The organism is Variovorax sp. HW608 (genome assembly GCF_900090195.1).
In the GTDB taxonomy this organism is placed as follows: Bacteria; Pseudomonadota; Gammaproteobacteria; order Burkholderiales; family Burkholderiaceae_C; genus Variovorax.
The window spans coordinates 1,669,612-1,891,926 of the sequence record NZ_LT607803.1 but is presented as its reverse complement, the minus strand read 5'-3'; the positions used below and the strand labels follow the sequence as shown (position 1 = coordinate 1,891,926).

Here is a 222,315-nt window from a genome sequence, read left to right as displayed (position 1 = left end):
TCGAACCCGGCTGCGAGTTCCACACGCGGATCCTCGGCAATCATGCCGAGCTCGATTTCGGCAAGGCGCAAGCCGATGTCGTGAATGCCGCCAGGGCCCTCGTGGCCGCCCATCCGAATGTCGAGACCATCGTGCTCGAGTGCACCAACATGCCGCCCTACCGCGAGGCCGTGGCGAGGGCGACAAGGCGAAGCGTGTTCGACGTCGAAACGCTCGTGATCTCGCGCTGGCGCGAACGCTTGGGTTCGCTTACTTGAGAAACTGCCGGGGCCGCAAGGCGCTGTAGGCCCAGTTGATCAGCGTGTTGACGTCGAACACCGGCAAGCGGGCTTCAGCCGCCACGTCGGCACTGAACGGGCACATGTTGGTGCACTCGAAGAGGATGGCGCCGGCGTCCGGGCAACTCTTCAGGAACGCCCTCGTCATCGCCAGCATCTCTTCGCGCAGCACGTCCGTGTCGAGCTGGTCGCGCCCGCCGATGTAGGTGGCCGGAAAGACGGCATCTGCAGGCATGCCCTGGACATAGGTCGGGATCTGATACCAATTTGCGTTCAATAGATTAGATATCATGTCTGTCCACGTACTTCAAGGAGTCGTGGATGAAGAGTCTGATCGTTGGGGATAAGGCGACCGTGATGCGCTTGGCAGAACGGCTCAAGCAAGCCGACAGCCATGCGCAGTACCAGCGCATCCAGTGCGTGCTGATCAGGGCCACGCTGGGCAGCTCGGCCGCGCAGATTGCACAGTTGCTGGGTTGGTCAACCACCACCGTGCATGTGATGCACTCTCGATGGGCCAAGGAAGGTGATGCCATCTTCGATCTTCGAGGCCGCGGTGGCAGACACCACCAGCATTTGAGCGCCGAACAGGAGCAGGAGTTGCTGGCACCCTTCGTCGAACGCGCACAGGCAGGCGGGATGTTGACGGTAGCTGAGATCCAGCAGGCCTACCAGAAGCAACTCGGCAAGGCGGTGGCGCCCTCGACGATCTATCGGCTGCTCGACCGTCACGGCTGGCGCAAGGTCGTGCCCCGGCCCCGGCATCCCAAGGCGGACGTCGCGGCACAGGCCGCCTTTAAAAAAACTCCGCCGCCAGGTACGCCAAGAGGTCGTGCGCCAGGCTGAACAAGGTCGCGCGGTGCGGCTGATGTTCCAGGACGAGGGGCGATTCGGATTGCTGGGCACGCCGCGTCGCTGCTGGGCGCCACACCGCATTCGACCTGTCGTCGGCGCTCGCCTGGAGCGCAAGTACATCTATGCCTTCAGTGCCGTCAGCCCACACGACGGCGTGATGGACAGCCTCGTGCTGCCCTGGGTGAACGCCGAGACCATGTCGCTATTCCTGGCCGAGGTCGCCCAGCGCCATGTCGAGGAATTCATCGTGATGGTCATGGACCAGGCGGGCTGGCATCTGGCAGGTCAACTCGCGGTCCCGGATCACATGCGACTGATCTACCTGCCTCCGTACAGCCCCGAACTCAACCCGGCCGAGCATCTGTGGGAGGCGATTCGCGAGGACTGCTTTGCCAACCATGTCTTCGCCAACCTCGACGCCGTCGAACGCGCCCTCACGACAGGGCTGGTGGCGCTCGAATCAGATCACGAGAGAACCCGATCGATGACCGGTTTCGATTGGATAACTTCTATATCTTTGAACGCAACTTAGTATGATCCATCGACCAGCCGACACCCTTGAAATGATCGTCATTGAGATGGTGCGCACGCTCCGTGAAGACACCGATCACTTTTCCGGGCGGCAGAAGCGCGTGAATCAAGGGTGCCTGCAGCAGGCTGGACACCAGCACGGGCACGTTCACCGCCGCCGCCAGATGCTTCTGGAACGGAGCGAGGAAGCCGCAACTCGTCGTGATGCATTGCACGCCCTCCCGCTCGAGTTCGCGCGCCGCGGAGATGAACGGCTCCAGAAGATCCGGCCAAGGTGAGTCGCCCATGATCTTCGCGGTGTCGGCGCCTTGCACCGTCTTGTAGCGAACCGGGAAATCGAATGTCAACGCATTGCCGATGTCCCCCCTGGGTCGTGGAAACCGCGTGTCGAGCATCAGCACGCCGACCGGCTGTTCGTAATTGGTGAAACCGCCTTTAAGGATCATTCGAATACTCCAAGTGACAAGGAATCAAAGGCCCCATCGCGACGGCGCAAAGGGGGCCACGTCGATCTTGCTTTGCGCCCCTTCCAGCATGTCGGCCAGTATCTGGGCCGTACCCGGGCCCGTACTGAGACCAATATGCTGGTGACCGAACGCGAACCAGAGAGACGGGTGCGAGCGACAGGGTCCGATGGCGGGCCGGCTGTCCGGCAGCGTCGGCCGGCTGCCGAGCCAAGGCTCCGACTCGCGACGCTCGGCCAGCGGGAAGGCTTCGCGCGCGGCCTTCTCGGCCAGCGTCAGTTGCGCATCGCTCTTGGGCGCATCCAGATCGGCAAGCTCGACGCCGGTCGACATCCGCATGCCCATTTCCATGGGCGCGAGCACGTAGCCGCCGGCGGTGTCGTAGATGGGCCGCCCCAAAGTGGCACCGCCTTCAGCATCGAAATGCCTGTGATAGCCGCGTTCGTAGGCCATCGGCACGGACAGTCCGAGGCTCTTTCGCAGGAACTCTCGTGACCAGGGGCCGAGCGCCACGACGACGTGCCGGGCGCGCAGAGCATCGCCCTGGCCGAGCGAGATCTGCCAGTCTTCATTCAGCCGCGCGAGCCCGTTGACCTGGGCTCGCACGATCCGGCCACCGCGAACGACGAAGAGCTCCGCATAGGCGTTCACCACTGCGCCCGGGTTGTCGACCGAGGCGGCGTCCTTGATCCACAACGCCCTGGCGAAGATCGGTTTGAGGCTCGGTTCGAGCGCACGGATGTCGGCAGGCTGGAGAACCTGCGTGGCGACGCCGAACTTGTCCAGGGTGTCGCGGGTCAGCCGGCTTGCCTCGAACGCCTGTTCGGACCGATACAGAAAGAACCATCCATTGGTTCGGAGGCGCCCTTGGGCGCCGGCCTCCGGCAACCAGCGACCATGAAGATCTGCGGACAGTTTGATGAGCGAATCGAGTGCCGCCGTGGTCTCTTCGAAGCAGGCCCGCCTTGCGCTGTAGAGGAAGCTGGCGGCCCAGCGCCCATTGCGAATGAGGAACGCGGGGTCATAGCGCAGCTGGACGCTGGTGTTGCGCACCAGCCGGGGCAGGGACGACCACAGTCCCGGATTGTTCATCGGCATGAGGGAGCTGCGCGCAAAGACGCCGGCGTTCCCGTACGAGGTTTCCTGGCCTGGCGCGGACCTGTCCAGCAACACCACGTCCCAGCCTCTGCGCTGCAACTCGAGGGCGCAGCTGACGCCGATCATTCCCGCACCCAGGACCGCCACTGTCTTCTTCATTCTTCCATTCTCGTTCCGGCGGCGGCTCGGGAGGCGATCGGGTCCCCGATGCGATCAACCGAAGTTGATGCCTTGAGCCAGCGGCAATTCCTTCGAGAAATTGATGGTGTTGGTGGTGCGGCGCATGTACTGCTTCCAGGCGTCCGAACCGCTCTCGCGGTCACCGCCGGTTTCCTTCTCTCCGCCGAATGCGCCGCCGATCTCGGCGCCGCTCGGGCCGATGTTGACATTGGCCATCCCGCAGTCCGAGCCGGCCTCGGAGATGAACAATTCGACTTCCTGCATGTCGGTGGAAAAGATGCAGGACGACAGGCCCTGCGGCACATCGTTGTTGAGCGCGATGGCCTGTTCCAGGTCATCGTAGGTCAGCACGTAGAGCAGCGGTGCGAAGGTCTCGTGCTTCACGATGGCCGTCTGGCCCGGCATGTCGACGATCGCCGGCTCGACGAAGAATCCACTCGGATATTCCTTTTCGAGCACGCGCTTGCCGCCGCGCAGCAGCTTGCCACCCTCGGCCTGTGCCGTCTCGAGGGACTGCTGCATGGCCGTGTAGGCAGCTTCGTCGATCAGCGGCCCCACGAGATTGCCGGGCGAGAGAGGATCGCCGATCCGCAGGTTGCCGTAGGCCTTGAGGACGCGCTCCAGCAGCGCATCCTTGACACTGCGATGCACGATCACCCGCCGCAGCGAGGTGCAGCGCTGACCGGCCGTTCCCACCGCCCCGAACAGGATGGCGCGCAGGGCCATGTCCAGGTCGGCTGCGGGCGTGACGATCATCGCGTTGTTGCCGCCCAGTTCCAGGATGCGTTTGCCGAAGCGGCCGGCCACCTTGGGGCCCACGATGCGACCCATGCGCGTCGAACCCGTGGCCGAGACGAGGGGAATCTTCGGACTCTCGACCAGGGCCTCGGCCAGGGGCGTGCGACCCACCACGATCTGTGCCAGGCCATCGGGTGCGCGGCCGCCGAACCTGGCAATCGCGCGTTCCAGCGCCTTGAAGGTCGCCATGCCCGAAAGCGGCGCCTTCTCCGAAGGCTTGAAGATCACCGGGTCACCGCACACGAGGGCCAGGGCGGCGTTCCAGGCGAACACGGCGCTGGGGAAATTGAACGCCGTGATGACAGCGACGGGACCCAGCGGGTGGTACTGCTCCATGATCCGGTGCCCGGGGCGCTCGGAAGCGATGGTCTTGCCATGGAGCTGGCGCGACAGGCCGAGGGCGAATTCGCAGATGTCGACGCCTTCCTGCACCTCGCCCAGGCCTTCCTCGACGATCTTGCCGACTTCCTTTGAAACGATGTGGCCGATGTCCTGCTTCGCCGCACGCAACTCTTCGCCCCATAGGCGAACGAGTTCGCCGCGCACCGGCGCCGGCACGCTGCGCCACTTCAGGAAGGCAGCGTGGGAACGGTCGATGACGGCCTGCATGGATGCGGCAGGGGTTTCGTGAACCTGGGCCAGGACGGCGCCATCGATCGGCGAGCGAACGGTGAGGCTGCCTTCGGTGTAGTCGGCGGCCTTGAAGCCGCAGCGCTCGAGCACGGACTTGAATTCAGGCATGGCGATTCTCGAAATTTTGATGGTGAACGAAGTTCAGAGATAGGCGACGTCCTCGGGCTTCAACGCCAGGGGATCGCGGCCCTTCTTGTTGAGCCACGAGTAGACGGGCGGCACCCGATCGGCCAGCGATTCCACGCGGATGTCCATGAGGCAGGGGCCGTCGTAGGCGAAGGCTTCGTCGAGTGCCAGGGCCAGCTGCTCGGGCGTTTCGACCGTCCAGGACCTGATGTCGAAGGCTTCGGCGATGGCCTGGCCGCGCGCAGGCAGGAAGTCGACGCCGAAGCACTCCTGGTGGCCCTTCAGGCGATGCAGGCCCTTGATCCAGCCGAAGCAGCCGTTGTTGAACAGCATCAGCAATGCCGGCACCTTCTTGCGCACCAGCGTTTCCAGCTCGCCGACGCTCATGTTGAAGGAGCCGTCGCCGAACATGCCGATCGGCCGGCGGTTGCGGTCTGCGTACCAGGCACCGACCACCGCCGGGATGGCCGAACCCAGGCCGCCGAAGGCGCGCGGGATCACGAAGCGCGTGCGGCGATCGCCGATGCGCAGGAAGCGCGTCATGTACGGGGTCGGCGTGCCGGCGTCACAGAGGATGTGCACGGCCTTGCCGCAGGCGTCCAGCCGCTTGTTGAATTCCTGCACCACGCGCTCGGGGCGCAGGGGAAGCTCGCCCGAGTTCAGGACCTCTTGTGCATGCGCCCAGAAGTTCGAGCGCCAGCTGTTGAGCTGGTCGACCCACGGCTGGTGACGGGACCGATCGAAATCGGGCGATGCCGTCCTCAGGATCTGTTGCAGGACGAGCTGCGCGTCGCCGGCGATCGAGAGCAGGTTCTCATAGTTGTTCGCCAGGCGCTCGGGGTTGATGTCGATCTGGACCACGCGCTTGTCGAGCGACGACTTGGGGAAGGTCCAGCCCACAGTCACGACGGAGCCCATGCGCGAGCCCACGAAGATGCTCAGGTCGGACTCCTCGAGCGCGCGATTGGCATGCGGGTGGAAGCCGTTGTCACCGATCACGCCGATGGCGAGCGGATGATCATCGGGCAGCACGCCTTGACCCGTGATGGTGTTGACCACCGGTATGTTCAGGGCTTGCGCCACTTCGGTGAGCGCGCTGCCGGCGCAAGAGCGGTTCACACCACCGCCCGCGACAAAGAGCGGCTTGCGCGCGGAAGCCAGCAGTTCGAACAGGCGCTCGAGCTTGCCGGGAGCGGGGCCCATCGGGAAGGCCGGGAAGGTCTTGCACTCCTCTTCGGCGTGCAGCGAGATCCTGGCCGGGTCGACCTCTGCCAGCAGCATGTCCTCGGGGATCTGCAGGTGAACGGCGCCAGGCGTGCCCGAGCAGGCCACGCGGAAGGCACGGCGGATGATCTCGGGCAGCTTCTCGGCCGACTTGACCTGCACCGACATCTTGGTCACGGGTTCGAAGAGCCTGGCGCAATCCAGCTCCGTGATCATCCCGCGCCCTTCACCCGGCAGCGGCAGGTCGATCGTCAGCAGGATCACCGGGACCGAGGACGCGTTGGATTCGGCAACCGGCGGCAGCGAGTACATGGCGCCTGCACCCGACGGACACTCGAAGATGCCCGGCTTGTCGGTCAGGCGGGCGTAGGCATCGGCCATGAACCCGGCCGAGCGCTCATCCCGGGCCATCACGTGTTCGATCTCGTCCTTGCGGCGCTGCAAGGCCTCGTAGAACGGAACGTTGGTGTCGCCCGGCACGCCGAACAGCACATCCACACCGTAGTTGATCAACATTTGCACGAGTACGTCGGCGCCAAGCATGATTCTTTGGGTTTCCCGGTTGGTTGAAGTAGAGGGTCGAGCGGTGCCCGAGGAGCGCATGCTCCCCGGCCCGGGTCGTGTCTTTTTTCAGCAGGTCAGGCCAGTGCCTGTTCGCGTTCGGCAGAGACGGCGAGGCTCGCGTAGTAGTGGCCGACCTTGGTGGAAAGGAAATCGGCGAGCGACACCTGCTCCTGCCCGACGAACCCGCGCTGCGGCAACTTGCCTTGCTGCAGGAGTTCGAGGACGCCGACCACGCCGGCCGCGGTCGTGAGCTCGATGGCGGTGCGGGCCTTGCCGCGCAGGCGCGATCCGAACACCCGCGCCACGCGGGTCTGCTGCTCGAAGCGGCCGTCGCGCATGCCCGAGGCGGAAGCGAAAAGAATGACCACGTCCTCGCGGCTGTGCGGGACCGCATGCTCCAGCACGTCCCTGAGCAGTTCGCGACGCTCGATGAGCCGCAGGTCATGCAGCAGGAAATTCATCGCGTCGCGATGGCCCGGATAACGGATCGTCTTGTAGTCGAGATTGCGGACCTTGCCTTTGAGCGTTTCGCACAAGGTTCCCAGCCCGCCCGAGGTGTTGAAGGCTTCGAAGGATTCGGCGTCCAGCGTGAAGGTTTCGTGACCTTCCATCGGCTGAACCGACACCAGCTCCCCGTTCACGATGGCGTCGCAGGGATTGCAGTATTCGTTGATGACGCCGTCGATGCTCCAGGTGAAGTTGTAGCGCAGGCTGTTGGTCGCGTTGCGCGTCAGGGCGCCCACGCGCAGGCGCAGGTCGTAGAGCTCGTCGAAGCGACTCGCCAGATCGGCGCCCAGCATTCCGATGACGCCGGGCGCGAGGCCGCTTTGCGGCATGAGCGTGGACCTCGCGTCCTTGCCAAGCTCGCGGATTGCCCGCGTGGCGGCCACGTCTTCGGTCAGATCGAAGTAGTGGACGCCTTGCCTGGCCGCGGCCGTGGCAACGCGGGCCGCGAGGAAATACGGCAGCGCATTGATCACGACGGAGTGCTCTGCGAGCATCCCGCCGAGTTGCGCATCGTCCTCGACGTCGAGCTGGACTCGCGTGACCAGCGGATCGGCCGCCGTGCCCACCGCGGGTCTGGCATCGCACAGCGTGACAGGCAGGCCGTGATACTCGGCCACCATGTCGGCAACCGTGGCGCCGACCTTGCCGGCGCCCAGGACCAGGACGTTCTTCCAGGGTTGATTGACCATCTATTTCTCCTTCAAGCCGCTCGGGCCTGAGGAGAAATGTAGGTTCAGGTGCTGGCAGAAGATACGGAGCAGATTGACGAGATAGCGGGAATGATCGTCAGAACGACGAAGGTTTTCGTCGCTTGAAGCGGCGCGACGCCGCTCCTCTCAATACCCTGCAGCCAGGCCCGTGTTGCGGCGGGGGTCGTTGGCGCCATAGAAGCGGTTGTTGCCAACCGGCTTGCCGCCCATCGCGGGCGCGCCCACGATGATGGCCGCGAGGTGGTTGGCCGGCTGCGGCACGCCCAGGTTGTGGCCCATGTCGGTCAGGATCTTTTGCGTGTCCGGGCTCAGCGCGAACCTTTCGACGTTGGTGACGTCAGGCAGCCATTGCTGATGGAAACGCGGCGCATCGACCGCCTCCTGCACGTTCATGCCGTAGTCGACCACGTTCAGGATGGTGTGCAGCACGGCCGTGATGATGCGGCTGCCGCCCGGCGTGCCGACCACGAACACCGGCTTGCCGTCCTTCGACACGATGGTCGGACTCATCGAGCTCAGCGGGCGCTTGCCCGGGGCAATGGCATTGGCCTCGCCCTGCACCAGGCCGTACATGTTGGGCACGCCGACCTTCGAGGTGAAGTCGTCCATCTCGTTGTTGAGCAGCACACCGGTGCCGGCGGCCGCGACCTTTGCGCCGAACCAGTCGTTCAGCGTGTACGTCACGGAAACGGCATTGCCCCAGCGGTCGATGATCGAGTAGTGGGTGGTGTTGCTGCCTTCCTGCAGCGCCATGCCGGGCATCATGTCCTTGGAGACGCCGGCCTTCTTCGGGTCGATGGCCGCGCGGATGTTCGCGGCGTAGCCCTTGTCGAGCAGGCGGTCGAGCGGGTTCTGCACGAATTCGGGATCGCCCAGGTAGCTGTTGCGGTCGACGTAGGCGTGGCGCATGGCCTCGATCTGGTAGTGCACCGACTGGGCCGAGCGGAAGCCCAGGTCCTTGAGCGGGTAGCCCTCGAGGATGTTGAGCATTTCGCAGATGATCACGCCGCCCGAGCTGGGGGGCGGTGCCGACACCACGTGGTAGCCGCGGTAGTCGCACTCCACGGGCGCGAGTTCGCGCGTCTTGTACTGGTCCAGGTCCGCCTGGGTGATGATGCCGTTCCCGGCCTGGCTCGACGCCACGATGGCCTGGCCCACCCAGCCCTTGTAGAAGCCGTCGGTGCCGTTCCTGCTGATGGCGCGCAGCGTCTTGCCGAGGTCCTTCTGCACCAGCTTCTGGCCGACCTGGAAGGGCTGGCCCTTGTTCAGGAAGATGGCGCCCGAGACCGGGTCTTTCCGGAAGTCGGCGGTCGAGGTCCACAGCATGTCGATGTCGCCCTGCTCCAGCGCAAAGCCCTTCTCGGCCAGCTGGATCGAGGGGGCAATCAGGTCGGCGCGCTTCATGGTGCCGTACTTCTCGCGCGCGTATTCCATGCCGGACACGGAGCCCGGCACGCCCACGGCGAGCTGGCCGTTGGTGCTCAGGCCCTTGATGACGTTGCCGTCCTTGTCCTGGTACATGTTGGCGGTTGCAGCCAGCGGCGCCTTCTCGCGGAAGTCGAGGAAGGTCTTGCGGCCGTCGGCCAGTTCCACGGTCATGAAGCCGCCGCCGCCGAGATTGCCCGCGGCGGGGTAGACCACCGCCAGCGCATAGCCCACGGCGACCGCCGCATCGACGGCATTGCCGCCGCGCTTGAGGACATCGACGCCGACCTTGCTGGCCAGATGCTGCGCGCTCACGACCATGCCGTGTTCGGCCGCGACCGGTGCCTGGGAAGCTGCGTGTGCGCCCCCCGTGAGATACACGGCCGTGCACAGCGCGATGAGCGCGGTTCGGCCCGCATCCAAGGGGCGGGCATGGAGGGAATTCGGGAAGTGCATGAAAGGGTCTCGATGGAATCCAGCAGCCGGGACGGTGCTTGGGCCCGGGTACTCTAAGATGCGACGTCCGTGCGGGACAACGGAGCCGGCGGCGAAGAGACCTTGCAATGAAATTTGATAATCTGGCCGACCTTCGCCTGCTGCTTGCCATTGCGGACACGGGAAGCCTCTCTGCCGCGGCGCGGCGATCCGGCCTCGGCGCATCCGCAGTCAGTGCAGCCGTCAAGCGCCTGGAAGCGGCGCTGGATGCAAGGCTCTTCGAGCGGACCACCCGATCCGTCAATCCGACGCGGGAAGGCCGAATCATGATCGACCATGCGCGCAGGGCTCTCGACGTGATCGCCGAGGGACAGGCTCGCGTTCGCGAAGCGCGCGAGGGTCTGCACGGCTCCATCCGCATCGCGACCAGCACGACGATGGCGCACAACCTGCTGGCGGCCTGGCTGGCGGGATTTTCCCAACTGCATCCCGGTGTCGAGATCGATCTCAGGGCAGGAGACGAACACCTGGACCTGGTGAAGGAAGGGATCGACCTGGCCGTGCGCTATGGTCCCCTGCCCGACTCCGAGCTCGTCGCACGCTTGCTGGTGCCGGGGCACCGCACCGCCTGTGCAAGCCCGGAATATCTTGCGCGCCACGGTGCACCCGAAGAGCCACTCGCATTGGCGCACCACGAGTGCATCACCTATCTGCATCATGGCCGGCGGCTCGATACCTGGGCTTTCACGCCCGCGCACGGCGACGGAGCCATCAAGGACCAGGTCGGCAAGCGCTGCGACGTCCGTGTGAACGGACGCTTCTCGTGCGATTCCGCCACGATCGCATTGCGATGGGCAGAAGAAAACCTGGGCATCGTCTACATGCCGACGCCCGACCTCGGCGACACCTTCGCGCGCGGCCGCTTGGTCGACTTGTTCCCCGGCTACAAGGGCATGGCAGCCCCGCTCTATGCGGTCATGCCGAGTCGGCGCTTCGTGCCTGACCGGGTCAAGGTGCTGCAGGGCGAACTTGCGCGCTACCTGCAAGCGGGAAAGCCGGTTCAAGGCGCGGAGCCGGACGTGCGGCCCACCGCGAGAGGTGCGTAAATCAGCGCTCCCGGGATGGGCCTGATCTCGGCAGCCGCTTCGTCGCTCCTTCCAAGCGCCAGGAGCCAGCTCCCCTCGATCGATCGCGCTTGTCCACCCTTCAGCCACGGCAGGGGCGACGCTTGCGGCAATCTTCTGGCGAGCAGCAATCCGTGGTTGCAACCTGCGCGCCCGGTTGCGCACGCCCCCGTGATCTGCCCGGAGTCGAATGTCCAGACCGAAAGACCGCTCGCCGTGCCGAGCTCATGCATCTCGCGAACCTCGCACACCCAGCGCGATACGTTGCCCAGGTGCGGGCGCATGCGCGCGCTCATCGGTGTCGGACGATCCAATAGCAGGCGATAGGCGTCGCTCTCGAGCACCTCTGCATCCTGCATTCCGTAGATCGTGAGATAGCGGGGCGCCGCAGCACCTCCGACGTGCCGATAGCGCCGGCCCCAAAGCATGCCCGGAACCGACAATCGCTCGGGGACGTGCTCGTTCGCGTGCCAATCGTTGTATTCGGCATCGAGCTCAGGCGTCACATCGTTCCAGAGCGCGAGGACCGCACCCGTGACTGCCGGCTTGTCACTCATGGCGCAGATCCGGCTTCAGGAGCACCTTGCTCGCTGCCTTCGCGTGCGCCAGCGCGAAGCCCTCGTGCGCCTGCGACAACGGCAGGACGTGGCTCACCATGGGGCGCATGATCGCGTCCATTTCGCCCATCAGTTCGAGCGCCCGCGGCCAGTCGGATTCGGGCGGCCGGAAAGAGCCTCGCAGCTGCTGCTGGTTGCGCACGAGAGGCGTCAAGTCGAGCTGAAGCGGGCGAGCATGAATGCCGGTGACCACCACGATGCCGTTTCGGCGCAGCAGCTTGAGAGCTTCCTCGATGGTTTCCGGGACACCCGTCGCTTCGAAGATGACATCGAACGGTTCGCCTTTCGTGAATGGCCGCGTGCCATCGGCCAAGGACTGCTTTGCCACGTCGACCAGCGCGTCGAACTCCATCTGGCGTAGCGCTTCGAAACGAGCTGCGTCATCGAAGCCGCTGACGACAACCTGCATCGCGCCGGCGCGACGGGCCAGCGCCGCAATGCCCTGTCCGATGGTGCCCGGGCCCATTACCAACACGCGCTTGCCAGCCACCTCGCCGGCGACGCGAAGCGCTTGCATCGATATGGTCAGCGGCTCCGTGAGGGCTGCGAGTTCGTCACTCAGATGGTCGGGAACCGGGACGCAGTTGCGCACCGGGACCCTGACCCATGGGGCGAAGGCGCCATCGCGGGTCATGCCGATGCCCCGCCGCTTTTCACAGCCGTCGTGGTTGCCCGCTGCGCATGCCGCACAGATGCCGCACGTCACCGAGGGACGAACCACCACGCGTCGCCCCGCCAGCGGACCCGTCTGCGCGACTCCGACGAACTCGTGCCCGATCGTGACCGGAAGACTTTGGGTGATGAACGCGTAGCTGGACGTCCAGTCATCCACATGCAGGTCGCTGCCGCAGATTCCGGTGGCGCTGACCTTCACCAGGACATCGGTGGAACCCGGGTCCACGACGGGGAGTGGAACATCCACCAATTCGAGGCCCGCTTCCGGGCGTGTCTTGCGCAGGGCTTGCACGGTGCTTCCTGTCTCAGTCGATGCTGATGCCGTTCTTCTTGATGATCGCGCCCCACTTGAGGCTCTCCGCGGCGATGAAGGCCTTGAAGTCCTCAGGAGATCCTCCGCCGATGATGAGCCCCTGCTTGGCAAACGCATCGCGCACGTTGCTGTCCTTCATGACCTCGTTCACATCGGCGTTGATGCGGGCTACCAGATCGGTTGGGGTACCCGCCGCGCTGAAGAGACCATTCCAGGCCAGCGCTTCGAAGCCGGGGTAGCCTGACTCGGCGACCGTGGGCAGGTCCTTCATCGTCTCGGTGCGCTTCGGGCTGGTGGCGGCCAGGAGCCGGACCCGGCCGCCTTGAACCAGCGGCAGCAGCGCGGGGGCCACCGTGAACAAAGCCTGTGTCTCGTCCGACGCCACGGAGATCCCGGCTGGCGGCGAACCGGCGAAAGGCACATGCGTGGCTTCGAAACCAGCGGCACTCTTGAACAGCTCCATGGTCAAGTGCGAGGAACTGCCGGCACCGACCGACGCGTAGTTGATCTTGCCGCCCTGTTTCCTGGCCCAGGCGACGAATTCGGGCAGCGTCCTCGCCGGATTGCTGGCCGGCACCGCCAGCACGTTGGGCTGCGACGAGGTCAGCACGATCGGCAGCAGGTCCTTCGCCGGGTCGTAGGCCATCTTCTTGTACATGTACGGCCCGAAGGCGATCGGGCCGTTGAAGCCGATACCCAGCGTGTAGCCATCGGCGGGGGCCTTGGCGACCGCGGTCATCCCGAGCATGCCGCCTGCTCCTGCCTTGTTGTCGACCAGCACAGGCTGCTTCCACCGATCGCGAAGCTTGTCGCCGAGCGTGCGCGCAATGAAGTCGAGCGAGCTGCCTGCCGGCGCGGGCACGACCAGCTTCACGGGTTTGTCAGGCCAGCCCTGAGCCGCCGCTGCAAGACTCAGTGCGCAGCCGATGACCAGCGCCGCGGATTTCTTCATGAGCTTGTCTCCATTCGATAGTCGACGCTACGCGCCTGATGGAACGGAATTCTGGGTGCATGGATTCGATATTCCAAACACCGATAGACTATGTACACCATACTTTTTCGATATGGATTGCCGCAGCCATGGAACTGAGACATCTGCGCTATTTCGTTGCTGTGGCCGAATCGGGCAATCTGAGCCGGGCTGCGGAAAAGCTGTTCATCGCGCAACCGCCGCTGTCCGTGCAGATCAGGCAGCTCGAGGACCAGATGGGCACGGCGCTCTTCTTCCGCCATCCGAAGGGCGTGCGCCTGACACCCGCCGGCGAAGCACTGCTGCCGGAAGCGCGCTTCCTGCTCGAGCGCGCTGCGCGCCTGAAGGAAACCTTGAACGAAGGCCTCACCGGCGGCCACCTGGCACTCGGATTCGTGCCGTCGGCCAGCAGTACCGTGCTGCCCAAGCTGGCCCGACGCCTGAGGCAGGAACATCCGGGCTTGCAGCTCGAACTGCGCGAAATGATCAGCAGCGACCAGGCCGAGGCGGTCGCTTCGGGTCATCTCGACGCCGGCATTGCACGCGGCAGGCCACATGATCCGCGCTTGCTGGTCGCGGCGCAGATGGCCGATCCGTTCTGTGTCGCGCTGGCTTCGCAGGAGGCACGAGAGTTCGGGCGTTCGGTTCACTTGAAGAGATTCGCGCAACATGATTTCGTTGCGTTCACGCGCCACCGCGGCCCAGCCTACTTCGACCAATCGATTCACCTGTGCGCAAGTGCGGGCTTCAGCCCGCGGATTCGCTACGAGGCGAGCACCGTGCACGGCGTGCTGGATCTGGTGAGTGCCGGTCTTGGCGTGGCGCTGGTACCGTCTTCATGCGCGCTGCTGGCCGTTCCCGGCACGGCCTTTGTCAGCCTTCGTGACGCCTCGGCCAATGAGCTTCTTGTTCTGCTGCGTCGAAAGGCCGATGCCAATCCAATGACGCCTGCATTGACAGGCGCAATGGAAGGAATATTTGCCGGCCTTCAGCACCAGGTGAGCGCGCGCCTGGCAAGGAGACGTCCCGCACGTCGCGACGAGGACCGATAAGTGGATCGGGCGATCAGGGTTTGTACGGCTGTACAACACAGTTGTACGATCGTTCAATACTCGGCATGCCACGCCTATCCAGCCGCGCCGGCGACGACCGCATCGACCGCAAGGGAGCCATCCTCCTGGCGGCGGAAAGGCTGTTCGCGCAGCACGGCTACCACGCGGTGAGCATCCGCCAGATCGCCGACGAGGCCGGTGTGCCGCTGGCGCTGGTCGGCTACTACTTCGGCCCGAAGAACGCACTGTTCGAAGCCATCTTCGAGCACTGGAACCACACCATCGAGGAGCGCCTGGCCGCGCTCGCCGCAGTGCGCATCGATCCGGCCGATGCGCGGACCCTGCCGCGGATCATCGAAGCCTTCATCGCGCCGGTGCTGCAGCTTCGCGCCAGCAGCGAGGGGGAGTACTACGCGCTGCTGGTGGCGCGCGAGCTGTCGCACGCGACCGAGGAAGCGGACCGGGTGCTGCGCCGCTACTTCGACCCCTTGGCCATCGCTTTCATCGACGCATTGCAGCGCGCGCTGCCGCATGCCACGCGCGGGCAGGTGGCCTGGGGCTACCAGTTCGCGCTCGGCGCGCTGCTGCACCACCTGACCGACACGCGCGTGGAGCGCCTCTCCGGCGGCGAAGACCAGCCGGCCGACCCGGCAGCCGGCGAGCTGCTGCGCAACTTCATCGTCGGCGGGTTGCGCGGCGCGCTGCCGCGGCCGCGTACCTCATCCCCCACGATCAAATCCAGGAGACAAGCAGCATGAGAATCCAACGACGCACGCTACTGTCGGCCATGGGCGCCGCGGCCGCGGCCTGCGCCCTTCCGCTACGCGCCCAAGGCAGCGCCAGGATCGTCTTCGGCTACACCGCGGTCACCGATTTCGCGTCGGTCTTCGTTGCCGCCGAGGAGGGCTACTTCAAGAAGCGCAACCTCGATGTGGAGTGCAAGTTCATCCCCCTGAACTCCACCATTCCGCCCGCGCTGCAGTCCGACTCGCTGCAGATCGGCGGGCCGACGCCTTCGGTGTTCCTGCAGGCGGTCGACGGCGGGCTGGACCTGCAACTGGTGGCCGGCGGCGGCCTCACCTCCAAGACGTTCACCGGCTTCGGCCTGGTTGCGCGCGCCGGCTCGGGCATCAGGTCCGCGCAGGACTGCGTGGGCAAGAAGATCGGCGTGCCCGGCCTGGGCGCCTTCCTGCACGTGACCTTCCGCGCCTGGCTCAAGGACAACGGCGTGGACTTTCGCAAGCTCAACTTCGTCGAGGCCGCCTTCCCGCAGCACGCCGACCTTCTGCGCGGCGGCTCGGTGGACGCGGTGGTCTCGGCCGACCCTTTCATGAGCCGCATCACCGACAGCGGCGCCGGCTACGTGGCTTCGTACTACTCGACCTTCCTGCCCGAGAACAAGCCCACCATCGTGCACGCCGCCAGGCGCGAATGGATCGAGAAGAACCCCGCAGCCGCCCGCGGCTTCCGCGAGGCGGTGCAGGAAGCCAGCGCCTTCATGCAGCAGCCGAAGAACGACGCGCCGGTGCGCGCCGCCATCGGCAAGTACATCAAGCTGCCGGCGGAGGTGCTGGCCAGGATCCAGGTCTCGCCGCCCGGCCCCACCGTGAGCGAGCAGCAGCTGGCCTACTGGGTGGGTCTGATGAAGGAACAGGACATGCTCAAGTCCTCCATCGACGTCGCGCGGCTGATTGCCAAATGAAGCCCAATGACTTGCCCCTGGGCTTGGCCGAACCCTTCCTGAGATTCGAGGGCGTGTCGATCAGGCTCGGCGGGCGCGAGATCCTCTCGCCCACCAGCTTCGACGTGGCGCGCGGCGAATTCGTCTGCATCGTCGGCCCCAGCGGCTGCGGCAAGACCACGCTGCTGCGTGCGGCCAGCGGCCTGGTGACGCCCAGCGCGGGCGAGGTGCGGCGCAAGGGCCGCGCCATGACCGAGCCCTCGCGCGAGGTCGCCTTCGTGTTCCAGGACTACGGCCGCGCCCTGCTGCCCTGGCGCACGGTCGAGGGCAACGTCAGCCTCGCGCTCGAAGCCGGGCGCGCGCCTGCCGCCGAGCGCTCGGCGCGCATTGCCGACGTGCTGGGCAAGGTGGGGCTGGCGCGCCACGGCCAGAAGTTTCCGGTGCAGTTGTCGGGCGGCATGCAGCAGCGCGCGCAGATCGCCCGCTGCCTGGCGCAAAAGCCCGAACTCATGATGATGGACGAGCCCTTCGGTGCCCTCGACGCCCTCACCCGCCAGAGCCTGCAGGACGAACTCGCGCGGCTGGTGCGCGAGGACGGGCTCACGGTGCTGTTCGTCACGCACGACCTGGAAGAGGCCATCTACCTCGGCGACCGCGTGATCGCGCTGCAGGCCAATCCCGGCCCGGGCCGGCCCAGCCTGGCACGCATGATCGACGTGGCCATCCCGCGCCCGCGCGACCAGCTCGGCACCAAGGAACATCCGGAGTTCCTGCGCCTGCGGCGCGAGCTGTTCGCCTTCATCGAGCAGGGCCATGAATAGCGGCGCGGCGCTGTGGCGCAGCGTGCGCCCCTGGGTCTTTCCACTGGGGCTGCTGGGCGGCTATGAAGCCTACGCGCGGCGCGCGGCCGCGCTGGGCAGCGAAGCGCTGGCACCGCCCAGTGCGGCACTCCAGGCCTTCGCGGGCGCGGCCATGGACGGCTCGCTCTGGCAGGCCACCGGCTTCACGCTCGGCACCGCCGCGCTGGGCCTGCTGATCGGCGCGGGCCTGGGCACGCTGCTGGGCAGTGCGCTCGGCCTGTCGCAGCGCGCCGCAGGGGTCGGCTTTCTCACCATCGAGGTATTGCGGCCGGTGCCTTCGGTGGCCCTCATTCCCCTGGCCATGCTGATGTTCGGCTTCGGCGTGCGAATGGAGCTGGCCATCGTGGCCTTCGCCACCTTCTGGCCGTTGCTGCTGCTGGTGCAGGCCGCGGTCCGGCAGGTGGAGCCGCGCCTGCTGGAGGTGAGCCGCGCGCTCGGCCTCTCGCCGTGCGAGCGCGTACTGAAGATCGTGCTGCCGGCCATCGCGCCGCGCCTGTTCGTCGCGCTGCGCCTGGGCGTGGCCGTGGCGCTGGTGGTGGCGGTGACGGTGGAGATCGCCGCCAACCCGAACGGCATGGGCTACGCGATGATGCTCGCACAGCAAAGCTTCGACCCCGCGCTGATGCTCGCCTGGCTGGGCTGGATCGGCGTGGTGGGCGTGGCGGTCAACGCGCTGATGTTGCGGCTGCAGCGCGCGGTGTCGCGCCGCATGGGGGCGCTGCCATGAAGGCGCGATCGCATTCCTGGCTGGGCTCGCTCACGCTGCTCGCGGCGCTGGTCGCGCTGTGGTGGGTGGCGAGCAACGCCGGCTGGGCGAGCCGCGTGTTCCTGCCCACGCCGCAAGCCACGCTCGCCAGCCTGGCCGAAGGGCTTCGCGCGGACCTGCTCGACTTCACCCGGGCCACCGCCGGCCGCATGCTGCAAGGCTGGCTGCTGGCCTCGCTCGCGGGGGTGGCGCTGGGCGCGGCCATCGGCGTGTCGCCCGCGGTGCGCGCCTGGGTGCAGCCCACGCTGGAATTCATCCGCCCGCTGCCCGCGTCCGCGCTGATGCCGCTGGCGATTTCCATCTTCGGCCTCAGCCCCGGCATGGTGCTGTTCGTGGTGGCCTTCGGTGCCATGTGGCCGGTGCTGCTGGCCACGGTGCATGGTTTTGCCAGCGTGGAGCCGCGCCTGGGCGAGGTGGCGCGCTGCCTGCAGATGTCGCGCGCGGCCTTCGTATGGAAGGTGGGCCTGCCCAACGCGATGCCCGACATCCTGGCCGGCATGCGGCTGGCGCTCACCGTCTCGCTCATCGTCGCGGTGGTGGGCGAGATGATCGCCTCGCAGACCGGCCTGGGCCAGGCCATCCTGCTCGCGGCGCGTGCCTTCCGCGCGAGCGATCTCTTCGCCGGGATCGTGCTGCTGGGCCTGATCGGCTTCGCGAGCAATGCGCTGCTGGCCCTGGCCGAGAAGAAGCTGCTGCGCTGGCAGCGCCCCTGAGACGACAAGACGAGCGCCTTCCTTCCTGGAGAAAACACATGCCCCGCAAATTCATCGACCTCTCGATCTTTCTGGAAAACGACGTGGTGAGCGATCCACCCGCCTTCGCACCCAGGATCCAGTACTTCACGCACGAGAACACATTCGCGCAGATCGAACCCTTCTTCCCCGGCCTCAAGAAGGAAGACCTGCCGGACGGCGAAGGCTGGGCGGTGGAGCTGGTCCAACTCTCGACCCACAACGGCACGCACCTGGACGCGCCCTACCACTTCCACTCCACCATGGACGCCAAGACCGGGCAGAAGAAGCCCGCCATCGCCATCCATGACGTACCGCTGGAGTGGTGCTTCCAGCCCGGCGTGAAGCTGGACTTCCGCCACTTCGAGGACGGCTACGTGGTGACCGCGGGCGACGTGCAAGCCGAGCTCGCGCGCATCGGCCACACGCTCGAGCCGCTGGAGATCGTGGTGGTCAACACCCGCGCCGGCTCGCGCTACGGGAACGACGACTATGTGTCGGCGGGCTGCGGCATGGGCTACGAGGCCACCATGTACCTGCTGGAGCGCGGCGTGCGCCTGACCGGCACCGACGCCTGGAGCTGGGACGCGCCCTTCGTCCACACCGCGAAGAAGTATGGCGAGACGCACGACGCCTCGCTCATCTGGGAGGGCCACAAGGCGGGGCGCGACATCGGCTACTGCCACATCGAGAAGCTGCACAACCTGGAAGCGCTGCCGCCCACGGGCTTTTTCATCAGCTGCTTCCCGCACAAGATCCGTGGCGCCTCCGCGGGCTGGACGCGCGCGGTGGCGATCTTCGACGACGCGCTGATGGCCTCGAAATGACAGCGCTGGACCACACCCATGACGTGAACGCGCACAGTTGGCTGGAGTCAGCCAATGCAGCGGGCGCCGACTTTCCGATCCAGAACCTGCCGTTCTCGGTGTTCCGGCGCCGCGGCACGCAGCAGGCTTTTCGCGGCGGCGTCGCGATCGGCGACCAGGTGGTGGACCTGGCCGCGCTGGCCGCAACACCGGCGCTCGAAGGCGCCGCGCTGCAAGCCGCGCGCGCGGCGGCGCAACCGGCGCTCAACGACTTCTTCGCGCTCGGCCCCGCCGCCTGGCGTGCACTGCGCCACGCCCTGTTCGCGCTGCTGAAGGACGGCGCCGCGCCGGGGCAGCTGGCCCTGCTGCGCGACTGCCTCGTGCCTCAGCGCGAGGCGGAACACAGCGTGCCCGCGCGCATCGGCGACTACACCGACTTCTACACCTCGCTGGACCACGCGCTGAACTGCACGCGGCTGCTGCTCGCCGAGGGCGACGTGACGCCCAATTTCCGCTGGCTGCCCATCGCCTACCACGGGCGCGCCTCCACCATCGGCGTCAGCGGCCAGACGTTTCGCCGCCCCATGGGCCAGGTGATGCCGCCGGGCGCGAAGGCGCCGCTCTACCAGGCCTGCGCGCGGATGGACTACGAGCTGGAGCTGGGCATCTGGATCGGCCAGGGCAATGCCGCGGGCGAGCCCATTGCGATGGCGCAGGCGGAACAGCACGTCTTCGGCATCTGCCTGCTCAACGACTGGTCGGCGCGCGACATCCAGGTCTGGGAGATGGCGCCGCTCGGGCCCTTCCTGGCGAAGAACTTCGCCACCACCATTTCGCCCTGGATCGTGACCATGGATGCACTGGCGCCCTATCGCACTGCATGGCCGCGTCCCGCCACCGACCCGCAGCCGCTGGATTACCTGGATTCGCCCGCCAACCGCGAGGCCGGCGCCATCGACATCCGGCTGGAGGTCTGGCTGGAAAGCCAACGCGCGCGGCAGGAAGGCCGGGGGCCGGCGCGCCTGTCGTCCACGAGCTTCAGGCACCAGTACTGGAGCGTGGCGCAGATGGTCGCCCACCACACCATGGGCGGCTGCGCACTCAACCCGGGCGACCTGCTGGGCAGCGGAACCATCTCCGGCCCCGGGCCGGGCGAGGCCGGCGCCCTGCTCGAACTGGCCAGCGCGGGCCGGAATCCCGTGCCGCTGGGCGACGGCGACGAGCGCGGCTTTCTGGAAGACGGCGACGCGGTGCTGCTGCGCGGCTGGTGCGAGAAGCCGGGCGCCGCGCGCATCGGCTTCGGCGAGAGCCGGGGCACGGTGCTGGCGGCGCTCCGGTGACTGCGTCTTACTGACCCAGTGGATCGGAGGCCGACCGCGCGACCATGGAGTGCATCGGGCGCCGCAGTGTCGGGTCGAAGGGATTGATCTGCGTGGACAGTTGCCTGGCCTCAGCGGCCAGCATGTCCCGCACGATGGGTAGACGATCCTCGTTCAAGCGACTGGCATGGGTTCCCACCGACAGCGCGCCGACGACATGCCCCGTGCGGTCGAAGACCGGAATGGCCAGGCCGGCCATGCCTTCGATCAGGCCGCTGGACTTTCCGTAGTAGCCGAGATCGCGCGCCCGGGCGATCTCCGTGCGCAGGTAGACCTCGTCATAGACACCGTAGTGCCGGATGCGCGGCAGGTTGAACCGCAGCACTTCTTCGCGCTCGGCCTCGGGCAGGTGGGCGAGGATCACCATGCCTGCCTGCCCGACACCGAGCGCCACGCGGCCACCCACATCTCCGGTGAAGGTCCTGACGGGGTACTCGCCCTCGATCCTGTCGAGGCAGACCGCGTCGAAGCCGGACCGCGCGAGCAGCAGCACCGTGTCGCCCAGGCGGGCATTGAGCCTCAGCAATGCCGGCCGGGCCAGGGAGCGCAGGTCATTGACGGCGCCGGCCTTCGCTGCGAGACAAAAAAGGTCGAGGCTGAGGCGATAGAGCTTCTTCTGATCCGCCTGTTCCACGATGCCCTCGAGCATCAATCCTTGCAGGATCCGATGGGTCGTGGCCTGAGTCATGCCGAGCGCCTTGGCCAGATAGGTCACGCGAACGCCCTCGTGCTGCTGCTCTGAAATGGCGCGAAGCACCTGAAAGATGCGATGCGTGGCGCCGCGCTGGTGCGCTTCGATCTCGGCAGCGGCATCCGTGGTCGGAATGTTCGTTTGTTCCATGGCTCCCATTATTCCATTGACAGGAATAACTTGAATAAACATTCCGTCTATCGCGTTAACACCTAGGTCCGGCATCAAGCAGGGCACAAGAATTGCGATTCAAGAGCAATTTATTTTATTCATCGCGACGATCACGACGACCGCCGGACGGGGTATCCATGAGCTTCTTGCGAATCCAAACGCTGACCAAAAAGTACGGCGATCACCTGGCGGTCAGCGACTTCAACCTGGAGGTGAAGAAGGGCGAGTTCGTCTCGCTGCTCGGACCCTCGGGCTGCGGAAAGACAACGACCCTGCAGATGATTGCGGGATTCGTGGACGCATCGGCCGGCCGCATCGAGCTGGAAGGCAAGGACATCACGCGCGTCAAGCCCAATGCGCGAGGCCTGGGCATCGTGTTCCAGACCTACGCGCTGTTTCCGCACATGACGGTGCGCCAGAACGTGGAGTTCGGATTGGAGATGCGCAAGTGTCCGCAGGCCGAGCGTCGTGACCGGACCATGCAGGCACTGGCCCTGGTGCACCTGGATCAGCATCTCGACCGCTATCCGCGCGAACTGTCGGGTGGTCAACGGCAGCGCGTCGCGCTGGCGCGCGCATTGGTCATCCGGCCGCCCGTGCTGCTGCTGGACGAACCGCTCTCCAACCTCGATGCCAAGCTGCGCGAGGAGATGCAGTTCGAGCTGCGAGAGATCCAGCGCAAGGTGCGCACGACCACCATCATGGTGACGCACGACCAGGCAGAAGCCATGTCGATCAGCGACCGCGTGGTGGTCATGGAGGCCGGAAGAATCACCCAGGTCGACACGCCCCATCAGGTGTACGAGCATCCGCGCAACACGTTCATCTCCACCTTCGTCGGCAAGGCCAACCTCCTGCACGCCGAGGTCGTTGCAGACGGGGAAGACAGGACCTGCGCCGCCGTTGGACCTGTTCGCATCGCCTTGCCCTCGAATGCACCGAGAGGAACAGCGGCGGTCCTCGCATTGCGGCCGGAAAAGATCCGCTGCGGACAAGCCGGGACGGGCCGCTGCGACGGCCAGGTGAAAGAGCGCTTCTTCCTCGGCAACCTGTGGATCTACAGCGTGCTCACGCCGGTGGGCAGCTTGCTGGTCTCCTCGGTCAACGACGGGGACGCGCCGTTCGAGATCGACCAGACCGTTGGCGTGGATTGGGAAGACCGCAACGTCCGCGTGATCGGCGCCGGCGAGGCAGCGGCGGCATGAAGAACGGGTCGTCATGGCTGCCCTGGGGCATGGCGGCCCCCGCCCTGGCCCTGTTTGCGGTGATGCTGGTGGTGCCGCTGGCTCTGTGCGTGGTCCTGTCCTTCAATGCGTTCGACGCCGACAAAGGCGCGGTTGCCGGCACCTTCACGCTCACGCACTACCTGCAGGTCGTGCAGGATCCGTACTACTACGAGATCTTCTGGCGCACGCTGCGGATCTCCGCGCTCGTGACCTTGCTGTGCATCCTGATCGGCGCGCCGGAGGCCTACATCCTGAGCCGCATGGGGAAGCCATGGCGCTCCATCTTCCTGCTCATCATCCTGGCCCCTCTCTTGATCTCGGTCGTCGTCCGCGCCTTCGGCTGGAGCATGCTGCTCGGACCCGAGGGGCTGGTCAACGCGGTGCTGAAGCGGGCGGGCGTGGGCCCGTTGAAGCTGCTCTACAACGAGACGGCCATCGTGATCGCCTTGCTGCACGTGATGCTGCCATTCATGGTCATCCCGGTCTGGACCTCGCTGCAAAAGCTCGATCCCTGGGTCGAGAACGCATCGCTGTCGCTGTCGGCTTCGCACTTCACGACGCTGCGTCGCGTGGTGCTGCCGCAGGTGATGCCCGGAATTCTTTCGGGCAGCCTGATCGTCTTCGGGCTGGCGGCCAGTTCGTTCGCCATTCCCGGCCTGCTGGGCGGACGTCGGGTGAAGATGGTGGCCACCCTCATCTATGACGAATACCTCAACGCGTTGAACTGGCCACTGGGCGCGGCCATTGCGCTGATCCTGCTCGCGGCCAACCTCGTCATCATGCTCGGCTGGAACCGCGCGATCGAAGGCCGCTACAGGAAGACGCTGGGCTGAACGAGGAACGCAATGCAAAAGAACGGCCCCCTGGCACTCGCCTTCAACGCGCTGGTCATCGTCTTCATGCTGGCGCCACTGGTGGTGGTGTGCGTCGTCGCCTTCACGCCGACCGAGACGCTGACCCTGCCGACCACCGAGTTCTCGCTGCGATGGTTCGAGCGTGTGCTGCGCCATCCGGATTTCATCCAGTCGTTCTGGAACAGCCTGCGGCTCGCGTTCGCGGCGGCCACCATTTCCACGCTGCTGGCGGTGCCGGCAGCCATGGCCCTCGTGCGTTACGAGATTCCGGGCCGCGCCTTCCTGCAGGGCCTGTTCCTTTCGCCGCTGATCATTCCGCACCTGGTGCTGGGGGTTGCCATTCTGCGCATGCTGTCGCTCGTCGGCGGACAGGGCAGCTTCGGCTGGCTCAATGTGGCCCACGCTCTCATCGTGACGCCCTACACCATGCGCCTGGTCATGGCCGCACTCGTCGGCTTCGACCATTCGGCCGAACATGCGGCGGCCTCCCTGGGCGCGCGAGGATGGACCGTGTTCCGCCGCATCACGCTGCCGATGATCCTGCCGGGAATCACCGGTGGCTGGCTGCTGGCATTCATCAACAGCTTCGACGAGCTCACCATGTCGATCTTCGTGGTGTCGCCCGCGACGGTCACGCTGCCGGTGCGCATGTACATGTACGCCACCGAATCGCTGGACCCGATGATGGCCGCGGTGTCGGCGCTCATCGTGGCACTGACGCTGGGCCTGATGCTGCTGCTCGACAGGATCTACGGCCTGGACCGCATCGTCGTGGGAAAGCAGTGAGGGGTTCAAGTTGGCGATGACCCGCATTCAGCTCAAGCGCCTCAAAGAGCTCGACCGGCCACCCGTGGCCTTCGTCCTCGACGGCCAGCCGACCCACGCATTGAAAGGTGACACGGTATTGACCGCGGTCCTGACGCAGTCGGCTCGACTGCGCACCAACGAATTCAGTCGACTGCCGCGCGCCGGCTTTTGCGTGATGGGTGCCTGCCAGGATTGCTGGGTCCAACTGGCGGATGGGCGCTCGCTGCGCGCATGCCAGACCATGATCGAGCCGGGAATGCATGTCTGCACCGGCCGTGCGGCCGAGGGAGAGACGCTGTGATGCCGGCGCCGTCCTACGAATTGCAGCACCGGTCCGACCCCACGCTGCCTCCGATCGTCATCGGCGCGGGCCCTGCCGGCGTGCGCGCTGCAGCGACGCTGGTTGCCGGCGGACTGCAGCCCATCGTGGTCGACGAAAGTCCGAAACCAGGCGGCCAGATCTATCGACAGCCGCCGGAGGGGTTCTGTCGCACCGAACAGGAGCTGTACGGCACGGAGGCAGGGCGTGCGGTGGGCGTCCACACCACCTTCGACCGGATTCGGCCGGACCTGGATCATCGACCCAATACGATGGTCTGGAATGCGCAGCCGGACCTGCTGGATCTGATCCACGCGCCGACGCGCGAGGTGTCGAGTCTGCCTTGGCGCGATGTCATCGTGGCCACCGGGGCCACGGATCGCGTGCTGCCGCTGCCGGGCTGGACTCTGCCAGGCGTCTTCACACTCGGCGGTGCGCAAGTGGCGCTCAAGTTCCAAGGCTGCGCGATCGGGGATTCGGTCGTATTCGCCGGTACCGGCCCCCTGCTCTACCTGGTGGCCTGCCAGTACGCGAAGGCTGGCGCAAAGGTCGAGGCAGTGCTCGACACGGCACCGGCCAGCGCGCGCTACCGTGCGCTGCCTGCGCTGCTTGCCCAGCCCATGCTGGCTGCCAAGGGCCTGTATCTCACGGCCTGGCTGCGGCTCAACGGAGTCCCGATTCATCACGGCGTCGAACTGCTGCGCGCACAAGGTGCACGGTCGCTGGAGCATGTGCTTTGGCGTGACAGCGCTGGCCGGGAGAGGCGGACCGCATGCACTGCGATGGGACTGGGCTACGCGCTGCGTCCCGAAACCCAGCTTGCCGATCTGCTGGGCTGCGAGTTCGAGTTCTCGCCGCTGCATCGATGCCATGTCCCGCGCCTTCACGATTCGCGCCGCAGCTCGGTACCCGGCGTCTATCTGGCAGGAGACGGCGCCGGCATCCTGGGTGCGGACGCGGCCGAATGGTCCGGCGAACTCGCAGCATGGGCACTGCTCGAGGATCGCCAGTTGAACGTGGATCGTCGACGGATGTCGAAGCTGCGCCGAAAGCTCGCCGGGACCGAACGGTTTCGGCACGCGCTGGAGCGCGCCTTCCCTTTCCCCGAGAACTGGGCGGAGCGCGTCGATGACGAGTTGGTCGTTTGCCGCTGCGAGAACATCAGCGCAGGCGAGCTGCGCCAGACGGCGGTGCAGTGCGGCACCCGGGAACTGAACCGCCTGAAGGCCTTGAGTCGGGTGGGCATGGGCCGCTGCCAGGGGCGCATGTGCGCTGCCGCAGCCACGGAAATCCTGGCGCAAGCCCAGTCGGTGCCCCTGGCCCAGGTCGGCCGCTTGCGAAGCCAGGCGCCGGTCAAGCCCTTGCCCGTGGACGTGGTCGTTCGGGAGGACGCCCATGCATGAGCAACTGGCATGCGACGTTGCAATCGTCGGCGGCGGCATCATGGGCAGTGCCACCGCCTTGTTCCTGCGACGACGGGGCCTCTCGGTGATCCTGCTGGAGCGCGACCTGTGCGGCTCGCGCTCCAGCGGCATCAACTTTGGCGGCGTGCGCCGCCAGGGTCGTCCGCTGGCTCAATTGCCGCTTGCCCAGCGCTCGCATCAGCTCTGGGGTCGCCTCGGCGAGCTGATCGGCACCGAGGCCGAGTACGAGCGCAGCGGGCACTTCAAGATCGCGCGCAGCGAGGCCGACATGGAATCGCTGGCACGCTATGCCGAACGAGCCAAAAGCCATGGCCTGGGCCTGCGATTGATCGAGGGCGCGAGCGCACTGCGTGCGCAGTTTCCGATGGGCGGCGAGAAGATCTTCGGTGGCTCGCTCTGCCCGGAAGACGGCCAGGCCAACCCTCGGCTGCTGTCGCCAGCCTTTGCCCGCGCCGCTGAGGCGGCCGGCGCCGACGTGCGCGAACTCGCCCCGGTGCAATCGGCCGAGCACGATGGATCGCGCTTCGTCGTTCGTGCCCGTCAGCACGAGCGGGACATCCAGGTCAAGGCGTCGGCGCTGGTCAACTGTGCCGGTGCATGGGCGGGTCCTTTCGCAGCCCAGTTCGGCGAAGCCGTCCCCATGCAGTCGACGCCGCCGGCCATGGGGGTGACCGAACCCTTGCCGTTCTTTCTGCCGTGGAGCCTGGGGGTCGAGGGCGGCGGCATCTACTGCCGCCAAGTCCGGCGCGGCAATGTGGTGTTCGGCGGCGGTCGCGGCTATCTCATGGACGGTCTGCGCGCGCGGTCGACGCACGCCACGATGCTGGGCCAGCTGCGCCAGATCGTCGACCTGCTGCCCCAACTGCGGCACGCGCAGGTGATCCGCACCTGGAGCGGCACCGAAGGGCGCCTCGCCGACGGCCAGCCCGTCATCGGGTCGAGCGCACGCCGTGCCGGCCTGTTCCACGCATTCGGCTTTGCCGGAGCCGGCTTCCAGCTGGGGCCGGGCGTCGGCGATGCGCTCGCGGAGCTGATCGCCGAGGGCCGGACCAGCACGCCGATCGAGGCGTTCTCCATCCAACGATTTCTTCAACCCGAAACTTGAACTTCAAGAGGTCTCTATGCCACAGTTCTCCCACAAAAAGTCGCTCGTCGCTTCGACCGCCTGTGCCTTGTCGTTGCTTCCGATGACCGCTGCGATGGCGCAGACAAAGACGCTCTACATCGGCATGAACGGCGGGAACATGGAGCGCACCTACACGGAGTTCGTGTTCCCGGCGTTCGAGAAGGCCAACAACGTCAAGGTGGTGGTCGTGCCGGGCACCTCGACGGACATCCTGGCGAAGGCCCAGGCCGCCAAGGGCAGCGCGCAGATGCACGTCATGGTGCTGGACGATGGCGTGATGTACCGCGCCATCGGCATGGGACTGTGCGAGAAGCTCAAGCCCTCCCAGAATCTTTCGGCCGTTCCGGCTGTTGCGCACATGAAGGACGATTTCGCCGTCGGCCTGTCGATGGGATTGACCGGCCTCGCCTACAACACGAAGTATTTCGCCGACAAGGGCTGGGCGGCGCCGACCTCGTGGGGGGACCTGGCCGATCCGAAGTACAAGGGCAAGGTGGTGGTGCAGTCCATGCCCGCCTCGTCCTTCGGCCTGCACGCATTCCTGATGTTCAATCGCCTGAAGGGCGGAACCGAGAAGAACGTGGAGCCTGCTTTCAAGGCCTGGCCCACCACCATCGGGCCCAACGTCGTCGAGTACATCCCCAACTCGTCCAAGGTCGTCGAGATGATGCAGGCCGGCGATGCGGCGCTGTTTCCGTACACCTTGACCCAGGTCGAGCTGATGAAGTCCAAGGGGATCCCCATGGAGTTCGCAGCGCCCAAGGAGGGCGCCGGCGTGCTGCTCACGGCGCAGTGCGTTCTGTCGAACAACCCCGATGCGGCGCTCGCCCAGAAGCTGGCGGAGTACCTGATCAGCCCCGAGGCCCAGACCGCAGCGATGGAGAACGGCTCCTACAACCCCGTCACGCCCAAGGCGACGTTGAAGGGCAAGGCTGCGGACGAGCAGGACCGCATGAACAACATGCTCAAGAGTGCGGTCACCTTCGATTGGGACGTCATCAATGCGGAGCGCCCCGAATGGAGCAAGCGTTGGAATCGGACCGTGGAGCGCTGAGCACAACATGTCTGACCTGAAAAATCGCAGCATTGCTCTGCTCGCCGGTCTCGGCGTGGATTGTTCCGAACTCGACAAGGGCGCGCTCACGGCACGCACGCCCATCGACGGCACGACGCTTGCCAGTCTCGGGACCCATGACGCTGCGGCCGTGGCAAGTCGCGTTGCCGCCGCAAAGGCTGCCTATCTGCAATGGCGCGAGGTGTCGGCGCCGGCGCGCGGAGAGCTCGTAAGGCTTCTGGGCGAGGAGCTCCGCGCAGCCAAGCAACAGCTCGGCGAGCTCGTGTCGATCGAAGCCGGGAAGATCCTCAGCGAGGGCCAGGGCGAAGTCCAGGAGATGATCGACATCTGCGACTTTGCCGTTGGCTTGTCGCGCCAACTCTATGGGCTGACCATTGCCTCCGAGCGTCCTGGCCATCGGATGATGGAGACCTGGCATCCGCTCGGTGTCGTGGGGGTGATCACCGCGTTCAATTTCCCCGTCGCCGTATGGGCCTGGAACGCGGCGCTGGCCTTGGTCTGCGGCAATGCCGTGGTCTGGAAGCCTTCGGAGAAGACCCCGCTCGCTTCCCTTGCCTGCCAGGCGATATTCGATCGCGCCGTGCAGCGCTTCGGCAAAGCGCCCGCCTGCCTCAACCAGGTCGTGATCGGGCTGCGCGAGACCGGAGAAGCCCTGGTCGACGATGCACGGGTTGCGCTGGTTTCGGCCACCGGCAGCACGCGCATGGGCCGCGAGGTAGGACCGCGGGTTGCCAAACGTTTTGGCCGATCGCTGCTCGAGTTGGGCGGCAATAACGCGGTCATCGTGACGCCCAGTGCCGACCTCGACCTGGCCGTGCGCGGCATCGCCTTTGCGGCCGCGGGAACGGCTGGCCAGCGCTGCACCACCACCCGTCGCCTCATCGTTCACTCCAGCATCAAGGACGCGCTCCTTTCACGCCTGAAGAAGGCGTTCGCCGGCTTGCCGATCGGAAGTCCGCTGGACGCCGGCACGCTTGTCGGGCCGCTGATCGACGAGCAGAGCTTCGATGGAATGCAAAGTGCGATCGGCTCGGCAATTGCCGAGGGGGGTGTTGCCACCGGGGGAGAGCGGGTACTGCAGGATCGGTTCCCAGGGGCCTTCTATGTTCGTCCTGCCATCCTGGAGATGCCGGGTCAGACCCCGACAGTGCGCCACGAGACCTTCGCCCCCATCCTGTACGTGCTGACGTACGAGGATTTCGCCGACGCCCTGGCCTTGCAGAATGACGTGCCACAAGGTCTGTCGTCCGCAATATTCAGCAATGACCTGCGGGAGACCGAATACTTCGTTTCCGCAGCCGGCTCGGATTGCGGCATCGCCAATGTCAACATCGGCACCTCCGGCGCGGAGATCGGTGGCGCGTTTGGCGGCGACAAGGAAACGGGCGGCGGTCGGGAATCCGGATCGGATTCCTGGCGGGCCTACATGCGGCGAGCCACCAACACGGTCAACTACTCGCGAGAGCTGCCGCTGGCGCAGGGCGTCAAGTTCGACGTCTAGGGAGGAAGCGCACGCCCCGGCTGCGACGCGGCAAAATCGCAATCCAGCGCATGCCGCGCGATGAGACACATGAAGGCTCACATCTTGGATCGCTCTTCCGCTTCGCTCGGGCACGCATCAGACTATCGGATCGAGGAAAGCGTCGCCTACCTGATCCGGCGGATTCTCATGCTGACACGTACCGGACTCGACGCTCGCTTGCGAGCATCAGGCGGCCCGACGGGCACGCAGTGGCGTCTGCTGCACTATCTCCACCTGCGGGGGCCGCTGCAGGTGGCGGAATTGGCCAGATTCTGCGAGATCGACCCTCCCGGCATGACTCGCCTGATCGATCGCCTGGAGCGCCAGGGCCTGTGCCGACGACTCCGTGCACCGGCTGACCGCAGGGTGGTCAATGTCATGCTCACGGAGCGCGGAAGGGAGGCCGCCGAGCGACTCGCGCCCGAACTGCGGCAAATCCAGGCCGAGCTCCTTCTTGGTTTCGAAGAGGCGGAGATCGGCGAGCTGCGCGGGTTGCTCGAGCGAATCGTCGACAACGCCCAGGCCCGCGCAAGTCCTCCTCCCAACGTCTGACCCCGTGCTCCCAAGTGAGCCAACCGGCATCCTCGGGGGTACCACTTACTTGTGCACGTGCACGACGCCGGTCATGAACGGGTGCACGGTGCAGTAGTAGGCGTAGTCGCCTGCCTTCGGAAACGCGACCTCGTACTGATCGTCGGTATCCATCGCCTTCGAGGCGATGACCTTTTCCTGCCCCTGTGCGCTGGAAACCGTGTGCGGCACCTCGTCGTGATTGATCCAGCGCACCCTGGATCCGGGCGCGATCGTGATCTCCTTGGGTCCGAAGCTGAACTTGCTGACGTCGACGGTCGTCACGGCGTCGGCGGCAACGCTGGCCGACAGCCCCGCCGCGACGCCTGCGACCAGCACGATCCCCGCACCCCAGAGTTTCAGGTGGCCTCGATGGAACATGGCGCAGCTCCTCTTCAGCCTTCGAGCGGCCGGTCGACCATGGCCAGCTCGCGCTTGCCGCGCACCACGCTGATCTGCCGCGTGCCGAGCAGCTTTCCGAGTTCGCCGGCCGGGACCTTGACCGGGCCGGGTTCGCCGATCCCTTCCTGGCCCGGTGTGGGCAGGGGATAGGCCAGCGACATCGCCGTGTGCATCGCAACGCTGCCTTCGACCTTCTGCAGCACCTGGTGGATGTGCCCGTTGAGGACCGTGACCGATCCGTAGGGGCGCAGCATCGCGATCAGCTGGGCGGAATCGGCGGTGCCCCAGCCCCAGGGCTCCCAGACCGTCCAGAGCGGGATGTGCGCCATCACCACGATCGGCGTCGAGCGCGAGACACCGGCGAGATCGCTCTTGACCCAGGCCAGTTGCTCGTCGCCCAGCCCGGCCAGCATGCCGGCCTTGAAATTGAGCGTATTGGTCAGCCCGATGAAGTGGACGCCGCCCTGGTCGAAGCTGTACCAGGCGCGGCCCTTGCCGTCGTGGTCGAAGAACTTCAGATAGCCGTTGACCCCATCGTCGATCGTGTCGTGCTCGCCCGGCACGGTATGGACGCGGTCGACGTGGAGCTCCTTGAGGATCTCCTTGGCGTTGCCGAATTCCTCGGGTTTCGACAGGTGGCTGACATCCCCCGTGTGCACGACGAATGCCGGCGCCTGCGGCAGGGCATTGATGTCGGCGATGGCGTGGCGCAGGCTGCCGACGACATCGGGGTTGGCTTCCTTGCGAAAGCCGATGTGGGTGTCGCTGATCTGGACGAAGGTCAGCGTATTGCCTGCCGCCGCCGGCGGCGGCGCGCCGGCACCGGTGGCGCCGAGGGCGCGCGGTATGCCGCCGCTCACGGTCCAGACAACTGCCGCGCCGCTCCATGCGGACAGACACCTGAGGGCCTCACGACGGCCGGGACTGTGCGTGTTCATCTGCTTGCTCCTTTTCACGGGTTGAAGGTCGTTGCAAGCTGCTATACGCAGGCGGGCCGGGATTTATTCCCGCGGAATAGATTCCATCCACGCGCAGTCAATGCTTCGTGTGTACCGGCGACAGGACTTCCAGATGCCCTTGACCACCCATCACCTGCGCCTGGGCTCGGGCCTGGTCCTGATGAGCTACATCTCGCTGCACCTCATCAATCACATGCTGGGCATAGTGTCGCTGTCGCTCGCGGAGGCCGGGTTGCGCCTGGCGATCCGGCTCTGGCAGAGCCCGCCGGGCACGGTGCTCCTGTACGGTGCGTTCGCGCTGCACTTTGCGCTGGCCTTGCACACGATCCACCAGCGCCGCCACTGGCAGCTGCCGGCCAGGGAGTGGCTGCGCCTGTGGTCGGGCTTCAGCCTGCCCTTGCTGCTGATCGGCCACGCGGTGAACACGCGGGTCGCGACCTCGTTCTACGGTTTCCATCCGAGCTACGAGAAGATCATTGCCGGACTGATCTCCGGCGGCTCGCAGGGCTGGCAGATCGCCTTGCTCGCGCCCGGCTGGGTGCACGGTTGCATGGGCCTGTGGATCACGCTGCGTCGCCATGTCCAGTCGCGCCGCATCCGGCTCGCATTGGCCACGCTGTTTGTCGCGGTGCCGCTGCTCTCGGCGGCGGGGTTCCTGCGAATGGCCCGCACCATCGAGCCTCACGAAGCCCTGCTCGTGGCCCATGCGGCCGAGGCGCGGCCCCGTGCGGCGCCGCTCGCTTCATGGCGCCACGTGCTGCTGGGCGCTTACCTGTCGCTGATCGTCGGCTCGTTCGTTGCCGGCCGATGGCGCGATGCCGGGTCGCGTGACGCGGCAGCGCCCTGACCCCAAGCCGCTTTCGGCACTTGTTCACGCTTTGGGAGTCCCTGCATGCGAGGTCACGAATATTCCGAGCGTCGCCACCGTACTGCACGACGAGGCTGAGAGGCCTCGACCACGGCACAGGTGGTGCCGCTCAACCCAGGAGATCATCATGCGTACATCCAAACTCGCCCGCGCCACTGGCACCCTCTTCCTTCTCGCCGCACTCGGTGCAGCCGCCCATGCCGAGGGCGGCATGACACGCGCGCAGGTCAAGGCCGATCTGGCCGAGGCGATTCGAAGCGGCAACATGCTCGCCGCGGGCGAAAGCGGCCTGACGCTGCGGGAGCTGAACCCGCAGCGCTACCCCGCGCCGGTCATGGCAGAGGGCAAGACGCGCACACAGGTCAAGGCGGAACTCGCCGACGCCATCCGGACGGGCGACATCATGGCCAACGACGAAAGCGGGCTGAAGGCCAACGAGGAGCATCCGCAGCGCTACCCGTCGCACGTCGTCGCGGCGGGCAAGACACGCGCGCAGGTCCAGGCCGAACTGGCCGAAGCGATCCGGACGGGCGACATGCTCGCGAGCGACGAAAGCGGCCTGAGGCTCAACGAGGAACACCCGCAGCGCTACGCCAGGCCGCGGGCGACGATGGCCGCCGAGGCAGCCACGGTTTCGGGCAGCGCTGCCGCGCAGTGAAGCGTCTGCGCGGGCTGGCATGCCAGGTTCCAGACGTCTTCGCATCCTGCGTCCAGCCGGAGCGCGTTCGGTCCGGCTGGCGAGCGGGCTCGTGCTGTTCGTCTATGTCGGGACGCACCTGCTGAACCATTCGCTCGGCAATGCCTCTCTGGCATGGCTCGAGCGAGGCCTGCTGGTGCAGAAGTTCATCTGGCAGGCGTGGCCCGGCACGATCCTGCTGTACGGCGCACTGGCGATCCATTTCTGCCTCGGCCTGTGGGCGCTCTACGAGCGGCGTGCGCTGCACTGGACGCCGAAGGAGGTCGCGCAGCTCACGCTGGGCCTGTGCATACCGCCGCTCCTGGCCAACCATCTCGTCAACACGCGAATCGCCTTTGCCGCGTTCGGCCTCGACAAGGGCTATGCCCAGTTGCTGTATTCGCTCTGGATCGCCCAGCCGTCGTTCGGCCGGGTGCAGTTGGCGCTGCTCGTGGTGGCCTGGGTGCATGGGTGCTTCGGCATCTGGTTCTGGTTGCGACTGAAGCCGTGGTTCGGCGCGTGGCGCAGTGTGCTCACGAGCCTCGCGGTGCTCTTGCCGGTGCTCGCCTTGCTGGGCTATCTGCAGGGCGGCCGCGAGGTGGTGGCGCTGGCGCAGAACCCGGGCTGGCGTGCCCAGGCGCTCGCCCAGACCGTCGTCGGGACGCCAGCGCAAGACCGCTGGCTCGTCGACCTGCGCAATGACTTTCTTCTCTTCGCCGGTGGCGCACTGTTGCTGGTGCTTTCGGCGCGCGGGGCACGCTCGCTGTGGGAGCGCAGCAGAGGCCGGGTCTGCGTGCGCTATCCGGACGGGCGGCAGGTCCACGTGCCGCTCGGATTCTCGGTGCTGGAGGCAAGCAGGATCGGGGGCATCCCCCACGCAAGCGCCTGCGGAGGCCGTGCCCGGTGCTCGTTGTGCCGGGTGCGTGTCGTCGGCGACGCCAGGCTGCCGGCGCCGCGGGAGGCGGAACGACGCGTGCTGGCACGCCTGGACGCCGACCCGCGCTTCGTGCGCCTCGCATGTCAGCTGCGTCCGAAGGCCGATCTTGCCGTGTGGCCCCTGGTGCCGCCGGCGAGCTCCAAGGCCTTCGAGCCGGGCCGGCGATGGGGCGCCATGCCGAAGGAGCGATTCGGTGCATTCATGTTCGTGGACATGCGCGACTCCACGCGGCTCGCCGCGGAGCAATTGCCGTTCGACAGCCTGTTCCTCGTCAGTCGCTTCCTGGCTGCGACCTGCGCCGCGATCGTGCAGGAAAGCGGCTTGCCGAACCAGTTCCTGGGCGACGGCGTCCTCGCCATATTCGGCCTGGCGACCGACCCCGCCACCGCATGCCGCCAGGCGCTCGCCGCGGTGCCGCGGATCGCCATGAACATCGCGGCACTGAACGAGGCGATGGGACCGCAGTTGCGACAGCCCATCCGCTTCGGCATCGGCGTGCACTGTGGCCGCTCGGTCATGGGCGAGATCGGCTTTCGCGAGCACGTGACATTCACCGCGTTGGGCGATGCGTTGAACGTGGCCTCCAGGCTTCAGCAGTTGACCCGCGAGGTCGGCTGCGAGGCCATCGTCTCGGACGCGGTGTTCCGCCATGCCGGAATCCCGGCCGGCCTGCTGGCGCCGCTCGATGCACGCCTGCGCGGCCGTGACGAGGCGGTCGCTGTCCGCGTTCTGCCCGACGCGCGGCAGATGCCTCGCTTGGACGCATGAGCGTTCCGGCCAGCTGCCCCGGTCAAATTGCGACGAATTGCATCAGGCGTCGGCCAGCGCCGGACGCTGCCCGTTGGATAAGGAGGCCCCGCTGGGGTCTTCTCTTTTCGAAACCCAGGAGCTCGAATGAAATTCAACAAGCGCAGTGTCGCGGCAACCGTCGTGACTCTTTTCATGGCCGCGTTGTCCGGCACCGTCGCCCATGCGCACGGCGGCGGCGGCGGCGGCGGCGGCGGTGGTGGCGGCGCTGGCGGAAACGGCCCAGGCGGCGCAGGGCCAGGCAACTCGGCTGCCGCCGTCGGCCATGGCGGTGCGCCCGCAACGGCGGCAACGGCCGGCCACCACGGCTCGCCTGCGGCAAGCCACACGGCAGCCGCCCCCAACCATGGACACCACGGTCATCACGGACACCATGGCGTCGCCACCGTCGCCCATGCAAGCCCTGCGACCCATGCAACCGCTGCGACTCCTGCAATTCCTGCAATTCCGGCGACGCCCGCAGTCCCGAGTGTCCGCGGCGGTCCGGCAACGCCGGCGGTGCCTGCAACCCCTGCCGTTCCACCCGTGAACAAGTAGCCAGGCTCCCGCCGGTTCGCCATCTCAATTCGCCGCATCGTGGCCCAGCGCGATGCCCCAGCGAAGCAGGTACCAGCGCCACTTGGGAATGGCATGAAACGACCGGGTAGTGCCGTTGCGGCTGGCGACCGCCCGGCCCTTGGACATCTGTAGCGTGATCGAGTGCGCGGAATCCGGGCCCGCCTTGCAGGTCCAGTTCCGGCCGCTGGCGATTGCGCAGGGTGCCAGCTTGCCCGACGGCTCGCCGCTACCCACGACCCAGAACAGCACTTCGCCGCGTGCCCGCAGCGCGCGGAATCGATATCGGTCGCTCGCCTTCAGTCTTCCGCTGCAACGCCGGCCCTGCCATCCGCCGCCCGTGCAGTCGACCGTGTAGATGGTTCGCTCGTTCTGCAATGTGATCCAGTCGCTCGCCCAGACGAGGCCGGCGACCACCAGCAGGGCCGCAATGGCAAAGAGCCATGCCCCGACCCTCATCCTCGCGAGCGGCACTTGCGGTTCAGATTCCACGTCTCCAGCTTCTTCCATAACCCACCACAGAACGACGATTAGAACAGCTTGCCGACATTGAACAGCGTCAGCAAGCCCAGCATGCCGAAGATGGCGGCAGCCACGCCATGGACGAGGCGCATCGATACCTTCTGGGCGATCCTGTCACCAAGGAAGACTGCTGGAACGTTCGCCAGCATCATCCCGACGGTCGTGCCCAGCACGACCTGCACCACGTCGGTATAGCGAGCAGCCAGAGCCACGGTTGCGATCTGGGTCTTGTCACCCATCTCCGCGAGGAAGAAGCCGACGACTGTCGTGCCGAAGACCCCGAAACGGCTGCCGCTGCCAGCGGTTTCCTCATCGAGCTTGTCGGGGATCAGCATCCAGCCGGCCATCGCCAGGAACGAGATGCCGATGACCCAGCGCAAGAGATCCGGCCCGAGCATGTGGGCGACCCAACCGCCCAGCGCGCCTGCGGCCGCGTGGTTCACGATCGTGGCGACGAAGATGCCCGCAATGATCGGCCAGGGCCGTCGGAACGTGGCGGCGAGAACGATCGCGAGCAACTGGGTCTTGTCGCCCATCTCACCGAGCGCGACAACGCCGGTGGACACGAGAAATGCTTCCATGAAAGAGAAATCCAGGGGCCGGAAACGCAAAGACCACCCCGCATCCCCGGCCCAATCCGGAGGCGGTGTGGTCAAAGGTCTTGCCAGGCCGTGAAGCTGCTCGCGCCATGGCCTATGGGCCAAGTGTGTTGACGCGAGCCCCCGCGTTGCGCAGGTCAGCTACTCCCCAATGACTGAGGGCGCGATTCTAGCTCAGCAGGCAAGGTGCGCTCAGAACGGGGAGGTGATGCCGGTGTAGTCGCCGATCACGTAGGCACTGTAGGGCGCATTCATCTGGACTGCGGTGCTCGGGCTGAAGCCGGGATCGTTGATCGTTCCATAGGTGGCAACGATCTGCATCGAAGGGTTGACCTCGATCACCTGGTCGTTGAATTGATCGCTGATCAGGGTGTTGCCGGTCGCCAGCCGTACCGCGCGGGTCGGCAGCGGCGCCGGGTTGCTGCCCGGCCGGGTGTTGGTCACGTACTGCCAGACGGGCACGTCCTGACTGTTGACTTCCACGATGCGGGCGTTGTTGGAATCGGTGATCAGCGTATTGCCCGACGCCAGCCGGCTTGCGAACGCGACACCGCTGACGCTCCCCTGCGCGGTGAACGTCGCGACGATCTGGCTGGGCATCGTGTGCGTGACTTCGATCGCGCGGTTGTTGTTCTCGTCGGAGATCAGGATGTTGCCGTTGGCGAGCAGCTCGGCGGCGTTGGGATTGCTGAGCTGATTCGGGCCGGAGCCGGCAACGCCGTTCTGCCCGTATTGCCACACGATGGCGTTGTCCGCCGGGCGCACTTCGATGATGCGCTGGTTGCCCTGGTCGGTGATCAGGATGTGTCCGTCCGGCAGGAAGGTGTTCTGCACCGGTGTATTGAGCTGGTTGGGCCCGAAGCCGGTCACGTTGAATTGCCCATACTGCCAGATGATGTTTCCGTTGGGATCGACCAGGATCACGCGGTTGTCGGCACAGCCTGACTTCTTGCAGTTCTTGGTGGCACCGGCCGGGATGCCCGTGCCCGACATCAAGGTGTTCACCCCGACGCGTTCGGCGTCGTTGGTGCCGACGATCGCGCCTGCCGACGTGTTTCCGTGGCCGCTGCCGAAGCTCCAGACGATCGTCCCGCTCGGGTCGATCTCGATCACTCGGTTGTTGAACTGATCCGTGATCAGGATGTTCCCCGGCGTATTGAACGGGCCGCCCGCGCTCGTGCCCGCCAGGCACCCAAGAGTCACGGCTGCAACGAGGGTCGCCAGGGGGCCGACGCGCCCAGCACCCCTTCGGGTGCGCATCAGGATGGATGAGTTCATCGTGTTTACTCCGTTGTTGGACCACGAACCATCCCCGCGTCGCGGGGACACGCGGTAAATTCCGAAACGGCCCTACGAGGTTCAATTCCTGCGCCAATAACATCCCCGACAAGGAGGGGATCGACCGGGAACACTTCCTTGCGACACAAGCGCAAAGTGAAAGACCGGCACGCGGCTGCGGCGACGAAGGCCGTACGGCGTGCCCTCGCCCCCTTCACGCTCGGCGTGACGGCCGCGTTGTCGTGCCCTGTCGCCGCGCCGGCAGCGCCGTCGGCCGACAGTGGCTGGCCGGAGTATGGCGGCGACGCCGGCGGGCGACGCTACAGCGACGCGGCGCTCATCACGCCCGCCAACGTCGACGGGTTGCGCCAACAATGGCTCTATCGCACCGGCGACGCGTCGAGCCGCGCTGCAGCGCTGATGCGTCGTGTGAAGTTCGAGACGACACCCATCCTCGTCGCCGACAAGCTCGTGCTGTGCTCGTCGTTCAACGAAGTCATCGCCCTCGACCCGGCGACGGGTGTCGAGGCCTGGCGTTACGACCCGAAAGTCGCGACCGATCGGCGGCCTGCGAATCGCTACAACTGCCGCGGCGTCGCGCAGTGGCGCGATCCCGCGGCGCCGGCCGACGCGCCCTGCGCGCTGCGCGTTCTGAGCGCGACGACCGACGCGCGCCTGATCGCACTCGATGCGCGCACCGGCCTGGCCTGCGCCGGCTTCGGCAAGGCAGGCCAGATCGAGATCGACACCGGCGAGCTTCTGCGGCCAGGCGAATTCCAGGTGTCGTCGGCGCCGGTCGTGGCCGGCGACGTCGTGATCGTCGGTTCGTCGATCGACGACAACGCCCGCGTCTCGGCGCCCTCTGGGCGCGTGCGCGCGTTCGACGCACGCAGCGGCGCGCCGCGCTGGAGCTGGGAGCCACTCGTGCCGCAAGCCGGCACGAAGACGGGCGCGGCAAACGTCTGGGCGCCGATGTCGGTCGACGCGCAGCGCGGCCTGGTCTTCCTCCCGACCTCGAGTCCCAGCCCGGATTTCTACGGCGGCCTGCGCCCGGGCGCGAACGAACACGCGGATTCGGTGGTCGCGCTGCATGCGTCCGATGGCAGCCTCGCCTGGGCCTTCCAGATCGTCAAGCACGACGTCTGGGACTACGACGTCCCGGCGCAGCCGACGCTGGCCACGCTGGCCATCGCCGGCCGCCCGCGCGACGTCGTGATCCAGGCGACCAAGCAAGGCTTTGTCTTCGTTCTCGACCGCGACACCGGCGCGCCGGTCTTCCCGGTGGAGGAGCGTGCCGTGCCGCAAGGCGGCGCGCCCCGCGAGATGCTCTCGCCGACGCAGACCTTTCCTTCCGACATGCCGGCGCTGGTGCCGTCGACGCTTCGCGCGGACGACGCGTACGGCTACACCTGGTGGGACCGCGGTGCCTGCCGCGATCGCATCGCTGCGTTGCGCGGCGAAGGCCTCTACACACCGCCGAGCGTGCAAGGAACGATCCTCTTTCCGATGACCGGCGGCGGCGTCAACTGGGGCGGCGTGGCGGTCGATCCGCGCGGCGTCGTCTTCGTCAACACGACCCGAGCCGCTCACGTCGTGCGTCTCATCCCGCGCGCCGACTTCGCGGCGACCAAAGCGGCGAACCCGCGCAAGGAAGTGAGCCCGCAGTCCGGAGCGCCGTTCGCGATGATCCGGGAGACGCTGCTTTCGCCGATCGGCGCGCCCTGCAACCCGCCGCCTTGGGGAACGATCGCTGCACTCGACCTGAATCAGCGCAAGATCCTTTGGGAGGTACCGCTCGGGACGACCGAAGACATCTTCCCGCTCGGCATTGCACAGGCGACCGGCACGCCGAACTTCGGAGGACCCGTCGCGACGGCCAGTGGCCTGGTGTTCATCGGCGCAACCATGGACCGTTACCTGCGCGCGTTCGATTCGGCGAACGGCGCCGAGTTGTGGCGTGGCCGACTTCCCGCATCGGCGATGGCCACGCCGATGACTTACGTCTGGCACGGACGCCAGTACGTGGTCGTCGCCGCCGGCGGCCACGGTGAGGTCGGAACAGAAACCAGCGATGCCGTGGTCGCCTTTGCGTTGCCCGTGCCGGGAGAATCAACGCGGACCGTGTGGGACCGGACGATCGATCAGCCCGGCGGCCGGGCGGCGCTGCGGATCGGCGCCATCGCCCTGGGCGTCGTCGCTCTTGTTGCTCTGCTGCGGCGCTGGCGCCGGCGACGCAGGCGCCGCGCCTGAGGGCGTTGCGTTCGGGAGCGGCAAATCCGGCTGGTGGGTAGAGAGTGGAATGGCCGATCAAGATCCTGGCCATCAATCCGGTCCCTGGACGACGTCAACTCCGTAGACCTCGAAGCTGCGGAACGAATCCGATTCGATGCGCTGCGCCACGGAGGTCAATTCATAGGCCGAGATGGCTGACGCGATACTCGTCGTGAGCGTCAACAGGATGAACTGGCTGGCGAGCGACGGGAACACTGCGCGCAGCGCCGGAACCAGCACGATCTTGCGGAAGATCGCGAGTTTGTGTAGTCCCAATGCGAGCCCCGCCTCGATCCGACCTTTGCCGATGGATTGCACGCCGCCGCGGATGATCTCGATGGCGTATGCGCCCCCGTTGACGCCCAGAGCGATGATTGCAGTCGGCGTCGGATCGATGCGGATTCCGGCCAGCGGCAGCGCGAAGAAGACGAAATAGATCTGCACGAGGAAGGGGGTGTTTCGAACCACCTCGACGAAGCTGATCACGAGCCAGCGCAAGAACGAGTGCCTTGAATCTCTCAGCATCACGCCGCCGATGCCGATGATGGTTGCCAACACCATTCCGGCGAACGCCAACCCCAATGTCCCGGCACAGCCCTTGAGGAGGTCCGAGAAGCCTGCGACGACGGGGCCGAAGTCGAATTGGTGATTCACTGCAATTGCTCCGACGAGATGTGCAGAGGACGGCAGATGCGCCGTGCCAACGCAGCCGTCGCGGGTCGAGGCTTGCCAGGGGACTCGCCGGTGATGCAGGGCGCGCCACCTGCTTGAAGAACTTCTCTTTTCACTTTGTCTCCTTCGACGGTCATCTGTGACCTATTGGGGAAGGCGGATGCAAGGCACTATCGAGCTGCTTGCGAGGCCGCCGACACGGCTGCCCGCAATCCAAGCAGGTAGCTATCAAGCCCAAAGCCGCATATCTGCCCTTTTGCAATCTCGGCAAACACCGAGTGGTGACGAAAGCTCTCACGGGCATGAATGTTCGACATATGCAGCTCGACGATCGGAACCGTCAGGATCGCGAGCGCGTCGCGAATACCGTAGCTGTAGTGGGTCCACGCGCCGGCATTGATCAGCACTGCGTCCACGCCGTCCGCGAAGCCCTGATGGATGCGCTCGCACATGGCAGATTCGCTATTCGTCTGGAAGCTTTCGACTTCCGCGCCAAGCTCTCGGCCGAGGGATTGGAGTTGCCCATCGATCTCGGCCAGTGTCACGGTGCCGTACTGAATCGGATCGCGCTTGCCGAACATGTTGTGGTTGATACCGTGCAGCATCAGGACTCTCATTGCATCTCCTTTTTCAGACCAGCGGGATCTTCATGCGATCGATGAGGCCTCGCGTATCGGGACGGACGCCGCGCCACCACGCGAAGGCCTCGGCGGCCTGCTCGACCAGCATGCCCACGCCGTCGGCCAGCTGCGCGGCGCCTGCGTTCTGCGCCAGGCGCAGGAACGGGGTGAGACCCTTTCCATAAACGAGCTCGTAGGCCAGCTTTGTGCCTTTCAGGACTTCGGCGGGCAGGGGCGGCAGTTCGCCCTTCAGGCTTGCGGAAGTCGCGTTGACGACGATGTCGAAGTGCTGGCCGGACAGGTCGCCGTAGCCCGACGCGATCACCTCTCCGTACGGCGCGAACCTGTCCGCCAGCGCCACCGCGGTTTCGAGCGTGCGATTCGCCAGCACCAGGACCGACGGCCGTTGTGCGAGGAACGGCTGCAGCGCTCCACGCGCAGCGCCGCCGGCGCCGAGCAACAGGACGCACGCGCCCTTGATCTCGACCCCCAGGTTGCGCGTGATGTCGGCTACCAGCCCCACACCATCGAAGTTGTCCGCGTAGATCCGGTCGCCTTCGAACTTCAGCGCATTGGTGGCGCCGGCCAACTCGGCTCGCTCAAGGCGATCCGTCGCAAGCTCGAACGCCTGAAGCTTGAACGGCGCGGTGACGTTCATGCCGCGTCCACCTGCATCGCGAAACGCATGCACGGCGCCGGCGAAGCCGTCGAGGGGACCTTCGATCGCGGTGTACTCGATGTCCTGCCCGGTCGACTGCGCGAAGCTGCCGTGGATCATGGGAGACTTCGTGTGTCCGATGGGATTGCCGATGACGGCGTAGCGGTCGGTCATGATGTGCGTCCTTCTCACTTGCTGTAGAGCACGCCATCGGCCCGCATGGCGGCGATCTGTGTATCGCTGAAGCCGAGGCCGGAGGCGATCTCGGCGTTGTGCTCGCCCAGATCAGGTGCCACCCGCGTCTGCGTGGTGTCGCAGTCCGAGAACCGGAACGGCAGATTGGGGAGCCGAATCGCACCGAGCGCCGGGTGCTGCTGTTCGATCACCATGCCGCGGGCCTGGATCTGCGGATCGGCAAGCACCTCGTCGATGCGTTGCACCTTGGCGCACGGCACATCGATTGCGTCGAGCAGCCTGAGTACTTCCGCAACCGGCCTCGCTTCGACCCATGGGCGCACGACATTCAGGATCTCGAGCCGGTTCTCATTTCGCCCGGCCGCGGTGTGATAGCGCGTGTCGTCGCCGAAACCTCGCGGGCCACCGTTCTCGGCCACGAGCGCGGCGAATCGCTTCCATGCGTCGTCCACCTGTGCGGCGATCACAAGGTCGCCATCCTGCGCGCGGAACACGCCATAGAGCGTGGAGTTCGGCATGTCGTGTCCCGTCTGCACCGGCACCTCCCTGCCACCAGACAGCGTGTAGCACTGGACTGCGTACTCGTGCATCGAGACCAGCGTGTCGTACAGCGCCATGTCGATGTGCTGGCCCCTGCCCGATTTCTCGCGGCCAAGCAGTGCAGCATTGATAGCGGCGACCGCGTGGATGCCGGTGTACATGTCGCCGAGCGAGATGCGAAGCAGCGGCGGCGCTTCGCCCGGATTGCCGACCATCTGCATGATGCCGCTCTTGGCTTCGGCGATCAGGCCGAAACCTGCCCGGTGCGAATCCGGCCCGGTGTGGCCGTAGGCGGAGATCGAGCAATAGACGAGACGCGGATTGCGTGCCGCCAGTTCCTCGTACCCCAGGCCCAGCTTCTTCAGTGCGCCCGGACGATAGTTTTCGATGAACACATCGGCGCTATCCACCAGTTTCCGCATCAATTCATTGCCGCGCGGATCCTTGGTGTTGACGCACAGCCCCTTCTTGCCCATGTTCTGCTGCAAGAAGTAGCCGCTATGGTCGCCGACGAACCAGGCGTGCTGGCGCCCCGCGTCGCCGGTGCCCGGGCGCTCGACCTTGATGACCTCCGCACCCAGCGCTGCCAGGCAGCGGCCGACGTACGGGCCTGCCAGAAAGTGGCTGTAGTCGATGACGCGAATGCCCGCCAGCGGGAGTGCCTGTCGCGTGCTCATGCGGGCCTCCTGGGAACCATCACGCGGTGCTCGCCCTTCTGGACCACTTCGTCGCGTTGATTGATGAGTTCGGACGGGAGCACCAGGATGCCCCAGCCGGGACGGCTCTTGGATTCACGCTTGCTGCCGACGTGGAACTTCACGCGCACCGCGTCACCGAGCTTGATGGGGCCGATGAAGCTCCATTCCCACCCGAGCGACATGCCGGGCATGAAGCGCATGTCGCTCTTCGTCTTGAGTCCGTCCGCGATCGACAGGCCGAACAGACCGTGCGCCACGCGCGTTCCGAAGGGCGTGGTCCGGGCATAGGCCTCGTCCGTGTGCACCGGTGTGTGGTCGCCCGTGAGATCGGCGTAGGCCATCACACGTGCCTCAGTGACTTCGTACGGAGGGCTGATGCACTCCTCGCCGACGACGGCGTCGTCCCAGTATTTGTCTTCGATGGTGGTCATGGTGTGTCTCTGATGGATGAGGTTCATGCGCGAGGGTCGATGGCCAGCGCCTGCGCCACGGCACCGGTGCTCGCCTGGATGAATTCGACGGCCAGACCGTCGGGCAGGCGCAGCCAGTTGCGGCCCTGCGGCATCTCGGCGACTGCGAAGGCTTGCGCGGCGGCGAGAGCGGCCTCGAGGTCCTCGCACATCACGCCGATGTGGCCCAGCCGGCCCTCAGGCCCGGCGAAGTCGGGCTTGGCCATGAACTGCATGCCGCCCAGCGTCCAGTACTGCACCGGCTCCTCGGCCGTGCCCTGCACCTCGCGCATCGTCATGCCGCACACCTCCTGAAAAAACCGGATGTGCCAGTGGATGTCACTGACCCAGATGGCAACGTGCTCGACATAGGCTCTGGTCGCGGCGCTCATTTGGCCTCCAGGCGACGCTCGATGCCCTTGATGGCGGCGACCAGGGTCTGGTTGACCGGCGTTGGCACGTTGAACTTCCGGCCACCGCGCACGACGGATCCATTGATGAAGTCGATCTCGGTGATCGAGCCTTTCTCCAGGCTCTGCAGCATCGAAGTCTTGAACTCGTAGGGCAGGCCTTCCGCCGCCATCACCCAAGCGTCACGCGGCTCCTTGATCGACAAGGTGACGCCGCTTGCCTTGGCCACCGCCATGGCCTCGGCGACTGCCGCGATCGCCGTGGCCTCGATCTCCGGCACCGCATAGAGGCTGCCATAGACCTGCCCCGTGATGCCGCTCAAGGCGCCTGTGGAAACGTTGATCAGGAGCTTGTCCCACATCACGCCCATGATGTTGTCGCTGACCTCGCAGGGCAGGTCGGCACGCTCGAACTCCGCGGCAATTGCCTGGGCGCGTGGTGTCATCGAGCCATCGAACTCGCCGATCACGGTGCGCTTGCCGCGGGTTCCCGCGATGACGTGGCCCGGTCCGAGCAGCACGCCGCCCACATAGGTCTTGCCGGCGAGGACGTGCTCGCGGCCCACGACCTCGGAGAGAATCTCCTCGTGGCCCATGCCGTTCTGCAAGGACATGACCGCCGTTTCGGGCCCGATGATCCCTTTTGCGCCTTCGATGGCCGCTCTGGTGTGGAATGACTTGACCAGAACGATCACCAGATCGGCGGGCTCCAAGCCATGACTGTCCAGCGCCGCGCGAACCTTGACGACGCGCTCGGTGTCGCCGCCCTTCAGCCGCAGGCCATCGCGATTGATGGCTTCGACATGCGCCTCGAATGGGTCGATCAGCGTGACTTCGGACCCCGCTGCGGCGAGGGTGCCGCCGATGGCACAGCCCAATGCACCTGCGCCCAGAAAGTAGATCTTCATGCGTGTCTCCGTTGAATGCCTCAACGATAGGTTTCCCCCTTCATTTCCGCCATGACATGGTTGAAATGGTCTACATTCCGTTTTGAGATGGACCACGACGACGACACCGAAGGCAGCACTGACTTGCTCAGCATCAAGCTGCTGCGCCTCTTCGACCTGCTCTACAGCACGAACAGCGTCACGCGTACGGCCGAGCAGATGGGTCAGGGCCAGCCAACGGTGAGCAATTGGCTCCGGCGGCTTCGTGAGCAGTTGGGGGACGAGTTGTTCGTTCGTACCGCCGACGGCATGCGGCCCACGCCACGCGCGGATGAACTGATCGTGCCGGCGCGCGAAGCGCTGGCCTCCTTGCAGCGGCTCGCCGCACCTGCGCTCGAGTTCGATCCGTCGAGCGCTACACGGCGATTTCGCATCTGCATGACAGATGCCAGTCATGTGACGCTCTTGCCGCAGTTGCTCGCACACGTGCGAGCCCTGGCCCCGCATGTGAGCCTGGAAGCCGCGCGCATCGACGAGCAGACCGCACAAGCACTCCAGTCCGGTCAGGCGGATCTGGCCATCGGACTGGTGCCGTGGCTGGAGTCAGGCTTCTATCAGCAGGTCCTCTATCCGCAGGACTGGGTCTGCCTTGTCAACGCGAGCCATCCGCGCGTCGGCAGGAACTTCGGCTTGCGGGACTACAAGGCCGAGGCGCATGTCGCCATTGCCGGCGGCACGGGGGTTCAACTGCTCGAGGCAGCGCTGCAGCGGCATCGCGTGGAGCGCCGCATCCTGCTGGAGATGCCGGGCTTCCTGGGATTGGCCGCGATCGTGTCGAGCACGGACCTGATCGCCACGGTGCCGCGCCACATCGGCGAGACCTTGGCACGCAGCCGCGAGCTGAAGGTATTCGATTGCCCGGTGCCGATTCCGCCGTTCACCGTCAAGCAGCACTGGCACGCTCGCTACCACCAGGATCCGGCCAATCGCTGGCTTCGAGGCGTGTGCGAGGGATTGTTTGCGAAGAAGTCACCCAGATCGACAACGGGGAAGAGCCGAGGGTCCTGAGCCGACGCCAACGTACCGCGCGCGAGGGGCTGGAGCACGGCCTGCCTTGAAGCTACTCGACGAACAGCAGCGCCGGATCTTCGATCATCGTGCGCATCGCCTGCACGAACCGGGCCGCGTCCATGCCGTCGACGACCCGGTGGTCGAACGAGGAAGACAGGTTCATCATCCGGCGCGACACGACGGCGCCGCCCCGCAACACCGGACGTTCCACGATCCGGTTGACCGCGACGATTGCAACCTCGGGCCGGTTGATCACCGGCGTCGACACGATGCCGCCGAGCGCGCCGAGGCTGCTGATGGTGATCGTCGAGCCGCTCAGTTCCGCGCGCGTCGCCCGGCCTGCCCTCGCGGCTTCGACCAGGCGCGCCATTTCGGCCGCCGTGGCCCACAGGTCGTGCGCCTCGGCGTGCCGGACCACCGGCACGACCAGGCCGTGGGGTGTCTGCGTCGCGACGCCGATGTGTACCGCGCCGTGACGTGTGACGATGCCCGCCTCGTCGTCGAAGCGGGCGTTGATCTGCGGGAACTCGCGCACCGCCAGCACCATCGCCCGCATCAAGAGAGGCAGCAAGGTCAGGTGCCCGCGCTCGGTGCTCCATTTCGCGTTGAGCGCCGATCGCAGGGCCTCGAGCTCGGTGACATCGACCTCCTCGACGTAGCTGAAATGCGGGATGCGCCGCTTTGATTCCTGCATCTGCAATGCGATGCGGCGACGCAGGCCGATGACGGGCACGGCCTGCTCGTCGTTGCGTTCGGCGTTCGCCGCGCCGGGCGCACGGTCCGCCGGGCGGGCGCCATGCGCGGCGACGTGCGCGTCGAGATCGGCGTGCACGATGCGACCGGCGGTTCCGCTGGGCGCAACGTCCTTCAGATCGACGCCCAGTTCCCAGGCACGCCGGCGCACCGCCGGCGAGGCGATCGGACGATCCTCCGCGGCCCGCGTGGACAAGGACGCCGGCCGTGCCGGCGCCGTCTCCGGCGCCTTCGGCGTTGCAACGAGCTCCACTGCGGACGAAGGTGGCAAGGCGGCGCGCTCAGGCGTGGCCGCCGGCGCCTCGTCGCCCGACCGCTCGATGCGGATCAGTTCGGAGCCGACAGCCAGGATCTGTCCGACTTCTCCGCCGAGCGCCAGCACGCGGCCGGCGACCGGCGAAGGGATCTCGACGTTGGCCTTGTCGGTCATCACGTCGGCCAGCCCCTGATCCTCGACGACCGCGTCGCCGGGCTTGACGTGCCAGGCCACGAGCTCGACCTCTGCGATGCCTTCGCCCACGTCGGGCACCTTGATCACATGGATGCTGCTGCCGGACATGTCACGTCTCCATCGCTCGCCTGAACGCTGCAGCCACGCGCGCCGGGCCGGGAAAGTAGGCCCATTCCAGCGCATGCGGATACGGCGTGTCCCAGCCGGTCACGCGTTCGACGGGCGCCTCCATGTGATAGAAGCAGTGCTCTTGCACGAGCGCCACGAGTTCTGCACCGAAGCCGCTGGTGCGCGTGGCTTCATGCACAACGACGCAACGGCCCGTCTTCCTGACCGAGGCAACGATCGCCGGCAGGTCCAGCGGCCAGATGCTGCGCAGGTCGATGATCTCGGCATCGACGCCGCTCTCGGCCGCCGCCGCTTCGGAGACAAACACCATCGTCCCGTAGGTCAGCACCGTCAGATCGGCGCCGGTGCGGAACACCTTGGCCGTGTCGAGCGGCACCGTGTAGTGTCCTTCGGGCACCTCGCCCGATGCGTGCTGTGACCAAGGCACCAGCGGCCGGTCGTGGTGGCCGTCGAACGGGCCGTTGTACAGCCGCTTGGGTTCGAGAAAGATCACCGGATCGTCGTTCTCGATCGAAGCGATCAGCAGGCCCTTGGCATCGTATGGATTGCTCGGCATCACCGTGCGCAGGCCGCAGACATGCGTGAACAACGCCTCCGGACTCTGGCTGTGCGTCTGCCCGCCGTAGATGCCGCCGCCGCAGGGCATGCGGATCGTGATCGGCGCGCTGAAGTCGCCGGCCGACCGATAGCGCAGCCGCGCCGCCTCCGAGACGATCTGGTCCGAGGCCGGGTAGAAGTAGTCCGCGAACTGCACCTCGACCACCGGACGCAGTCCATAGGCGGCCATGCCGATCGCCGAACCGACGATGCCGCCCTCGGAAATCGGCGCATCGAAGACGCGCGAGCGGCCGTATCTCGCCTGCAGCCCTTCGGTACAGCGGAACACGCCGCCGAAGTAGCCGACGTCCTGTCCGTAGATCACGACGTTCGGATCGCGCTCGAGCATCACGTCCATCGCCGAGCGCAGGGCCTGGACCATCGTCATGCGGGCCATGTCAGTGCCCGCCCGGTCGCCCGAAGGCACGCGCCTGCCGCATCTGCTCATGCAGATGCGGCGGCATGTCCTTGTAGACGTCCTCGAACATCGACTCGAGCGGCGGCACATGGCCGTCGATCAGCGTGCCGCCGTAGCCCTCGGCCTGCTTCAGCGCCGCGGTGACCTCGGCCTCGAGCTGCTCTTGCGTGCGCCGATGCTCTTCGTCGGACCAGGCGCCCAGGCCCACCAGATGCTGCTTCAGCCGTGCGATCGGATCGCCCAGCGGGAAATGCTGCCAGTCGTCTGCAGGTCGATAACGCGAGGGGTCGTCCGAGGTCGAGTGCGCGCCGGCCCGGTAAGTGACCCATTCGATCAGCGTCGGCCCGAGATTGCTGCGCGCTCGCTCGGCCGCCCAGCGCGACGCGGCGAGCACCGCGAGAAAATCATTGCCATCGACACGCAGCGACGCGATGCCGCAGCCGACGCCGCGCGCCGCGAAAGTCGTTGCCTCTCCGCCGGCGATGGCCTGGAAGGTCGAGATCGCCCACTGGTTGTTGACGACGTTGAGGATCACGGGCGCGCGGTAGACATGCGCGAAGGTGAGCGCCGTGTGAAAGTCGGATTCGGCGGTGGCACCGTCGCCGATCCAGGCCGACGCGATCTTCGTGTCACCCTTGATCGCCGAGGCCATGGCCCATCCCACGGCCTGGATGAACTGCGTGGCCAGGTTGCCACTGATCGAGAAGAAGCCGGCGCGCTTGTACGAATACATCACCGGCAACTGGCGCCCCCTCATCGGATCGCGCCCGTTGCTCATCAACTGGCAGATGAGCTCCGCCATCGGAATGTCCTCGCGCGCCAGCAGCAGGCCCTGCTGGCGGTAGGTCGGAAAACACATGTCGCCCGGCTGGATGGCGAACGCATGGGCGGTTGCGATCGCCTCCTCGCCGAGACATTGAATGTAGAAAGAGATCTTCTTCTGCCGCTGCGCAATCAGCATCTTCGCGTCGAAGGCTCGCGTCTTCATCATCGCGCGCAGGCCGCGCTGGAGAATCGGCACATCAGGCTGCGGCGCCCACGGGCCGACGGCGCGTCCGTCCTCGTCGAGCACGCGCACCAAGGTGAAAGCCAGGTCCGCAGTATCGACCGGTGTCGCGTCGATCGCCGGCTTGCGCACAGCGCCGGCCGGCGACAGGTGCAGGTAGGAGAAGTCGGTCTCGTGACCCGGCCGCCCGGTCGGCTCGGGCACGTACAAGCGAAGAGATTGCAGCGAATTCATCCTTGTGTCTCCTCGCGCACGTGCCGGGCTGGCTCAAAGTATGCGCTCCAAATCGCCGCTGAGGAACGCTTGATCCACGTCACTGCAATGAAAAGCCCCGGCCGTTGCCGGTCGGGGCAAGAGGTCGGTGGTCGACCTTGGAGAAAGGATCTCGCCAGTGGCTTCATCATGAGCGCGTTGCCAGCGCCATACAACAACCCTGCCCGCCCAGGTCTCGACAACCCGGCTCGAATCGGAACTATTTCACGATCGGGCCAGCGAACTGCCGACGAAGGTCGGCACGGCCCCACGGCCCAAACTCCAAGCCAGCAGGCTTCACCACGTGTGTCGCGTTTTGCGCTTGCGCGGGCGCGACGCGGTCGAGCGCCGCGCTTGCAAGCAAGGCAAGACAAGACCACGCACTGGCGCGCCTGGCAACTCCGCGAAAGGAGCTTGGACGCTCGCCCGCAATGAAGCTGCGAAGGGAGCCCAACATGTCTGCGCCTGCCTCGGTCAACGAATCCACCGACGAGCACGCAGCCAGGGTGGCAACTCTTCGAACGGCGCATGAGAAGCGGTATGTTCCACCAACCCATTGCCTTCAACCAGCCCATGGCGCCAGAGTTCGAGCGCTGGGGCCGACGCGGCAAATGGACGATCCGTCAGCATCAATGCCTGATAGATTTCGCGTGCCTCTCGTCTTCCGAAGACTTCGCAGAGCTTGGCCAGCGAGAGTTTTCGTAGAGTGCCCACTGTCTGATAGCCCTGGTCCAGAGCGCAGGTGAGCGTCGATGGCTTGAGCCCCAGGGACGACGGCGTCGCCGAATCCTTCACGCGCCTGAGCGCCGACGTCCGCGCTTCCGGAGAAAGCGCGAGCACGGCCTTGCTTTCCTCGAGCGCACGTTGTCTGGAATCCGGATTTGGCGAGAACTCGAGACCGACACGCGCGAGGACGTCCTGCAGACGATTGATGGTGCTCCGTCCAATGGCTTGCTCGTTCAAGAGCTCGCCTTCGCTGATCGCCGACAGATCCTCGATGCAGAAGATCTTGAGCTCTTTCAACGCGTGACGAACGATCGGCCGCAGCGGGAGCTCATCGATCAGAGTCTCCGGAGTCAGCCGTGAGAGCCCATCGAGCCGCTGGGCTCTCTTGGGTCGCCAGCTGAACGTGGAGAAAACAAAAGGTGTTTCCCTGGCAACCATTCCTTCGCGCACAGCAAGTGCATGGCTGCGTTTCGCTTCTCCGATCGCAGCACGGAGGGCCGCCAGACAGGCTTGCAGTTCGTCATCAGGCAGCTGCGCCAGATCGTTCACCGTTTGTAGTGTTCGATGCAACATGACCGTCGAGTTTCTGAAAGCGCTGCAGACGCGCGGCTCGGCAATAGTCTTTCCTCGCAAAGGTTGACAAAAGCTGCTTTGAGCGCGAGGAACGTTAGTACCGGCGCCGTGCTGCGTCAAATCAAGAAAAGACTACGAAAGGACTCACAGAGCGCATCCGCCGAGGCCTCGGCGACGCGAACCGGTGCCATACCCGAGTGAGCGCGCCCAGAGCGAAAACCAGCGCCCGGCAGATGCGGTCGTTCGCCCGCTCAAGCGATCCGAAAGGGGTCGCACCAGTCGTCCCGAAAGTTACTCGCGGTCACCCTAATCCCATTCGCGCATAGCCATCCGCGGCACGGACACCACGACCCTCCTGAAGTACGAAGACCGGATTGATCTCCGCCTCGATCAGGCGATCGCCTAGCTGATCCGCCATGCGAGAGAAGGCAACGATGACGTCGACCAAGGCTTGCACGTCGGCCTTGGGGCGTCCACGAAACCCATCGAGCAACGGCCAGGTCTTGAGCTCGCGCGCCATGGCCAGGGCTTCGCTTCTCGTGAGGCCGCCTTCCGCAGGCAGCAGGCGCATCGTCGTGTCCTTGAAGAGTTCAGCGGTCACGCCCCCCATCCCGAGCAGGATGGCCGTGCCGAGCGCATCGCGGTGCATCCCGAGGATCAGCTCGGTCCCGCCGCTCACCATCTCCTGCACCAGAAAGCGCGCGGGACGCACGCCGGCATTTCGTTCGACCTCGCTGGCCATCGCATCGAGGCGCGCCGCAATCTGCTCGGAAGAGACGTTCACGGCCACACCGCCGACATCGCTCTTGTGCGTGATCTCGCTCGAAAGGATCTTCAGCACGACGCGGTCGCCGAACTTGCGAGCGGCGCGCTCCGCCTCGGCCCCGCTCTGAACGATCGACTCGCGTGTGCAAGCGATGCCGAATCGCGAGAACAATTGCTTGGCCTGCGCCTCGTCGAGCGACCCTGCAGGGAGGTCGTGCGTGGCCACCGGAGCGACGCCTTCCGGTTCTGCCGCCGGCGCTTGCCATTGGCTTGCCTGCAGCATGCCCGCCAGCGCCGCCGTGCAGCTTTCGGCGGCGACGAACGCGGGCACGCCATGTTGCGTGAGCAGGCTGGCGGCCTCGGGCGCATGCGGGCTGACATAGGCCAGGACTGGCTTGTCGGACAGAGGCAGGCACTCCTTGATCGCACCGGCCATGAGCTCGGGCCGGCCGACACCCGACGAACCGACGATGACGACCAGTGCGTCATACGTGGGACTTGCCAGGAGTGTCCTGATCGCGCCGCGCAACAGCTCCGGCTGCAGTCCGGCCAAGGTGACGTCGATCGGATTGCGATCCAGCGCCGCATGGTCGCCGCTCTGCAGCGCGCGCAACGCGCCCGCCGTTTGCTCGTCCGGCACAGGCGTCTCGAATCCGGAAACACCCAGGCTGTCGGATACGAGCGTGCCGGCACCGCCGGTAGACGTCAGGACTGCGACACGCCTGCCGCGCAGGACGCGCCCGGTCGCGAACGCGGCCGGGATGTCGAGCAGATCGCCGAAGGTCTGCGCGCGGATCACGCCGGTCTGCCTGAACAAGGCGTCGTACATGCGGTCGGCGCCGGCCATCGCGCCGGTGTGCGATACCGCAGCCTTGGCGCCCGCCTCGGAGCGCCCGATCTTGAAGGCGACGACGGGTTTCCCCGCGCGCGCGGCCCTGAGTGCAGCCGCCCGGAATTTTTCGGGATGGCGGATCGCTTCGATGTACAGCGCGATGACCCGCGTCGCCGGATCGTCGACCAGCGCGTCGACGAAGTCGGCGAGCTCGAGGTCCACTTCGTTGCTGGTCGACACCAGTTTCGACAGCCCGATGCCTCGGGCCGAAGCGCGCGACAGAAGCGCGCCGAGGATGCCGCCGCTCTGCGAGACCACGCCAATGGCGCCGGCACGGAAATGATCGATCTCGAGCGCACCGCTGGCGGAGAGCACGATGTCGTCGGTCAGGTTCACGAGGCCGATCGTGTTCGGGCCGAGGATGCGCATGTTCCCAGCGGCTTCGAGCAATTGCTGCTGGCGCAGCGCGCCTTCGTCGCCGGTTTCGGTGTAGCCGCTCGCCAGCACGATGGCCGCTGCCGCGCCACGGTCGGCGAGTTCGCGAACGGCGATATGGGCCCGCTCGGCTCCCAACAGGACGATGCCCACGTCCGGCACCTCCGGGAGCGCGGCCACGTTGCTGTAGCAGCGCAGCTCGCCGATGCGATCGAGCTTCGGGTTGACGGGATAGATCGCGCCCGCGAAACCATGCTTGAGCAGGTAGGACACGGGACGGCCGGCGGTCTTGGCCGGGTCGCCCGAGGCGCCGATCACGGCGACGCTTCGGGGCTGGAGCAATCGGGAGAGGGCTTGCATGTCCGTTACTCCTTGGCGGCCTTGGCACTGCTGGCGGCAAGGAAGGCCTGGACCGACTCGCGGTGCTCGGTGCTCGTATAGCAGATGCCTTGCGCCTGGCTGCCCTGCGCGAAGACCTGCTGGGCCGGCAGCTCGAAAGTCTGGTTGAGGATCGTCTTGGAGAGCGCAAGCGCTGTGGCAGAGCCTTTGCTCAGCTCGAGGGCCCAGGCCTGGGCATCGGCCACGAGCCGCTCGGCCGTGGTCTTGCGATCCACGATGCCCAGGGCAAGGGCTTGGTCAACGTCCAGCTTGCGCCCCGTGAAGATCAATTCCTTCGCCTTGGGCAGGCCGACGCGACGCGGGAGGAAGTACATGCCACCGCCGTCGGGGATGATGCCGCGATGGATGTAGGACCAGCTGAAGCTGGCCCACTCGCTCGCGATGACGAAGTCACATGCAAGCGCCGTGTCCGCACCAAGGCCCGAGGCCGCGCCGTTGACCGCAGCAATCACCGGCTTGGGCATCGTATGCAACAGCGCCTGCGCGTGGTGCACGCGTTGCTGCCGATGCCAGCCGTTGAATGCGACCTCCCCGGCCGGCGCATTCATGCGACGCTCCATGCCGGCAATGTCGCCGCCGGCACAGAAGCCCTTGCCGGCTCCCGTGAGCACCAGGGCGCGGATGGCCTTGTCGGCAGCAACCCGCTCGAGCGCGTCGATGAACTCGGTGCGCAGTTCGTCACTCATCGCGTTGCGCTTGTCGGGTCGATTGAAAGTGATCGTGGCGATGCCAAGCTCGACCTGCAGCTGGATCAATGCGTAGTTCATGGGAACAGTCCTTCCTCGGCCTCAATCGGCCTTGACGTTGTTTTCCTTGACGATCCGCGACCAGCGAGCGGTCTCGGTGCCGACGAATTCCCCCAGTTCGGCCGGTGCGCCAGCGCTGACCGAGAGGCCTTCCGGCTCGAGCATCCTGCGGAACTCGGCGTTCTCGGTCGCCTTCTTCGCGGCCGCATTGAGCTTGCCGATCACTTCCGCCGGGGTTCCCGCGGGGACGAACAGGCCGTACCAGCTCTCGACCGCGTAGCCGGGAACGGTTTCCGCGATCGCCGGCACGTCCTTCAGGGCCGGCGCACGACGCGGCGTCGTGACGCCGATGGCGCGCAGCTTGCCGCCGGCGACTTGCGGCGAGGCTGCTGCAGCAGTGGCGAACATCATGTCCACCTGGCCGCCCAGCAGATCGGTCAGGGCCGGTCCGGCGCCCTTGTAGGGGATGTGCGTCATCTGCACCCGGGCCAGGTTGGTGAACATCTCGCCTGCGAGATGCGCCGAAGTGCCGTTGCCCTGCGAGGCATAGGTGAGTTTTCCGGGGTTGGCGCGCGCGGCCGCCACCACGTCGGCCACCGACTTGTAGGGACTGTCGACGCGCACGACGAGCACGTTCGGCCCGCGCGCCAGGAGAGCGACCGGTGCGAACGCCTTCTGCGTGTCGTATGGCAGCTTCGCCATCAGGCTGGGGTTGACCGCATGGGCGAAGGTCGATACCAGCACCGTGTAGCCATCCGGAGCGCTCTTGGCAACCGCGTCGCTGCCGATGATCGTGCCTGCGCCTGGCTTGTTGTCGATGATGACCGGCTGGCCGAGCACCTGGGACATGCCGACACCCAACGCGCGTGCAATCGCGTCCGTACCGCCGCCCGGGGAAAACGGCACCACCAGCTTGACGGGTTTGTCCGGAAATGCGGCCAGGGCCGCGGGCGTTGCGAGGACTGCCGCGGCCACGCTCATGGCCAGGCGGCACAAGCAGGAACGAAGGGATGGTTTCATGGATTTGTCTCCTGGTACGTGGGCTCCGGGGTTGGCGCCTTCCGTGGGTTCGCCATGGGAAGTAGCTTAGGAAGACCGTCATCGTTTAGCATCCCCCTGATTCCAAGGAGTGGAATCGATCGGAATCGCCCGCCTGCCTCTTCCGGGCCGAACAGCTGCATCCATGAGTCCCTCGACACGATCACGGTCCCTTGGCGCCGAAAAGCCCGGTATCTCCCCCGCCAACCGGTCGCTGGAGCGGGGTATCGAGATCCTGCGATCGTTCCGCCCGGGATCTGAACTGCTGGGCAACGCAGAGATTGCCGAGAGGACGGGGCTATCGCGATCGACCGTGAGCCGCCTCACGCAGACCTTGGTGGGGTCCGGCTATCTCGAGGTCGAACTGCGCACCCGGGCCTATCGCCTGGCGCCTCCGGTCCTCAGCCTGGCGCATGCGATGCGCACGGGCTCCACCGCACTGGCCCTGGCGGCCCCCCACATGCTCGACGCTGCACGAGCGGAACAGATCAACGTAGGCCTGGCCGCTCCTGATCGCGACGAGATGGTCTATCTGGAATCGATCCGGTACAACCGCAGGCCCTCGCTGCGCCGGGTCGTGTCAGGTCAGCGCGTTCCGATGGAGCTGACTTCGCTCGGGCGTGCGTATCTCGCGATAGCACCGCCAAGCCAACGCAAGGCACTCCTCGCCCACTTTCGCCGGATGCGGCGTGCGCAATGGCCACAGCTCGAACCAGCGCTCATGGGCGCGATTCGCGACGTCGAGGAAATGGGCTTCTGTGCGGCCGCCTGGCAGCACGAAGTCGTCGCCGTGGCGACCCCGCTGCTGTTCAAGGGTGCGCCGTACGCCTTGAACGTGAGCGTGTCGACGGCGCAGGAATTTCAGCAGACCGTCGGCAAGCTCGCTCCGAAGCTGCTCGGCTTGCGGGAGCGCATCCAGCAAGCGTTCGACGCCGCCACGGACGCATGGTGATCCGCGGCAAGCGCAGGCCCGCCAGGGTCGGTCCGCGCTAGTAGAAGCCGACCCGGCGGCGGTAGCGCTCCGCGCGTTCCCTGTCGTACTGTTCCGCGTCGAACTGCTCACCCTGGATGGCGCGGTGGACCTGACCACCGGTGGGCATGGTGGCCGGGTCTACAAAGCGCTGCGGGTCCCACAGGTGCGAGCGCAGAAACGCTTTCGAACACTGCGTGTAGGCCTCTTCGATGTCGACCAGAACGCCGAGCAAGGGCGCCTTGCCGCAGGCCGCGCATGGCGCGAGCAGATCGGCGTCGACAGTGATCGCGGCGCGGCCATTCACACGAAACGTGTCGGTGACGCCAGGCACGATGAAGAGCAGGCCGATGCGTGGGTTCGCCAGAATGTTGCGCAGCGAATCCGCAAGGCGGTTGCCGGGGCGCTCCGGAATGAGCAAGGTGCGATCGTCAAGGATGCGCACGAAGCCCGCGGGATCGCCGCGCGGACTGAGGTCGCAGTTGCCTGCAGCATCACTGGTGGCAACGCAGACGAGGGGTGAACGCTCGACGAACAAGCGAGTCATCGCGTTGAGGCGATCGCTGATCTTGGCGCAGGTCAGCTCGGCGGGCTCGCCAATGAGCGCGCGCAGCTGCGCCTCGGTCTCGACGATCCGGGAAGTGATACTAAGTTGCGTTCAAAGATATAGAAGTTATCCAATCGAAACCGGTCATCGATCGGGTTCTCTCGTGATCTGATTCGAGCGCCACCAGCCCTGTCGTGAGGGCGCGTTCGACGGCGTCGAGGTTGGCGAAGACATGGTTGGCAAAGCAGTCCTCGCGAATCGCCTCCCACAGATGCTCGGCCGGGTTGAGTTCGGGGCTGTACGGAGGCAGGTAGATCAGTCGCATGTGATCCGGGACCGCGAGTTGACCTGCCAGATGCCAGCCCGCCTGGTCCATGACCATCACGATGAATTCCTCGACATGGCGCTGGGCGACCTCGGCCAGGAATAGCGACATGGTCTCGGCGTTCACCCAGGGCAGCACGAGGCTGTCCATCACGCCGTCGTGTGGGCTGACGGCACTGAAGGCATAGATGTACTTGCGCTCCAGGCGAGCGCCGACGACAGGTCGAATGCGGTGTGGCGCCCAGCAGCGACGCGGCGTGCCCAGCAATCCGAATCGCCCCTCGTCCTGGAACATCAGCCGCACCGCGCGACCTTGTTCAGCCTGGCGCACGACCTCTTGGCGTACCTGGCGGCGGAGTTTTTTTAAAGGCGGCCTGTGCCGCGACGTCCGCCTTGGGATGCCGGGGCCGGGGCACGACCTTGCGCCAGCCGTGACGGTCGAGCAGCCGATAGATCGTCGAGGGCGCCACCGCCTTGCCGAGTTGCTTCTGGTAGGCCTGCTGGATCTCAGCTACCGTCAACATCCCGCCTGCCTGTGCGCGTTCGACGAAGGGTGCCAGCAACTCCTGCTCCTGTTCGGCGCTCAAATGCTGGTGGTGTCTGCCACCGCGGCCTCGAAGATCGAAGATGGCATCACCTTCCTTGGCCCATCGAGAGTGCATCACATGCACGGTGGTGGTTGACCAACCCAGCAACTGTGCAATCTGCGCGGCCGAGCTGCCCAGCGTGGCCCTGATCAGCACGCACTGGATGCGCTGGTACTGCGCATGGCTGTCGGCTTGCTTGAGCCGTTCTGCCAAGCGCATCACGGTCGCCTTATCCCCAACGATCAGACTCTTCATCCACGACTCCTTGAAGTACGTGGACAGACATGATATCTAATCTATTGAACGCAAATTGGTATGAGAGGGTGTGCTGGAGCGCGGTCATCTGTTCCTCTTGCGACGTGATCAGGATCGCCATTGTGCAGGCGGGGGGCAGCTGCTCGACTTGCCGCTGGAGCGCCATGCGGCGACCAGCGAGCCCCCCAACGACTGCCCTCTGCGCCGCCTGCTACTGGCAGACGAAGTTCTCGGCCTTCTCGATGTCGCCACTGCCCTTGTAGCGCGCCACCTTCGGATAGGCGCACAGCGGACGGGTCCGGTCGGGCGCCCAGGTCGCGGGCACGTCGGCGTTCACGCCGCCGGCATTGCCGGTGCCGCGCGCGGAGGCCACGACCGAATCGACGGCCTCGCCCTTCTCCACCCAGTTCACGAGCGGCGTGAGCATGTCGAACTGGTCCGTCGTCGGGCCGCCGCTGCAGTGGTTCATGCCCGGCACGCGATAGAAGCGCGCGAAGTTCGAGGCATCGCCGCCGTTGGCTGCCATGAGCTGGTCGTACCAGTGCTGCGTGTCGTCGCTCGAGAAGATCGGATCGCTCGTGCCGTGATAGACCATCGCCTTCGCGCCGCGCTTCTTCAGCCTGCTGAGGTCCGTCGGGTTCGGCGGCGTCATGAAGGACAGCGAGTTCTCGGTGTAGAGCGAATCGGTGGACGTGATCTTCGCCAGGATCGTGTCGATGTTCGCCGTCAGCGTGAAGGTGGCGCCAACGAAGCCTGTCTGGCTCTCCGGCGGCACCTGCCAGATGAAGGCGACCGCGCCCGAGTCGAGGTTGAGCGAGTTGGAGAACTTCCAGGTCGCCCAGCCGTTGGTGCCGAGCCCGGCATCGAACGGGAAGCTCGAATAGAACTTCTGCCCGTTGCCGTCGAGCGCGCCGGCGAAGAGCTGGCCGATGCGCTGCTTCTGGTCCGCAGTGAGGCAGGTGCCATCGCGCGAGCCGCTGCAGGTCGGCACGTCGCGGTCGAGGTTGAACGCTGCCTGGCAAGCGCCCGTGTCCTGAACCAGACCGTCGGTCGCGCCGTCGAGCGCATCGCACTTGGCGAGCACGGCCTGCGACACCAGCGTCCGCTCGGCCTGCGTGAAACCGGTGCCCGGGCTGCCCGCGGTGGTGGCGAGCGCGTTGTAGTTCTGTGCGCCGACGATGTTGGCCGCGGCCGCGAGCGGCAGACGGAAGCCCGGGTCGCCGACGAGGAAGCCGTCGTAATCGTCCGGGTAGCGCGACATCGCGACCATGGTGTGGCGGCCGCCGTTGGAACAGCCGCCAAAGTACGAGCGGTCCGGACCCTTGCCGTAGGCCGACGCGATCAGCGCCTTCGCCATCGGCGTGAGCTTGGCGACCGCCTGGTAGCCGTAGTCGAGGCGCGCCTGCGGATCGATGCCGAAGAACGGCGTCGGCGCCTGGTGCCCGGCGTCGGAGCTGATCACGGCGAAGCCCATGTCCAGCGCGTTGTCCAGCACGCCGCCGCCGCCGATGCCACCGGTCGCGGTGGCGACGTTGCCGTCGATGCCGCCGTTGGCCTGGTAGAAGAAGCGGCCATTCCAGTTCGCGGGCAGACGCATCTCGAAGCCGACGGCATAGCTCTGTCCATCCACCGTGCTGGTGCGCGAGTACATCGAGCCCTTCACCTGGCAATGCGCGCCGACCGGCTTGCCCGCCACGGTCAGCGTGCCGGCCGTGATCGAGTTGGCCACGCTGACCGTGGTGTTCGCGAAGCTGAAGCCGGCGAGCGAGGCGCAGTCCTTGAGCGTCGCGCCGACCGCGACGCCGAGCACCGGCAAGGTCTCGGCCGGTGTCGTGGTCGTGGTGCCGCCCGAGTCCGGCGTGGTTGTGGTCGTGTTGCCGCTGCTCGAGGCGGCAGTCGATTGGGTTGGAATGAAACCGCTGTCACCGCCGCCACCGCAGGCGGCAAGCAAGGTGGCGACGAGGGCCAGGGATGCTGCTGCTGTTGTCCTCAAGTATGTCTCCTCCGACGCATGCATGGGCGTCAACTAGTTAATCTAATTAACTATCACGTGTAACCAATACATGGTTTTCACTAGCCCCAAGCCTCATAAGACGATGAGCCCCAACAACTAACGTTCATCGATTGAACAAAGAGGCGCAACGCCACAATACGGCCGATGTCCAGGAACAAAAGCGCTCCCGCCGATGCCACGCCCGCGGGCCGGTTGGTCGAAGCCTCGCTGCACCGGGTGTTCGGCTACCAGCTCGCGCAGGCGACCATCGTCACGGATGCGGTCTTCGCCGAGCAGGTGGGCGGTCCCCACGAGTTGCGGCCGGTGGAATACACCGTGCTCGCGCTGATCCACGAGAACCCCGATGTATCGGCGACCCGGCTCGCGAAGGCGCTCGCGGTGACCGCGCCCAACATCGCGGCGTGGATCGACCGCCTCGAGAAGCGCGGGCTGATCCGCCGCATTCCGCACGCGACCGATCGGCGCGCGCAGCACCTGCGCACCACGCCGGCGGGCGCGACGCTGGTGGTAAAGGCCACGCAGTCGGTGCTCAAGGGCGAGGAAGAAACGCTGGCATCACTCACCCAGGGCGAGCGGATGATCCTGATCGAGCTGCTGCACAAGGTCGCGAACTGCCGCGCTGCCTGAGGCGGCCTGCCCGGCGCGCTACTCCAGCACGCCGAGGTCCACCACCTCGAAGGCCCAGAACCCCAGCAGCACGTGGGACACCGACACGCCGACGAGCCCGCCCTGCCGCGCATAGAGCCAGCCCCAGAACAGCCCCGCGACGAAGGCGACCACCGCCAGCCCCGGCGACACATACAGGTGCGCCGCCGAAAAGATGACGTTCGCGCCGACGATGGCGAGCCAGGTGCTCCAGCGCCCGGTGAGGAAGTGCGACAACGGCCCCTGCACGCCGCCGCGATAGATCAGCTCCTGGAACGGCGCGAAGACCACGTACGCCGCGGCCAGCCATGGATTGAAGCCGTTTCCGGACGGCAACGGCGAGAACATCCGAAAGAGCGGTTGCCCGTGCATCGCCGGCACCCAGGTCACCAGGGCGAGCTTGAGCAGCACCGTGGCCGCCATCAGCGGCAGGGTGAAGAGCACTGCCTCGCGCGCATGCGGGCCGGCGTTCTCGGTCGTGAGCCCGAAGAAGCGCGCCGGATAGCGCGACACCCGCACGAAGGCGAACAGGATCGCGCAGCACACGACGATCGCCGGCACGGTGATGAACTCGCTGTGGCCGAAGGTCTCCTTGACGCGCATCGCAGTGCCGAGCACCCAGGTGTAGAGCGTGTAGGCGAGCATCAAGAGCAGCGTGAAGCGACCCATCACTGCGCGCGTGCGCTCCTGCGCCAGGATGCGATCGGCCGCGGCGGCGGCGTTGGCGCTGGTCACGCGCAGGCGTTCGGCCACGAGCGCGCCGATGTCCATCAGCACCGGCACCAGCGAGGGCCGCGATTCGGCCAGGTGCACGATGTCGGCGAGGGGCAGCGAGAGACCGCGCACCGGTCCCTCGGCGCGCACGGTGGCAGAGCGCGGCACGAGGTCGAACAGCGCCATCTCGCCGATCGAGTCGCCGGGCCCGACGCGGTTGATCAGGTGCTCGGCGCCGTTCGCGCCGCGCTTGAGCACCTGCGCCTCGCCGTGCTCGATGATGAGCAGTTCCTCCGGCATGTCGCCTTCGCGCACGAGGTCGGCGCCGCCTTCGTAGTCGATCCAGCGCGTGCTGCCGGCCAGCGCCGCGAGATCGGCCGCGCTGCATCGGCGGAAGATCGCGCAGCGGCCGAGCAGCGCCCGGGCGCCGTCTTCGAGCCCGACGGGGGGCGCAGTGTCGGCGGGGCGGGTGATCGTCACGGGGCCGCCCCGTGCTGCCGCGGCAACCGGAAGATGGCCGGCGCGCAAAGCAGCATCAGCACGCCGACCACGGACAGGGCCGCTTCGAGCGCGCTGCGCGCATCGGTGCCCCGCCCGGCAATGTGGCCCACCACCACGCTGCCCGCGAGCAGTCCGACGTCGGTGAGCCACGCCACCGCGCCTTGTGCCAGCCCTTGCGCATCGCGCGGCAGCGCACGCGCCGCGGCGTAGCGCAAGGGCCCGCCCGAGAGCATGCCGATGCCGAAGCCCAGCGCCGCGCCGCCGGCCATGAAGAAACCCGGCCCCGCGGGCGCGGCCACGACCAGCAGCACGCCCGCGACCGCGCTCGCGAGGCCGGCGATGACCAGCGGGCGCGAGCCCAGGCGGTCCAGCCAGCGGATCACGCAGGCAGTGGCGATGAGGCCGCCGAGCAGCAGCGGCACCATCAGCGGCGCGGTGGCGGTCATGCCCAGGCCGAGCCGCGTGGCCGCGACCGTCGGCATCCACACCAGCGCGGACTGACCGGCGCCCGTGCCCAGCGCGAGCAGGATGGCGGGAAGCATCGGCCGGCTGAAGGCCAGCCACCACGGCGCGGGCCGCTCGCCGTCATGCGATGCGGCCGAGGCCGGCAGCGGCCATGCCAGCGACAGCAGCGCGAGGCAGGCGCCGAACGAGAACGCACTGCGCCAGCCGAACTGCAGCAGCCACGGCGTGCCGATGGTGGCCACCACGTAGGTCAGGCCATAGGCCATCGACACCTGTCCGAGCAGCCGGCCATGCTGCGGCGGCGGCCAGTGCGTCACGATGACGGCCGCCACCAGCGGCAGCAAGGGACCATGGGCCAGCCCCTGCAGCGCCCGCGCGACCAGCACGCCGTCGGGGCTGGGCAACACGCTGGCCAGGCCGCCCGCGACGACGGCAAGCACCAGGCAGCCGCGCAACAGCCGCGTCGCGCCGATGCGGCGAACGGCCAAGGCGGCCAGCGGCACCGCGACGAGCGTCGCGGCGACGAACACCGACAACAGCCACGAGGCCAGCTGCGCCGAGGCGCCGGTTGCGGCGCGCATCGCCGGCAGCACGTAGCTGATCGCACCGGCCTCGAAGCCCGCCGCGATCGCGGCGCCGAGCAGCGCCACCATCCGGCGCGCTGCATGGTCGACCGGCGCGGCGTGCAGCGGGCCCGCCGCCGGCGGCAATCCGGCGTCGATCTTCGGTTCCGCGGGCTCGGGCATGGGGCGCAGTGTAGGGCCGGCTTGGTGTCCTATGCTTGCGGCCCATGCCCCGGACCATCTTCGACACGCCCTTGCTGGAGCCGATGCTGCGGTCCACTTCGCGCCGCGTGCTGCGCCTGCTCGGCTGGCAGGTGCAGGGCGAGCTGTCGGCGCGCGCGGTGCGCTGCGTCGTCATCGCGGCGCCGCACACGAGCAACTGGGACTTCCCTTTCACGCTCCTGGCGGCCTTCGCGCTGGGCATGCGCATCCGCTGGATGGGCAAGGCCTCGCTCTTTCGCCCGCCCTTCGGCTGGCTGATGCGCTGGCTCGGCGGCATTCCGGTGCATCGCGACCGGTCCAACAACCTGATCGCGGCCTCGATCGAGGCGCTGAAGTCCGCACCCGGCCCGCTGCAACTGGTGGTGGCGCCCGAAGGCACCCGCCGCCGCACCCGCCAATGGAAGGCCGGCTTCCATCACATCGCGCGCGGCGCCGGGCTGCCGATCCTGCAGTCCTACCTCGACTGGGGTACGCGGACCTGCGGCCTCGGCCCGCTGGTCGACCCGAGCGACGATGTCGAGGCCGACATCGCCCGCATCCGGGCCTTCTACGCGCCGTTCCGCGGGCGCAACGCCGATCAGTTCGATTCGGGCTGAGGCAGCGCGGCGGCGTTGTCCTGCTGCATGGCCGCTCTTACTTGTAGAAGACTTCCACCTGGCCCTTGAGCTTGATCAGCAGGGGCTGACCCTTGCGGTCGAGCGCCCGGCTTGCCGGCACCTTGATCCAGCCCTCGCTGATGCAGTATTCCTCGACGTCGCTGCGGTCCTTGCCGTTGAAGCGGACGCCGATGTCGTGCTCGAAGACGGCGGGAACGTGGTGCGGGCTGCGCGGGTCGACCGAAAGATGGTCGGGCAGCGGCGGAGTCTGTGCGGATTCGGACATCGATGAAGCTTCGGAAAAAGTGGATTCGCCCCGTAGTGTGACAGTCAGTCGATCCACGGCCCGCCGAGCATCGCCTGGATGTAGGCCGCGACCTTCACGAGGTCCTCGTCCGACAGCGGCAGCGGCGGCGCGTCGACGAGATGCTCGGCCACCAGATGCAGCTTGGCGCTCGCGTTCGGGGCCTCCTGCAGCAGCACCGCGATGGCCGCGGTCTGGGCCACCGCCCGCAACTCGAGCGCGCGCAGCCTTGCGTTGACATCTTCCATTTCCATCTTTCCTCCTGTCCTGGTGCGGGTTGACGCATCGCATTCTGCTTCGGAAAGACGTCGGCCATCGGTCACAGGACGCAGCCGATTGTTTCGGCCAGTGCAATACCGCATTGACCGGGGCCGCCTTTTTCAGCGGGATGGCAAGGACTAGATTGACGGCACGCCATCCCCTCGGAGGTCGCCACCATGTCCCCCAGCCTTCATGTCGAGTCCGGCACCCGTTTCGACGATCGGGGCCTTGCCTTCGCAGGCGACGACGGCAGCCCGATCCATCTGCGCCCGATCGAACCCGACGACTTCGAGCGCGAGCGCGAATTCGTCGAGGGCCTTTCGCCGCGCACCTCCTACCAGCGCCTGATGTCCGTGCGCAAGCCGACCACCGACGAGCTCTTTCGCTGGACGCACATCGACCGCTCGCGCGAAGGCGCGGTGGTCGCGACCGTCGTCATCGACGGCCGCGAGCGGCAGGTGGGCGTGGCCCGCTACGTCATGGAAGGCGCGCACGGCGAGGCCGAGTTCGCGATCGTCATCGGCGACGCCTGGCAAGGCCAGGGGCTCGGTGCGCGGCTGCTCTCGGCCCTGATCGAGCTTGCGAGGCAGTCCGGCGTGCGGCGCCTGTTCGGCAGCACGCTGTCGGAGAACACGGCGATGCGCTCGCTCGGTCGCCGCTTCGGCTTCAGGCAGTCGCGGCAGCCGGGCGAGGCGATCGTCACGATGCTGAGCCTGAACCTGCTGCCCGAGGCCTGAGTTCAGCCAAAGGTGAACGCGAAGGCCCGCGCACCCGGATCGAGGAAGCGGATCTCCACCACGCGGTCGTCGACCGATCCGCGCTGGCGCACCAGCTGATAGAGGCGGGTCGCGTCGACCACGCCGCGCCCTTGCGCATCCACGTCGTCGCCATGGTCCGCGCCGGGCGCGCGCCCGTCGAGCGTGAGCTGGAACGGGATCGGCCCACGGCCCGCCGCGAGACCCAGCACCAGGTGCGCATCGCGCGCATGGAAGCGCATCGCGACCGCGCCGCCGGCCTCGTCGAGTTGCACGATCTCGGGGCCCACGGTCCACGCGCCCTTCAGGCCCCAGTCGTTGAGCCCGAGGCGGCCCAGCGTGTAGGCCTTGCTGCGGTCGCCGGCGACGCCCGACGGCGACGCGAAGCCGCTGGCCTGGCGGTAGCCGAGGTAGGTCTCGGGCGAACGCACGTTGCGCAGATCGGCCGGCAGGCCCGGGCCGCGCGTGTCGGGCACGACGACGTTCGCGGCCGCGACATCGGCGCCGGCCTCGCGCAGCAGGGCCCGGATCACCTGTTCGGAGCGCGCCTCGCCGCCCTCACCGAACTGGTGGTGCCGCACGCGGCCCTCCGCGTCGATGAAGTAGAGCGCCGGCCAGTACTGGTTCTGGAATGCGCGCCAGATGGCGAAGTCGTTGTCCTGCGCCACCGGATAGGTGATGTCCAGGCGCTTGAGCGCCTTCTGCACGTTGCCGGTTTCCTTCTCGAACGCGAACTCGGGCGTGTGCACCCCGATCACCACTAGGCCCCGGTCGGCGTACTTCTGGGCCCAGGCGCGCACGTGCGGCAGGGTGCGCAGGCAGTTGATGCACGAGTAGGTCCAGAAGTTGACCAGCACGACCTTGCCGCGCAGCTGCTGGAGGTTCAGCGGCTCGCCGTTGAGCCAGTTCACCGCGCCCGACAGATCCGGCCGGATCGATTCGACCGGCAAACCCGACGGTGTGCCGCGCGGGGCCTCGGAAGCTTTCGCGGCGCCGGGCAAGGTGTCGGCCGCCGCGGCGCCCATGGGGAGCGCCTGCAGCAGGCGCTGCTCCAGGCCATTGCTCCAGTCCAGCGACAGGCGCGCCAGCGCGCCGGTGTCCACGCCGGCCGCCACCGCCGCCACGCCCGCCAGCATGGCCGAGCCCAGCACACGGCGCGGCCAGACGCTGGTGCGCAGGCGTGCGTTCAAGCCGGCGAACCGCTCTTCTCCCACCCGCAGGGCCACGCCGAGCGCGAGCGCCGCGCCGGCCGCATAGGCCAGCAGCAGCAAGGAGGTCTGCACGCCGGGGCCGGCCAGCGCCGCGCCGGTGAGGATCAGGCCGAGGATCGGCCCCGCGCACGGCGACCAGACGAAGCCCGTCGCGACGCCGAGCAGCACCGAGCCGGGCCAGCCCGTATCGCGACCGACGCGATTCGACAGCCGATCGCCCAGCCGCACCACCGGGCGCGATATCCAGTCCGCCAGCCGCGGCGAAAGCAGCGCCAGCGCACTGACCGCCAGCACGACGAGCGCCGCAGCACGGCCGAACTGGTTGAAGCGCACCGCCCAGCCGCCCGCCACCGCGCCCAGCGAAGCCACGGCCGCGAAGGTCAGCGCCATGCCGAGCAGCAACGGCAGCGTGCCCTGCCGAAACGGCCGCCCCGTGCGGGCGAGGACGAAGGGCAGCACCGGCAGGATGCACGGGCTCAGCAGAGTCAGCGCACCGCCCGAGAAGGCCGCGAGGTAGAGGGAGGCATTCATGACGATCTCCTTGGACAGTCCGGCTTGACGTGAATCAGAGCCGCGCCACGTCGAGCACCGCACGCGCGAAATCCGCCGGCGCCTCTTGCGGCAGGTTGTGGCCGACGCCGCCGCGCAGCTGCCGGTGCTGGTGGGGCCCCGAGAACTTCGCCGCGTAGGCCGCCGGATCGGGATGCGGCGCACCGTTGGCATCGCCTTCGAGCGTGATCGTCGGCAGCGCGATGCGCGGCGCCTCGGCCAGGCGGGCTTCGAGCGCATCGAAGCGCGCCTCGCCCTGCACCAGCCCGATGCGCCAACGATAGTTGTGGACGACGACCGCGACGTGATCAGGGTTGTCGAATGCCGCCGCCGAGCGCGCGAAGGTCGCATCGTCGAACTGCCATTGCGGCGAAGCCTGGCGCCAGATGAAGCGCGCGAAGGCGGCGCGGTCCTTCTCGTAGCCTTCGCTGCCGCGGTCGGTCGCGAAGTACGACTGGTACCACCACGCGAACTCGGCCGCCGGCGACTGCGGCATCGCGTTGACCTTGGGGTTGCCGATCAGGTAGCCGCTGACCGACACCAGCGCATTGAAGCGCTCGGGCCACAGCGCCGCCAGGATGCAGGCAGTGCGCGCGCCCCAGTCGCAGCCGGCGACGGTGGCGCGCTGGATCTTCAGCGCGTCCATCAGCGTGATGATGTCCTGTGCCACCGCGGCCTGCTGGCCGTTGCGCGGCGTGCCGGCGGCCAGGAAGCGCGTCGAGCCGTAGCCCCGCAGGTACGGAACGATGACGCGATGCCCGGCCGCGGCCAGGATCGGCGCGACGTCCACGTAGGTGTGGATGTCGTAAGGCCAGCCATGGAGCAGGATCACCGGCTCCCCATCGGCCGGACCGGCCTCGGCATAGCCGACGTTCAGATCGCCGGCATCGATCTGCCTGAGCGTCTGGAAGCGTGTCTGCCCGCTGGCGCGCGCCGGCTCCGCAGCCTGGGCGGCGGAGGCGAGCAGTCCGCTCAGGGGCACGGTGGCCAGCGTGGCGGCGGCACCGGCGAGAAAGCCGCGGCGGGCGGTGGGAGCGTTCGTTGTGTTCAAGGCGTCTGTCCTCGTTGCTGGGGGTGACGCCAGTAGACCGCCCGGATGTACGCGGCATGTGTCGCGAGCGACCCGGAGTGAATGGCCGTGTATCGGACGGCGTTCAGATACAGAGCGGTACAAAAGTCGGAACTGGGCTCGGGCATCTGGCTGCCAAAGCTCCCGGATCGACTCTCGGTGAATCCGCGCGTTGATGTCGCGCCTCGCACGCAAGAAGGGTTTACAGGCGATTTCGCTGTCGGTGAGGAGGCGTGCTGCTAAGAGCTCTTCCTGGCGCGTGAATCCTTGGAGCCCTTCTTCTCCTCGGGCGTGACGAACCCGATGGGCCGTTTCGATGGTTCGGGCTGCACCATCAGCTGACGCAAGGCCTCGAACACCTGCTTGAGCTGACTGCGCGTGTTGCGGCTGAAGGAGTCGTGGCGCATGTCCAGCAGTTCGGTCTTCTCCTCCAGCGCATCAAGGCGCTTGGCCAAGTCGCGATGATCGAGCGCCATCTCGCGCAGCCGCACAAAAGCACGCACCACGTAGGTTGACACCTCCACCGCGCGCGAGCTGTTCAAGACCATTGCGGCCATGATCGCGCCGTGCTCAGTGAACGCAAATGGCCGATAACGCCGGCCGCCCCGGCCTGCGTTTGAGGTCGCAAATTGCGACCTCAAAGCCTCCCACTCCTCGGCCGAGAGCTGGAACATGAAGTCGGCCGGAAACCGCGCTGCATTGCGCTTGACCGCCTCATTGAAACGCTTGGTCGGCACCTCATAGAGCGCGGCCAGGTCGGCATCCAGAATCACCCGCTGGCCTCGCAGCGAAGCGATGCTCAGAGAAATGCTCTCCACCGCTGGCGCGGCCGCAACCGGCGCGCTCATCAAACCGTCTCCAGCATTTGACTCACCAATCCCGAGCTTTGACTCATGGCTTCCAAAGCAAAGAATTATCCCGAATGGGCTGCGGGATCTGTGGCGCAAGAGTTGTCGAGATTGGTCGCATCGAACCCCGTGAATCGGCTCGTCCGCGATCGGATCAGACCTCCTCGCCCACCCGCACCTCAGCCGAGAACACATACCCCTCGCTGCGCACCGTCTTGATGTAGCGCGGCTCGCGCGCGTCGTCGCGCAGGGCCTTGCGCAGGCGGCTCACCATCAGGTCGATGGAGCGCTCGAACAGCTCGGCGTCGCGCCCCTGCGTGATGTTGAGGATCTGGTCGCGGTTGAGCACCTTCTGCGGATGGTCGAGGAACATGCGCAGCAGCCGGTATTCCGCCCCGCTCAGCGACACCACCACGCCCTCGGCGTCGAGCAGATGGCGCTCGACCGTGTCGAGCCGCCAGTCACCGAAGACCAGCCAGCGCGCCTCCGCGCTGCTTCGCATGTTGGGCGGCAGCATGCGCGTGCGCCGCAGCACCGAGCGGATGCGCGCCAGCAGCTCGCGCGCGGCAAAGGGCTTGGCGAGGTAGTCGTCCGCGCCCATTTCCAGGCCCAGGATGCGGTCGGCCTCGTCGCCGCGCGCCGTGAGCATCAGGATCGGGATCGCCTTGTGCTTGCCGGCGCGCAGGTCGCGGCACAGCTGGAGGCCGTCCTCGCCCGGCAGCATCAGGTCCAGCACGATGAGGTCGAACGGACCGGACTGGTCGAGCGCCTGCCGCATGTGGCGGCCGGTGGGCACGGCCTCCACGCGCATGCCGTTCTTGACGAGGTAGGCGCTGATCAGCTCGCGGATCTCGCGGTCGTCGTCCACCACCAGGATGTGGTCGGCGGCGGGAGCGGTGACGGTCATGGGGAATCTCCAGAGATCGGGTTCAGACGGGCAGGCGCAGCAGCGCTTCCAGCCCGCCTTCGGCGCGGTTGCTCAGCACGAGCTCGCCGCCCATCGCCAGCGTGAGCTGGTGCGCGATGGCGAGGCCCAGGCCGGTGCCGCCGGTCTCGCGGCTGCGCGAGCCTTCGACGCGATAGAACGGCTGCAGCACGGCTTCGAGCTGGTCGGGTGGAATGCCCGGGCCGTCGTCCCGCACCGCGATATGCAGTTGCGCACCGCCCGCTGCCTCGATGCGCGACAGGCGCACCTCCACCTTGGTGCCGAACTTGAGCGCGTTGTCCACCAGGTTGCCGACCACGCGCCGCAAGGCATTGGGGCGCGTCGCGACCGGCTCGCCGGCATCGCCCGCCAGCGTCACCGGCTGGCCGGTGTCGGCGTAGTCGTTGACGATGCTCTGGAGCAAGGCCCCGACATCCACGCGCCGCTCGGCCTCGGTGCTGCCCTGCAGCGTGCGGGCGTAGCTCACGCCTTCCTGCACGAGGCTGCGCATGGACTCGAGGTCCTGCCGGAACTTGTCGCGCTCGGGCAGTTCGTCGTCCATCAGGTCGACGCGAAGCCGCATGCGGGTGATCGGTGTCTGCAGGTCATGCGATACGGCCGCGAGGATCTGGATCCGCTCCTGCACATAGCCGGCGATCCGCCGCTGCATGGCGTTGAAGGCGCGCGCAGTGCGCGCCACCTCGACCGGTCCGTTCTCGTCGACCACCGTCGGACGCAGATCGGGGCCCAGCGCATCGGCGGCATCGCCCAGGCGCTTGAGCGGCCGGGTCATCCATCGCGCGGCCTGCCATGCGCAAAGCCCCAGCACCACCAGTTGCGCCAGCAGCAGCCAGATCACCCATTCGGACATCGGCATCGGAACGCGCCGTGCCAGCAGGTAGACGCTGCTGCCATCGCCGAGCCGCACCTGCATGCGCACCGCCTCCCGCATCGACGGGACCAGCCCCACGGCGAGCACGGGATAGGGCTTGAGCGCGGCCGTGATCACGTCGACGAACTGGCGCAGCGGCCCGGAAGCGGGCGCGGGCGTGTCGACGTCGCCCGTGAGCGCGAAGCGGAAGTTGGGGCGTTCCAGCCGGTCCAGCCACCCCGGCCGCTCGGAGGCGGGCACGCGGTCCAGCACGGCGATCGAGCTGGCGATGTCGCGCTCGACGCCGCTGATCATCAGCGTCTGCATCGCCTGTCCGCGCTCGTAGCGGATCGCCATGAAGGTCAGCGCCTGCGCGATCACCATGCCGGCGACCACCACCAGCGTGATTCGCGCGAGAAGCGTGCGGGGAAGCGGCATCGAGGGTTCTCTCCAGTGTGCGATGGTCCGGACGCAACACCGCACCATTGTGAGAGGTCGGCCGCCACGATTGGCGTCCTTTGCTGTCGTTGTGTAGTTCCTGCGGACCTGGACACACTACGATACCAAAGCGGTCCCGCTCTCCCGCCCTTCAGGCCCGGCTGTAAGTGCCCAGCGCCGTCCCGGCTGCGACGGCCACGAGGCCCGCCACATGCCACAGCGACAGCGTTTCGCCAAGCAGCAGCGCCGCAAAGCCCACGCCGAACACCGGCACCCAGTAGAACCACAACGACACGCGCGCAACGCCGATCTTCACGATCGCATGGTTCCATGCGAGGTTGCCGAAAGCGGTGGCGATCAGCGCCGAGAACAGCACCAGCATCACCGGCCAGAAGCCCGACAGCCATCCCGTGATGCTGCCGGCCGCGCCGACGGCGATCGCGTGCAGCGCCAGCATCAGCGTGCCGCAGGCGTAGATCATCGCGCTGGCGTGCAGCGCATCGGTCTCGCGCGCGAGCCGCTGGATGAACACGCCGCCGATCGAGAAGGTCACGACCGAGGCGACCACCATGGCATCGCCCCAGCCCGCGCCGGCGACATGGGCGCCGGGCGACTTCAGCACCACGATCAGCACCCCGCCCAGACCGAGCAGCACACCCACGATCCGCATCACGCCGATGCGCTCGCGCAGGATGGCCGCGGCCATGAGCGAAGAGACCAGCGGGCTCAAGGCGATCGCCACCGACCCGTTCGTCGCCGTGGTCCTCGAAAGCCCCCCAGCGACGAGGATCTGGTTGAGATAGACCATCAGCACCGCGCAGCCCACCGCGGTGGCGAACTGGCGCCGGTTCATGCGCGTGCGCTGCCGGGTCGAGCGCTGCCGCCAGAGCAGCACGCCCATCAAGGTCGCGGCGATCGCGGCCCGCCAGGTCGCCATCACGGCCGGGTCGAAGTAGGTCGCGATGGTCTTCATCGCGGTCATGTTGAGGCCCCAGAGGGCCGTGACGAGCAGCAGCAGGGCCGAGAGGCCGCCGCTGCCGCTCGCGGGAGCGCGCCGGTCGGGGGGCTTCACGTCAGGGCATGCGAAAGGGCCATGCCCTTCTTGTGTTTCATAGGTCGAGCGACATTCTATTTTTGCCTGCCGCCCATGCATGCTTGCCCGCGCTCGTGAAAAGACCGCCCACTGCGCGCGCATACGAGCGCGGATCGAGTCGCCATGTCACAGGCAGCAGAAGCATCGCGACCACCCCGAGGTATGTCCACGACGCTTCGAAGCCCCCCGCGTGCTCGCGCATCCACCCGGTCGCCAGCGGCGCCAGCGCAGCGACCATGAAACCGACGCCCTGCATGAAGGCCGCGAGCGCACCGGCCTGCTCGGGATGCGGAAGATGATCGAGCGCCAGCGCCATGCACAGCGCAAACGCGCCGCCCAGGCCGAACCCCAGCACGCCGACGGCGGACACGGCCATCGGCGCATCGAGCGCCAGCGCCGCGAAGCCCGAGATCTGCAGGACCAGCATGGCGACCAGCCATGGCCGCAGGTCGCGGTGGCGTCGGGCGAGCACCGGCACGAGGAGCGCGGAGACCAGCTGCGCGACGGTCATCCAGGTGAGCATCGAGCCGCTGTGCGCCGCGTCCCGGCCTTTTGCGGCATAGAACTGCGGCAGCCACGCGACGAGGCTGGTGTAGCCGCCGTTGACGAGCCCGAAGTAGCAGGCGAGCAACCATGCGCGGGGGTTGCGCAGGCATTGCCGCCAGCCGTTTCGTGTTTCGGAATCCATGGCCGCGCCAGTCGCGGCGGCATCGGATCGCGAGCACGCCCAGATCACCGCCGCGAGCAAGGCCGGCAGCGCCCAGATCGCCAGTGCCGCATGCCAGTCGCCACTTGCATGCGCAAGCCACGGCGCGCCGATGGCGCCCAGCCCGCCGCCGCCCATGAGCGCGGCCGAATAGAGCCCCATCGCCATGCCCGTATGCGCCGGATAGCCCCGCTTGACCACGCCGGGCATCAGCGCCTGCACCAGCCCCACGCCGACGCCGGCCAGCGCGGCGCTGGCGAGCAGCCACGCGGCGTCCTCGGCGAAAAGTCGCCCGCCGCAGGCCACGGCGATGGCCGCGAGTCCGCACAGCACGCCGGCGCGGGCGCCGATGCGGCCACCGAGCGACACGCCGATCAGCGACATCAGCCCCATCGCAAGCATCGGCAGCATGGTCAGCATCGACGCGCCACGGAAGCCGAGCCCGGTCTCGGCGCGGATCTCGTCGAGCAGCGGGCTCGTGGACGTGAGAAAGGCGCGCAGGTTGATCGCGATGAGCACGACCAGCAGCGCGAAGCCGAGCCCTTGCATCCTGGCGGGCGGCCTGCCCGCAATGGCCGCCGTCACGCCGGCACCGCGTCCGGCAGCAGCGCGCCGGCGCGCGCGACGATGCGCCCGCCGGCGACGACCAGCCGCCGCACCGGCCGCGAGACCACCGCCTGTGCCACGGTCTGCGCATCGACGAGCACCAGATCCGCGCGGTTGCCCGGCACCAGCCCGTAATCAGCGAAGCCGCAGCCGTCCGCACCGGAATGCGTGACGGTATCGAGCGCGATCTCGATCTCGTCGTCGCGGCGCAGGTTGTAGCGCATGCCGATGAACATCGCGCGCTCCAGCATGTCCGGATTGCCGTAGGGCGACCAGGTGTCGCGGATGCCGTCATTGCCCCCGAGCACGGTCACGCCGGCCTGCCGGCACGCCATGAGCGGCGGCACGGTGCGCGACGGCGGCGCGCTCGTGACGAGGCACACACCGAGCTTCGCCATGCGATCGAGCAGCACCCCGCGCTCGCCGTCCGCCAGGTCGCCGAGGCAGAAGCCGTGGCTGATCGCGACGCGGCCCTCGAGCCCATGCGCCGCGGTCCGGTCCAGGATCAGTTCGAGCGAGAACGCGCCCATCGCACCGGGCTCGTGCAGGTGGATGTCGAGCGGACGACCGTGCCGCTCGGCGATGCCGAAGAGGACGTCGAGCGAACGCACGGGGTCACCGTCGATCGCGCACGGGTCGAGGCCGCCGAGCACGTCCGCACCCGCGGCCATCGCCTCGTCGAGCAGTTCGGCGGTGCCGGGCCGCTGCAGCAGCCCCGACTGCGGGAACGCGACGATCTGGATCTGCTGCAGCGCCTGCAGCGTCTCGCGCGTGCGCATCACGCCTTGCAGGTGGCCAAGGCCGGCCTGCGTGTCGACGTCCACATGCGTGCGCAGCCGCGTGGTGCCGGCAGCGAGGAAGGCCTTCGCGAGCAGCAGCGATTGCGTGGCGGCATCGTGGCCGCTCGCCTGGCGGAAGGCGCGCTCGTTCTCGATCTTGTCGATGAGCCGCGTGCCGACTTCGTTGCGATACCAGTCCATGCCCCACATCGTCTTGTCGAGGTGGGTGTGGCCTTCGACCAGCCCCGGCAGCAGCAGCGCGCCGCCGCCCTCCTCCACCGCGCAGCCGGCCGGCGCGGCAAGACCCGCAGCGATCGCGGCGATCCGGTCACCCTGCACGAGGATGTCAACGGATGCCGCGCCGAGCGGGCGGACGTTGCGAATGAGGAGCGAGGAAGGCTGCGTCATGAAGAACTCTCGGAAAGCAATAGGAACACTCAGGCCGGCACACCCGCCACGCCGCGCGCCGTGGCGCGCCGGCCGAGCAGCGTGACCGCGGTGAACACCAGCGCATTGGTCGCCAGCGCCACGAGACCGATATTGATCGACTTGATCACCACCGGCGCGTTCGGCAGCAGCTGCGGCAACCCCATGCCCGACAGCGTGGTGAACGCCAGCACCGCCCCGCCCGCCAGGATGCCGGCGAAGGCGGCCTGCCGTGTGCCGAAGGGCCGCGGCAGCAGGCTGAAGATCAGCGAGGGCAGCAGTTGCGTGAGCAGGCTGGAGGCGAAGATCGCGATCGCCACGATGGTGGTGCCGCCGCGCAGCACGAAGAACACCGCGATCAGCGCGAAGAGCGGCAGCGCGATGCGCGCGACCAGCGCGACCTGCCGGTCGTTGGCCTGCGGCGCGAAGCCTTCCTTGTAGATGTTCTTGCCGATCACGGTCGAGGCGGTGAGCAAAATCATCGCGCCGGGCACGAGCGCAGTGAGCACGCCGGTACCGCCGATCACGCCGACGAACCACGGATCGAAGCTCGCCTTGGCGAGGCCGAAGAGCGCGAGATCCACTTCCGAACCCTGCAGCCCCGGCACCTTGAGGATGGCCGCGAAACCCACCATGAAGAGGAAGGCGATGACGATCTGGTAGAGCGGCATCATCATCGTGTTGCGGCGCACCGCGCCCGCGCTCCTGGCCGCGTAGACCGAGGTCATGTTGAAGGGGTACAGGTAGTAGCCCAGCGCCGTGAGCAGGATGGTCGAGTTGTACCAGCTCAGGTTCAGGCCTTCCTTGGGAAACTCGAAGAAGCTCGGCTTCGCGGCGTGGATCGCCTCGAACATCGGCGTCACGCCGCCGTAGTAGTGCCACGGCAGGTACACGCCGAGGAAGATCGCGATCGCGAGGATCAGGATGTCCTTCACGATCGCGATGCTGGCCGAGCCGTGGATGCCCGACACGAGGATGTAGCTGACCATCACGACCACGCCGATCCAGATCGACACCTGCGGCGCGATGGCGCCGTACGACGCTTCCGAGACGATGATGCCGAGCCCGCGCAGCTGGATGGTGAGCAGCGCCACCATGCCCATCAGCGCGACGATCGATACCAGCACGCCGAGCCCGCGGCTTTGGTACTTGCTCGCGAAGAAGTCCGAGAACGACACCAGCTTGTGCGCCGACGCGTAGCGCCAGATGGCCGGCAGCATCCAGAAGGCCATCAGGTGCGCGAGGCCGCCGTAGGCCAGGATGTAGAAGGCCGGCACGCCCTTGCCGTAGGACCAGCCGCTCGCGCCGAGGAAGGTGAAGGTCGAGAAGGCCTCGCCCGCCATCAAGAGGAAGACCATCAGCGTGCCGAGCCCGCGGCCGCCGATCGCCCATTGCTCCAGGCTCATCTTGCGGCCGCGCCGCGCGAGCACCGCGAGCGCCAGCGCACCCACCACGAAGAGCGCGATCACCACCAGCGCGGCGCTCATCGTGCGTCTCCCGAGGCATCGCGGGCGTCGAGGTCGCCCTCGGCCCGGTCGATCACCAGCATGACCAGCGAGGTCAGGACCAGCCAGCTCACGTTCCACACCATGAGGAAAGGCATGCCGAGCACGAAGGTCGGCGCGTGGGCGGAAAGCCATCCGCCGCTGAAAAAGGCGATCACCGGCAATGCTGCCAGCCACTTGACGGATTTCACTCGGAGCCTCGCGATCTGTGTTTGGTTACTATTTATGGTCAACTAAACAATATCTATTTGGTTAACCAAACCAGATTGTAGAGAAGCACCGCGAACGCGCTCCACCCGTGGAAACCCGCACCCAGGGGCTCTGCCACTAACATGTGCGGCGCTTCTTGCTTTCCGTTTCTCCATGCCGAAAACCGCGCTCGCCAGCCCTGACACCACTTCCGCGAAAACCCGCCGGGCCAAAGGGGCCACCGCCACGCCGGACAGCGACGTCGATGTCGACGAGCGCGTCTACGAAGCGGTCTCCAAGGCGCTGCTCTCCGGCAAGCTGCGTCCCGGCACGCCGCTGCGCGAGCGCACGCTGGCCGAGGCGCTCGGGTGCACGCGCGGCGCGATCCGCAAGGTGCTCGCGCGGCTCGGCGCGGAAAAGCGGCTGGTGCTCGAATACAACCGCGGCGCCTTCGTGCCGAACCCTTCGGTCGAGGACATGCGCAACACCTACCGCGCGCGCCGCATCGTCGAGGCCGGGCTGATCACCACGCTGTTCGGAACGCTCACGCGCGAGCAGGTCTCGCAGCTGCGCAGGCATGTGCAAGCCGAGCAGAAGGCATTCAAGGAAGGGCGGCGCGAGGATGCGTTCCGCCTCGCAGGCGAATTCCATCTGCTGCTCGCCCAGATGGCGGGCAGCGAGGAGCTGCAGTCCTATATCGAGCGGCTGGTGTCGAACACCGAGCTCTACAAGGCGCTGTTCGACAGCGTGGAAGCCGCAAGCTGCGCGCCGAAGGAACACGAGGAGATCATCGAGGCGCTGATGGGTCCGTCGCTCACGCGCGCGCTCGACATCGCGATGGAACATCTCGACGAGCTGGAAGAGCGCGTCATTGCCGGCGCGGGCACCGAGCGGGAGGTCGATCTGGCGGACCTCTTTGCCGGCGCGCGCCGCTGAAGCGGCATCAGCCGGTCACAGATCCATCACCATCTCGTGCCACGCCATGCCGCCGTGGTCGGAAGCGGATGGCCTGACGTAGCGGTAGCCGAGCCGCTCGTAAAGCGCGACATGCCGGTCCTTGCACATGAGGTGGATCGTCTTCTTGCCCATCCCCCGCATGCGTTCCACGAAGCTTCGCATCATCCCGCTCGCGTAGCCCTTGCCCTGATGCGCCCGGTCGATGACGACCGACATGATCACCACGTTGGGCGCCTGCGGATCGTGGCCGACCAGTTCCTTGAACGATTCGTCGGCCAGCACGACCTCGTGGGCGCATCCGCCGTTGATGAAGCCGATGATTTCTCCGTCCAGCTCCATGACGAGGAAGCCTTCGGGGTACTGCGCGATGCGGGTGGCGATCTTCTCTCGCGTCGCGGCCTCGTCGCCTTCATAGGACGAGATTTCGATCTCGTAGCAGCGTGCGGTGTCCGGCGCAGTCGCGGATCGGAAGGTGGGCGGGGTCATGGCTTCAGGGCCGCCGCACGTCCAGCTTTTGCCGCGACCAGTAGGGTCCATCGAGGCGGTCGAGCCGCACCTCGCCGCCGGTGGACGGCGCATGCACGAAGCGGTTCTCGCCGACGTAGATGCCGGCATGCGTGGGCCGCGCACCGCCGAAGACCACGAGGTCGCCGCTGCGCAGTTCGTCGCGCGGGACCGTATCGCCGAAACCGGCGAGCTGCGCCACGGTGCGCGGCGTCGCCAGGCCCGCGCTTTCGCGGTAGACGTAGGCGATCAAACCGCTGCAGTCGAAGCCACCGGCGGTCGTGTTGCCGCCGTACCGGTAGGGCGTGCCGACCAGCCCCATCGCATGGATCGCCGCGTCGCGCGACTGCTCGTCGGAAAGGATCGGCGGCCGGGCGCTGCGCATCGTGGAGGTCGGCGAACCGGCGCAGGCGGCCAGCACGAGACAGGCACTGAGGATGATCACGCAACGCAGGTTCGGCATGGGCGCGATGGTAGCCGCGCCAGCCGTGCGTGTTGCGATCAGGCCGCGCCGATGCCGGCGACGAGGGCTCCCGTCGGCTGACCCTTCTTCAGCGCTGCGGTGAAGGCCAGCATGCGGTCGATCGGCACGCGGGCGCGCAGACCCAGCTGCGGCTCCACATGGATCTCGCCGGCACCGGTCTCCAGCGCATCGGCCAGGTTGGCCAGGCCGTTCATCGCCATCCAGGGGCAATGCGCGCAGCTCTTGCAAGTGGCGCCATTGCCGGCCGTCGGCGCCTCGATGAAGGTCTTGCCGGGGTTGAGCGTGCGCAGCTTGTGCAGCATGCCGTTGTCGGTGGCCACGATGAAGGTGCGCGCATCCATGCGCTGCGCCGCCTGCAGGATGGCGGAGGTGGAGCCCACCGCGTCGGCCAATGCGATCACGTCGGCCGGCGATTCGGGATGCACCAGCACCTTGGCATCGGGGTGCTGCTCCTTCAGCAGCGCGAGCTCCAGCGCCCTGAACTCGTCGTGCACGATGCAGGCGCCCTGCCAGCTGATCATGTCGGCGCCGGTCTCGCGCCGGATGTAGTCGCCCAGATGGCGGTCGGGCGCCCACAGGATCTTGTGGCCCTCGGCCTTGAGCGCGCTCACCACGTCCAGGGCGCAGCTCGAAGTCACCACCCAGTCGGCACGTGCCTTCACGGCCGCGCTGGTGTTGGCGTAGACCAGCACCGTGCGGTCGGGATGCGCATCGCAGAAGGCGCTGAACTCGCCCGCCGGGCAGCCCAGGTCGAGCGAGCAGTCCGCGCCCAGGTCGGGCATCAGAACGCGCTTGTCGGGCGACAGGATCTTGGCCGTCTCGCCCATGAAGCGCACGCCGGACACCACCAGCGTGCGCGCCGGGTGGTCGCGGCCGAAGCGCGCCATCTCGAGCGAATCGCCCACCAGGCCGCCGGTCTCCTCGGCCAGGTCCTGCAGGTCCGGGTGCACGTAGTAGTGCGACACCATGACGGCGTTGCGTTGCGCCAAGAGGCGCCGGATGCGGTCCTTGAGCACCCCACGCTCCGCTTGCGACGGCTCGGCCGGCACGCGCGCCCAGGCATGGCGCGTATCGCATGCTTCGCCTTTGGGCTGCTCGAACTCGACCTCGAAGACGGCGCTCATGCCTGCTCCTGCGCGAAGCGCATCGAGAAATCGATGGCCTTCACGTCCTTGGTGAGCGCGCCGACCGAGATGCGATCCACGCCGGTCTCCGCCAGCGCGCGCAGGCTATCGAGCGTGACGCCGCCGGAAATCTCGAGCACGGCGCGCGCATCGCCCGCGGCCTCGTTGCGGCGGACCGCCTCGCGCAGCGTGGGCAGATCCATGTTGTCGAGCAGCACCATGCGGGCACCGTGGCGCAGGGCTTCGTCCAGCTGCTCCAGGGTCTCGACCTCGATCTGGATGAACTTCGCGCCCGGCGCGGCCTGGGCCGCTGCCTTCAGCGCAGCCGCCACGCCGCCGGCCGCGGCAATGTGGTTCTCCTTGATGAGGATGGCGTCGTACAGGCCGATACGGTGGTTGGTGCCCCCGCCCAAGCCCACCGCGTACTTCTGCGCCAGGCGAAGCCCCGGCAGCGTCTTGCGCGTGTCGACGATGCGGGCGCGCGTGCCTTGCACTGCCAGTACGTACTGCGCGGTGCGTGTGGCCACGGCGCTGAGCAGCTGCAGGAAGTTGAGTGCGGTGCGCTCGGCAGTCAGCAGGGAGCGGGCGTCGCCTTCGAGGGTGAGCACGGTCTGGCCGGGTTCGCAGTGCTGGCCTTCCGCGCGATGCCAGGTGATGCGCGTCTGCGGATCGATTTGCCGGATCACGGCCTCGACCCAGGGGGCGCCGCACAACACGGCGTTCTCGCGCGTGATCACGCGGGCCTCGGCGCGCTTGCCCTCGGGCACCAGGGTGGCGGTCAGGTCGCCAGGGCCTACATCTTCGAGGAGGGCCCGGCGCGCATCGGCGCTGGCCAGTTCGGCCACGCTGGCCGGTGAGAAATCAAAACTGATGGTCATTTTGGGGGTTGAGGGCGGCCGCGAGCGGCTCAGTCAATCTCCAGATTGTCGATGAGTCGCGTATTCCCGAGTCGCGCCGCGGCCAACACCACCAGCGGATCGCCGGCGACGGGCGCTTGCAGATCGCTTTGCCGGCGCAGCGCCACGTAGTCGGGCTTCCAGCCGCGCGCCGACAGCGCCACCACGGCGCGCGCCTCGATGGCGGCGAAATCGCGTTCGCCGTCGCGCACGGCCTGCGCGGCCGAGCGCAGCGTTTGCGACAACTGGCGTGCCTCGACGCGCTCGTCCTTGCCGAGATAGCCGTTGCGCGTCGACAGCGCGAGCCCATCCTCGGCGCGATGCGTCTCGACCCCGACCACGTCGATCGGCAGCGCGAACTGCCGCACCATGTGGCGGATCACCATGAGCTGCTGGTAGTCCTTCTTGCCGAACACGGCGAACTGCGGCTGCACGCAGGCGAAGAGCTTCATCACCACCGTGCAGACGCCGGTGAAGAAGCCCGGGCGGAAATGGCCTTCGAGGATGTCCGCCAGGGCCGGGTCGGGTTGCACCTTGCAGGTCTGCGGCTCGGGATAGAGCGCCTTCTCGTCGGGCGCGAAGAGCACGTCGCAGCCCGCGGCGCGCAGCTTCTCGCAGTCGCTCTCCCAGGTGCGGGGATAGGTATCGAAGTCCTCGTGCGGCAGGAACTGGAGCCGGTTGACGAAGATGCTCGCCACGCTCAGATCGCCGAGCGTCCGGGCCTTCTCGACGAGCGACAGGTGGCCGTCGTGCAGGTTGCCCATGGTCGGCACGAAGGCCGCGCGACGCTGGCCGCCCAGGCATTTGCGCAGTTCGGGGATGGTTCTTGCGATTTGCATGATGGTGTCTCTACCAGGCGTGGAGGCTGTCGTCCGGGAAGGTGCCGCCCTTGACCGCTTGCACATAGGCCCGCAGGGCGCCCTCGATGCCGCTTGAGCCGGCCATGAAATTGCGCACGAACCGCGGCGGCTTGCCGAAGTGGATGCCCAGCATGTCGTGCATCACCAGCACCTGACCCACGGTGCCGCGGCCGGCACCGATGCCGATCGTCGCACAGCGCGCGAGCTCGGCGGTGATCGCGGTCGCCAGTGCTGCGGGCACCATCTCGAGCACCAGCATGGCCGCGCCGGCATCCTGCAGCGCGCGTGCATCTTCGAGCAGCCGCGCGGCGGATGAATCGTCCCTGCCCTGCACCTTGTAGCCGCCCAGCGCATGCACTGTCTGCGGCGTGAGGCCGAGGTGCGCGCACACCGGCACGCCGCGCTCCACCATGAAGCGCACCGTGTCGATGGTCCAGCCGCCGCCTTCGAGCTTCACCATCTGCGCACCGGCCTGCATCAGCGTGATCGCGCTGCGCAGGGCCTGCTCGCGCGATTCCTGGTAGCTGCCGAAGGGCAGGTCGGCAATCAGCCACGCCGTGCCCTGCACGCGCCTGAGGCCGCGCGCAACGCTTTCGGTGTGATGGCGCATCGCCTCCATCGACACGGCGACCGTGCTGTCCAGGCCCTGGCAGACCATCCCGAGCGAATCGCCGACCAGGAGGCAGTCGACGCCCGCCGCATCGGCAACCGCCGCGAAGGTTGCGTCGTAGGCCGTGAGCATCGCGATCTTCTCGCCGCGCGCATGCATGTCCGCGATGCGCGACAGCGTCACGGCCTTGCGCGGCGCAGGCACGCCCGCACCGTAGGGCGCGGTGGTTTCGGAGGACGACATGATGGCGCTCAGGCCGGGAGCGCCTCGGTCTCGGCGGTCTGCACCGGGACCTGCGAATGCACTTCCTTGATGCGGTTCGCAGCATCGACGAAGACCAGCTTCGGCTTGTGGGCCGCGACCTGCACTTCGGCGACGAGGCCGAAGGCCGCGACGATCAGCAGGTCACCCACGCACGCGCGCCGCGCGGCCGAGCCGTTGACCGAGATGATCCCCGAGCCGCGCTCGGCGCGGATCGCGTAGGTGACGAAGCGCTCGCCGTTGTTCACGTTCCAGATGTGGATCTGTTCGTTGTCGGCGAGGCCCGCGGCATCGAGCAGGTCCTCGTCGATGGCGCACGATCCTTCGTAGTGCAGCTCGCAATCGGTCACCGAGGCGCGATGGATCTTGGACTTGAGCAGGGTTCGGAACATGGGAGGTCGCTCCTTGAAGTCGAAAACGGTGTCAGGCGCTCGCCGGCGCGAGAAGGGACGGCTGCGCGTTCGGCGCCAGCGAGGGATGGTCGATGCGAAAGTGCAGTCCCCGGCTCTCGTGGCGGCCTTGCGCCGACTGCACGATGAGCTCTGCGACCTGCACGAGGTTGCGCAGCTCGAGCAGATCGCGCGTGATCTTCGAGTTGGCGTAGAGCGCGTCCACATCGCGTTGCAGCGTAGCGATGCGGCTCGCGGCCTGCTGGAGCTGGTCGCCCGAGCGCACGATGCCGACGAGGTTCCACATCAGGTGGCGCAGCTCGCCCAGCTTGTCCGCGATCGCGGCGGCATCGGCGGCGTTGGCCGAAGCCGCCTTCCATGGCAGGGGATCGGCCGCCGCGCCATTGGGATGCTCCGCGATGCATTCGGCTGCGGCGCGCGCGAACACCATGCACTCGACCAGCGAGTTGCTCGCCAGGCGGTTGGCGCCGTGCAGGCCCGTGCAGGCAGTCTCGCCGATGGCGTAGAGGCCGGCGATGTCGGTGCGCCCCTGCAGGTCGGTCGCGACGCCGCCGCAGGTGTAGTGCGCCGCGGGCACCACCGGAATCGGTTCGCGCGTGATGTCGATGCCGTGCTGCGCGCAGCGCGCGAGGATGTTCGGGAAGTGATGCTGCAGGAACTCCGCGCCCTGGTGCGAGATGTCGAGGTGCACGCAGGCCAGCCCGTGCTTCTTCATCTCCGCATCGATGGCCCGCGCCACCACGTCGCGCGGCGCGAGTTCGGCCCGCTCGTCGTGCGCCGGCATGAAGCGCTGGCCGCCGGCCGATGCAGGAAGCTTGAGGACGCCGCCCTCGCCGCGCACCGCTTCGCTGATGAGGAAGGAGTTCGCCTCGGGATGAAAGAGCGAGGTCGGATGGAACTGGATGAACTCCATGTTCGACACCCGGCAGCCCGCACGCCATGCGGCGGCGATGCCGTCGCCGGTCGCGGTCTCCGGGTTCGTGGTGTGCAGGTAGACACGACCTGCACCACCGGTGGCGAGGATGACCTCGGGCGCGCTGAAAGCCACCACCTCGCCGCTCGCCTCGTCGAGTGCATAGAGCCCCGCGCAGGCCGGCGCGCCATGACCGATGCTGCGCGCGGGAATGAGGTCGACCAGCGTGTGATGCTCGAAGAAGCGGATGTTGGGCTCGCGCCGCGCGACCTCGATCAGCGTGCGCTGAACCGCCGCGCCGGTCGCGTCCGCCGCATGCACGATGCGGCGATGGCTGTGGCCGCCTTCGCGCGTCAGGTGCAGCTCGCCGTCTTCGAGCGTGAAGGGCACGCCGAGTTCGCGCAGCCAGGCGATGCAGGAGGGCGAACCTTCGACCACCAGCCGCGTGGCCGGCAGGTCGCACAGGCCGGCGCCGGCGACCAGCGTGTCGTCGATGTGCCGGTCGATGCTGTCCTTCGCATCGAGCACCGCCGCGATGCCGCCTTGCGCCCACTGGCTCGCGCCATCGGAAACGCTCCGCTTGGTCAGCACCGCGACGCGGTGCGTGGGCGCGAGATGGAGGGCCGCGGTCAGGCCGGCCAGGCCGCTGCCGACGACGAGCACGTCGAAGGCATTCGAAGGGGTGTGAGCCATCGGGGAACGAACGGAAACGATGAATCTGGATGGATCGCGCCAGCTCCACGCACGAGGGCGGCCGAAACAAAAGGCAAAACCGGGAATTGTGGCGGCGCAGCGTAACCGAAAAAACGGCGGCGCGTCACTTTGAGACGCGGCGCGACCCGCTCCGCATACTGAATGCCGAGCGGGTCCTTGCTGAAATCCGAGAGATTAGTGCGTCGCGACGACCGCGATGCCGCGGATCTGTCCGGCCTTCGCTTCCGCCGCGGGCCTCGGATAGCGGCCCGGCGAGTAGCGATGCATCAGCTCCGCCTCGCGGCCGCGCGCCAGCGCGAGGTTGGCAAGCTTCACGTGACCGTAGCCGCGGATCGTCATCGGCACCGCCGCGATCTGCGCCGCGAGCCTCTGGTTGCCGGCCGACAGCTCGGCCATCAGCTCGTCGAGCCGCGCTTCGAACTGGCCGATGAGCGAACGCTCCAGCCGGCGTTCCTCGGTATGGCCGAACACATCGAAGGCCGTGCCGCGCAGGCGCTTGCCATGGGCGAGCCACTTCATCGCCGGCAGCATCCATGCGCCGAGACGGATCTTGGCGGGCGCCTGTCCGTTCTTCGGGCGCGAGACGAGCGGCGGCGCCATGTAGAACTCGAGCTTGACCTCGCCTTCGAACTGCTCCGCGAGCTTCTCGCGGAAGCTGCCGTCGCTGTAGAGGCGCGCGACTTCGTACTCGTCCTTGTAGCTCATGAGCTTTAGCAGGCCGCGCGCGGCATTGCGCGTGACCGGCAAGCTGCGATCGCCACCGGCGAGCGCCGCCTCGCGCTGCTGGATGCCGCGAATGCGCGTCTCGAAGCGCTCCGCCCACGCTGAGTTCTGGTAGCCGGCGAGATGCGTGCGCGCACGCGCGATCAGCGCATCCAGCGATTCATCCGCGGCGTCGTTCGCGCTCGCGCCGCGCAGCCCTTCGACCGCCTGCGGCGCACCGGCGGCGAGCCGGCCGAGCGAGAAGGCCATGAGGTTCGACTTGACCGCGACGCCATTGAGCTCGATCGCGCGCGTCAGCGCCTCCAGGCCGAGCGGGATCAGCCCGCGCTGCCACGCATAGCCGGTCGCCAGGATGTTCGAGGCCAGCGTGTCGCCGAGGAATTCCTCCGCCATCGTCTGCGCATCGAAGGTCTCGACCTGCTCGCGGCCGGCGACGAAGCGCATCTTCTCGAGCAGCAGCTCGACCTTGAGGTCCGCATCCGGATTGCGCAGCGATTCGGCCACCGGGATCTCGTGCGTGTTCGCGAGGATGCGGGTGCGGCCATGGCGCACAGTCTGCAGCGCATCGGCCGACGCGCCGACGACGAAGTCGCAGGCGAGGATCGCATCGGCCTGCTGCGTGTCGATGCGCACCTGGTTGAGCCGCGCGGGCGTGTCGGCGATCCGCACGAAGCTCAGCACCGCGCCGCCCTTCTGCGCGAAGCCCATGAAGTCCAGCACGCTGGCCGACTTGCCTTCGAGGTGCGCGGCCATCGCGATCACCGCGCCGACGGTCACGACGCCGGTGCCGCCGACGCCGGTGACCAGCAGGTCGTAGGGCGCATCCCAGATGTGCGCCGCCGGGTGCGGCAGCGCGGCCACGTGCTGGAGGAAGGCATCGCGGCCCGACGCCAGTGCGCCGCTCTTCTTGCGCAACGCGCCGCCGGTGACGCCGACGAAGCTCGGGCAGAAGCCCTTGGCACAGGAATAGTCCTTGTTGCAACTCGTCTGGTCGATCTTGCGCTTGCGGCCCAGATCGGTTTCGTGCGGCAGCACCGCGACGCAGTTGCTCTGCACGCTGCAGTCGCCGCAGCCCTCGCACACCGCCTCGTTGATGAAGAGCCGCTTGGCCGGGTCGACCAGCTCGCCCTTCTTGCGGCGGCGGCGCTTCTCGGCCGCGCAGGTCTGTTCGTAGATCAGCACGGTCACGCCGGGGATCTCGCGCAGCCGCCGCTGCACCGCATCGAGCTCCGCGCGGTCGTGGAACTCGGTGCCGGCCGGGAAGCGGTATTTGATCGCGTCGTACTTGCCGATCGCATCGCTGACCACCACCACCCGCTTCACGCCTTCGGACTCGACCTGGCGCGCGATCGCGTCGACGCTGATCACGCCATCGATCGGCTGCCCGCCGGTCATCGCGACCGCGTCGTTGAAGAGGATCTTGTAGGTGATCGTCGCGTTGGCCGCAACCGCCTGCCGGATCGCGAGGTAGCCCGAGTGGTAGTAGGTGCCGTCGCCGAGGTTCTGGAAGACGTGCGGCGTGCGCGTGAACATCGAGTGCGAGACCCAGTCCACGCCCTCGCCGCCCATCTGGATCAGGCCGGCGGTGCTGCGGTCCATCCAGTTGGCCATGAAGTGGCAGCCGATGCCGGCGCGCGCGGTCGAGCCTTCGGGCACCCTGGTGCTGGTGTTGTGCGGGCAGCCGGCGCAGAAGTAGGGCAGGCGCTTGACGCTGTCGCCGTCGTTGCTCAGCAGCTCGGGCACGGTGAAGTCGCGCACATGCTGGAAATGGTCGCCGAGCTCGGCGTTGCCCGGGAAATGCTCCGACAGCCAGTGCGCCACCAGCTCGATGAGGCGCGAAGGCCGGAGCTCGCCGAGCGCCGACACCAGCGGCTTGCCCTCGCGGTCGTGCTTGCCGACCAGCGCCGGCCGCGCGCCGGGCGGCGCGTTGTAGAACATGTCGCGCAACTGGGTCTCGACGATCGCGCCCTTCTCTTCGACGATCAGGATCTCCTGGAGCCCCTCGGCAAAGGCCTTCATGCGCGTGGGCTCGAGCGGGAAGCTCAGCCCCACCTTGTAGAGCCGCACACCGACGCGCGCCAGGCTCTCGGGCGTGACTTCGAGGCGGCGCAGCACTTCCATCAGGTCGTAGTGCGCCTTGCCGCAGGTGACGATGCCGACCTTGGCCTGCGGACTCTCGATCACGTGGCGGTCGATGCTGTTGACGCGCGAGAAGGCGGCGACGGCTTCGAGCTTGTCCGCAAGCCGCGATTCGATGCGCAGCGACGGCAGGTCGGGCCAGCGGTAGTGCAGGCCATCGGCCGGCGCGCGATGCCCGGTGACGGCACGCACCGTGTCGGCATCGGCCCAGGTGGCGATGCGCGAATCGATCAGGTCGAGGTCCACGGTGCCCGCGCTCTCGACCACTTCCGACAGCGCCGCCATGCCGACCCACGCGCCGGAGTAGCGCGAGAGCTCGTAGCCGTAGAGGCCGAACTCCAGGTACTCGGCGACGCTCGCCGGCTGCACGATCGGGATGCTCCACGCGGCAAGGGCGTGGTCGCTCTGGTGCGGCATCGAAGACGACACGCAGCCGTGGTCGTCGCCCGCCACCACCAGCACGCCGCCATGCGGCGACGAGCCGTAGGCGTTGCCATGCTTGAGCGCATCGCCGGCGCGGTCCACGCCCGGGCCCTTGCCGTACCACATCGCGAACACGCCGTCGACGGTGCGCTCGGGGTCGGATTCCACGCGCTGCGTGCCGAGCACCTGCGTGGCCGCCAGTTCCTCGTTGATCGCGGGCACGAAGCGGATGCCCGCGTCCTTGAAGCCCGGGCCGGCCTTCCAGATCGCCAGGTCGACCATGCCGAGCGGCGATCCGCGGTAGCCACTGACGAAGCCCTGCGAGTTGATGCCGCGGGCCGCATCGCGCTGGCGCTGCATCAGGAGCACGCGCACCAGCGCCTGCGTGCCGGTCAGGTAGATCGCGCCCGAGCGCGCCCAGAGGCTGTCGGAAAGCTGGTAGTCGGGGCGCTGGATCGCAGAGGGATTCGCTGTCGAGTTCATCCGGGGATTGTTCTTCTCGCAGCGGAGGAATATTCTCTCAATTGCACCCGCACAGACCCTCGATACGAGAATTTCATTCTCCAATGACGCCATGAACGACGATTCCATTCCTCTCGACCAGTATTCGATGCAGATCCTGCTCGAACTGCAGCGCGACGCCCGCCAGACGGTGCAACAGATCGCCGACAAGATCGGCCTTTCGTCCACGCCCTGCTGGCGCCGCATCAAGGAGATGGAAGCCGCCGGCGTGATCCGCGGCTACACCGTGGTGATCGACCGCGAGAAGGTCGGCCTCAACCTCGCGGCGGTGACCGAGGTCAATCTGGACCGGCACAACGAATCGAAGGTGCGCGATTTCGAAAGAGCCGTGGAGGCCAGCCCGGAGATCGTGCGCTGCGTCTCGGCCACCGGCCCGGCCGACTACATCCTCACGGTGCACGTGCCGGACATCAAGCACTACGAGAAATTCCTGCACACCACGCTGTTCGAGCAGGCCGGCGTCACGCATGTGCGCTCGGCGATCGTGCTGCGCGAAGTGAAGTCCGAGGGCAACCTGCCGGTGGATTTCGGGCCGCTGTCGCGCTCGCGCGGCTGAGCATCCGGGCTCAGCGCGCGAGCTGCAGACCGATCACCCGGCGCTAGGCGTCGACGCGCAGGCCCTGCCCTTCCTCCATGCGGCCGATCACGCGCGCGCCCTCGAAGCCCTGCGCGCGGAACAGCGCCAGCACCTCCTGCACGCTCCCGGGCGCACAGCTCACCAGCAGTCCGCCCGAGGTCTGCGGGTCGGTCAGCAGGTCGCGCGCGACCGGCGGCAGCGCGGCATCGAGCTGCACCTCGGCGCCGTAGCCGGCCCAGTTGCGGCCGGACGCGCCGGTCACGAAGCCCTCGGCGGCCATCGCGGCGACGTTCGACAGCAGCGGCACCTGGGGCCAGTCGATCACCGCGCGCAGGCCCGCGCCGCGCGCCATCTCCAGCGTGTGGCCGGCGAGGCCGAAGCCGGTCACGTCGGTCAGCGCATGCACGCCTTCGAGTGCGGCCAGCGCGGTGCCCGGCTTGTTCAGGCGCGTGGTGTTGGCGATGAGCTGGGCATAGCCGTCGGCATCGAGCTTCTGCTTCTTGAGCGCCGCCGACAGCACGCCCACGCCGAGCGGCTTGCCGAGGATCAGCACGTCGCCCGCCTTCGCGTCCGCATTGCGCTTGAGGCGCTCGGGATGCACCAGCCCCATCACGACGAGGCCGTAGATCGGCTCGACCGAATCGATCGTGTGGCCGCCCGCGATCGGGATGCCGGCCTCGCGGCACACCGCCTGGCCGCCGCGCACCACTTCGCCGATGACTTCGAGCGGCAGCTGGTTGACCGGCATCGCGACCAGCGCGAGCGCCATGATCGGCGTGCCACCCATGGCGTAGACGTCGCTGATCGCGTTGGTCGCGGCGATGCGGCCGAAGTCGAAGGGGTCGTCGACGATCGGCATGAAGAAATCGGTGGTGGCGATCAGCGCCTGCTCGTCGTTGAGCTTGTAGACCGCGGCGTCGTCGGCGGTCTCGATGCCGACCAGCAGCTCGGGCGGGATCAGGCCGCTGCCGCTCTTCTGCAGGATTTCCGAGAGCACGCCCGGCGCGATCTTGCAGCCGCAGCCGCCGCCATGGGAGAAGCTGGTGAGCCGGAGCGCGGGCGTATCGGCCACTTGGGGCGAGGGGGAAGGGCTTTGGTCGTTCATGGAGGAACCTTCTGCTTTCTGGCGTTTGCGCGGGGCATTATGGTGGCGCCAGCAGATCGTGCAGCAGTTGCCGCACAAGCCTGCGTTCGTGTTCGGGGCGAAAGCCCGGCTCCCGCAGCGCGCACTGCGCCGACAGCCGGGCGGCGAAGTCGGGCTCGGCCGCGAAGCGCTGCATCAGCGCCGCGAGCGCCGCATCGTCGCCGACGGGAAAGCAGCCAGCGTAGTCCTCTCCGAGCAGGCCGAGATTGCCGCCGATGCGGCTGGCCAGCACCGGCACGCCCGAGCGCACCGCCTCGATCACCACCTGCGCGCCGCCTTCCATGCGGCTCATGTGCACGAGCGCATGGGCGCGCGCGATCCAGCGGCGCGCGGTGCCCTGCGGCAATCCGCCGAGCCAGCGGTAGTGCGGACACTCGGCCATGGTCCGGCGCGCGGCTTCGCCGAGCTCGGCCGACAGCGCTTCGCCGATGTGGATGATGCGGATCGGCGTGCCGGCGGGCAGGCGGCGTGCGGCGGCCATGAGCGTGGCCGGGTCTTTCTCTTCGCGCAGATGGCCGACCGCCACGAGCTGGATGCCACGCGCCACGGGCCGACGGCGCCATGCGGTTGCCGACTGGACGATGACGCGCGCCTTGGCACGCTCGGCCGCCCCGAGGCGATCGAGCGCATCGGGCTGCAACACGACCAGTTGGCTGGCACACTGCAGCGAATGTTGCGCAGATCTGTCCACGTCGATATCCCGGTACACGTCGGTCCCGGTCAGGACGAGTCCGATCGGACCGTCCGCCCGCGCCGCGCGCAGCCGCGCGATCGAATCGGCCGAGCGGCGTGCGTGCAGCGCGATCAGGGCGTCGCACGCCTCGCCCTCCCAGTTGCGTGCGATCCGCACATCGGCCACGCCGTCGAGGAACCGGCCCCAGCGCGCGGCGGTGCGCCAGTTGCCGTTGTTGGCGTCGGCCAGTGCTGGCGAAACGATGAGGACGCGAGGATTGCCCATGGCGTCATTCTGTCAGGCCGATCCGGCCCGCAAGGCCATGGCCGCTGATCCGCGCACGCTCGCCGGCGACGCGCTGGCCGCGGCCCTGCGCGAAGCCCGTGCCCGCACGCGCGCCTGGACCTTCGACCTGAGCGACGCGCAATGGCAGGTGCCGCGGCAGGCCGGCGTGAATCTCCCGGCCTGGGAGCTCGCCCATCTCGCGTGGTTCGGCGAGTTCTGGGTGCTGCGCGGGCCGCACACGGTCGATGGGCAGGGCTATGTGCAGGCCGATCGTCCGGCTGCCATCGCGGGGCCCGATGCGGTGTTCGATTCGGCCCGCCTGTCCCACATCGCGCGCTGGTCGGCACCGCTGCCGACGCGCGCCGAACTCGACGAGCGGCTCGATGCACAGCTCGATGCCTGCCTTGCGGCGCTGGCCGCTGCGGACGGCAGCGATGCATCGCTCTACTTCCATCGGCTGGCGCTGTTCCACGAGGACATGCACTGCGAAGCCTTCGCATGGCTGCGGGCGACGCTCGGCTATCCCGCGCCGGTCGGGCTCGCGCTGCCGCGCCTCGCCGAGGCACCGCCGATCGCGGTCCGGGCAGCGCGGGTGGATATCGGCTGGCCCAGGGGACGGCCCGGCTTTGCCTTCGACAACGAGGTCGATGCGCACGCGATGGATCTGCCGGCCTACGAGATCGACGCCATGCCGGTCCGCGCCGGAAGCTATCTGCGCTTCGTCGAGGCGGGCGGCTATGACGATCCGGCGCTCTGGCCCGGCGAAGCGGGCGCATGGCGCGCTGCGCAGCCGCGCAGCCATCCCGCGCGCTGGCGCCGGGCCGGCGGCGGCTGGGAAACGCGCTGGTACGACCAGTGGCTGCCGCTCGATCCGCAACAGCCCGCGATCCACCTGAGCGCCTGGGAGGCCGAAGCCTACGCGCGCTGGGCCGGCCGGCGCCTGCCCTCTGCCGCCGAGTGGGAGCAAGCTGCAGTGGCGCAGCCCGGCTTCGCCTGGGGCGGCAGTGTCTGGGAATGGACCGCCGATCCCTTCGCGCCCTACCCCGGCTTCGCGCCCGGCCCGTACCGCGACTATTCGGCGCCCTGGTTCGGCGACCACCGCGAGCTGCGCGGCGGCGCCTTCGCGACCCATGCGCGGCTGCACGACGCGCGCTATCGCAACTTCTTCCAGCCCGGCCGGCACGATGTCTTCGCGGGCTTCAGGACGGCCGCGCTTTCTTAAACTCCGAGTCCCACACACCGACCGGCATCGCCGAAAACACCATGAAACGACGGCTCATCCCGATCACACTGTTCTGTCTGCTGGGCCTCGGCGCCGGGCTGCCGCTGCATGCGCAGACGGGCCTGCTCCGCGTCTCGGCCATTCCCGACGAGGCGCCGACCGAGCTGCAGCGCAAGTTCAAGCCGCTGGGCGACTACCTGAAGCAGCAGACCGGCATGGAGGTTCAGTTCACCCCGGTGACCGACTACGCAGCCGTGGTCGAAGGCCTCGCCACCGGCAAGATCGATCTCGCCTGGCTCGGCGGCTTCACCTACGTGCAGGCCAGGCTGCGCACGCAGGGCGGTGCGGTGCCGCTGGTGCAGCGCGCCGAGGACGAGGCCTTCACCAGCAAGTTCATCGTGCCGATCGACAGCAAGGCGAAGACGCTGCAGGACCTCAGGGGCGTCACCTTCGCGTTCGGCGCGCCCTCGTCGACCTCGGGCAGCCTGATGCCGCGCCACTTCCTGCTGGAGGCCGGCATCGATCCGGACAAGGACTTCAAGACCGTCGCCTACTCGGGCGCACACGACGCCACCGTGGCCTTCGTCGCCGCGGGCCGGGCCGAGGCCGGCGCGCTCAACGCCTCGGTGTGGGACAAGCTGGTCGAAGCCAAGAACCCGAACGCCACCAAGGTGCGCGTGCTCGCGACCACGGCGCCCTACTACGACTACAACTGGACCGTGCGGCCCGGGCTCGATCCGGCGCTGCAGAAGAAGATCAAGGACGCCTTCCTCCAGCTCGACCCGGCCAACCCGGCGCACAAGGAGATCCTGGCCTTGCAGCGGGCCTCGAAGTTCATCCCGACCCAGTCATCGAACTACGACGGCATCGAGTCGGCGGCGCGTTCGGCCGGGCTCATCAAGTAGCCGGAGGCCGCGCCGTTGAACGCCGCCGATGCCGCGCTGGTGCTCCACGATGTCGGCCTCGTCCACCCCAACGGCCAGCGCGCGCTGCAGGGCGTCGCGTTGCAGGTGCCGCGGGGTGCGCGGGTCGCGGTCGTCGGCCCGTCGGGCGCGGGCAAGACCAGCCTGCTGCGCGTGGCCGCGACCGCCTTGCGCGCAAGCGACGGCCGCATCGAACTGCTCGGCGAGCACCCGTGGCAGTTGCACAGCGGCGCGCTGCGTGCGCTGCGCTCGCGCGTCGGGCTGATCCACCAGGCGCCGCCGATCCCGCCGCGGCTGCGCGTGGTCACGGCGGTGCTGGCCGGGCGGCTGGGCCGCTGGTCGGCATGGCGCGCGCTGGGCTCGCTGCTGCTGCCTTCGGACATCGCCGGCGCCGAGGCGGCGCTCGCGCGGCTGGACATGGCCGACCGCCTCTTCGACCGCTGCGACAGCCTCTCGGGCGGCCAGCTGCAGCGCGTCGGCATGGCGCGCGTGCTCTACCAGGCGCCGGAGCTGATCCTGGCCGACGAGCCGGTGTCGGCGCTCGATCCCACGCTGGCCGACATGGCGGTGGGCGAACTGGTCGCGCAGAGCCGCAACAGCGGCGCGACGCTGCTGGCTTCGCTGCACGCAGTGGACCTCGCGCTGAAGTGGTTCGACCGGATCGTCGGCCTGCGCGCCGGCGTGGTGGTCTTCGACGCACCGGCCGCCGAGGTCAGCCGCGCGATGCTGCAGGAGCTCTATGCGAACGAAGGCAGCCTGCTGCCGACGCAGGCGCCGAGCTATGACATCGACGGCGCGGCAGGCGCGCGCCGGGCCCGCCCGAGCGCATGCCGATGAGCACGCCGGCCGCCGTCCCGCGCGATCCGCTGGCCCGCCGCCGGCTCGGCTACCTGATGGCTGCGCTGCTGGTGCTGTGGCCGATGCTGGTGATCGCGGAGTTCGACCCCCGCGCGCTTTTCGCGCCGGCCACGCTGCGGGTGATGGGCGGCTTCCTGGCCGGCTTCGTGCCGCCGGCGCTCGATGCCGCCTTCCTCGGCATGCTCGCCCACGCGACGCTGGAGACGCTCGCGATGGCGACGGCCGGCGTCGCCCTCGCCTTCGCGCTCGCGGTGCCGCTTTCGTTCGTCGCCACGCAAGCGTTGTCGATCTCGCGCATCGGCCCGGGGCCGGGCCGGGCACGCGGGCAGGCCCTGCGCGCGGCGGTACGCGCCGTGATGGCGGCGCTGCGCGCCATCCCCGAACTGGTCTGGGCACTGGTGTTCGTGCGCGCGCTCGGCCTCGGCCCCGCGGCCGGCGTGCTGGCGCTGGCGATCACCTACGGCGGCATGCTCGGCAAGGTGTACGCCGAGATCCTCGAATCCGGCGACACGCGGCCCGCGCGTGCGCTGTTCGAAGCCGGCAGCGGCCGCATCGCGGCGCTGTGCTACGGCCTCCTGCCCTCGGCGGCGCAGGAGCTGGCCTCCTACACGGTCTACCGCTGGGAATGCGCGGTGCGCGCATCGGTGGTGATGGGCTTCGTCGGCGCCGGCGGACTGGGGCAGCTCATGGACCAGTCGATGAAGATGCTCAACGGCGGCGAGGCCAGCAGCATCCTGATCGTGTTCCTGCTGCTGGTGCTGCTCGCGGATGCGCTGAGCGCGCAATTGAGGAGGTGGCTCGCATGAGCCCCCGCCCGGCCGTTCCGAAGGTGGCTCGCACCGCAGTGCGAAGCACGGAGGTCACCCCATGAGCACACCCTCCGAGCGCGCCCGCGCCGCCGGCCCCTGCCTCACCTGCCTGCTCGCGACGGCGGCGATCGCGGCGGCGGTGGTGGCGAGCTTCGTCTACCTCGGCATCGACTTCGGCACGCTGCTCGGACGCGAGTCGCTGGCCTCGATGGGCCGCTTCGTCGCCGAGTTCTTCCCGCCCGATCTTTCCGCGCCCTTCCTCGCCAAGGTCGGCTGGGGTGCGTTGCAGACGCTGGCGGTCTCGGCGCTCGGCACGCTGCTCGCCATGCTCGGCGGCGCGGTGCTGGCGCTGCCGGCTTCGGGCCGCTTCGGGCCGGCGCTGCGGCAGGCCGCGCGCTTCGTGCTGAACGTGCTGCGCAGCGTGCCCGAACTGGTCTGGGCCACGCTCATGGTGCTGGCCGCCGGGCTCGGCCCCTTCGCCGGCGTGCTCGCGCTGGTGCTGCACACCACGGGCGTCTTCGGCCGCCTGTTCGGCGACACGCTGGAGAACCTGCCCAAGGCGCCGGAGCGCGCCCTGATCGACGGCGGCAGCGGCGCGGTCGCGGCCTTCTTGTACGGCAGCCTGCCGATGGCCTGGCACCAGTGGCTGGCCTATGGCCTGTACCGCTGGGAGATGAACATCCGCGCGGCGGCGGTGCTGGGCTTCGTCGGGGCCGGGGGGCTGGGGCAGATGCTGTACTTCCACCTCTCGCTGTTCCAGCAGGCCCAGGCCGCGACCGTCATCGGCGCGATGTTCGTGCTGGTGGTCGCGGTGGACGGCGCCAGCGCGCGGGTGCGGCGCGGGTTGGCGTCGGCGCATGCCTAGTCATCGCCCCGCTTGCGTCCGCTGAACATCGCCGCCACGAGGTTCTCGCGGTGCCGCAGGCTCGTGAAGATCACGCCTGCGACATGCAGTGCGATGAGCCCGACGAGCGTCCATGCCGAGGCGCGATGCGTCGCCTCGACCCATTCGACGCCCCAGAACGCATCGGTCGTGTAGAGGATTCCGGACACGCAGACCACCGCGAGGCAGGCGAGCAGCAGCACCACCATCCAGCCGCCCAGCGGGTTGTGGCCGAGATAGCGCTCCTCGCGGGCGCCTACGATGCGCTTCGCATAGTCGAGCACCGCGCGGGGGCCATGGACGAAATCCGCGAAGCGCGCATGCCGGGTGCCGAACAGGCCCCACGCGCTGCGCACGACGACGATCGCGAGCGCCACGTAGCCCACCCGCAGGTGCAGCGCGAGCCGGCCTTCGCCGGCCCACCACGCGAGTGCGACCGAGATCGCGAGACCCCAGTGCAGAACCCGCTGTGCCGGGTCCCACACGCGGACCGTGCCCTGCATCCCGGGCATCAGTCGGGCTGCTTGACTTCGCCGATCTTGTCGAAGGTCTTGGGGTTGAAGAAAGCTTCCACGCGCTTGCCGCCGGCATCGAAGCCGTACACCTCGTAGCAGCCGTTGAAGTTCTTCACCTGCCGCACCTTCCAGCCTTCGCCGGTCAGCTTGCGCTGAAGCTCCATCTGGGGCTTCATCTCTTCCTTGGGAATGGCTTCGCACTTCACGCTCTCGTGATCGACATACTGCGCGGCGGCGCTGCCCGCGAGGCAAAGCGCGATTGCTGCAAAGGCGGACTTGCTGATGAGGGGTGCTTGCATGGGAGGGGCCTCGAAGAATTCGGTTAAGGAAAGCCGCGCGCCGCCGCTCAGACGTCGAGCCACATGCGCAGCAGGTTGTGATAGGTGCTCGTGAGGCCGATCACGCCCGGATCGGTCTCGCCGATGGTGCTGCGCAGGTGCCGCAGGTGGTTGTCCATGTCGAAGAGCAGCCGGCGCTGCTCGTCGCTGCGGATCATGCTCTGGATCCAGAAGTAGCTCGCGACGCGATGCCCGCGCGTGACCGGCAGCACCCGATGCACGCTGGTGCCCGGGTAGAGCACCATGTCGCCGGCGGGCAGCTTCACGCGCTGTTCGCCGAAGGTGTCCTCGATCACGAGTTCGCCGCCGTCGTATTCGTCGGTGTCGCTCAGGAACACGGTGCACGAGACATCCGTACGCACGCGGCCGGCGCCGTTGCGCAGGAAGCGCACCGAGCTGTCCACGTGGTTGCCGAAGCTGTTGGCCTCGCCGCCGTAGCGGTTGAAGAGCGGGGGCGAGATCTGCTTGGGCAGCGCCGCCGAGAAGAAGACCTGGTGGCGCTCGAGCCCGCGCAGCAGCATTTGCTGCACGGCGCGGGTCTCGTCGCAGTCCTCGCGCAACTGCTCGTTGTTCTTGGCGCGCGCGGACTGCTCGCCGGCCGTCAGGCGCCCGTCCTCCCAGGGTGCGCCCGCCAGGATCTTGCGGGCTTGCGCGACCTCGTCGCGGGTGAGCACTTCACGCACGTGCAGCAGCATGGTTCGACTCCCTCTCTCAGAAACTCAGAAACGCACGCCGACGGTCGCCTGGTAGGTCCTCTGCGCGCCGGCGATCACGAAGCCCGGATAGAGCTGGTCGCCGTACAGCCTGTTGGTGATGTTGGTCACGTTGAGCTGGGCGTAGACGTCCGGGGTGAACTTGTATTCAAACATGAGATCGCCCACCACGTAGCCCGGAACGTAGACCGTCGTCGAAGCCGCGCCCGTCGTGCCCTGCAGCGGTCGGTTCTGCGAGGCGCCGCGGATGCCGCTGGCCACGCGGAACTTCGGCGTCGCCTGGTAGCTGACCCACACCGCGCCGCTGTGCTTGGGCGTCAGGCCGACGCGCGAGCCGACGATGTTCGCCTGCGTGCTGCCGGCTTTGTCGATCTTGGCGTCCGGGATGTAGGCGTACGAGCCATAGACCTCCCACTGCGGCGTGAGACGGCCGACGACTTCGAGCTCCAGGCCCTGCGAGTGCCGCTTGCCCGACAGCAGGTAGCTGTCGCCCGCGAAGTCGGAGTCGGTGGTGCGCTCGTTGTACTTCTCGGTGCGGAACAGCGCGGCGCGGGTCGAGAGCTTGCCGCCCAGCCAGTCGAGCTTGGCGCCGAGCTCGATGTTGCGGCTTTCTTCCGGCGGCGTGTTCGCGTTCTGCGGCGTCACGTACTGGTAGGTGTCGGCCGCGGTGTTGAACGAGGTGCTGTACGACAGGTGGTAGGACTGCGTGGCCGAGGGCTGGTAGAGCACGCCGGCGCGGTAGCTCCACACCGAGTCCGACATGCTCGTCTTCGCGACCGCGCTCGGCACGATGGCGTTGGTGTTCGCGTAGCTGATCTGGTGGAAGTCGCCGCTGAAGTCGTCCCAGCGGATGCCGCCGAGCAGCTTCCAGTCGGGCGCGATCTGCACCAGGTCCTGGAAGTAGACGCCGTAGTTGTTCGCCGAGTAGTCGCTGGTCTTGCGGTAGGTCGGCGAGAGCGTGGCGGAGTAGCCGTCGTTGGGCAGGCCGACGCGCGTGATGCCCTTGAAGAAGTTGGTGCCGACGGTGCCGAAGGCGCCGAAGCGGCCGGCCGATTCGTCCGCCCAGTCGACGCCGGTCAACACCTCATGCTTCAGTCCGCCCCAGTTGAAGGTGTTGCTGTAGTCGCTCTGCAGGTAGGTGCCCTTGTACTCGTCGCTGCGCGGCGCGAGGCCATTGCGGTACACGTAGGTGAGCGGCGAGAGGTTGGCCGCGTTGGTGGGGGTGCGGCAGGTCACGCTGTTGCCGTTCACGATCGGCGCCGAGTTGCAGAAGCTTGCCGTGGTGCCCCACTGCGAGCGCTCGAAAGTGCCGCTGCGGAACTGCGTGCGCACCTGGCCGCCGTCGTCGAAGGTATGGGTCCACGCGCCGTTGCCGTACTGCGCCTTGCCGCGCAGGTAGTCGCTCGCCGCGCCGTAGAAGCTGCCTGGTGAAATGTTGGGGATGGTGCTCTGCGCCACGCCGTTGGCGACAGTGCCGTTGGCGAGATAGCGCTGGCCGGACATGGGCACGTTGTCCACGTCGAGATAGAACAGGCCGACGCTGAACTCGTCGCGCGTGCCGATGCCCCAGCTGTACGAAGGCGCGACGCCGTACTTGTCGATCTTGGCGCCGCCGTTGTCGGCCTTGTTCCACATCGCGTTGATGCGGAAGGCCGAGTCTTCGCCGACGCGCTTGTTCATGTCGATCGTCGTGCGGTAGAACCCGCGCGAACCGACGGTGCCGACGACGTCGGTCTGGTCGGCGAGCAGCGGCTTCTTGCTGACCTGGTTGATCACGCCGCCGGTGGAGCCGCGGCCGAAGATCATCGAGGCCGAGCCGCGCAGCACTTCGACGCGGTCGAGGTTGAAGGTGTCGCGGTCGTACTGCGACGGATCGCGCATGCCGTCGATCAGCAGGTCGCCCACCGTCGCGACCGGGAAGCCGCGCAGGCGGATGTCCTGGTCGGTGCCGTTCTCGGTCGCGGCGAAGGTGATGCCCGCCGAGTAGTGCAGGGCTTCCTTCAGCGTGTCGAGCTTGGCGTCGTTCATCAGCTTTTCGGTGATGACGTTCAGCGACTGCGGGATGTCGCGGATGTCCTGCGTGCCGCGGCCGATGTTGGTGCGGGTGGTCTGGAGCTGGTCGCGACCCTGGATCTCGGCCTGGTCGGTCACCGTCACGGTGCCGAGCGTCGGCGCATCGGCGGTCACGCTCGATTGCGCCCAGCTGCTGACCGAGGCGGCCAGCATCAAGGCGCCGAGCGGGAAAGCCGAGGTTTCAACGGCGAGAGGCGACCGCGATGCGGGTGCCGACGTCCTTGCGGACGAAGGACGTGGAGCCGTCTTGCGGCGGCGAGAGAAACGAGCCAATTTGGCCTCCATGAATGCGCGACAGGCATCGCGCGCAGGTGGAAGGCTGGCTAATCAATGAATGAACTGGCTCGCCGAAATGATCGGGGCGGAGTATACATTTTGAAAGATTCGGTCTTCGCGGATGGCCCTGCAAGATCGACCGATATGCCGACGATCTCTCCTCCTTTTGAGGTATGAGCTCGAGGCGACCCCGGTCCTAGAATTTCGCTCCATCCGCAACCAGGAGGTGCCATGGTCACCGCTCCCCAGACCGTGCGAGTTAGGAAGAGCGTACTGACGCTGGGCCAAAAGGGAGATGACCTCGACTGGTACGGACAGGCCGTCGCAAAGCTGCGCGCACGGCCCTTGCAGGATCCGACGAGCTGGAGATACCTGGCCGCGGTTCATGGCTATCCCGGACATGCGGCGGATCCCTTCGCCCAGTCCGGCGAGAAGCTGCCGTCGGGCGCGGATCAGGCTTCCTTCTGGAACCAGTGTCAGCACCAAAGCTGGTTCTTCCTTTCCTGGCACCGAGGGTATCTTGCGTGCTTCGAGGAAATCGTTGCGGCGGCCGTGGTGGATGCGGGCGGCCCAACGGGATGGGCACTTCCCTACTGGAACTACAGCGCGACGAGCGCCCATTCGAGTGAATTGCCGGCTGCATTCCGCAATCAACACGACAGCCACGGCAATCCCAATCCGCTTTGGGTGGCTGGACGCCACATGCCCACTCCGACGACGGCATTGCCGCCGGCCCATGTGGACCTCGGCGCGCTGCTGCATTCGCCCTTCCAGGGAACGGCTGGGGGTGGGGACCCCGGCTTCGGCGGCGTGAAGACCGGGTTCAGCCACTTCGGCGGCACCAATGGGCGCCTGGAGAACCTGCCTCACAACGCGGTGCACGTGGATGTGGCCGGACTCATGAGCGACCCCGATACGGCGGCGCTCGACCCGATATTCTGGTTGCATCACGCCAACATCGATCGGCTTTGGGAGGTCTGGATCCATCGTGATCCCAGCTTCACCAATCCCGTGCTGAAGAGCTGGCTGAGCGGAACGTCCTTCCAACTGCACGATGCGAAGGGCAAAATCGTGAAGTTCAACTCGGGGCAGATGCGGGACACGCTCAAGGTACGTCATGGGTACAAATACGACGACATCAGCGATCCCTTCCATGTGCCAGTGGCTGCGGCTGCGGTTGCGGCCAGCGCGACGGGGTCCGGTGTGACGGCCGGCTCGCCGCAAGCCACGCAGCTCGTCGCGGCGACGCCCGCTGCCGTACCTCTGGGCAATGCAGCGACACGAGCCCAGGTGGCATTCAACCAGGCGGCGAGACTTGCGGCCGTGGCCAGCGTGCCCGGTCGTCCCGTGCGGGCCTACCTGAATCTGGAAAACGTCAGGGGAGCAGCCGCACCTCGTAACTACGAGGTGTATGTGGACGTGCCGACGCCGCCGACGGCGGGCGCCACTGGCGTGGAGAGAAAGCCATTGCTTGCTGGCCATCTAAGCACCTTCGGCGTGCGCAAGGCGTCGAGTCCGGCCGGCAAGCACGGTGGGACCGGCATCACCACCGTGATCGAGATCTCGAACCTGATCGAGCAGCTGCATCGGGAGCGCAACTGGGACGGCGCCCACTTGGAGGTGACCTTCGTGCCGAGCGGTCCCGAAGTCGCCCCACCCGTCGGCGCTCCCGGGCAGGTCGAAGTCGGGCGGGTCAGCGTCTACTACGGTTAGCCGGCGTTTGCACCATGGACGCCTGGATCGCACTGTGCATCTCGGCTTCGGGGGACGAATGGCAACGCGGAGAAAGGACCCTGCGCGCGGCCTGGCAGACCGGTGTCTTGCGCGAGGCGTTCATTCACTGGCTGCTGATGGCGCTGGTCATGATGCCGGTGCTCAGCCTCCCGTTGATCCGGTTCGTCGCCGTGCGCAGCTTCACCCAGCGCCGCGCGCTCGCGGTCACCGAGTTCTTGTGCGGTCTATGGGCGGTCTGGATGATGGCGGGAGTCGCTCTCGTTCCCTTGGCTGTTCTTTGGGCGGTATTCCTTCCGGTTCACGAATTTGCCGCGCCGCTTGCATTCGGGTTCGCGGCGCTGTGGCAGATCACACCGATCAAGCGCTCGGCGCTCGAGCGTTGCCATCGGACGGTGGCGCTGAGCGCAGCCGGCTGGCGCGCCGATCGCGACTGCCTGGCCTTCGGGCTCCGCTCTGCTCGCCAATGCGTGGTCAGTTGCTGGCCCATGATGTTTGCGTGCGCACTTGCCGCCCATTCGATTCCCGCACTGGCGATCGTCCTGACGATTGCGATGCGCGAACGAGCCGCGCATGCGCCGCAACCGACGCGATACGCTTTCTTGTTGGCCGGATTCGCGCTCGTCCTGACGCTTCACGCAGCGGGCGCGCCGTGACCTGAAATCAAAGACCAAAGACCAACCGGAGGGAAATTCAATGACTATCGCCACCAAAGCCTGGGTCAAGCGCAACCTCGGATTCGACCCCATCGCCACTCCGGCACCCGCAGCGACATTTGCCATCGCGGCTGCGGCCAGCAAGTCCGCCCAGCCGGAGGATTTTCAACGCGAGATCATCGATTTCGATTCCGAGGGGCCGGAAGGGGCGGCTTTCTTTGCCTTCACCACAGCCACCGGCCTTTCCCGGTTCACCGACATTCCATGGCCAGAAGGCCTTGCACCCAAGACCGACGCTACAGCCAGAAAAGGTCCGGCCGGTGCGCTTCCGAAAGCGCATGCACTGGTCGTGACATGGACAGTGGACGAGGGACACGCCCTCAGCCGCGTCCTCACTCCGGGCAAAGACTCGAGTAACGACTACGTCCCGTACCGGCACAACTTCGCCCAGATCTCGAAAAAGATGCGAAAAGGCTGTCCGGCGATGAACGCGGGACGGTTGGGTGCGTACTGGACCGGCACGATCGCCGGGAAGCAGGTCGTCTACTTCAAGTCCGACTCGCACCTGTCGCAAGACACAAAGACAGCGCCAAAGGCCGGGGAGACCCTTCCCAACGAGGATGTCTGGCAGCAAATCATCGCGGAAGTGCAGCCTGAGATCGTCATCACCACCGGAACAGCGGGCGGCATCGGGACCGATTGCGAGGTCGGTGATGTGGTGGTCAGTCCCATCGTGGCCTTCGATTGCTCGAAATGGCTGGCTCGCGAGTCTTTTGCCAAAGAGAATTTCAAGAGTGCCGCGCCGCCGACACGACTCTTCAGTGCGGCCAGGACCCTCTTCAAGGCGAACAGCGAAAGACTGCCGCCCGACAACACACGGGCTCCGAAGATCATCCGCGCCACATCTGTCTCCAAGGCCGTCCTGACGACCGATTTCTTCGGTTTCGACACCTCCGACAATCACTACGGCCTGAAGGGTCTGGGCGCGGTCTCGGAGATGGGCGACGCCATTCTCGGGCTCGCCAGGAGCCGCGCGGCGTCAAAGGTGCCGGTATGGCTCGCGGTGCGAAATGTCTCAGACCCGCAAATCAAGGCCGAGGGGACGCTGCAGGAACAGGCGCGTATCGCGGCACAGATCTACAAGGGCTTTGGTCGTTGGAGTTCCGTTTGCAGTGCCATCGTCTGCTGGGCGCTGATTGCGGCCTAGGCAGATGAAGCTGGAGACTGAAAGGAGTGCGCAATGAAGGTCCTGATCCAGACGCGGTCCAATGCGGCGATGCATGCAGCCGCCATGGCGTTCAGCGCTGCCCCCGAGCTCAGCGCACACCTCGAGAATGCTGTGGACGGCCTCGTGCTGGACGCGACATATCCGCCCGTGCAGGTGCCGGGATCGCACACCGTCACCGGAGCGGCCATGCACTCGCTCTCGCAGCCGATGCTCTTCTCGTTCGCTGCGCAGGATTCGACGTATCTCGTACGTGGCCATATCCCGGACGGCGCCCAGCAACAGAAGGTGATCGCGGCGGCACTGGCACATCCCGATGTGGTCGGCGTGTTTTCCGATCCGACCATCGAGGGGTTCCCGACCTGCGGGGGTGACGCCGCCGTCGGCACTTCGAAAGCGGTTGCAACGAAACTGCCGGTCAGCAAACTCGCCGCCGCCAAGATGACGGGCGCCGGCGTGTCGCTGGCGATCGTCGATACGGGCATCAATCTCGCGTACCTGAAGACCAAGGGCGTCACGCTGAAAATCGATGTTGCCAACAGCTTCGTTCCAGCGGGCGTCGCGACGACACCGGGGAAGCAGCCTGTCAACCACGGAACCATGTGCGCCTTCGATGCAGCCATCGCCGCGCCGAAGGCAACGTACCTCGATCATGCCGTCTTGCTGTCGACGACCCCCGGCGCGAATCAGATGGCAGGTCTGCTCAGCGATGCGGTGCTTGCTTATCAGCGCTTGCGTACCGTCGTCATGGCCATGCCGGCTGCCAAGCGCGCGCTGGTGGTGTCGAACAGCTGGGGCATGTTCGCTCCGGCCTCGGACTTTCCGCCCGGCCATCCGGGGAACTACAGCGACAACCCGAACCACCCTTTCAACATCATCGTCGCGAGCCTCGAATCCGCCGGCGCGGACGTACTCTTTGCGGCAGGCAACTGCGGACGAGACTGCCCGGACGGGCGTTGCGGATTCGGAAACCAACCGTCGATCTGTGGCGCGAACTCGCATCCTTCGGTTCTTTCAATTGCGGGCGTCGACCTCAACAAGAAGCGGGTGGGCTACTCATCGCAGGGGCCGGGACGGTTGACGGCAAAGAAGCCGGATGTGGCGACGTTCACGCATTTCACGGGGTCGGGCGTCTTTTCCCCCGACCCGGACAGTGGCACTTCCGCCGCCTGCCCCGTCGCCGCGGGCGTGGTCGCGGCGATTCGCAGCAAGTATCCGAGCTCGAAGCTCTCGCCCATGCAACTGCGTGCGCTGATCTACAAGACGGCCGCGGACGCCGGAAACAGCGGCTTCGATTTCGACTATGGGTACGGGATTCTGGATGCGTCCGCGTTGGTAGCGGCACTTCCCTGAACCCTGGATCTTGCAAGTGTTTCAGCGTGCACTAACATCGCTCGGTGACTACCCGAATGGTGACCCTTCGTCTCGATCCATCCGACGCAACGCTGGCCAAGGTGTGCGCCAGGTTCGGATTGTCGAAAGGTGACATCGACGAAAACTTTGGCGTCGCGAGCCTGGATCCCGCCAAGGCGCTATACGCGATTCTCGTCAACGAGGCGGTAGCAGCGCGTCTCGAAGGCCAGGGTGGGATCGCCGGGGTGTTCTCGAATCCCAAGATCGAGCCTTTTGGACCGTTGAAGTAGCGATCCGGATCGCCGCCACCGGCACACCGGCGGTGCGGGCCCCCCGCATCCAGGCGGCGCCCGATCTGGACAGCCGTTGCCGACGTCTTCATTCAAAGCGCGGCCGCGCGGAATTGCGCGGGCCTCGCAACTCAGAAGATTCTTATGGCGAGCGCGCACCTCGCTCACTAGAGTCGGTCCAGGGAGGCATTCTGAGTTGCAGCAGCTTGGGTGCCACAACGACAAGAACCGCACCGATGACATCCAGCAAGCACCCTCCTTCGCACGCGTCGGCGCGCGCCACGCGCGAAGCTCCCCGAGCCCTTGAGCGATGAGCCGGCCGCTCACCGCAGCGCGGGTGCCCGCAGGCGTGGCGCTCGTCGCGAGCCTGTTCGCGCCCGCGATGGCGATGGCGCAACTGTCGTCCGCGCCCAATCCCTTCGTCGAGGAGCAGCGCCAGCAGGAGCGCGAACGTGCGCTGCGCGAGCAGCAGGAGCGCAGCGTCGATGCGCGCCTGCAGAGGCCGCCGGCCGAGGAAACCCGCCGCCTGCCCGAAGACGAAACACCCTGCTTCCGCATCGATCGCATCGTGCTCACCGGCGAGCTTGCCGACGAGTTCCAATGGGCGCTCGATGCAATTGCCGGCCCAAAGGGGGACGACTCACCCATCGACCGCTGCCTCGGCACCGAGGGCGTCAACATCGTGCTCGCGCGCGTGCAGCAGGCGGTCATAGCGCGCGGCTACGTCACCACCCGGGTGCTCGCGGGTTCGCAAGACCTCACCAAGGGCGAACTCACTCTCACGCTGATCCCCGGCCGCATCGCCGCCATCCGCTTCGACGCCGATGGCGAGCCCAGCAGCCTGCGCGGCGCCATCCCCGCGCGAGTCGGTGACCTGCTCAACCTGCGCGACATCGAACAAGGGTTGGAAAACCTCAAGCGCGTTCCCACCGCCGAGGCCGACATCCAGATCGAGCCATCCATCCGCGAAGGCGCGCAGCCCGGCGACAGCGACCTCGTCGTCAAGTACGCCCAGGCAAAACGCTGGCGCGGCACGCTCAGCCTCGACGACAGCGGCACCGAGGCCACCGGCAAGTACCAGGCCGGTGCCACCCTGTCGCTCGACAACCCGTTCGGCCTCAACGACCTCTTCTACGTCAGCGCCAACCACAGCGTCGACAACCACCTCTTCAACAACCCCGACAAGGGCACCGAAGGACAGGTCGTGCACTACTCCGTGCCCTACGGCGACTGGCTGCTGAGCGCCACCGCCTCGCAAAGCAGCTACCGCCAGCGCGTCACGGGCCTGTGGGAGCGCTACGAGTACGCGGGCGAAACCAGCAACGCAGAAGCGAAGCTCTCGCGCCTCGTCTACCGCGACCAGCACCGAAAGACCAGCCTGAGCCTGCGCGGCTTCCGCCGTTCGTCGCACAACTTCGTCGAGGACCAGGAGCTCGGGACGCAGCGCCGCATCGTGGGCGGCTGGGAACTGGGCCTCAGCCACCGCGAATTCATCGGCCCGGCCACGCTCGACGGCAACCTCGCCTACCGGCGCGGTACGGGTGCGTTCGGCGCGATCCGCGCGCCCGAGGAAGCCTTCAACGAAGGCACCTCGCGCATGAAGCTCTTCACCGCCGACCTGGGGCTGAACCTGCCCTTCGAGATCGGCAGCCAGAAGCTGCGCTACAGCGGCCTGTGGCGCGCGCAATGGATCCGCACCTGGCTCACGCCGCAAGACCAGTTCGCCATCGGCGGACGCTTCACCGTGCGTGGCTTCGACGGCGAGAACAGCCTCATGGGTGATCGCGGCTGGCTGGTGCGCAATGACATCGGTCTCGCGCTCGGAGCGAGTGGCGCCGAGTTGTATGCGGGCATCGACCACGGCGAAGTCGGGGGCCTCTTCGTCGACCAGCTCATCGGACGCCGGCTGACAGGCGGCGTGATCGGCCTGCGTGGTGCCTGGGATGGGCTGAGCTACGACTTCTTCGCCGGCGCGCCCATCAGGAAGCCCGATGGATACCGGACTGCCGGCGTGACGGCTGGCTTCAGCCTGAACTACATGTTCTGAGGAATGACGGGGGCGCCCTGACGCACTTTTTCATCAACCAAAGGGAGAGATATGACAAAGAGAAAATCGACTTTCAGGCTACTGGCCTTTGCGGCGGCGTTGGCGGCATTGCAGGGCTGTGGCGGGGGTGGGGGTGGCTTCCCCATCACCCTTGTCCCGGCAGGCAACAGCGATTCGCAGACGCAAACGGAGTCCAAGGTGCCCGAAACGGATACGTCGAGTCCGGCGCCGACGCCGGAGACGACGCCCGAAACGACACCGACCGACCGGTATGCGCCGGTCGCAGGCAGCGAGCCGGCTCCATCGCTGTCCGATCCACAGAAGGGTTCGACCGCCGATGTGGGGTCCGCATCGGAAGGAATCTACGAGTCCTTCTTTGGCCATACCTTCATCACTGCGGCAGGACAGCTGGCTCGCAAGGATCTTCTGGATTGGACATGGGGATCCATCACGGTCAATGGCACCGACTGGTCCTTCAACCCCGAGACGCGCTCACTCCACATAACCTCGAAGACCGTCACGGGCTCGGGCACCTTCACCTCCAGGACCTCCATGCAAGGGACCTATTCGGAGGATGGCGGAGCATCGTCTGCGTGGGGACCGCTGAAGTACAGCCAGGCCAACGCACTGGCCATCACGCTGGCGAACCTGCAGGGCAAGTGGTCCGTCGCTGACGCCACCCGCTACAACATGTCCCTCGAGTTCGACGCGAACGGGGTGCTCTCCGGCACGACTTCCGGTCCCCAGCTGGGTGTCTGCAGCCTGTCGGGCGCCGCGGTGCAGGTGGAACCGGGCACCGCCAAGAACATGTTCTATCTGGCGATGACCGCAGTCAACGCGGCCACCGGTTCGGAGAGGGCCTGCACGCTCGACACCTCGTTGCCCTTCGCGGGACTCGCGGGAGTTGTGTTGACTGCGGCCGGCATCTATCCGCAGAACGGCTACTTCCGAACCTTCGCTTTCCACGTGAAGACGCCGAACCTCCATCTGCTCACCAACTACCTCCGCAAGGAGCAATAGAGGGCTGAGTCTGCGCCTCCAGCCCCATGGGCGCGCGGGGCGCTGTCACGAAGCACCGCTTGCCGCGCGACGCCGGGGCTGCCTGCCTCAAGGGAGAAGAAATGAACAAGGATCTTCATCGCATCGTCTTCAACGCTGCGCGCGGCATGCGCATGGTCGTGCAGGAAACCGCACGCAGCGCGGGAAGAGACCACACTCGCCGTTCGGGACTCGGTGTCGCCCTCGCGGCGCTGCTCGGTGCAGCAGCCGCGCCGGCGCAGATCATCGGCGCCCCCAACGTCGCCGGCAACCAGCGCCCCATCATCCTTGCCGCGCCCAACGGCGTCCCGCTCGTCAACATCCAGACGCCCAGCGCCGCGGGCGTCTCGCGCAACGTCTACAGCCGCTTCGACGTGCAGGCAAACGGCGCGATCCTCAACAACAGCCGCACCAACGTCCAGACCCAGCTCGGCGGCTACGTGCAGGGCAACCCCTATCTCGCCACCGGCCCGGCGCGCGTCATCCTCAACGAAATCAACTCCGGCAATCCGAGCCAGTTGCGCGGCTACATCGAGGTTGCGGGACAGCGCGCCGAAGTCATCGTCGCCAACTCCGCCGGCATCCTGGTCGATGGGGCGGGCTTCCTCAATGCGAGCCGCGCCACGCTGACCACGGGCGTACCGCAACTCAATGCGTTCGGCGGCCTGGACGGCTACCGCGTCAGCGGCGGCACCATCAGCATCGACGGCAAGGGACTCGACCTGAGCCAGACCGACTACGCCGCCATCTATGCGCGGGCGATGCAGGTCAACGCCGAGATCTGGGCCAAGGACCTCAAGGTCGTCACGGGTGCGAACCAGATCGGTGTGGATGACGCGGCCATCACGCCGATCGCAGGCGCAGGTCCCGCCCCCGCCTTTGCGCTCGATGTCGCAGCCCTTGGCGGCATGTACGCCAACAAGATCGTCCTGGTTGGCAATGAAGCGGGCCTGGGCGTGCGCAACGCCGGCAACATCGGCGCCGGTGTGGGTGGCCTCGTCATCACCGCTGCCGGGCGGCTCGAGAACACCGGCACGATCGAAGGCCCGCGCATCGAACTCGCGAGCGCCTCGGACATCGACAACCGCGGCGGGACGATCCGCCAGACCGGCACGGCGGGCCTGACATTGACGGCGCCGATATTGAGCAACACGCAGGGCGGGGTCGTTGGCGCAGAGCCGTTGAGCAGCGGGTCAAGCGGCAGCACCGGTTCCACGGAAGGCAGCGGGAACGCGAGCGAAAGCCCCGAGGGCGGCACTGGTGGCAGCGGACCAGGGAATGGCGGCCCGTCTTCCGACACCGGCAGCACCGGCACGAATGGTGGTGGTGTCCCCCCGTCGATTGCCAGCGAACCTGCGCAACCCGGCACCCTGAGCGCAAGCGGCGCGATTCTCAACGACGGCGGGCGCATCCATGCGGGTGGCCCCATCACGCTGCAAACGCCGCAGATCAACAACGCCGCGGGCACGATCAATGTCGCGGACCTGAGTGTGTCCGGGCCGGGCTTCAGCAACGCCGCAGGCACCCTGAACATCACCCGCAGCTTCCACGCAGACGTGGGGCAGTTCGACAATACGGGCGGCACGCTCAATGCCGGCAAGGTCGACATCACCTCGGGTGGCGACCTGCTCAACGTCGATGGCAAGATCACCAGCGCGGGCGATGTCATCCTGAACGCGGGAGGACAACTCGACAACTCCCGGGGCACCGTCTCGGCCCCCGGCGCGTTGACAGCCTCGGCGAATTCCATCGACAACACCGCGGGCACCTTCATCGCCAATCGCGATCTCCAGCTATCGGCCCAAACGGTGGACAACGCCCAAGGCAGCATTCGATCGGCCCAGGGCGCAGCGCAGGTCACGACGACGGGTCACCTCAGCAACACCGGCACGATCAGCGCAGCCACCTACTTGTCGGTGCGGGCGTCCAGCCTCTTCACGAGCGGCAAGCTGCGCGGCGGCGAGAGTGCATCCGTGAACGTGAGCGGCGCGCTGGTCAACGACGGCAGCATCACGGCCGGCGGCGGCACCACGGTCACGGCGGCCACGCTCACATCAGGCCATACCGGCGTGCTCGGCGCGGGGGTGCAAACCGATGGCAGTCTCGGCACGACGGGCGATCTGCACATTGCAACCAGCGGTGCCCTGAGCGCCAACGGGACCACCGTCGCGGCGGGCAATGCCACATTGACAGGTTCCAGCGTCGATCTCTCCGCGGGCAACATCGCTGCGGCCAACCTGGCGCTCACCGCGACGCAAGGCGACATCACCACCGACGCCGTCACCCTCGAAACGGCCGGCACGCTCACCGTCACCGCGACCGTCCAGTCTGGCCAGGCCCTGAGGAACCAGGATGGCCATATCAGCGCCGGCACGCTGGATGTCAACGTCGCCAATCTCGCTAACGTCCAAGGCGGGGAGATCCTCCAGACCGGCGCGGACAACGCGCGCATCGCGGTTGCGGGCACCCTCGACAACACGGGCGGGACCATCGCGAGCAACGGCGCGGCGAGCGTATCGGCCGGTGCGCTCGTCAACAAGGGCGGCAAGCTCTTCGCGACCAAGGCGGCCAGCCTCGATCTCAGCGTCGCGGGCCTGCTGGACAACCAGTCCGGCCTCATCAGCGCCGGCACCCACGCCGGCATCCAGGCCGCCAGGCTGAACAACGACGCCGGCAGCATCGGCAGCGCGGGAAGCCTCGGCGCGACTGTCAGCGGCGCGATAAGCAACAGGAGCGGCGGCACCATCGCGGCCAAGGGGGATGTCGATCTCAAGGCTGGGAGCATCGACAACACTTCGGGCACGATTTCCTCGCAGCACGACCTGCGCATCGTAGAGAGCGGCGCGACCCTCTCGGGTCTTCAGGTCGTCAACGCGGGCGGCACCATCGTCGCCGACCACGACCTGAGCATCACGACCAGCGGCGATCTCCAGAACGCAGGCCAGCTCGCGGCGGGCAACGCGCTGCGAATTGCATCCCGCGACATCGACAACACCGCCGACGGCGTCATCCAGGGCAAGACCACCGCAGTTGCCGCCACCGGCACCGTGACCAACCGCGGCGTCATCGACGGCGAAAGCACGCGCATCGATGCCGCGTCGATCCACAACCTCGGTACCGGCCGCATCTACGGCGATCGACTCTCGCTCGGCGGCGGCGCGCTCGTCAACGAGGCCGAAACCGTCGATGGCGCGACCAGCGCCGGCACCATCGCCGGGCGCAAGCGCCTCGACATCGGCACCGCCTCGCTCGACAACCGCGACGGCGCGCTGATCCTCAGCGGCGGCGATCTCTTCGTCGGCGGCAGCCTCGACGCCGAAGGCCACGCCATCGGCACGATGGGCACCCTCAACAACCACGCGGCCACCATCGAGTCCATCGGCAACATGGAGATCGCGGCGGACCTGCTGAACAACACCAATGGCGGCGTCACCTGGCGCATGGAGAACCTGCCCACGAGCGATCGGGTCAGGGAATATTCCGTCTTCGGCGACGACACGCACTACGACAAGAGCCAGCTCGTCTTCGTGTACACGGCACTCGGCGATTTTTTCTGGCCGACCTTCGTCGCCACGGACGACGTGCTGCCGCCGGGCAGCTACACCTCGGTCAGCAACAGCTACGGCATCGTCATTCCGTCCGCCGCGTACCCGCTGGACCGCTTCGCCTACTACTACAAGAACCCGCCCTGGAACAGCGTCACGCTGAGGGCCGAGCGCCCCATCTCGATCGATCAGAGCGAAACCGTCGAGTTACCGGGCCAGTGGTACGCGGCCGACGATCCGATCTGGTCCACCTTCGGCGTCACGCCGCCGCCCTTCGACCTGCCCCCCGACTTCCCCGGCAAGCTCGGCCAGTCCCTGACCGGGGAGGAAGAAGCCCGGTGGCAGACCTACCTGCAGGCCCACGGCAATCTCGATGTCGCGACCCGGGCCTTCATCGACCATGTTATCGGCCACTTCAACATCGCCTACACCGTCTACGAGTACACGACCAGCGGTACCAGGCCGGTACTGGAGAGCTCCGCCCCGGGCCGCATCGTCGCCGGTGGTTCGATGAAGCTCGCCGTCGGCAGCGGCACCAACGACATGAGCCAGATCCTCGCCGGCAGCGATCTCACGGGGACCGGGGACAACATCCGGAACATCAACCTGGAGATCGCCGGCACCGCCACGCGCAACGGCACCATGACCGTGAGCACGCCCTCGCCGGATGGCCGTGTCTTCAACATCGGCGGCTATGACCAGGTGGTGCCGGTCACCGTCACGCTCGCGGCGGCACGAAAACAAGGCAACCTCGGCAGCGTCGACAGCGCAGCGCGCACGGAAGATCGCGCACCCGGGCAGAACGCCCCGGACGTCAACGCAACCGGCGCCGGCGCACCAGTCAACCCCATCATCCAGGTGCAGTCCAGCGGCGACCCCTCACTGGCCGCCCGCACCAGCCTGCCGAGCCTTGGCATCCCCACCGCGAGCCTCTTTCGCACCGTCGACGGCGGCCGCTATCTCATCGAGACCGATCCGCGCTTCGCCAACTACCGCAACTGGCTCGGCAGCGACTACCTGCTGAACAACCTCGGCCTCGACCCGAACAACACCCTCAAGCGGCTGGGCGACGGCTTCTACGAGCAGAAGCTCATCCGCGAGCAGATCGCGCAGCTCACCGGCTACCGCTACCTGGACGGCTACACCTCCGACGAGGCGCAGTACGCGGCCCTTATGGATGCCGGTGTCGCCTTCGCGCAGCAATACCACCTCACACCGGGCATCGCGCTCGCCGACGCCCAGATGGCGCAGCTCACCAGCGACATCGTGTGGCTCGTGGAGCAGCGCGTGACGCTGCCCGACGGCAGCACCCAGCGCGTGCTCGTGCCGCAGGTGTATGTGCGCGTGAAGCCCGGCGACATCGACGGCAGCGGTGCGTTGATCGCCGCGGACAAGCTCAAGCTCGACATGCAGGGCGACGTGACCACCAGCGGCACCATCGCGGGGCGCAAGGCGGTGAGCATCACGGCCGAGAACATCGGGGTGCTCAACGGGCAGGTGTCCGGCGACAAGGTGGGGCTCAAGGCCAGGAACGACATCGACATCGTTGGCGGCACCGTCGATGCCGGCAGCGTGGCGATCCTCGAAGCCGGGCGTGATCTCAATGTGCGCTCGACCACATCGAGCGGATCGACTTCATCGATCAGGCCCGGCGCGATCAGCCAGGGCAGCGCGACCCTCATCGATCGGGTCGCGGGCATCTATGTGAGCAAGCCGGAGGGTGTGTTGCTGGCGTCGGCGGGCAATGACGTCAACCTTGTCGCCGCACGCGTCGTCAACACGGGTGAAGGCGGAGCGACCGGCATCAGCGCAGGCCACGACATCCACCTCGGCACGGTCACCACGGGCAGCGCCAACTCGGCAGTCTGGGGCCCCGGCAACTCCCGCGCGGAAGCCAGCACGCAGGAGGTCGGCACGCAGATCCTTGCCAACGGCGACATCGGCCTCTATGCGAAGAACGACATCAACGCCCGGGCCGCGAACGTCACCAGCGTTCAGGGCGACGTCACGCTCGCTGCGCTCCATGACGTGAACATCGAAGCCGGCCAGTCCACCTCGTCGCTCGACCAGAGGTACTACCGCAAGGACAAGAGCACCTTCGAAAGCCAGACGGTCAACATCGAACGGCAGGTGGATCGCACACAGGCCATCGGCTCGGAGATCGGCGGGCGCACCGTCACCATCGTCGCGGGCAACGACATCGGCGTGAAGGGCTCCAATGTCGTCAGCGACAAGGGCACGACCTTGGTGGCCGGCCATGACGTCAACATCGAGTCGGTGACGGAGACCACGAGCCGATATGGCCAGAGCGAGATCAAGAAGAGCGGCGTCTTCTCGTCAGGCTCGGCCATCACCTTCGGCAAAGAGGAGCAGCAAAGCATCAGCCGCACCAACAGCACCAGCGCGGCCGGCAGCACCATCGGCAGCATCGGAGGCAACGTCAACATCGTGGCCGGCAACCGCTACTCGCAGGTCGGCAGCGATGTCGTCGCCCCGGGCGGCGACGTGAACATCCTCGCGAAGGACGTTCGCATCACCGAGGCGCGCGAGACCTCGCAGACGCATACCGAGCAACGGTATCGGCAAAGCGGTGTGAGCGTTGGTGTGAGTTCGCCGCTTCTGGATGCCGCGAGAACAGTCGCTGATCTTGCCGAGGCTTCAGGTCAAACAGACAGCGGTCGAATGCAGGCGCTGAGCGTGGCTGCTGGTGGCGCGGCTGCCTACAACGGCATGCACACCCAAGCCGCTGCGAATGCCAAGGCAGCGGACTCCGGCTCTTCGAGCCCCATCGCCGGCAAGTTCACCGTGACCGCCGGCAGCAGCCGGAGCCAGAGCACGAGCGATCAAGCCACGAATACCGCGAAGGGTTCGAGCTTCCAGGCAGGCGGCGATGTCAACATCATCGCGACCGGTGCCGGAGCGGAAAGCAACATCCTCATCCAGGGCAGCAACGTCGGTGCTGGCCACAACGTCAACCTCGCAGCCGACAACAAGATCGAGCTTCTCGCGGCGCAGAACACCACCAGTCGAAGCAGTTCCAGCAGTTCCAGCGGTTGGTATGGCGGTCTGGGCTTCTCGAGCGGCACGCAGAACGGCATGACCTTCGAGGCCGGCGCAAACACCGGTAAGGCGACCAGTCAGGGCAGCGGCACCTACTGGACCAACACGCACATCACCGCCGGCAATCAGGTCAACATGATCAGTGGAGGCGATACGACGCTGCGCGGCGCGGTCGTCTCGGCCGATCAGGTCAACGCACTCGTTGGCGGAAACCTCACCATCCAGAGCCTTCAGGACACGAGCATCAACTCTGCCAAGCAAAGCGGCGGCGGCGCATCGATGAGTCTGTGCGTCTACATGTGCTACGGCGAAAGCTACGTCGGCGCCAATGCCTACAACACGCACGCCAACGGCAACTACGCCAGCGTGACCGAGCAAAGCGGTATCAAGGCGGGGGACGGTGGCTTCAACGTGCATGTGGCCGGCAACACCAACCTCATCGGTGGCGTGATCGAGAGCACGCAGGCGGCTATCGATCAAGCAAAGAACAGCTTCAGCACCAAGAACCTCACGACCAGCGACATCGCCAACGTCGATGTGCAGACGGGCGGCGGCTGGAGTGCGAGCCTCGGCTCGAACGGCAACTCACCCGGCACGCCGACCGCCGGTCTCAGCGGCATCAATGAAAGCCAGGAGAGCGTGACACGCTCTGGCATTTCCGGAATCGCAGGAGATCAGAGCGTGAGGACCGGCGATACCAATAGCGTCGGCGCTCTCGCGAACCGCTGGAACGAGCAACAGGTGATGAACGACCTGTCTGCGCAACAGCAGATCATGCAGGAGTTCAATCGGCAGGCGCCCGCTGCCGTGAAGACCTACGCTGACGAGAAAACGAAGGCCTACGAAGACGCGCGCAGGGAACTGAACGCCACCGAGCGGCAGGTCGCCTCGAGCACCGACCCTGCGGAACGGGCTGCCCTGACAAGCAAGGCAGAGAGCTTGCAGCAGACCATGGCGCAGAACCAGGAGGCCTATGACAAGTGGAAGGACGGTGGCAACTATAGAGCCGCAGTCAACATCCTGGTTGCCGCAGCCAGTGGAGAAACCGTGGCCGCGGGCGCGGCGATTACCCGTGAATCATTGGTCTGGGCCGCGAATCAAATGCGGGAGGCCATGGTTGAAGATTCCAAAAAATTTCCTGGCGTCTGCGATACACAGGGCAATTGCTTGGACAACAAGTCGGGGTTAAGTATTGGCTCCAATGGAGACGGTTTCAAGCTCGCCGGCGGACGAGTGGATTTAGAAAATCTCTGCACCAATGAAATGTGTCAAGTTAATGCCGACGGCTCGTTAAAGCTTGATAGTCAAGGGCGCGTGCAAATGAAGGCCTTCGACGGAAAGGGCAACCCCATAAGCTTGCCTGATTTAATAGCAGCCAATCCAGATTGGCGGAGTCCGCTTGGCGGATTTCAGGGCACAGTTGGAAAATTCGCGTTTCTAGGAGACTACGCTCCGGGTAGCCTCCAAGATATTCTGGCGGAGGCGTATGCCGGTACGCATGATATGCTGAATAGCAAAAGATGGTACGGTCCAGATGGAAACATTCGCCCCAATATGACAAATGAAGAGCGAGCCATCGGAGAGGCAATGAATAAAGTCAACGTGCTTTTGGCGACACCGTTCGCATTGGCTAGTTTATTGCCTCCGGAAATTCTTACCCTTATTGTTTTGAGTGTCAAATGAAGCAATCGAGTTTGCCAAGATGGTGTGCAACTGTCTTGCTTTCCTTCTGTTTAACCGGCTGCTATACCGGAAAAATCGAGATTGGCGATCCGCAGTGGAAGTTCTCCATGCGTCCGGCCGCAAATTGCAAATCCATTGACGGCAGATATATCGACAACGATCTGCTTCTTCGGCAATTTCAGGACCCCTATTTTCCACCGCGACCGCCGGGGGAGGAGAGATATTCAAATGGAGTTCAATTAATTTCAACTCCGCACGAAGCGATGCAACCAAAAATGATCGCGGAAGTCCGGAAAATTGACCAAATTTGGCAAATCCAAATGATCGGAAAAGAAGGTGAGATTTACAGCAATACCTCCCTCGCAATGAATCACCCGGATGTCGGCTGCGATGACAACGGGAATTTGGTTTTGAGAAGCTTCAGAGCCTTGTGGGGAGCGGAGCTATCAGGAGGGTCAGCCTTTGCCTCGGAGAGACGATTTAGAAAGCTCGCGGATGAATCGCTTGAAGTCTCTCGCCTGGATCGCGAGTGGAAGAGTTCAATGAACCGGTCTCCTGATAGGTCAACTGAAACCATCCTTATCTTTCCGTCTGCCCGATAGAGATGTAGCAGGACTCGGAAATTTTTGTCGCCGGAGGTTCATCATCTCGCAATCCTGGAAATATCAAAATGAGAGAACAATGCTTTCGCTTATTTGCACTACCCTTTTGCGTTTTCATCCTTTTTGGTTGTGCGCCCGTAATTCGAGAGATCGATTTCACATGGAAAATTGCCTTCTCCAATGAAAAGATGTGCAACCCGATAAATTGGCGTTACCTGGATGAAGGAATGCTCTTCGAGAAATTAAGGGATTCGTCAGCAAGAAGAGCGGCGGCGCAAAAATTCTCTGCGACGGAAGGATTTCACTCCTTTCCCTATTCGGGGCTGCCCGCAGCGGCTCTCGTTGAAAAGCGAAGGGAGTTCAACAGGTCGGCGATTGTAGAAATCAAGAAGACACCGGAGGGTTGGGAAGCTTTTCTGCACGGCGGCAACGGAATTTTGTATGCAAGAACAGCGATCCGCGCCTCTTCCGAGTACGTGGGTTGCGATTCCAATAATAATTTGACTCTACGGGAATTCTCAATTACGTCCGGCAGCGAAGGCACCAGGGGAACAGCACGCGCGACCGAGAGAATTATTAGTAGACTAGACGATGGTTCACTAGCGGTTAACGAAATCGGTAGATATTGGGCGAGAACCATGAATTCCCCACCAAAGCGAGAGGCAATGGAAAAATTAAGATTTCGTTCGGCATCTCGATGATTGCTCCGGAAAAAAATGATGATCGATCGTTGGATATCAACCATATCTTTAGCCGCCATTCTTTCGACCGCGAGCTGTGGCACTGCCGTTATCCGAGAGGGAGATCCTCTGTGGAAAGTCCCAATCGTTTCTCGCGAGAATTGTCTGTCCATAGACGGAAATTACTCAGGCAAAGGACTTTTTTTTAGACAGTTCGACGATTCCTCCATCAATTACTCTGCGCCGAAATTTTCAACCTTTGTGCGATATGAAAGGCGCATTAGTCCGCTGGACGCCAAAGACCCTCGCGAGCAACGGAAATTGTTTGATGCAAACTCTTTTGTCGAGGTGAGAAAAATTTCGTCTGGAATGGAAATCACCTTGTACGGCGGCGACAAACTCCCATATGAAGGAAGGCGCATTTCATTCGATCATCCCAATGTTGGCTGTGACGCCAGTGGCAATCTTGTATTAAGAGAGTTCTCCCGCGTTGGTGGTGCAGAGCTAACTCCTCGCCAGGCGCACGCGAGCGAAGTAGTGTTTCATAAGCTGCAAGATGGCTCGTTAGAGGTTCATCGCTGGAGGCGGAATTGGATTAAAACCATGCGATCGCCACCTAGAAAAGAAAATCAAGTAACGCTGATTTTTGAGCCTGCATATTGATATTTCGAAAATTTCTTACCCGCGCATGCTCCGGAACGAGCGGCAAGCGATACAGGGCCTGGCGCCGCAGCAGCAGTCTACCGATTGGAGACAGTCAGATGAATTCATTCATCGACGCAAAAACAATGAATGCAATGATTCGATTGTCTGTCTTTGCAGGCGGAGCAATGGTGCTATCTGCGTGTGCACTTTCCATTCAAGAGGTCGATCCACAATGGCGCATTCCAATCCATCGGCAGAAGCCATGTGAATCAATAGACGGGCGTTACATGGATCGAGGAAATTTGTTCGATTTACTTGGCGATTCTTCGAAAAATACTGTCGGCACTCGCTTCTCAACTTCGCGCGGTCTGAAGCCGCTGCCTTATGGCGGCCTTCCGTTTAAAGAATTTATCGAAAAAAGAAGAAGTTTCAACGATGCGGCTATTACTGAGATCGTTACCACAAAGGACGAACTGGAGGTTTCTTTGCGCGGAGGCGATGGGGAAGTGTATGCAACAACGATCATCTCAATTAATTCCGATCGAGTGGGGTGCGATGCAAAAAACCATCTGGTCTTACGGCAATTCTCCATCGCCTCGGGGAGTGAAGGCACTGGAGGTTCAGCCACTGCGATTGAGACGACAATTTACCCATCCCCCGACGGAGCGTTAAAAGTGAGGCGACTGAGTCGAACTTGGTTTAAGTCAATGAATTCTTCCCCCAGGGAAAAGGAAAGTGATCAGATATTTCCTGCTGCACCGAATTGATTGAGTAAAGCGGCCGACTCAACTCGGAAAAAATTTCGCGGAGCTCGGGTGCCTTAATTTACGACAAACTGGTACTTGCTCGATGAAGAAAGATCCTCCGGGAAGATGACCGATGTCCCCGAGCATCTTGACTACCCCATTCAATGGGAATGGCCCTTGGCAGTTGCCGGCGTCGCGCTCTTGGGCCTTGGATTTCTTTTTCATCCTGGTTCGTTGTCCTGGGCGATCTCCCTATGCGGTGGGCTGATCTTGGTGTGGTCTCGGTTCCTAGGCCGCATCGCCAGTCTTCAGCGGTGGGAAAAGACACGTGGAGAGCTGGCCCGGGGTGAGCGCGAATATCTCTGGCAGGCCGCGCAGCGTTGGATTCGCCGACGCTGAACGCAGAAATCGGTCAATCGCTACCTACGGTCATCGCCTTCGCGTCGCGGAAGCCGGCCGGCTGACGCCGCCGACCCTAAGCCGACACCGCCCTCATCGGCCATTCGTCGTGTTGGCAAGCCCAAAAGGCCCCCTCATACTCCCCGCGCTTGTGAGGACCCACGACCATGGCAATACCGAACGGCCCCCGTGCCCTTCAGACCGTGCTCGGAATGACCGCCACGATGCTTCTCGCGCAGACCGCATCCGCGACGGACATCGCCGGCTCCGGCTCGACCTTCGTCTATCCGGTCATGCTGCGATGGGCCTCGGGCTATCACACCAAGACCAATGTCAAGGTCAACTACCTGGCGATCGGCTCCGGCAGCGGCATCCAGCAGGTCAAGGCCGGCCAGGTGGCCTTCGGCGCATCGGACAAGCCGCTGGCGCCGGATGAACTGAAATCCGCAGACCTGATGCAGTTCCCGCTCGTGATCGGCGGCGTGGTGCCGGTCGTGAACCTCGACGGCATCGCGCCCGGCCGGCTGAGGTTCACGGGCGAGCTGCTGGCCGACATCTACCTCGGCAAGGTCACGAACTGGAACGACGCGGCCATCGCCGCGCTGAACCCCGAGGTCGAGCTGCCGAACCTCAGGATCACGGCCATGCACCGGCTCGATGCGTCGGGCACGACCTTCAATTTCGTCAATTACCTCTCCAAGGTCAGCGACGAGTGGAAGACGAAGGTCGGCGAGGGAACGATGGTCAGGTGGCCCGCCGGAAGCGGCGGCAGCGGCAACGACGGCGTGGCCCGCTACGTCAACTACGTCAAGGGATCGATCGGCTACGTCGAGCTCGCCTACGCGCTCGAGCACAAGATGACCTACCCGATGCTCAGGAACAGGAGCGGCGCCTTCGTCGGCCCGACGCCCGACAGCTTCGAGGCGGCAGCCGCGAGCACGGGCTGGACGAAGCCGGATTTCTACGAGCTCTTGACCGACGCGCCGGGCGAGAAGTCCTGGCCGATCACCGCCACCACCTTCGCGCTGATGCCGCGAAACCCGCGCAACCCGGCGCAGACGGCCGAGGCGCTGCGCTTCTTCAAATGGTCGCTGGAGCAGGGCAAGGCCGACGCGCGGGCGCTCGACTATGTGCCGCTGCCGGACAGCCTGGTCCAGCGCATCGAAGCCTACTGGGCCGAGCCCGGCAAATAGCGGACCGGCCGAAGCGGGCGGCGACAATCCCTGCCGTCGTCCTCCCATCGTTTTTCGCCTTGGCTCGCCGCATCGACTCCTACAGCGTCCGCCTCTTCGTCGCTGCCGCGCAGGCCGGCTCGATCGTGCGCGCCGCGGAACAGGAGCACATCGCCGCATCGGCCCTGAGCCGCCGGCTTGCCGACCTGGAGCACTCCTTCGGGACGCCGCTGCTGGTGCGTTCGCCACGCGGTGTCGTGTTGACCGACGCGGGGCGGCTCGTGTTCGAACGCGGCCTGAAAATCGACGAAGACCTTCAGGCCTTGGTGCGCGAAGTGCAGGCCGAGGGCGCCGAGATGCGCGGCACGGTGCGGCTGTACGCCAACATGTCGGCCGTGATCGGGTTCCTGCCGGAGCGCCTGCAGCGCTTCATGGCCGCGCATGCGGGCGTGACCGTCCTGCTGCACGAGGAAGACACGCCTGACGTGATCCGCGCCTGCCTCGACGATCGGGCGGACATCGGCGTGGGCGTCGAGATGCCCGTTCCGGCCGGGCTCGATGCATGGCACTTCGCAAGCGATCCGCTGCAGCTGGTGATGCCCGCGAACCACGCGCTTGCGGCGCTCTCCAGAGTGACTTTCTCGCAGGCGCTCGCGCATCCGCTGATCGGCATCCATCATGGCGGCGCACTGGACCGTTCGCTGCACGAGCGAGCCGAGGCCACCGGACGGCCGTTCGCACCCAAGGTCACGGTCAGCAGCTTCGACGCAGTCTGCCGCATGGTCGAGGCGGGCCTGGGCATCGCGATCGTTCCGCAGAGCGCCGCCGCGGCCTACGCGGGGACGCAGCGCTTTGCGCGGCGCGCGCTCGACGAGCCGTGGGCTGCGCGCAGCCTGCACCTCTACGCGCTGCACCGCAACCCGCAGCCGCGCGCGGTGCAGGCGCTGCTCGACAGCCTGCGCGGGTAAGCACCGATCTCGCATTTCGCGAGAGCCCCTGCGCCGGATCGGCACTTTTCCGCCAGCCCAGGGCCTGTGACCATGCCGCATGGCCGAACCGTCGAGCGTCGATCTCCCCGCTGAAGCAGCGTCGCTGCGCTTTGCGCCGCGCATTCTCTACCTGAGCCAGTCGCCCGCCCAGGTCGAGGCCGTGCTGTGCGGACAATCGATCTCGCTCGAAGAGGCCAAGCCGCTGCGCGACGACATCTCGACCGACGAGATCACGCCGATCGCCATCCTCACGCACTACGACGAGAAGCTCGGCCGCTATCCCTACACCGGCTTCAAGTCCGGCGACCGCATGCCGGTCGGCACCGGTGCGATCGCCGCCTCGGGCATCGAGGTGGTGGTGGCCGGCAGGCGCTACGGCAAGGGTTCGTCGCGCGAACACAGCCCTCGAGCGGAGAAGCTCGCGGGCGTGCGGCTTGTCATCGCGGAGAGCTTCGAGCGCATCTACCGGCAGAACGCCGACAACATCGGGCTTTTCACGTCGACGGACTTCGGGCTCATCGGACGCATCGCGGCGGGCGAAGCGATCCCGGTCGATGAACTCGTCACGGGCCGCGATGCGCTGGCCGGCGCGATCCTGAAGGCCGGAGGGCTGCTGCGTTTCGGCCAGAAGTCCATGAAGGACGTCCAGCCGGTCGCGAGCCTGCAGCAAAAGCAGCCGCGCACGCTGTTCGAGAAGATCGTGGCGCGCCATGCACTGCGCACGCGGCTCACATCTGCGCAGCCATCGCCCGGCGATGGCGCCTTCGTGCGCGCGGACTGGCGCTTCATCCACGAGTACTACACCGGCATGGCCGCACACATGCTGCACGCGAACTTCGGGCGGCCGTTGTTGCTGCACGCGCCGGATTCGATCGTGGTGTTCGAGGACCACACCTCCTACGTCGAGGAAAGCCCGGCGCATCGGCGCGGCGGGCTGGTGCCCAATGTGTGGCGCATGGTTGATGCGCAGCGTGCGTTCGTCGCCGCCTACGGACTGCGGTCGCATCGCACGCTGACCGAGCAAGAAGCGGCGCTCGATGACGGCAGTAACGTGGCCGGCATCTCGCATGCGATGGTCGCGGAGCGCTATGCGCTGCCGGGCCAACTGGTGGTGGGCACCGATTCGCACACGCCGCACAGTGGCGCGCTGGGCTGCGTGGCCTTCGGCGTGGGCACGACCGACATGGCGAACGCCTTCGTCACGGGCGCGGTGCGGCTTACCGTGCCGCAGTCGGTGCGCGTGCGGCTCGACGGCATTCTGGCTCGGGGCGTCACCGCGAAAGACCTCGTGCTGCACATGCTCGCGCTGCCTTTCATCCGAAGCGGCGGTGGCGTCGGCAAGGTGTTCGAGTTCACAGGCGAGGGCATCGCGGCGCTCTCGACCGACGAGCGCGCGACGCTGACCAACATGAGCGCCGAACTCGGCGGCTTCACCGGCATCGTTGCACCCGATGCGGAAACGGTGCGCTTCCTGCGCGAGCGTCGCGGCATCGATTTCGACTTGCAGCCGTGGATGCGCAGCGACGAGGGCGCCGTCTACGCGCACGAGTTGCACGTCGACTGCGCCGCCGTCGCACCCATGGTGGCCGCGCCCGGCGATCCCGGCAATGGATTGCCGCTGGAGAGTGTGGAGGCACCGGTCCGCATCGACATCGCATACGGCGGCTCGTGCACCGCGGGCAAGCGCGAGGACTTCGACCACTACCACGCGGTGCTGCGATGGGCCGCGGATCGCGGCTTGCGGGTGGCGCCCGGCGTGCAGCTCTTTCTTCAGTTCGGCACCACCGCCGTGCGCGACTACTGCGTGGCGGCCGGCTATCTCGATGCCTTCGAGCGCGTGGGCGCGCGCATCCTGCAGCCCTCGTGCGGCGCCTGCGGCAACTGCGGGCCCGGCGGTTCGAGTGATGCAGGGCAGGTCACGGTGAGCGCGATCAACCGCAACTTTCCGGGGCGCGGCGGCCCCGGCAGCGTATGGCTTGCGAGCCCGCCGACCGTGGCCGCCAGCGCGATCGCGGGCGAGCTGATGTCGTTCGAGGCGCTCCGGTTGCGCCATGGATGACGACCCCTTTCACGAACGGACAGCAGGAGACAACACGATGAAGACGATATTCGCAGGGCGCAGAGCGCTCGTGCGCCTCACCGGCGCGGCTTTGCTGGCAGCGCCGCTGGCCGCGTTCGCGCAGGCGGCCGTGCCGCCGGACAAGCCGATCCGCATGATCGTGCCACTTGCGGCGGGATCGACGGTCGACGCGGTCGCCCGGGCGATCGCGCCCGCCTTCGGCCACACCACGGGGCACCCGATCGTCGTGGAGAACGTGGTCGGGGCCGGCGGCATCCCCGGCACCTCGCAGGTCGTCAAGGCGCCGAAGGACGGCTCCGTGCTCGGCATGATCTCGTCGAATCACGTGATCAATCCGGGCATCTACAAGTCCGTTCCGTACGACAGCCTCAAGGACGTCACGCCCATTGCGGTGCTGGCGACGGTGCCGCTGGTGCTGGTGGTGAACCCTGCGCTGCCGGTGAAGAACGTGGCGGAGCTGCTCGCCTACGCGAAGGCCAGGCCCGGCACGCTGAACTACGGCTCCGCGGGCAACGGCAGCACCCTGCATCTGGCCGGCGAACTGCTGGTGAGCGAGACCGGCATCGACATGAAGCACGTGCCCTATCGCGGCACCGGGCCGCTGATCACCGACCTGATCGGCGGGCAGGTGCAGCTCGGCTTCGTGTCGATCTCGCAGGTCGCCCAGCAGGTGAAGGCCGGCAGCCTGCGTGCGCTCGCGGTGAGCACGCAGAAGCGCTCGGATGCCCTGCCCGAGGTGCCGACGCTCGCGGAATCGGGCGTGCCCCGGTACAGCTTCGACGCCTGGATCGCGCTGGTGGGCCCGGCGGGCCTGCCGAAGCCGCTGGTGGACGGCTACGCCGATGCGGTCCGGCAGGCGATGGCCTCGCCGGAGGCCCGGACCGCGATCGCCGGACAGGGACTCGCGGTACTCAACGTGGGGCCGGATGCGGCGCCGGCCTTCTTCCAGACGGAATTGGTCAAGCACCAGAAGCTGGTGAAGCAGTCGGGCGCGACGCTGGACTGAGCGGCTGCGCGACGCCCGGCAGCCGCATCAGCGCCTGCCCCATGCGGATGCGCGTGCCGGACTCGATCCCCTCGGCCAGCGCAAAGCCTCGAGGCGCGAAGACGATGATGGTCGAGCCGTGCTCGAACCAGCCCATCTCCTGGCCCTTGCGGTAGCTCGCGTCGCAGTCCATGCGCGCCGGGCCGCGCCAGCCGAGGTTCAGCAGCGCATCGAGGCAATGCAGCCGCAGGCTCGCGACCAGGATCGCCGCCACCGGCACCAGCGCGATGCGGTGCCCGCCCGCACGCAGGCGCGTGTGAACCGCCGCGCGCACGTTGCGGCAGAACAGGCGCTCCACGCGCTTGAGCGCGATCGGGTTCACGTTCCAGGTGTCGCCCGACATGTAGTTCACCCGCTCCACCGTGCAGTCGTGCGGCGCGTGGAAGCGGTGGTACATGCTCGACGTCAGGCGCAGCGTGACGAAGCTGCCGTCGCGAAAAGGCTCCGCGGCCCGCGCATCGCCGAACAGCTCGGCCATCGAATATGGAAAGCCCTTGGCCTGGAAGACCTCCATGCCGTTCACCGGACCGCAGGCGCCGACGATGGCGTCGCACGGGCTCGAAAGCACGTCTTCGCGCGCATCGACGACGCGCGCGCCCTCCTTCAGCTCACGCGTGAAGCAGTCGTGCATGCTGTCGAAGCGCGATTTCTTCGCCTCGCCGAGGTCGAGCTCGGTGAACAGCCGCCAGACGCCGATCGAGAGATCGCGCACCAGCGGGTTGCGGATCTTGCTGAACCAGCCCATGAAGCGCGTCAGCGCGATGCGGGGCACCCGGTTGGTGAGCAGGAAGTTGATGTCTTCCTGCTGCAACAGGGCATCACGTGTTTGTCGAAGTGTTTTCATGAGGGCGTCAAGAAGCTGGGATAGACCGTGGGTGTTCGCCATTCATTGCAATAAAGAGTTCATGAGCCAGACATTTCTCCTGTCTTCCGTCGCCCTCGCGGCGCTCGCCGCTTCGGCGGTTCCGGCCTGGCGCCGCCTGGAGCTTTCGCGCGCCAAGCATCCTTCGCTGACCGGCCATTCGCGCATGGCCAAGCGGGTCGCGGCGCAGCTTCCGGGCTACGCCTACGACGACCAGCGCTTCTACGATTCCGATGGCGCCCCTGCCGACGTGGTGGCACGGCGCCGGGCCGGCTTCGAGGCGCTGTCGCGGCTCCTGAAGACGCGCCATGCGCAGTCGATCGCAGCCACGCGCGCCGCACGCCCTTCGGTGTCGGACCTGCAGTTCACCAGCAGCTACCGCGTGCCCTTCCAGTACAGCCCCCATGTGCGCGAGCACCTGCCGGTGGGCGCCTTCATGCAGGCCGCGAGCGGCGTCACGCTGCAGGACCTGGACGGCCAGGAGTTCTACGACCTCACCGGCTCGTACGGCGTCAACCTGCTGGGCGTGGATTTCTACAAGGCGTGCATCGCCGAGGGCAGCCGGATCGCCGAGCCGCTGGGGCCGGTGCTCGGGTCCTACCACCCCTCTGTGCTGGAGAACGTGCACCGGCTGCGCGAGATCTCCGGGCTCGATGAGATCTCGTTCCACATGTCCGGCACAGAGGCCGTGATGCAGGCGGTGCGCCTCGCGCGCTACCACACGCGGCGCACGCATCTGGTGCGCTTCTGCGGCGCCTACCACGGCTGGTGGGAGGACGTGCAGCCCGGGGTCGGCAACCCGCTGCAGCCGCATGAGACCTACACCTTGCGCGAGATGGACGAGCGGTCGCTGCAGGTGCTGCGCAAGCGCCGCGACATCGCCTGCGTGCTGGTCAATCCGCTGCAGGCGCTGCATCCCAACCTCGGCGCCCCGGGCGATTCCTCGCTGGTGGACAGCAGCCGACGCGCGGACTTCGACCGCGTCGCGTACACCGAGTGGCTGCACAAGCTGCGCAAGGTCTGCACCGAGCGCGGCATCGTGCTGATCCTCGACGAGATCTTCGTCGGCTTCCGGCTCGCGCCCGGCGGCGCGCAGGAGTATTTCGGGGTGAAGGCCGACATGGTGACCTACGGCAAGACGCTGGGCGGCGGCCTGCCGATCGGCGTGGTGTGCGGCCGCGCCGACCTGATGAAGCGCTACCGCGAGGAGCGGCCGGCCGACATCTGCTTCGCGCGCGGCACCTTCAATGCGCACCCCTACGTGATGGGCGCGATGAACGCCTTCCTGCGGCGCATCGAGACGCCGGAGGTGCGTGCGCTCTACGACGATCTCGACGAGCGCTGGAACGGCCGCGCACGCGATCTCAACGACCGCCTCGCACGGGCCGATCTGCCGGTGCGGGTGGCCAACCTGTCGTCGATCTGGACCGTGCTGTACACCGCGCCGGGCCGCTACAACTGGCTGCTGCAGTACTACCTGCGCGCCCAGGGACTGGCGCTGAGCTGGGTCGGCAGCGGCCGGCTGATCTTCAGCCTCAACTACACCGATGCCGATTTCGAGCAGGTGGCCGGGCGCTTCGTGGCCGCCGCCCGGGCCATGCAGCAGGACGGCTGGTGGTGGCACGATGCCGCGCTGACCAACAAGGCGATCAAGCGCGGCATCCTGCGCGAGATGCTCGCGCAGCGATTCGGCTTCTGAGCGCACTCAGGCGCGGTGCCCGGTCCCGTGCGCGGGATCGATCAGCTCGCCGCGCAGCAGGTGCAGGGGTGCACGGTGATACAGCTTGATGTCGTGGAACGGGTCGGTGAGGATCTTCGTCATCCACACCAGCCCGGTCTTCACGTCCTTCAGCAGGAAGAGATGGAAGGTGCGGAACAAGAGGCCGCCCGCGCCCAGCACCAGCCAGGCGAGACCGACCTGTCGCACGTAGCCTGCGATGCCGGTGCTCGGGTCCATGAGGCCGAACAGCGTGCGGTCCCACCACAGCACGACCGGCACCGCGACCCACAGCGCCATCAGCACCACCTTGCGCCGCAGGTTGTAGCCGACCTTGATTTCTTCCTTGTATTCGTGCGTGGCGTGGTTCACCTCGTCGTAGCCCCTGGGCTCGAAGAAGAAGTGGCCCGCCTGGCGGCTGGTCATCGACACGCCCCAGCCGAGCAGCGCGGCGATCACCGGGTCGATGAACAGCAGCACGTAGGCGATCACGAAGCTGATCGCGCTCACGAGGTGCAGCGACTGGTTGATGCGGCTGTGGTGGTAATAGCGATGATCGTCCCAGCGCTGGATCTGAAGGTTGCGCAAGAAGTCGTTCACGGGCTCTCCTGGTGGTCTGGGGGGTGGACGGCGCCGCAACGGCGCGGCGCGTGACGGCATCGTGACGCTCGTGCGTGAATTCTTGGTGACGGTGTGCGGACCGTCATCGCTTTGTCGCCAACAGCCGCCAGCATGCGCGACATGAGCTCATCGCTTGGTCCGATCGTCGTCGAGCACATGCCGCCCGCCCGGCGCTCGATGCGCATCGCGGTGGTCACCGAGACCTACCCGCCCGAAGTCAATGGCGTGGCCCTCACCCTGCAACGCGTGGTGGAGGGACTGCGCGCGCTGCAGCACGACATCCAGCTCGTGCGGCCGCGCCAGACGGACGGCGACCTCGCCCGACGCCTGGACCGGCTCGACGAGGTGCTGGTGCGCGGCGTGCCGATCCCGCGCTATCCCGAGATGAAGATGGGCATGCCCGCCAACAAGGCGCTGGTGCAGCTCTGGAGCCGCCAGCGGCCGGACCTGGTCTACATCGCCACCGAAGGGCCGCTGGGCTGGTCGGCGCTGCAGGTCGCGCGCAAGCTCCGGCTGCCGGTGTGCTCGGACTTCCGCACCAACTTCCACGTCTACAGCCGGCACTACGGCATCGGCTGGCTGTACCGGCCGATCATGAGCTACCTGCGCAAGTTCCATAACCGCACCGCCTTCACCATGGTGCCCAGCGAGAGCCTGCGCCAGCAGCTGCGCGGACACGGCTTCGAACGGCTGGTGCTGGTCACGCGCGGCGTCGACACCGGCCAGTTCAGCCCGGCGCGGCGCAGCGAGGCGCTGCGCGCGCAATGGGGCGTCACGCCCGACACGCCGGTGGCGCTGTACGTGGGGCGGCTGGCCACCGAGAAGAACCTCGACGCGCTGGCCAACGCCTTCCGCGCCATGCAGGCCCAGAACGCGGCCACGCGGCTGGTGGTGGTGGGCGAAGGCCCTGCCGCGCAGCAGCTCGCCGCCGCGGTGCCGGACGCGATCTTCGCCGGCACGCGACGCGGCGAGGACCTCGGCGCGCACTACGCCTCCAGCGACCTGTTCGTCTTCCCGAGCATGACCGAGACCTTCGGCAACGTCACGCTCGAGGCCATGGCCAGCGGCCTCGCGGTGCTGGCCTACGACCACGCGAGCGCCGGCCAGATGATCCACAGCGGCAGCAACGGCATGCTCGCGCCATTGGGCGACGAGCAGGCCTTCGTGCGCATGGCGCGCGAGCTCGTCGCCGGCGGGCGCGAGGCCGCGCAGCGGATGGGCCAGCGCGCCCGCCAGAGCGCCGGCGAGGCCGGCTGGGACCGCATCGTCGCGCAGGTGGAGGAAGTGCTGTACGCCACCATCGCCGAAGGCGAGACGCCGCGCGTCGCCGATGCGCGCGGGCGCACCATGGCCGGCGCGGCCTGAAGCACGCGTGAAGCAGCGGCCGCGCGAGGCGGTCAGCGCAAGGTCGTGAACTGGCTGTCCGCGCTCGGGCCGAGCCGGCGTTCCATGCCCTGCTCGCGCCAGATCAGGAGCGCGATCGCCGAGGCCACCAGCAGCCCCAGGAGCCACATCAGCGGCACGATCGGCACGTCCATCGCGATCAGCGCCGCATAGCCGGCCAGCATCATCAGGACGTTGAAGTTCTCGTTGAAGCCCTGCACCGCGATCGAACGGCCCGCGCTGAGCAGGTTGTAGCCGCGGTGCTGCAGCAAGGCGTTGAGCGGCACCACCAGGATGCCGCCCACCGCGCCGACGAACATCAGCAGCGGCACCGCCAGCCACAGCGAATCGGTGGAAGCCACCAAGGGCATGCACAGCCCCAGCAGCACGCCGGCCGGCAGCACCCGCTTGGCGCGGCCCAGCGCCACGTGGCGCCCCGCGATCCCGGCGCCGGCGATCACGCCGGCCGCCACCGCCACCTGCAGGTAGGCCGCGCGCTCCAGCGTGAGGCCCAAGAGCTCGGTCGCCCATTTGAGGACCGCGAACTGCAGGGTCGCGCCCACGCCCCAGAAGATGCTGGTGACCGCGAGCGAAAGACCGCCGTCGCGATCGCTCCACAGCGTGCGGTTCGCGCCGCGGAATTCGCGCACCAGCGCCATCAGGTGCAGCTGCGTCGGCGGCGCATAGCGCGCACCGCTGTCGGGCACGCCGGCATTCATCAGCGCCGCGATCAGGTATGCGGCCAGCAGCACCGCCATCGACAGCTGCAGGCTGCTGTCGGCGCACGCGGCAAGCCAATCACGCAGTGCCGCGCTGGCCGTCGAGCCGCGCAGCAGGTCGGCCACCAGCAGCCCGCCAAGCACCGTGCCCAGCAGCGCCGCGCAGACCACCGAGACCTCGATCCATCCGTTGGCCGCCACCAGGCGGCGCGGGCCCACCATCTCGGTGACCAGCCCGTACTTGGCCGGCGCGTACGCCGCAGCGCCGAAGCCCACCACCGCGAAGGCCACGAGCGGATTGACGCCGGCCATGAGCAAGGCGACGCCGGCCAGCTTGACCCCGTTCATCGCGGTCATCAGCCGGGCCTTGGGCATGGCGTCGGCCAGCGGCCCGATCACGGGCGCGAGCAGCACGTAGGACAGCGTGAAGGCGAACTTGAGCAGCGGCGCCCACCAGACGGGCGAGCCGCGCTCCTGCAGCAGCGCGATGGCGACGATCAGCAGTGCGTTGTCCGCCAGCGCGGAGATCGCCTGCCCCGCGATCAGCAAGTAGAAGCCCCGCGGCATTCAGCGGGTGCGGCAGGGCGCCATGTCTTGATCCATGGACGCCGATGGTCGCCGGGCGCGATGACGCCCGCGTGAAGGCAGCGCGATGACAGCCGGGCGGCCCGCCCGCTACTGCATTTCCTTGAGCACGGTCCAGCCGGACTCGATGTGCTTGCGCATCGAGAGCACGGCCGCCGACGCGTCGCCGCTGGCGAGCGCATCGAGGATCTCGTCGTGCTCCTTGACCGCGTCGGCCCCGCGCCCCTGGGCGGCATTGATCAGGTCGAAGGGATAGCGCGCCCACAGGATCTGCACGAAGTGCAGCGTCTGCGGCATGGCCGCGATGTCGTACATGCGGCGATGGAAGCGGTAGTTGATGCCGCGGGCCATGGCGCGGTTGCCGGTCTCGAAGGCCTTGGCGAATTCGTCCGCCAGCGCGCGCAGCTCGGCCAGGTCTTCGGAGGTGGCGCGCTCGGCCGCGCCGCGCACCAGTTGCGCCTCGAGCATCAGGCGCAGGCTCAGGATCTCGCCGGACGCCGCGGCGTCGAAGGGCACCACGCGGGCGCCGCGATAGGAATCGCCGCTGACGTAGCCCTCGGCCTCCAGCAGCTTGAGCGCCTCGCGCACGGGGGTGATGCTCAGGTTGAGCTGCTCGGCGATCTCGGCCTGCTTGAGGCGCGAGCCGCGCTGGTAGACCCCGGAAATGATCCTCTCCCGGAGGTAGTCCGCGACCTGTTCTTCTTTGGTTCGGTATTCCATCCGGTTCGGCTCGGGTATCGCTCGGCGCGCTCGATTCTAAGCGGCCGTCCGGGGCGCAAGTTCGGCCATGATCCGGCGCGCACGCTCGACCACGGGCCGGTCGATCATCTTGCCGTCGAGCGCGGTCGCGGCGCCGGCGCTGGCCTCGAAGGCGGCCAGCACGCGCCGGGCCCAGGCGCGCTCTTCCTCGCTCGGCTCGAAGGCCTGGTTCACCGCCCCAACCTGCGCGGGATGGATGCACAGCTTGCCGCCGAAGCCGAACCGGCGCGAGCTAAGCGCGTCCTCGCGCATGCGGGCGGCATCGCTGAAGTTCACGCTGACGCCGTCCACCGGCGCCTCGAGGCCGGCGAGACGCGACTGCAGGACGATCTGGACGCGCACGGAGGTCATCGCCTCGCCCTCGTCCGCGATGCCGCTGTCGATGCCGAAGTCCACGCTGCCGAAGGCGATGCGCGACAGCCCGCGCACGGCGCACAGCGCCGGCAGGTCGAAGTAGCCGGCCACCGTCTCCAGCAAGGCGACCACCGGCCGGCCGTGCAGCACGGAAACGGCGTGTGCGAGCGACGGCCGGTCGGCCTTGGCCAGCATCACGCCGGCATGGGGAAAAGCCTGCAGCATGGCGAGGTCCGCCTCATGCCACGCGGTGTCCGCGGCGTTGATGCGCACCAGCGCATGGCCGCCGCGCTTGAGCCAGCCGGCGACCGCGTCGCGCGCCACGGTCTTGGCCTCGGGCGCCACGGCGTCCTCGAGGTCCAGCACCACCTGGTGCGCGCCGGAGGCCGCGGCCTTGTCGAAGCGGTCCGGCCGGTGGCCCGGCACGAACAGGAGGCTGCGGGCGGCGCCCATCACTCGAACACCACGTCCTGCGAGCTCGCCAGCCTGCAGAAGCGCTTGAGCCCGGCGATGGACTGCGCGTGTTCCTCGGCCGAGAGGGCGCAGCAGCAGTCCTCCAGCACGACCATTTCGTAGTCGCGGTCGTGGCCGTCGCGCACCGTGGCCTGCACCACCGCATTGGTGGAGATGCCCGAGCAGTAGATGCGCCGGATGCCCCTGGCGCGCAGGATGGCTTCGAGGCTGGTGCTGTAGAACGGGCTCACGCGGTGCTTGACGATGTCGAAGTCGCCCGGCTGCATGCCCAGGTCGGGGTGGACCTCGGTGCCCCAGGTGCCGAGCTTGAAGATGCCGTTCTTGCGCGCGCCCGAGAAGATCGGCGACTCGGGCGGGCATTCGCGGTAGTCGGGCGAGAAGCCCACGCGCACGAAGCCGATGTGCACGCCGGCCGCACGCGCCTTGTCGAGCGCCTGGCGTGTGTTCTCGATGATGCGGCGGCCACGCACCTGCTCGCCGTAGGCCGCCTTGCCGTTCGGGCCGTCGGCGTGCACGAGGTCGTTCTCCATGTCGAGCACGAGGTAGATCGAATCTTTCATTGAAACTTCCTTCAGGTCATGTGAAGCGGCGGTGGGTCAGAGGATGACCTCGCGCGCCTCGAGTTCGGCGCGCCGGGCCCGCGACAGGCCCAGCAGTTCGCCGTAGACGTAATCTTCGTCCTGTCCGAGGGCCGGCGTGAGCCGGCGGATGCCGACGTCGCCCGAGCGGCTGAAGCGCGCGGGCGCACCCACCGCCAGCCGCGCCGGAATGTCCGGTGCGCTCACCTCGGTCAGCGCGCCCCGGCTTCGCAGGTGCGCATCGTCGGCGATGTCCTTCATGTTCCAGGACACATGCGCGCAGACGCCGGCCTTCTGCAGCCGCGCGGCCGTCTCGTCCGCATCGCAGCGCGCGAGCCAGCGGGCGACCAGCGCGTCGAGTTCCGGCCGATGGTCGCGCCGCCCCTTCGCGGTCTCGAAGCGCGGATCGTCGGCGGATTGCTGCCCCAGCACGCGTTGCAATGCCCTCCAGTCCGTATCGTTCCGCACCGCGAGGGTCAGCCAGCGATCGGGCCTTGCGGTCGCATAGATGCCGTGCGGCGCCATGGCCGCGTCGGCGTTGCCGGTGCGGACCGGCTCATCGCCGGCGCTCGCCTGCACCAGCGCATCGCCGATCATGGCCGAGGCCACTTCGCGCGCCGCCAGGTCCACATGCTGCGCGCGCCCGGTGCGGCGGCGCTGGTGCAGGGCCGCGATCGTCGCCAGCGCGGCGTGCACGCCGGCCGAGTGGTCCATGACGTGCCGCATCTCCACCGGCGGGCCGTCGGCGTAGCCGGTCATCCAGCCCAGGCCGCCCCAGGCGCCGAAGAGCGGCGCATAGCCGGCGAAGTGCGAATCGGGCCCGCTCTGCCCGCAGGAGGAGAGCGAGAGCAGCACGATGTCCGGCTTGGCTTCGCGCAGCGCATCGAAATCGAGCCCCAACCGCTTCATCACGCCGGGCCGGAAGCTCTCGGCCGCCACATCGGACAGGGCCACGATGCGCCTGGCCAGCGCCACCGCCTCGGGCTGCTTGAGATTGAGCCGCACCGACAGCTTGTTGGCCGACACCTGGTCGAAGGTGGCCGCCTGCATGCGCCCGTACACCGCATGGGGCTTGCGGAAGGCATCGGGCCGGGTGCGGCTCTCGATCTTGATGCACTCGGCCCCCAGCTGCGACAGCAGGTGCGTGCAGAAGGGCCCGGCGGCATGGATCGTGAAGTCGGCGATGCGCACACCGGCCAGCGGAGCTGGTAGCTGCTTCATACCTGGAGTGCCTCCTCGTTCATCTCGCCCAGCGCGGGCACCGCGCCGCCTCGCTCGAGCGGCGTGCAGCGGAACTGGAAAGGCGCGACCAGCACGTCCACTTCGCCGCCGTCCTCCAGCGTGGCCGGGCCGAACAGGCCGCGCGCGGATTCGTGCTCGCCGCTGATCACTTCCGCAGGCGTGCGGTACTTGGCCGCCGGCACGCCGAGCTCCTGCGCGCGCCGGACGATGTCCTCCACCGCATGCCGGGCCATCCACTCGCGGATGTGCCGGTTGAGCTCGTCGCCGCGGCGGCTGCGCTCGAGCGGATCGTGCAGCGCCTCGTCGAGGGCCCAGTCGGGCCGCCCCATGAGTTCGACGAGGCCGCTCCACTGGCGGTCTTCCAGCGTCAGCAGTTCCAGATAGCCGTCCAGCGTCTCGAACACGCCGCCGTAGCGGAAGCGCCGCGTGGTCCGGTGCTCCAGCGATCCGTCGCCCAGGCGCTGCAGCGCGAAGGCGCCCACCGACAGCGTCGCGTCCTGCACCGACACGTCCACGTACTGCCCGCCCTGGAGCGGCACCGCCCACCATGCGGCCAGCGCGCACATCGCGGCGGTGCTGCCGCCCTGGTAGCCCGCGAAGTGTCCATAGATCTTCAGCGGCGGGCGATCCGGAAAGAGCTCGTTCGACAGCCCGTTGGGCAGCAGGTAGCCCTCGCCGCCCGCATGCAGCAGGTTGACCTCCTCGGCGCACCAGCGCGTCTTGGGCCCGCTGGCGCCGAAGGGCAGCACGCTCACATGCACCAGTCGCGGATGGCGCTCGGCAACCTCGTGGGAATCGAGGTTCATGGCCGAGCGCTCCGCCAGCGGCGTGTCGTCCATGAGGATGTCCGCCTGCGCGAGCTGCCGCTGCAGCAGGGCCTGGCCGTCCGCAGTGCGCGGATCGCACACGAGGCTGCGCTTGCCCACCGACAGATACGCGAAGAGCGCGCTGCCGTCGCTGCCCTGCAGCAGCGGCGGCGCGTGCCGCAGGGGCGATCCGTGCTCGGGCTCCAGCATCACGACCTCCGCGCCCATCGCGGCCAGCAGCCGGCCCGCGTAGGCCGCCGCCACCGAGCGCGAGCGCTCGACGACGCGGCAGCCGGCCAGGGGCCGGTCGAGCTGCGGCGAATCTTCCTTCGATTGCATGCGCACTCCCCCTTGCGTACGGATGGCCGGTGGCCTCAGCGGACCACGGGCAGTTCGAGGTCCACGGCCGAACCGTCGATGAAGGCCGGCAGCTTCACGTCGCGCGACGGCAGGGCCACGGTGGCGAGCCCCGGCGTCGTGACTTCGCCGCGCTGGTTGACGGCGGCGATCTCGATGTCCACCAGGCCGATCTTGTCCTTGACGTACTTGCGCAGGACCTTGCCCTTGCAGAAGGTGGTGTCGCCGACGATGTTGAAGCGGCGCATCTCGGTGCGAACACGCTTGAGCACGCCGGCATCGCCCATCCAGTTGGTCACGAGCGAGCACATCCAAGCAGAACGCTGCGGACCGTAGTCGTAGGTGCCCGGCACGCCGACTTCCTTGGCCACCGATTCGCGGTGATGGCCGATGCCCGTGTACTCGACACCGCCGCCGGCCTCCGGGTTGCGGAAGAAATGACCCGGGTGCTTGACCGCCGCCTGGAGCACGACGCCGTGCGTGTGGCCGCGACCGCAGCCGACGAGGAAGCCCATCGTGTCCATCAGCGACAGCGGACCGCGCGCGATGGTCGGCAGCTCCTCGCCCTCGCGCACCTCTTCCCAGTAGCGCACGTTGGCGCCGCGGATCTTCCTGGCTTCGTCGAGCACGAGCTCGTCGATGCGATCGCGTTCTTCCTCCGAGTACTCGTGCTGCTCGATGTCCTTGTACTTGCCGGTGTCGCGCGCAGCCTTGCGTTCATGGCGCGTGCAGGTGCCCAGCGCGCGCGCCACCAGCTCGCTGCGCTGGTTGTAGTAGCAGGCTTCGACGTACTGCAGCACCAGGCGTCCGGAGAACTTGCTTTCCTTTTCCTCGACGCCGACCACGCGCTCGATCGCCGAGATGCGGTCGCCCGGGCGCACATGGCGGAACAGCTCCCAGTCGTTGCCGGCATAGAAGCCGTGCACGCCGGGCAGGCCCCAGCGGGTGCGGCCGAGCCAGCCGAAGGCCATCGGGAACATCGGGTGCGCGACGATCGATCCGTAGCGCGTCGCGGGGCCGTAGCCGGTTTCGCGGTAGAGCGGGTTCAGGTCGCCGATGCCGTTGCACCAGTTGCGCAGGGTGTCCGCGGTTGCGTCCTGCAGATACGGGCCTTCGGGACGAAGGTGCAGGCCGATCATCGCCTTGGCGGCGGCGATGGCCTCGTCGGTGATCAGGCCTTCGGCGGGGCGATTGCCGACGTCGGATTGAGGGGGGGTTGCGATGGCAGTGCTCACGTTGATGCTCCTAAAGGGCAGGTTGACATATCAAATGCAGAATGCATTCTTCTTGGAAAAGCAATCAGGCTTCGAAAAGGGCGCGGCATCGACTCACTCGCTGCGGATGCCAGCGGCCTGGATGATGGCGCCCCACTTCTTGCGCTCGGCCTTCACGAAGGCATCGAGCTCTGGGGCGGACATGGATTTGGGCTCGACCCCGATCTCCATCATCCGGCGGCGCATCTCGGGCTGTTGCAGCGCACGCTGCATGTGTTCGCTGAGCTTGCGGACGATCTCGGGCGGCGTGCCGCGCGGCGCAAACAATGCATCCCAGGCGACCACGTCGAAGCCTGGCACACCTTGCTCCGAAACCGGCTTGACCCCCGGCAGCATCTCGCTGGCATGCAGCGAGGTGATGGCCAGCGCGCGCAGCTTGCCGCTGGCGATGTGCGTGCGCGACGCGGTCACGGTGTCGATGACCAGCGGGATCTGTCCGCCGAGGACATCGGTCATCGATTGACTCGACGACTTGTAGTTGACCGCGAAAAGCGGTGCCTGCGCCTCTTTCACGAACTGCGCGAAGACCACCTGGGCGGTCGTGCTCGGCAGGCCGACATTGAGCGTATCGGGCCTGGCGCGCGCGCCGGCGATGAGCTCGGCGATTCCGTTGGCCGGGAAGTCCGGCGACGAGGTGCAGAACACCATCGGCAGCAGGCCGATCATGCCGACCGCTTCGAGATCCGTCGCCGGACTGAAACCGGGGGTCGCGAACAGGAACTCGTTGGCCGCATTGGTGGCGTTGGTGCCGAGCAGGAAGGTGTACCCGTCCGGCGCCGCCTTGGCCGCGGCCGCGGCGCCGATGTTGCCGCCGACCCCCGCGCGGTTGTCGATGACGAAGCTCTGGCCCAGCGTCTTCTGCAGCTCCTGCGTGAGCAGGCGCGTGAGCACATCGGCGCCCTGCCCGGCTGCGTAGGGCACGATGATCCGCACCGGTCGCTCGGGCCACGCGGTTTGCGCGATCGAGCGCTGCGGCAGAACGCCGAGAGCAAGGACCGCGGCCATGCCGGTACACAGCACGCTGCGACGGATCGGCTGCAGGAGGGCCTTCATTGCATTCATGCGGTTCTCCATCGCGCTCAGGCCGCCAGCGCCAGGCCCGGCCGGGGCCACGGAGCCGCGAGCAGTTGCCCGTAGCCCGACAACGTGATGAAGGCGGTGCGCCGATCGGGTCCGCCGAAGCAGATGTTGGTGCAGTAGCCTTCCGGCGCCTCGTGGAACTCGAGCAGTTCGCCCGCCGGCGAGAACACGCTGATGCCGCCGTGCACCAGCGTCGCCACGCAGATGTTTCCGCTCTCCTCCACCGCCAGCGAGTCGAAGCGGTGGTAGCCGCCGAGGCCGTGCACGAGCGTTCCGCCGTTGGGCGAAGGCCAGGGCGCGAGGCCCAGTTCGCCCGGCCCCTTGACCGGGTAGGACCACAGGCGGCTCGTCTCCGTCTCGGAGACGTAGAGCGTGCGTCCGTCCGGCGACAGTCCCACGCCGTTGGGCGTGAGCACCGGATGCGCTGCGCGGCGGATGAAGCGCCTGTCGGTGCGCGCGTAATACACCGCGCCGCGCAGGATTCGGTCCTCGAAGGTCTTGCCGAAGTCGGTGAACCAGAAGCCGCCCTCGCCGTCGAAGACGATGTCGTTGGGCCCATGCAGCGGGATGCCGTCGCAGTGCGTGTAGAGCATCTCCACCGCGCCGGTCTTCAGGTCCACGCGCTGGATCGCGCCGCCCTCGTAGTCCGCCGCGGGGCCCGTGGGCCGCGTGAAGCCGGCATCGGTGCGCCAGCTGAAGCCGCCGTTGTTGCAGATGTAGCAATTCCCATCCGGCCCGATCGCCGCGCCATTGGGGCCGCCGCCGAGCGTTGCGACGACCTGCAGCCGGCCGTCGGGCTGCACACGCATCAATCGCGCGCCTTCGATCTCGACCACCAGCACGCTGCCGTCGGGCATGGCGATCGGCCCTTCGGGAAAGCGCAGGCCCTCGGCCATCACGCGGCCTTGCAGCTTGAGTTGCTTCATGGCTTGATGTCTCCGCTCATGCATGTGCGGCCTGCGCCGCTTCGGCGCGTGCACCGAGGTAGGCGTCGATCGCACGCTGGCGACCTTCGCGGCTGCCCAGTGCGGCCGAATCCAGTTCACCCACGATGTGCCCATGGCGCATCACCCAGGCACGCGATGCCAGCCTGGCGGCCGCGTGGAAGCTCTGCTCGACCAGCAGTGCGCTGAGCCTGTGCTCGCTCTGGATGCGCGCGAGCCGCTCGTAGACGCGCGCCACGAGCAGCGGCGCAAGACCGAGCGAAGGCTCGTCGAGCAGCAGCAGGCGCGGCGCCGACATCAGCCCGCGGCCGATGGCCAGCATCTGCTGCTCGCCACCGCTCAGGAGTCCCGCCGGCGCCCGCAGGCGATTGGCGATCTCGGGGAAGAAGTCGAGCACCATCTGCTGGCGCTGCGTGCGGGTACGGCCGTCGACGAAATACGAACCGAGCGTGAGGTTCTCCGCCACGCTGAGGTCGGTCACGATCGCGCGGCCCTCGGGCACATAGACGATCCCGGCGCGAAAGCGCTGCGCCGCGTCGAGTCGGCTGATGTCCTGTCCGTCGAAGACGACGCGGCCCTGCGCAGGTTCCAGCCCCGCGATCGCGCGCAAGGTGCTCGACTTGCCGGCACCGTTCGCGCCCAGCAGCGCCGCGACGCTGCCTTCGCCCATGGCGAGCGAGACGCCATGCACCACGGGGCCCGCGCCGTAGCTCACGCTCAAGGCCTCGATGCGCAGCAGCTCACTCATCGTCGTCTCCCAGGTAAACCCGCACCACGTCGGCGTTGCCGCGGATCTGCGCCGGCGTGCCCGAGGCCAGCAGGGTGCCGACGTTGAGCACGTGGATGCTGTCGCACACCTCCATGATCAGGTCCATGTCGTGCTCGACGACCACCAGCACCAGTTCCGGCGAGCGCAGCTTCCTGAGCGCGTTCGACAGGTCGCGCGTTTCCACCGAATTCAGGCCCGCCGCCGGTTCGTCCAGCAGCAGCACGCGCGGCTGCCCGGCAATGGCGCGCGCGATCTCCGCGAGTCGCAGCACGCCCGGGGGCAGTTGCGACGGGGATTCGTCCGCGACCTGCGCGATGCCCAGGCGCGACAGCGCGGCCAAAGCCAGCTCGCGGTTGTTCGCGCGCTCGGCGCGGCCCTGCGGCAGCGGCAGGAAGGCGTCGAGCCAGCCCGCGCGGCTCTGGCGGTGCAGTCCGATCGCGACGTTCTCAACCACCGACAGCTCGGGGCACAGCGCCACATGCTGGAAGCTGCGCGAGAAGCCGAGCGCCGCGCGCCCCGTGGGCGGCACGCCTTCGAGCTTCAGGTCGCCCAGGCGGATGCTGCCCACCTGCGGCGAGTACAGGCCCGTGAGGCAGTTGAAGAAGCTCGTCTTGCCCGCGCCATTGGGGCCGATCAGTCCGGTGATCTCGCCCGGCCTGAGCTGCAGGCTGATCTTCTGCAGCACCTGGATGCCGCCGAAGGAAAGCGACAGACCCTGCACCGCGAGCGGCGCCGGCTGCATCACTGCCGCGCTCATGCGTGACCTCCTTCGAGACGCTTGCGCAAAGATGCGGGCAGCGCGTTCACACCCAGCACCACCGCGAGCAGCGCGCCGCCATAGAGGATCGGCACCCAGTCGCCCGCACCCGCCAGCAGCAGCGGCATCAGCGTGAGGAACAAGGCGCCGATGAAGCTGCCGATGAAGCTCAGCGAATAGAGGCTCACCACCGAACCCACCAGCAGGAAGATCGAGGTCCACAGCGTGAAGCTGTTGGGCGACACGGTCGACGAGCTGAAGGACAGCAGCGCCCCGCCGATGGCCGCGATCGCTGCGCTGAGCGCCATGCACGACAGCCGCGCCCAACTGCGCCGCACGCCAAAGGACTCCGCAGCCGGTGCCGAAGTGCGGATCAGCAGCAGCGCCATCGCCTGCCGCGAGCGCCGGAACTGCCACAGCGCCAGCACCACGACCACCAGCCCCGCGAGTGGCAGGTAGTAGCGCTGCAGTTCGCGCGACATGCCGGGCAAGGCATCGCGCTTGACGTACAGGCCCTCGTAGCCGCCGGTGAGCTTCGAGAAGTACAGCAGCACCTCGGGCAGCGCGAGCGCCAGCGCCATGGTCGCCACCGCGAGATAGATGCCCGAGAGCTTGCGCGACGGATAGGCGAACACCAGCCCCAGCAGCGCGCCCGCGACCGCGGCCAGCGGCAGGCTCACCAGCAGCGAGAGGCCGAGGTACTTTTCCGCGAGGGCCACCACATAGGCGCCCACCGCGACGAAGACGCCGTGGCCGATCGACACCTCGCCGCCGTAGCGGACCATGAAGCTCACCGCGAGCAGCGCGATCGCATTGGCGAAGCACAGGCCCAGCGTGAACGTCCAGTAGCCGCCCGCGACCCACGGCAGGAGCACCAGCACCGCGCCGAGCACGACCGCGGCCCAAGGAAGCTGCCGCGTGGCCGCGGGCCTTGTCTCGGCCGCTGGCGCGTGCGTGGCGCCGACCATGGCCGCCTCAGACACGGGCACCTCCGCGAACCGCCAGCACGCCCTGGGGGAACAGGTTGAGCACCAGCAGGATCGTCACCAGCATGTAGCTGTTGTTGAACTCCGCCGCCACGTAGAAGGACAGCAGGTTCATCAGCACGCCGATGAAGATGCCGCCGACCACCGCGCCGGGCAGGCTGGCGAAGCCGCCGACGACCGCCGCGGCAAAGGCCTGCAGCATGAAGGACGCCACGCTGGTGGATGACAGGAAGGTGGTCGGCACGATCAGCAGCGAAGCGACCAGCCCCAACAGGCCCGCCACGACCCACGAGAACAGATGGATCCGCCGCAGGCTCAGCCCGCACACGCGGCTGGCGAAGGGATGGGCCGACACTGCACGGAACGCGATGCCGATGCGCGTGCGCTCGATCAGCAGGTAGAGCGCGCCGATCACCAGCAGCGTGGCGCCGAGCACCGCGAGGTCGTAGGACGAGACGCGGATCGCGCCCAGGTCGATGCGCCACGCGGGCAGCGGCAGTTCGAGCGACACCACGTTGGAGCCGAACACCAGTTGCGTGATGCCCTGCGTGACGAGGCCCACGCCCAAGGTAGCGATGGTGCTGGTGAGGTCCGACTTGAACACCAGCGGCGCGATGAGCAGGTAGGCCAGCGCCATCGCCGCCACCATGATCGCCAGCGACAGAATGACCGCCGCGCCCCACGCCATGTTGCCGAGGATGCCGCCGGTGAAGCCGAACACCAGGAAGGCCGCGAGGCCCGCGAGATTGCCGTGCGCGAAGTTCACGACCATCGAGCTCTTGTAGATCAGCACGATGCCGATCGCGCCCATCGCATAGAGGCATCCGCTCACGATGCCCGCCCACACGAGACCCAGGAAGTCGGCCATGGCGTGTCAGGCCTTTGCTTCGGAGAGGTGCTGGTTGCGGTCCACCATCTCGATGACCGCGGGGAAGTAGCGGCCGCTGAAGCCGTGGGCCGCCGTAGCCGCGTAGTAGCGCCGCGCCAGCTCGGTGACATGCGCGGCGACGCCGGTCTGCCCGGCCAGTTCGAGCACGTAGGAGATGTCCTTGAGCACGTACTCGGGCGAGAAGGACTTGTCGGGAAAGCTGCGCGGCAGCATCGCCTTGCGCCCATGGTTGCGCAGCACGAAGCTGTCGCCGGAACCCTTGGAGACCGCGTCGAGCAGCGTCTCGGGCTTCACGCCCGCGCGCTCGCCCAGCACCATCATCTCGGCCAGCGCGACGGTGTTCTCGAACACCAGCGCGTTGTTGATCAGCTTCACCACCTGGCCGCAGCCGACGTCGCCGCACAGCGTGACGTCGGTGCCGATGTAGCGCAGCAAGGGCTCGATGCGCTCGAACAGCGCCGGCTGCGCGCCGACCATGATGCTGAGCTCGCCGCGTTGTGCCGCCTCGCGTGTGCGGGCCACCGGCGCGTCGGCGAACTGCACGTCGCGCTCAGCGAGCCGCTGCGCAACGCTGCGGGCCGATGCCACCGTGGTGGTGCTCAGGTCGACGATCACCCGTGGCCGGCGCGCACCCGCTGCAAGTCCCTGCTCGCCGAGGCACACCGATTCGACCGCGGGGCCGCCCGGCAGCGACAGGAAGACGATGTCGGCCTGCGCGGCCAGCTCGCCGAGCGTCTGCACGCGGCGCGCCTTCGTGCCCTGCACCGCCTCGAAGGCCGATTCGCTGGTGTCGAAGGCCCGCAGCTCGCCGGCGTGCTTGAGCGCCATGTTGCGGCACATCGGACCGCCCATCACGCCCAGGCCCACGAAGCCGATCACCGGAGGGGATTGCTCTGTCATGGCTCGCTCCCTGCGCTCAGTCCATCCACATGCCGCCGCTGATGTCGAGCGACGTGCCGGTGATCCAGTTGGAAGCGGGCGAGCAGAGGAAGAGCGCCGCTTGCGCGATGTCCTCCGCATTGCCGTAGCGCCCTAGCGGCACGGTGGCGTTGGCCGACGGCGCGGCGCTGCCGGTGACGTTGGCCCACATCGCGGTCTCCACCGGTCCGGGTGCCAGCGTGTTGGCGTAGACGCCGTGCGGCGCGCCGGCCTTGGCGATCCAGCGCATCATCCCGTGCACCGCCGCCTTCGACGACACGTAGGCCGGGCCGGAGGCGACGCCGCCGTTCTTGGCGGCGATCGAGCCGGCCGCGAGGATCTTTCCATAGCCGCGCTCGCACATCAGCGGGAACAGCTTGCGCGCCGGATTGACGACGCCGCGCACGTTGACTTGCATGATCGCGTCCCACTCTTCGTCCGTGCTGTCGCCGAGCGGGGTGCGCGCGATGATGCCGGCGCAGAGAACGAGGATGTCGATGCGGCCGTGCTTGGCGATCACGGCGTCGATCACGTCGTCGGTGGCGGCGCGCGAGGTCACGTCGTAGCGGCGGTACTCGATGCCCGCGCCCATGTCTTCGTTCTCGGCGCGGTCCGTCGCGATGACGCGCGCACCCGCTGCCTTGAACGCGGCCGAGATGGCCCGGCCCATACCGCCGGCGCCGCCGGTGATGAAGGCCACCTGGCCTTCCAGGCTGGCGGGGCCGCTCAGATGTTGTGCCATTCCACTTGCTCCTGATGAAGTTGTTTGTTGCGGGATCGCCGCGCGTGTCAGCGGAAGGACGCGCTGGCCGACATGGCGAGCTCGCCGGCCGGTCCGCGGGCCCAGAGCGCGAGCGTTCCGCCCTCGCCCTCGCGGCCTTCGACGCGGAACGGATGCGAGACGAACAGCGGATTGACGCCGCGGAACTCGAAGCTCGCGAGCGCGCGTCCGCCGCCGTGTTCCATTGCGAGCCCCTGCAGCAGGGTCGCGGTCAGCGGGCCATGCACCACGAGGTCCGGATAGCCCTCTTCGTCGCGCGCGTAGGCCTGGTCGTAGTGAATGCGGTGGCCGTTGAAGGTCAGCGCCGAATAGCGGAACAGCAGCGTGGTGTCGGGCACGATCTCGCGGCCCCATTGCGCGACGTCGTCATGGCGCGCCGGCGTCGGCGCTACGGCGCCCGGGGGTGTCGCCTCGCGGTAGACGATGTCCTGCTCTTCGACGATGCAGTCCACCCCTTCGCACTGCGTGGTGTGCTGCACCGTGACGAACCAGAGCGAGCCGCGCTTGCCGACCTTGTTCTCGACCTTCTGGATGCGGCTCCTTCTTGTCGCGCTCGAGCCCACGGGCAGGTCCGCCAGGTAGCGGATGCGGCTGCCGGCCCACATGCGCCGCGGCAGTTCGATCGGCGGCAGGAATCCGCCACGGCGCGGGTGGCCGTCCACGCCGAGTCCGCGGCGCGGCACCGCCGGGTTGAAGAACATCCATTGCCAGCCCGGCGGCAGCGCATCGCCCAGGCGCGGGCTGCTTTCGAGGTCGAGCGTGGCCGCCATGGTCTCGGCGGCGTGGACCGAGATGCGCTCGGTGCGCTCCTCTTCGCGGCCGATCCAGCTTTCGTAGGAAGCAGTCAACGGTCGCACCTCACGAGATCCTGGCGTCGAAGACCGCGGCCGGATAAGGCCGGAAGTCGCGCACCATCTTGAAGCTGCCGTCGGCCGCGGCCTGGATGATGGCTTCCTGGCGCGCACCGCGGTGGTCGCCCGACTTGAAGCTCACGCCGCGCGCGCCGCCCACGGTCTGGTCGGTCAGGGTTTCCATCACGTCCACGAGGCTGGCGCGCGTGAGCGGCTTGCCGCTGGCCAGGAGCGTCTTGAAGCCCTTCACGAACAGCGCGCCGTTGCTCCAGCCATTGAGGCCGAAGACGCCGATGGGATCGGCCGGGAAGTGCTTCGCGACCTGCTCGCGGTAGGCCTTGATGTCGGCATCGTCGGCCGTGACCGGCATCAGCCACGAGGAGAAATAGGTGCCGTCGAGCAGGTTGCCGGCCAGCTTGCGGGTGGTCGGGTCGGCCGTGAAGAAGGGCGCCATCCACTTGGCCTGGTAGCCGACGCGGTCGGCGGCCTTCAATGCGGCCGCGAGATTGGCGTTGGAGCCGAAGAGGATGACCACGTCCGCCTTCGCATTGGCGAGACGCCGCACGTGCGGCGTGAAGTCGGTGTTGCGCACCTCGAAGGGAATGGACTCGGCCGCTTCCTTCTTCACGGTCTCCATGTGCAGGTCGAAGCCGCGCTTGGCCGAGCGGCCGAGTTCGTCGTTCTCCCACAGCAGCGCCACGCGGCCGGCCTTGAGATCGCCGAGCGCGTAGTCCAGGTTGGCCGCGGCCGACCAACCGTAGTCGGGCAGAAGCGGGAAGACGAGCCGCTCGGAGAACAGCGCGGTGGCGCCGCCGATGGGGCCGATCATGGGCAGCCCCACTTCCTTGGCATAGGGAATCACCGCGACCGATTGCGCGGTTCCCACCGGCGCGGCGAGCGCGAAGACCTTGTTCTCTTCCACCAGCCGGCGCGTGACTGCCACGCTGCGCGCGGGCTCGTAGCCGTCGTCATAGCTGACGTAGTTGATCTTCCAGCCGTCCAGGGCGTTGGTCTCGTTGGCCCACTTGAAGCAGGCCTCCGCCGCGTGCGTGAGGATCGTGTAGAAGGGCACCGGTCCCGTGATCGGGGTGAAGGCGCCGACCGTCACGGTCCTGGTCGCCGCATCGATGCCCGGCGCGGCCTGCTGCGCGGGCACCCAGGTGGGCAGCGCCACCGATGCCGCCGCAACCCCGGTGGAGAGAAAAGTCCTTCTACGCATGGTTGTCTCCTGAACTGGAAGAAAAGAATCGTTTCGAACCGCCCAAGAATGCATTCTATAAGTTGCACCATGCCCCGATTCCTAAGGGTTTTCCTGTGAATGATGACATTTTCTTGTCGGACGTGCACTTATAGAATGCATTCTCAAGGAGTCAAACGAAGCCATGAGCCATCCGCCCCTCGCCGGCAAGCGCGTGATCGAACTCGGCACGATGCTGGCCGCGCCTTTCGCCACACACATCCTTTCGCAGCTGGGCGCGGAGGTGATCAAGGTCGAGCCGCCCGCGGGCGACCCGACGCGCAGCCTCGTTCGCGGCGGCCCGAGCGGCACCTTCATCGCCTACAGCCACGGCAAGAAAAGCGTCTGCATCGACCTGTCGAAGCAAGACGGGCAGGCCGCGCTGCGCGCGCTGCTCGCGGGCGCCGATGCGCTGGTCCACAACCTCGCGCCGCGCGCCGCGCGCAAGCTGGGCGTGACGCGCGAAGCCTGCGCGAAGATCAATCCGGCCCTCATCTATTGCCACATCCGCGGCTATACCGGCGGCCCGCAGGAAGACGACCTCGCATCGAACCCCGTGGCGGAGGCGGCCACCGGCGTGATGGACGCCAACCGCGTCGACGGCCGGCCGAGCCGCCTCGGGCCCTCCTACCACGATCAGTTCGCCGGTGCGTACGCCGTGATCGGCATCCTGGCGTCGATGCTGCAGCCCCGGCAGGAGAGCGCCCAGGGCCACGTCGAGATCGGGCTGTACGAAACCGGGCTGCATGTCGCATCGCGCGACCTCGTGGGCGTGCAGCTCAAGACGCAGCTGCTCGGGCGTCCCGAGCGCGAGCCGCATGGCGAGTTCAGCATGCCGGGCTATGGCGCGTATCGCACGGCCGACGAGCGCTGGCTCTACCTGCTCATGCTCACCGACGGGCACTGGCTCAAGTTCTGCGAATCCATGGGCCTGCCGCAGGCTTCGGATCCGACGCTGGCCACGCTGCGCCTGCGCAAGAAGGCGCGCGAACAGGTCGAGGATCTGGTCCGCGGCGCGATCTCGCAGCATGGCTTCGACGATGTGGTCGCGCGTCTCAAGGCCGCGGGCGTGGGCTGCACCGAAGTGCTGCCGCTGGAGCGCGTGCTCGACGCGCCGCAGTCGCAGCAGCCGGGCAAGACACGCGCGCTGCACTTTCGCGGCCTGGCTTTCCAGGCACCCGAATTCCCGCGCCTGCACGCCGCCACCGACGGCGTGCAGACCCTGCCGCCGGCCGAGCTGGGTGAACACACGCTGGAAGTCCTCGAAGCCGCGGGCATCACCGGCGCACAGCGCGACGCCCTGCTCGCATCCGGCGCGGTGGTCGCGGCCAGGCCCGGCGCATTCGGCTGGGCACCGGTGCGCGAAGCCGCCTGACACGACGCGAGAGAGCAGGCACCATGCTCGAACAAGGAGACACAAGTGAACCCTTCCATCACCCGCAGAGGCGCCGTGCTCGGCGGTCTTTCCTGTCTGATTGGAGCTGCGGCCTTTCCCGCGCAGGCGGCCGCCTATCCTGAGCGTCCGGTTCGCCTGTTGATCGGCTTTCCGCCCGCCGGCGGCGCTGACTTCGTGGGCCGGCTCGTGGCCCAGCGCATGAGCCAGACGCTGGGCGGCAACGTCATCGTCGAGAACAAGGCAGGCGCCAACGGCATGATCGCGGCGGCCGACGTGGCGCGCTCGCAAGCGGACGGCTACACGCTGCTTCTGGGCGTGACCGCGAGCCAGTCCATCAGCCCCGTGCTGGTGACGAAGCCGCTCTACGATCCCTTGCGGGACTTCACGCCGATCAGCATGGTCGGCTTCACGCCGCTGGTGCTGGTCGTCAACCCCAAGCTGCCGGTCAGGTCAGTGGGCGAGTTCATCGGCTACGTCAAGGAGAGCAAGGAACCGGTGCCCTACGGCTCGGCCGGCATCGGCAACATCACGCACATGGCGGCCGAACTCTTCGTGCAGACCACCGGCGCCAGCCAGCTTCGGCATATTCCGTACAAGGGAAGCGGGCAGGTCATCACCGACCTGATCGGCGGGCAGGTGCAGGCCTACTTCGACACGCTGCCCTCGTCCCTGCCCTTCATCCAGAGCGGGCAGTTGCGTGCCCTGGCGGTGACCGGACAAGCACGCTCCGCTGCCGCACCCGACATCCCGACCATGCAGGAAGCCGGCCTTGCCGACTACAGCCCCACGACATGGTTCGGTGTCCTGGCGCCCCCCAGACTCGACAGCGCCATCGCGCAGCAGCTCAACGCCGCGCTCGAACAGGGCTTCAGCGATGCGGAGTCCCGCAAGGGGCTGACCGTCCGGGGCGTGGAACCCGTACTCAACAGCCCGGCCGAATTCCGCGCCGAGCTCGAAGCCGACCTGTCCCGCTGGCGCGGCGTCACGCGCAAGGCAGGCATCACGCTCGAGTAGCCGGCTGTCCGTGGCGGCGCCGGCCGCCGAGCAGCGCTATGCCGAATGCCCGCTGCGCGCGACCAGGATCACGCCGACGATGATCACGCCGATGCCCAGCCAGCGCTGCAGGCCGACGCTCTCGCCGAACAGCCACCATGCGAGCAGCGCGTTGACGACGTAGCCGATCGACAGCATCGGGTAGGCGATGCTGACCTCCACCCGCGACAGCGCGACGATCCACACGACCACGCTGATGCCATAGCAGGCCAGCCCGCCGAGGATGCCGGGATGCATCGCGAGGCCCATGGCGGTGCGCCAGAGCGCGTTCGCGCCGGCCGACATGTTGATTTCGCCGACGCTGTTGGCGCCGGCCTTGAGCAGCAGCTGTGCGGCTGCGTTCAGCAGCACGCCGCTGAGGATCCAGAGGAAATCGATGACTTTCATTGATTGCTAAGAAGGCCGGCACCCGATGGCGTCCCACATGGAACGGCGGCGCCCGATCATATGACGCGCCGCAAGGGGTTCGCGGCGGTGCGGCGGTGGGGACAGTCCGAGGCTCGAGGGAACCGATCCCGAGGACCGGCGCCGAAGCGCCCTCTACCAGCGCCTGCGAACTGTCTGGCTCGATCTTGAACCAGAAATCTTACGCTCGCGTGAAACGCGGTCATTCCTGCCGTTTGGCCGCCTGTGCATGGACCAGCCTGTCCATGCGCAGGCGCTGGCGCTCATCCGTGATCAGGCGGGCCGCCAGCAGCACCGAGCCGATCGAGGCCAGGGCACCGGCGCCCGTCAGCAACAGCAAGAGCAGGATCTGGTACTTCGCCGATTCGATCGGATCCATGCCCGCGAGCAACTGTCCGGTCATGATCCCGGGCAAGGTGATGATGCCCGCGGCCGACATCTGGTTGATGATCGGGATGATGCCGCGCCGGATCGACGTCCGCACCAGTTCCCTGAGCGCCTCGCGGATGGTTTCACCCAGCGCGAGCTGCGCCTCGATCGCCGTCCGCCGCACCGCCACGCCGTCGAAGAAGCTGTCGAGCCCCAGACTCGCGGAATTGAGCACGCTGCCGAGCACGATGCCCAGCAGCGGAATGGCGTAGCGCGGGTCGTGCCATGGCTCGGGCCGGATCGCGGTGAGCAGGGCCAGCACCACCGTCGCCACGCTCGACACCGACACGGTGGCCGCGGCAATGCCGTAGTTGCCGCCCTTGCGCAGGCGCCACTCGGGCCGCACCGCCACTTCCCGGGCCGCGGCGGCCATCATCACCGCGGCCACGAGCGCCGTGAAGGCAGGCGACTGGGACTGGAACACCAGCCTGAGCACGTAGCCGACCAGCAGCAGTTGCACCACCATCCGCAGTGCTGCCCAGAGCACCTGGCGATGCACGCCCAACTGCAGGACCATCGAGGCGATGGCATTCGCGAGCACCAGCGTGGCCGCGAGCGCGATGTCGGTGAATTGCAGCTGGATGACGTTCATGCGCTCTGCAGGGCCCGATCGGCCACGGTGAGACGACGATGCCCGACGCGCCCGGCCTGCTCCTCCGAGTGGGTCACCCAAAGGACTGCGGTTCCCCTCGCGGTCTCCTGGCGCAGCAAGGCCTCGTAGGCCAGGGTGGACGCCTGGTCGAGCGACGCCGTCGGCTCGTCCAGCAACAGCGCCGATGGACCGCGCGACAGCGACCTGATCAATGCCAGCCGCTGGCGCTCGCCTGTCGAGAGATGCATGAGCTCGGCGTCGAGGATGGCGTCCGGCAGGCCCAGTGCGGCGACCATCGCCTGCACCTTGCCGATGTCGACACCGCCGAAGTGCTGGCGCACGACCGGCGACCACCATGCCGGCTCGGCCGGCTGGTAGATGACCCGGCGACGCCAGTCCGGCCCGCTCAGCGCTTCGCGGCGGACGCCGTCCAGTTCCACCGCGCCGGTCCGGGGCGGATCGAGGTCCGCGATCAGTCTCAGCAGCACGGTCTTGCCGGCACCCGACTTGCCCATGAGGACCACGCACTCGCCGGCATCGACATGGAGATCGAACGGTCCCGCGAGCTCGGAGCGAAGACCATGCACGCGAAGCCGGGGGATCGATGAGGACATGCGCGCTTTTTACAGGGCTTTCATGACCGTGGCGACCGTGTTCGGCGTCTTTGCGGCCTATGCGCCAGGCCCGCGCTCCACAGCAACATCCTTTGCCTTCAACGCCGCGTTGCATTCGGAGCAGACGGTGACCGGGTCGAACAGATGACCGCATCCGACGTGCCGGTGTAGCAGGGGCCTGCCGGCCTTCCCCGCCATATGCACGTCGCCCCAATGCACGATGGCCATCAGAACCGGATGCAAATCCAGGCCTTTTGGCGTTAGCTTGTACTCGTAACGCGGTGGCGACTCCTGGTAGGCCACCTTCTTGAGAACGCCCGCGTCGACCAGCTTGCCAAGCCGGTCCGCGAGCATGGGACGCGAGATGTCCAGTCGCTCCTGGAACTCGTCGAATCGACGGACGCCCAGGAAGCAGTCCCTCAGCACGAGCAAGGTCCACCGGTCACCGATGACCGACACCGTGCGCGCCACCGACCTGGAGGTGATCGCCGCCGAACTTCAAGAGGCGGGACTCGACATGCAAGCGCTTCTCGCCGCGAGCCGGACACCCGAAGTCAAAGCAAAGCTGCTCGCCAACACCGAGGACGCGTTCCGTCGGGGTGCCTTCGGGTCGCCGACATTCTTCGTCGACAGCGAAATGTTCTTCGGCAAAGACCGGTTGCGGGATGTCGAGGAAGAAGCCACCCGCGCCTAGAAGCAAACCAATGAAGGAGACAAACTGCATGCTTAGAACTCGTCGCGCCGCATGTGCGGCCATCGCGGCTTCGGCCACCCTGGGCGTTTCGGCCGCCGCTGATGTTGCCTATCCGACGCGCCCCATCAAGATCGTCATCGGTTTCGCGCCTGGCGGCTCGACGGATGCGCCAATGCGTGTGCTTGCCGAGGCCGTCTCCAGGACGCTCAAGCAGCCGGTCATCATCGAAAACAAGCCGGGAGCAGGGGGGACCTTGCCCGGCGTGATCCTGCAAAGCGCCGCCAACGACGGGTACACCCTGGGCATCGCATCCCTGGGAATCTATCGCCTCCCCTTCACTGCCGATATCAAGTGGGACCCCGCCAAGGACCTGACTTACGTCATCGGACTCACCGGCTACGCCTTCGGCATCGTGGTGCCGTCCTCGTCGTCCATCAAGACCTGGGCTGACTACGTGGCGGCAGCGAAAGCGCAGCCCGGCATCCTCACCTACGGAAGCCCCGGCGTCGCGACCACCAATCACTTGACGATGGAGCAGATTTCGCGAAAGGCTGGCATCCGGCTGAATCACATCCCGTACAAGGGCACGGGCGAAACGATGCAGGCGCTCCTGGGCGCGCAGATTGATTCAGCCGCCGAGACGTCCGCCTGGGCGCCTTTTGTCAAGGAGGGAAAGATGCGGCTACTCGTGACTTGGGGCGACAAGCGCATGACGAGCTTTCCCGACGCTCCCACTCTTCGCGAAGTGGGGATACCCATCACCCAGACTTCCTACTGGGGACTGGTTGCGCCCAGGGGAACCAGCCCGGCGATCGTGAGCAAGTTGCACGATGCGTTCAAGACTGCCATGCAACAGCCGGAGTTCAAGCAAGCCCTGGCTCGCTACGACATGGAACCGGACTACAAGAGTTCCGCGGACTTCCACAAGTTCGCCATCGAGACGATGAAGCAGGAGAAGGAAATCCTGGACGTGCTCGGTCTCAGCCGGAAATGACGAATCGCTTAGGCGGCTGCGCTGCATTTCGATTCACGTTCAAGCCAGGCGACTGCAAGGTGGCCGTCCGATGGATTACTTGAGATTCGTCAGTACGCGGGCAAAAACGTCGCTGTCCACGTTGCCGCCGGTGAGTGCAACCCCTGCGGATCGGCCTTGCAGTCGCTCCCGTTGCTGCATGGCGGCCGCCAGTGCGGCAGCACCGGCACCCTCGGCCACGTTGTGCGTGTCCGCGAAGAGCACACGCATCGCTTCCGCAACCTCGTCATCCGAGACGGCGACGATGTCCTCCGCTTCCCGCAGGATCACCTGCAGCGCCTCGTCCTCGGCGATACGACAGGCCATGCCGTCGGCCAGCCGGGTACTGACTGGGGCAGCAATGACTCGGCCGGCGCGGTACGAGTCGAGAAAACTCGTCGCATGCGCCGAGACCACGCCGATGAGCTTGCTGTGAGCGCTTGTGAAGGCTCGCGCGGCCGCGGCTGCGCAGAAGCCCGAGCCCAGGCCGATGGGGACGTAGACGACATCCGGCTCGTCGCCCGGCGCAAAACTCTCGAAGAACTCGAGCCAATACGTCATCACCCCGCGCACCAGTTCGCGGTGGTAGGAGGGAACCATATGCAGGCCGCGCTCGGCGGCCAACGCAATGGCGTGTTCGCGCGCAGACTGAAATTCGTCCCCGTGCTCCAGCAGCGTGACCCCGAGCGCCCGCATCGCGGCGTTCTTCTCCACCGAGTTCCCATGGGGAACGACGATGGTGGCCGGGATCCCGTAGCGGCGTGCCGCCCAGCCCACCGATTGCCCGTGGTTGCCACGCGTCGCGGAAATCACGCCGGCAACGTTGGGCTCGTTCCGCACGAGCGCATCGAAGTACGTCAGGCCGCCGCGCACCTTGAAGGCACCCGCAGGTGTGTGGTTCTCGTGCTTGACCCACACCGTGATGCCGAGGCGCTCGCGCAGCAGAGGCCAGGCGTACTGCGGTGTGGGAGGAACGGTCGCCCGCACGATTGCGCGGGCGGACTCAACCTCCTCGGGCGTGAAAGTCAGCGTCATCAAGCTTCTCCAGAAAAGGATGCACGCAAATTCAAAACGTCACTCAGGCAGTGGATCCCGCAATGCTGCGCGCAACCAGGCGAATGGGCTGGGTGAGATTTTCGGGGATCAGCAACGCGGTTCCGGAATGACCGGGTTGACCTTGCCGGGCATGATCGATGAGCCGGCCTGACGCGTGGGAAGGAGGATGTCACCGAAGCCGGCTTGAGGCCCGGAAGAGAGCAAACGCAGGTCGTTGGGAACCTTCGACAGCTTGCACGCTACGCGCTTGAGAACCCCGGAGAGCTGCACGAACGCATCGGTGTCCTGCGTCGCCTCGACCAGATTGGCCGCACGCACGCGAACTGCCTCAAAGGATGGCGTCCGAAATTCGAGGCATTTGGCGCGCCGAGGTCGACCAGATCAATGAGCCGCGCGGCGCGCCCGCGCGCGGCCGCGCACCGGCTCGCGCGACCGCTGAGCGGCCACTTCCTCCCTGACCGCGGCAAAGTGCGTCCTGACGACCTCGAAGGCGCGCTCGGCCGCCGGCAGCCGCGTGCGGCCCGTGTGCTCGACGATGCCCAGCGTCAGTTCCAGGTCGAGGGCGGGCTGGACGTCGAGCCGCACCAGCGTTCCGGCGCGCAGCGCCGAGATCACCGCCACATCGGTCGACGGCGCGATCGCATCGCTCGAGGTCAGCAGCGTCAGCACCGTGGACACGTCGTTCGTGCTGGCGGCGAAGTGCTGCTGCACCGGCAGCGCGAGCCCGTACAGCAGCGCCATGCGGCGAAGCAGCGCCTCGTTGGCATAGCCGGACATGATGAGCGGAAAGCGCCGCAGCTCGTCGATCCCGATGCGCGGCTGGCCGGCCAGCGGATGGTCGCGCCTGGCGAACCATCCGAAGCTGCAGTCGTAGACGGGCTCGGCGGACACGCTGCTGTCCGCGTCGGCCGCCCGGACGTCGCCCACGAAGAAGTCGAGTTCCTCGCGTTGCAGCGCGGCGAGCAGGACATCGGTGCTCTGCACCAGCGTGGTCAGGCGCAGGCCGGGCGCCGCAGACAGCAGCTCGAGCACCATGGGGCCCAGCAGGGTCATGGCGATCGACGAGCCCATGCCGAAAGACAGGGAGCCGAGTTCGCCCGAACGCATGAGCGCCAGCGAGCGAGCGCCCTCGCGCTCGTCGAACACGATGCGCCGCGCCCGCTCGGCATAGGTGATGGCGTAGGGCGTCGGGCGCAGGCGCCGATCCTGGCGGTCGAACAGCGGCACGCGCAATTCGTCTTCGAGCGCGCGCAGGCTGCGCGACAGCGCGGGCGGACTCAGGTGCACGGCCTCGGCCGCGGCGGCGAGCGAGCCCAGGTCCATCACGGCAAGGAAGTGACGCAACTGGCGGGTGTTCATGGGCAAGCCTCCTTGACTTGCACAGATTGCAAGCCGATGACAGAAAAGTTGCAATTTACGCAATCGTCACCGATTCCTAGACTCGCGGCAATGGCCCAGAACACCATGACCGATTCCACCTCTTTCACCCTCGCAGGCCGCCCGCTGGTGGCGATCGCCGCCGACCGCATCGAGCGCCACATGCACCCGGCACATGCCCTGCTGCACGGCTACGTGCGCGCGGTGTCGGAACTGGCCGCCGCCCTGCCCCTCGCGCTGCCTGCAGCGCCGCAGGCCATGGATGCGGACAGCCTGATCCATGGCATCGACGGCATCGTGCTGACCGGCAGCCCCTCCAACGTCGCGCCCGAACGCTATGGCGCCGCCGCGTTGGCGGAGAGCGTGCTGCTCGACCGCGACCGCGATGCCACGGTGCTGCCGCTGCTGCCGCGACTCGTCGCCGCCGGCGTGCCGGTGCTCGGCGTGTGCCGCGGCTTCCAGGAGATGAACGTCGCATGGGGCGGCACGCTGGACGCTGCCGTGCACACCCGGGACGGCAGGCTCGACCATCGCGAAGGCGATCACGACCGGCCCATCGAGCACTGGTACGACGACAGCCATGAGATCCACATTGCACCGGGTGGCGTGCTGGCCGGCCTCATGACGCAGCACTGTTTGCCGGTCAATTCACTGCATCACCAGGGCATCGAGCGCCTGGGCGCAGGCCTGCGCCTGGAGGCCACGGCGCCCGACGGGCTGGTCGAAGCCTTCTCCGTCGAAGGCGCTCCTTCGTTCGCGCTGGCGGTGCAGTGGCATCCCGAGATGCGCATCGACGATTGCCCGCTGGCGCAAGCCATCTTCCGCGCCTTCGGCGCCGCCTGCCGCTCCCGGCAGCTACAGCGGCTGCAGCGGCTGGGCCAGCCGGCCGGCCGCACGCCCGTCGCGCTCCCCGCCTGATCCTTTTCCCGACCACCATGAACGACACCGCCTCCCTCGATCTCTTCAGCCCCAGCTACGCCACGGCGCGGCGGAAATTCCTCGATGCCGCCGCGGCACGCCGCCTGCCCGTCGACAGCCGCCTGCTGGACCTCGCGGGCGCCGAAGGCGAGACCCTGGCGATGGACGTGGTGCTCGACGGCCCGGCAAACGCCAGCCGGATGCTGGTCGTGCTCAGCGGCGTGCACGGCGTGGAGGGCTTCTGCGGCTCGGCGATCCAGACCGGCATGCTGCGCCTGGGGCCGCCGGCGCACGCGGACACCGCGGTGCTGCACGTCCATGCCATCAACCCGTACGGCTTTTCGCATCTGCGCCGCGTGACGCAGGAGAACGTCGACCTCAACCGCAACTTCGTCGACTTCGCCAAGCCCCTGCCCGTGAACGTGGGCTATGGGGAGATCCACGACTCTCTGCTGCCGGCCACGTGGCCCCCGTCGCGCGAAGCCGAGGCCACTCTGGCGGCCTATCGCGGGAAGCACGGCGAGCGTGGACTGCAGCGCGCCATCGGCCTCGGGCAGCATGCCCATGCGGACGGCATGTTCTTCGGCGGACGCGCGCCCACCTGGAGCAACCGGAGCTTCCGTGCCGTCCTGCGCGACTACGGCACGCAGGCGCGCGAGATCGCTTCGGTCGACATCCACACGGGCCTCGGGCCCTACGGCGTCGGCGAGCGCATCTTCGCCAGCTTCGACAACGGCGTGCTGCCGCGCGCGCGGCAGTGGTGGGGCGAGCTCACCGACGTGCACGCCGGCAGCTCGACCAGCATCCCGATGACGGGTCCGATCCAGACCGCGCTCTTCGAGGAATGCCCGCAGGCCGTGCACATCGGCATCTGCCTGGAGTACGGCACCTACCCGAGCGAGCGCGTGATGCCGGCCCTGCGCGCCGAGCACTGGATGCATCGCCACGGCGCCGACGACAGCATGCAGGCCCAGCACATCAGGCAGGCGCTCAAGGACGCCTTCTATCCCGACGCGGACGACTGGAAGCTCGCCATCTGGCACCAGGGCCGCCAGGCCTGCCTGCAGGCCATCGCCGGCCTGCAGACCGGCGGCCCGCTGCAAGGCTGAACCGCGCACGGACGCCCCGCACCACGCACACTCCACACCCAGGACACCCCATGGACGCCACCACCCTCGGTTCCAATCCCGTGCAACCCTTGCAACAGGCCCTTCGCCCGAGCGACGCCAGCCACGATGCCGCGCCGTCGCGCATCAGCCGCAAGGCGGTCGCGGCCGCGGTCGCGGGCAATGCGCTGGAGTTCTACGACTTCGTCATCTACGCCTACTTCGCGGTCTACATCGGCAAGACCTTCTTCCCGGTGGCCGGCGAGTTCGGCAGCCTGCTGGCGGCGGTCGCGACCTTCGGCGTGGGCTTCTTCACCCGGCCGCTGGGCGGCGTGCTCATCGGCGCCTTCGCCGACAAGGCGGGCCGCAAGCCGGCCATGATCCTCACGGTGGCGCTCATCACCGTCGGCACGCTGGGCCTGGCAGCCACGCCGGGCTACGCCAGCATCGGCATCGCAGCGCCCGTCATCGTGGTGTTCTGCCGCCTGCTGCAGGGCCTGGCCCTCGGCGGCGAAGTGGGGCCCGCCACCGCGCTGCTGATCGAGGCTGCGCCCAAGGGGCGCCGCGGCTTCTATTCGAGCTGGCAGATCGCAAGCCAGGGGCTTGCGGTGGCAGTGGGCGGATGCCTCGGCGTCGGCCTGTCGCTCGCGCTGTCGCCCGAGCAACTCGCATCCTGGGGCTGGCGCGTGCCCTTCCTGCTGAGCCTGGCGCTGGTGCCGATCGCCATCTACATCCGGCGCAGCCTGCCCGAGACGCACGACCACGGCCACGAACGCAGCGGTGCGGCCATCGTCGGCGCGGTGTTCCGCGAGCATCGCAGGATCCTGCTGCTGGGCGTGCTGGCGACGGCCTCGACCGCGGTGGCCTCGCAGGTGGGCAACTACATGGTGACCTACGCGGTGCAGGTGCTCAAGCTGCCCGCAGCCGTCGCGCAAGGCAGCGTGCTCATGGGCGGGCTGATGACCTTCGTCTTCGCCCTGGTCGGCGGCACGCTGTGCGACCGCCATGGCCGCCGCATCGTCAACCTGCTGCCGCGGCTGGCGCTGCTGGTGCTGATCGTGCCGCTTTTCATGTGGCTGGCCGGCGCGCCGAGCGTCGCCACGCTGCTCACCGTCTCGGCCGTGCTGGCCGCCCTGACCGCGATGTTCGGCACCGCCGGCCTGGTGCAGGTGCCCGAGCTGCTGCCCATGGCGGTGCGCAGCACCGGCCTCTCGCTGGTCTACGCCATCGGCACCTCGCTTTTCGGCGGCACCACGCAGTTCGTCGTCACCTGGCTGCTCGCCATCACGAAGAATCCCATGGCACCGGCCTGGTACGTGGTGCTCATGAGCGCGATCAGCATCTGGGCGATGTGGATGCTGCCGGAGTCGCGCGACGTGGATGTGCGGCGATAGCCGGCGCTTCAGGGCGGCATGCTGACCGCGCAAACCTCCCAGCGCCCCGGCACCCCTTTGAGCTCGTGCGCGCCGCGCCCAACGAAGCGCAAGTGGGAGCCCACGAGAATGTCGTGGACGGTGCGCGACACCAGCACCTCGCCAGCCTTGGCCAGCGCCTGCACGCGGGCGCCGATGTGCACGGTCATGCCGCCCACCTGGCCATCGCTGCGCAATTCGACATCGCCGAAATGGATGCCGGCGCGAATCGAAAGCTGCAGGCTCGCCAATGCCGTGTGCAGCGCCTGCGCGCATTCGATCGCACGGTCGGGACGGTCGAAGATGGCGAAGACACCATCGCCGGCTGTATCCACCAGGCGACCTCGGAACAGCCCGAGCTGCTCACGCAGGATCTCTTCGTGCCGATCGAGCAGCGTCCGCCACGCCGCGTCACCGAGCGCTGCGGCACGCTGGGTCGAATCGACGATGTCGGTGAACAGCACCGCCGCCAGCGCGCGATCGGACTCGCCGCCGCGGCGGCTCCCGGTCAGGAATTGCTCGACGTGGTCGAGAATCAGATCGGGGGTTTCCCAATAGGGGAGATAGTCCGTGCCGGGCAATTCCTCGAAGCGCGCGCCGGCGACGTGTTCGGCGATGTAGCGCCCCTGGGGCACCGATGCCCAGGCGCAATCGCGGCGCGTCATCACCAGCGTCGGCGCTTCGACTGCGGATAGCGCCGGACGGACGTCCCTTTCTGCCTGGATCGCAAAACTCTCGGCGACGGCCTTGGGCGACCCGATGGCCCGCGCAAGCTTGGCCTGCCAGCGCAGGGCGCGCTCGTCTTGCGCAACGCTCGGATTCTGCGTGCGCGCAAAGCGCTCGGTCCCGAAGTGCTTTCGCGCGAAGCCGGAAAATCCCGCCAGGGCTTCCGGCGGATACCCGGCAGGATAGTCTTCTGCAAACACCCAGCGTGCCGTGGCGTTCAGCAAGACCAGCGCCGAGGTCCGTTCGGGATGAGCCGCCGCGAACTGCAGCGCCATCGGCCCGCCGTCGGTGATGCCGACGATGGCTGTCGTGCTCGAACCGGCGGCATGCATGACCGCCAGGAGGTCCTCCGTCCAATGGGCCAAGGCGTCGCGTCCATCCTGAGGGCGCGAATCGGACAGTCCGGAGCCACGAGCGCTGAAGCGGATGACGCGGCTGAACGAGGCCAGACGCCGCAGGAAACGCGCAATGGCGGGATCCTCCCACTCGAGATCCAAGGATGCCCACCAACCCGTCGTGAAAATCAGATCGCGCGGCCCCTCGCCCAGCATTTGGTAGGCAACGCGGTCATCGCCGACCTTGGCGTAGCGGGTTTCCGGCGCGGTCATTTCGTGACGGGCTCCAATTCAAGTTCGGCTTCGCATCGCAACAAAGAGCATGCCGAGCCCCGCGCCGCAAGCCAGCACCGCCATCAAGGTCGCGGTCGAATCGGAATCGTTGCCGCTTTTTTCGCCCTGCGCTTGCACCGTGGGTCGCGGCGCGGCTTCACGCGTTTCTACGTGGGTGAATGGACTGAAGATGGCGCACACAAGAGAAACCTTGCCGAGGGCGCGACCTGTCGCCCGCTGTCACTGGACTTCTTCATGGCGTTCTCCTAGTGGGGGCGGCCATTCAATCCCCGACGTCGGGGTGCCGGTCAGGGTTCCGGTCGGCGGAATGACCCGGGCCGCGTTCTCGTAGTCGGGCGAGCGGAAGGTACCGAAGGCCACGCGCCCCACCGCGCCCGGGAAGACGCCGAGCGCCTGCAGCGGGACGGCCGAAGTCGTGAAGGCAGGCGCCGTCCCGGTCTGCTGGACCCACTGGATGCCGCTGAGGCTCGTCACCGGAAACACCGCGCGCACGGTGCCGCCCGACCGCGGAACAGTGGGGCGCGTCCGGCCTGGGCCTTGTGTCGATCCTGCATGTGAGTCTCCTCGCAATCTCTCTCTCTCCGTTGGACGGATCGCAGCATGGAATGCATGGTTCGTTCGCGAGTCGGCTGCGAGGGACCCGCGGCGGATTTATATAGCCTTGTCGCGCATTTGGTCCAGTTAGGGTTAGTCCCGCACGCGACTGGCAAGGCCGAGCTCAGGCATTGGAACCGGCATCACGAGACGCAAGAGTCGACCGGGCCGCTTCCAGAAGCCTTCTGGTTCTGATGGCCTTCCGCATCCCGACAACGCTGCCGACACAGCAGAGAATGGACACCACGATCACGAAAGCGGCGACGAGTGGGCGCGTGCTCATGAGGTGGGAGGCCCACAGGCTGCCCAACAACATCGCCACGATGCCGCCGAGACTCGACGCGGCACTCCTGCAGGCGATTTCACCCGTCCCGTGATTCACCCACCCGAGCAGGGTCCGCCAATCGCCAGGGCGTTCGAGCACTGCCGTGACAGTCATGCCGGCCTCGATCCGAGGCGCCCCGGGAACCGCGACGCCGGACTCCTTCACGTCTGCGGACTCGAATCCGAACTCCGTGCTGAGCACACGGTTTCGCCGCGACCTGTGAACGATGTCGAAGACCCGGTCGAAAGTGATGGTGACTGCATTCATGGGCAAGGGTGGTCCAGTTTCCTGCCACGAATTCTCGCGCGGTCCCGGTCCGCGACGCACGAGCCCGCCACGCGCGTATGGAGAGGTGAGAGAGGTGACGCTCCCTTCGCAGGGACGTCCCCGCTCTCAAGGGCCTTGCGCACCGCGCCGAACGAAAGCACGCCGGTCACGCGCCCACCGATTCGCACCGGAATGCAAAGAGCCGAACCCAAGCCGATGCACAGGCAGTACTCTGCTTCAGTCGTTGCCTCGGGCGGAAGGTCGGCGTTGGCCCGTTTCTCTTCGCCCTCTGAATTCAGAAGCGTCAGCCCTCATGAGTGACGCGCGCGGTTGCCGTTGTGCACCGCCCATTCGATCGCATCGAACAGCGCTGCGGCGTCCACGGGCTTGCGAAAGAAGGAGCGAGCACCCAGCGCTCGTGCAAGGTCGCTGTCCGCGGTGTTGTCGCTCGCGGACAACGCGATGACGGGAAGAACGTCCGCCAGTGAACGCAGGGCAGCCCTCACTGCCGCGTCGCAATCCCTGAGCGCCGAGACTTCGAGCAAGATGCAGGCCGCCTGCCTCCAATGAGCCAGCTCCAGAAACTCCTGGACGCTGGCGCAAGGTTGTGCCTCGAAGTCGGCCGAGTCTATCAGGCGCCCAAGGCCCTCCCGCACCGACTCATCGCGATCAACGACGTAGACGATTCTCAAGGGGCCGCGCCTTGTTTTCATCGCTCCGCTCCTTCACGATTGAACAGATTTGTCCATCCCTGACGTGGTGCGCGAATAGGGCGGAACCCTAGCCTGGGCATGACGGCGCGCAAATCCTACTTTGGTTGGATGTGGGTCGGGGTCTCCGCATCCCTGAAACACCATCGCTGGCCTTTGCGCTGCATCAATGCGACGTCGCCGGTTCGGCGCCAAAGTGTGCGCGTTGCGAGCGATCGCGGATCGATACGCCCATATCCCAGCCTTCAGGACATGACCGATTGCCTGAATCAAGCCGATCTGGTTTGCGACTTCGAGGCTTTTTCCAAAGTCGTGCGCACCCGCCGGTCCGTGCGCGCCTATCTGCCGGAACCCGTTCCCGTCGATGTCATGGACGCATGTCTCGACCTTGCCCTGCTGGCGCCCACATCGCACAACCTCGAATCCTGGCAATTCATCGATGTACGCGATGGAGCCAAGCTGGATCTGCTGCGTCATTGCTGCCTGGATCAACCGGCGACAAAGGCACCCAACCTGGTCGTCGCGGTGGCGCGACCGGATTTCTGGCGGTCCGGCCGCAAGCTGATGCTGGCAGCGATTGCGCGTGAGGAAACGCCGGGTCGGCTGCCCCCATTGATGGCATTGAAGTACCAACTCCAGATTCCGCTGATCTTCATGGACGGCCCGTTCCACTTCCTCGCTCCACTCAAGCGGCTGGTGACCTGGGGCATCGGGCTTTTCACGGTGTCGTGGCGTGTCGAAGTCGGCCGGTCGGGCCAGGTGCTGTGGGCGACAAGGACCACGGCGCTCGCGTGCCAGAACCTGATGCTTGCGCTTCGCGCGGCCGGCTACGACAGCTGCGCCATGGAAGGATTCGATGAGCCGCGCCTGAAGCGCCTGCTCAAGCTGCCGCGCGCGGCGCGTGTCGTCATGGTCATTGCCGCCGGCCGTCGTGCCGAGGGCGGTGTGATGCCGCAATATCGCTTTGAGCGCGAGCGTTACGTCCAGCGGGTCTGATTGTCCGCGCCGAGCACCAGCCAACTCAAACGACGACAGACCCGACTGGCCGCCGAAGCGCATAGGGAAGGCTCGGGCCGTAGCCGAAACGCAGCACTGCATCGGGACGCCGATCCTTCATGCCGACCAGTGCCGAAAGTTCTTTTCGCAGGCCACCCACCTCGACGGGCTGATTGACGAAGGAGAGCTTCATGCCGAGCGCCGTCGCCTGCAGCGCGAAGCGCTGGCACGCCTGGCCGGCGCGCACCCAATGCTCGGGACTTGCCTGCTCGGCGAAGAAGACGGCAACGCCCGAGGAGGTCCGAAGTTGGCTTGCGTACTTGTCATCTTCCGCCGCTGCGCGGAAGGCCAGTTCGAACATCGAGCGGCCGAGCCAGGTCGGCATCGACGGATTGCCGGTTGTGCCCACGAACAGTCCATCGCCGGTTTCCATGGCCTGACGGGGGTTGAAGCGAAGCCAGCGCCTCAGTTCGGACACGAAGGCGCGATCGGCCATCTGCACGTCGTTGCCAGCGACGACGAGGTCGCGAATGCGCTCGATCTTCGCCCTGTCCGTCACCAGCTCCAGCGCGACTCCCTGCGACGCGGGGACCACGTCGGCCAGGATCTCGAGCTCCGCGGAACCCACTGCACGGCCATCGAAATCGGCGCGCGTCGACTGCCGCCTGGGGATCGCGTCGAACAGCGTCGAATGCGCACGCGCGCCTTCGATGAATTCGAACACCACATGCCCGCCGTCCCGCGCGTCGAAGTGCGTCGCGCCCGGACGCCCGCGCGCGGCGGCGGAGAGAGAGAGGTTCTCCGCGGCGCACCCGAGACTGAAGAAGAGATGATGGTCGTCCGGATCGACCGCCGGGGTTCGCCGCGAGAAATCTGGCCAGATGGCAATCTGGCCGCGCCCAAGCTGAAACTTCCAGGGCTGCGTGTTGTGGCCATTTGCCGCAAGCGTCGCATAGCGCACCAGTTCCTCGAGCTCAGGCGCATCCGGAAGCGGCGCCCTCTGCGCTCGAGCGGCGGCCCGATGTCCTTCCTCGGAGCCCATTTGCAGGACGCTGGTTGTTGCCAGCGCGGCCGCTCCGAGAGCGATCGCGCCGCCGCCGAGTAAGTAGGTTCGCCTGTTCATGACCGCTTGCCACGCTCCGAGATGACTGGAGCCAGAAGATAGCGGTTGCTCGCCGATGCGAAATGATCTGGGTCAAGCCGCCAGCGTGTCGGCGAAGCCTTGAATCCCCGTAATGCCCGACGCGCCAGCTCCGATACGGTCAAACAGCCGGCCTCAGTGACCGCCGCCCAGATAAGCCGCCTTCACGGCCGGATCGTCGCGCAGTTTCTCCGCCGGCCCGTGCAGGGAGATGCGCCCGTTCTCCAGCACGTAGCCATAGTCCGCCACGCCGAGCGCCGCAGCCGCGAACTGCTCGACGAGCAGCATCGTGACGCCTTCGCTCTTCAGCCGCTCGATGATGCGGAACACTTCGGTCACCAGGATCGGCGCCAGGCCCATCGAAGGTTCGTCGAGCAGCACCACCTCGGGGTTCAGCATCACGGCACGCGCCATGGCAAGCATCTGCTGCTCGCCGCCCGACAAGGTGCCGGCCAGTTGCGTGCGCCGCTCCTTCAGCCGCGGGAACAACTCCATGGCCCGCTCCAGGTCACGCGAGACGTCGCCGCGCGGGCGGCTGCCGGTCAGGCGCGGGAAAGCGCCGAGCACGAGGTTGTCGGTCACCGTCATGGTCGCGAAGACGCGTCGGCCCTCGGGCGAGTGCGCGAGGCCGTGCTTGGCAATGTGGTAGGACTCCAGGCCATCGATGCGCCTGCCGTTGAGCACGATCTCGCCGGAGGTCGGCGCGATCATTCCCGAGACGGCGCGCATGGTCGTCGTCTTGCCCGCACCGTTCGAACCGATGAGGGTCACGACCTTGCCCTTCGGCACCTCGATCGAGATCCCGTGCAGCACCTGCACCTTGCCGTAGCCGGCATGAAGATTCTTGATGGTCAACATAGGCTTGCCTCGCTCAGGCGGCTTTCAGGTCGGCTTGGGCGCCGGCGTCCTGGCCGCCGAGGTAGGCCTCGATGACCTTCTCGTCGGCCTGGACCTGCGCCGGCACGCCCTCGGCGATCTTCTGGCCGAAGTCGAGCACCGACACGGTGTCGCACATGCTCATGACCACGTCCATGTGGTGCTCGATGAGGATCACGGTCACGCCGTGCTCCCGGATCTTGCGGATGATCGCGATCAGCTCCTTGATGTCCGGCGCCGTGAGGCCGGCGGCGGGCTCGTCCAGCAGCAGCAGTTGCGGGTCCAGCGCCAGCGCGCGGGCGATCTCCAGCAGGCGCTGCTTGCCGTAGGGCAGATTGCGCGCCTCCTCGGTCGCGTACTCGGCCAGGCCGACGAAGGCCAGGAGGCCCATGCCGCGCCGCACCGCCGCATCGCGCTCGCGCCGGTAGCGCGGCGTGTGCAGCGCCACGTCCAGCAGGTTGCTGTCGAAGCTGTGATGCAGGCCGACCTGCACGTTCTGCAGCGCGGTCATCTCGCCGAAGAGCTGCACGTTCTGGAAGGTGCGCGCGATGCCCGACAGCGCGATGTCCGACGAACTGCGCCCGACCAGCGAACTACCCGCGAAGCCAAGCGCCCCCGCCGTCGGCACGTAGATGCCGGTGAGCACGTTCATCATCGTGCTCTTGCCCGAGCCGTTGGGCCCGATCAGTCCGTGGATGGTGCCGCGCCGTATGTCCAGGTCGACGTTGTTGAGCGCCTTCAGGCCGCCGAACTGCATCAGCACGCCCCGCGCCTGCAACAATTGCTCGCCGCCCCCGGCCTGCGACGCCGTGGCGATGGCGGCCCCGGGCGCGACGCCCTCCCCGATCGACGCCTCGCCCTCCAGGCCCGGGCGCTTCATGTTGAACGCGCTGCGCACGAAGCCGACGATGCCGTCCTGCAGGTAGTAGACGACGAAGAGCATGATCGCGCCGAAGATCGACAGCCGCCAATCCGTCATCGTGTCGAGGCAGAAGGCCAGCACGGCGAGCGCGACGCTGCCCACCACCGGGATCGCCATCTGCAGCGGTGTCGCGCGCCGGCGGCGGATCGCGAAGGCCGCGGTCGCGAGGACCACCAGCGCGAGCGCGACGGAGACCCAGCGGAACATCTCGACATCGTCCAGCAGCTTGGGCAGCAGCACGATGACGGCCGCCCCCAGCATGGAGCCGATGCGGCTCTTGCGCCCGCCCATGATCACCGCCAGCAGGAAGAGCACCGTGAGTTCGAAGTTGTAGGTGTTGGGCGAGATGTACTGCTCCGAGAAGGCGTACAGGCTCCCGGCGAGCCCGGCGAAGCCGGCGCTGATCACGAAGGCATAGACCTTGTAGCGGTAGACCGACACGCCCATGCAGTCGGACGCCACCGGGCTGCCCCGCAAGGCCTCGAAGGCGCGCCCGAGGTGCGAGCGCAGGATGCGATGCACCACCACCAGCGACAGCAGCAGCAGCACCGCGACCAGCCAGTAGTAGCCGCGCTCGTCAAGCTTGTGGCCGAGCAGGACCGGCTTGTCGAGCTTGATGCCCATTGGCCCCTCGGTGAGGAAGCTCATCTCGTTGATGAGGATCTGCACGATGGTCCCGAAGGCCAGCGTGACCATGGCCAGGTAGGGCCCCGTGACCCGCAGCGCCGGCAGCGCGAGGATCGCGCCGAACGCCGCCGTGACCCCGATCGCCGCGACCAGGGTCAGCAGCACCGGCGCGCCCAGCTTGAAGACCAGCACGCCGGCCGTGTAGGCGCCGATGCCGAAGAGCCCCGCATGGCCGAGCGACACCTGCCCGGTATAGCCGACGACGATGTCGAGCCCGAAGATCAGGATCGCGTAGATCGCGATCGTCTCCAGCAGATGGATGTAGTAGGCATTGTCGATGGCCACCGGAAACAGCAGCAGCGCCGCTGCGCCGGCGATGGCCAGCAGCAGGTGGCTCGTCTTCATGGATGGTTGTCGTTGTTGTTGCTTCATGGGCGCGCTCACACCTTCTTGATGGCGGTCTTGCCGAACAGGCCCTGCGGCCGCACGGCCAGCACGATCAAGAGCAGCACCAGGCCCGGCACGTCCTTGTAGCCGGTGCTGATGTAGAAGCCGGTCGTCGTCTCGGCGATGCCCAGGATGATCCCGCCCACCACGATGCCCATGCCGCTGGTCAGGCCGCCGATGATCGCCACGGCGAAGGCCTTCAGGCCGAGCACCGCGCCCATGGTGGCGCCGGTGAGGGTCAGCGGCGCGATCAGCACGCCGGCGAAGGCCGCGGTCGCCGACGAAAGCGCATACGAGAAGGTGATCACCAGCCCCGTGTTGATGCCCATCAGCTTGGCGGCGTCGCGGTCGTTGAAGGTCGCGACCACGGCCTTGCCGTAGATCGTCCTGCGGTTGAAGAACTCCACCGCCAGCATCATCAGCACGGCGCCGCAGACCACCAGGATCTCCATCGGAAGCACGTTCGCGCCCAGGAACTTGAGCGGCGATTCCGGCAGCGGCGACGGGAACCTCAGGTCGTCGCGTCCCCACACGTTCTCGGCCACGTTCTTGAAGATGATGCCCAGCGCGATCGTCGACATGATCCAGCCGAACTCCGACTTGATCTTGATGGCCGGCCTCACGCCGATGCGTTCCACCACCGCACCCTGGAAGACGCCGAACACGCACACGATCGGAATCATGAGCCAGTAGTTCACGCCGAGGCCGACCAGCGTCAGCCCGACCAGCGCGCCCAGCATGAGCGCCTCGCCCTGCCCGAAGTTGAGGGTGTCCGAGGTGGCAAAGGTCAGCTGGTAGCCGAAGGCGATGACCGCATAGATCATGCCCAGCGCGATGCCGCTGTAGATGAGTTGGGTGAGGATTTGCATGGCAGTGAGTGACGGTGTCCTGGAGCGGGTGCAGCAAAAGGCGCCGCCGCGGACTGGCCGGGGCGGCGCCGTTGCCGGCTCGATTGCCGAGGCTCGACGCGCTTACTTCATCAAGGCCGCATTGGCGGCCGCATCCTTCACGCGCACGGTGGACGCGTCCTTCTGGTCCTGGGTACTCGCGAACACCACGCGCGAGGCCTTGACGACGCCGAACACCGGGATGTTCGCGGTGATCGCCTCATGGTCGCCCTTCGAGAAGGGGTTGTTGTACGTCGTCACCACGCCCTCGACCGGCGTCTTCAGGTTCTCCAGCGCTTCCTTGATCTTCGGACCGTCCGTGCTGCCCGCCTGCTTGATCGCCGCGGCCAGCAGGTAGATCGAGTCATAGCCCTGGGCCGCGGAGACCGGCGAATCCATGCGGTTGTTCTTGGGCTTGAAGGTCTTGACGTAGTTGTCGATGAACTGCTTGCGCTTGGCCGTGGTCGCTTCCTGGATGAAGGTCTGCGGCATGCTCGCGCCCTCGCCGCCCGGCCCCGCGTTGTCGATGAAGTTGGCCATCGAGAGCGTCCAGCTGCCGACCATCGGCACCTTCCAGCCCAGCTTGGTCATGCCATTGGCGATCTGCGCCAGCTCGGGGCCGATGCCGTAGGTGAGGATCGCCTCGGCGCCGGCTTCCTTGGCCTTGAGCAGCTGCGGCGTCATGTCGACGTCCTTGATGTTGAACTTCTCGACCGCCACCGGCGTGACGCCCTTGCTCTTGAGGGCCTTCTCCAGGTCCTCGCGGCCGAGCTGGCCGTAGTTGGTCGAGTCGGCCAGGATCGCGACCTTCTTGTAGCCGCGGCGCACCACCGCCTCCTGCACGATCATCGGCGCCTGGATGCTGTCATGCGCGGCGTTGCGGAAGACGTAGTTGTCCGGGTCCTTGTCGAACTGGTGCGTCACCACCGACCCGGTCGCCACGTTGTTCATGACCGGGATCTTCGCGTCCTGCAGGAAACGCTGGGAAGCGAGCGCCACGCCGGTGTTGATGTAGCCCACCACGGCAGTGACCTTCTCCTTGTTGACGAACTCCTGGGCGATCTGCACGCCGCGCTCGTTCTTGGCCTCGTCGTCGCGCTCGATCAGCTGGATCGGACGACCCAGCACCCCGCCCGACTTGTTGATTTCCTCGGCGGCCAGGCGCACGCCGTCGCGCATGCTCACGCCCATCGAGGACGAGCCGCCGGTGAAGGGCCCGTCGACGCCGATCTTGATCGGGTCGGCCGCCATGGCCACGCTGCTGAGGGCGGCCAGGACGAATGCTGCGGTCACTGTCTTGTGGAAGCGGTTCAAGGTGTTGTCTCCTGTTGCGTTGGTTCTGGTGCCGGCCATTGTCTTTTTCAGCGTGCGTTCAACCCATTCGCATCAATGCGGAGAGCGTCTGCGTAGTTCTGCATACGGGAAAACGAGAACCCGCGGGGCACCCCGCCAAGCCATGCGCGCAGCAGCACAATGCCGGCCATGAAACCGAAGGCCAAGATCCTCCTGCTTGCCGTTGCGCCCTTGCTGCTCGCCATTGCGCTGATCGGCGGCCTGCTCGCCGTCGAGACCGAGCACCTCGACCGCGACCAGGCCAAGGTGCTCGAGGAGGTGCTGCTCAACACCAAGCGCGAAGAGCTGCGCAACTATGTCGCGCTGGCGCTCACTTCCATCGACCCCCTCTACGGCGCCGGGCGCGACGACGAAGCCGCCAAGGAGCAGGCCAAGGCCATCCTTGCCAGCATGAATTTCGGCGATGACGGCTACTTCTTCGTCTACGACATGGAGGGGCAGGTGCTGGTGCATCCGCGGCAGCCCGATCTGATCGGGCAGAACCTGTGGGACCGGCGCGATGGCGACGGCGTCTACATGATCCGCGAGCTGATCCGGCGCGCCCGCGAGGGCGGCGGCTTCACGCCCTACCAATGGCCCAAGCCGTCGAACGGGCGCATCGAGCGCAAGCTCGGCTACTCGATCGAGCTGCCGCGCTGGGGCTGGATGCTGGGTACCGGCATCTACGTCGACGACGTCGATGCGGCCGCCGCCAGGCTGCGCGGCAGCCTGCTCGAGAGCGTGCGCCAGACCTTGTGGGGGCTGGCAGCGGTCGCGGTGGTGGCCGCGCTCGCGGTGTTCGCCGGCGGCATGGCGCTCAACATCACCGAGCAGCGGCAGGCCGACCGCAAGCTCAAGGCGCTCGCGCACCGGGTCGTGACCTCGCAGGAGGAAGAACGCGCGCGCGTCTCGCGCGAGCTGCACGACCACATCTGCCAGCTGCTGGTGTCGATCAAGTACCAGTTCGAGCTGGTCGGCCACCGGCTCGCCCATCCCGGCCGGGAGCCGGTGACGGCCATCGACCGCGAGATCAGCGCTCTCTCGCAGGCCATCAGCGAGGTGCGGCGCATTTCGCATGACCTGCGACCGGCGTTGCTGGATGACCTCGGGCTGCCGGCCGCACTCGAACACATCGGCAACGAGCTGGCCGAGCGCAAGGGCTTGCAGGTCCATGTGTCGTCGAGCGCGAACGACGACCTGCCGGAGCTGCAGGCCGTGAGCCTGTTCCGCGTCGCGCAGGAAGCCCTGCGCAACATCGAGCGGCATGCCGGCGCGCAGCGGGTCGACATCTACCTCGACGACTCGGACGAGCGGCTCGAGCTGCGCATCGTGGATGACGGCCAGGGCTTCGACGTCCAGCAGGTCGAGTCGAGCAAGGACCGCGGCATCGGCCTCACCAACATGCGCGAGCGCGTCGAGCGCCACCAGGGCAGCTTCCAGATCGTCTCCACGCCGGGCCGCACGTCGCTGGTCGCGAGCTTTCCCCTGCAGGTCACGGCCTGAAGAAGAACATGGACGCACCGATTCCCCCCATCCGCCTGATGATCGTGGACGACCACGCCCTGGTGCGCGACGGCCTGCGTGCGAGGCTGGCGGTGGTGACGCACCTGCAGGTCATCGGCGAAGCGTCGAGCGGCCCCGAGGCGCTGCAACTGGCGAAGGCCGATCCGCCCGACCTGATGCTGATCGACGTCGGCATGCGCGGCATGAACGGCATCGAGCTGGCCACCGCCCTGCGCTCGCGGCATCCCGGGATCCGCGTGCTGATGCTCAGCATGTACGACAACCGCGAGTACGTGGTGAGTGCGATCCGCGCCGGGGCACGCGCCTATGTGCTCAAGGAGTCCCCGACAGAAGAGATCCTGACCGCCATCAGCGAGGTGTGCGCCGGCGGCGAATACTTCAGCCCGCGCATCGCGCACGTGCTCGCCCAGGCCGAAGCGGCGACGCCACAGCTCACCGCGCGGGAACACGAGATCCTCCGCTTCCTGGCGCACGGGCACAGCAACAAGGCGGTGGCGCGCCAACTCGACATCAGCGTGCGCACCGTCGAGACACATCGCTTCAGCCTGCGCCGCAAGCTGGGGGCGGACTCCGCCAGCGCCCTGCTGAAGATCGCCGTGGCCAACGGGTGGATCACCTTGTAGCCAGTCCCTTCAATCGATGCCGCAGGAGATGGACAGGTAGCGTTTCATGCGCAGGACGGCCAGCTCGGGGTCGCAGAGGACGCCGCATTGGTCGGCCAGCTCGAAGACCTTGGCGAAGTGCGCGGCGCCGCGCGCCGACTGCAGCCCGGCCGCCATCGAGAAGTGGTCCTGCTGCCCGTTGAGCCAGGCAATGAACACCACACCGGCCTTGTAGTGGCGCGTCGGCGCCCGGAAGATCTCCCGCGACAGCGCCACGGTCGGGTCCAGCAGGCTGCGGAAGCGCTGCGCGTTACCGGCGGCAAGCTCGGCCAGCGCGGCCGCGGCAACCGGGGCGATGGGGTCGAAGATCCCGAGCAGGCCATGCGAGTGGCCGCTGTCGTCCCCCGCGATGAGCTCGGCATAGTTGAAGTCGTCGCCGGTGTACATCTTGACGCCCGCGGGCAAGCGGCGACGAAGCGCCAGCTCCCACTTCGCGTCGAGCAGCGAGACCTTGATGCCCTCCACCTTCGAGGCGTTGTCGCCGATCAGGTGCGCCACCGTGTCCAGTGCCGTGGCCAGATCGTTCGATCCCCAGTAGCCCTGGAGGGCCGGGTCGAACATCTCGCCCAGCCAGTGCAGGATCACGGGCCTGGAGACATCACGAAGCAGGCGTCCGTAGAGCGACAGGTAGTCGTCCGCGCCGCGCGCGCAACGGGCCAGCGCACGACTCGCCATGAGGATGACGCGGCCGCCCTCGGCCTCGACCACGCCGAGCTGCTCGCGGTAGGCCGCCTCGACGTCGGCCAGCGTCACCTCGGGGCCCGCGATCAGCTGGTCCGTGCCGGCGCCGCACGCCAGGTCGCCGCCGACCGATCGTGCGTGCCGCAGGCTCCGCTGGATCAGTTCCCGGGCCACCGGCCAGTCCACACCCATGCCGCGCTGGGCGGTGTCCATCGCCTCGGCGACCTTGAAGCCCAGCTTGTACAGGTGCTCGCGAAAGGCCAGCGTGGTGTCCCAGTCGACGATCGGGGACGCATCCCACGGATCGACCGTGGCGAAGGGGTCGATCACCACGTGGGCGGCTGCATAGACCGTGCGGTTGAACGCCGGCAGCGGCTGCTGCGGACGGACGGGACTGGCCTGGACGGCGTAGCGCTTGAGGCTGCCGTCGGACTGCGGTAGACGAATTTCCATGACTGCTCCTTTGCGCAACCCATGCGCGAGTTCAATGAACGGTGGGCCCGGGTCCGGCCTCAATCAATTCGCTCTGCGAGCGAAAGCGTGCGCCTTGCTTTCGCGGCCGCGTTGCCGAGGCGGCCCAGGATGTGGTCAGCCGCCTTCTCCGCGACCATGATGGTCGGAGCGTTCGTGTTGCAGGAGGGAACGCGCGGCATGACTGAAGCGTCCACCACCCGCAGGCCCCGCAAGCCGATGACGCGAAGGTCGGGCGTCACGACGCTGTCGGGGCTGTCGGCCGGACCCATCCTGCAGGTGCCCACGGGGTGGTGGTCCGTCTTCGCATTGGCGCACGCATAGTCGAAGAGTTCATCGTCGGTCTTGAGCCGACTGCCCGGCAAGACCTCCGCCTGGACGTAGCGCTTCATGGCGGGTTGCGACAGGATCTCGCGCACGAGCCGCAAGCCCTTGATCGCCATCTTCCGATCGTAGGGATCCGACCAGTAGTTCGGGTCGAGCAGAGGCGCCGCACCCGGGTCCTTGCTCGCCAGCCTCACGGTGCCGCGGGAGCGGGGCCGGAGGTAGGCCGTGTTCAGCGTCACGCCGGCGTTCCTCAGCTTGGCCATGCCTGCTTCGATGCCGGAGCCGAGTCCGAGATGAAACTGGATATCCGGCGAGCGGGCATGCCCGCCAGGGTCCGCGTACCAGAATCCACCGGTCTCGAAGAGGCTCGAGGCGACCGGACCCGTCTTCAACAGCAGGTATTGAAGGCCAGCCATGGCCGCGTAATGCGGCTTGTTGTACTTGTCATAGGTGTGGTCGCCGGTGCATTCCGCGATCACGAACAGATCCAGGTGGTCTTGCAGATTGCTTCCGACGCCACGCAAGTCGTGCACCACACGCACGCCCACAGAACCCAGGTGATCTGCGGGGCCGATGCCCGACTGCATCAGCAGCTTGGGCGACCCGATCGCCCCGGACGAGACGATGACCTCTCGCTCCGCCCTCACGATGCGGGGCGACGCATTGTCGCGGCTGACGATCTCCACGCCAACGGCACGATCTCCCTCCACGACGACCCTGAGTGCCTGGCTCTGCAGCATCACCGTGAGGTTCGGGCGACTGCGTACCTCCTTGTCGAGGAATCCGATCGAGGCGGAAGAGCGCCTCGCGTCCAGTTGCGTCAGCTGGTAGTAGCCGAGGCCCTCCTGGCTCGCGCCGTTGAAGTCGGCATTGAATGGAATGCCCAGTTCCTGCCCGGCCCGGAAGAAGGCCTCGCAAATGGGCAGCGGGCTGATCGGGTTCGATACGCCGAGCGGCCCGCCATAGGCGTGGAATTCGTTCGCAAAGCGCGCGTTGTTCTCGGAACGCTTGAAGTACGGCAACACCTCGCGGTAAGACCAGCCCTCCGCACCCTCCTCGGTCACCCATTCATCGTAGTCGGCGGGCACGCCGCGCGTGTAGAGCTGAGCGTTGATCGACGACCCGCCCCCGATCACCTTGGCCTGGGTGAAGCGCAGGACGCGGTCCTTCAGGTGCTTCTGCGGAACGGTTTGCCATCCCCAGGAGCCGATGCCCTTCGTCATCTTTGCGAAGCCGGCCGGCATATGAAAGAAAGGATGCCAGTCGGAACCGCCGGCCTCGAGCAGCAGGACCTTGACCTGCGGATCGGCGCTCAGTCGATTCGCGAGCACGCAGCCTGCCGACCCGCCCCCGGTGATGATGTAGTCATAGTTGTCCATGCTCACAACCTCGGAATGGAAAGCGCACCGTCGACGTTGATGACCGAACCGGTAGCGAACGCGAACCTGCCCGAGGCCAGCTCCGCAACGACGCGCGCGATGTCTTCGGGCAGGCCCCAGCGGTCCATCGGCACCAGCCCCTGCGCGATGAGGCGGTCGTACTTGTCGGCCACACCGGCCGTCATCGCGGTCCGGATCACACCGGGCCGGATCTCGAACACGCCCACGCCCTGCTTGGCCAGGCGTAGCGCGAAGAGCTTGGTCAGCATGCCCAGTCCGGCCTTCGACAGGCAGTACTCGCCCCGCTCCACCGATGCGAGTTCCGCGCTGACCGAAGAAACCGTGATGATCGATTGCGGCGCGCCGGACGGGGTCCCGACCATCTGCCGCGCCACTTGCTGCGTCAGGAAGAAGGTCCCGCGCAGATTGGTATCGAGGACAAGGTCGAAGGCCTCCGGTTGCACATCGAGCAGATCCCCGCGCTTCGGCGACCCGATCCCGGCGTTGTTGACCAGGCAGGTCACGGGACCGCCCCACAGAGCGATGCTTTCGAGCATCGACGCATGCTCCGCGACGTCGGCGAGATTGCCTTGAAACGCGAGGGCACGGGCACCCTGGCCTTCGATGGCCGCCGCCGTCTCGCTCGCATCGTCGATCGCCATGATCGCGATGTCGAAGCCTCTGGCAGCCAGTTCGATCGCAATGGCGGCGCCGATGCCGCGGCTCGCACCGGTGACCAGCGCAACGGGTCTGGAGGGGCGTGCAGAGTTGTTCATGACGAAGCAGCCTTCAGGTTCGTTCTGAGGTGATGACCGACACGCAGGGCCTGGGCAGCGATGGTCAACGCCGGATTGAGCGCCCCCGAGGAGGGGAAGAAGCTCGCATCGACGACATAGAGATTGTCGTGGTCCCAGGCCTTGCAATGAGGATCGAGCGCGGACGTCCGCGGATCGTCCCCGAACCGCACGGTGCCGCACTGATGTGAAGGCGTGTCCATCGTGAAGGGCTTGGTCAGCACGATGGGATACCCGCTTCGCCTGATGATCCCTGAAGCTTTGCGCACCCACTGCCGATGGGCATTCATGTTCGTCCTGTGCCAGCGCAGATCGACTCCCCCATCCGGATTGGGACGAACGGTGCTCTCGTGATGGGGCAGGTCCTCCGACATGACGTACCAGTCGACGCTGTGCTCCGCCAGCCACGTGCGCAGCGCACGAGGCGTCCAGGCCGGCATGGCGCCACGCAAGATGGGCTCGGAGAGCTTCCCCAGGAGCTGCAGATTGCCCAGCGGCGGCCCCTTCCCGCCCGAATCGGCATCACCGAAGTAGTAGTCGTTGATCGACAAGGTCTTTGGAAACCGCGTCGGGTTTCGACGCGCAGGATGCAAGGCCATCAAACCGGTGCAGTTGTGATTCATGAAGTACCGCCCCACCACGTCGCTGGAGTTGGCAAGACCGCGCGGATGTCGATCGGTCGCAGATCGCAACAGCAGCGCCGCGGAATTGATCGCGCCAGCGCTGACAACGAAGAGGCCCGCTCGAATGCGCTTGCGCACGCCCTGTTCGATGACCTCCGCCGCTTCGATCCGGCGCCCGCTGGCGTCGGTGACGAGCCGCTCGACGAATGACTCTGTCCTCAGCTCGACATTGGGCTGAAGCAGCGCTGGACGAACGAGGCACCTCTCCGCATCGCCCTTGGCGCCGAACTGACAGGGGAACGCGTCGCAGGTGCCACAGCGACGACAGAGCCCGCCATAGTCGACCGCGGCGGGCATGGGGAAGGGATGAAGTCCTTGCGCCTTCAGCCGCGCCTCGATCTCGGCGAGCACCGGTTCGTGCGGGATCGGCGGATGGTCATACGGGCCGCTGCGAGGCGGCTCGGTGGGATCCAGGCCCGACTGTCCGCGTACACCGAACAACCGCTCGGCGAGTGCGTACCACGGCTCGAGATCGGCGTAGCGGATGGGCCAGGCGGGAGACACGCCGTCCTCGAGTTCCCGTGCCTCGAAATCCAGGGCACGAAAACGAAACATCGCCGTTCCGTAGAACTTCGTGTGCCCGCCCACGTAGTAGTACTGGCCTGGCCGGAAGCGTCGCTCGCCGCTCGTCCATGTCTCGTTGCTGCGGTAGCGCAGGTCCACGAACACGGCCTCGGGGTCCGAGTTCTGGGGTTCGCGAGGAAGCACCGGGCCGCGTTCGACGATGAGCACCTTGGCACCCGTTCCGGCCAGTTGACGCGCGATCGCTCCGCCGCCCACGCCCGACCCGATGACCAGCACATCGCACGACTCCGACATGGCCTTCACTCGATCAACATTTCTGTCTTTGCGTCGAAGCACACCAGCTTCGACAGATCGATCAGGAACCGCGCGCGCTGCCCCCGTGTGAGCGGGGCGTCCGGCTCCAGCCGCACGGTGAACTCGCTTCCGCCGAGATCCAGCAGCGCAAGCGTGTCGGCACCCGTGGGCTCGATCACTTCGACGCTGGCATCGACAAGGCATTGATTCGGCCCCGTCACCATGCCCTCCCGTGCCAGGCTGACAGCCTCGGGACGAATGCCTGCGATGACCTCCTCGCCGGCATAGCCACGCAAGCCAGCCGCCCCCGGGGGTACGGGGATGCTGCATTTCGACCCCTTTCCCGCGCCGATCTCGAGCATCAGCGCGCCGTCGCTCGAAGTGACCCGGGCGCGGGTCAGGTTCATCCTAGGTGATCCCATGAAGCCCGCCACAAAGGTGTTTGCCGGGCGGTTGTACACCTCGTGGGGTGTGCCGAGTTGCTGCAGCACGCCGCCCTTCATGACCGCAATGCGGGTCGCGAGCGTCATGGCCTCGATCTGGTCGTGCGTGACATAGACGATCGTTGCCTTCAGGCGTTGATGGAGCTTCTTGATCTCGGTTCGCATGTCGACCCGAAGCTGCGCGTCGAGGTTCGACAGCGGCTCGTCGAAGAGGTAGAGCTGCGGTTCGCGCGCCAGCGCGCGGCCGATCGCGACACGTTGCCGCTGGCCGCCCGAAAGCTGCCTGGGCTTGCGCTCGAGCAGATGCTCGATCTGCAGGAGCTTGGACACCGACCTCACCCGCTCGGCGCGCTGCGACTTGTCCACCTTGCGCATCTGCAACGGAAATTCGATGTTCTGCGCGACCGTCATGTTCGGGTAGAGCGCATAGGACTGGAACACCATCGAGATGTTGCGCTCGGCAGGCGCGACATGGGTGATGTCCCGGCCCTCGAGCTTGAGCGCTCCTCCGGTCGGCTCTTCGAGGCCCGCAATGATGTTCATGAGCGTGCTCTTGCCGCAGCCGGAGGGTCCGACGAGCACGAGGAATTCGCCGTCCTGAAGATCGATCGAGATGTCGTGCAGGATCTTCACGGGTCCAAAACTCTTCTGCACGTGGACCAGATCGAGAGCAGCCATGATGTGTCTCCAATGAATTCGAGTTGAAGCTCAGCCCTTGACCGAACCGGCCATCAGGCCGCGGACAAAGTACTTGCCTGAAATGAGATAGACCACCAGCGTCGGCAGCGCTGCAATGAAGGCCCCCGCGAAATGCACGTTGTATTCCTTGACGCCCGTGCTGCTGTTCACGAGGTTATTGAGCGCAACCGTGAGCGGGAACGAACTGAAATCACTGAACGATGCACCGAAGAGGAACTCGTTCCAGATGTTCGTGAATTGCCAGATGACGGTCACGACGATGATCGGCGCACTGTTGGGAAGCAGGATGTGCCGCATCACGCCGAAGAAGCCTGCGCCATCCATCCGTGCGGATCGAATCAGTTCGCCTGGAAAGGCGGCGTAGTAGTTGCGAAAGAACAGCGTAGTGAAGCCGATGCCGTAGACGGTGTTCACGAAGACAAGCCCCTTCACCGTGCCGGCAAGCCCCAGGAACCCCAGCGTCTTGGCCATGGGAATCAGCACGATCTGGAAGGGGATGAAGACCGAGAACAGCATCGCAGCGAACATCAGGTGCGCACCCCGGAACTTGAACTGGGTGAGGATGTAGCCGTTGAGTGCTCCGATGAGGGTCGACAGGACGACCGCCGGGATCACCATCAGGAAGGAGTTGATGAAGAAGGGCTTCAGCCCGGTCGGCTGCACACCGATCTGTGCCGTGCTCCAGGCGCTGAGCCAGGGGGCGACGGTCCAATCCAGCGGGAGCGCCATCAGGTTGCCGCTTCGGATCTCGTCCAGGGGCTTGAACGAGTTCACCAGCATCACATAGACCGGCATCAGGAAGATGACGGCGCAGACGGCGAGGATCAGGTAAAGGACGATCCGGGCCACGTCCAGCCGGGGCTGGACACCGCTGGCCCCGTGAACCCGGGGCGCTGCATGGGTCATTGCATCAGCCATGTTGCACCTTGCGCATTTCGCTGAAGAGGTAGGGAAGGACCACGGCGCCGATCGCAACCAGCATCAGCACCGAGCTGGCGGCGCCCACCGCCATTTCGTTGCGGGTGAACGTGTACTGGTACATGAAGACCGAAGGCAGCCAGGTCGAGCGCCCGGGCCCGCCGTTCGTCAGGGCCACCACCAGGTCATACGACTTGATCGCCATGTGCGCCAGGATCACGAAGGCCGAGACGAAGACCGGGCCGAGTTGCGGCAGGATGATCCGCAGATAGATCTGCCAGGTCTTGGCTCCATCGACTCGCGCCGCATTCACCTGCTCGGAATCGATGCCGCGCAGTCCCGCGAGGAACATGGCCATCACGAAGCCGCTCGTCTGCCACACCGCGGCAATGACGACGCAGTAGATCGCCATCTCGCTGTCCTTGATCCAGCCGAAGGAGAAGGACTCCCAGCCCAGCAGATGCATCGAACGCTCGAGACCGACTCCGGGGTCGAGAAGCCATTTCCACGCGGTCCCCGTGACGATGAACGACAGCGCCATCGGATACAGGAAGATCGATCTGAACGCGCTCTCGGCCCGGATCTTCTGGTCGATCAGGATCGCCAACCCCAGCCCCAAGGTCAACGCAACGAGGATGTAGAGACTGGCGAAGGTGCCGAGGTTGCGCAGCGACACCTGCCAGTTCTCGAGGCCGAGAAGGCGCTTGTAGCTCGCCGTGCCCGTCAACTCGAACGACGGAAGCATCGTCGACGAAGTGAAGGACAGGTAGATCGTGAACATGATGTAGCCATACACGCACACCAGCACGAGGATCACGCTGGGACTGAACAGCAGCTTGGGCAGGTATCCGGCTTTCATTGCAGGGCTCCGCTTGCCGGGAGCGAGGCTCCCGGCGTTGACGAGGACTCGAAGGCGTTCTAGTTCCTGGCGGCCGAGACCATTTCCGCCACGGCCTTCTTGTCGTCGATCTGGCCGTTGAAGTGGCGCGTGATCACGTCGTAGAAGGCGTTCTTCATCGAAGCGGGAACGGCGTGGCCATGGGCGATCGAGCCGACGAGCGTGTCGTTCCTGCTCGCTTCGGCTGCGTCCTTGATCGCCTTCTTGCCGCACTCGTCGAATGCCGTGTCAGGCACATCCGAGCGGGCCGGTGCCGCGCCCTTGGCGACATTGAAGGTGGATTGGAACGAAGGGTCCATGATGTCGGCGGCCAGCTTCATCTGCGCCGCGACCTTCTGGGGATCGCTCAGCTTGAACATCGCGAACTGGTCGGTATTGAACGACACTGCGCCCTGGGTACCGGGGAAGCGATAGCAGACGAAATCCTTGCCGGGCACCTTCTTCGCGTTGACAAACTCTCCCTTGGCCCAGTCCCCCATGATCTGGAAGCCGGCCTTGCCGCTGATCACCATGCCCGATGCCACGTTCCAGTCGCGCCCGGAGAAGTCCTTGTCGACCAGCTTGCGGATCTGGGACATGCGCTGGAATACCTTGAGTGTCGTCGGCGAGTTCAACGCCTTCGCGTCGAGGTCGATGAAGGCCTTGCGGTAGTAGTCGACGCCGCCCGTCGAGAGCGCAACGCTGTCGAAGACCGTGGCTTCCTGCCAAGGCTGCCCGCCGTGGGCGATGCCGATGAAGCCCGCCTTCTGCACCTTTTCGGCCGCGGCAATGAACTCGTCGAAGTCCTTCGGCTCGGCCGTGACGCCGGCCTTTGCCAGGACGTCCTTGTTGGCCCAGATCCAGTTCGTGGAGTGCAGGTTCACGGGAGCCGCGACCCACTTGCCGTTGTACTTGGAGAACTTCTGCACCGCGGGCGGAACGACCTTGTCCCAGCCGTTCTTGCTGGCCAGGTCGTTGAGGTCGGCGAGGACGCCCTGCTTCGCCCAGTCCTGTACATCGAAGCCGAGCAACTGGACGGCGGTGGGGGGATTGCCGGCCGTCACCCGTGCGCGGACTGCCGTCATCGCCGCCTCCCCGCCGCCGCCGGCAACAGGCATGTCGTTCCACTTGACGCCCTGCTTTTCGAGGGTCGTCTTCAGGACGTTGAGCGCGGCCGCCTCGCCGCCGGACGTCCACCAATGCAGGACCTCCACGCTCTGCTCTTGCGCGAAGCCCGGGACGGCCGTCGCGGCCGCAATGGAAAACGAGATCAGATGCTTCTTCATGAGTGTCTCCAGTTGGGGTGGTGATCAGCGCGGCAAGTACCAGTCGGTCCGTCCGCCGAGATGCAGTTGCAGGGTCTTGGTCTCGGTGTAGTCCTCGGTCGCAAAGCGCCCGAGTTCGCGGCCGATGCCGCTTTCGCGATAGCCGCCGAACGGCAGCTCCGCGTGGCCTTCCAGGAAGGTGTTGACCCAGATCGTTCCGGCCTTGATCCGGCGTGCAGCGCTCAGGCAGGTGCTGAAGTCCTGGCTCCAGACGGCAGCCGAAAGGCCGTAGAGCGTGCCGTTGGCAAGCGCTATCGCATGGTCGAGATCCTTGAACGGCATGACTGCCAGGACCGGCCCGAACACCTCTTCCTGGGCGATCGGCATGTCGCGGGTGACGCCGGTGACGACCGTCGGTTCGACGAACATGCCGGTGGTTCCGATCCGCGATCCACCCAGCGCGACGGTGGCTCCCGCCTGGCGGGCAGCGGCAATGTGGGAAAGGATGGTTTCGAGCTGCCTGTTGGTCGTGATCGCTCCAACCTGCACGCCCTCGGAGAGAGGATCGCCGACCCTCACCTGCTTCGAGCGCTCGACGATCGCAGCAGCGAATCGTTCGGCGATCGATTCGTGCACCAGGATTCGGCTGCCGCTGTTGCAGCATTGGCCGGCGTTGAAGTAGATGCCGAACACCGCCGCGTCGACCGCGGCGTCCCAATCGCAGTCCGGGAAGACGATCTGGGGGTTCTTGCCGCCCAGCTCCATCGAAACCTTCTTGAGCGTCTGGGCCGACTTCGCGACCGCCTGCTTGCCCACCGCCGTGGAGCCAGTGAACGACAGCATGTCCACGTCCGGATGGGTGACCAGCGTGTCGCCCACGACGCTGCCCAGGCCGACGAGGATGTTGACGACACCCGCGGGTACTCCAGCGGCAATCAGGATCTCGCCCAGCATGACGGTCGTGCCGGACGTCACCTCCGCAGGCTTGACGACTGCGGTGCAGCCGGCAGCCAGTGCGAACGGCAGCTTCTGGCTCACGATCAGGAACGGAAAGTTCCACGGGGTGATGATGCAGACGACGCCGATCGGGTCCCGCAGCACGACGCCGAGGGTGTTCTCACCCAAGGTGTTGTAGCTGTCCCCGTGCAGGTTGCGAGCCAAGGTTGCGGCGTAGTGCCACAGGTCCGCCGCCCCTTCGATCTCGGACAGGGACTGTTGCAGCGGCTTTCCGTTTTCCAGCGTCTCCAACAGAGCGAGTTCATGCCTGCGCGCAAGGATCCCTTCGGCGACTGCGCGCAGGATCCGGGCACGTTCGGCGCCCTTCATGCGCGGCCACGGACCGCGATCGAAGGCCACCCGGGCAGCGGCAATCGCACGCTCGGCGTCGGCGACACCCGCCTTCGCATAGACGGCGACGACCTTGTCGTGCGCGGGGGATCTCCGTTCGTGCGTGGCGCCATCGGCAGCATCGACCCAGGCACCATCGATCAGAAGCTTCCCCTGGTATGGAGCGCGTGCGAATGCCGTCGCGGGGTTGGTGGTGGTTGGGTTCATCGTGTATCCGGTGAGAGGAAATTCAGTGACCCAGGTACGCGGCCTGCCGCTTTTCCCGGAAGCTCCGGATGCCTTCTGCGGCATCGTCCGTGGTGGCGGCCAGCGCTCCGGCCATCGCTTCCAGCGTCGAGGCGGCGTCTTCGCCGACAGCGGCATTGATGAGCTGCTTGGTGAGCTGAACCGAGACCGGCGCCTTCCCGGCCATGTCCTCGGCCAGCGCGCGAGCCCGTTCCAGCAGCGCTGTTCCCTCGACGACCTCGTGCACCAGGCCGCTGCCCAGCGCCGACGACGCCGGCACCCGGACCCCACTCAGCGCGAGGTACTTGGCGTGGCTGGCACCGATCAGCTTGACGAGCCGTTGGGTTCCCGACCACCCGGGGCAGGTCGCAATCGAGGCTTCGGGCAATGCGAACGTGGCCTTGTCGGCGGTGAGCCGCACGTCACCGGTGATTGCCAGTTCGAGACCGCCACCGAACGCATGCCCGTTGATGGCCGTGATGACGGGCTGGCGCAGGCGGGCCCATTGGTCGAAGACCTGATGGCCGCGGCGCACCCAGCGTCGCCACATGTCCAAAGGCCGCAGCGCCGCCCACTCGTTGATGTCGGCACCGACGCAAAACGCCTTGTTGCCCCCGCCGGTCAGGATGACGACCCGGACCTCGCCGTCGGCTTCGAGTGTCCGTGCGGCGCACTCGAGTTCATCGAGCATGGACGGCGTCAATGCGTTGAGTTTCGAAGGGCGGTCCACGGTGACGGTGGCGACGGCCTCTTCGCGCTCGATGCGGACAAAGGATTCAGCCACGGCGCAGCTCCTCGGCCTTCAGTTGCAGGCCCATCGGCGCGTCGGTGAACAGCGCGGCGCTCATGACCCGCAAGTCGTCGGCCACGCGAAGAGGGATCTCGGCCTGATCAAGCACGTCGCGCTGCAGATCGATGCCCGGAGCGATTTCGCGAACGATCAGTCCGTCAGCCTCCAGGTCGATGACGCACCGCTCGGTGACGTAGGTCACCCGTTGACCGCGTGAGCGTCCGACCACGCCGCTGAATGTGATGTGCTCGGCGTTCCTGACGAACTTGCGCGTCTTTCCTTCCTTCACGATCGTCAGCTTCCCGTCGCCGACCTCGAGCCTGGCGCCCGCCGTGAAGAACCCGGAGAAGATGATTCGCCTGGCATGCGCCGTGATGTCGACGAAGCCGCCGCATCCCGCCGTGAGATAGGGTTTGGCGCCGAGCTTCGAGACGTTCACGCTGCCGCCAGCGTCGACCTGCAGGAAGGAAAGCAGCGCGACGTCGAAGCCGCCGCCCTGGAAATAGGTGAACTGATTCGGGGAAGCCATGATGGCGTCCGCATTCGAGGCGCATCCGAAGGCAAATCCGAGCAGCGGCATCCCGCCGACGGCGCCCTGTTCGATCGCCCAGGTCACCTCGCCGTGCAATCCCTCTTCGAGCAGGATGCGGGGCACGTTGGCCGAGATGCCGAACCCGAGGTTCGCCGCATGGCCGTGGGCCAGCTCCATGGCCGCGCGCCGGGCGATGACCTTCTCGGGGCCCCATTCCTGCGCTTCGAAGGACGCAAGCGGCTGCAGGATTTCTCCGCTGATGGCCGGGTCGTAGACAGTCTGTGTGGTCTGCCACTGCTCGGCATCGACCACGATGTAGTCGACCAGGTTGCACGGGACGTGCACATCGTGCGGCCGAAGGCTTCCGGACTTGACGACGCGCTTGACCTGGGCAATGACGATGCCGCCGTTGTTGCGGACCGCCAGCGCCTGGTCGAGCCCGCCGAGCAAGGCACCTTCGTGCTCGTAGCTCAGGTTCCCCTGTTCGTCCGCGGTCGTGGCGCGGATGATCGCCACTTGGGGGGCGACGGCGGGAAAGTACAGCCATTCCTGGCCATCGAAGGTCTCCTTGCGCACCACGGGGCGCTTGGCTGCAGCATCGTTCATCGCGCAGCCCTGCAGGTCGGGATCGACGAAGGTGCCGAGGCCGACCTTCGTGAGAACGCCGGGCCGCTTTGCCGCGGCGTCACGGTGCATGTCGTACAGGATCCCGCTCGGGATGTTGTAGGCCTCGACCTGGTTGTCGACCACCATGTGCCAGATCTGCGGCATGGGCAGTGACGAAGGGCCGCTCGGATAGGAGCCTGCCAGGATGCGGGACAGCAGGCCGGGCTTTGCGATGTGATCGATTCCCTTGATGCCGTACATGTCGCCCGCCGCGATCGGATTCAGCGTGGTGAGGTTCGCGGGCTGGCCCTCGCGGTCGAAACGCGCGCCGATCGCCGCGAGAACCTTGTCGGGACAGCCGAGTCCGCTCGAGGAACTGATGCTCACCACATCGCCGGAGCGCACCAGTCCCGCCGCCTGCTCGGCGGAAATCACTTTCTTCATGAAGACTCCTAAGGACTCTCTGTTCAGTCGATGCGCACCGTCGAACCGGTGCGACAGGCCTCGAGCACTGCGAGCGCGGTCGCGAGCGAGCGCACCCCGTCGTCGGCAGTCGCGGCAGGCACACCGTCGCCGCGCATGGCGGCGCAGAACCGGGCCACGCCACGCACGTAGAGGTTTTCGTGTTCGACCTCCAGTTGCCGCTCCCCGGCGGCATCGCGCAAATACACCTCGCCCACGGGCCGCTGGGTCATCACGTTGCGGCCGACGATCGACCCTTTATCGCCATGCACCTCGATGCCGGTGCCGGCAAAGGGCGTCGTGAACGCATCGTGCAGCTGCGCGAGCACGCCGTTGTCGAAGCGCAGCACCGCCATCACTCCGTCTTCCAACCCCTGCTGCGCCAGGGAAGCGGACTGGGAAAGCGCCACCGCCTCCACGGGCTCCGCACCCAGGATGAAGCGCAGGGTGTCGGCGTCATGGACCGTGATGTCGAGCGTCACGCCACCGCCGGCGGCAGGCCGATCGATGCGCCATCCCTGCAGGTGCGGTGGGAGATAGACCGCGTGGAACACGCGCGCAAACAGCGGCTTGCCGATCGCGCCATCCTGGACGGCCTGGCGAATCCTCCGATGGGTCGCTGCGTTGCGCAGATGATGGTTCGTGGCCATCACGACGCCGGCGGCCGCGCAGGCGTCGACCATCTGCCGCGCGTCATCCAGCGTGAGCGCCAGCGGCTTCTCGCATAGCACGTGCTTGCCGGCAGCAGCGGCGGCCAGCACCTGGTCGCGGTGCAGTTCGTTCGTCGTGCTGATGTACACGGCACGCACCCCGGGGTCCGCCAGCAGCGATGCGACGGAATCGTAGGCGCGAGCGATGCCGTGGGCGGCCGCGTATTCCTTGGCACGAGCCGCGCTGCTGCTCGCCACGGCGACCACCTCGTGGCCCTGTTGGGCTCGAATCGCGCCGATCATGTGCTCGGCGGCGATCGTGCTGGCGCCAATCAGGCCCCATCCGAACATTTCGTTTGCCACGTTGTCTCCTTGCGGGTTACATTCATTGGAACGGTTGAATGAATTATTGGAACGTTCCAAACAAAAGACAAGGTCGAATTCGTAAACTGAGGGAAAACACTTAAGGTCCCATGAGCCCATCCAAATCCCCTCGCCCCGTGACGATCCTGGACGTCGCCGCGGCCGCGAATGTCTCGAAATCCACGGTGTCGCTCGTGCTGAAGGACAGCCCGTTGATTCCCTCGGAGACGGCCGAACGCGTGCGCGAAGCCGCCACCCGACTGGGCTATGTGGTGAATCGACGCGCGAGCCAGCTACGCGCAGGACGTTCCAACACGATCGCCGTCGTCATCAACGACCTGATGAACCCCTTCTTCGCGGAGATCCTCGTCGGCATCGAACGCAGGCTGGTCGACGCCGGCTACGTCGTCCTCATGGCACACACGAACGAGGACCCCAAACGCCAGGAGCAGGTGCTTCAGGCGATGCGTGAGCAAGGGGCCGCCGGGTTGGTGCTTTGCCCGGCCTACGGGACACCCGGCACGCTCCCGCAGGAGGTGCAACGCTGGGGCGTTCCGCTGGTGGTGATGGTTCGCACGCTGGGCCCCGGCAACTACGACTTTGCTGGCGCCGACAACGAGCAGGGCGTGTTCGATGCGACGACCTACCTGCTCGAGGCCGGCCATCGGCGCATTGGATTTCTGGGGGGGAAGACGGGGGTCGTGCTCGAGCAGCGTCTCAAGGGGTACAAGCGCGCGTTGGCCGCCAGGAAGATCAAGGTCGATCCCGATTTGCTGATCGCTGCCAACCCGACGCGCCCCGGCGGCTACGAGACGATGCAGGCCCTGCTTGCGAAGGAGCCCGACGTGAAGGCCGCCATCTGCTACAACGATGTCGTCGCGTTCGGGGCCCTGGCCGCACTCGGCGAGCACGGCCTGCGAGCGGGCTCGGATTTCGCCTTGATCGGATTCGACAACGTTCTGGCTTCCGAGTTGTCGAATCCGCCCCTGAGTACCGTCAATGTCCATCCTGGCGAGCTCGGAGAGCATGCAGCCGAACTTCTGCTGGCACGCATCAAGGAGCCTGCCATGAAGCGTCAGGTTTACGTCGCCGAGCCCAACCTGATCATTCGCCAGTCGGCCTGACTCCGTTTCACGCGCCGGTCTGCTGCGCCAGCTCGTCGCCAAGTGCCGAGAAGATCAGCGACCTGATCTGCTCGACGCTGCCGACACCATCGACGACGCAGTGCTTCGGCGCTGCGCCCGGGTCCGTCCCGGCCCACTTCGTGTAGTAGTGGACGAGCGGACGGGTCTGCTGGTCGTAGACCTCGAGGCGCTTGCGCACGGTCTCCTCCTTGTCGTCTTCGCGCTGGATCAGCGCCTCGCCGGTGAGGTCGTCCTTGCCGTGGACCTTCGGCGGATTGAACTTCAGGTGATAGGTGCGTCCGGAGCCCGGATGCGAACGCCGTCCGCTCATGCGTTCGATGATCTCGGAAGAAGGGACGTCGATCTCCAGCAGATGGTCGAGCCGGACGCCGGCCGTGCGCATGGCTTCTGCCTGCGCCACCGTGCGCGGAAAGCCGTCGAAGAGAAATCCCTCGGCGCAATCCGGCTCGGCAATGCGCTCCTTGACGAGATCGATGATCAGGTCGTCGTTCACGAGGCCGCCTGCCGCCATGACGGCCTGGGCCTGAAGCCCCAGCGGCGTGGCGGCCTTCACGGCGGCGCGCAGCATGTCGCCCGTGGAGATCTGGGGAATCCCGTACTTCTGGCAAATGAAGGCGGCCTGGGTGCCCTTGCCCGCCCCGGGTGCGCCCAACAAGATCAGTCTCATGGTGTGCTCGTATCTGTCGAAGGTTGCGTGAAGTGCTGCACTTCACTCGATGGCGCTGGCCGAGCGCACGCGCTCGCGCAGCACGAACTTCTGGATCTTTCCGGTGGAGGTCTTGGGCAGCTCGCCAAAGACGATGCGCTTGGGCAGCTTGAAGCGCGCCAGAAGCGGCCGGCAGAAGTCGAGCAACTCGGACTCGGAGACCGTGCTGCCCGGCTTGAGCTCGACGAAGGCGCAGGGCACCTCGCCCCACTTGGCATCGGGCAGCGCCACCACCGCGGCGCTGAGCACGGCCGGGTGGTGGTGCAGCGCATCCTCGACCTCGATCGAGGAGATGTTCTCGCCGCCCGAGATGATCACGTCCTTGCTTCGGTCGGTGATCTTCACATAGCCGTCGGGATGCAGCACGCCGAGGTCGCCGGTATGGAACCAGCCGCCGGCGAAGGCCTCCTCGGTCGCGCCCGGGTTCTTCAGGTAGCCCTTCATCACGGCATTGCCGCGGAACATGATCTCGCCGATGGTCTCGCCGTCGGCCGGCACCGGCTGCATGGTCTGCGGGTCCAGCACCGTCACCGCCTGCTGCAGCGGATAGGGCACGCCCTGGCGGCTGTTGAGCCGCGCGCGCTCCATGACGGGAAGCGACTTCCAGCCCGGCTGCTTGGCACAGATGGCCGACGGGCCGTAGACCTCGGTCAGCCCGTAGACGTGGGTGAGCTCGATACCCGCCGCCTCGCAGCCCTCGATCACCGCAGCCGGCGGCGCCGCGCCCGCGACCAGCCCCCGGAGGGCATGGCCGATCCCGTCGCGCAGTTCGGCCGGGGCGCTGATCATCATGCTGTAGACGATCGGCGCGCCGCACATGCGGGTCACGTGGTGCTCACGGATGAGGGCATAGATCTGCACCGGATCGATGCGGCGCAGGCAGACGCTGGTGCCCGCCGACAACGCCAGCACCCAGGGAAAGCACCAGCCGTTGCAGTGGAACATGGGCAGGGTCCACAGGTAGACCGAGCCCTCGGGCAGGTTCCAGGCGATGGCGTTGCTCGCGGCATTCAGGTAGGCGCCCCGGTGGTGGGTGACCACGCCCTTGGGATTGCCGGTGGTGCCGGAGGTGTAGTTCAGCGCGATGGCGTCCCATTCGTCGGCCGGCAGCTGCCACGCATGGTCCGGATCGCCTTCGGCCAGGAAGCTCTCGTAGTCGATCTCGCCCAGGCGCTGGCCGGGTGGCGCGTGCTCGTCCTCGACCTCGATCACCAGGGGGCGGCGGCTGCCCAGCGCGGACAGGGCCTGCGCGATCACGCCGGAGAACTCGCGGTCGGTCAGCAGCACCTTCGCTTCGCCATGTGCCAGCATGAAGGCGATGGCCGAGGCATCCAGGCGCGTGTTCAGGGTGTTGAGCACCGCGCCGCACATCGGCACGCCGAAGTGCGCCTCGAACATGGCCGGCGTGTTGGGCAGCATCACGGCGACCGTGTCGCCGGGCCCGATGCCGCGCGCGGCCAGCGCGCCGGCCAGTCGCCGGCAGCGCTCGTAGGTCTGGGCCCAGTTGCGGCGCAGGCTGCCGTAGATCAGGGCCGTGCGCTGCGGATAGACGTGGGCGGCCCGTTCGATGAAGCAGAGGGGCGACAGTGCGACGAAATTCGCCGCATTCTTGTCCAACCCCATGGCGTAGGGATTGATGTGCGTCATGGGTCTCTCCTGATGGCGCCCATAGCTTCGCGGACAAAGTTTTCACGAGCCGCGCTGAAAGATGACGAATGATTGCAAGAGGGCTACAACAGTGCGCGCCGCCGAATCCCTGGTGCAAAGGACCCACGATGCAGCAAACCGACCCCGCTCCAAATGCCTGGCCACGTCTCGACTACGCCCAGTGGCGAGACACCCTGCAGACCCTGCACCTGTGGACACAGATCGTCGGCAAGGTCCGCCTGACCCTGTCGCCCTGGCTCAATCATGGATGGCAGGTGCCGCTGTACGTGACTGCGCGCGGCCTTGGCACGACCGCCATCCACGCCGCGGGCGGCATGGTCGAGATCGAGTTCGATTTCGTCGACCACCGTCTCGCCGTCCGGAGCTCCGAAGGACCCGATCGCGGCTTCGCCCTGGCGCCCATGTCGGTCGCTGCCTTCTACCGCCAGTTGATGGGCGAGCTGAAGGCCGCCGGCTTCGCCGTCACGATCAACGTCAAGCCCAACGAATTGCCGGCGCCGATCCGCTTCCCGGACGACGAGACGCACGCGTCCTACGACGCGGACGCGGTGCATCGCTTCTGGCGTGCGCTGATGCAGGCCGACCGCGTGTTCAAGCTCTTTCGGACCAGCTTCCTGGGCAAGTGCAGTCCGGTGCACTTCTTCTGGGGCAGCTTCGACCTGGCCGTCACCCGCTTCTCGGGCCGGCCGGCGCCGACGCATCCGGGCGGCTTCCCGGGTCTGCCCGACCCGGTGACGCGCGAGGCCTACTCGCATGAAGTGAGCAGCGCCGGCTTCTGGCCCGGCAACGATGCGTATCCGAACGCGGCGTTCTTCTCCTATGCCTATCCGGCCCCGCCCGGGTTCGCGCGGGCGGCCGTCGGACCCGGCGCGGCGTTCTTCAGCGAAACCCTCGGCGAGTGGCTGCTGCCTTACGACGCCGTCCGCACGGCCGCGGACCCCGATGCCGCCTTGCTGGACTTTCTGTCCGGAAGCTACCGCGCGGCTGCCGATCTTGCGGGTTGGGACCGGAGCCTGGACTGCGGCATGGGCGTGGCGGGCACGCCGAGGGCGATTCGCGGCCAGGCCGATTTCGAGGCATCCTGATTCCAACGGCTTGCTTCAAATCAAGGACGCGATGACTTGGCCGCGCTAGGCTTGGGGCCCCAGAGAGAACGGACCATGACACACGCCAGCCTCGGCATCATCCGTCGCGAGCATCGGGCGCTGTCGGCGATGCTGCGCTCGATCACGCTGCTCCTCGGCGAGCATCGCCGGCACAACACCCTGCCCGACTTCGATGCCCTGCAGGCCATGCTGTTCTACGCCGACGAGTTTCCCGAGAAGCTGCACCATCCCAAGGAAAGCCGCCTGCTCTTCCCCAAGCTGCGCGGGCGCAATGCAGAGACCGACGCGGTGCTCGACCGGCTCGACGCCGACCATGCACGCGGCGAGCACGCGATCCGCGAGCTCGAACACGCGCTGCTCGGGTTTCGCATCATGAGCGGTACCGACCAGGGCGAAGCGCGCCGGGACAACTTCGAGCGCCTGATGAAGCGCTACGCCGACTTCTATCTCGAACACATGCGCATCGAGGAAGCCGAGATCCTGCCGCTGGCAGAGGCCGTGCTGGGCGACGATGACTGGGCAGAGCTCGACGCGGCTTTCCTGACCAACCGCGATCCGCTCGCCGGCTACGAGGCTGACGAGGCCTACCGTCCGCTTTTCAAGAAGATCGTCGGCGCGCTGCAGAAGACCGGGAGCGTCGGCTCGGCGCTCGAGGCCTTCTCAGGCACCTCCCTGTCGACGGGCGACAAGGAGAGCCCATGACTTCCTCCGCACGCCTGAACTCCCTCATCGCATCGCCGGCCGCCGGATTCGAGCAACCGTTCGAGATGATGCAAGCCTGCCATGAGCGCGTGCAGCGCACCCTCGGGCTGCTCGAGCGGCTGCGCGCGCATGTCGCGCGTCACGGCGCCGACGAGCAGGCGCGGCAGGCGGCCCGCGACGTCATGCGCTACTTCGACAAGGCCGCGCCGCAGCACCATCTCGACGAGGAGACGCACGTGTTCCCGCCACTGGTCGCGCGCGGCGATCCCGCCATGCTCGCGCTGGTCGCGCGCCTCAAGCACGACCATCTCCGGATGGATGCGGGCTGGCGCATGGTGCGCGCCATCCTCGAGGGCCTCGAGCGCGCAGAGATCCAGGCGATCCCGGCGGCCGGGGAAGCGGAGATCGACGCCTTCGCGCGCCTCTATGGCGATCACATCGAGGCCGAGGAGCAGCTCGCCTATCCGGCTGCCGCCGCGCTGCTCGACGATCGCGCGCTGGGCGCGATGGGCGCGGAGATGGCACGACGCCGCGGCGCGGGCGCCTGACGGCACCGATCCCCCCATACATGGATTTCGACCTCTCAGCGCGCGCGAACGAATGGCGTCTGCGTCTGGACGCCTTCATGACGCGTTATGTGGTGCCGCACAACGCCGCGTGGCATCGTTCGGTCCAGGAAGGCATCTTCCCGCCGCCCTTCCTCGAGGATCTGAAGGCGCTGGCGCGCGAAGAAGGCCTCTGGAACCTGTTCCTGCCCGGCCTGCGCGATGACGAGCCCGGGACCCGGCTCTCGCATCTCGACTACGCGCCGCTGGCGGAGATCATGGGGCGGCTGCCATGGGCCTCCGAGGTCTTCAACTGCAGCGCGCCCGACACCGGCAACATGGAGCTGCTGCATCGCTTCGCCACGCCGGAACAGAGGCGCGCCTGGCTTGAGCCGCTGCTCGATGGCAGCATCCGCTCCGCCTTCGCCATGTCCGAGCCCGATGTGGCCTCCTCCGATCCGACCAATCTCGAGACCACCCTGCGACGCGACGGCGACTGGCTCGTGCTGCATGGCCGCAAGTGGTTCATCACCGGCGCGGCGCACCCGCATTGCAGGCTGCTCATCGTCATGTGCCGCAATCACGAGGGGCCGCAGGGCGATCCGCCGGACGCGCACCGCGCCCACAGCATCGTGCTGGTGCCGATGGACACGCCCGGCGTTCGCGTGGTGCGCAACATTCCGGTCGTGCATCACCTGGCCCCCGAAGGGCACTGCGAGATCGTGCTCGGCGACGTGCGGGTGCCGGCATCCCACCTGCTGGGCCAGTGGGGCGAGGGCTTCGCGATGGCGCAGGCACGACTCGGGCCGGGGCGCATCCATCATTGCATGCGCACGATCGGCCAGTGCGAGCTGGCGCTCGCCATGGCGAGCGAGCGAGCGCTCGAGCGCCGGGCGTTCGGCAAGTACCTTCGGGACCACGCCAACATCCAGGACTGGCTGGCCGAATCGCGCATCGAGATCGAGCAGGCACGGCTGCTGGTCCTGCAGGCGGCCTGGTCGCTCGATCAAGGCACTTGCGATCCCGGCGCGCTGCGCGCGCGGATCGCGGCCATCAAGGTGGTCGCCGCGCGGCTGCAGAGCCGGGTCGTGGAACGATCGATGCAGCTGTTCGGCGCCATGGGTCTGTCGCCCGACACGCCGCTCGCGTTCTTCTGGACCTGGGGCCGGGCGCTCCACCTGATGGACGGGCCGGACGAGGTGCACCTGCGCACGATCGGCCGGCACGAACTCGCACAGGCCCGGGCCCGCATGGGGGCCAGCGCGGCCTACTTCACCACGCCCGAACAGCTCGAAGCGACGCCGCGCGTGCGGTAGAGGCATCAACGCCGGCGCGCCGTGCCCAGGGGCGCGCTCGTGCGCGATACCGATTTCCACGGATAGCTTGATGCGGATCAACATTTCGCGGGGGACCGTTTCCTAGCATAGATGCATTCGAAATACACCTTCTGTTCCGTTCGCATCCACACAAGGAAACCTCCGTGAAATCAGCAGCCTTCTCCTCCACCGTCGACGTCCGGGTTCTGGAACCACGCTTTCGTCATTCGCACATCTTCTCGACCTTCGCCGCCCTCGACGACGGCCACGCGATCGAACTCGTGAACGACCACGATCCCAGGCCGCTCTATGCCCAGTTCCAGGCGCACTGGCCCGACCGCTTCGCCTGGAACTACCTCGAGCAAGGCCCCGCGGTGTGGCGCGTTGCCATCACCAAGGTCCCGTCCCTCAACGCGCCTGCGAGCGGCGGTTGCTGCGGCGGCTGCGGCGGCGCCTGAGTCCCGGGCACACCCCTCCTCTTCCTCCTCTTCCTCGATGACCCGAAAGAATGTCATGAGAAACAACAACCGGCTCTGGCGCTGGCTCGCCTTCATCTTCGTACTGTCGTTCGGTGCGCTGGGCTACCTGGGCGTCCAGATCTACCTGAGCGCGCCCCCGATTCCTTCATCCGTCACCGCCTCCAACGGCGATGTGATCTTCACGGGCGAGCAGATCCAGCGCGGCCAGCAGGTCTGGCTGTCGACCGGCGGACAGCAGCTCGGCTCCCTGTGGGGCCATGGCAGCTACGTCGCGCCCGACTGGTCTGCCGACTGGCTGCACCGCGAGGCCGTGGCGCTCCAGCATGGTCACGCGCAGGCCTACCGCAAGGCGCCCTCCGCGCTGACTGCATCGGAACGCGGTGCGCTCGACGCCACGGTGGTCGACGAAATGCGGCGCAACACCTACGACAGCACGAGCGGCGTGATCACCGTTTCCGCCCAACGCGCGCAAGCGATCCGCGAGGTCGCGGCGCACTATGACGCGCTGTTCGGCGACGATGCATCGGCCGCGACGCTGCGCGGCCAATACGCCATGACGCCCGGCATGGTGCCCGATCGCGCCGACCGCCAGGACCTGAACGCCTTCTTCTTCTGGACCGCCTGGGCCGCGGCCACCGACCGGCCCGGCGAGACGGGGTTGAGCTACACCAGCAACTGGCCGCATGAGCCGCTGGTCGGCAATACCATGAGCAGCTCCGCGGCGATCTGGTCGATGGTCAGCATCGTCCTGCTCCTGGCGGCCATCGCCGCCATGCTGTGGCTGCACGGCAGCCGCAAGGACGAGCCCGCGGCAGAGCCGCCCAAGGCGGATCCGCTGCTCGGCGCCGCTGCGACGCCCTCCATGAAGGCCACGCGGAAGTACTTCTTCGCGGTGATCGGGCTCATGCTGCTGCAGATCGCCATGGGCGCCATCACCGCCCACTACGCGGTCGAGGGGCAGTCGTTCTTCGGGCTGCCGCTGGCCGAGATGCTGCCGTACGTGGTCAGCCGCACGGTGCACACGCAGATCGGCATCTTCTGGATCGCCACCGCCTGGCTGGCGACCGGCCTCTACGTCGCGCCGCTCTTGTCCGGTCGCGAACCCAGGCTGCAGAAGCTCGGCGTGGACGTGCTCTTCTGGGCCCTGATCGCCATCGTCGTCGGCTCGACGCTGACCGGCTGGCTCGGCACCCTGCAGCACCGCGGCGTCGACTTCTCGTTCTGGCTCGGCAACCAGGGCCTCGAGTACACGAGCATGGGCCGCGTCTGGCAGCTGCTGCTGTTCGTCGGCCTGTTGTTCTGGGTCTTCCTGCTGGGCCGCGCGCTGTGGCCCGCACTGGTCAAGCCGTCGTCATCGCGCGGCCTGATCGCGATGGTGTTCCTGTCGGCGACCTGCATCGGCGGCTTCTATTCCGCCTCGCTGGCCTGGGGACAGCACACCCACTATTCGATGGTCGAGTACTGGCGCTGGTGGCTGGTGCACCTGTGGGTGGAGGGATTCTTCGAGGTGTTCGCCACCGCCGTGGTCGCGCTGATCTTCACCCGCCTGGGCCTGGTGCGCACCGAAAGCGCCAACCGCGCGATCATCGCCGAGACCATCGTGTTCCTTTTCGGCGGCATCCTCGGAACGCTGCACCATCTCTACTTCACCGGCACGCCGACCTCGGTGATCGCGGTGGGCGCCGTGTTCTCCGCGCTCGAAGTCGTCCCGCTGACCCTGATCGGCCTGGAGGCGCTCCAGACCTGGCGCCGGTCGAAGGCCATTCCCTGGCTCGCCGCCTACAAGTGGGTGATCATGTGCTTCGTGGCCGTCGGCTTCTGGAACACCGTGGGCGCCGGCGTGCTGGGCTTCGCCATCAACCCGCCCGCTTCGCTCTACTACGTCCAGGGCCTGAACATGACGCCCGCCCATGGCCATGCCGCGCTCTTCGGCGTCTACGGCATGCTGGGCATCGGGCTGATGCTGTTCTGCCTGCGCGGCCTGTACGAGCGCCAGCTGCACGCCGACGGCCTGCTCAAGCCCGCGTTCTGGAGTCTCAACATCGGCCTTGCCATGATGGTTTTCCTGTCGCTGCTGCCCGCCGGCATCTACCAGGCCTGGGCCAGCGTCACGCAGGGCTTGTGGTTCGCCCGCTCGGCCGAGGTCGTGCACTCCCGCGTGATGGAGACCCTGGTCTGGATGCGCGTGCCGGGCGACATCGTCTTCGCCGTCGGTGCGGTGCTGCTCGCCGGCTATGCGCTGCGGCTGCTGCGCCGGCCGGCCTTGCAGGCCGCGACGCAGCCGTCGGCGCGCTCGAAGGGCCGCCCGGGCCTGGCCGTGCAGGCGGGACGCGTGGCCGAACAATGAGGCGGCTCGCCGCCGGTGACCCATGAAGCTCACTGCCTTTACCGACTACAGCCTGCGCGTGCTGATCTACCTGGCCGCGCGGCCCGAGCGGCGCGCCACCATCGCCGAGATCGCCGACTCGTTCGCGGTGTCGGAGCATCACCTGACCAAGGTGGTCCATTTCCTCGGCAAGCACGGCTGGCTGGCCAACGTTCGCGGCAAGGGAGGCGGTCTGTCGCTCGCAAGCGCGCCCGACTCGATCAACGTCGGCGACGTCGTGCGCCACACGGAGGCCAATGCCATCGTGGAGTGCTTCGAGGAAGGCGGCGGCGAATGCCAGATCGCCGGCCAGTGCCGCCTGCGCGGCGTACTGGGCGAGGCCGTGGCGGCGTTCTATGCGGTTCTGGATCGCTACACGCTCGCGGACCTCGCTCGCAACCGGGAGGCGCTCTCCGCGATCTTCTTTGTCGACAGGGCCCCGGAACGCCGCCGGGGCAAGGAGGCTGCATGACCGCATCCTTTCCCTACGACGGGCCGGAAGCGCTGCGCGCACCCGTCGCCGCGGCGCTGTCGCGCGTCGTCGATCCCGAAGTCTCGATGAACATCGTCGACGTCGGGCTGATCTACGGCGTCACCATCGACGCCGGGAACGTGCATGTGCTGATGACGATGACCTCGGCCGCCTGCCCGGTGATCGATCTCATCATCGACGACGCGGAGATCGAACTGGACAAGGTCGTCCCGGCCGATCTGAAGATCTGCATCGAACTGGTGTGGGAACCGCCCTGGACGCCGCAGCGCATGAGCGCGAACGCCAAGCGGTTCATGGGATGGTGAACGTGGAACGCCCTGCCGTCCGAGGCCGCCGCCGGGCATCGACATCCCGCCTGCAGATCCTCGCGCGCGTGGTCTTCGCTGCGCTGGTGGTCGTGTCGCTGGTGGGCGGTGTCGCGGGCGGACTTTGGCGACTGGGCGTCGCGCTGCCGGATCCGCTCTCCTTCCCCTGGACCGGCCAGGTGCTGCTGGTGCATGCGGCCCTCATGATCTGCGGCTTTCTGGGCACGGTCATCGGCCTCGAACGCGCAGTGGCCGTCAAGCATCCGGCGGCCTTCTTCGCGCCACTCGCGTCCGGCTCCGGCGCGTTGTGCCTCGCCCTCGGGCAGCAGGTCGCCGGTGCCTGGCTCGGCGCGGCGGCAGCGCTGTCCTTCCTGGCGGTCAATGCGGTGGTCGTGCGGCGCCAACGCGCGGCCCACACCGTCTTGCTGCTCGTCGGCGCGGCCGCCTGGCTCGTCGGCAATCTGCTGTTTGCGTCGGGCCGGGATGGCAACGCCGTCTTCCCCTGGTGGTTCGCCTTTCTCGTCATGACGATCGCCGCCGAACGCCTGGAGATGACGCGGCTCATGCGGCGGCGCCCTGTCGCCAGCGTCACGCTCCATGCAGTTCTGTTGCTGCTGCTCGTGGGCGCTGCATGCTCGGGGGTGGCGCCGCGCATCGGAGGGCTGGTCTATGGCGCGGCGCTCGTGCTGCTTGCGCTGTGGCTGGTGAGCTTCGATGTCGCGCGACGCACCGCGTTCGCGCACGGCATCAGCCGCTACATGGCGATCTGCCTGCTGGGCGGCTATGCCTGGCTCGGTGTCGCCGGTGTGGCGTGGGCCACGACGGCGCTCGGATGGCCCACCCGCGATGCGGCGCTGCACGCGCTGGGACTCGGCTTCGTCCTCAGCATGATGATGGGGCACGCGCCGGTCGTGCTGCCGGCGATCGCACGGGTCAAGCTCCAGTTCGGCGCCTTCTTCTACCTGCCGCTGGCCGCCCTGCACCTGTCGCTCCTGACGCGGCTCGTCATGGGCCTCTTCAGCGAACCGCTGCGCGCCGCAGGCGCCTCGTTCAACGCAGCAACGATCGGCTTCTTTGCCGCCACCATGGCCGGTGCGGCCGTGGCGTGGCGATTCCAACACGGCGCCGCCCGCGCCAGAAAGACCCGGTAATGGCTCCCTTCACTGCCATCAAGAGCGCGCAATCACCCGCCGTACAGGCGCCGGGCTTCGCCCTCTGGCAGCTCGGCTTCCGGCCGTTCTATCTGCTCGCCAGCGCCTTCGCCGCGCTGTCCATCGGCCTGTGGGCGATGCAGTTCGCCGGCTGGCTCCCGCGGGCCTATCTCCAGGGACCGCTGTGGCATGCGCACGAAATGCTGTTCGGCTTTGCCCTCGCCGTGATCGTCGGCTTTCTCTTCACCGCCGGGCGCAACTGGTCCGGCCAGCCGACGCCCACGGGACTGCCGCTGGCCGCCCTGGCGGCCCTCTGGGTGGCGGGCCGCATCCTGGTGCTCACGCCCTTGGCCTGGACGGCCGCCGTCGTCAACGCGGCCTTTCCGCTCGCCTGCGCGGTGGCGCTGGCCGTTCCCCTGGTGGCCGCACGCAACCGTCGCAACTACTTCTTCATCGGCTTGCTGCTGATGCTGTCGGGCGCCGCTTTCGCCTTCCATCTCTCGGCCCTTGGAATCATTCAAGCGCCGGCCTGGATCGGCATCCAGGTCGCCCTGGATGTGCTGCTGTTCATCATGGCGGTCATGGGCGGCCGGGTGATTCCGATGTTCACCAACAACGGCGTCTCCGGCGCCAATGCGACGCGGCACCCGCTGGTCGAGAAGGTGGCGCTGGGCTCACTGATCGCGCTCTTGATCGTCGATGCGATGGGCTTGCCGCCGCTCGTGGTGGCCGCCGTTGCCGTGCCGGCGGCGCTCGCGCATCTTGCGCGCTGGTTGCTCTGGCGCCCGTGGAAGACGCTCGGCAACACCCTGGTGCTGGTGCTGCACGTCGCCTACGCGTGGATCCCCGTCCACCTTGCACTGAAGGCGCTGGCACTGCCCGGCTGGGTGTCCCCATCGCTTGCAACCCATGCGCTGACCGTCGGGGCGGCCGGGGGGCTCATCATCGGCATGATGGTCCGCACGGCGCGAGGCCACACGGGCCGGATCCTGCGCGCCGACCGGGTCGACACCGCCAGCTTCGTCCTGGTCCTGCTCGCCGCGCTGGCGCGGGTTCTCGTGCCGCTCATCGCACCGTCCCAGACCGTTGCCGCAGTGCTTGGTTCGGCCGCGTTCTGGACGCTGGGCTTCGGCCTCTATGCGGCGCATTACTGGCCCATGCTGACCCGGCCGCGCCTGGACGGCAAACCCGGCTGAGCGGGCCGACCTCCCCAACATCATGCAAAAGCTACGCATATTCATGACCGAGGACAGCGCAGCGACCCGTGCGCGCCTCACAAAGGACCTCAGCGATTCCGGCGATCTCGCCATCGTGGGGTGCGCCGACACGGAGATCGGAGGCCTCACCTGGCTGGTCGAGCACCCGCACGGCTGGGATCTGACGATCGTCGATCTGAATTCGGATCCCGAGGGAGGACTGCGCATGTTGTCGGCATGCCGCGTGCGGCGACCGAATCAGAAAGTCGCCCTGCTGCGCAGCCACACGTCGCCAGACCTATGGCGACGCTGCAGGGGTCTGGGCGCCGACGTGGTCGTCGACAAGCTGGGTGACAGCGCTTCACTCCTACGCTACTGCGCGCGCTTGAAGGGCGGCGCCCTGCGCTCGGGCGGGCGCGGAACGCTGGCGCGCCTCGGTCATTTCCTGCGAACCCGCCTGGCCACCTTGATGCAGGGCCGGATACGGCTCAGCGGTTGAGCTTCCGGCCCGCCCCCATCACCGCTCGACGACCTCCGTGCCCGAGGCCTCCCGGCTCGGCATGGCCGGCCTGTGGTTCCACACCAGGACCAGATTCACCACCACGGCCCCCACGATGGAATAGACGACGCGGCTCGGCTCGACGAGCGCGAATGCGGCGGCAACGATCGCGGCATCGCACGCCATTTGCACCGTGCCCGCGCTCCATCCGCGCCGCCGCTGCAGAAACAGGGCCAGCACGCCGAATCCGCCCAGGCTGGCGCCATGGCGGAACAGCACGAGCAGGCCGACGCCGATCAGCAATCCCCCGGCGATCGCGGCGAACAAGGGGTGTGCCGAATGCACGCTGAGGACCCGGCCTATTCCTTCGACGCCGAGCGACAGGCCCGCGACGACGATGACGGTCTTCCCGGTGAACCCCGGCCCGAATGCGCGCCACGCGAATGCGATGAAGGGCAGGTTCACGATCACCAGGGTCCAGCCGAGGGGCCAGCCGGTCGCGTAGCTCATCAGGAAGGCCACGCCCGGGATGCCGCCGGTCAATAACTGGGCGCTGTGAAGGATGGCCAGCCCCAGGCCGACCAGCAATATCGCGGTCGCGAAGCCTTGCGCGTCGTTCAGCAGCGGGTGGGGGCTTGCGACATCAGAGCCCGGGCGTTGATCCATGCCGCAGTGTCCCCCGTGCGGTGGATGGCAGCCTTGCGCCAGGACAAGGTCTTGAGGAGGGCCTCCGGCAGCCTGGGGCTCAGAGGCGCTCAGCCGCCTCCTGGATTCCGAGCTTGGCGAGCCCGAAAGCGACGACTCCGAGAACGGCAACGAGGCAGAGGATGGCGGTGGTCATGAGGTCTTCTCCGGTGATTGGGGCTCCATTGTATGGGGTAAACCCTATCAACAAGGGTTTACCCTAGCTCTCCTGCCCGGATTGACCGAAGATTCCATTATGTTGGATAATATTTCCATGATGATGGAGAAAGCGGATTCTGCCGCCTCTGACGCAGGCGTCAACGAGCGCATCGCGCGCCGCGTGCGCGAGCTGCGCACCGCACGGGGCTACTCCCTGGACGCGCTGGCCACGCGCTGCGGCGTCAGCCGGTCGATGATCTCGCTGATCGAGCGCGCTGCCGCCAGCCCCACGGCCGTCGTGCTGGAAAAGCTGGCGACCGGCCTCGGCATCCCGCTCGCCGGGCTCTTCGGCGGCGCAAGTGCGGACACGCCTGCAGAGCCGCTGGTGCGCCGCGCGCAGCAGCCGATCTGGCGCGACCCGGAATCCGGCTACATGCGACGGAACATCTCGCCGCCGGGATGGCCTTCGCCGCTCCACCTGGTCGAGGTGGATTTCCCGCCCGCCGCGCGCGTCGCCTACGAGATCGGCCCGCGAGAGAACGTAGTTCACCAGCAGATCTGGATGCTCAAGGGCCGCATCGACCTGACGCTCGGCGACCAGCTCCACGAACTGCGCGAAGGCGATTGCCTGGCGATGCGGCTGGACCAGCCGCTGATCTACAGCAACCCCACGCGCCAATCGGCGCGCTACATCGTGGCGATCTGCGCCGAGCCTGCGCCCCCGGGCACGCCCCGAACCTCCAACACCACCGCCACAGGAGCCTGAATGAGCACGTCGAAATCGCACGACGATGTGAGACTGATCGAATGCAGCGAGGCCGGGCATGCGGATGCCATCCTCGAGATCCTCAACGACGCCATCGTCAATTCCACCGCCCTCTACGACTACGTGCCTCGCCCGCGGGCAGCGATGTCGACCTGGTTCGCCGGCAAGCGCGCGGGCGGCTTCCCGGTCGTGGGCGCGGTCGACGCTTCGGACCGCTTGCTGGGCTTCGCGAGCTGGGGAACGTTTCGCGCCTTCCCAGCCTACAAGTACACGGTCGAGCACAGCGTCTACGTGCACCGCGACCATCGCGGCCGCGGGCTCGGCGAACTGCTGCTGCGCGAGCTGATCCGGCGTGCGCACGAGGCGCAGCTCCACGTCCTCGTGGGCTGCATCGACGCGGCCAATGCGGGCAGCATCGGCCTGCACACGCGGCTGGGCTTCGTCCATACGGGCACGATGCCGCAGGTGGGCTTCAAGTTCGGCCGCTGGCTGGATGCAGCCTTCTATCAGCTCACCCTCGAAACGCCGACCGATCCGCGGGACGGCTGAACCGGGCGCCGCCGCGGCGTTGGCACCAGCGTCTTGTCATCGGTTGCTTTCAGTGACGAGGGATACCACGATGCGGGGCGAATGGCGTGCGGCGCGGCGGTATGGTGGACGGGATGTTCATCCAATCCGAAGTCGTCGCGACCCTCCGGCGCCGCATCGCCCAGGAAGGTTGGGCCATGGCGGGCGTCGGCACGGGCCACGCGGCCGTGACCTTCGTCTACACGGTGGGTCTGCAGAAGAGCTTCGCGCATCCGGACCTGATCATGTTCGGCATCGCGCCGACCGAAGCCGAGGGCGTGATCGACGTCATCGCGCAGCGCGTGAAGGCCGGCGAGCCGGCGCATGAAGGCGTCATGATCCTCGGCGCGGCCGAGGTTCCCCTGATGCCGCGCTGGGCGGATGCGGAGCGGATCAGGCTGCTGGTCCCCGCACAGCTCGCGCGCGGCAGGTACAGCTACCTGCAGATCGTCTGGCCCGATTCGAAGGGACGGTTCCCGTGGGAGGCGCGATTCGACAAGAGAAGGCTTCGGTCGCAGTCCTTTCTTTTCGACGACTGTAGGGAATTCTTGAACTTTTCAGATAACCGACCTACTCTTCAGTCAAAGTTCAGTAGATCGACGCCGTTCGGCAACTTTTCAGTAGGAAGCTGAGTTCGAAGTCGGGCGGATTCTGTCCTGCCTAGGTCAACAGCAAGCTAAGAACCTATCCGTAAATTATGTTCGCATCGATTGGCACCTTCCGGAACGCGATGATGGCAGCGGCAAGGTGGTTGAGCGCGACGAAACTGCGCTCGAGCTTCTCGTAGCGCACGAGCAGCTTGCGAAAGCGGTTGAACCAGCTGTGGCACACCTCGACGACCCAACGCCGGGCCTTCTTCTTCGGGTCGCGCTTCTTGGCGTGCGCTTCGGTGCGCCGACCGACGACGTGAGGGATGTAGCCGTGATCCTCGATGGTGCGAAGGTGCTGCGCGCCGCGGTAGCCTGCATCGGCGCACAGATGTTTGCTTCGCCGATGTGGCGGGGCCTTTCGCTTGACGACGACGGCGCTGAGCACCTCGTCAAGGCGCTTGCAGTCATGAACGTTGGCCCCGCTCACGACGAGCGACAACGGGACGCCACGGCCGTCCACCAGCAGGTGGCGCTTGCTGCCCTTTTTTTCCCCGATCTGTGGGGTTGCGCCCGACAGCTTCCTGCGCCAGTGGCGCCTTCATCATCGCCCCATCCACGCTCTGCCAGCGCCAGGCGATGCCCTGCATATCGTCGTACTCCGCCAAGCCGGCCTTCCACAGCGCCTCGAACAGGCCCGCCTCTTCCCACTCGAGAAACCGCTTGTGCACCGCGCTGGCACTGCCAAAGCGCTCCTTGGGCAATGCCTTCCACTGGCAGCCCGTACGCAGCACATACACGATGGCCTCGAACACCTGCCGCGCCGGCTTCGGCGGCCGGCCGGCCCCGGGCTTGCGCAAGTACACCTTGTCCGGCGGCGCCGCACGCTGAGGAATCAGCGGCTCCACGCGTTGCCAGAATTCGTCCGTCACCACCCAAGACTGCACTCGTTTGGCCAATGCATCGCTCCGACGCCGCGCATTCTGCGGCTCGGAGCAGCAGTTTACCTAATTACGGATAAGTTCTTAACCAGAAGCTGGCAGCTCCGAAGTTCAATGGAACTCGGCACCGACGGAAGAGGCGCGATGGACTCGATGAGGAGAAGCGATCGGACTATTCGCGTGCGCTTGGCAGCCGGATCTTGCCGATGCTGAACTATGCGCAGCATGTCGCCGACATCATTCGTCCGCCGAGTGGAAAGGCTCGGGACGAGATGGTGGCCGCGGCCTTTGACCGACTTGTCCATGATGTCGAGCAGTCATCCAACTATCCGTATCGGGACGGGAAGGCGTATCTCGCGCGAAACGGTTTCCGAGTGATTTTCGATCTTGCCGACGCGTTGGGTGCGTTCAATGCCACGCTTGCGAAGCGTATGGCCGTGTGGGCAGCGAGTGCGCCGGGCCTTTTCACGCCGGAACTTACCAATGCGGTTGCTCGACTATCACGCATCCCCCAGTGCCATGATGCTGCGCTCCTTCTTGCCGGCCATATCGAGCGCAAGATCCAACTCGATACCGATGTCGGAACCAGAATCTCATCCTACGGTGATCTCGCTCGCGCAGCCTGGCGAGTGAGCACTGAAGAGGCTGTGGCCTATTTTCGCCGTGCGCTCGATCTTGCCGAGGCAATTGGATCGGATGACTTCGATCGTACCAATCACCTGCTGGAGCTGACCGGCCACTATTCGGGTCCCGAACTTTCGCCGGCGGCGGCGCACACCCTGGCGCGTATCCTCGAACTGAATCAGAACGAGGATGGCAAATTCCCCTGGACTGAATACGCGAAAGCTGTGGTACCGATTGCTGGTCGGGCGACGTTGGCTACGCTGGCACGGCTGGACGATCGTGACGCTGCTCGGCTCGGACTGTCACTCGGCCCAGCGTTAACTGTCCTCGTTCGTGATTCGAAGCTTTCTGTTGAAGCCGCCGTCGCTCTGTTTGGTTTGGCTGCTCCAATCGAAACTTGGACGTGGCGTATCTCGGGCTTCGCGTCAGAGGTCATTGGGCGCCTACCTCAAGAGCGACGGGAATGGTTCTTCGATCTCCTTCTGGTCGAGATTGATCGCGAGGATCAATTGGCTCCCACACGGGAGACAATCGAAGGGCTATATGACCTCGCTGAGCGCAGCCTTCCTGCCGCTTCTCGTGCTCGAACACGAATCGAGGGCCTGCTCGCTCGCCTTGGACCCAAATCCGAATCGCGAACGGTCATGTCCCCGTCAACCGCGACGGAGCCACCGGCCGTCTTCCCGGTGGACCTCACGGACTCAGACGACATTGACCGTCAGATCCTCAACGAGGAGATTGATCAGTCGGGGCGGCGCTGGCCGGTTCGGACACTGATCGACTTGGCCAAGCGAGCAAACTCTCCCGCCGAGCGCCTCGGGTTCGTCCGCGCGGTCGTTGAAGCAACCGCTGCCACGCTTGCCGACAAAATCCACGCGCTGGACAACTACTTGGAGGAGTGGGGTAAGTCGTCGGCGGCTATGCGTGATGCTCTGCCTGATTTGGGGTTGCGCCTGGCCACCAAGCACGCCGCCGAACTCGCTAGTTCAAGCACCGACGCGTGGGGCGGCTGGCGGGGGTTGGAGCAACATTTTCATGCCGACCGCGCAACCCTTGTCGAGCACGTAGTTGCAGCGCTCCGGAGCACTGCGGATAGCCTTGGCGGTAACGCCTGGCTCGCACTCGCCGCGAGACTGGCGTCTGACGTCAGTGCCAGCGCCATTGCGGAGGGCCTCGAACGGTTTCTGGCGAATACAGGTGAAAAACTGCCGACCGAAGTTGGGGACGGACCGTGGGACGCTCGTTTTGCGGTTCCGTCCGACGAGTCGACATTCGTGGCGGGGCTCGTGTGGGCGAGGCTTGGCCATCCCATCGCAGCAATGCGCTGGCGCGCTGCCCATGCGGTGCGGCGTTTGGTGGCGGCCGGACGCTCCGATGTCGTTGAACGACTGATCGAGCGCTTTGGGTCTGCTTCGAGCTTGCCTTTCGGCGATGCGAAGCTGCCTTTCTACGTAATGCATGCGCAGCTCTGGCTGTTGATAGCGCTCGCTCGCGTAGCGAAAGACGCTGCTCCCGCATTTGCCTCCCATCGCGCGCTCTTCGAGCGAATCGCCTTCTCCGCTGAGTTTCCGCACGTTGTCACGCGTGCGTTCGCGATAGACATACTTTGCGAGCTTGCGCATGCACTTGCACCCGAAGAGCGCGAAGCTCTTATCGCCAAGCTCGGCCCCGCAAACCAGTCGCTCTTCCCATCGGCTCCCCGAGCCGACTATCGCGAGTTCCGGTATGCCCCCAGGCCAGACGCCTCGCCGCGACCAGAGGATGGCTTCCACCTCGACTACGACTTCAACAAATATCAGGTCGAGCGCTTGTGCCACGTCTTCGCTTGTCCAGGCTGGGAGGTGGAAGACCGCATCAGCGCATGGGTGCGGCGTTGGGACACAGCCGTCAGAGGAATGCACGATTGCCCACGTAGCAGAAGCGATGACGCATCTTGGTCGTCGGGATACGTTCCGGACCGAGATCGGTACGGGGGATATCTCGGATGGCATGCACTCATGCTTGTTGCTGGTGAGTTGCTGGCGACACGAGCGGTTGTCGGCGAGGACTGGAGCGGTGATTCTTGGGCCGCGTTCCTGAGGGAATACACGCTGTCAAGAAATGACGGTCTCTGGCTTGCCGATCTCACCGATCCGTTTCCGCTCGACCTTACCAAGGAGGCGGACATGCCTATGCCGGAGAGCGGTGAGAGAGGCACCGTCCGCGAAGACAGCAATCTGCTGGCACCGTTGCTCGGCTTGCTGGACGGCAAGGTGGCGACGGATTGGCTTCCGGTTGCAGGACGTTGGTCGATCGGGCGAGACACAACTGTCACGCTCCAAAGCGTACTGGCGAATGCCGGCGATGCGCGAGCGGTGGTCATGGCCGTGTTGTCAGCTGAAGCATTCTTCAGATGGTTGCCTGACGATGAAGATGAGATTGCCCGTCACTTCGGTGGCGACGGCCACACGGTTCAGCCATGGGTCGCAAAGACACCGAACACCGAGCGCAAGTTCGATCGACATGATCCTTATGGTGCTTCCACCGCGCTCGACAGGCCTTTCCCGTCGGATTGGACGCGAGACCTGTTGGGGACCGTCGCGGATGATGAGGTGATCCGCCTCTGGTCAATCGACGGGAGAACAGCCTATCGCGCCGAAGCTTGGGGTGCTGAGGGCGGACGGGGTGAATACGCGTGGAACGAGACTGGGTACCGTCTATTCGCCAACCGGGACGTATTGCTTTCTCTGCTTGAGGTATCCGAGCGTAGTCTTGTCGTCGCGCTCACGCTTCAAAAATATCATAGAGGGAAGTCGCGCGGACGTGCCGGTAACACCAGCAGCTTTACCCATCGGTCGTTGGTGGTCGCAATAAACGAGCACGGCCAGATCTGGTCGCCTGGAGGACTCTCTCGGCAAGCCAAGGAAGCTCTTGCGACGCTCGATCCCGATCGACGGCCCGATTTCAATTTGCGATTCCGCGCGATCGCCGGCCTGACCGAGGAATAGCCATTTCGGACCATCGATGCACCGACTGGCAACTGTGAGGCTGTTGGGGCCGTCTTACACTTCGGCCAAGACTGGGGATAAGAGTCCGCTTTGGGACGGCGAGGAGACTGCTATGCCGATTGCGCCGACCTTCCGGAATCAGTCTAAAACTGAGTTCCCCACCCGCGACCCGCGCGCGGCCGATCCCTGGGTCGTTTTCGGCTTCCCGGCCGCATCTCTGGACCGCAAGCATTCGCGACTGGCCCTAGGAAACTGAAATCTTCGCTGATCGAAACCACTGAAAAGTAGCGTTGCAGCCAGGGTGCCGCCCCTGGAGGGCTACTGAAATCTTCGCTGAGTTCCTACGACGACGTCGTCGGCGGATCGGACCCGGCGACCGACGAGGGCCCCACGACGGAAATTCTCCCCTGAGGCGCCACCAAGAAAAAAGCCGCGGGCATTGCTGCACGCGGCTGAAACCCATCCCGAGGGACAGGAGGAGACAAGGGGTGAACAGCAGGCGCCGCTTTAGCGGCGCGAGAGTCCCGACGCGGTGTGACCGGCGATCTCGTCCATCACGCTGGCATACATCGCGCCATTGGCGATGACCAGGACGAGAAGTGCGAGCGAGGTCAAGGCAGTCATTGGAAGCTCCAGTTCGATGTGGGTGATCATAGGGTAAACCCTAATCCCCTGGGTTTGCGTCGGACTCTCGCTTCGAATCCCTCCGGCGAATTCCGCCAGCCGAATCGGCAGCGTCCGACACCCGGCGCGCGGCAAACCGCCAAGGCTGGCCGCATCCCCATGTTCGCAAGCAAGGAGTCGCCGCCATGATCCGCAAGCTGGCATCCGGCCAATACCGCCTGTATTCACGCAAGGTCGATCCCAAGACCGGCCGACGCCGCAACCTCGGCACCTTCGACACGCGCGCGCAGGCCGAGCAGCACGAGCGCGAGGTGCAGTTCTTCAAGCGCAATAGCTGATCCTGACGAGGCTGGCCGCCATGCCGAGGCCCACGCCTTTCAGGTGCGCGACGGTGATCGCCGTCTGCATCGCGTGCGCGGTTTCGGGCTGCGCCATCGCACCCGGGCCGGGAGCCCAGGCCTCGCCGCGGCCCACCGCGACGGTGCCGCCCCCTGCGAAGGCCGCTTCCGCTGCGACGCCCGGCCTCGATCGCAGCGGCCACAGGCAGGTCGGAAAGGCATCCTTCTATGCCGACAGGTTCGCGGGACGAAAGATGGCGGACGGCACCCGCATGGACCCTCGCAATGACAACGCCGCCAGCAAGACGCTGCCGCTCGGCACCGTGGCCCGCGTGACCAACCTGGAGACCGGCCGCAGCGCGCTGGTCACCATCAAGGACCGGGGTCCCTACGTCAAGGGACGCATCGTCGACCTCTCACCGGCCACGGCCCGCGAGCTCGGCATTTCGCGAGCGGAGGGCGTGGCGCAGGTCGAAGTCATGCCGTTGTCGATCCCCTCGGCCGAGGGCATCGGCAACGAAGTCGTGCGATAGCGAGCAGCCCTCCCTTAAGGGCGTTGCCAAGGCGCGACTCAGCCTCGTTCATCTCTGAAAGATTTGAAACCGCAGGTGGCCGCGGTTGCTGGAAAGCCGAACATCCGGTTGCGTTTGCGCGAACCGGCAGGCTTGGGCGCAACTATTTTTGGCTTCCCCGCTGGGGCTTCGGCTCAGGCTCTCGTCAACTCTGACAGGTGAGGCTTTCATGATCGATCGACGCACCTTTGCAGCTTGCTGTGTGCTTGCCATCCCATCCACCGTCTGCCTTGCGCAGTCCTCCGTCTCCGACTCGTACTTCGACAACCGCTGGTACGTCACGCCCTTCGGCACCTATGTCCATCCGGACAACGGGCGCATCGCCAAGAACGGCTGGGGCGGCGGCGTGGCGATCGGCAAGCCGATCAGTCCGAGCTGGAACATCGAATTGCGGCCCCAGTACGAGGAACTCGACCAGGATCGCCTCGGCCCGGGCAAGTACAAGAACTGGAGCGCCTCGCTCGACGCGCAGTGGTTCTTCATGGGTCGCCAGGGCTATCGACTCTGGCAGTCGAACAGCGTACAGCCCTATCTGGTGGGCGGCATCGGCGCCATCCGCGACAAGTTGGACCGGCCGTTTGTCCCGGGCAGCGAGAGCAAGACGAGCTTCATGGCGAACCTCGGCGCCGGCGTCGTCTGGCCGTTCTCCTCGTGGGGCCGGCTGGTGGCCGACCTGCGCTACCGCTACGACGACAACCGGGCCAGGTTCGCGGTCGACCACGGGCACCTGAACGAATGGCTGTTCACCGTGGGCCTGCAGATCCCGCTCGGCGCCCCGCCAGTGGTCGCGCAGGCGGCCCCGCCGTCAATGCCTGCGGCCATGCCGCCGCCGCCGCCACCACCACCCCCGCCGGTGCGCAACTTCGAACTCTCGTCCACCGGCACGTTCTTCTTCGACAAGGCGGAACTGACGCCCAGCGGCCGCAGCCGCGTCGACGGCCTGGTCGAGGAACTCAAGACCACGAACGTGCGGCCCACCTCGATCGTGATCGTCGGCTACACCGACCCGCTCGGCAGCGCCGAACACAACCAGCGCCTGTCCGTGGCACGGGCGAACGCGGTCCGCGACGAGATGGTGCGGGTGGGCGTGCCGCCCAACGTGATCCAGACCGAGGGACGCGGCGCGACGAACTTCAAGGTCACCGAAGCCGATTGCAAGGCGCAGGGCAAGGCCCGGCGGCGCACCGACCTCATCGCCTGCCTGGAGCCGAACCGCCGCGTGGAAATCAGCGTGACGGGCGAACAGGCGCACTGACGCGCGTCGGCCGGGCCTTCAGCGCCGGCGCCAGTCCACCGGCTCGATGTTCATCGCCTGCCGGTACTTCGTGACCGTGCGCCGCGCCACGCTGAAGCCCTGCTCGCCGAGCATGCGCGCGAGCGTCGCATCGCTGAGCGGTGCGCCGTCCTGCTCCGACGAGATGAGCTCGCGCAGCAGCTCCTTGATCGCGGTCGGCGCGGTCGCGCGGCCGCTTCGGTGCGCCAGCCCGCGCGAGAAGAAGTACTTGAGTTCGAACACGCCCGACGGCGTCGCGATGTACTTGTGGTGGACGGTGCGCGACACGGTGGACGGATGCACGCCCACCGCATCCGCGACGGCGCGCAGGGTCAGCGGCTTCATCGCCAGCGGGCCATAGTCGAGAAAGAGCTTCTGCTTCGCCACGATGGCCTGCGCGACGTCGTGGATGGTCGCCGCCCGCTGCGCGAGGTTCTGCACGGTCCAGCGCGCGCGTTCGAGGCAGCCCGCCAGCGCAGGGTTGCGCTCGCACGCCTGCCGCTCGAAGAGGCGCGCGTAGTCCTGGTTCAGGTTCAGGCGCGGCATGGCGGACTCGTTGAGCACCGCGGTCCACACGCCGCGCCTCTTGCGCACGAACACGTCGGGGGTGACGAAAGGCGTCGGCGTGGCGTCGTACTTCCAGCCCGGGCGCGCATCGAGCCGGCGGATGCACTCGCCTGCCTCGCGGACGCGCACGAGCGGCTCGCCGAGCGCGTCCGCGAGGCGCTTGAGATGGTGTCTCGCGAGCAACTCGAGATGGCCGGACGCGATGCGACGCACCGTGTCGCGCAGGATCGGGTCCGCGATGCGCGGCAACTGCAGCAGCAGGCACTCCGAGACACTGCGCGCGCCCACGCCCGGCGGATCGAGCGCCTGCACCCGCCGCAACGCGCCGAAGAGGTCGGCGTCGAGCTCCGCGGCATCCTCGCCGTCCTCCCGCACGACCGCGGCGATGTCGTCCAGCGAGATGCGCAGATAGCCGTCGTCGTCCAGTGACTCGACCACCGCCGCGGCGAGCATGCGTTCGCGCTCGCCGAGCCGCAGGACGCCCAGTTGCGCATGCAGGTGCTGCCGCAGCGATGCGGCCACCGGCAGGCGCTGCAGGGCGTCCGCGCTCTCCTCGTGCGACAGCACGGCACCGCGCGCGGCAGGACCGAGGCGGTCGATGAAGTCGCGCGACTCGTTCGGATCCGGCCCGGCGGCTTCGGGCGCCTCGATGGCATCGGTCGCGGCGGGCGTGGCGTCCTCGAAATCGAGGAACGGGTTGTCCTCTGCCGCTTCCTGCAGCGCCTGCGCATAGTCCAGCGACGACAGGTGCAGCAGGCGCACGGCCTGCTGCAGCCGGGGCGAAAAAGCCGTGAGCTGGGCGGGACGGATGTGCTGTCCGAGGGCTGGCATGAGCGGTCAGCGCAACTGTTGTGCCAGCTCATCATAGCGATAAACTAATACCTTGGTTTTCAATAAAAAGCGAGAAGAGGGAACCATGCGGAAGGTGTTGCGGCAAAACTTGCGCGTCCGGCAGGGCTTGGCCGCCCTCGGGCTGTTATCGGCCACGTACTGGGCAAGTCGAGCCCTGCGAAAACGCACGCCTGCGGCACAAGTGAGCGCGAACGACGCCGAAGAGGCCGGACGCCTGCGCGAGAGACTGGCCGTCCAATCCCGCGAGTTGCTTCGACTGGACCACGAGCTGCGCACCCCCATCGGCGCGGCGCGCGCCGCACTGGAAATTCTCCAATCGGCGACCGATGATGAGGATCTGCAGGCCGAGGCGCGGCGGGTGATCGCTCGCCAGCTCGCGCGTATGACGGCGCTGACAGAGGAATTGCGCGGACTCGCACAGAGATACCCCGACTAGCCGTCTTGCGCACGCTGGCGAAGGACGGCAATGTCGAAAGATTCGGCGCCGTCGAAGGATCAAGTGCGCCGGACACGGAACGAGGGGTCGACCTTGGGACATGCGCTGATCGTTGAAGACGACGAGGACTCGGGCCAGATGCTCGCGTCGCTCGTCAAGCGCGAAGGCCATTCCGCGGCCACCGCGTCGTCGTTGACTTCGGCCCGGCGCTTTCTCGCGATGCAGCCGCCGGACGTGCTGCTGCTCGACCTGCACCTGCCCGACGGCAACGGGCTGGAACTCTTCGAGAACGCGGATCTGATCTCGGACACCGAGGTGGTCCTCATGACCGGGCAGGCCAGCCTGGAGACTTCCATCCAGGCGCTGCGGCTCGGGGCCGCCGACTATCTGGTCAAGCCGATCAATCCCCAGCACCTCAAGAGCCTGCTGTCGCGGCTCATCCGGCCCTCCAAGCTCCAGGCCGAAATCACCCACATGACCGAGCAATGGCGCGAGACCGGCTGCTTCGGTCCGCTGATCGGCGCCTCGGATTCGATGCAGAGCGTGTACCGGCAGATCGCGCGCGTCGCCGCCACCCCGGTCACCGTCTTCATCCAGGGCGAGAGCGGCACGGGCAAGGAACTGGTCGCCCGCTCGGTGCACGAGCTCAGCCGGCGCCGCGAGCAGCCCTTCCTCGCGATCAACTGCGGCGCGATCTCGCCGCACCTCATCGAAAGCGAGATCTTCGGGCACGAGCGCGGCAGCTTCACCGGCGCGGAACGCCAGCACCAGGGCTTCTTCGAGCGCGCGCATGGCGGCACCCTCTTCCTCGACGAGGTGACGGAGATGCCGCTCAACCTGCAGGTGAAGCTGCTGCGGGTGCTCGAGAACGGGACCTTCATGCGCGTGGGCTCCACCCAGCTGCAGCAGACCGATACCCGCATCATCGCCGCCACCAACCGCGATCCGGCGGACGCGGTGATGCGCGGCGCGCTGCGCGAGGACCTGCTGTACCGCCTGAACGTGTTCCCGCTCGCGCTGCCGCCGCTGCGCGAGCGCGCGAGCGACATCCCGCTTCTGGCGGAGCACTTCCTCGAGGAGATGGGGCGCGAGGAACAGACCTCGAAGCGGCTCACGCCCGAGGCCATCCGGCATCTTCAGGCCTACCCCTGGCCGGGCAACGTGCGCGAACTGCGCAATGCGCTGCAGCGGGCCTGGGTCATGGCCCATGGCGCGCAGATCGACGCCGAATGGCTGCCCCGCATGCCTGCCGGATCGCCCCCGGCCGCCACGGTCGCCGCGCCATCCCAGGCCGTGCAAGGCGGCGAAAGCGGCGGCCCGCACCTCGACATCCGCATCGGGACGCCGCTTTCCGAGGTGGAGCGCCAGCTCATCCTCGCGACCTTCGAATACTGCGGCCAGCACAAGGAGCGCACTGCTGCGCTGCTCGGCATCAGCATGAAGACGCTCTACAACCGGCTCAAGGAATACAAGCTCTGAGCGCAGCGGGCACACGGTTTGCCGGCCTTCGGGCGGAGGACATGCGCAGCAGCATGTGCGATCGCGGACTGGAGTGCGCCGATGACGATGGTTTCCGAGGTCATGAGCCGGGCGGTTCGGGCGGTATCGCCGCATGCGTCGGCAGAAGTGGCCGCCAGGGCCATGGATGAGTGGGGCCTGGCCTTCGTGCCGGTCTGCGAGGATGGAAGGCTCCTGGGCGTGGTCACCGCGCGGGACATTGCGGTGCTCACCGTCGCGCGCGGCTTGCCGCCATCGAGCACCCCCGTCGGCTATCTCATGTCGGCGAATCCCTTCTGGTGCTACGAAGACCAGCCGTACGACGAGGTGCTGCAGAGCATGGACGGCCGCCTGCCGCGCAGGATTCCGGTGGTGGATCGCGCGCGACGGCTGGTCGGCATGCTGTCGCTGGGCGGGACGCCGACCAGCCCGCGCTGAGAACTCAGGACTCCGACGGGGCGTCGCCCCGGCGCAGCGCGAGCTGCTCCTCGATCAGCTGGACGACCTGCTCCGGATCGATCGGCTTGGTCAGGTGCGCGTCGAAGCCCGCTTCGAGCGAGCGGCGCACGTCGCTTTCCTGCCCCCAGCCGGTCATCGCCAGCAGGATCAGGTCCGCGCCGCCGTCCATCGCGCGCAGGCGCCTGGCCACTTCGTGACCGTCCATGTCGGGCATGCCCACATCCAGCAGAACCACGGCCGGCTGGAGTTCCGCCGCCAGTTGCAGCGCTCGCCGGCCACCGCCGGCGGTCACGGTCCGGTAGCCCATGATCTCGAGCAGCTTGGCCACGCCCCAGCCCGCGTCCTCGTTGTCGTCCGCCACGAGAACCGGCACGTCGCTGGCGCGGCGCTGCACGGGCGCCTGTTCGCTCATCGTGCCTCTCTATGAAGGCAGCGATTATGCGCTTCCGAAATCCCCGAAGCGCGGCGGCAACCCGGACGCCAGTTCCGGCAGCGCCGGGATGCCGCCCGCCGAGGCTTCTGATCGCAACGACGATGCGGCGCGCCCCGCGTCAACCATGTGCGACGCCACTGACCGGGCTGTAGGAGCAAGGCGCCGTTACCGCACCGTCGAGCCCTCTCGCGAGCGCAGGCGCCGCCTGCTACGGCTTCGCCGAGGTAGCGCGCAACCCCATGTAGCTCGTCCACTTGCGCTCGTACTCGTTGCGCTCGAACTCGTCGACCATGAAGTCGATGAACGATCGGACCTTGGTGGGCAGGTGCTTGCGGCTGGGGTAGGCGATGTTGATCTGCAGGCGCGGCAGGTCCCACTCGTTCAGCACCGGCACCAGCCGTCCCGCCACGATGTCGTCATAGACGATGTAGCTGGGCTGCACGAGGATGCCCATGCCGTCCAGCGCGGCGGCGCGCAGGATCTGTCCGTCGTTGGATTCGAAGATCCCCCGCACCTGGATGACCTGGGTCTGCTGTCGCAGCGTGAGCTTGAGCTCCTGCCATTTGTTCGCCAGCACGTAGAGCAGGAAGTCGTGCTGCGTCAGATCCTGCGGCACCTGGGGAACGCCGTACGCAGCCAGGTAGCCCGGCGAGGCGCACAGCACGCGCCGCGTGCTCGCCAGACGGCGAATGGTGATGTTGCTGTCGGACTCGAACTCCCGCGTGCGGATGGCGACGTCGATGCCGCTGTCGATCATGTCCATGTAGCGATTGGCCGCTTCCAGGTGCACCGTGACGTTGGGATAGAGCGCGTGGTAGCGCCGCAGGCGCGGAGCGATCTGGTGCAGCGCGAACGACAGCGAGGCGCTGACCCGGAGCACTCCCGAGGGATTGAGGTTCTGGGTCTGCAGCACCGCCTCTGCATCCTGCAGTTCGGCCATCGCCGCGCGGGCGCGCTCATAGAACGCCTGCCCCTCCGCGGTCAGGTACAGCCGCCGCGTATTGCGCTCGACCAGCCGGGTCTTGAGGCGGTTTTCGAGCGCGCTCAGATGCCGGCTCGCCGCCGGATTGGACAGGCCGAGCAGTTCCGCTGCGCGGCCAATGCTTCCGCATTCGGCGACCTGGATGAAGAGCTCGAGCTCGGTGAAACGATCCATCTTTCCAAAATTCGGAAATCAAATTTCCGATCGGGGAAGTTTATCTATCGGTTTTGAAAAACTAAAGTGGCGTTCGCAACCGAATTCCTCCAGGAGACGACATGAACGACAAGCTGAAGAACGAACTCGAAATCCGCCGGATGATCGAGCGCTGGGCCGTCTGGCGCGACGCCGGCGACTGGGAGCGCTTCGCCACCGTCTGGCATCCCGAAGGCGTGATGATGGCGACCTGGTTCCAGGGCCCCTTTGCAGACTTCATCCGCGTCACGAAGGAAGGTTGGGCGAAGGGCGTCAGCATTCTTCACTTCCTCGGCGGCTCGGCGATCGACATCGAGGGTGAGCGCGCCATCGCGCAGACCAAGATGACGATCTCGCAGCGTGGCGAGGTCGACGGCGTGCTGTGCGACGTCGTCTGCACCGGTCGCTTCTATGACTTCGTGGTGCGCCACGAAGGGGAATGGAAGCTGCTGCATCGCCAGCCGATCTACGAGAAGGACCGCATCGACCCGGTCGACCCGGCCGCGACCGTGACGCTGGACCAGGTCGCGCTGGCCCGGATGCCCGAAGGCTATCGCCACCTCGCGTTGATCCAGAAGCGCATCGGCTATACGGTCAAGATGGATATGCCGATGCTCAAGGGCGACGCCGTCCAGGACCTGTACCGTCGCGGCGCCGCCTGGCTCGCCGGCGGCGCGCTGGAACGCTGAATTCGGGATCCGACCATGCGCAACCTGAATCAGGACAACATCACCCAGGCGGTCATCGCCAGCTTTGCCGGCACGACGGACCCGCGGCTGAAGGAAATCATGACCAGCCTGGTCCAGCACCTGCACGCCTTCGCGCGCGAGGTGCGGCTGACCGAGGCGGAGTGGTTCAAGGGCATCGAGTTCCTGACCGGCTGCGCCCACATCACCGACGACAAGCGGCAGGAGTTCATCCTGCTGTCGGATGTGCTGGGCCTGTCCATGCTGACGGTGGCGATGAACAACGACAAGCCCGCCGGCTGCACGGAAGCCACGGTATTCGGGCCCTTTCACGTCGCGGGTGCGCCGCGCTACGAACTCGGCGCCGACATCGCCAATGGCGCCAAGGGTACCCCTTGCCTGGTGCAGGGAACCGTGCGCGGCATCGACGGCGAACCCGTGCCGGGCGCCGAACTCGACGTCTGGCAGTCCGACGAGGACGGCTTGTACGACGTGCAGCACGAAGGCCTCGCGCAGGCGCAGGCCCGCGGCATCCTGACCGCCGACGACGAGGGGCGCTTCCACTTCCGTTCGATCGTCGCGGTGCCGTACGCCATCCCGCACGACGGCCCCGTGGGCGCGATGCTCGAGGCGACCGGGCGCCACCCCTGGCGCCCCGCGCATCTGCATTTCATGGTCAGCGCGCCGGGCTACGAGACGCTGATCACCCATGTGTTCCGCAACGAGAGCGACTACCTCGACTCGGATGCCGTCTTCGGCGTGCGCCAGTCGCTGGTGTGCGATTGGCAGCGGCAGCCCGATGGCAGCTATCTGCTCGAATACGACTTCGTGCTGAAGCCCGCCACCGAATCGGTCGCCCGATGATCCGGCACATCGTGATGTGGAACGTCCGCGGTGAAAGCGACGACGAAAAGGCCGCCAACATTGCGACGCTCAAGCGCTGCTTCGAGACGCTGCGAGGCCGCATCCCCGGCCTGCTGAAGCTCGAGATCGGCGTCGACACGAGCCGCGTCGACTATGCATGCGACGTGGTGCTGTACAGCGAATTCGAATCGCAGGCCGCGCTCAGCGCCTATGCAACGCACCCCGAGCACACGCGCGTGCGGCAGGAACTGGGCGACCTGCGGATCGCCCGCTACCAGGTGGACTATCCCGCGTGAGGCGGGTCTCCATCGCAGAAAGGAAAGAAGAACGTGCGTGACTTTATCCACGCCGGCCAGCCAACGCGCGTGGTGTTCGGTGCCGGCTCGCTCGCCCATCTCGAACGCGAAATCGATCTGCTGGGGTCGAGGCGCGCGCTGGTCCTTTCGACGCCGGACCAGGCGGCCCAGGCCACGATGGTGGCCGATCGCCTCGGTGCACGTGCCGCGGGCGTCTTTGCGCGTGCCGTGATGCACGTGCCGATCGAGACCGCTCGCGAGGCGCGCGAGGAAGCCCGGCGGCTCAACGCCGATTGCGCCATCGCCATCGGCGGCGGCTCGACCGTGGGCCTGGGCAAGGCCATTGCGCTGGAGTCCGGCTTGCCCGTGCTGGCCGTGCCGACCACCTACGCCGGCAGCGAGATGACGCCGATCTACGGCATCACCGAAGCGGGCCTCAAGAAAACGGGCCGCGATCCGCGGGTGCTGCCGCGCACCGTGATCTACGACCCGGCGCTGACCGCGAGCCTGCCTGTAGCGCTGAGCGTCACCAGCGGCATGAATGCCATCGCGCATGCCGCCGAGGGCCTCTATGCGCAGGACAGCAATCCGATCATGGATCTGATGGCGGAAGAAGGCATCCGGGCACTGGCGCAGGCGCTCCCCGTCGTGCGACAGCAGCCGCGCGATCTGGATGGACGAAGCGATGCGCTTTACGGCGCCTGGCTTTGCGGCACCGTGCTGGGCAACGTCGGCATGGCCTTGCACCACAAGCTCTGCCACACGCTGGGTGGCAGCTTCAACCTGCCGCATGCGGAAGTGCACACCGTGGTCCTGCCGCACGCCATCGCCTTCAACGCCGAAGCGGCCCCGCAGGCCATGCAGCGGATCGGGCGCGCGCTCGGCGTTCAAGGAAAGTCGAGCGCGGCCGCGGGCCTGTTCGACCTCGCGCGCGCCAACGGCGCGCCGGTGGCGCTGCGCGACATCGGCATGCGGGCGGACGACCTCGACCGCGCAGCCGAGATCGCCGCCAGCAATCCGTACTGGAATCCGCGTCCCATCGGACCGGCCCAGCGCGCCGAGATCCGCGCGTTGCTGCAGCGGGCCTTCGAGGGCGTTCGTCCGGAATGAGGGAGCCGGCGCGCATCGGCACACCAATGGTGTAAGCCAATGAAACCCGGCCTCGCGCCGGGCATGGCATTTGCCTGTACTTCACATTGGGCCCTCCGGTCAACCGGGGCCCATGAATGCAGGAGATGGAATGACAAGCCCCAATTTGGCCGGCGACACGGGGCCGGAGGAATGCAGCGCCGACAGTGGGTCGCACACGTTTCAGTACAGAGGCTGGAGAGTCACGATCGAGCTGGAACCGTCGAATGCCGACGGGATCGTGAGCGGACATGCGGATCTCCACGACCGGTCGGCGTTTCGATGCCGGCTGATGCTCTCGGGCCGCCACGACGACGGCGTCAGCGCGATCCGGGCGCTGGCGGCGAAGGCACGCACGCTGATCGACGAGCGGCACGAGGATGCCTGAGGCGGCGTCGCGTGTAGAAGCTGCCGCAGTTCCTTCCACCCATCCGGCAATTCTTGCCACGGCGAACCGGCGCCGGCAGCGGTCCGGCGTCGTCGCTTCGGGCGCTCTGCAGTGGGCACGTCCTTTGCCGTGCATGAGACGGGGTTCGCCCCGCCACCTCGACCGAGTCAACCAGGAGTACAGCATGACGCTCAAAGACGGCCACGATGCCAGCCAAACCATGTCACCGCGCGGACGCGGCTTCGCAGGAATGGATCCGGCGCGGCAGCGCGACATCGCCCGCGAAGGCGGGCGCGCGGCGCACGAGAAAGGCACTGCACACGAATTCACCCCTGCGGAAGCGCGCGCGGCCGGGCAGAAGAGCCGCATGAACCGCCTTGCGCGCGAGGCGGCCGGGCAAAGCTGACAAGCGGGATACGCGCGGCGACAGCCGTGCGGCAACGCTTGCCGCAACGACTGCCGCCGCCGGTTCAATATGCTTCAACGCCGCCAGGCGGGAACCGCCATGGCGTTGTAGGCGAGGCAGGCGGCACGCCCCTCGGCGGTGATGCCCGTGACCACGATGCGCTCGATCCGGCGCTCGCCGCTTTGCAGCAGGACGATCGGATCGGCCTCGGCCTCCAGCAGCGAGGCGCTGCGAAGCGCGAGGATCTTGTGGATGTCCTCCTGGGTCTCGCACACCACGGGCAGCTGGCGGTGCGAGAGCAGGTCGAGCAGCTCGTAGCAGGCGGCGGCCCGGCCGGTTTGTGTCGGGTGCTTTTTCATGGGGCGTCGTGCGAGGAAAGGCTGGGTCGTCAGTCCCGGCAATCGCCGTGCCCAGATGACTCAGCCGCCGTCGAACCCGAAGAGGCGTCGGGGCGTGTGGTACAGGATGGATGCGCGCGCCGCCTCGTCGGGGACGAGCTTCATGAAAAGCGCGAGCAAGGGGCCGTAGTCCAGGCGGCGCACCGCGCGCAGATGGGGCCAGTCCGAGGCCCACAGGCAGTGCTCGGCGCCGAACTGCGCCAGCAGCGCCTGGCTGAACGGCATCGCGTCGTCGAAGGGGAAAGGCAGGAGCGAGAACTTGTCGTACCCCGAGAGCTTGACGTAGCAGCGCGAGCTTTCCGCGAGCGCGAGCAGGGCCTGGAAGCCCGCGCCGCCGACGCCGGCCCGAAGGTCGGGACGGCCGTGATGGTCCACCAGGATGCGCGCGCCGCAACCGCGCAGCCGCGCGCCGAGGCGCACCATCTGGTCGTCGCGCACCTGCACCTGCACGAACATGTCGAGCTGCGCGAGCCGATCCCAGAGCGCGTCGAGCACGCCTTCGTGCGGCTCCCCCAGCAGCGCGAAGTTGTGCGCGACACCGACGATGCCTTGCGCCTTCAGGTCCTGCAGCTGCGCCATGGAAATGTCGGGCGGCACGATCGCCACACCCTTGAAGCGGCCCTCGCCCTGGCGGATCGCATCGAGCATGCAGCGGTTGTCGGCGTTGTAGCCCGAGTTGGGTTGCACCAGCAGCGCATGGCGCACGCCGTGCACGGCCAGGACCTCTTGGAAGGACCGCAGCGTTCCGATCTCGGCGCCCGAGGGGTGGTAGGCCGCATCGGCCGCGTAGGGGAAGCGGTCCGGATCGAGGACGTGGCAATGACAATCGATCTTGGGCTGCTCGAAGATGTCTCTTTGTGCGTTCATCGGCGCAACGATACAGGCTTCGTCGCGCCGCGCGCGGCACGGCCGAGCTTGCGCCGCCCCTGCGCGCCGATCGCGGCCACCATCTGGCGAACGAAGGCCTGCACCAGCGGTGGCAGGGTGCGGCCTTCCAGCGACAGCGCCTGCAGGCGCCTCTGCTGCAGCACCGGCTCGACGAAAGGCCGCGCCACCACCGTGCCCGCCTCGATCGGTTGCGCCACGGTGAGCAGGCCGGACAGCATGATGTCGCGATCACGCAAGAGCGGCAGCATCACGGAGGAGAAGTTGCTGACGAAGAGCGGCCGGTACTGCAGGCCCTGCGCGCTGCACGCCAGGTCGAGCAACTGCCGCGCCGTGACGCCCGGACTGGCCACCAGCAGCGGAAAGCGCACCGCCTGCGCCAGCTCCACCTGGCGGCCGCGCGCCAGCGGATGGCCGGGCAGCATCACGGCCAGCACCGGCGCCGGCGCGGTGTGTTCCACGCGCAGGCCGGCTTCGGGCGCCACCACGTATTTCAGGCCGATGTCCGACTCGCCGCGCAGCAGCCGCTGGCTCACCTCGTCCGGCGCCCCGACGTGCAGCTCGATGCCGGCCGCCGGGTGCGCCGACCGGAAGTCGCGCATCAAGGCCTGCATGAAGCCGCTCGCAAAGCCTTCGGTGCAACACACCCGCACGCGGCCCGCCGCCTGGCCGCCGAGGCTGCGCACCTCCTCGAGCACATGGTCGGCATCGAGCAGCGTGTTGCGAAGGTGCCCGGCCAGCCGCTGCCCGGCGGCGGTGAGCACCATGCCCTGGCGGTTGCGCTCGAAGAGCGGCGTGCCCAGGCCGTCTTCCAGCTTGGCGATCTGCCGGCTGACGGCCGAAGCGGCCACGAACAGGCGGGCGGCCGCCTGGTTGACGGAGCCGGCCTGCGCCACTTCCATGAAGTAGCGCATCGGAATGCTGAGCAGCGAGGGATGCATCCGGATTGGGTGTTGCCTTGGAGGCAACGGCAGTATGCCAAAACGATAGCGCAGGCAATACCGGATTGGCCGTCTACTTGCGTGACTCCCCGCGATGGACTTGCCATGAACCGACACGATGCCCTTGCCCTGGCCGGCGCCTACTTCGACGGCGGCCGCTTCTTCGACGATCTCGCGCGCCGCGTGGCGCTGCGCACCGAGAGCGACACCGGCAGCACGCCGCCGGCACTCGCCGACTACCTGACGCACGAACTGGTGCCGCGCCTCGCGCCGCTTGGCTTCGACTGCGAGATCGTCGCCAATCCCGCGCCCGGCGGCGGCCCCTTCCTGATCGCGCGCCGCGTGGAAGATCCGCGCCTGCCCACGGTGCTGAGCTACGGCCACGGCGACGTGGTGAGCGGCCAGGACGCGCTCTGGCGCGACGGCCTTTCGCCCTGGCAACTGGTGGCGCGGGGCGAGCGCTGGTACGGCCGCGGCACCGCCGACAACAAGGGCCAGCACACCATCGCACTCGGCGCGCTCGAAGCCGCGCTCGAGGCCCGCGACGGGCGCCTTGGCTACAACATCACCTGGCTGATCGAGACGGGCGAGGAAGCGGCTTCGCCCGGGCTCGAAGCGGTCTGCGCGCAGCGCCGCCACGATCTCGCGGCCGACCTCTTCATCGCGAGCGACGGCCCGCGCGTGCGCGCCTCGCGTCCCACGCTCTTTCTCGGCTCGCGAGGCGCGGTCAACTTCACGCTGCGGCTGAAGGCGCGCGAGCGCGGCTATCACTCGGGCAACTGGGGCGGCGTGCTCAGCAATCCGGCCACGGTGCTGGCGCACGCGGTCGCCACGCTGGTGGATGCGCGCGGGCGCATCCTCGTCGATGCGCTGCGTCCGCCGCCGATGAGCGAAGCCCTGCGGCGCGCGGTGGCGACCCTTGCGATCGGCGGCGGCGCCGACGATCCCGAGCTGAGTCCGGACTGGGGCGAGCCGGGCCTCACGCCGGCCGAGCGCCTCGTGGGCTGGAACACGCTGGAAGTGCTGGCGCTGGGCGCCGGTGCGCCGCAGCGCCCGGTCAATGCGATCCCGGCCGAGGCCGTGGCGCATTGCCAGTTGCGCTTCGTGGTGGGAACGCCGTGGCAGGAGCTCGAGCGCATCGTGCGCGAGCACCTCGCCGCGCACGGCTTCGGGCAGGTGGAGGTGGAAGTCACGCTGAGCGGCGCGGCCACGCGGCTCGACCTGGACAACCCATGGGTCGGCTGGGCGCTGCGCTCCATCGAGGCGAGCAGCGGGCAGCCACCGGACCTGCTGCCCAACCTCGCCGGGTCGCTGCCCAACGACATCTTCGCGCGCGTGCTGGGCCTGCCCACGCTCTGGGTGCCGCATTCGTACCCGGCCTGCGCGCAGCACGCGCCGCACGAGCACCTGCTCGCGCCGCTGGCACGCGAAGGGCTGCAAGTGATGGCCGGCCTTTACTGGGACCTGGGCGAGCCGCACGCGCCCTGGCGGGATGGCGCGCTGGCGCCGCACGCCTGAGGCGGCCGCATCCCCCCACACCACCACGCACAGCAACAGGAACCGGAGACTTCCCAGATGATGAACAAGCGCCATTTCCTTCAGACGCTCGCGCTCGCCGCCACCGTGCTCGGCGCTGCCACCACCCACGCCGAGGAACCCGCCTGGCCCGCGAAACCGATCCGCCTCGTCGTGCCGTTCCCGCCGGGCGGCGGCACCGATCTCGTGGCGCGCGCGCTGGGGCAGAAGCTGGGCGAACGCCTGAAGCAGCCGGTGGTGATCGACAACCGGCCCGGCGCATCGACCATCATCGGCACCGACGCGGTGGCCAAGGCGGCGCCGGACGGCTATACGCTGCTGCTGTCGGGCTCCACGAGCTACAGCGTCAACCCGGCGCTGCGCGCGAAGCTGCCTTACGACCCGGTGCGCGATCTGGCGCCGATCGCCATCGTCGCGCGCACGCCGCTGGTGCTGGTGGTGGCGCAGAACTCGCCCTGGAAGACGGTGGATCAGCTCGTCGCTGCCGCCAAGGCCAAGCCGCAGGGGATCCGCTATGCGACTTTCGGCCCCGGTTCCGGTCCGCATCTGGCGGGCGAATTGCTCGCGCTCGCGGCCGGCGTGAAGCTTCAGGACATTCCTTACAAGGGCGGCGCGCAGAGCATGCTGGCGGTGATCAGCGGCGAGATCGATCTCGACATCGACGCCGTGGCCATCGCGGCGCCGCATATCCAGGCCGGGAAGCTGCGCGCACTGGGCATCGTGGGCGCGAGCCGCTCCAGCCTGCTGCCCGACGTGAAGACGCTGGCCGAGCAGAAGCTGCCCGATGCGACCTTCGACGCCTGGTACGGCTTCGCCGCACCCGCGAAGACGCCGGCGCCGGTGCTGGAGCGCCTGTCGCGCGAGCTCACCGCGGTCATGGCCGACCCGGCCCTGCAGGCGCAGCTGAAGACGCAGGGCATGGAGCCGGTGGCCATCGGCGCTGCCGCCTTCCGCACCCAGATGGAGAGCGAGATCGCACGCTACCGCGCGCTCGCGCATCGCGCGGGCATCGCGATGGAATAGTCGGGGGAGCA

The 222,315-nt window shown here is 66.9% G+C and carries 214 protein-coding genes, 2 pseudogenes and 1 riboswitch (1 of these 217 only partly in view); of the genes and pseudogenes, 95 read left to right on the top strand and 121 right to left on the bottom strand.

All coding sequences use genetic code 11. The features are described 5' to 3' along the window. Nucleotides 1-257: the 3' end of an aspartate/glutamate racemase family protein gene (locus VAR608DRAFT_RS08770; RefSeq protein ID WP_088953714.1), read on the top strand. It extends 430 nt beyond the left edge of the window; the window shows 257 of its 687 coding nt (coding positions 431-687); its start codon lies off the left edge, out of view; its stop codon occupies nt 255-257. On the opposite strand, the gene VAR608DRAFT_RS08765 is transcribed toward VAR608DRAFT_RS08770, so the two are convergent. Beyond that, nucleotides 250-555 carry a hypothetical protein gene (locus VAR608DRAFT_RS08765; protein ID WP_088953713.1) on the bottom strand — a complete coding sequence of 102 codons (306 nt, stop codon included), beginning with the start codon at nt 553-555 and terminating at the stop codon, nt 250-252. The two genes, VAR608DRAFT_RS08770 and VAR608DRAFT_RS08765, sit on opposite strands and share 8 nt — an antisense overlap. 44 nt (nt 556-599) lie before the next feature. On the opposite strand from VAR608DRAFT_RS08765, the gene VAR608DRAFT_RS08760 reads away from it, so the two are divergent. After that, nucleotides 600-1,124 (top strand): winged helix-turn-helix domain-containing protein, encoded by a 525-nt coding sequence (locus VAR608DRAFT_RS08760; RefSeq protein ID WP_088953016.1) that lies wholly within the window; start codon nt 600-602, stop codon nt 1,122-1,124. After that, nucleotides 1,042-1,665, top strand: coding sequence for an IS630 family transposase (locus VAR608DRAFT_RS37880; protein WP_231973569.1), 624 nt, complete (start codon nt 1,042-1,044; stop codon nt 1,663-1,665). The genes VAR608DRAFT_RS08760 and VAR608DRAFT_RS37880 overlap by 83 nt, the downstream gene beginning before the upstream one ends. Here VAR608DRAFT_RS37880 and VAR608DRAFT_RS08750 read toward each other — a convergent pair. The 6 genes from VAR608DRAFT_RS08750 to ggt form a co-directional block, all read right to left on the bottom strand. Beyond that, nucleotides 1,643-2,110 (bottom strand): hypothetical protein, encoded by a 468-nt coding sequence (locus tag VAR608DRAFT_RS08750; protein ID WP_197700498.1) that lies wholly within the window; start codon nt 2,108-2,110, stop codon nt 1,643-1,645. The two genes, VAR608DRAFT_RS37880 and VAR608DRAFT_RS08750, sit on opposite strands and share 23 nt — an antisense overlap. Before the next feature lie 24 nt (nt 2,111-2,134). Continuing rightward, a complete protein-coding gene (locus VAR608DRAFT_RS08745; RefSeq protein ID WP_088953712.1) occupies nt 2,135-3,385 on the bottom strand; it encodes an NAD(P)/FAD-dependent oxidoreductase in 1,251 nt (416 codons plus the stop codon). Between the two features lie 54 nt (nt 3,386-3,439). After that, nucleotides 3,440-4,945, bottom strand: a complete 1,506-nt coding sequence (gene amaB, locus VAR608DRAFT_RS08740; protein ID WP_197700497.1) for an L-piperidine-6-carboxylate dehydrogenase — start codon at nt 4,943-4,945, stop codon at nt 3,440-3,442. A 33-nt stretch (nt 4,946-4,978) separates the two neighbouring features. Further along, nucleotides 4,979-6,730, bottom strand: coding sequence for a thiamine pyrophosphate-binding protein (locus VAR608DRAFT_RS08735; protein WP_088953710.1), 1,752 nt, complete (start codon nt 6,728-6,730; stop codon nt 4,979-4,981). Nucleotides 6,731-6,825: 95 nt separating this feature from the next. Further along, nucleotides 6,826-7,947, bottom strand: coding sequence for a saccharopine dehydrogenase family protein (locus VAR608DRAFT_RS08730; protein WP_088953709.1), 1,122 nt, complete (start codon nt 7,945-7,947; stop codon nt 6,826-6,828). 147 nt (nt 7,948-8,094) lie between these two features. Further along, nucleotides 8,095-9,714 (bottom strand): gamma-glutamyltransferase, encoded by a 1,620-nt coding sequence (gene ggt, locus VAR608DRAFT_RS08725; protein ID WP_231973663.1) that lies wholly within the window; start codon nt 9,712-9,714, stop codon nt 8,095-8,097. 242 nt (nt 9,715-9,956) lie between these two features. Between ggt and VAR608DRAFT_RS08720 the strand changes: the two genes are divergently transcribed. Beyond that, nucleotides 9,957-10,934 (top strand): LysR family transcriptional regulator, encoded by a 978-nt coding sequence (locus VAR608DRAFT_RS08720; protein WP_088953707.1) that lies wholly within the window; start codon nt 9,957-9,959, stop codon nt 10,932-10,934. Here VAR608DRAFT_RS08720 and VAR608DRAFT_RS08715 read toward each other — a convergent pair. Genes VAR608DRAFT_RS08715 through VAR608DRAFT_RS08705 form a run of 3 tightly spaced genes read right to left on the bottom strand, consistent with a single transcriptional unit; the run spans nt 10,889 to nt 13,509 of the window. Beyond that, complete coding sequence (locus VAR608DRAFT_RS08715; protein ID WP_088953706.1) at nt 10,889-11,509, bottom strand: DUF4286 family protein; 621 nt, start codon at nt 11,507-11,509, stop codon at nt 10,889-10,891. The genes VAR608DRAFT_RS08720 and VAR608DRAFT_RS08715 overlap by 46 nt on opposite strands. Next, on the bottom strand, nt 11,502-12,536 hold the full coding sequence (locus VAR608DRAFT_RS08710; RefSeq protein ID WP_088953705.1) for a zinc-dependent alcohol dehydrogenase: 1,035 nt from the start codon (nt 12,534-12,536) through the stop codon (nt 11,502-11,504). Before VAR608DRAFT_RS08710 ends, VAR608DRAFT_RS08715 begins: the two co-directional genes overlap by 8 nt. 13 nt (nt 12,537-12,549) lie before the next feature. Next, a complete protein-coding gene (locus VAR608DRAFT_RS08705) occupies nt 12,550-13,509 on the bottom strand; it encodes a Bug family tripartite tricarboxylate transporter substrate binding protein (RefSeq protein WP_088953704.1) in 960 nt (319 codons plus the stop codon). A 59-nt stretch (nt 13,510-13,568) separates the two neighbouring features. Between VAR608DRAFT_RS08705 and VAR608DRAFT_RS08700 the strand changes: the two genes are divergently transcribed. The 8 genes from VAR608DRAFT_RS08700 to fahA all read left to right on the top strand — a co-directional run bounded on the left by VAR608DRAFT_RS08700 (nt 13,569) and on the right by fahA (nt 20,763). Beyond that, nucleotides 13,569-14,579, top strand: coding sequence for a LysR family transcriptional regulator (locus tag VAR608DRAFT_RS08700; RefSeq protein WP_172843824.1), 1,011 nt, complete (start codon nt 13,569-13,571; stop codon nt 14,577-14,579). Nucleotides 14,580-14,644: 65 nt separating this feature from the next. After that, a complete protein-coding gene (locus VAR608DRAFT_RS08695; RefSeq protein ID WP_088953702.1) occupies nt 14,645-15,337 on the top strand; it encodes a TetR/AcrR family transcriptional regulator in 693 nt (230 codons plus the stop codon). After that, nucleotides 15,334-16,281, top strand: a complete 948-nt coding sequence (locus VAR608DRAFT_RS08690) for an ABC transporter substrate-binding protein (RefSeq protein WP_088953701.1) — start codon at nt 15,334-15,336, stop codon at nt 16,279-16,281. Before VAR608DRAFT_RS08695 ends, VAR608DRAFT_RS08690 begins: the two co-directional genes overlap by 4 nt. After that, the gene (locus VAR608DRAFT_RS08685) at nt 16,278-17,081 is read left to right on the top strand and encodes an ABC transporter ATP-binding protein (protein WP_088953700.1); all 804 of its coding nucleotides are present in this window, start codon (nt 16,278-16,280) and stop codon (nt 17,079-17,081) included. The genes VAR608DRAFT_RS08690 and VAR608DRAFT_RS08685 overlap by 4 nt, the downstream gene beginning before the upstream one ends. Continuing rightward, nucleotides 17,074-17,847 (top strand): ABC transporter permease, encoded by a 774-nt coding sequence (locus VAR608DRAFT_RS08680; protein ID WP_088953699.1) that lies wholly within the window; start codon nt 17,074-17,076, stop codon nt 17,845-17,847. Before VAR608DRAFT_RS08685 ends, VAR608DRAFT_RS08680 begins: the two co-directional genes overlap by 8 nt. Then, complete coding sequence (locus VAR608DRAFT_RS08675) at nt 17,844-18,599, top strand: ABC transporter permease (RefSeq protein WP_088953698.1); 756 nt, start codon at nt 17,844-17,846, stop codon at nt 18,597-18,599. Before VAR608DRAFT_RS08680 ends, VAR608DRAFT_RS08675 begins: the two co-directional genes overlap by 4 nt. 38 nt (nt 18,600-18,637) lie before the next feature. Beyond that, a complete protein-coding gene (locus VAR608DRAFT_RS08670; protein ID WP_088953697.1) occupies nt 18,638-19,444 on the top strand; it encodes a cyclase family protein in 807 nt (268 codons plus the stop codon). Continuing rightward, entirely contained in the window at nt 19,441-20,763 is a 1,323-nt protein-coding gene (fahA, locus tag VAR608DRAFT_RS08665) for a fumarylacetoacetase (protein ID WP_088953696.1), read from the top strand. The genes VAR608DRAFT_RS08670 and fahA overlap by 4 nt, the downstream gene beginning before the upstream one ends. A 7-nt stretch (nt 20,764-20,770) precedes the next feature. On the opposite strand, the gene VAR608DRAFT_RS08660 is transcribed toward fahA, so the two are convergent. Further along, complete coding sequence (locus tag VAR608DRAFT_RS08660; protein ID WP_088953695.1) at nt 20,771-21,643, bottom strand: IclR family transcriptional regulator; 873 nt, start codon at nt 21,641-21,643, stop codon at nt 20,771-20,773. Between the two features lie 158 nt (nt 21,644-21,801). Here VAR608DRAFT_RS08660 and VAR608DRAFT_RS08655 point away from each other — a divergent pair, with 158 nt between their 5' ends. The 9 genes from VAR608DRAFT_RS08655 (at nt 21,802) to VAR608DRAFT_RS08615 (ending at nt 30,569) form a co-directional block, all read left to right on the top strand. Continuing rightward, nucleotides 21,802-22,869 (top strand): ABC transporter ATP-binding protein, encoded by a 1,068-nt coding sequence (locus VAR608DRAFT_RS08655; RefSeq protein WP_088953694.1) that lies wholly within the window; start codon nt 21,802-21,804, stop codon nt 22,867-22,869. Next, the gene (locus VAR608DRAFT_RS08650) at nt 22,866-23,723 is read left to right on the top strand and encodes an ABC transporter permease (RefSeq protein ID WP_088953693.1); all 858 of its coding nucleotides are present in this window, start codon (nt 22,866-22,868) and stop codon (nt 23,721-23,723) included. Before VAR608DRAFT_RS08655 ends, VAR608DRAFT_RS08650 begins: the two co-directional genes overlap by 4 nt. Nucleotides 23,724-23,735: 12 nt before the next feature. Continuing rightward, complete coding sequence (locus tag VAR608DRAFT_RS08645; RefSeq protein ID WP_088953692.1) at nt 23,736-24,530, top strand: ABC transporter permease; 795 nt, start codon at nt 23,736-23,738, stop codon at nt 24,528-24,530. Between the two features lie 16 nt (nt 24,531-24,546). Further along, on the top strand, nt 24,547-24,852 hold the full coding sequence (locus VAR608DRAFT_RS08640; protein ID WP_172843967.1) for a (2Fe-2S)-binding protein: 306 nt from the start codon (nt 24,547-24,549) through the stop codon (nt 24,850-24,852). Next, the gene (locus tag VAR608DRAFT_RS08635; protein ID WP_088953690.1) at nt 24,852-26,273 is read left to right on the top strand and encodes an FAD/NAD(P)-dependent oxidoreductase; all 1,422 of its coding nucleotides are present in this window, start codon (nt 24,852-24,854) and stop codon (nt 26,271-26,273) included. Before VAR608DRAFT_RS08640 ends, VAR608DRAFT_RS08635 begins: the two co-directional genes overlap by 1 nt. Next, a complete protein-coding gene (locus VAR608DRAFT_RS08630; protein WP_088953689.1) occupies nt 26,266-27,399 on the top strand; it encodes an NAD(P)/FAD-dependent oxidoreductase in 1,134 nt (377 codons plus the stop codon). The genes VAR608DRAFT_RS08635 and VAR608DRAFT_RS08630 overlap by 8 nt, the downstream gene beginning before the upstream one ends. Nucleotides 27,400-27,493: 94 nt before the next feature. Continuing rightward, the gene (locus tag VAR608DRAFT_RS08625; RefSeq protein ID WP_443082925.1) at nt 27,494-28,474 is read left to right on the top strand and encodes an ABC transporter substrate-binding protein; all 981 of its coding nucleotides are present in this window, start codon (nt 27,494-27,496) and stop codon (nt 28,472-28,474) included. A 7-nt stretch (nt 28,475-28,481) separates the two neighbouring features. Further along, nucleotides 28,482-29,996 carry an L-piperidine-6-carboxylate dehydrogenase gene (amaB, locus tag VAR608DRAFT_RS08620; protein WP_088953687.1) on the top strand — a complete coding sequence of 505 codons (1,515 nt, stop codon included), beginning with the start codon at nt 28,482-28,484 and terminating at the stop codon, nt 29,994-29,996. Nucleotides 29,997-30,065: 69 nt separating this feature from the next. Beyond that, nucleotides 30,066-30,569: a MarR family winged helix-turn-helix transcriptional regulator gene (locus tag VAR608DRAFT_RS08615; RefSeq protein ID WP_157730742.1), complete on the top strand. Its 504-nt coding sequence runs from the start codon at nt 30,066-30,068 to the stop codon at nt 30,567-30,569. Nucleotides 30,570-30,614: 45 nt separating this feature from the next. Here VAR608DRAFT_RS08615 and VAR608DRAFT_RS08610 read toward each other — a convergent pair whose 3' ends face one another. Beyond that, on the bottom strand, nt 30,615-30,968 hold the full coding sequence (locus VAR608DRAFT_RS08610; protein ID WP_197700496.1) for a cupredoxin domain-containing protein: 354 nt from the start codon (nt 30,966-30,968) through the stop codon (nt 30,615-30,617). Nucleotides 30,969-30,982: 14 nt separating this feature from the next. After that, nucleotides 30,983-31,927 (bottom strand): metallophosphoesterase family protein, encoded by a 945-nt coding sequence (locus tag VAR608DRAFT_RS08605; protein ID WP_088953685.1) that lies wholly within the window; start codon nt 31,925-31,927, stop codon nt 30,983-30,985. Between the two features lie 133 nt (nt 31,928-32,060). Between VAR608DRAFT_RS08605 and VAR608DRAFT_RS08600 the strand changes: the two genes are divergently transcribed. From VAR608DRAFT_RS08600 to VAR608DRAFT_RS08590, 3 genes are all read left to right on the top strand, one after another. Then, entirely contained in the window at nt 32,061-32,795 is a 735-nt protein-coding gene (locus tag VAR608DRAFT_RS08600; protein WP_088958686.1) for a hypothetical protein, read from the top strand. A 148-nt stretch (nt 32,796-32,943) separates the two neighbouring features. Then, nucleotides 32,944-33,474, top strand: a complete 531-nt coding sequence (locus VAR608DRAFT_RS08595) for a DUF4148 domain-containing protein (RefSeq protein ID WP_172843823.1) — start codon at nt 32,944-32,946, stop codon at nt 33,472-33,474. Nucleotides 33,475-33,493: 19 nt separating this feature from the next. Further along, nucleotides 33,494-35,197: an adenylate/guanylate cyclase domain-containing protein gene (locus tag VAR608DRAFT_RS08590; protein WP_088953683.1), complete on the top strand. Its 1,704-nt coding sequence runs from the start codon at nt 33,494-33,496 to the stop codon at nt 35,195-35,197. Between the two features lie 42 nt (nt 35,198-35,239). Here the strand turns inward: VAR608DRAFT_RS08590 and VAR608DRAFT_RS37405 are convergent, their stop codons facing one another. From VAR608DRAFT_RS37405 to VAR608DRAFT_RS08570, 4 genes are all read right to left on the bottom strand, one after another. Further along, the gene (locus VAR608DRAFT_RS37405) at nt 35,240-35,503 is read right to left on the bottom strand and encodes a hypothetical protein (protein WP_172843822.1); all 264 of its coding nucleotides are present in this window, start codon (nt 35,501-35,503) and stop codon (nt 35,240-35,242) included. Between the two features lie 294 nt (nt 35,504-35,797). Next, nucleotides 35,798-36,283 (bottom strand): hypothetical protein, encoded by a 486-nt coding sequence (locus tag VAR608DRAFT_RS08580; RefSeq protein WP_088953681.1) that lies wholly within the window; start codon nt 36,281-36,283, stop codon nt 35,798-35,800. 38 nt (nt 36,284-36,321) lie between these two features. Continuing rightward, a complete protein-coding gene (locus tag VAR608DRAFT_RS08575; protein WP_088953680.1) occupies nt 36,322-36,894 on the bottom strand; it encodes a TMEM165/GDT1 family protein in 573 nt (190 codons plus the stop codon). Between the two features lie 9 nt (nt 36,895-36,903). Continuing rightward, nucleotides 36,904-37,074, bottom strand: a riboswitch (yybP-ykoY riboswitch). Between the two features lie 30 nt (nt 37,075-37,104). Next, a complete protein-coding gene (locus VAR608DRAFT_RS08570; RefSeq protein WP_443082924.1) occupies nt 37,105-38,241 on the bottom strand; it encodes an outer membrane protein assembly factor BamB family protein in 1,137 nt (378 codons plus the stop codon). Between the two features lie 105 nt (nt 38,242-38,346). On the opposite strand from VAR608DRAFT_RS08570, the gene VAR608DRAFT_RS08565 reads away from it, so the two are divergent. Beyond that, nucleotides 38,347-40,440 (top strand): pyrroloquinoline quinone-dependent dehydrogenase, encoded by a 2,094-nt coding sequence (locus VAR608DRAFT_RS08565; protein ID WP_197700495.1) that lies wholly within the window; start codon nt 38,347-38,349, stop codon nt 40,438-40,440. Between the two features lie 72 nt (nt 40,441-40,512). Here the strand turns inward: VAR608DRAFT_RS08565 and VAR608DRAFT_RS08560 are convergent, their stop codons facing one another. The 7 genes from VAR608DRAFT_RS08560 to VAR608DRAFT_RS08530 all read right to left on the bottom strand — a co-directional run bounded on the left by VAR608DRAFT_RS08560 (nt 40,513) and on the right by VAR608DRAFT_RS08530 (nt 45,611). After that, nucleotides 40,513-41,115 (bottom strand): amino acid ABC transporter permease, encoded by a 603-nt coding sequence (locus VAR608DRAFT_RS08560; RefSeq protein ID WP_088953678.1) that lies wholly within the window; start codon nt 41,113-41,115, stop codon nt 40,513-40,515. 188 nt (nt 41,116-41,303) lie between these two features. Then, complete coding sequence (gene aroQ, locus VAR608DRAFT_RS08555; RefSeq protein ID WP_088953677.1) at nt 41,304-41,750, bottom strand: type II 3-dehydroquinate dehydratase; 447 nt, start codon at nt 41,748-41,750, stop codon at nt 41,304-41,306. A gap of 13 nt (nt 41,751-41,763) precedes the next feature. Next, nucleotides 41,764-42,585, bottom strand: a complete 822-nt coding sequence (gene aroE / locus VAR608DRAFT_RS08550; RefSeq protein ID WP_088953676.1) for a shikimate dehydrogenase — start codon at nt 42,583-42,585, stop codon at nt 41,764-41,766. Between the two features lie 14 nt (nt 42,586-42,599). Beyond that, nucleotides 42,600-43,823, bottom strand: coding sequence for a CaiB/BaiF CoA transferase family protein (locus VAR608DRAFT_RS08545; RefSeq protein ID WP_088953675.1), 1,224 nt, complete (start codon nt 43,821-43,823; stop codon nt 42,600-42,602). Further along, nucleotides 43,820-44,275, bottom strand: a complete 456-nt coding sequence (locus tag VAR608DRAFT_RS08540; RefSeq protein WP_088958684.1) for a MaoC family dehydratase — start codon at nt 44,273-44,275, stop codon at nt 43,820-43,822. The genes VAR608DRAFT_RS08545 and VAR608DRAFT_RS08540 overlap by 4 nt, the downstream gene beginning before the upstream one ends. A 23-nt stretch (nt 44,276-44,298) precedes the next feature. Continuing rightward, nucleotides 44,299-44,685 carry a VOC family protein gene (locus VAR608DRAFT_RS08535; RefSeq protein ID WP_088953674.1) on the bottom strand — a complete coding sequence of 129 codons (387 nt, stop codon included), beginning with the start codon at nt 44,683-44,685 and terminating at the stop codon, nt 44,299-44,301. After that, nucleotides 44,682-45,611, bottom strand: a complete 930-nt coding sequence (locus VAR608DRAFT_RS08530) for a ketopantoate reductase family protein (RefSeq protein WP_088953673.1) — start codon at nt 45,609-45,611, stop codon at nt 44,682-44,684. The genes VAR608DRAFT_RS08535 and VAR608DRAFT_RS08530 overlap by 4 nt, the downstream gene beginning before the upstream one ends. Nucleotides 45,612-45,698: 87 nt before the next feature. Between VAR608DRAFT_RS08530 and VAR608DRAFT_RS08525 the strand changes: the two genes are divergently transcribed. Continuing rightward, nucleotides 45,699-46,658: a LysR family transcriptional regulator gene (locus VAR608DRAFT_RS08525; protein ID WP_088953672.1), complete on the top strand. Its 960-nt coding sequence runs from the start codon at nt 45,699-45,701 to the stop codon at nt 46,656-46,658. Between the two features lie 52 nt (nt 46,659-46,710). Here the strand turns inward: VAR608DRAFT_RS08525 and VAR608DRAFT_RS08520 are convergent, their stop codons facing one another. The 7 genes from VAR608DRAFT_RS08520 to VAR608DRAFT_RS08490 all read right to left on the bottom strand — a co-directional run bounded on the left by VAR608DRAFT_RS08520 (nt 46,711) and on the right by VAR608DRAFT_RS08490 (nt 55,763). Then, on the bottom strand, nt 46,711-47,973 hold the full coding sequence (locus VAR608DRAFT_RS08520; protein ID WP_088953671.1) for a dihydrolipoamide acetyltransferase family protein: 1,263 nt from the start codon (nt 47,971-47,973) through the stop codon (nt 46,711-46,713). A gap of 1 nt (nt 47,974) precedes the next feature. Beyond that, nucleotides 47,975-48,988: an alpha-ketoacid dehydrogenase subunit beta gene (locus VAR608DRAFT_RS08515; RefSeq protein WP_088953670.1), complete on the bottom strand. Its 1,014-nt coding sequence runs from the start codon at nt 48,986-48,988 to the stop codon at nt 47,975-47,977. A 1-nt stretch (nt 48,989) separates the two neighbouring features. Continuing rightward, nucleotides 48,990-50,249, bottom strand: a complete 1,260-nt coding sequence (locus VAR608DRAFT_RS08510; protein ID WP_088953669.1) for a 3-methyl-2-oxobutanoate dehydrogenase (2-methylpropanoyl-transferring) subunit alpha — start codon at nt 50,247-50,249, stop codon at nt 48,990-48,992. A 492-nt stretch (nt 50,250-50,741) separates the two neighbouring features. Continuing rightward, complete coding sequence (locus tag VAR608DRAFT_RS08505) at nt 50,742-51,566, bottom strand: hypothetical protein (RefSeq protein WP_157730740.1); 825 nt, start codon at nt 51,564-51,566, stop codon at nt 50,742-50,744. A 301-nt stretch (nt 51,567-51,867) separates the two neighbouring features. After that, nucleotides 51,868-53,958 (bottom strand): acetate--CoA ligase family protein, encoded by a 2,091-nt coding sequence (locus VAR608DRAFT_RS08500; RefSeq protein ID WP_088953667.1) that lies wholly within the window; start codon nt 53,956-53,958, stop codon nt 51,868-51,870. A gap of 5 nt (nt 53,959-53,963) precedes the next feature. After that, complete coding sequence (locus tag VAR608DRAFT_RS08495; protein ID WP_088953666.1) at nt 53,964-54,764, bottom strand: enoyl-CoA hydratase/isomerase family protein; 801 nt, start codon at nt 54,762-54,764, stop codon at nt 53,964-53,966. Nucleotides 54,765-54,785: 21 nt separating this feature from the next. After that, on the bottom strand, nt 54,786-55,763 hold the full coding sequence (locus VAR608DRAFT_RS08490) for a tripartite tricarboxylate transporter substrate binding protein (RefSeq protein ID WP_088953665.1): 978 nt from the start codon (nt 55,761-55,763) through the stop codon (nt 54,786-54,788). 163 nt (nt 55,764-55,926) lie between these two features. Between VAR608DRAFT_RS08490 and VAR608DRAFT_RS08485 the strand changes: the two genes are divergently transcribed. Then, nucleotides 55,927-56,733 carry an IclR family transcriptional regulator gene (locus VAR608DRAFT_RS08485; RefSeq protein ID WP_088953664.1) on the top strand — a complete coding sequence of 269 codons (807 nt, stop codon included), beginning with the start codon at nt 55,927-55,929 and terminating at the stop codon, nt 56,731-56,733. Nucleotides 56,734-56,770: 37 nt separating this feature from the next. On the opposite strand, the gene VAR608DRAFT_RS08480 is transcribed toward VAR608DRAFT_RS08485, so the two are convergent. The 4 genes from VAR608DRAFT_RS08480 to VAR608DRAFT_RS08465 form a co-directional block, all read right to left on the bottom strand. After that, complete coding sequence (locus VAR608DRAFT_RS08480; RefSeq protein WP_269458579.1) at nt 56,771-57,364, bottom strand: MSMEG_1061 family FMN-dependent PPOX-type flavoprotein; 594 nt, start codon at nt 57,362-57,364, stop codon at nt 56,771-56,773. A gap of 34 nt (nt 57,365-57,398) precedes the next feature. Then, nucleotides 57,399-58,022 carry an IS630 family transposase gene (locus tag VAR608DRAFT_RS37875; RefSeq protein ID WP_231973569.1) on the bottom strand — a complete coding sequence of 208 codons (624 nt, stop codon included), beginning with the start codon at nt 58,020-58,022 and terminating at the stop codon, nt 57,399-57,401. After that, nucleotides 57,940-58,464, bottom strand: a complete 525-nt coding sequence (locus tag VAR608DRAFT_RS08470; protein WP_088953016.1) for a winged helix-turn-helix domain-containing protein — start codon at nt 58,462-58,464, stop codon at nt 57,940-57,942. Before VAR608DRAFT_RS08470 ends, VAR608DRAFT_RS37875 begins: the two co-directional genes overlap by 83 nt. Nucleotides 58,465-58,675: 211 nt before the next feature. Continuing rightward, nucleotides 58,676-60,481, bottom strand: coding sequence for a tannase/feruloyl esterase family alpha/beta hydrolase (locus tag VAR608DRAFT_RS08465; protein ID WP_088953662.1), 1,806 nt, complete (start codon nt 60,479-60,481; stop codon nt 58,676-58,678). A 141-nt stretch (nt 60,482-60,622) separates the two neighbouring features. Between VAR608DRAFT_RS08465 and VAR608DRAFT_RS08460 the strand changes: the two genes are divergently transcribed. Then, a complete protein-coding gene (locus VAR608DRAFT_RS08460; RefSeq protein ID WP_088953661.1) occupies nt 60,623-61,105 on the top strand; it encodes a MarR family winged helix-turn-helix transcriptional regulator in 483 nt (160 codons plus the stop codon). 18 nt (nt 61,106-61,123) lie between these two features. Here the strand turns inward: VAR608DRAFT_RS08460 and VAR608DRAFT_RS08455 are convergent, their stop codons facing one another. Continuing rightward, nucleotides 61,124-62,317, bottom strand: a complete 1,194-nt coding sequence (locus tag VAR608DRAFT_RS08455) for a cyclic nucleotide-binding domain-containing protein (RefSeq protein ID WP_157730738.1) — start codon at nt 62,315-62,317, stop codon at nt 61,124-61,126. Further along, a complete protein-coding gene (locus VAR608DRAFT_RS08450; RefSeq protein WP_088953659.1) occupies nt 62,314-63,549 on the bottom strand; it encodes an MFS transporter in 1,236 nt (411 codons plus the stop codon). Before VAR608DRAFT_RS08450 ends, VAR608DRAFT_RS08455 begins: the two co-directional genes overlap by 4 nt. A 44-nt stretch (nt 63,550-63,593) precedes the next feature. Between VAR608DRAFT_RS08450 and VAR608DRAFT_RS08445 the strand changes: the two genes are divergently transcribed. Continuing rightward, nucleotides 63,594-64,184 (top strand): lysophospholipid acyltransferase family protein, encoded by a 591-nt coding sequence (locus tag VAR608DRAFT_RS08445; RefSeq protein ID WP_088953658.1) that lies wholly within the window; start codon nt 63,594-63,596, stop codon nt 64,182-64,184. A gap of 37 nt (nt 64,185-64,221) precedes the next feature. Here the strand turns inward: VAR608DRAFT_RS08445 and VAR608DRAFT_RS08440 are convergent, their stop codons facing one another. Then, nucleotides 64,222-64,470: a DUF3297 family protein gene (locus tag VAR608DRAFT_RS08440; RefSeq protein WP_088953657.1), complete on the bottom strand. Its 249-nt coding sequence runs from the start codon at nt 64,468-64,470 to the stop codon at nt 64,222-64,224. Nucleotides 64,471-64,514: 44 nt separating this feature from the next. Further along, nucleotides 64,515-64,742 (bottom strand): hypothetical protein, encoded by a 228-nt coding sequence (locus VAR608DRAFT_RS08435; RefSeq protein WP_088953656.1) that lies wholly within the window; start codon nt 64,740-64,742, stop codon nt 64,515-64,517. A 183-nt stretch (nt 64,743-64,925) separates the two neighbouring features. Between VAR608DRAFT_RS08435 and VAR608DRAFT_RS08430 the strand changes: the two genes are divergently transcribed. After that, nucleotides 64,926-65,486 (top strand): GNAT family N-acetyltransferase, encoded by a 561-nt coding sequence (locus VAR608DRAFT_RS08430; protein ID WP_088953655.1) that lies wholly within the window; start codon nt 64,926-64,928, stop codon nt 65,484-65,486. A 2-nt stretch (nt 65,487-65,488) separates the two neighbouring features. Here VAR608DRAFT_RS08430 and VAR608DRAFT_RS08425 read toward each other — a convergent pair whose 3' ends face one another. From VAR608DRAFT_RS08425 to VAR608DRAFT_RS08380, 10 genes are all read right to left on the bottom strand, one after another. After that, nucleotides 65,489-67,246: a cytochrome c biogenesis protein DipZ gene (locus tag VAR608DRAFT_RS08425; RefSeq protein ID WP_088953654.1), complete on the bottom strand. Its 1,758-nt coding sequence runs from the start codon at nt 67,244-67,246 to the stop codon at nt 65,489-65,491. Nucleotides 67,247-67,280: 34 nt separating this feature from the next. Beyond that, nucleotides 67,281-68,315 carry an alpha/beta fold hydrolase gene (locus tag VAR608DRAFT_RS08420; protein WP_088953653.1) on the bottom strand — a complete coding sequence of 345 codons (1,035 nt, stop codon included), beginning with the start codon at nt 68,313-68,315 and terminating at the stop codon, nt 67,281-67,283. 257 nt (nt 68,316-68,572) lie between these two features. Then, nucleotides 68,573-69,181, bottom strand: a complete 609-nt coding sequence (locus VAR608DRAFT_RS08415; RefSeq protein WP_088953652.1) for an ORF6N domain-containing protein — start codon at nt 69,179-69,181, stop codon at nt 68,573-68,575. Nucleotides 69,182-69,335: 154 nt separating this feature from the next. Further along, nucleotides 69,336-70,088 (bottom strand): response regulator, encoded by a 753-nt coding sequence (locus VAR608DRAFT_RS08410; RefSeq protein ID WP_088953651.1) that lies wholly within the window; start codon nt 70,086-70,088, stop codon nt 69,336-69,338. A gap of 22 nt (nt 70,089-70,110) precedes the next feature. Then, nucleotides 70,111-71,415, bottom strand: a complete 1,305-nt coding sequence (locus tag VAR608DRAFT_RS08405; RefSeq protein ID WP_231973364.1) for an ATP-binding protein — start codon at nt 71,413-71,415, stop codon at nt 70,111-70,113. Between the two features lie 151 nt (nt 71,416-71,566). Next, nucleotides 71,567-72,487: a DMT family transporter gene (locus VAR608DRAFT_RS36865; RefSeq protein WP_172843820.1), complete on the bottom strand. Its 921-nt coding sequence runs from the start codon at nt 72,485-72,487 to the stop codon at nt 71,567-71,569. 37 nt (nt 72,488-72,524) lie between these two features. Further along, nucleotides 72,525-73,799 carry a cyanate transporter gene (locus VAR608DRAFT_RS08395; RefSeq protein ID WP_231973362.1) on the bottom strand — a complete coding sequence of 425 codons (1,275 nt, stop codon included), beginning with the start codon at nt 73,797-73,799 and terminating at the stop codon, nt 72,525-72,527. Further along, the gene (locus VAR608DRAFT_RS08390; RefSeq protein WP_088953648.1) at nt 73,796-75,007 is read right to left on the bottom strand and encodes an amidohydrolase family protein; all 1,212 of its coding nucleotides are present in this window, start codon (nt 75,005-75,007) and stop codon (nt 73,796-73,798) included. The genes VAR608DRAFT_RS08395 and VAR608DRAFT_RS08390 overlap by 4 nt, the downstream gene beginning before the upstream one ends. Before the next feature lie 29 nt (nt 75,008-75,036). Further along, nucleotides 75,037-76,512 carry a sodium:solute symporter family protein gene (locus tag VAR608DRAFT_RS08385; protein ID WP_088953647.1) on the bottom strand — a complete coding sequence of 492 codons (1,476 nt, stop codon included), beginning with the start codon at nt 76,510-76,512 and terminating at the stop codon, nt 75,037-75,039. Then, nucleotides 76,509-76,721, bottom strand: coding sequence for a DUF3311 domain-containing protein (locus VAR608DRAFT_RS08380; protein WP_088953646.1), 213 nt, complete (start codon nt 76,719-76,721; stop codon nt 76,509-76,511). Before VAR608DRAFT_RS08380 ends, VAR608DRAFT_RS08385 begins: the two co-directional genes overlap by 4 nt. Before the next feature lie 172 nt (nt 76,722-76,893). On the opposite strand from VAR608DRAFT_RS08380, the gene VAR608DRAFT_RS08375 reads away from it, so the two are divergent. Continuing rightward, the gene (locus tag VAR608DRAFT_RS08375; RefSeq protein WP_088953645.1) at nt 76,894-77,655 is read left to right on the top strand and encodes a GntR family transcriptional regulator; all 762 of its coding nucleotides are present in this window, start codon (nt 76,894-76,896) and stop codon (nt 77,653-77,655) included. A 15-nt stretch (nt 77,656-77,670) separates the two neighbouring features. Here the strand turns inward: VAR608DRAFT_RS08375 and VAR608DRAFT_RS08370 are convergent, their stop codons facing one another. The 9 genes from VAR608DRAFT_RS08370 to VAR608DRAFT_RS08330 form a co-directional block, all read right to left on the bottom strand. Further along, nucleotides 77,671-78,162, bottom strand: coding sequence for a GNAT family N-acetyltransferase (locus VAR608DRAFT_RS08370; protein WP_088953644.1), 492 nt, complete (start codon nt 78,160-78,162; stop codon nt 77,671-77,673). 4 nt (nt 78,163-78,166) lie between these two features. Continuing rightward, on the bottom strand, nt 78,167-78,643 hold the full coding sequence (locus VAR608DRAFT_RS08365) for a C40 family peptidase (RefSeq protein WP_088953643.1): 477 nt from the start codon (nt 78,641-78,643) through the stop codon (nt 78,167-78,169). A 38-nt stretch (nt 78,644-78,681) separates the two neighbouring features. After that, on the bottom strand, nt 78,682-79,788 hold the full coding sequence (gene nadA / locus VAR608DRAFT_RS08360) for a quinolinate synthase NadA (protein ID WP_088953642.1): 1,107 nt from the start codon (nt 79,786-79,788) through the stop codon (nt 78,682-78,684). Beyond that, nucleotides 79,785-80,666 carry a carboxylating nicotinate-nucleotide diphosphorylase gene (gene nadC / locus VAR608DRAFT_RS08355; protein WP_088953641.1) on the bottom strand — a complete coding sequence of 294 codons (882 nt, stop codon included), beginning with the start codon at nt 80,664-80,666 and terminating at the stop codon, nt 79,785-79,787. Before nadC ends, nadA begins: the two co-directional genes overlap by 4 nt. Nucleotides 80,667-80,695: 29 nt before the next feature. Continuing rightward, nucleotides 80,696-81,523, bottom strand: coding sequence for a pantoate--beta-alanine ligase (gene panC, locus VAR608DRAFT_RS08350; protein WP_088953640.1), 828 nt, complete (start codon nt 81,521-81,523; stop codon nt 80,696-80,698). A 10-nt stretch (nt 81,524-81,533) separates the two neighbouring features. Further along, complete coding sequence (panB, locus tag VAR608DRAFT_RS08345) at nt 81,534-82,397, bottom strand: 3-methyl-2-oxobutanoate hydroxymethyltransferase (protein WP_088953639.1); 864 nt, start codon at nt 82,395-82,397, stop codon at nt 81,534-81,536. A gap of 8 nt (nt 82,398-82,405) precedes the next feature. Further along, entirely contained in the window at nt 82,406-82,807 is a 402-nt protein-coding gene (gene panD / locus VAR608DRAFT_RS08340) for an aspartate 1-decarboxylase (protein WP_088953638.1), read from the bottom strand. A 31-nt stretch (nt 82,808-82,838) separates the two neighbouring features. Continuing rightward, complete coding sequence (gene nadB / locus VAR608DRAFT_RS08335) at nt 82,839-84,431, bottom strand: L-aspartate oxidase (protein ID WP_088953637.1); 1,593 nt, start codon at nt 84,429-84,431, stop codon at nt 82,839-82,841. 195 nt (nt 84,432-84,626) lie between these two features. Next, nucleotides 84,627-88,220: an indolepyruvate ferredoxin oxidoreductase family protein gene (locus VAR608DRAFT_RS08330; RefSeq protein ID WP_088953636.1), complete on the bottom strand. Its 3,594-nt coding sequence runs from the start codon at nt 88,218-88,220 to the stop codon at nt 84,627-84,629. A gap of 91 nt (nt 88,221-88,311) precedes the next feature. Between VAR608DRAFT_RS08330 and VAR608DRAFT_RS08325 the strand changes: the two genes are divergently transcribed. Continuing rightward, nucleotides 88,312-88,815 (top strand): Lrp/AsnC family transcriptional regulator, encoded by a 504-nt coding sequence (locus VAR608DRAFT_RS08325; protein ID WP_088953635.1) that lies wholly within the window; start codon nt 88,312-88,314, stop codon nt 88,813-88,815. A gap of 43 nt (nt 88,816-88,858) precedes the next feature. Here the strand turns inward: VAR608DRAFT_RS08325 and selD are convergent, their stop codons facing one another. Next, a complete protein-coding gene (selD, locus tag VAR608DRAFT_RS08320; protein WP_088953634.1) occupies nt 88,859-89,941 on the bottom strand; it encodes a selenide, water dikinase SelD in 1,083 nt (360 codons plus the stop codon). A gap of 37 nt (nt 89,942-89,978) precedes the next feature. Continuing rightward, the gene (gene senB / locus VAR608DRAFT_RS08315; protein WP_088953633.1) at nt 89,979-90,938 is read right to left on the bottom strand and encodes a selenoneine biosynthesis selenosugar synthase SenB; all 960 of its coding nucleotides are present in this window, start codon (nt 90,936-90,938) and stop codon (nt 89,979-89,981) included. Here senB and senA point away from each other — a divergent pair. The 5 genes from senA (at nt 90,937) to phnE (ending at nt 95,615) form a co-directional block, all read left to right on the top strand. Then, nucleotides 90,937-92,160, top strand: coding sequence for a selenoneine synthase SenA (gene senA, locus VAR608DRAFT_RS08310; RefSeq protein WP_231973360.1), 1,224 nt, complete (start codon nt 90,937-90,939; stop codon nt 92,158-92,160). The genes senB and senA overlap by 2 nt on opposite strands. A 41-nt stretch (nt 92,161-92,201) precedes the next feature. Continuing rightward, complete coding sequence (locus VAR608DRAFT_RS08305) at nt 92,202-93,065, top strand: putative selenate ABC transporter substrate-binding protein (RefSeq protein ID WP_088953632.1); 864 nt, start codon at nt 92,202-92,204, stop codon at nt 93,063-93,065. A gap of 15 nt (nt 93,066-93,080) precedes the next feature. Then, entirely contained in the window at nt 93,081-93,920 is an 840-nt protein-coding gene (locus VAR608DRAFT_RS08300) for a phosphonate ABC transporter ATP-binding protein (RefSeq protein WP_088953631.1), read from the top strand. Next, nucleotides 93,917-94,747 (top strand): PhnE/PtxC family ABC transporter permease, encoded by an 831-nt coding sequence (locus VAR608DRAFT_RS08295; protein WP_088958682.1) that lies wholly within the window; start codon nt 93,917-93,919, stop codon nt 94,745-94,747. The genes VAR608DRAFT_RS08300 and VAR608DRAFT_RS08295 overlap by 4 nt, the downstream gene beginning before the upstream one ends. 61 nt (nt 94,748-94,808) lie before the next feature. Then, complete coding sequence (phnE, locus tag VAR608DRAFT_RS08290; RefSeq protein ID WP_088953630.1) at nt 94,809-95,615, top strand: phosphonate ABC transporter, permease protein PhnE; 807 nt, start codon at nt 94,809-94,811, stop codon at nt 95,613-95,615. Here phnE and VAR608DRAFT_RS08285 read toward each other — a convergent pair. Genes VAR608DRAFT_RS08285 through VAR608DRAFT_RS08270 form a run of 4 tightly spaced genes read right to left on the bottom strand, consistent with a single transcriptional unit; the run spans nt 95,612 to nt 99,425 of the window. After that, nucleotides 95,612-96,145 carry a cytochrome b/b6 domain-containing protein gene (locus tag VAR608DRAFT_RS08285; RefSeq protein WP_197700493.1) on the bottom strand — a complete coding sequence of 178 codons (534 nt, stop codon included), beginning with the start codon at nt 96,143-96,145 and terminating at the stop codon, nt 95,612-95,614. The two genes, phnE and VAR608DRAFT_RS08285, sit on opposite strands and share 4 nt — an antisense overlap. Continuing rightward, nucleotides 96,145-96,447: a PepSY domain-containing protein gene (locus VAR608DRAFT_RS08280; protein WP_088953628.1), complete on the bottom strand. Its 303-nt coding sequence runs from the start codon at nt 96,445-96,447 to the stop codon at nt 96,145-96,147. Before VAR608DRAFT_RS08280 ends, VAR608DRAFT_RS08285 begins: the two co-directional genes overlap by 1 nt. 47 nt (nt 96,448-96,494) lie before the next feature. Then, complete coding sequence (locus tag VAR608DRAFT_RS08275) at nt 96,495-97,181, bottom strand: Fe2+-dependent dioxygenase (protein ID WP_088953627.1); 687 nt, start codon at nt 97,179-97,181, stop codon at nt 96,495-96,497. 24 nt (nt 97,182-97,205) lie between these two features. After that, nucleotides 97,206-99,425, bottom strand: coding sequence for a TonB-dependent receptor (locus VAR608DRAFT_RS08270; RefSeq protein ID WP_231973358.1), 2,220 nt, complete (start codon nt 99,423-99,425; stop codon nt 97,206-97,208). A gap of 354 nt (nt 99,426-99,779) precedes the next feature. On the opposite strand from VAR608DRAFT_RS08270, the gene VAR608DRAFT_RS08265 reads away from it, so the two are divergent. From VAR608DRAFT_RS08265 to VAR608DRAFT_RS08210, 16 genes are all read left to right on the top strand, one after another. Next, the gene (locus VAR608DRAFT_RS08265) at nt 99,780-101,261 is read left to right on the top strand and encodes a tyrosinase family protein (protein WP_088953625.1); all 1,482 of its coding nucleotides are present in this window, start codon (nt 99,780-99,782) and stop codon (nt 101,259-101,261) included. A 14-nt stretch (nt 101,262-101,275) separates the two neighbouring features. Next, nucleotides 101,276-101,935, top strand: a complete 660-nt coding sequence (locus tag VAR608DRAFT_RS08260; RefSeq protein ID WP_088953624.1) for a copper chaperone — start codon at nt 101,276-101,278, stop codon at nt 101,933-101,935. A 40-nt stretch (nt 101,936-101,975) separates the two neighbouring features. Continuing rightward, nucleotides 101,976-103,142 carry a phosphorylase family protein gene (locus VAR608DRAFT_RS08255; protein WP_088953623.1) on the top strand — a complete coding sequence of 389 codons (1,167 nt, stop codon included), beginning with the start codon at nt 101,976-101,978 and terminating at the stop codon, nt 103,140-103,142. A 33-nt stretch (nt 103,143-103,175) separates the two neighbouring features. After that, the gene (locus VAR608DRAFT_RS08250) at nt 103,176-104,513 is read left to right on the top strand and encodes a S8 family serine peptidase (RefSeq protein ID WP_088953622.1); all 1,338 of its coding nucleotides are present in this window, start codon (nt 103,176-103,178) and stop codon (nt 104,511-104,513) included. 56 nt (nt 104,514-104,569) lie between these two features. Continuing rightward, nucleotides 104,570-104,803 carry a hypothetical protein gene (locus VAR608DRAFT_RS08245; RefSeq protein ID WP_088953621.1) on the top strand — a complete coding sequence of 78 codons (234 nt, stop codon included), beginning with the start codon at nt 104,570-104,572 and terminating at the stop codon, nt 104,801-104,803. Nucleotides 104,804-105,113: 310 nt separating this feature from the next. Beyond that, nucleotides 105,114-106,850 carry a ShlB/FhaC/HecB family hemolysin secretion/activation protein gene (locus VAR608DRAFT_RS08240; RefSeq protein ID WP_443082923.1) on the top strand — a complete coding sequence of 579 codons (1,737 nt, stop codon included), beginning with the start codon at nt 105,114-105,116 and terminating at the stop codon, nt 106,848-106,850. Nucleotides 106,851-106,901: 51 nt separating this feature from the next. After that, nucleotides 106,902-107,870, top strand: a complete 969-nt coding sequence (locus VAR608DRAFT_RS08235) for a hypothetical protein (RefSeq protein ID WP_157730734.1) — start codon at nt 106,902-106,904, stop codon at nt 107,868-107,870. 101 nt (nt 107,871-107,971) lie between these two features. Continuing rightward, a complete protein-coding gene (locus tag VAR608DRAFT_RS08230) occupies nt 107,972-116,176 on the top strand; it encodes a hemagglutinin repeat-containing protein (RefSeq protein ID WP_172843818.1) in 8,205 nt (2,734 codons plus the stop codon). Then, nucleotides 116,173-116,778, top strand: coding sequence for a hypothetical protein (locus VAR608DRAFT_RS36860; RefSeq protein ID WP_157730732.1), 606 nt, complete (start codon nt 116,173-116,175; stop codon nt 116,776-116,778). Before VAR608DRAFT_RS08230 ends, VAR608DRAFT_RS36860 begins: the two co-directional genes overlap by 4 nt. Nucleotides 116,779-116,846: 68 nt before the next feature. Further along, a complete protein-coding gene (locus tag VAR608DRAFT_RS36855; RefSeq protein ID WP_157730730.1) occupies nt 116,847-117,479 on the top strand; it encodes a hypothetical protein in 633 nt (210 codons plus the stop codon). Between the two features lie 15 nt (nt 117,480-117,494). After that, a complete protein-coding gene (locus tag VAR608DRAFT_RS36850) occupies nt 117,495-118,121 on the top strand; it encodes a hypothetical protein (RefSeq protein ID WP_157730729.1) in 627 nt (208 codons plus the stop codon). Between the two features lie 98 nt (nt 118,122-118,219). Next, a complete protein-coding gene (locus tag VAR608DRAFT_RS36845; protein ID WP_157730727.1) occupies nt 118,220-118,870 on the top strand; it encodes a hypothetical protein in 651 nt (216 codons plus the stop codon). A gap of 545 nt (nt 118,871-119,415) precedes the next feature. Next, nucleotides 119,416-120,441 carry a phosphate ABC transporter substrate-binding protein PstS gene (pstS, locus tag VAR608DRAFT_RS08225; protein WP_269458540.1) on the top strand — a complete coding sequence of 342 codons (1,026 nt, stop codon included), beginning with the start codon at nt 119,416-119,418 and terminating at the stop codon, nt 120,439-120,441. 59 nt (nt 120,442-120,500) lie between these two features. Continuing rightward, entirely contained in the window at nt 120,501-121,388 is an 888-nt protein-coding gene (locus VAR608DRAFT_RS08220) for a LysR family transcriptional regulator (RefSeq protein WP_231973356.1), read from the top strand. 79 nt (nt 121,389-121,467) lie between these two features. Next, the gene (locus VAR608DRAFT_RS08215; protein ID WP_088953616.1) at nt 121,468-123,468 is read left to right on the top strand and encodes an aconitase family protein; all 2,001 of its coding nucleotides are present in this window, start codon (nt 121,468-121,470) and stop codon (nt 123,466-123,468) included. Nucleotides 123,469-123,505: 37 nt separating this feature from the next. Then, nucleotides 123,506-124,495, top strand: a complete 990-nt coding sequence (locus VAR608DRAFT_RS08210; protein ID WP_088953615.1) for a Bug family tripartite tricarboxylate transporter substrate binding protein — start codon at nt 123,506-123,508, stop codon at nt 124,493-124,495. Here VAR608DRAFT_RS08210 and asd read toward each other — a convergent pair. Continuing rightward, on the bottom strand, nt 124,449-125,378 hold the full coding sequence (gene asd, locus VAR608DRAFT_RS08205; protein ID WP_088953614.1) for an archaetidylserine decarboxylase: 930 nt from the start codon (nt 125,376-125,378) through the stop codon (nt 124,449-124,451). The two genes, VAR608DRAFT_RS08210 and asd, sit on opposite strands and share 47 nt — an antisense overlap. A 61-nt stretch (nt 125,379-125,439) precedes the next feature. Here asd and VAR608DRAFT_RS08200 point away from each other — a divergent pair, with 61 nt between their 5' ends. After that, nucleotides 125,440-127,095, top strand: a complete 1,656-nt coding sequence (locus tag VAR608DRAFT_RS08200; RefSeq protein WP_088953613.1) for an aminotransferase class III-fold pyridoxal phosphate-dependent enzyme — start codon at nt 125,440-125,442, stop codon at nt 127,093-127,095. A 6-nt stretch (nt 127,096-127,101) separates the two neighbouring features. Here the strand turns inward: VAR608DRAFT_RS08200 and VAR608DRAFT_RS08195 are convergent, their stop codons facing one another. Further along, nucleotides 127,102-127,713 (bottom strand): hypothetical protein, encoded by a 612-nt coding sequence (locus VAR608DRAFT_RS08195; RefSeq protein WP_088953612.1) that lies wholly within the window; start codon nt 127,711-127,713, stop codon nt 127,102-127,104. Nucleotides 127,714-127,854: 141 nt separating this feature from the next. On the opposite strand from VAR608DRAFT_RS08195, the gene VAR608DRAFT_RS08190 reads away from it, so the two are divergent. After that, nucleotides 127,855-129,099 (top strand): glycosyltransferase family 4 protein, encoded by a 1,245-nt coding sequence (locus VAR608DRAFT_RS08190; protein WP_231973354.1) that lies wholly within the window; start codon nt 127,855-127,857, stop codon nt 129,097-129,099. Between the two features lie 32 nt (nt 129,100-129,131). Here the strand turns inward: VAR608DRAFT_RS08190 and lplT are convergent, their stop codons facing one another. The 17 genes from lplT to VAR608DRAFT_RS08105 all read right to left on the bottom strand — a co-directional run bounded on the left by lplT (nt 129,132) and on the right by VAR608DRAFT_RS08105 (nt 145,459). Continuing rightward, nucleotides 129,132-130,403 carry a lysophospholipid transporter LplT gene (gene lplT / locus VAR608DRAFT_RS08185; protein ID WP_088953610.1) on the bottom strand — a complete coding sequence of 424 codons (1,272 nt, stop codon included), beginning with the start codon at nt 130,401-130,403 and terminating at the stop codon, nt 129,132-129,134. Between the two features lie 108 nt (nt 130,404-130,511). After that, a complete protein-coding gene (locus VAR608DRAFT_RS08180; RefSeq protein ID WP_088953609.1) occupies nt 130,512-131,141 on the bottom strand; it encodes a GntR family transcriptional regulator in 630 nt (209 codons plus the stop codon). Nucleotides 131,142-131,177: 36 nt separating this feature from the next. Then, nucleotides 131,178-131,987: an HpcH/HpaI aldolase/citrate lyase family protein gene (locus VAR608DRAFT_RS08175; RefSeq protein WP_088953608.1), complete on the bottom strand. Its 810-nt coding sequence runs from the start codon at nt 131,985-131,987 to the stop codon at nt 131,178-131,180. Continuing rightward, nucleotides 131,987-132,568 (bottom strand): cysteine hydrolase, encoded by a 582-nt coding sequence (locus VAR608DRAFT_RS08170; protein WP_088953607.1) that lies wholly within the window; start codon nt 132,566-132,568, stop codon nt 131,987-131,989. Before VAR608DRAFT_RS08170 ends, VAR608DRAFT_RS08175 begins: the two co-directional genes overlap by 1 nt. A 36-nt stretch (nt 132,569-132,604) precedes the next feature. Next, nucleotides 132,605-133,807 (bottom strand): CaiB/BaiF CoA transferase family protein, encoded by a 1,203-nt coding sequence (locus VAR608DRAFT_RS08165; RefSeq protein ID WP_088953606.1) that lies wholly within the window; start codon nt 133,805-133,807, stop codon nt 132,605-132,607. Further along, entirely contained in the window at nt 133,804-134,973 is a 1,170-nt protein-coding gene (locus VAR608DRAFT_RS08160) for a CaiB/BaiF CoA transferase family protein (RefSeq protein ID WP_088953605.1), read from the bottom strand. Before VAR608DRAFT_RS08160 ends, VAR608DRAFT_RS08165 begins: the two co-directional genes overlap by 4 nt. 35 nt (nt 134,974-135,008) lie before the next feature. After that, on the bottom strand, nt 135,009-136,226 hold the full coding sequence (locus tag VAR608DRAFT_RS08155; RefSeq protein WP_231973352.1) for an FAS1-like dehydratase domain-containing protein: 1,218 nt from the start codon (nt 136,224-136,226) through the stop codon (nt 135,009-135,011). A 93-nt stretch (nt 136,227-136,319) separates the two neighbouring features. Further along, nucleotides 136,320-137,327, bottom strand: a complete 1,008-nt coding sequence (locus VAR608DRAFT_RS08150) for a Bug family tripartite tricarboxylate transporter substrate binding protein (RefSeq protein ID WP_197700492.1) — start codon at nt 137,325-137,327, stop codon at nt 136,320-136,322. 17 nt (nt 137,328-137,344) lie between these two features. Beyond that, nucleotides 137,345-138,271 (bottom strand): SMP-30/gluconolactonase/LRE family protein, encoded by a 927-nt coding sequence (locus VAR608DRAFT_RS08145; protein ID WP_088953604.1) that lies wholly within the window; start codon nt 138,269-138,271, stop codon nt 137,345-137,347. Between the two features lie 16 nt (nt 138,272-138,287). Continuing rightward, the gene (locus tag VAR608DRAFT_RS08140) at nt 138,288-139,037 is read right to left on the bottom strand and encodes an ABC transporter ATP-binding protein (protein ID WP_088953603.1); all 750 of its coding nucleotides are present in this window, start codon (nt 139,035-139,037) and stop codon (nt 138,288-138,290) included. Continuing rightward, nucleotides 139,030-139,815, bottom strand: a complete 786-nt coding sequence (locus VAR608DRAFT_RS08135; RefSeq protein WP_088953602.1) for an ABC transporter ATP-binding protein — start codon at nt 139,813-139,815, stop codon at nt 139,030-139,032. Before VAR608DRAFT_RS08135 ends, VAR608DRAFT_RS08140 begins: the two co-directional genes overlap by 8 nt. Continuing rightward, a complete protein-coding gene (locus VAR608DRAFT_RS08130) occupies nt 139,812-140,798 on the bottom strand; it encodes a branched-chain amino acid ABC transporter permease (RefSeq protein WP_231973350.1) in 987 nt (328 codons plus the stop codon). Before VAR608DRAFT_RS08130 ends, VAR608DRAFT_RS08135 begins: the two co-directional genes overlap by 4 nt. Next, nucleotides 140,791-141,669, bottom strand: coding sequence for a branched-chain amino acid ABC transporter permease (locus VAR608DRAFT_RS08125; RefSeq protein ID WP_088953600.1), 879 nt, complete (start codon nt 141,667-141,669; stop codon nt 140,791-140,793). The genes VAR608DRAFT_RS08130 and VAR608DRAFT_RS08125 overlap by 8 nt, the downstream gene beginning before the upstream one ends. 6 nt (nt 141,670-141,675) lie before the next feature. Then, nucleotides 141,676-142,590 carry an NAD(P)-dependent oxidoreductase gene (locus tag VAR608DRAFT_RS08120; protein ID WP_088953599.1) on the bottom strand — a complete coding sequence of 305 codons (915 nt, stop codon included), beginning with the start codon at nt 142,588-142,590 and terminating at the stop codon, nt 141,676-141,678. 16 nt (nt 142,591-142,606) lie between these two features. After that, a complete protein-coding gene (locus VAR608DRAFT_RS08115) occupies nt 142,607-143,350 on the bottom strand; it encodes an SDR family NAD(P)-dependent oxidoreductase (RefSeq protein WP_088953598.1) in 744 nt (247 codons plus the stop codon). Between the two features lie 47 nt (nt 143,351-143,397). Next, nucleotides 143,398-144,237 carry an FAS1-like dehydratase domain-containing protein gene (locus tag VAR608DRAFT_RS08110; RefSeq protein ID WP_231973348.1) on the bottom strand — a complete coding sequence of 280 codons (840 nt, stop codon included), beginning with the start codon at nt 144,235-144,237 and terminating at the stop codon, nt 143,398-143,400. Between the two features lie 10 nt (nt 144,238-144,247). Next, nucleotides 144,248-145,459 (bottom strand): ABC transporter substrate-binding protein, encoded by a 1,212-nt coding sequence (locus VAR608DRAFT_RS08105; protein WP_088953597.1) that lies wholly within the window; start codon nt 145,457-145,459, stop codon nt 144,248-144,250. Between the two features lie 163 nt (nt 145,460-145,622). On the opposite strand from VAR608DRAFT_RS08105, the gene VAR608DRAFT_RS08100 reads away from it, so the two are divergent. Beyond that, nucleotides 145,623-146,852, top strand: a complete 1,230-nt coding sequence (locus tag VAR608DRAFT_RS08100; RefSeq protein ID WP_088953596.1) for a CaiB/BaiF CoA transferase family protein — start codon at nt 145,623-145,625, stop codon at nt 146,850-146,852. A gap of 45 nt (nt 146,853-146,897) precedes the next feature. After that, nucleotides 146,898-147,887, top strand: coding sequence for a Bug family tripartite tricarboxylate transporter substrate binding protein (locus VAR608DRAFT_RS08095; RefSeq protein ID WP_088953595.1), 990 nt, complete (start codon nt 146,898-146,900; stop codon nt 147,885-147,887). A gap of 36 nt (nt 147,888-147,923) precedes the next feature. Here VAR608DRAFT_RS08095 and VAR608DRAFT_RS08090 read toward each other — a convergent pair whose 3' ends face one another. The 4 genes from VAR608DRAFT_RS08090 to VAR608DRAFT_RS08075 form a co-directional block, all read right to left on the bottom strand. Beyond that, nucleotides 147,924-148,313, bottom strand: coding sequence for an SMR family transporter (locus VAR608DRAFT_RS08090; RefSeq protein WP_088953594.1), 390 nt, complete (start codon nt 148,311-148,313; stop codon nt 147,924-147,926). A gap of 220 nt (nt 148,314-148,533) precedes the next feature. After that, a complete protein-coding gene (locus VAR608DRAFT_RS08085) occupies nt 148,534-149,352 on the bottom strand; it encodes an ABC transporter permease (protein WP_088953593.1) in 819 nt (272 codons plus the stop codon). Beyond that, nucleotides 149,349-149,966 carry an ABC transporter ATP-binding protein gene (locus VAR608DRAFT_RS08080; RefSeq protein ID WP_088953592.1) on the bottom strand — a complete coding sequence of 206 codons (618 nt, stop codon included), beginning with the start codon at nt 149,964-149,966 and terminating at the stop codon, nt 149,349-149,351. Before VAR608DRAFT_RS08080 ends, VAR608DRAFT_RS08085 begins: the two co-directional genes overlap by 4 nt. Before the next feature lie 57 nt (nt 149,967-150,023). Further along, complete coding sequence (locus VAR608DRAFT_RS08075; RefSeq protein ID WP_231973346.1) at nt 150,024-150,425, bottom strand: winged helix-turn-helix transcriptional regulator; 402 nt, start codon at nt 150,423-150,425, stop codon at nt 150,024-150,026. Nucleotides 150,426-150,438: 13 nt separating this feature from the next. Here VAR608DRAFT_RS08075 and VAR608DRAFT_RS08070 point away from each other — a divergent pair. Both VAR608DRAFT_RS08070 and VAR608DRAFT_RS08065 read left to right on the top strand, forming a co-directional pair. Continuing rightward, a pseudogene (locus VAR608DRAFT_RS08070) lies at nt 150,439-150,660 on the top strand (DsbA family protein); the annotation flags it as partial. 10 nt (nt 150,661-150,670) lie between these two features. Then, the gene (locus VAR608DRAFT_RS08065) at nt 150,671-151,654 is read left to right on the top strand and encodes a tripartite tricarboxylate transporter substrate binding protein (protein WP_231973344.1); all 984 of its coding nucleotides are present in this window, start codon (nt 150,671-150,673) and stop codon (nt 151,652-151,654) included. Nucleotides 151,655-151,729: 75 nt separating this feature from the next. Here VAR608DRAFT_RS08065 and VAR608DRAFT_RS08060 read toward each other — a convergent pair whose 3' ends face one another. From VAR608DRAFT_RS08060 to VAR608DRAFT_RS08050, 3 genes and pseudogenes are all read right to left on the bottom strand, one after another. Further along, complete coding sequence (locus tag VAR608DRAFT_RS08060) at nt 151,730-152,707, bottom strand: threonine dehydratase (protein WP_088953589.1); 978 nt, start codon at nt 152,705-152,707, stop codon at nt 151,730-151,732. 120 nt (nt 152,708-152,827) lie between these two features. Further along, a pseudogene (locus VAR608DRAFT_RS08055) lies at nt 152,828-153,049 on the bottom strand (lyase family protein); the annotation flags it as partial. Between the two features lie 60 nt (nt 153,050-153,109). Continuing rightward, nucleotides 153,110-154,087, bottom strand: coding sequence for a LysR family transcriptional regulator (locus VAR608DRAFT_RS08050; protein WP_088953588.1), 978 nt, complete (start codon nt 154,085-154,087; stop codon nt 153,110-153,112). Nucleotides 154,088-154,192: 105 nt separating this feature from the next. Here VAR608DRAFT_RS08050 and VAR608DRAFT_RS08045 point away from each other — a divergent pair, with 105 nt between their 5' ends. The 3 genes from VAR608DRAFT_RS08045 to VAR608DRAFT_RS08035 are packed head-to-tail and all read left to right on the top strand — an operon-like array spanning nt 154,193 to nt 157,523. Further along, a complete protein-coding gene (locus VAR608DRAFT_RS08045; protein WP_088958676.1) occupies nt 154,193-155,023 on the top strand; it encodes a gamma-glutamyl-gamma-aminobutyrate hydrolase family protein in 831 nt (276 codons plus the stop codon). 17 nt (nt 155,024-155,040) lie between these two features. Beyond that, complete coding sequence (locus VAR608DRAFT_RS08040; RefSeq protein ID WP_088953587.1) at nt 155,041-156,132, top strand: M14 family metallopeptidase; 1,092 nt, start codon at nt 155,041-155,043, stop codon at nt 156,130-156,132. Nucleotides 156,133-156,182: 50 nt separating this feature from the next. Continuing rightward, complete coding sequence (locus VAR608DRAFT_RS08035) at nt 156,183-157,523, top strand: MFS transporter (RefSeq protein WP_088953586.1); 1,341 nt, start codon at nt 156,183-156,185, stop codon at nt 157,521-157,523. An 8-nt stretch (nt 157,524-157,531) separates the two neighbouring features. On the opposite strand, the gene VAR608DRAFT_RS08030 is transcribed toward VAR608DRAFT_RS08035, so the two are convergent. From VAR608DRAFT_RS08030 to VAR608DRAFT_RS08015, 4 genes are all read right to left on the bottom strand, one after another. Then, nucleotides 157,532-158,875, bottom strand: a complete 1,344-nt coding sequence (locus VAR608DRAFT_RS08030) for an adenylate/guanylate cyclase domain-containing protein (RefSeq protein ID WP_088953585.1) — start codon at nt 158,873-158,875, stop codon at nt 157,532-157,534. Between the two features lie 240 nt (nt 158,876-159,115). Then, a complete protein-coding gene (locus VAR608DRAFT_RS08025; RefSeq protein WP_157730725.1) occupies nt 159,116-159,370 on the bottom strand; it encodes a hypothetical protein in 255 nt (84 codons plus the stop codon). A 244-nt stretch (nt 159,371-159,614) separates the two neighbouring features. Further along, nucleotides 159,615-160,082, bottom strand: a complete 468-nt coding sequence (locus VAR608DRAFT_RS08020; protein WP_088953583.1) for a hypothetical protein — start codon at nt 160,080-160,082, stop codon at nt 159,615-159,617. Nucleotides 160,083-160,393: 311 nt separating this feature from the next. Continuing rightward, the gene (locus VAR608DRAFT_RS08015; protein WP_088953582.1) at nt 160,394-160,795 is read right to left on the bottom strand and encodes a response regulator; all 402 of its coding nucleotides are present in this window, start codon (nt 160,793-160,795) and stop codon (nt 160,394-160,396) included. 78 nt (nt 160,796-160,873) lie between these two features. On the opposite strand from VAR608DRAFT_RS08015, the gene VAR608DRAFT_RS08010 reads away from it, so the two are divergent. After that, entirely contained in the window at nt 160,874-161,788 is a 915-nt protein-coding gene (locus VAR608DRAFT_RS08010; RefSeq protein ID WP_088953581.1) for a nitroreductase family protein, read from the top strand. A 25-nt stretch (nt 161,789-161,813) separates the two neighbouring features. Here VAR608DRAFT_RS08010 and VAR608DRAFT_RS08005 read toward each other — a convergent pair whose 3' ends face one another. From VAR608DRAFT_RS08005 to VAR608DRAFT_RS07985, 5 genes are all read right to left on the bottom strand, one after another. Continuing rightward, nucleotides 161,814-162,911, bottom strand: coding sequence for an Acg family FMN-binding oxidoreductase (locus VAR608DRAFT_RS08005; RefSeq protein ID WP_088953580.1), 1,098 nt, complete (start codon nt 162,909-162,911; stop codon nt 161,814-161,816). A 153-nt stretch (nt 162,912-163,064) separates the two neighbouring features. Continuing rightward, nucleotides 163,065-163,787 carry an ABC transporter ATP-binding protein gene (locus VAR608DRAFT_RS08000; RefSeq protein ID WP_088953579.1) on the bottom strand — a complete coding sequence of 241 codons (723 nt, stop codon included), beginning with the start codon at nt 163,785-163,787 and terminating at the stop codon, nt 163,065-163,067. A 13-nt stretch (nt 163,788-163,800) separates the two neighbouring features. After that, complete coding sequence (locus VAR608DRAFT_RS07995; RefSeq protein ID WP_088953578.1) at nt 163,801-165,759, bottom strand: branched-chain amino acid ABC transporter ATP-binding protein/permease; 1,959 nt, start codon at nt 165,757-165,759, stop codon at nt 163,801-163,803. Between the two features lie 35 nt (nt 165,760-165,794). Then, nucleotides 165,795-166,670: a branched-chain amino acid ABC transporter permease gene (locus tag VAR608DRAFT_RS07990; protein WP_088953577.1), complete on the bottom strand. Its 876-nt coding sequence runs from the start codon at nt 166,668-166,670 to the stop codon at nt 165,795-165,797. Between the two features lie 102 nt (nt 166,671-166,772). Further along, nucleotides 166,773-167,939, bottom strand: a complete 1,167-nt coding sequence (locus VAR608DRAFT_RS07985) for an ABC transporter substrate-binding protein (RefSeq protein WP_231973658.1) — start codon at nt 167,937-167,939, stop codon at nt 166,773-166,775. Between the two features lie 231 nt (nt 167,940-168,170). On the opposite strand from VAR608DRAFT_RS07985, the gene VAR608DRAFT_RS07980 reads away from it, so the two are divergent. Next, nucleotides 168,171-169,523: a cache domain-containing protein gene (locus VAR608DRAFT_RS07980; RefSeq protein ID WP_088958675.1), complete on the top strand. Its 1,353-nt coding sequence runs from the start codon at nt 168,171-168,173 to the stop codon at nt 169,521-169,523. A gap of 8 nt (nt 169,524-169,531) precedes the next feature. Beyond that, nucleotides 169,532-170,167 (top strand): response regulator, encoded by a 636-nt coding sequence (locus tag VAR608DRAFT_RS07975; RefSeq protein ID WP_088953575.1) that lies wholly within the window; start codon nt 169,532-169,534, stop codon nt 170,165-170,167. A 9-nt stretch (nt 170,168-170,176) separates the two neighbouring features. Here the strand turns inward: VAR608DRAFT_RS07975 and VAR608DRAFT_RS07970 are convergent, their stop codons facing one another. Genes VAR608DRAFT_RS07970 through VAR608DRAFT_RS07915 form a run of 12 tightly spaced genes read right to left on the bottom strand, consistent with a single transcriptional unit; the run spans nt 170,177 to nt 184,525 of the window. After that, a complete protein-coding gene (locus VAR608DRAFT_RS07970; protein WP_088953574.1) occupies nt 170,177-171,340 on the bottom strand; it encodes a dihydrodipicolinate synthase family protein in 1,164 nt (387 codons plus the stop codon). A gap of 59 nt (nt 171,341-171,399) precedes the next feature. Further along, nucleotides 171,400-173,064 carry a GMC family oxidoreductase gene (locus tag VAR608DRAFT_RS07965; RefSeq protein ID WP_088953573.1) on the bottom strand — a complete coding sequence of 555 codons (1,665 nt, stop codon included), beginning with the start codon at nt 173,062-173,064 and terminating at the stop codon, nt 171,400-171,402. Nucleotides 173,065-173,066: 2 nt separating this feature from the next. Continuing rightward, nucleotides 173,067-173,840: a 3-ketoacyl-ACP reductase gene (locus VAR608DRAFT_RS07960; protein ID WP_088953572.1), complete on the bottom strand. Its 774-nt coding sequence runs from the start codon at nt 173,838-173,840 to the stop codon at nt 173,067-173,069. Continuing rightward, nucleotides 173,837-175,360, bottom strand: coding sequence for a GMC family oxidoreductase (locus VAR608DRAFT_RS07955; RefSeq protein WP_231973657.1), 1,524 nt, complete (start codon nt 175,358-175,360; stop codon nt 173,837-173,839). The genes VAR608DRAFT_RS07960 and VAR608DRAFT_RS07955 overlap by 4 nt, the downstream gene beginning before the upstream one ends. 5 nt (nt 175,361-175,365) lie before the next feature. After that, on the bottom strand, nt 175,366-176,481 hold the full coding sequence (locus tag VAR608DRAFT_RS07950) for an ABC transporter ATP-binding protein (RefSeq protein ID WP_088953570.1): 1,116 nt from the start codon (nt 176,479-176,481) through the stop codon (nt 175,366-175,368). 30 nt (nt 176,482-176,511) lie between these two features. After that, on the bottom strand, nt 176,512-177,408 hold the full coding sequence (locus tag VAR608DRAFT_RS07945) for a carbohydrate ABC transporter permease (protein ID WP_231973343.1): 897 nt from the start codon (nt 177,406-177,408) through the stop codon (nt 176,512-176,514). Nucleotides 177,409-177,412: 4 nt separating this feature from the next. After that, nucleotides 177,413-178,279 (bottom strand): carbohydrate ABC transporter permease, encoded by an 867-nt coding sequence (locus VAR608DRAFT_RS07940; RefSeq protein WP_088953568.1) that lies wholly within the window; start codon nt 178,277-178,279, stop codon nt 177,413-177,415. Between the two features lie 59 nt (nt 178,280-178,338). Further along, on the bottom strand, nt 178,339-179,583 hold the full coding sequence (locus tag VAR608DRAFT_RS07935) for an ABC transporter substrate-binding protein (RefSeq protein WP_088953567.1): 1,245 nt from the start codon (nt 179,581-179,583) through the stop codon (nt 178,339-178,341). A gap of 24 nt (nt 179,584-179,607) precedes the next feature. Beyond that, complete coding sequence (locus VAR608DRAFT_RS07930) at nt 179,608-181,116, bottom strand: aldehyde dehydrogenase family protein (protein ID WP_088953566.1); 1,509 nt, start codon at nt 181,114-181,116, stop codon at nt 179,608-179,610. Between the two features lie 22 nt (nt 181,117-181,138). After that, complete coding sequence (locus VAR608DRAFT_RS07925; protein ID WP_088953565.1) at nt 181,139-181,918, bottom strand: enoyl-CoA hydratase/isomerase family protein; 780 nt, start codon at nt 181,916-181,918, stop codon at nt 181,139-181,141. Further along, nucleotides 181,911-183,506 (bottom strand): acyl CoA:acetate/3-ketoacid CoA transferase, encoded by a 1,596-nt coding sequence (locus tag VAR608DRAFT_RS07920; RefSeq protein ID WP_088953564.1) that lies wholly within the window; start codon nt 183,504-183,506, stop codon nt 181,911-181,913. The genes VAR608DRAFT_RS07925 and VAR608DRAFT_RS07920 overlap by 8 nt, the downstream gene beginning before the upstream one ends. A 23-nt stretch (nt 183,507-183,529) precedes the next feature. After that, nucleotides 183,530-184,525: a Gfo/Idh/MocA family protein gene (locus VAR608DRAFT_RS07915; protein ID WP_088953563.1), complete on the bottom strand. Its 996-nt coding sequence runs from the start codon at nt 184,523-184,525 to the stop codon at nt 183,530-183,532. 122 nt (nt 184,526-184,647) lie between these two features. Between VAR608DRAFT_RS07915 and VAR608DRAFT_RS07910 the strand changes: the two genes are divergently transcribed. Continuing rightward, complete coding sequence (locus VAR608DRAFT_RS07910; RefSeq protein ID WP_088953562.1) at nt 184,648-185,661, top strand: LacI family DNA-binding transcriptional regulator; 1,014 nt, start codon at nt 184,648-184,650, stop codon at nt 185,659-185,661. A gap of 7 nt (nt 185,662-185,668) precedes the next feature. Here VAR608DRAFT_RS07910 and adk read toward each other — a convergent pair whose 3' ends face one another. Further along, on the bottom strand, nt 185,669-186,349 hold the full coding sequence (gene adk, locus VAR608DRAFT_RS07905; protein WP_088953561.1) for an adenylate kinase: 681 nt from the start codon (nt 186,347-186,349) through the stop codon (nt 185,669-185,671). 42 nt (nt 186,350-186,391) lie between these two features. Then, nucleotides 186,392-188,035 carry an acyl-CoA synthetase gene (locus tag VAR608DRAFT_RS07900; protein WP_088953560.1) on the bottom strand — a complete coding sequence of 548 codons (1,644 nt, stop codon included), beginning with the start codon at nt 188,033-188,035 and terminating at the stop codon, nt 186,392-186,394. Between the two features lie 128 nt (nt 188,036-188,163). Between VAR608DRAFT_RS07900 and VAR608DRAFT_RS07895 the strand changes: the two genes are divergently transcribed. The 11 genes from VAR608DRAFT_RS07895 to VAR608DRAFT_RS07845 all read left to right on the top strand — a co-directional run bounded on the left by VAR608DRAFT_RS07895 (nt 188,164) and on the right by VAR608DRAFT_RS07845 (nt 198,213). After that, a complete protein-coding gene (locus tag VAR608DRAFT_RS07895; RefSeq protein ID WP_088953559.1) occupies nt 188,164-189,141 on the top strand; it encodes a DUF5996 family protein in 978 nt (325 codons plus the stop codon). Between the two features lie 75 nt (nt 189,142-189,216). Then, nucleotides 189,217-189,864, top strand: a complete 648-nt coding sequence (locus VAR608DRAFT_RS07890) for a hemerythrin domain-containing protein (RefSeq protein WP_088953558.1) — start codon at nt 189,217-189,219, stop codon at nt 189,862-189,864. Then, nucleotides 189,861-190,412, top strand: a complete 552-nt coding sequence (locus VAR608DRAFT_RS07885; RefSeq protein WP_088953557.1) for a hemerythrin domain-containing protein — start codon at nt 189,861-189,863, stop codon at nt 190,410-190,412. Before VAR608DRAFT_RS07890 ends, VAR608DRAFT_RS07885 begins: the two co-directional genes overlap by 4 nt. A gap of 20 nt (nt 190,413-190,432) precedes the next feature. Continuing rightward, a complete protein-coding gene (locus VAR608DRAFT_RS07880; protein WP_088953556.1) occupies nt 190,433-191,725 on the top strand; it encodes an acyl-CoA dehydrogenase family protein in 1,293 nt (430 codons plus the stop codon). A 164-nt stretch (nt 191,726-191,889) separates the two neighbouring features. Beyond that, nucleotides 191,890-192,183: a DUF2249 domain-containing protein gene (locus tag VAR608DRAFT_RS07875; RefSeq protein WP_088953555.1), complete on the top strand. Its 294-nt coding sequence runs from the start codon at nt 191,890-191,892 to the stop codon at nt 192,181-192,183. Nucleotides 192,184-192,238: 55 nt separating this feature from the next. Next, entirely contained in the window at nt 192,239-194,551 is a 2,313-nt protein-coding gene (locus VAR608DRAFT_RS07870) for a nitric-oxide reductase large subunit (RefSeq protein ID WP_088953554.1), read from the top strand. Nucleotides 194,552-194,573: 22 nt separating this feature from the next. After that, nucleotides 194,574-195,041, top strand: coding sequence for an RrF2 family transcriptional regulator (locus tag VAR608DRAFT_RS07865; protein ID WP_088953553.1), 468 nt, complete (start codon nt 194,574-194,576; stop codon nt 195,039-195,041). Beyond that, complete coding sequence (locus VAR608DRAFT_RS07860) at nt 195,038-195,367, top strand: metal-sulfur cluster assembly factor (protein WP_088953552.1); 330 nt, start codon at nt 195,038-195,040, stop codon at nt 195,365-195,367. The genes VAR608DRAFT_RS07865 and VAR608DRAFT_RS07860 overlap by 4 nt, the downstream gene beginning before the upstream one ends. After that, a complete protein-coding gene (locus tag VAR608DRAFT_RS07855) occupies nt 195,361-196,518 on the top strand; it encodes a hypothetical protein (RefSeq protein WP_088953551.1) in 1,158 nt (385 codons plus the stop codon). The genes VAR608DRAFT_RS07860 and VAR608DRAFT_RS07855 overlap by 7 nt, the downstream gene beginning before the upstream one ends. Beyond that, entirely contained in the window at nt 196,518-197,714 is a 1,197-nt protein-coding gene (locus tag VAR608DRAFT_RS07850) for an NnrS family protein (protein ID WP_088953550.1), read from the top strand. The genes VAR608DRAFT_RS07855 and VAR608DRAFT_RS07850 overlap by 1 nt, the downstream gene beginning before the upstream one ends. A 43-nt stretch (nt 197,715-197,757) precedes the next feature. Beyond that, complete coding sequence (locus VAR608DRAFT_RS07845) at nt 197,758-198,213, top strand: response regulator (protein WP_088953549.1); 456 nt, start codon at nt 197,758-197,760, stop codon at nt 198,211-198,213. Nucleotides 198,214-198,231: 18 nt separating this feature from the next. Here the strand turns inward: VAR608DRAFT_RS07845 and VAR608DRAFT_RS07840 are convergent, their stop codons facing one another. Then, entirely contained in the window at nt 198,232-198,879 is a 648-nt protein-coding gene (locus VAR608DRAFT_RS07840; RefSeq protein WP_231973339.1) for a YitT family protein, read from the bottom strand. A 295-nt stretch (nt 198,880-199,174) separates the two neighbouring features. Here VAR608DRAFT_RS07840 and VAR608DRAFT_RS07835 point away from each other — a divergent pair, with 295 nt between their 5' ends. The 3 genes from VAR608DRAFT_RS07835 to VAR608DRAFT_RS07825 all read left to right on the top strand — a co-directional run bounded on the left by VAR608DRAFT_RS07835 (nt 199,175) and on the right by VAR608DRAFT_RS07825 (nt 201,021). Next, entirely contained in the window at nt 199,175-199,822 is a 648-nt protein-coding gene (locus tag VAR608DRAFT_RS07835; RefSeq protein WP_197700552.1) for a helix-turn-helix domain-containing protein, read from the top strand. Beyond that, nucleotides 199,823-200,371 (top strand): GNAT family N-acetyltransferase, encoded by a 549-nt coding sequence (locus VAR608DRAFT_RS07830; RefSeq protein WP_088953547.1) that lies wholly within the window; start codon nt 199,823-199,825, stop codon nt 200,369-200,371. Between the two features lie 113 nt (nt 200,372-200,484). After that, complete coding sequence (locus tag VAR608DRAFT_RS07825) at nt 200,485-201,021, top strand: DUF4262 domain-containing protein (RefSeq protein ID WP_157730723.1); 537 nt, start codon at nt 200,485-200,487, stop codon at nt 201,019-201,021. A gap of 52 nt (nt 201,022-201,073) precedes the next feature. On the opposite strand, the gene VAR608DRAFT_RS07820 is transcribed toward VAR608DRAFT_RS07825, so the two are convergent. After that, nucleotides 201,074-201,935, bottom strand: a protein-coding gene (locus tag VAR608DRAFT_RS07820) for an IS5 family transposase (RefSeq protein WP_088953545.1) whose coding sequence is annotated in 2 segments (ribosomal slippage) — nt 201,074-201,521 and nt 201,520-201,935 — 864 coding nt in all. Because the reading frame shifts where the segments join, the coding sequence is not laid out codon by codon here. Between the two features lie 188 nt (nt 201,936-202,123). Between VAR608DRAFT_RS07820 and VAR608DRAFT_RS07815 the strand changes: the two genes are divergently transcribed. The 4 genes from VAR608DRAFT_RS07815 (at nt 202,124) to VAR608DRAFT_RS07800 (ending at nt 208,317) form a co-directional block, all read left to right on the top strand. Next, nucleotides 202,124-205,528 (top strand): hypothetical protein, encoded by a 3,405-nt coding sequence (locus VAR608DRAFT_RS07815; RefSeq protein WP_197700491.1) that lies wholly within the window; start codon nt 202,124-202,126, stop codon nt 205,526-205,528. Between the two features lie 809 nt (nt 205,529-206,337). Further along, entirely contained in the window at nt 206,338-206,490 is a 153-nt protein-coding gene (locus VAR608DRAFT_RS07810; RefSeq protein WP_088953544.1) for a hypothetical protein, read from the top strand. Nucleotides 206,491-206,510: 20 nt separating this feature from the next. After that, entirely contained in the window at nt 206,511-207,023 is a 513-nt protein-coding gene (locus tag VAR608DRAFT_RS07805; RefSeq protein ID WP_088953543.1) for a septal ring lytic transglycosylase RlpA family protein, read from the top strand. A 208-nt stretch (nt 207,024-207,231) separates the two neighbouring features. Next, nucleotides 207,232-208,317, top strand: a complete 1,086-nt coding sequence (locus tag VAR608DRAFT_RS07800; protein ID WP_088953542.1) for an OmpA family protein — start codon at nt 207,232-207,234, stop codon at nt 208,315-208,317. An 18-nt stretch (nt 208,318-208,335) separates the two neighbouring features. On the opposite strand, the gene rpoN is transcribed toward VAR608DRAFT_RS07800, so the two are convergent. Further along, nucleotides 208,336-209,733: an RNA polymerase factor sigma-54 gene (gene rpoN / locus VAR608DRAFT_RS07795; protein WP_088953541.1), complete on the bottom strand. Its 1,398-nt coding sequence runs from the start codon at nt 209,731-209,733 to the stop codon at nt 208,336-208,338. A gap of 85 nt (nt 209,734-209,818) precedes the next feature. On the opposite strand from rpoN, the gene VAR608DRAFT_RS07790 reads away from it, so the two are divergent. The 3 genes from VAR608DRAFT_RS07790 (at nt 209,819) to VAR608DRAFT_RS07780 (ending at nt 212,125) form a co-directional block, all read left to right on the top strand. Continuing rightward, on the top strand, nt 209,819-210,190 hold the full coding sequence (locus VAR608DRAFT_RS07790) for a histidine kinase dimerization/phospho-acceptor domain-containing protein (RefSeq protein ID WP_088953540.1): 372 nt from the start codon (nt 209,819-209,821) through the stop codon (nt 210,188-210,190). A gap of 93 nt (nt 210,191-210,283) precedes the next feature. Continuing rightward, nucleotides 210,284-211,669: a sigma-54-dependent transcriptional regulator gene (locus VAR608DRAFT_RS07785; RefSeq protein ID WP_088953539.1), complete on the top strand. Its 1,386-nt coding sequence runs from the start codon at nt 210,284-210,286 to the stop codon at nt 211,667-211,669. A gap of 81 nt (nt 211,670-211,750) precedes the next feature. Next, on the top strand, nt 211,751-212,125 hold the full coding sequence (locus VAR608DRAFT_RS07780; protein ID WP_088953538.1) for a CBS domain-containing protein: 375 nt from the start codon (nt 211,751-211,753) through the stop codon (nt 212,123-212,125). Between the two features lie 4 nt (nt 212,126-212,129). Here VAR608DRAFT_RS07780 and VAR608DRAFT_RS07775 read toward each other — a convergent pair whose 3' ends face one another. Together VAR608DRAFT_RS07775 and VAR608DRAFT_RS07770 are read right to left on the bottom strand one after the other, a co-directional pair. After that, nucleotides 212,130-212,558, bottom strand: a complete 429-nt coding sequence (locus VAR608DRAFT_RS07775; protein WP_088953537.1) for a response regulator — start codon at nt 212,556-212,558, stop codon at nt 212,130-212,132. A gap of 229 nt (nt 212,559-212,787) precedes the next feature. Beyond that, the gene (locus VAR608DRAFT_RS07770; RefSeq protein ID WP_088953536.1) at nt 212,788-213,735 is read right to left on the bottom strand and encodes a LysR family transcriptional regulator; all 948 of its coding nucleotides are present in this window, start codon (nt 213,733-213,735) and stop codon (nt 212,788-212,790) included. A gap of 101 nt (nt 213,736-213,836) precedes the next feature. Between VAR608DRAFT_RS07770 and VAR608DRAFT_RS07765 the strand changes: the two genes are divergently transcribed. From VAR608DRAFT_RS07765 to VAR608DRAFT_RS07740, 6 genes are all read left to right on the top strand, one after another. Next, nucleotides 213,837-214,442: a nuclear transport factor 2 family protein gene (locus VAR608DRAFT_RS07765; protein ID WP_088953535.1), complete on the top strand. Its 606-nt coding sequence runs from the start codon at nt 213,837-213,839 to the stop codon at nt 214,440-214,442. Nucleotides 214,443-214,457: 15 nt separating this feature from the next. After that, complete coding sequence (locus tag VAR608DRAFT_RS07760) at nt 214,458-215,303, top strand: intradiol ring-cleavage dioxygenase (RefSeq protein WP_088953534.1); 846 nt, start codon at nt 214,458-214,460, stop codon at nt 215,301-215,303. Next, a complete protein-coding gene (locus VAR608DRAFT_RS07755; RefSeq protein ID WP_088953533.1) occupies nt 215,300-215,599 on the top strand; it encodes a Dabb family protein in 300 nt (99 codons plus the stop codon). The genes VAR608DRAFT_RS07760 and VAR608DRAFT_RS07755 overlap by 4 nt, the downstream gene beginning before the upstream one ends. 33 nt (nt 215,600-215,632) lie before the next feature. Continuing rightward, a complete protein-coding gene (locus tag VAR608DRAFT_RS07750) occupies nt 215,633-216,709 on the top strand; it encodes a maleylacetate reductase (protein ID WP_088953532.1) in 1,077 nt (358 codons plus the stop codon). A 130-nt stretch (nt 216,710-216,839) separates the two neighbouring features. Then, nucleotides 216,840-217,115, top strand: coding sequence for a hypothetical protein (locus VAR608DRAFT_RS07745; protein WP_088953531.1), 276 nt, complete (start codon nt 216,840-216,842; stop codon nt 217,113-217,115). Between the two features lie 184 nt (nt 217,116-217,299). After that, nucleotides 217,300-217,521, top strand: coding sequence for a KGG domain-containing protein (locus VAR608DRAFT_RS07740; protein WP_088953530.1), 222 nt, complete (start codon nt 217,300-217,302; stop codon nt 217,519-217,521). A gap of 74 nt (nt 217,522-217,595) precedes the next feature. On the opposite strand, the gene VAR608DRAFT_RS07735 is transcribed toward VAR608DRAFT_RS07740, so the two are convergent. Genes VAR608DRAFT_RS07735 through VAR608DRAFT_RS07725 form a run of 3 tightly spaced genes read right to left on the bottom strand, consistent with a single transcriptional unit; the run spans nt 217,596 to nt 219,745 of the window. Next, nucleotides 217,596-217,880 (bottom strand): hypothetical protein, encoded by a 285-nt coding sequence (locus VAR608DRAFT_RS07735; RefSeq protein WP_088953529.1) that lies wholly within the window; start codon nt 217,878-217,880, stop codon nt 217,596-217,598. A 60-nt stretch (nt 217,881-217,940) separates the two neighbouring features. Beyond that, nucleotides 217,941-218,786, bottom strand: coding sequence for an amidohydrolase family protein (locus VAR608DRAFT_RS07730; RefSeq protein WP_088953528.1), 846 nt, complete (start codon nt 218,784-218,786; stop codon nt 217,941-217,943). Beyond that, the gene (locus VAR608DRAFT_RS07725; RefSeq protein ID WP_088953527.1) at nt 218,783-219,745 is read right to left on the bottom strand and encodes a LysR family transcriptional regulator; all 963 of its coding nucleotides are present in this window, start codon (nt 219,743-219,745) and stop codon (nt 218,783-218,785) included. The genes VAR608DRAFT_RS07730 and VAR608DRAFT_RS07725 overlap by 4 nt, the downstream gene beginning before the upstream one ends. 105 nt (nt 219,746-219,850) lie before the next feature. On the opposite strand from VAR608DRAFT_RS07725, the gene VAR608DRAFT_RS07720 reads away from it, so the two are divergent. Continuing rightward, nucleotides 219,851-221,263 carry a M20 family metallopeptidase gene (locus VAR608DRAFT_RS07720; RefSeq protein WP_088953526.1) on the top strand — a complete coding sequence of 471 codons (1,413 nt, stop codon included), beginning with the start codon at nt 219,851-219,853 and terminating at the stop codon, nt 221,261-221,263. 60 nt (nt 221,264-221,323) lie between these two features. Further along, nucleotides 221,324-222,304, top strand: a complete 981-nt coding sequence (locus VAR608DRAFT_RS07715; protein WP_088958673.1) for a Bug family tripartite tricarboxylate transporter substrate binding protein — start codon at nt 221,324-221,326, stop codon at nt 222,302-222,304. The last annotated feature ends 11 nt before the right edge of the window (nt 222,305-222,315 follow it).

Bases quoted from the DNA above. Each gene is read 5' to 3' on its own strand.
- VAR608DRAFT_RS07890 (WP_088953558.1), top strand. From the start codon at position 189,217: ATGACACACGCCAGCCTCGGCATCATCCGTCGCGAGCATCGGGCGCTG.
- VAR608DRAFT_RS07915 (WP_088953563.1), bottom strand. From the start codon at position 184,525: ATGTTCGGATGGGGCCTGATTGGCGCCAGCACGATCGCCGCCGAGCAC.
- VAR608DRAFT_RS08370 (WP_088953644.1), bottom strand. From the start codon at position 78,162: ATGACCCCGCCCACCTTCCGATCCGCGACTGCGCCGGACACCGCACGC.
- VAR608DRAFT_RS08035 (WP_088953586.1), top strand. From the start codon at position 156,183: ATGGACGCCACCACCCTCGGTTCCAATCCCGTGCAACCCTTGCAACAG.
- VAR608DRAFT_RS07720 (WP_088953526.1), top strand. From the start codon at position 219,851: ATGAACCGACACGATGCCCTTGCCCTGGCCGGCGCCTACTTCGACGGC.
- VAR608DRAFT_RS07865 (WP_088953553.1), top strand. From the start codon at position 194,574: ATGAAGCTCACTGCCTTTACCGACTACAGCCTGCGCGTGCTGATCTAC.
- VAR608DRAFT_RS08105 (WP_088953597.1), bottom strand. From the start codon at position 145,459: ATGCGTAGAAGGACTTTTCTCTCCACCGGGGTTGCGGCGGCATCGGTG.
- VAR608DRAFT_RS08735 (WP_088953710.1), bottom strand. From the start codon at position 6,730: ATGCTTGGCGCCGACGTACTCGTGCAAATGTTGATCAACTACGGTGTG.
- VAR608DRAFT_RS08535 (WP_088953674.1), bottom strand. From the start codon at position 44,685: ATGAGCGCCGCGACCAGAGCCTATGTCGAGCACGTTGCCATCTGGGTC.
- VAR608DRAFT_RS08165 (WP_088953606.1), bottom strand. From the start codon at position 133,807: ATGAAGCAGCTACCAGCTCCGCTGGCCGGTGTGCGCATCGCCGACTTC.
- VAR608DRAFT_RS08115 (WP_088953598.1), bottom strand. From the start codon at position 143,350: ATGGCACAACATCTGAGCGGCCCCGCCAGCCTGGAAGGCCAGGTGGCC.
- VAR608DRAFT_RS08695 (WP_088953702.1), top strand. From the start codon at position 14,645: ATGCCACGCCTATCCAGCCGCGCCGGCGACGACCGCATCGACCGCAAG.
- nadA (WP_088953642.1), bottom strand. From the start codon at position 79,788: ATGAGCGCCGTCTTCGAGGTCGAGTTCGAGCAGCCCAAAGGCGAAGCA.
- phnE (WP_088953630.1), top strand. From the start codon at position 94,809: ATGAGCACACCCTCCGAGCGCGCCCGCGCCGCCGGCCCCTGCCTCACC.
- VAR608DRAFT_RS07740 (WP_088953530.1), top strand. From the start codon at position 217,300: ATGACGCTCAAAGACGGCCACGATGCCAGCCAAACCATGTCACCGCGC.
- VAR608DRAFT_RS08460 (WP_088953661.1), top strand. From the start codon at position 60,623: ATGTCCAGGAACAAAAGCGCTCCCGCCGATGCCACGCCCGCGGGCCGG.
- VAR608DRAFT_RS07755 (WP_088953533.1), top strand. From the start codon at position 215,300: ATGATCCGGCACATCGTGATGTGGAACGTCCGCGGTGAAAGCGACGAC.
- VAR608DRAFT_RS07780 (WP_088953538.1), top strand. From the start codon at position 211,751: ATGACGATGGTTTCCGAGGTCATGAGCCGGGCGGTTCGGGCGGTATCG.
- VAR608DRAFT_RS07900 (WP_088953560.1), bottom strand. From the start codon at position 188,035: ATGACGCACATCAATCCCTACGCCATGGGGTTGGACAAGAATGCGGCG.
- VAR608DRAFT_RS08670 (WP_088953697.1), top strand. From the start codon at position 18,638: ATGCCCCGCAAATTCATCGACCTCTCGATCTTTCTGGAAAACGACGTG.
- VAR608DRAFT_RS08435 (WP_088953656.1), bottom strand. From the start codon at position 64,742: ATGGAAATGGAAGATGTCAACGCAAGGCTGCGCGCGCTCGAGTTGCGG.
- VAR608DRAFT_RS37405 (WP_172843822.1), bottom strand. From the start codon at position 35,503: ATGGCCGACGGCGGCAGCCGAGTTGCCTGGCCCTGCGCCGCCTGGGCC.
- VAR608DRAFT_RS08575 (WP_088953680.1), bottom strand. From the start codon at position 36,894: ATGGAAGCATTTCTCGTGTCCACCGGCGTTGTCGCGCTCGGTGAGATG.
- VAR608DRAFT_RS08660 (WP_088953695.1), bottom strand. From the start codon at position 21,643: ATGGAACAAACGAACATTCCGACCACGGATGCCGCTGCCGAGATCGAA.
- VAR608DRAFT_RS07815 (WP_197700491.1), top strand. From the start codon at position 202,124: ATGCTGAACTATGCGCAGCATGTCGCCGACATCATTCGTCCGCCGAGT.
- VAR608DRAFT_RS08450 (WP_088953659.1), bottom strand. From the start codon at position 63,549: ATGCCCGAGCCCGCGGAACCGAAGATCGACGCCGGATTGCCGCCGGCG.
- VAR608DRAFT_RS08330 (WP_088953636.1), bottom strand. From the start codon at position 88,220: ATGAACTCGACAGCGAATCCCTCTGCGATCCAGCGCCCCGACTACCAG.
- VAR608DRAFT_RS08545 (WP_088953675.1), bottom strand. From the start codon at position 43,823: ATGAGCACGCGACAGGCACTCCCGCTGGCGGGCATTCGCGTCATCGAC.
- VAR608DRAFT_RS08280 (WP_088953628.1), bottom strand. From the start codon at position 96,447: ATGCAAGCACCCCTCATCAGCAAGTCCGCCTTTGCAGCAATCGCGCTT.
- VAR608DRAFT_RS36860 (WP_157730732.1), top strand. From the start codon at position 116,173: ATGAAGCAATCGAGTTTGCCAAGATGGTGTGCAACTGTCTTGCTTTCC.
- VAR608DRAFT_RS08445 (WP_088953658.1), top strand. From the start codon at position 63,594: ATGCCCCGGACCATCTTCGACACGCCCTTGCTGGAGCCGATGCTGCGG.
- VAR608DRAFT_RS07910 (WP_088953562.1), top strand. From the start codon at position 184,648: ATGAGCCCATCCAAATCCCCTCGCCCCGTGACGATCCTGGACGTCGCC.
- VAR608DRAFT_RS08595 (WP_172843823.1), top strand. From the start codon at position 32,944: ATGCGTACATCCAAACTCGCCCGCGCCACTGGCACCCTCTTCCTTCTC.
- VAR608DRAFT_RS08210 (WP_088953615.1), top strand. From the start codon at position 123,506: ATGAAGACGATATTCGCAGGGCGCAGAGCGCTCGTGCGCCTCACCGGC.
- VAR608DRAFT_RS08125 (WP_088953600.1), bottom strand. From the start codon at position 141,669: ATGGCCGACTTCCTGGGTCTCGTGTGGGCGGGCATCGTGAGCGGATGC.
- VAR608DRAFT_RS08000 (WP_088953579.1), bottom strand. From the start codon at position 163,787: ATGTTGACCATCAAGAATCTTCATGCCGGCTACGGCAAGGTGCAGGTG.
- VAR608DRAFT_RS08540 (WP_088958684.1), bottom strand. From the start codon at position 44,275: ATGACCACCATCGAAGACAAATACTGGGACGACGCCGTCGTCGGCGAG.
- VAR608DRAFT_RS36850 (WP_157730729.1), top strand. From the start codon at position 117,495: ATGATGATCGATCGTTGGATATCAACCATATCTTTAGCCGCCATTCTT.
- VAR608DRAFT_RS08190 (WP_231973354.1), top strand. From the start codon at position 127,855: ATGAGCTCATCGCTTGGTCCGATCGTCGTCGAGCACATGCCGCCCGCC.
- VAR608DRAFT_RS07945 (WP_231973343.1), bottom strand. From the start codon at position 177,408: ATGACCCATGCAGCGCCCCGGGTTCACGGGGCCAGCGGTGTCCAGCCC.
- VAR608DRAFT_RS08685 (WP_088953700.1), top strand. From the start codon at position 16,278: ATGAAGCCCAATGACTTGCCCCTGGGCTTGGCCGAACCCTTCCTGAGA.
- VAR608DRAFT_RS07835 (WP_197700552.1), top strand. From the start codon at position 199,175: ATGATGGAGAAAGCGGATTCTGCCGCCTCTGACGCAGGCGTCAACGAG.
- VAR608DRAFT_RS07735 (WP_088953529.1), bottom strand. From the start codon at position 217,880: ATGAAAAAGCACCCGACACAAACCGGCCGGGCCGCCGCCTGCTACGAG.
- VAR608DRAFT_RS07955 (WP_231973657.1), bottom strand. From the start codon at position 175,360: ATGTCGGAGTCGTGCGATGTGCTGGTCATCGGGTCGGGCGTGGGCGGC.
- VAR608DRAFT_RS08080 (WP_088953592.1), bottom strand. From the start codon at position 149,966: ATGTCCTCATCGATCCCCCGGCTTCGCGTGCATGGTCTTCGCTCCGAG.
- panB (WP_088953639.1), bottom strand. From the start codon at position 82,397: ATGTCGTCCTCCGAAACCACCGCGCCCTACGGTGCGGGCGTGCCTGCG.
- VAR608DRAFT_RS08235 (WP_157730734.1), top strand. From the start codon at position 106,902: ATGACAAAGAGAAAATCGACTTTCAGGCTACTGGCCTTTGCGGCGGCG.
- VAR608DRAFT_RS07845 (WP_088953549.1), top strand. From the start codon at position 197,758: ATGACCGAGGACAGCGCAGCGACCCGTGCGCGCCTCACAAAGGACCTC.
- VAR608DRAFT_RS08240 (WP_443082923.1), top strand. From the start codon at position 105,114: ATGAGCCGGCCGCTCACCGCAGCGCGGGTGCCCGCAGGCGTGGCGCTC.
- VAR608DRAFT_RS08090 (WP_088953594.1), bottom strand. From the start codon at position 148,313: ATGAAAGTCATCGATTTCCTCTGGATCCTCAGCGGCGTGCTGCTGAAC.
- VAR608DRAFT_RS08045 (WP_088958676.1), top strand. From the start codon at position 154,193: ATGACCGATTCCACCTCTTTCACCCTCGCAGGCCGCCCGCTGGTGGCG.
- VAR608DRAFT_RS08760 (WP_088953016.1), top strand. From the start codon at position 600: ATGAAGAGTCTGATCGTTGGGGATAAGGCGACCGTGATGCGCTTGGCA.
- VAR608DRAFT_RS07975 (WP_088953575.1), top strand. From the start codon at position 169,532: ATGGACGCACCGATTCCCCCCATCCGCCTGATGATCGTGGACGACCAC.
- amaB (WP_197700497.1), bottom strand. From the start codon at position 4,945: ATGCCTGAATTCAAGTCCGTGCTCGAGCGCTGCGGCTTCAAGGCCGCC.
- VAR608DRAFT_RS08145 (WP_088953604.1), bottom strand. From the start codon at position 138,271: ATGAAGCAACTCAAGCTGCAAGGCCGCGTGATGGCCGAGGGCCTGCGC.
- VAR608DRAFT_RS07960 (WP_088953572.1), bottom strand. From the start codon at position 173,840: ATGAACAACTCTGCACGCCCCTCCAGACCCGTTGCGCTGGTCACCGGT.
- VAR608DRAFT_RS08030 (WP_088953585.1), bottom strand. From the start codon at position 158,875: ATGACCGCGCCGGAAACCCGCTACGCCAAGGTCGGCGATGACCGCGTT.
- VAR608DRAFT_RS08270 (WP_231973358.1), bottom strand. From the start codon at position 99,425: ATGCTGGCCGCCTCGGTCAGCAGCTGGGCGCAATCGAGCGTGACCGCC.
- VAR608DRAFT_RS07965 (WP_088953573.1), bottom strand. From the start codon at position 173,064: ATGGACAACTATGACTACATCATCACCGGGGGCGGGTCGGCAGGCTGC.
- selD (WP_088953634.1), bottom strand. From the start codon at position 89,941: ATGAACGACCAAAGCCCTTCCCCCTCGCCCCAAGTGGCCGATACGCCC.
- VAR608DRAFT_RS07855 (WP_088953551.1), top strand. From the start codon at position 195,361: ATGGTGAACGTGGAACGCCCTGCCGTCCGAGGCCGCCGCCGGGCATCG.
- VAR608DRAFT_RS07730 (WP_088953528.1), bottom strand. From the start codon at position 218,786: ATGAACGCACAAAGAGACATCTTCGAGCAGCCCAAGATCGATTGTCAT.
- VAR608DRAFT_RS08135 (WP_088953602.1), bottom strand. From the start codon at position 139,815: ATGAGCGCGGCAGTGATGCAGCCGGCGCCGCTCGCGGTGCAGGGTCTG.
- VAR608DRAFT_RS07805 (WP_088953543.1), top strand. From the start codon at position 206,511: ATGCCGAGGCCCACGCCTTTCAGGTGCGCGACGGTGATCGCCGTCTGC.
- VAR608DRAFT_RS08215 (WP_088953616.1), top strand. From the start codon at position 121,468: ATGGCCGAACCGTCGAGCGTCGATCTCCCCGCTGAAGCAGCGTCGCTG.
- VAR608DRAFT_RS08530 (WP_088953673.1), bottom strand. From the start codon at position 45,611: ATGAAGATCTACTTTCTGGGCGCAGGTGCATTGGGCTGTGCCATCGGC.
- VAR608DRAFT_RS08065 (WP_231973344.1), top strand. From the start codon at position 150,671: ATGAAGGAGACAAACTGCATGCTTAGAACTCGTCGCGCCGCATGTGCG.
- VAR608DRAFT_RS08405 (WP_231973364.1), bottom strand. From the start codon at position 71,415: ATGCCGCTTCCCCGCACGCTTCTCGCGCGAATCACGCTGGTGGTGGTC.
- VAR608DRAFT_RS08410 (WP_088953651.1), bottom strand. From the start codon at position 70,088: ATGACCGTCACCGCTCCCGCCGCCGACCACATCCTGGTGGTGGACGAC.
- VAR608DRAFT_RS08650 (WP_088953693.1), top strand. From the start codon at position 22,866: ATGAAGAACGGGTCGTCATGGCTGCCCTGGGGCATGGCGGCCCCCGCC.
- VAR608DRAFT_RS07930 (WP_088953566.1), bottom strand. From the start codon at position 181,116: ATGAACCCAACCACCACCAACCCCGCGACGGCATTCGCACGCGCTCCA.
- VAR608DRAFT_RS08640 (WP_172843967.1), top strand. From the start codon at position 24,547: ATGACCCGCATTCAGCTCAAGCGCCTCAAAGAGCTCGACCGGCCACCC.
- VAR608DRAFT_RS08325 (WP_088953635.1), top strand. From the start codon at position 88,312: ATGAACGACGATTCCATTCCTCTCGACCAGTATTCGATGCAGATCCTG.
- VAR608DRAFT_RS07715 (WP_088958673.1), top strand. From the start codon at position 221,324: ATGAACAAGCGCCATTTCCTTCAGACGCTCGCGCTCGCCGCCACCGTG.
- VAR608DRAFT_RS07990 (WP_088953577.1), bottom strand. From the start codon at position 166,670: ATGCAAATCCTCACCCAACTCATCTACAGCGGCATCGCGCTGGGCATG.
- VAR608DRAFT_RS07995 (WP_088953578.1), bottom strand. From the start codon at position 165,759: ATGAAGACGAGCCACCTGCTGCTGGCCATCGCCGGCGCAGCGGCGCTG.
- VAR608DRAFT_RS08505 (WP_157730740.1), bottom strand. From the start codon at position 51,566: ATGTTGCATCGAACACTACAAACGGTGAACGATCTGGCGCAGCTGCCT.
- VAR608DRAFT_RS08200 (WP_088953613.1), top strand. From the start codon at position 125,440: ATGAGCCAGACATTTCTCCTGTCTTCCGTCGCCCTCGCGGCGCTCGCC.
- rpoN (WP_088953541.1), bottom strand. From the start codon at position 209,733: ATGCCAGCCCTCGGACAGCACATCCGTCCCGCCCAGCTCACGGCTTTT.
- VAR608DRAFT_RS08510 (WP_088953669.1), bottom strand. From the start codon at position 50,249: ATGAATTCGCTGCAATCTCTTCGCTTGTACGTGCCCGAGCCGACCGGG.
- VAR608DRAFT_RS08525 (WP_088953672.1), top strand. From the start codon at position 45,699: ATGGACCACGACGACGACACCGAAGGCAGCACTGACTTGCTCAGCATC.
- VAR608DRAFT_RS08375 (WP_088953645.1), top strand. From the start codon at position 76,894: ATGCCGAAAACCGCGCTCGCCAGCCCTGACACCACTTCCGCGAAAACC.
- VAR608DRAFT_RS08730 (WP_088953709.1), bottom strand. From the start codon at position 7,947: ATGGTCAATCAACCCTGGAAGAACGTCCTGGTCCTGGGCGCCGGCAAG.
- VAR608DRAFT_RS08680 (WP_088953699.1), top strand. From the start codon at position 17,074: ATGAATAGCGGCGCGGCGCTGTGGCGCAGCGTGCGCCCCTGGGTCTTT.
- VAR608DRAFT_RS07850 (WP_088953550.1), top strand. From the start codon at position 196,518: ATGGCTCCCTTCACTGCCATCAAGAGCGCGCAATCACCCGCCGTACAG.
- VAR608DRAFT_RS08060 (WP_088953589.1), bottom strand. From the start codon at position 152,707: ATGACGCTGACTTTCACGCCCGAGGAGGTTGAGTCCGCCCGCGCAATC.
- lplT (WP_088953610.1), bottom strand. From the start codon at position 130,403: ATGCCGCGGGGCTTCTACTTGCTGATCGCGGGGCAGGCGATCTCCGCG.
- VAR608DRAFT_RS07760 (WP_088953534.1), top strand. From the start codon at position 214,458: ATGCGCAACCTGAATCAGGACAACATCACCCAGGCGGTCATCGCCAGC.
- VAR608DRAFT_RS08590 (WP_088953683.1), top strand. From the start codon at position 33,494: ATGCCAGGTTCCAGACGTCTTCGCATCCTGCGTCCAGCCGGAGCGCGT.
- VAR608DRAFT_RS08690 (WP_088953701.1), top strand. From the start codon at position 15,334: ATGAGAATCCAACGACGCACGCTACTGTCGGCCATGGGCGCCGCGGCC.
- VAR608DRAFT_RS08425 (WP_088953654.1), bottom strand. From the start codon at position 67,246: ATGAATGCCTCCCTCTACCTCGCGGCCTTCTCGGGCGGTGCGCTGACT.
- VAR608DRAFT_RS07920 (WP_088953564.1), bottom strand. From the start codon at position 183,506: ATGAAGAAAGTGATTTCCGCCGAGCAGGCGGCGGGACTGGTGCGCTCC.
- panC (WP_088953640.1), bottom strand. From the start codon at position 81,523: ATGCAAATCGCAAGAACCATCCCCGAACTGCGCAAATGCCTGGGCGGC.
- VAR608DRAFT_RS08050 (WP_088953588.1), bottom strand. From the start codon at position 154,087: ATGAACACCCGCCAGTTGCGTCACTTCCTTGCCGTGATGGACCTGGGC.
- VAR608DRAFT_RS08645 (WP_088953692.1), top strand. From the start codon at position 23,736: ATGCAAAAGAACGGCCCCCTGGCACTCGCCTTCAACGCGCTGGTCATC.
- VAR608DRAFT_RS08700 (WP_172843824.1), top strand. From the start codon at position 13,569: ATGGATTCGATATTCCAAACACCGATAGACTATGTACACCATACTTTT.
- VAR608DRAFT_RS08715 (WP_088953706.1), bottom strand. From the start codon at position 11,509: ATGAGTGACAAGCCGGCAGTCACGGGTGCGGTCCTCGCGCTCTGGAAC.
- VAR608DRAFT_RS08515 (WP_088953670.1), bottom strand. From the start codon at position 48,988: ATGGCCCGCATGACGATGGTCCAGGCCCTGCGCTCGGCGATGGACGTG.
- VAR608DRAFT_RS08365 (WP_088953643.1), bottom strand. From the start codon at position 78,643: ATGCCGAACCTGCGTTGCGTGATCATCCTCAGTGCCTGTCTCGTGCTG.
- VAR608DRAFT_RS08485 (WP_088953664.1), top strand. From the start codon at position 55,927: ATGAGTCCCTCGACACGATCACGGTCCCTTGGCGCCGAAAAGCCCGGT.
- amaB (WP_088953687.1), top strand. From the start codon at position 28,482: ATGTCTGACCTGAAAAATCGCAGCATTGCTCTGCTCGCCGGTCTCGGC.
- VAR608DRAFT_RS07800 (WP_088953542.1), top strand. From the start codon at position 207,232: ATGATCGATCGACGCACCTTTGCAGCTTGCTGTGTGCTTGCCATCCCA.
- VAR608DRAFT_RS36855 (WP_157730730.1), top strand. From the start codon at position 116,847: ATGAGAGAACAATGCTTTCGCTTATTTGCACTACCCTTTTGCGTTTTC.
- VAR608DRAFT_RS07940 (WP_088953568.1), bottom strand. From the start codon at position 178,279: ATGAAAGCCGGATACCTGCCCAAGCTGCTGTTCAGTCCCAGCGTGATC.
- VAR608DRAFT_RS08675 (WP_088953698.1), top strand. From the start codon at position 17,844: ATGAAGGCGCGATCGCATTCCTGGCTGGGCTCGCTCACGCTGCTCGCG.
- VAR608DRAFT_RS08465 (WP_088953662.1), bottom strand. From the start codon at position 60,481: ATGCATGCGTCGGAGGAGACATACTTGAGGACAACAGCAGCAGCATCC.
- VAR608DRAFT_RS08020 (WP_088953583.1), bottom strand. From the start codon at position 160,082: ATGAATGCAGTCACCATCACTTTCGACCGGGTCTTCGACATCGTTCAC.
- VAR608DRAFT_RS08295 (WP_088958682.1), top strand. From the start codon at position 93,917: ATGAGCACGCCGGCCGCCGTCCCGCGCGATCCGCTGGCCCGCCGCCGG.
- VAR608DRAFT_RS08100 (WP_088953596.1), top strand. From the start codon at position 145,623: ATGAGCCATCCGCCCCTCGCCGGCAAGCGCGTGATCGAACTCGGCACG.
- VAR608DRAFT_RS08255 (WP_088953623.1), top strand. From the start codon at position 101,976: ATGACTATCGCCACCAAAGCCTGGGTCAAGCGCAACCTCGGATTCGAC.
- VAR608DRAFT_RS08750 (WP_197700498.1), bottom strand. From the start codon at position 2,110: ATGATCCTTAAAGGCGGTTTCACCAATTACGAACAGCCGGTCGGCGTG.
- VAR608DRAFT_RS07870 (WP_088953554.1), top strand. From the start codon at position 192,239: ATGAGAAACAACAACCGGCTCTGGCGCTGGCTCGCCTTCATCTTCGTA.
- VAR608DRAFT_RS07980 (WP_088958675.1), top strand. From the start codon at position 168,171: ATGAAACCGAAGGCCAAGATCCTCCTGCTTGCCGTTGCGCCCTTGCTG.
- VAR608DRAFT_RS08610 (WP_197700496.1), bottom strand. From the start codon at position 30,968: ATGTTCCATCGAGGCCACCTGAAACTCTGGGGTGCGGGGATCGTGCTG.
- VAR608DRAFT_RS08015 (WP_088953582.1), bottom strand. From the start codon at position 160,795: ATGAAAACAAGGCGCGGCCCCTTGAGAATCGTCTACGTCGTTGATCGC.
- VAR608DRAFT_RS08490 (WP_088953665.1), bottom strand. From the start codon at position 55,763: ATGAAACCATCCCTTCGTTCCTGCTTGTGCCGCCTGGCCATGAGCGTG.
- VAR608DRAFT_RS07790 (WP_088953540.1), top strand. From the start codon at position 209,819: ATGCGGAAGGTGTTGCGGCAAAACTTGCGCGTCCGGCAGGGCTTGGCC.
- VAR608DRAFT_RS08285 (WP_197700493.1), bottom strand. From the start codon at position 96,145: ATGCCCGGGATGCAGGGCACGGTCCGCGTGTGGGACCCGGCACAGCGG.
- VAR608DRAFT_RS08275 (WP_088953627.1), bottom strand. From the start codon at position 97,181: ATGCTGCTGCACGTGCGTGAAGTGCTCACCCGCGACGAGGTCGCGCAA.
- senB (WP_088953633.1), bottom strand. From the start codon at position 90,938: ATGGGCAATCCTCGCGTCCTCATCGTTTCGCCAGCACTGGCCGACGCC.
- VAR608DRAFT_RS08630 (WP_088953689.1), top strand. From the start codon at position 26,266: ATGCATGAGCAACTGGCATGCGACGTTGCAATCGTCGGCGGCGGCATC.
- VAR608DRAFT_RS07765 (WP_088953535.1), top strand. From the start codon at position 213,837: ATGAACGACAAGCTGAAGAACGAACTCGAAATCCGCCGGATGATCGAG.
- VAR608DRAFT_RS08265 (WP_088953625.1), top strand. From the start codon at position 99,780: ATGGTCACCGCTCCCCAGACCGTGCGAGTTAGGAAGAGCGTACTGACG.
- VAR608DRAFT_RS07725 (WP_088953527.1), bottom strand. From the start codon at position 219,745: ATGCATCCCTCGCTGCTCAGCATTCCGATGCGCTACTTCATGGAAGTG.
- VAR608DRAFT_RS08230 (WP_172843818.1), top strand. From the start codon at position 107,972: ATGAACAAGGATCTTCATCGCATCGTCTTCAACGCTGCGCGCGGCATG.
- VAR608DRAFT_RS07745 (WP_088953531.1), top strand. From the start codon at position 216,840: ATGACAAGCCCCAATTTGGCCGGCGACACGGGGCCGGAGGAATGCAGC.
- VAR608DRAFT_RS07830 (WP_088953547.1), top strand. From the start codon at position 199,823: ATGAGCACGTCGAAATCGCACGACGATGTGAGACTGATCGAATGCAGC.
- pstS (WP_269458540.1), top strand. From the start codon at position 119,416: ATGGCAATACCGAACGGCCCCCGTGCCCTTCAGACCGTGCTCGGAATG.
- VAR608DRAFT_RS08170 (WP_088953607.1), bottom strand. From the start codon at position 132,568: ATGAAAGATTCGATCTACCTCGTGCTCGACATGGAGAACGACCTCGTG.
- VAR608DRAFT_RS08495 (WP_088953666.1), bottom strand. From the start codon at position 54,764: ATGAACTACGCATTGATCCAGCTGCAGGTCGAGCTTGGCATCGCCACG.
- senA (WP_231973360.1), top strand. From the start codon at position 90,937: ATGGCGTCATTCTGTCAGGCCGATCCGGCCCGCAAGGCCATGGCCGCT.
- VAR608DRAFT_RS08260 (WP_088953624.1), top strand. From the start codon at position 101,276: ATGGACGCCTGGATCGCACTGTGCATCTCGGCTTCGGGGGACGAATGG.
- VAR608DRAFT_RS08605 (WP_088953685.1), bottom strand. From the start codon at position 31,927: ATGAACACGCACAGTCCCGGCCGTCGTGAGGCCCTCAGGTGTCTGTCC.
- nadB (WP_088953637.1), bottom strand. From the start codon at position 84,431: ATGGCTCACACCCCTTCGAATGCCTTCGACGTGCTCGTCGTCGGCAGC.
- VAR608DRAFT_RS08470 (WP_088953016.1), bottom strand. From the start codon at position 58,464: ATGAAGAGTCTGATCGTTGGGGATAAGGCGACCGTGATGCGCTTGGCA.
- VAR608DRAFT_RS07825 (WP_157730723.1), top strand. From the start codon at position 200,485: ATGTTCATCCAATCCGAAGTCGTCGCGACCCTCCGGCGCCGCATCGCC.
- VAR608DRAFT_RS08005 (WP_088953580.1), bottom strand. From the start codon at position 162,911: ATGAACAGGCGAACCTACTTACTCGGCGGCGGCGCGATCGCTCTCGGA.
- VAR608DRAFT_RS07880 (WP_088953556.1), top strand. From the start codon at position 190,433: ATGGATTTCGACCTCTCAGCGCGCGCGAACGAATGGCGTCTGCGTCTG.
- ggt (WP_231973663.1), bottom strand. From the start codon at position 9,714: ATGGTCGTGAGCGCGCAGCATCTGGCCAGCAAGGTCGGCGTCGATGTC.
- asd (WP_088953614.1), bottom strand. From the start codon at position 125,378: ATGAAAACACTTCGACAAACACGTGATGCCCTGTTGCAGCAGGAAGAC.
- VAR608DRAFT_RS08430 (WP_088953655.1), top strand. From the start codon at position 64,926: ATGTCCCCCAGCCTTCATGTCGAGTCCGGCACCCGTTTCGACGATCGG.
- panD (WP_088953638.1), bottom strand. From the start codon at position 82,807: ATGTTCCGAACCCTGCTCAAGTCCAAGATCCATCGCGCCTCGGTGACC.
- VAR608DRAFT_RS08520 (WP_088953671.1), bottom strand. From the start codon at position 47,973: ATGTCCGGCAGCAGCATCCATGTGATCAAGGTGCCCGACGTGGGCGAA.
- VAR608DRAFT_RS08250 (WP_088953622.1), top strand. From the start codon at position 103,176: ATGAAGGTCCTGATCCAGACGCGGTCCAATGCGGCGATGCATGCAGCC.
- VAR608DRAFT_RS07985 (WP_231973658.1), bottom strand. From the start codon at position 167,939: ATGGCGGCCGACCCGATCAAGATCGGCGTCGACGGGCCCTTCACCGGC.
- VAR608DRAFT_RS08655 (WP_088953694.1), top strand. From the start codon at position 21,802: ATGAGCTTCTTGCGAATCCAAACGCTGACCAAAAAGTACGGCGATCAC.
- VAR608DRAFT_RS08720 (WP_088953707.1), top strand. From the start codon at position 9,957: ATGAAATTTGATAATCTGGCCGACCTTCGCCTGCTGCTTGCCATTGCG.
- VAR608DRAFT_RS08385 (WP_088953647.1), bottom strand. From the start codon at position 76,512: ATGAGCGCCGCGCTGGTGGTGATCGCGCTCTTCGTGGTGGGTGCGCTG.
- VAR608DRAFT_RS08390 (WP_088953648.1), bottom strand. From the start codon at position 75,007: ATGACGCAGCCTTCCTCGCTCCTCATTCGCAACGTCCGCCCGCTCGGC.
- VAR608DRAFT_RS07860 (WP_088953552.1), top strand. From the start codon at position 195,038: ATGACCGCATCCTTTCCCTACGACGGGCCGGAAGCGCTGCGCGCACCC.
- VAR608DRAFT_RS08615 (WP_157730742.1), top strand. From the start codon at position 30,066: ATGAAGGCTCACATCTTGGATCGCTCTTCCGCTTCGCTCGGGCACGCA.
- nadC (WP_088953641.1), bottom strand. From the start codon at position 80,666: ATGACCATCAGTTTTGATTTCTCACCGGCCAGCGTGGCCGAACTGGCC.
- VAR608DRAFT_RS08600 (WP_088958686.1), top strand. From the start codon at position 32,061: ATGCCCTTGACCACCCATCACCTGCGCCTGGGCTCGGGCCTGGTCCTG.
- VAR608DRAFT_RS08150 (WP_197700492.1), bottom strand. From the start codon at position 137,327: ATGAATGCAATGAAGGCCCTCCTGCAGCCGATCCGTCGCAGCGTGCTG.
- VAR608DRAFT_RS07935 (WP_088953567.1), bottom strand. From the start codon at position 179,583: ATGAAGAAGCATCTGATCTCGTTTTCCATTGCGGCCGCGACGGCCGTC.
- VAR608DRAFT_RS08040 (WP_088953587.1), top strand. From the start codon at position 155,041: ATGAACGACACCGCCTCCCTCGATCTCTTCAGCCCCAGCTACGCCACG.
- adk (WP_088953561.1), bottom strand. From the start codon at position 186,349: ATGAGACTGATCTTGTTGGGCGCACCCGGGGCGGGCAAGGGCACCCAG.
- VAR608DRAFT_RS08245 (WP_088953621.1), top strand. From the start codon at position 104,570: ATGGTGACCCTTCGTCTCGATCCATCCGACGCAACGCTGGCCAAGGTG.
- VAR608DRAFT_RS08705 (WP_088953704.1), bottom strand. From the start codon at position 13,509: ATGAAGAAATCCGCGGCGCTGGTCATCGGCTGCGCACTGAGTCTTGCA.
- aroE (WP_088953676.1), bottom strand. From the start codon at position 42,585: ATGACCGACCGCTACGCCGTCATCGGCAATCCCATCGGACACACGAAG.
- VAR608DRAFT_RS08140 (WP_088953603.1), bottom strand. From the start codon at position 139,037: ATGAGTGAGCTGCTGCGCATCGAGGCCTTGAGCGTGAGCTACGGCGCG.
- VAR608DRAFT_RS07810 (WP_088953544.1), top strand. From the start codon at position 206,338: ATGATCCGCAAGCTGGCATCCGGCCAATACCGCCTGTATTCACGCAAG.
- VAR608DRAFT_RS08635 (WP_088953690.1), top strand. From the start codon at position 24,852: ATGCCGGCGCCGTCCTACGAATTGCAGCACCGGTCCGACCCCACGCTG.
- VAR608DRAFT_RS08745 (WP_088953712.1), bottom strand. From the start codon at position 3,385: ATGAAGAAGACAGTGGCGGTCCTGGGTGCGGGAATGATCGGCGTCAGC.
- VAR608DRAFT_RS08625 (WP_443082925.1), top strand. From the start codon at position 27,494: ATGGCGCAGACAAAGACGCTCTACATCGGCATGAACGGCGGGAACATG.
- VAR608DRAFT_RS08175 (WP_088953608.1), bottom strand. From the start codon at position 131,987: ATGGGCGCCGCCCGCAGCCTCCTGTTCGTGCCGGGCCACCGGCCGGAC.
- VAR608DRAFT_RS08180 (WP_088953609.1), bottom strand. From the start codon at position 131,141: ATGGAATACCGAACCAAAGAAGAACAGGTCGCGGACTACCTCCGGGAG.
- VAR608DRAFT_RS07840 (WP_231973339.1), bottom strand. From the start codon at position 198,879: ATGGATCAACGCCCGGGCTCTGATGTCGCAAGCCCCCACCCGCTGCTG.
- VAR608DRAFT_RS08160 (WP_088953605.1), bottom strand. From the start codon at position 134,973: ATGCAATCGAAGGAAGATTCGCCGCAGCTCGACCGGCCCCTGGCCGGC.
- fahA (WP_088953696.1), top strand. From the start codon at position 19,441: ATGACAGCGCTGGACCACACCCATGACGTGAACGCGCACAGTTGGCTG.
- VAR608DRAFT_RS08120 (WP_088953599.1), bottom strand. From the start codon at position 142,590: ATGACAGAGCAATCCCCTCCGGTGATCGGCTTCGTGGGCCTGGGCGTG.
- VAR608DRAFT_RS07895 (WP_088953559.1), top strand. From the start codon at position 188,164: ATGCAGCAAACCGACCCCGCTCCAAATGCCTGGCCACGTCTCGACTAC.
- VAR608DRAFT_RS08305 (WP_088953632.1), top strand. From the start codon at position 92,202: ATGAAACGACGGCTCATCCCGATCACACTGTTCTGTCTGCTGGGCCTC.
- VAR608DRAFT_RS08500 (WP_088953667.1), bottom strand. From the start codon at position 53,958: ATGCAAGCCCTCTCCCGATTGCTCCAGCCCCGAAGCGTCGCCGTGATC.
- VAR608DRAFT_RS08010 (WP_088953581.1), top strand. From the start codon at position 160,874: ATGACGGCGCGCAAATCCTACTTTGGTTGGATGTGGGTCGGGGTCTCC.
- VAR608DRAFT_RS07770 (WP_088953536.1), bottom strand. From the start codon at position 213,735: ATGGATCGTTTCACCGAGCTCGAGCTCTTCATCCAGGTCGCCGAATGC.
- VAR608DRAFT_RS08440 (WP_088953657.1), bottom strand. From the start codon at position 64,470: ATGTCCGAATCCGCACAGACTCCGCCGCTGCCCGACCATCTTTCGGTC.
- VAR608DRAFT_RS08085 (WP_088953593.1), bottom strand. From the start codon at position 149,352: ATGAACGTCATCCAGCTGCAATTCACCGACATCGCGCTCGCGGCCACG.
- aroQ (WP_088953677.1), bottom strand. From the start codon at position 41,750: ATGAGAGTCCTGATGCTGCACGGTATCAACCACAACATGTTCGGCAAG.
- VAR608DRAFT_RS07885 (WP_088953557.1), top strand. From the start codon at position 189,861: ATGACTTCCTCCGCACGCCTGAACTCCCTCATCGCATCGCCGGCCGCC.
- VAR608DRAFT_RS07775 (WP_088953537.1), bottom strand. From the start codon at position 212,558: ATGAGCGAACAGGCGCCCGTGCAGCGCCGCGCCAGCGACGTGCCGGTT.
- VAR608DRAFT_RS07970 (WP_088953574.1), bottom strand. From the start codon at position 171,340: ATGGAAATTCGTCTACCGCAGTCCGACGGCAGCCTCAAGCGCTACGCC.
- VAR608DRAFT_RS07950 (WP_088953570.1), bottom strand. From the start codon at position 176,481: ATGGCTGCTCTCGATCTGGTCCACGTGCAGAAGAGTTTTGGACCCGTG.
- VAR608DRAFT_RS08415 (WP_088953652.1), bottom strand. From the start codon at position 69,181: ATGAGCGCGCCGGTTGCGGCCGCGCCAGCGGTGGAGAGCATTTCTCTG.
- VAR608DRAFT_RS36845 (WP_157730727.1), top strand. From the start codon at position 118,220: ATGAATTCATTCATCGACGCAAAAACAATGAATGCAATGATTCGATTG.